The sequence below is a fragment of the Blastopirellula marina genome (assembly GCF_002967715.1).
Lineage (GTDB): Bacteria > Planctomycetota > Planctomycetia > Pirellulales > Pirellulaceae > Bremerella > Bremerella marina_B.
On sequence record NZ_PUIA01000074.1, the window covers coordinates 1 to 230,686 of the forward strand.

Sequence of the window (230,686 nt, forward strand, 5' to 3'; positions counted from 1 at the left end):
CCCGCAGACTTCGCGTCGCAGTGGCCTGCTTCCGTTCGGGCTACGCCCTCACTCCAGCAGCCCACTGCGATTCCTTTTACCCAATCCGAACTCTCATAACGGTGGGCCAGGTTTTTGGGGCATTTCAGAATGATTCATAGTTAAAAATCATCTTAACGAGGATATGGACACATGCTAGGCCACGGAATAACGAATATCTCTGGATCGGGGGCGGTTGCCAATGACCTAGAGAAAATCTATCAGGCGTATCATCTTAAATATCAGCCAATCAACTTTAGCGATATCAAATACGAATATTGGCGCGACAATTGGCAAAGAATTATCGTGCTTGATAATCGAGAAGCATCGCCACGGATGATCGATGTATTGCCAGAACTCAAGGTGATCAGCAGGGGGGTGCCTGTTGTTGTTGTGGCTAGCCAAGCAGAACAGTCTTTCGAATTGTTAACGACATCTCGTCTTGATGGAGCAGAAGGAGTATGGTTTTCAGAAACAGGGACCGAATCGCAACTGATGCAACTTCTGGGGGTCGCAGATCGAAAACTTATCCGATGGAGTTCCCATCTGGCATGGGCCCGGCATGAAGAAGTTCGATCGTTGTCCACAACTCCAAGCCATGCTTTTGCACATTAGAACAACACCGCTGTGAAACCGGGACTCAAGCTACTGTCCTGCCGTTGGAACAGGAATCTCTGACACCATGACAGACGTGTCGGGAGCTTTGCCCGAGTAGAAGGAGACATAGTGCTTGTTGTTTGCGACGGTGGCGTTCGCGTTACCGGAATCGAACGTAACTTTACTGCCGGTTGCTACAACCTCGGATGCTGGCCAGGCGAGAGGGTTTTCGAAGACCGTCCTCGGGTCGACGACTCGGCACCTAAGAAGACCATGTCCACGCTCGTAGTAGTAGTTGCTCAGCAGGCCGGTTTCGGCATCGAAGACAAGGCTTGGTGTCGAAGCCATGACATCGCCGATGTTTGTTCGCGCACGCGTCCAGGTTGAGCCGTTGTCAGTGGAGATCATCTGGTATTGTGTAGGCCCGGTCTCTGTTCTACCGATGGCAAGAATCCTGCCATTTCCCAAGTAGGCCGCAGCTGGCTCGGTTGGCCATTCTTTTTTCGTTAGCCCAGATTCGATGGTCTTCTGTGTCCACGTGGCACCATCGTCGCTACTGGTCATTGTGCCCCACGCGTGAACGGGATCGTCGTTGTATTTTCCAGCAAACCATAGGGCCATCAGCCCAACATCAGGAACAGCGAACACATCGGTAATCTGCATGGGCTGCACAGCGAGGTTCGGCGTCGCGAGATGTGTAAACGTCACGCCGTCGGTAGTGCGATACAGATCGTGGTTCCAGTCCTTGCCGATTCGGCGTACCCATAGAAGCATCGCCCCAGTTGAGTCGAGCCCTTTCCCGACAGTCACTTCACCATACCCTGGCGTGTTGGCAACTACGGTTTCTTTCGACCAAGTTTTACCACCGTCTGTGGAAGTACGTGCGTAAACGCCACGCGCATCTTCACCAATTGTGTGACCAGAGCCACGGCTGTAGGTGCATACCAGTTTGTTTTCAATGGCCTGGATCATCGGCCAGGAATTATAGCCACTCACATCCTGTACGATATGTGTCTGTTGAGGGATGGCATTCAACGGAGTCACCTTCACAACGGCCAGTCCGGTGGGGCGGGTAAAGGTGTCGCCTGATTCGCCTGGTTCGCGCTGAATACGAACCCACAAGGGGGCCTCAGAATCCACTTCGTAGTAAGGTTCCAGAACGATGGTCCGAGTGTGCAAAGGTCCGGCGGGAAGGGGAGTTTGCACTGTCTTGCCGAGAGAGTACCGGTCTGTGAAAGGGGCGTTGCTCACTAACTGGGACAAGTGAACGCGATAAACATCCGAGTACTCGGGACTGGTAGACGGGTCCGTCGTCGTAACAACGATCTCAACCCGCACTGCGCCGCACCCTCTGGGCAGGCCATTCACGATACCGACTACCGACTGTCCTGTGGTGCCGCCAGACAAGGACCAAACAGGTATGTGTGTAGACCCGTGTGACATGTTCACCAACGAGGGTTGCCCGGTCGCGATTGACATGTCGTTTGCGGTAAGAAAGATTGGTTTCGCTGCACTCGGACGGGAAGGTGTCTGCTCCAACGCGTGAATATTCTCTTCCGGCGATGTAGCAGGTTGTTCTTCTCCGAAGCAGGTGATGCTGGCAGAAAGCAGCGTGATGAACACAGTGATGGTTCGCATGATGGTTCAGCTCGATAGGGTGTCTGTCTATTTAGGTAAGGCGTTTATTCGAGGCAAGGTCGAAGATTCAGTTATCGCTTGGGGCGTTCGCCGAAGGAAGAATTCGAGCTTCCTTGAGCAATAAGGCGATACGCTCAATATCGGGTTGCGTGAGTTTTACCAATGGTGGACGTACGTGGGCTGCGTCGAGTCGGTCGAGCAGCACGAGCGCCTCCTTCATACGATTATGCATATCGAGCAGCGGATCGCAGTAAAATGCTTTAACTGTAGGATAGATGCGATCGTTGATTTGCCGCGCGGTTTGCAGATCGTTGTTCTGGACCGCCTGAAACAGGGCGACCTGAAGGTTGGCTATTACACTACCTGCACCGGAAAGGAGGCCGTCGCAGCCCATGACCAGCGAGGCAAGCAACCACATGCTATGGGTCGATAGAACGCGAACCGGGCGGTCGAGAGCATGAAGTTCGCGGATGTGTTGTTCGTGGAGGTGGGGGTCATTACACCAGTCTTTGATAGCCTTGATCGAAGGGAATGTCATGTATAGCTCAAGCAAGGTGTCCAAGGAATAACCGAGTCCACCGGACATAGGGTACTGAAACAGTATTAATGGTAATTCTGTTGATGCAGCGATGCCTTCAATATGGGCGCGGGCACACTCAGGCCGCAAACGTCCTCCCATGGCTAGCACATCCGACGGAAACACCAGCAGTGCGTCAGCACCAGCATTCGCAGCCATTGTCGCCAATTGGGCCGCTTCGCGCGTGTCGCCAGTGTGAATACCTGCGACCAACGGGACTTTTCCGGCGATTTCGTCCCGAGCAATCTCAATGCTTCGACGCTGTTCTTCAAAACTGAGCGCATGAACTTCGGCCGCGTGACCATTGACAGTGATCGCTGTGATTCCTTCGACACAGGAAAGTTCACGCAAATGACGACGATAAGATCGTTCGTCGACCTCAAGTAGGGCGTCAAAGGGCATCAGGCAGGCTGGAATCACGCCTTGTGGAATGAACGGGGTGCTACTCATTCGTCATTTTCCAACTCGTAACATCGACAACATGTCCTTGGCGGCGTAAGCCATCATCAGAACGTCCACTCCAGACACGATCAACGAGTAGCCTCGATCTATGTATGGCTTAACCGCATCGGCGGAAACGCCGAAGATTCCTAGCGGCATGTTTGCCGCATTGCAGACGTTGGTAACGTGATTGATCGCGTCAACAACGTCAGGGGCGGTGACTTCTCCCATCTTTCCCATGCTGGCGGATAGGTCATACGGGCCAATAAAGATCGCATCGACCCCTTCAACTTTCACGATCTCTTCAATGTTCTCGACGCCTTCGATATGCTCAGCCTGCACAATTACAGCTACTGAGTCATTCGCTGAGCCAACGTATTCTGTGAGCCCCATTCCATATGTCGATGCACGCGATATGCCGACTCCGCGGCACCCTTGGGGAGAGTAGCGGCAGTAGCGTACCACCGCTTCAACCTGCTCGACTGTATTGGTTTGCGGCGCGATGATGCCCGATGCACCAATATCGAGTGCCTTCTTGATCGGGATCTCCTCGGAGGCTGGTACACGAACAACGCACGGAATTCGATGATCTACAGCACGGAGTACGGGAAGCAGATCGGTCGTTTCGAAAGGGCCGTGCTCGGCGTCGACGAATAACCAATCGAATCCGCACTCGGAAAGGACTTCTACAATCGCAGGGTCAGTTGAACTTACGATCGTTCCGAGTAAAGTCTGCCGCTCGCGAAGTCTTTTGCGAAAGTCATGATTCATGTCAGGTTCCATGATCTAAGGTCACTAGATTCGGCGGCAAGGGTTGATAATTGTTCCTAAACCCTCGATCGACGATTCCAGCACCCAGCCATCCTCAATATACATCGGTGGCTTGCGTCCCATGCCGACGCCATCGGGCGTACCGGTGAATAGGATGTCGCCGATTCTAAGTTCACAGATACTTGAGATGTAGGAAATCAGCGTGGGGACATCGAAGATCATGTCCTTCGTATTTCCATCTTGCAGTGTTTCGTCGCCGACCTTGCATGTTAGCCGAAGTGATGAGACATCAAGCGAGTCTGCAGTCGTGAGCCAGGGGCCCATCGGTGCGAAGGCCGCATAGCTTTTGGCGATACTGAACTGCGGAGGTTTGCAGGCAAGCTGCAGCGTACGCTCTGAGATATCCTGTCCGACACAATAACCAGCCACGTGTCTCAGTGCATCGTCCTGACTGATGTTGCGACCACCTTGGCCGATGACTACGACCATTTCTACTTCCCAGTCGACGGTATTGCTGGGCAATGTGACGGTTGCCCCGGGGCCTGAGATCGACGACTGGAACTTGGTGAAGATCATTGGTTCCTGTGGCGTAGCCATGGCGACCTCTGCGCCGTGGGCTTTGTAGTTAAGCCCAATTGCAAAGACCTGACTGGGATATGGAACGGGCGATTGTAATCGTTCGAGCGTCCTTACAAGGTGATCTGTACTCAGAGATGGGTCTTCGATCGGATCGTTTTCGGCGTACCAAAGCTGGAGCTCGTCAAGTTGAGCAATCAGGCGTTGATTGTCCGAAGTGAAACGGCCGTCCGATGCTTGCTCGATGTCTACACCACCAGTTGCCGTTACGATGTGCGCGCGACCGCCTATATTTGCAATCTTCATTTCAATCCTTCCAAGGATGCTAACTTCATGTTGCTGCGGATACGAGACAAGAGTTTGAGTGCCGCAAGAAACAGGATTGCCTCAGGACGGCCCAGGCTGCTCTCTAAGGGGTCTCGAAAGAACTCACATGTTCCCTGCATTCTTAAACGAATAGGGACTCAATCGGTTTGCCTTGATCGGTAATGGGAACGGGGCGAGAGCCATCGAATAACTCGTCAGCAGGATTGAGGCCGAGGGCCGCATGAATGGTGGCGTGAAAATCGGGTACAGAAACAGGATTCTCAATGATGTTCTTACTCAGGTCGTCCGTCACTCCGTAAGCTCCCTGATGATTCAAGCCCCCACCGGCCAGTAGTAAACTGAAGCAACTGCCCTGGTGCCCACGTCCACCACGACCATCGTACGAGGCTGGTCGTCCAAACTCGGTGCCGATCGCCACCAATGTTTTATCAAGCAGCTTTTGGTTTTCGAGATCGGTAATCAACGCGGAGAGCGCGATATCGAGCTCTTGAATGAGTACATGCTGGTTCTGCTGCCCTTCGTTGTGCGTATCCCAGCCGGTCCCATTGATGAAGTTAAGATTGTGTGACACTTCAATGAAACGCACGCCGGACTGTACGAGTCGCCGGGCAAGTAGGCATCGTTGGCCAAACTCACCCCCATAGGCGTTTCGTAATTCGGCTGATTCGTCACTCAAACGGAAGTGACGCATGAAGTCTGGCCCAGCTAGACGCATGGCCTCCGCTTGGGCAACTCGATACTGTTCGACGACCGAACCCTTGGGGATACGGTCAGCCAATGGTTGGAGAAGTTGTTGGCGGCGTTGAGCACGTTCAAGAGGCACATCTTCCGGGTGGGTAAAGCCGGCCGGACCACTCTCGGTATCGACCAGGTAAACATACCCACCCTTCGCTCCAAGGAACCCGGGGCCGCGACTGACATTGGGGTAACCGATTACCATGTAAGCGGGAACCTCTGGATTGGCGGCACCTCGCAAATGCCCGATGATCGAACCGATCGATGGATAGGTGATACTGCCGCTGATAAGCCGTCCGGTATGGACGAAGTTTGTGCCGAATGCGTGTTCGTCGACCAAGTGATGATTGATCGTGCGAACTGCGGTCAGGCGATCGGCCAGCTTGGCTGTACGATGCAAATGCTCACAGAATGCTACGCCTGGCACGATGGTGTCGACCGTGCCATATTCCGATCCAGCGAGCTTGGGTGACGCCTTCGAGTTTCCGCGGCGTTTGGGATCAAAAGTGTCGATCTGTGCCATGCCACCCCCAAGCCAAAGAAAAATTACGTGCTCGGCTTTGCCCTTCGGGATGTTAACAGCAGCTGGTGAGGCGAACAGTTTAGTACCGGCGAGTGCGGTGCCAGTCAGTGCACCGGTTTGCTGAAGAAATGTTCGTCGGTTCATGAGTGTGGTCCAGTGTAAGATGAGTGTGTGCCTTGGTGGCAGTTTGGCGTTCGACTTTTGATATTTACGGAGTGTAAATCCATTCAGGCGCATTCAGCATGGCCCAAAGGACATCTTCCATGCGAAGTCGCCAGTCGTTGTTCAAGGCATTGGTCGCAGGATCACCCCGACGGGCTGCGATTTCATTTTGCTGCGCAAGTGTATTGGCTGGCCCGTCGACATGGTTAGACCAACTTACGTAGCGAACTCGTTCTCGTTTGCCAGGGGTAGGTTCAAAGCGGTCGCTTATGGGGATCACCCGCGTGTCATAGCCTGCGGACAAATAGCGTACATAGAGTTCTCTTTCAGCCGGCGAGGGTTCGCGCGTCAAAAGACGAAGGAACATGCGGTCGACGAGTTGCTCGACAGGCTGGTCTTCCAGGGCAAGTTGAGTCATCCCGTGGCGGTCACTCAATCGCGTCAACCAGATACTCATGACACCATTGCCGAGAATAGCTGGTTGCAGAATATTGGGTTCCGTATCCCGCTCGCTACGCGGATCTTGACGCGCTCCACGCCAGCCATAGGCCCTTAGGACACTTGCGACGGCGGTGACACGGGGTAGCCCGAGACTTGGACGATCCCGTTCATTGGAAGTGGATGCCAGCATCCAGGAACGCCGTGGTTTACCGAGCGTGATGGAATTCTTAATCTCCCGAACGCTGTCAATGTCGAGACTCACTTCCTCTAAGTCGAACGGAGTCCCTGTCGCGTGGAATGCGGAGTCGACGATCTGCTCGGCTGTCAAACGACGTGGGGCAGGGGAGACATACAGTGGGCTCGTTTCGGTCAACTGGGGATCGGTGGCCCGTTGATAAGCATGAGAGCTGAGGATGAGGCGGCTGACGGCCTTAACGTCATATCCAGATGCGATGAACTGCTGCGAAAGCCATCGCAGCAGTTCAGGATGCGATGGTCCTCCTTTTTCCCAATCGGAGAGGTTCTCGACGAGTCCGCGACCCATTAGGCGCTGCCACACCCGATTGACCATTACCTGGGCGAAACGTTCGTTCTGTGGTGCTGTGATCAAGGCTGCAAGGCGATCTCGTGAGTTGTTAGGATGCTCGGCGAGAACGTCGGCTACTGTCTCGTCACAGTATCGTTGGAACGGCCAGGCAGGCTCGACCTCTGCACCCGGATTAAGTGTCACTTCAATCAGTGGCTTGCGGCCCGTCTGATGCAGTCGCCCTGGAGGGACGCTGCTGGTTGATGGGAGTTGGATCGTCTCCTGCTTCAGCAATGCTGCTAGTTGCAGTAAGTCTTCCTGTTTCGAGATATGCGCCGGCGCGTCGTGGCATCGGGCACATTTCATCTCCACACCAAGAAACGCGGAGCTGATAATAATCCCTTTGGCCGCCATCGGAAGGTCGTTTTGCGAAGCGGTACCGAAGCCTGCTGGTCCACCAAACCGTTCGCTTCCCTCCATTCGGATCAACTCGGTGACAAAAAGATCCGCGGGCTTGTTATCTAGAAGGGACTCATACAACCACCAGCGGAAGGGGCCAGTGTTATTAAGCGTGGGGTTGATGATATTCGGATTCTCGGCCAATACGTCGAGCCAGTAGCCCATCCAATGATCGGCCCACCGTGAATCAGACAATAATCGATCGATTGCGTTAGCGCGACGATTTTCCGGAGAGTCACTGAGGAATGCGTTGATCTCAGCTTCAGTTGGTGTCACCCCAACCGTGTCAAGCGTTACCCGACGCAGGAATACCAGGTCATCCGCTAGAGGTGTTGGCTCAAAGGTCTTAACGTTGAATTGAGGCCACACGGCACCGTCGTTGATCCATCGCTTAAGTAGGGCAACTTCGTTATGGGAGAGTGGATCACCCTTCGGAGGCATCTTGACATCTTTGTCTTGCGAGGTGATACGACTAATTAATGGGCTATCGTCGGCTTGACCCTGGACGAGGGCTGCCCCTTCCGTGTCTCCTCCGAGAAGCATCGAAGCGTGGTCATCCATGCGTAGTCCGCCGGCTGCTTTTACACCCTGATGGCAATCGTAGCAGCGGTTTTCAAGTAGTGGTTGAATGTCTTTGAAGTAGTCGACGTCGGACTGCTGATTCTGGCTGGCATCGCGGGCCACGGTGGCAATCCGAGCGGCAATGAAGTGATCGATTTCATTGTTAGCCGGAAAACCATCCGCTAACGGTGGGATGCTTACGGGCTCTACGCTGGCAAGCCAATCAGCCGCCGCTTTGCGGCGTTTATTCCAGTAGTCGCTGTTCGCTTCCCGGCAAGCAGACCTGGCCGCTGTGTTTACATCATTTAGCCATGCTTGACGTTCGGCGGCATACAAAGCCCATCCGGTATCGTTGTAAGCAACCTGTCTCTCGCCTGGGGAAAGAAGAGACCAAGAATCACTCCCTTCCAAAGAGATCGCAGCGACCGTTTCACCAAGTTCTGGACGTTGCTTGAGCTTTCCCTTGATGTTCCCAAGCATCGTTTCAAGTATGACGAAATGCTCGCCACCAGACGATTCAAACTCGCACCACGCATCACGATTTCCAGGTGGCACGAAGCGAAAATCTGGGCCTAGATCGAGATAATCATCCTGCACGGCAAGCGGCGTATGTCCACCAGAGTCGAAGCTTCGTGGTCCGTTGTCGAGAACCTTCTTCCCGTCAATTAGAAGTCGTGACGTTCCACGCCCTCGCAGCAGCAAACGATGCTTTCCTTTGGGAAGGGTCACGATCGCTGAAGCCCGGAAGTGCGATGGATTCTTGCGGTCAGCCCGCACGCCTGTGGAAACGTACTTGTGTGGGACGGCAAAGAATCCGAACACGTCTTCAAGGTATGACTCAGTGACCTGAGGCTCATCTGGCCAGCCTTGTGCTTCGGGAACTCCCTTTTCACTGATCTGAACGAGCACCCTTCCAGGTGGAATCATCTCGCGAGTCACGGCTGGTGGTGGAGGAATATACTGGTAGCGTGCGGCGATTTCTGCGGGGTCAAATCCGGTGCGATAGATCGCAAGACTGTCGAGCCAACCGGAGAAGGAAGAGCTTTCGCTATGCGTGAATCCAGTACCGATGATTAGATCGTCTGGATTTTGTACAGGCGGTAGATCGGTCTTGCCTTCAAGATCCCACTTGCCGTTAACTTGCTTTCCGTCTATCCAGGCTATCAGGCTGTCGGCCTTGCCGTAGGTGTACTGCAGTGCCACATGATGCCAGCCTGAGGGAGGGACGGTTGTATCGCTCCACCACCGATGCCAGGCGAACTTGCCAGTTTTGGGATCTTGGCTGGTGAAGAGGAAGCCGAACTGTGCGCCAGTGTCGGTACCTTGAAAGCGAACCGCGTAGTTCTGGTTGGTCTCGGGAAAGTCTTCGCCATGCTTGGGATGTCGCCCCTTACCGACAACATATGCGACCTGACCGCGTCCGGTTGATCGGAGCTTTACCCAGGTTTCAAATCCGAATGTGTCACCTAGACCGAACCGTACATTGGTGAACCCGCCTCGCTCGTGATCCTTGATCTCAATGGAGCCTTCGTGTCCGGTGAAGGACATGGCGCTGTTAGTGGCGTTGAACCCCGGATACTTGGGTGGCCTGGGGCCATCATCTGGAGTGCCAAACTTGCCTAGCCAAGCCCCTGGCGATGAATCGCCGTCAAACCGCCACTCCAAAATCGGCTCCGCAGCAACGGCCAAAGTGCTGGTCATTAGAAGCAACGCAATTGCGATTCCGGTTATTGATGTCATGGCAGGAGTGTTTGGGTTAGTAGATGAGGACTTGAGAGTAGGCTGAAAGGTGGGACCAGTACCGCGTGGATCTTGAGATGGGAGGTTATCTTTGATTAATCTCTACCGGCGGCAGCGGCTATTCAGCTCCTTGATGAGCGTAGGGAGCTGGACCAAGTGGTGAGTTACGCGCCGAAAACCAGTTCCTTATGCACATGCCCCTCGTTGAGATCAACCCGTTCAGGACGCCCCTTATGCATGTAAACGACCTTCGTGTGATCAAGCCCCATCATGCCTAACACCGTGGCGTGGATGTCATGAACATGCAGTTTGTCTTCGACAGCATAGAGCCCAAGGTCATCCGTAGCGCCAATCGTTTGGCCACCTTTCGCTCCACCGCCGGCCATCCACATTGTGAAGCCGGTTGGGTTATGGTCGCGTCCGGTTCCCTTTTCACTCATTGGCGTACGGCCGAATTCTCCGCCCCACATCACTAGCGTGTCTTCCAGCAGTCCGCGTTGCTTCAGGTCTGCGATCAGGCCAGCAATCGGTTTGTCTACTCCTTTGCAAAGACGGGAATGATTCCCTTCGATGTTGCTGTGGCTATCCCACTTACTACCGGCACCCGAGTAGAGTTGAATGAACCTTACGCCGCGTTCGACCAACCGTCGGGCGAGCAGGCACTGACGGCCGTAGACCTCGGTCTCTTTCTCGTCGAGACCGTACATCTTCTTGATATGCTCCGGCTCGTTCTCGATATCGATCGCTTCCGGGGCATCAGCTTGCATCCGAGCCGCCAGTTCATAGCTGCGAATGCGGGCATCGAGGTCGGTGTTGGATTCCCGTCCCACGTAATGTCGATGGTTGAGTTGGTTGATGAATTCCAGCTTCCGCTGCTGCTGCATCGATGAAACGTCTTTGGGGTTGTTGAGATTCCGTAACGGTTCATCGCCCCCTTCGAACAGGACACCTTGATGACTCGATGGCATGAACCCGGATCCCCATGCGCGGACGCCGTTGACGACCATCGAGTTGCTATCTTTCATCACAACAAAATCGGGCAAACTGTTGCTGCTTGCACCAAGCCCGTAAGAGATCCACGCGCCGAGGGAGGGACGGCCGCCGAATACGGCTCCCGTATTCATTTGGCAGACGCCGCCGGCGTGATTGATCCCATCCGAAACGCAAGAATGAATAACACACAGTTCATCCGCGATCGCATGGTGATGAGGGAGCCAGTCGGATATCCATAATCCGCTCTCTCCGCATTGCGACCATTTGCGTTTGCATTCGAGAATCGGCGAGTTAATCTCGCCCATGGCCGTGACAGGCCGCGGGAAACTCTCAGGCAGAGTTTGTCCGGCCAGACGGTTTAATTCCGGCTTGTAGTCGAACAAGTCCAAATGACTGGGACCACCTTCCATGAACAGCCAGATAATGTTCTTGGCGCGGCCGTATCGATGTGGAATCTTTTCGGCAGCAGGGTTGCTGTTATCTGCGGCCAAGAGGGACTCGCCAGTGAGTGCCGCATAGGCCAGCGCACCGAAACCGCCACCTGCACGGCAGAGAAAGTCACGGCGTGAATTCGGAAGTTCGATGTTATTGCACTTGGAGTATTTCATGACGGAAGTCCAGCTTTTAAAGTTGTCTTGGATGATCGCGAGCACTGATTACTGCAGGTACAGGAACTCGTTGGAATTGAACAAAGCGTGACAGAAATCAGTCACGGCGCGGAGAGTCTTTGTGTCGGCCGTCGCCTTGGCATTTTCCAGGTTGGATCGCAACCACGCTGTGTTCGGAGCAGGTTGTTCGCCGTCTTCATCGTTGAATCGCCAGTCAAGAATTCTCACGGCTTTCTCGGATTGCTCACCAATCAACAGTTGCTCCTGGGGGAGTAACCCATGGCTGATCGTAAGCCGTGCGAACTGACCATCCCAGAGATGCCCGGTAGCTTCTCTTCCGCCGGCGATGATTTTGAGTGCCGGATTCTGAATTCCCGACACAACGGATGTCGTTACTTTCGATGTCTGCACTTCGGAGTCTGGATCCGACAGATCCTTCATGTAGAAGGTCACCGATCCGGATGTTGGATCGTCCTCGGACGTGGTCGCGGAAACTACGGCTGCAAGATAGACAGGTTTGTTTAGTGGAACTTTAAAACCAGAGGCGACGACCTCAAAGGTTGCTTGGTCCTGAAAATCGCGGCCCGTCAAAGCAACGATGAAATTATTCGGCTGGTAGGCGGACTTGGTACTGGTGACAGCGACCGTCCAGCCATTTGTCTTGGTATTGCCATTCCAACGGGAAATGAGCGAGTTGACGCTGGCATCTGGATACAGACGGTCGAGAATCACAACCCCTTCGACTGTGAATTGATCATCGAATCCTTCCGCCTGCTTAACGTGAAGTCGCTCAAACCGGCTGTCTGGTTGAAGCCATAGCGTCTTCTTGCCGAGTCCAAGATCCTTTACCGAAGCGAAATGCTGCGTCACAGGGCGCAGTCCTGTTTCATTGGGATATTTGGGGACGACCGCAGGTACCGTGACCGAATTGGTCTGTTCTTGGATAAACGTTAGGGAGTCGGTGATCTCCTGATCTTCCGCCTCACGTCCGAAGACAAGACGCCATGCTTGGCGAATATCTTCCTCCTCTAATTGTTCTTTTCCTGCCAGTAGCCGCTTGGCAAAGGCCTTCGAACGATCTAACGTCCAGGTTCCGTTCGCTAGTAGCAACGACTGAATGGGAGTGGTCGTCGAGTCACGGGTAGGTGCAGACTCGAAGCAAAGTGGAGCATCGAACCCACTCAGCATTTCATCTGGCCTATTACGCTTTCTGATAACGTAAACGCTACGATCGGGCGTCGACCCGCTGACGGATGATCCACCAGTGCGTTGTTTCAACTCGCCAGATACCGCCAGCATTGCATCACGTATCTGCTCGGCATCGAGTCGCTGAGCTGGAAATCGCCATAGCAAACGATTGGTGGGATCGATATCGAGGGGATTCTTGGGTTGCGCCGTATCGATCTCGCGTCGGGCGGTCTGCCGATACGCAGCACTGTTCATGATGAGCCTGTGCATTGGCTTGGTCTGCCAGCCGTTATCCAGGAATCGCCGCGTTAACCAGTCCAGCAGTTCCGGATGACTGGGAGCCTCACCCAACGTTCCAAAATCGTTTGGCGTGGGTACGATACCGTTGCCAAAATGGCGTTGCCAGATGCGGTTGACAATAACTCGCGTCGATAGTGGATTGTCTTCTCGAACAATCCAGTTTGCCAAAGCGGTACGTCGACCAGTCGTTGTTGCGGTTGGGCTGATTTCTGGCGTCGGATCGCCAAGGAGAGTCAAAAAGGAAGGTTCAACTTCTTCTTGCGTCGTACGCGTTAATAAATATGTTGGTGCTGGTGCGGTACCGATATCGGTCGCAACGAATGCCGTCGGTAGCGACTTGGGTTTGAGGGAATCGAATTTCTTTAACTCCGCCTGCAGCTCTTCGTAACGCTTCAGCTTTTCAGGCGACTTCTTAAGCCCTTTCGTGGGATCGTAGGACTTTTCAGCGCGATCCACCTGTCGCCAAACGAGATAGGACAACTGCTTATCAAACGTCGTTTTGTCCGACTCTGGCTTATAATAGATTTCCTGAATATCAGGTGGGAATTGTTTAACGATATTGCGTCGGTTGGCATCAGGCCCAGCTCCAACCAACTCGTCCATTTCGTTCCGGATTTCCTGGGTCGCTTCTTCCCACTTCTCTTGTTGCTGTTGGTGTTCGGCAATCTGTTCAGGAGTCGCCAGTGGGCGATCCATCGGCCAAGACACGGACGACAGAAATGCCTGCAGACCGTAATAGTCCTTCTGCAGAATGGGATCGAATTTGTGGTCATGACACTGAGCACAGCCGATGCCGATTCCCAGGAAAGCCTCGCCGGTCACACGCGTCATTTCATTGATGATCAAATCCCAATGCATCCGCGCATTCCGCTGATTCCATTCGTAGATGCCGTGACGCAGGTAGGCTGTTCCGATAAAGACATTCGGGTCATCTGGCGCGATCTCGTCGCCTGCCAGTTGCTCTCGAACGAATTGGTTATAGGGTTTGTCTTCATTCAGTGAGCGGATTACATAGTCACGATAGACGCTGGCATCGGGGCGGAAGGCGTCTTCGTTATACCCGTCGCTTTCCGCATATCGCACGACATCAAGCCAGTGCTGTGCCCAGCGTTCCCCATACCGTGGGCTTTCCAGTAGCTGATCAATGAGCCGCTCCCAAGCATCGGGGCGATTATCTGCGACATAAGCCTGGATCTGTTCGGGCGTAGGGGGCAGGCCAAGTAAGTCAAAATAAGCTCGTCGTACGAGTTCGTATCGATCCGCTTCTCGCGCGGGTTCAAGTCCGGCCTGATTGAGTTTTCTCGCAATGAATCGATCAACCTCGTTTCTGGCCCAACCATCGCCATCGTGTGGCACGGCAGGATCGGTGACTGGTTGAACGGCCCACCACTTGCGGTCCTCGTCAGTTATACGGTCTCCGTCCTGGCGGATAATCAGTGAGTCGTCTCCGCCTGGCCAAGGGGCACCGAGCTCAATCCATTTGGTAAGAACGGCGATATCTTTCTCAGGCAGTTGGCCTTTGGGTGGCATTTCGTACGACTCATACCGCACCGCAGAGATAAGCAGGCTTTCGTCCGGATTGCCGGGCACAATCGTTGCCTCTTCCGATTCGCCCCCTTTAAGCATGGCCGATCGCGAGTCGAGCCGTAGCATGCCCTTCTGACTTTCCGCGCTGTGACACTCAAGACAGTGTTGAGCCAAAAGCGGACGCACCTTCATCTCGAAGAACTTGAGGTGTTCCTTGCTAGCCGAGTCATCTTGAGCGGCCAGGGACGAGCAGGCGAGTAGCGTTAAAAGGAGAGAGGGTATTCGAAAGGTACGGTGCAACATGAATTGACTCAACTGGGGTAGGAAGGCGGGAGATGAGTAGTTATGTGCATTGGCTGCCATTACCAAAGAATGGATTCATGAGGTCCATCTTCTGGCGTCGGTAGCTATCGGCTGGCCGGTTATCCAGTAGTTCAAACGGGGACAACGAAAATGATGTCACCCTGGAAATCCGGAAAACAAGCCCTCGAATATGACAGCGGTCTGTCTATCTCAGATCTGAAAATCTGATTCCGAAGGCAAGCTCTCAATCACCAATCGTACAGCCACGTCTGAAACCTACCGAGGTTTTTCTTGGAAAATCAATAATCATTGAAACAGGTGCTTGTAGTGGCGTACTATGTTCCCTTAGACCTGTTGGGAACGAGATTCGTGGTGCGAGGATCTGTCCGGAAAGCAGAATGAGTGCTAGTCCAACGAGTGCACGACTCCGTAAGGCGAGGAAGGATAGATAAAACAGCTAGATCTTTGGCTTGAGCTGTTAAGCCATCCAGCTGTTTTCATGTTCAAGAGCCCTGAAGGCGTCCCGTTCTCGGGGAAAGTTAAAATCGCCAAGAGCCCAATCAGCCAGGGAGAGAAGGATTCGTCTGGCGATCTGCCGGTATCTCATCGCGATACCGGCAGATTGGAGATGTTTGGCAGTTTGCCGCGTCAAATCTTAGATAGGTGGTAGCGTGCGTTGCATCTCGCTTACTGGCGAAGCGACATCCTGCACTGGCATGAACTGGTTTTGATCCGGATCAAAGGCGAACACGTCGCCCGTCTCGAACTTATAGACCCAAGCATGAAGTTTTAAATCTCCACGACCAATTGCCGCCGCCACCGCAGGATGGGTTCGCAAACTTTCCAACTGAACCAGGACGTTTTCTTCGACCGTCAGGGTAAGTCTTTGTGCGGGATCGGTCAGATGAGCGTAGTTTTCTTCGACGATTCGTCGCGTCGCTTCCGCATGCTGAAGGTAGGCACGAACTGCCGGCATGCTCTCGACCGCTTCCGGCGTAAGAAGACCTGCCATCGCACCACAGTGTGAGTGTCCGCAAATAACGATGTCACGAACCTTCAATGCGGCGACCGCATACTCGATCGTTGCCGCTTCGCCACCAAGAATCGAGCCATAGGGAGGGACGATGTTTCCAGCAGTTCGTTGAATGAACAACTCGCCCGGCTTCGTCTGCGTGAGACGGTTTGGGTCGATACGTGAATCGGAACAGGTAATGAATAACGCCAATGGATTTTGCCCATCGACAAGTGTTTCGAACAGCTTTTGATCCTGGCTAAACTGCTCTCGTTGAAATCGATGGATACCTTGAACTAGCTGCTGCATTTGTTGATCCCTTGGTTCCATAAGACTGTCAGTGCAAGAATCTGCACTCGTCTTGCATTGATTTTCGTGATTCATATGCCCAGATTTTATCCATTGAGAGCCGGGTAGACTTCCTCCCTCGCGGTCATTTTGCAACAAATAGTTGTGTTTCGTTCCTCATTTTCGTGGTAAGTACCGGTAATCGAAAGAATTGGTGCCATGAATATATCCTTTGTGCGGTATTACGTTTGCGTCAGGGGGCGGAAATCCTTTCCAGTAAACCAATTCCCCCCTCGTGGCATAGTTCGACTCACTGCCTAAACCAAGTCCCAAGGGGCCCCAGTCTGACTGTCGAAGCTACGATTCGTGGCAGTTGATTCGGCTGTTAAACTGGTTTTCGAATAGATCGTAAACAAGCCCTCCAGGCACCTGCCATAATCCTCGGTAATCGTTCGAAATAGATTGCTGTACGTGGATGGTTTGAACTGTCCAAGCTGAGATGTTTTCGCACCAGGGAGTCACCAAATGTTCGATCGATTGATGTCGGCTAAATTGACGCAACTTGCTACACCATGCCTTGTCGTCGACTCGCAATTGGTACTTCGTAACCTGGAGGCCCTTCAGCAGTACGCCCAGCAGCATGATTTACACGTTCGCCCCCACGCGAAAACGCATAAGTCACTCCGGATCGCGCGAGAGCAATTGCGATTGGGGAGTCAAGGGCTATCAGTCGCCAAAGTGGGAGAGGCTGAAGTCTTAAGTCAAAGCTGTGATGACATACTTGTCGCGTACCCTGCTGTGGATTCGCAACGGTGCGAGCGGATTTCGAATCTAGCTAAACGGATCAATATTCGAGTCGCGGTCGATTCACGAGAAAGTGTCGACATGTTGGCAGGCGTTACCAAGGCACATGGCACGACCGTAGGGATATTGATCGATCAAGATGTTGGCTTTCACCGGACGGGGATGTCCTCGCCAGAGGCAGTAGTTGAACTCGCCACGTATGTCGTCGAGCAGCGCGAAGGAGTTCGATTTGACGGAATCTTCTTCTACCCAGGACACGTTACGGTACCGGCAGGTGAGCAGCCAGATCTCTTACGGCAAATAGATGCCCAACTGCAAGAGACGATAGAGCGATGTCGAGAGAAAGATATCGACGTTTCGATCGTGTCAGGGGGATCGACACCGTCGATGTTTCAATCACACCACATTACAAGCCAATCCGAAATTCGTCCTGGGACGTACGTATTCAATGACATGAACACCGTACGAGGCGGATTCTGTAGTATCGACCAATGCGCGGCGGTCGTAATCGCGACTGTCGTAAGTACCGCGGTTGCTGGAAAAGCGGTAGTTGATGCTGGAACAAAAGCATTGGCAAGCGATCGAAATTGGATCGTTCCCGATTCAGGTTTCGGGCATGTCATCGAGTATCCTGAAGCGAAAATCGTACGATTGAGTGAGGAGCATGGTGAGATCGACTTTTCTAAATGCTCATCTCGACCAGGTATTGGAGAAAGGGTCGCGATTATCCCAAACCACATTTGCCCATGCTTGAACCTTCACGATAGTTTTCTTTGGCTTGACGATACTGGGCAAGTCGAGCGGACACCGGTCGATTGCCGAGGCATGCTTCAGTAATAGTGTTCCGGAAGAATGGAAAGAGTTTCGCATCGTTTGGCATGGAGACATCCATTGCGTATGAAGTCGAGAATCCAAGCCGACGAGACTCGGTACTAAAGAACGCTTCATGGTGGAAATCAGCAGATTCGACACGTGATTCTCCTCAGGAAAGCATTCCAGCCGTGGAGTACTCCCGATTGGTCTCCCACAAGGTAGTGGTTCACATACGTAATAATTCTGTTGCAATTTATTAGCGTATGGTCGATATTGTCTTAACTCACCTTATTCCGCATTGGATGCGGACCTACCCGCTTGTCTAAGCAAACCACCACTTGCCATGCAAACTACACCGTTATTCGGTTTGGATCGCCGGAACATGTTGCGCATTGCCGCTGCAGGCGTCATGGGAGCAACATTACCCAGTTTGCCGATTTTCGCTGCCGAGTCCGCACAGAACCGGCCCGTTGGATTTGGTAAAGCCAAGTCGGTTTTGATCGTGTTATTGAGCGGAGGCCCTAGCCAACTCGATACGCTCGATCTCAAGCCGGAGGCTCCGCAGGAGGTACGAGGGGAGTTTCAGCCCATCTCGACAAAAGTGCCAGGTATTAGTGTCTGCGAACACTTACCTAAGCTAGCCAGTCAAATGGAGCGATGGGCAATTGTGCGAACCATGGCTCATCAAGAGCATAATCATCTTCTGGCAACGCATGTGGCCCTTACTGGCCGACCGACACCACTGCCACGTGGTGGTTCCGACTTAGACCGAGTTGAGTCCCGTAACGACTTTCCCAACTTCGCGGCAGCGCTCGACTTCGTACGACCTCGGAACGATGGTATCCCGAGTGGTGTTACCTTGCCGAATTACTTGATCGAGGGACCACTTACGTGGCCGGGGCAGCACGGCGGTTTTTTGGGGGCCAAGCATGACCCGTGGCAAATCAACGGTGATCCTAGCGACAAGAATTTTCGCATCGAGGCCCTCTCGATGCGGGATGGCGTTTCGCTGGATCGATTGCAATCACGACATCAACTGCTCGACGATCTCAATCACGGCCGTCATTCATTATCGGGAATCAATACTGATTCGCTCCGCGACCAAAGAGATATTGCGTACAAACTTTTAAATTCAGCAAAACTGGCCCAGGCATTTGAGATCGGTCGCGAGTCGGACGAAACACGGGAGCGGTATGGCCAAAACAAGTTCGGCCAGTCTCTATTGTTATCTCGCCGGATGATCGAAGCCGGGGTGCCTATCGTACAAGCCACCATGGGGATCGTGCAGACATGGGACACGCACGTCGATAATTGGGGAAAGCTCAAGAACCGACTTTTGCCGGAACTCGATCAAGGGCTGGCGGCTTTGACCGATGACCTGGCAAGCTCAGGCAAGCTCGATGAAACGTTATTGATCGTGATGGGAGAATTTGGTCGTACGCCAAAGGTTTCTACGCTTCCAGGTCAAACGATTCCAGGACGTGACCATTGGGCGCATGCGTACAGCGGTTTGTTCGCCGGCGCTGGAATCCAAGGCGGACAGGTACTCGGGCAAACCGATGCGAAAGCGGCTTATCCGATCACGAATTCCTGGTCACCGGCCGATGTTTGCAGCACCATCTTCAATGCGATTGGAGTGGACTCAGGTGCCACCATCTATGATCCTTTGAATCGTCCGCATCATTTGCTAAATGGGTCGGTGATCTCCAATCTGTACACGGGGGCCAGCACATGAGTCATCCAGCGGGGCACAATCCGTCGCATGATTGGCAGCATGGGGGCTTTACGCGCCGCCAGGCGCTGCAGGCCGGTGCGGTGGGAATTCTTGGGCTGGGAATGAATCACTTACTTGGATTGCGCGAAGCGAATGCCGAAGCCCAGCCCTTGGGTAAAGCGAAGTCACTCATTTTTATTTTCCTTTCCGGTGGGTTGTCTCAGCACGATAGCTTCGACATGAAGCCGAATGCGCCGGAAAATGTTCGTGGCGAGTTCAAGCCGATTGCGACGAAGACGCCTGGGCTGCAAATCTGCGAGCACTTACCACTGTTAGCTCAGCGAAGCGAGATGTGGGCGCTGTGCCGTTCGGTGACGCATGGGTCGAACGAGCATTCAGCCGGCCATCATATGATGCTGACTGGACATTCCTATCTGCCGACAGGATTCGATCCGAATAGTCCTAAGCGAACCGACCGAGCCTCGATTGCTGCCATTGCGGGATATGCCACACGCGGCCAGCAGAAGAATAACCTTCCGTCCGCAGTTGTTTTGCCAGAACGATTGGTTCACAACAGCGGTCGAGTCATACCGGGACAGCATGCCGGTGAAATGGGACCAAAGCACGATCCTTGGATCATCGAAGCCGCACCGTTTCACAACATGTCGTATGGTGCTTTTCCGGAATATTCGTTTGACCATCAAATTCGGGGCAAAGCGGATGATCGCGTCTTTCAGGCCCCTCAGTTATCGCTTCCCCAAGGTCTTGGCATGCAATCGGTCCGAGGGCGTCTGGAACTACTAAGTTCCCTCAAACGCCAACGCCGCGATCTGGCCCAGCATGCCCAGGTCGAGAACTTCGACCGCCTACGTCAGGGGGCCGTATCGCTGCTCACCGATTCCAGCGTTCACGAAGCCTTGGATGTCACCCATGCCGATGCCAAAGACCTGGAGCGTTACGGACGAAATTCATTTGGTTGGTCACTACTGATGGCGCGTAAACTGGTTTCGGCAGGCGTTAAGCTGGTGCAAGTCAATCTAGGCAATGACGAAACATGGGACACGCATGGCAATGCCTTTCCCCATTTGAAGGACAAGTTGTTTCCTCCGACTGACCAAGCCGTGTCTGCCTTATTGGATGACTTGCAATCGACCGGTGAACTGGATGAAACCATGATTGTCATGGCGGGCGAATTTGGTCGCACGCCCAAGATTACGCTGCTTGAAAAGAGTTACAAGTTGCCCGGTCGCGATCATTGGGGCGCTTTGCAGTCTGTATTATTCGCAGGCGGAGGAGTTCGAGGTGGCAATGTTATTGGCAAGTCCGATGCGTTGGGAGCCTATCCAACCGAACGTCCTGTAACACCAGAAAACTTCGCCGCGACGATATATCATGCCCTAGGCATCCCAGCCACCGCAGCCTGGTACGACGTCGAAGACCGACCACACCACATATACCATGGCGAACCGATTGCCGAGTTGTTTTAGCATTCGGCTTATACGACTTGGTCCTGCCCTTTCGTCAAATAGACTCACCAGAAAATCAAATAATCAATGTTCCGGCGTAAATCAATTCGAACCAGTGGTTGTCGTGAATTCCAAAACGCTTCGATGATCAATCGTCGTCAACTACTCCAAGCGGGAGCGCTAGGTGCCTTGGGCCTGGGCTGGGGAGACTTGCAGGCGCACCTTGCGGCAGCTGAACAGAATCAAATCCTACCCCGAAAACGTGCCAAGGCATGTATCTTTCTGTTTATGTGGGGTGGTCCGAGTCAACTTGAAACATTCGATCTGAAGCCTAATGCCCCGTCTGAAGTGCGAGGGGATTTCAAACCGATATCGACCAAAGTGCCTGGCACGCAGATTTGCGAGCATTTTGGCCGCGTGGCACAGTGGACCGACAAATTAGCGATCGTTCGTTCGCTTACGCACGACGACCCTGCTCATTTATCCAGCGGCCACGCCACCCTGACCGGTCAATTGGCTCCGATTGTGAAAAGTGACGCCGATCCGCCGAGTTCTAAGGATTCACCTCACCTCGGTTCGTTGATATCGAAACTGCGACCCAATCACAACGGCTTGCCATCGTTTGTAGCCATGCCATGGAAAGCACTTCATCCAGCAGCGCCAGGTGGCGAGGCCCCAGGGCAACATGGCGGATGGCTGGGGTCCGCCTACGACGGCATGCTGCTTGGCGGCGATCTGAATGACCCAAACTGGCGTCCCCAGGGGCTCGGTCTGCCTGCCGATGTAGAGCTCGGACGGCTGCAATCACGGGTCGAGTTATTGAAGATGATGGATGCGCAGCGTGTCGGTATTCACAATTCGCTGGCGGCTTCTTCCTTTGAAAGTCATCAAACCCGAGCGCTCGAGATGATAGGCTCGGCTGAGGTACGAAATGCGTTTGATCTCACGCAGGAATCGTCTGAAACCCGTGAGCGATATGGCCGCAATATTCACGGACAATGTGTGCTGATGGCTCGCCGCCTGGTGGAACATGGCGTCCCTCTGGTTTCTGTCAATTGGCATAACGATGGCAGGAATTTCTGGGATACGCACGGCAATAACTTTAATCGTTTGAAGAACGACTTGATTCCTCCTGCGGATATGGCCCTGTCGGCGTTGCTGCAAGACTTGGAAGAACGCGGCATGCTAGACGAGACACTCGTAGCTTGGGTTGGAGAGTTTGGTCGCAAGCCCCAGATCAGTCAGAACAATGCCGGGCGAGAGCATTGGCCATTCTGCTACAACGGCCTACTGGCAGGGGGCGGAATCAAGCCTGGGATTGTTTATGGGGCGAGCGATAAACACGCGGCCTACCCGGTTTCCAACCCAGTTACCCCGCAAGATTTTGCGACTACCATCCTACATGCCATGGGCGTTCCCACTTCGACGGCACTGTTGGATCGAGAGAGTCGCCCGCATCATATCTGCTCTGGCAGAGTCTTACACGACTTGCTCGTTTGATAACCCTTCCTGTCCCCTTTTACCGCTACTCATAAAAGAGCCTTCCCACTATTCTCTCCTCAACCGTCGATATTAGTACCATGCGAATGAGAACGATTTCAACTTACGTGCTCGGCATTGTGATTGCCGCGTGGCATTTATCTGCCTATGCCGAAACGTTCGACGCGATCCAGCCTCGCACCTGTAAGCCAGGTCAAATCACCAGCTTGGCCATTCACGGAAAAGATCTTTCCGATACGATTCGACTGGCATTCAGTACGCCTGGCATCACGTGGAAAGTGGAGAAGATCGAGCCCACCCAAGCGACCGTAGCGGTAAACGTGCCAGCCGATCATCCACTAGGCACTGTACATCTTTGGATAGCTGGCAAGACCGGGACGGCTCAAGTTCGCACCCTATTGATTGATGGATTGGAAGCGGTAGTCGACAACGGGAAGAATCATTCCCTCGATTCCGCTCAGGATATCTCTTTGTTATCTTCGGTCGAAGGAACCTGCGATCCATCGCTGAGTGATTTCTTTCGCTTGCATGTCGCCGCAGGGCAGCGAGTTGCCATTGAAGTTCATACGCAGGTGTTACACTCGGCAATGGATCCGGTGTGCCGCTTGTTGGATGAAACGGGACAGCCCCTTGTTCAAGCGGATGATTCTGAAGTGGGCCCTGATGTTCGCTTCAGTTATTTGTTTCCGAAAGAGGGCAATTATTGGATCGAAGTCCACGACAATCGTAATGCGGCCGGGGGCGCGCCCTACCAATTGCGTGTCGGCGATTTTCCCATCGTTAGTCAAAGCTTTCCGCTGGCGGTCCAAGCAGGTCAGAAGGCCGAAGTCTCCTTCTTGGGGCCAGACGCGAGTGGGCTACCGGCACGTGCAGTCGAGATTCCGTCTGGTGCGCCTGAGATGGTAGCGATTCAGGCTCAGGCCGCCGACGGCAAATCCGCGACATGGGTTCCGCTGCTTTGCAGCAAGTATCCCCAGGTCACCGAATCCGCGTCTATGCCAATATCTGCGCCTCCCATTGGTATTAGCGGTCGCTTGAATGAGCCGAAAGAAATTGATACGTATCCGATCCAGGGAGTCAAAGGACAAACGGTTCGATTCACTGCAAGAACCCGGAGTCTGAAAAGTCCTACCTTGCTTCAGATGCACTTGCTTAATGCGGCTGGTGGTAAAATTGCCGAAACGAAGGTTACCGACAGCGACGAATGGAGCATGGACGTAACTTTCCCGGAAGATGGCGAGTATCGTTTGGAGGTGTCCGACCTGCTGAAACGTGGGGGCGAAGCGTTTGGCTATTGGGTCGAAGTCGTACCAGCGGGAACTTTTACAGTATCGCTCAAAGGCGATGCCAAAACGCGCGAACAGTTTGCTATTGAGCTAAACAGCGGTGCCTGTGCGATTGACCTCGATGTCGCTCGCTTTGGTTTCGATGGTGAGATTGACCTCTCCTTGGCGCATCCCGATCGTGGCATTCGATTGGTCAATTCACGGATCCCAGCGCAAGCGAAGGCTGGGCGTGTGTACCTAGTGGCCAGTGAGAACTGGAAGCTGGAGCAGTTAGAGTCCATGAAGCTTATCGCCACGGCCGTCGGGGATCCGAGTAAGTCGTGCCTGGTGAGCAGCCACTCGATACATCGCGCAAAAGAACCCTTTATTTTGACGCCAAGTCCTCAGTTGGACGGTGTTTTGGTACTTTCGGCTAGTTCTAAAAGTGACGCTCCGTTTGCGATGGAAACAGCCGGACCGATTTCGTTTGCTCGTCCGGTTCGTTCTCATACGGCCCAGGTGAACCTCAAGCGAGTGCAAGCCGAGTTTAAAGCAGGCGTCGAAGTTCTTGCTGAGACGCTTCCGACTGGCTGGGGGACAAAAGCGAAAGCGGACAAAGATTCCTACACTCTGACGCTCAGTCGAAATGATCAGGCAACCGGCGAGCCCGATCAACTCACCCTGCAAGCGTATGGCGAACATAAGGGGGTAGGGCGTCTAGAGTCGTTTAACGTGCCGATTCGTTGGTTCGATCCGCTTGGTATCAAGCTGGCTTTCGAGGAACCAATTGTTCGTGGTGGTTCTGTACTTGTTCATGCCACTTTGATTCGCGAAGGAGGTGACCCTCAGCCAGCGACCTTGACTTTGACGGATTTACCCCCGGGAATAACCGGTCCTGAATCGATCACCGTTTCAGGTGATCAATCTGCGTTTGATTTTGAGCTCAAGATTGGTGGCGACGTTTCACTTGACATATCACATGGCCTGACAATTCAAGCCGTCAGTAAGTTTCAAGGGCAGGATTTCAAGGTGATTTCGACGCACGAGATGCCTAAACTAATCGAAAGCCCAAAACAGCTGGCAGTCTATCCCGTAGCGATCGAGCTCAACGATTCCACCGGACGCCAGCAAATAGTGGTCACCGGTAAAGATGAAAATGATCAGGCGCGCGATTGGACGCGGCATGCGCGGATTGTCTCGTCGCGACCTGAAGTCGCCGAGGTACGTGAAGGGGTGATTTATCCGCTCACGGACGGAGAAGCGGAGATCAGCATCGATGTAGGAGGTTCGCACCAGGTGATCCCCGTAAAGGTATCGCAGATGTCGACGCGTCGTCCGGTTCAGTTCGAGTCGGAAGTGCTGGTGGCCTTGTCGAAGCAGGGATGCAATTCAGGGGCCTGTCATGGATCACCAAGCGGTAAAGGAGGCTTTCGGCTGTCCTTAAGGGCGTTTGATTTGAAGCTCGACGAACTTACGCTGATTCATGAGGATTTCGGTCGTCGCGTCAATTTGATCGAACCTGAGAAGAGCCTGCTGCTGCTTAAGCCGCTAATGAAGGTAGCACATGGCGGCGGCAAGCAAATTCGAAAAGAGGACGAGGCTTATGTGATCTTACGAGACTGGATTGCTGGTGGTGCGGCACCGGATCCAGCGGGTACCCCCCGAGTAACCAAGATCGAGGTGTCACCAAGTGAGAAGCAAATTCGTTTGCTTGCCGATGGAAGCCAGCAACTGGCAGTTACAGCGCACTTCGCCGATGGCAAGACGCGTGACGTAACTCACCTGGCGGCGTATGAATCATCGAATACCGCAGTTGCCACTGTCGATGCATACGGACTGGTAACCCCACATGCCCGCGGTGAAGTCGTTGTGCTCGTGCGTCTATTGGAATACATCGAATCGGTTCCTTTGATGTTTGTCGAAAACCAGTCAAAGTTTCAATGGGCAGCGCCGTCACCTTCCAATTACATCGATCAACTGGTAAACGAAAAGCTGCAACAGCTTCAGTACCTACCGGCGGACACCTGTACCGATGCTGAATTCATTCGCCGAATTCACCTCGATTTGCTTGGTGTGTTGCCCACTGTGGAGCAGACGTCGACATTTTTGGCCGACAATTCTTCCGATAAGCGATCAAAGTTGATCGATACCCTTCTCGAACGCGACGAGTATGCCAAATTCTGGGCGCTCAAGTGGGGGGATCTATTAAAAATGACCAGCAAAGAGGTCGGCGATGAAGGGGTATATAAATATCATCGGTGGGTCGAAGAAACCCTTCGCAGCAACATGCCATACGACGAATTCGCCGCTGAACTGCTGACCGGATCAGGCAGCACCTTGGCGAATCCACCGGCGAATTTCTATCGTACCGCTGCCGATATGAACGAGTGCGTGGAAACGATATCCCAGGTATTCCTTGGTGCTCGTCTACAATGTGCAAAATGCCACAATCATCCCTTCGAGAGGTGGACGCAAGACAACTACTACGGGCTGGGAGCTTTCTTCAATCGCATTCAACACCGCAAGACCGACCGACCAGGTGAGATGTTTATCTACACATCCTATTCCGGAGAAGTCACGCAGCCACGAACTGGACAAGTGATGGCTCCCTGGCTACCGCAAGTGGGAAGTATTGACCGAGCGGCGGACGCCGACCAACGAATTGCGTTTGCCGAGTGGCTAATCAAGCCAGAGAATCCCTACTTCGCCCGAATCGAAGCAAACAGGATTTGGAGCCAGTTATTTGCCCGGGGAATTGTCGATCCTATCGATGACTTTCGCGATTCCAATCCGCCGGCGAATGGCCCACTGTTGGACGCGTTGACGAAGGACTTCGTCGAAAGCGGTTTCGACCGAAAACATCTGCTACGTTCGATTCTGAACAGCCGCACTTATCAAGCGAGTCACGTAACCAATGAGATGAACCGGGATGATACAACTTACTTCTCTCATCAGGAACCTCGCATGTTAGGTGCCGAGCAACTGCTGGACGCCATCAATCATACGCTGAACTTGAATCAGAAGCTGGGAAGCCTGCCAGCCGGTACACTGGCGACTCAGATGCCAGCACCGGATGTTGCCAAAGTCGACTTCTTGAAGGTATTTGGGCAGCCTGAGCGCAGCACGGTATGTGCTTGTGAACGATCAAGCGATTCTAATCTTGGTATGGCGATCGAATTGTTCAACGGACCGTTGATTCACGAAAAGCTGCGTGCTGAGAACAATCGATTCCGAAAGAGTGTGTCCGAAGGGAAAAGCACCGAGGAGGCAATCAAAGAACTGTACCTCGCCGCCGTCTGCCGCCCTCCATCCGATATTGAATTGAAGGCGGCCCTGGATCACTGCTCAAAGGCGGCCGATCCCGTTGCTGGTATCGAGGATGTGTGTTGGGCACTCTTCAACACGGACGAGTTCTTATTTCAGCACTAAACGAATTTCTCCTAACTGGTGATCTCTTTGACGGTAAACGAGAGATTCGGAAAGAAACCCATGAGTTGTTACACATACTTTTCAATTGTCGCTTTGACCGTCATGAGTGCGACGGCGCACGGTGCCGATTCGCCGGTTAGTTTCCGTAGCGACATTGCTCCTATATTGCAGGATAGTTGCCTAGCATGTCATGGAGCCAAGAAGGCGGAAGGTGGGTACCGCGTCGATAGCTATGAAGAGTTGCTTAAGGCCGGCGATTCGGGCGAGGTCCCTGTTGCTGCGAATCCGAACGACCCAGGCGAGTTGGTTCGGCGGATTATATGTGAAGACGAATCCGAGCGGATGCCTGCCGAAAGCGAACCGCTCTCCGCTGAAGATGTAGCACTCTTCCAAAAGTGGGTAGCTGAGGGAGCCAAGTTCGATGGGGAAAACCCCGGCCAGGAACTTGCCCTTGTGATTCCACCACCCACTTATCCTGCTCCTCCAGAGCATTACGCTCATCCCGTGCCGCTTACCGCGGTGGCGTTCTCGCCCGACGGAAAAGCGGTGATCTCTGGCGGCTATCATGAACTGATTATTTGGAATGTCGAGAACGGCACTCTCGTCAAAAGAATTCCAAACGTTGGACAACGTGTGTTCGCTTTGAGCTTTTCCCCTGATGCGAAGACCTTAGCGGTTGGTTGTGGCGAGCCTGGGAGAAGCGGCGAGGTGCGACTGATCGACTTTGTGACAGGTGAAGTCAAAGCGGTTGTCGCAAGAACTGGCGACGTAGTATTGGATATCGCTTTTCGCCCAGGCACATCGGAACTTGCTGTCGCTTCGGCGGATAGTTCGATACGCATCGTTGATATTCAAACGCTGAAGGAAATCCGCACGATCGCCAGTCACGCCGATTGGGTGACATCGGTCACCTGGAGTGACGATGGCAAGTTGCTCGCGTCAAGTAGTCTCGATAAGTCGGCCAAGGTCTACGATGGCAGTTCCGGTGACCTAATTTCCAGCTATCTAGGGCATAAAGAAAGCGTTCGCGGTTTGAGCATTTTACCGGGCAACACTCAAATTGTTTCGGTTGGGGCCGACAAGAAGTTGCACCGATGGAATATATCCGACAATAAGAAGGTCGCCGAGGTGGGGCTTGGAAGCGATGGCAGCAAGATCATACGCCAAGGGGATATTGTTCTTGTACCGTGTGCTGATATGCGTCTCGTGTCGATCGATCTAAAGAGCAATAAAGTTGCCCAGGAGTTCAAAGGAAACGCCGACTGGGTCTTATCGACGGCGTGGTTGTCTGGTGTCAGTGAGCCGGCAAATCAGATGGTGGCCAGTGGCTCATTTGATGGTGAACTGAAACTATGGAAAGCCTCTGACGCGTCACTTGTGCGCGGTTGGACCGCCAAGCCATAGATTCAGTTAACAAGCTAAAACAACTGCTCGATTGCGTGTCCCTCTTCGAGCAAGTTGTAAGGTCGTCCCTGTTGATCGTTCGCTTGTAGAGTGTCGATGCCAGTTGCGAAATAGACAGTCTTGGCGATATCTGCGGGTGTCAAAGGATGTTCAGCTGGAAATTCGCCCAGTTTATCACTTGATCCAAACGCGTGCCCTCCTTGAATCCCTCCCCCAGCCATCAATACGCTTTGGCAATGTGTCCAGTGATCTCGCCCGGCTCCTTTGACGCCACCGGAACGCGGGTCGCCAATTTTCGGTGTGCGTCCCATTTCGCTATTGACGATTAGTAGGGTCTGGTCCAACAGGTTTCGTTGTTCCAGGTCTTCGATCAAAGCAGAGAACGCCTGATCGAACTCAGGTAGTAGGTTTTGCTTTAAACAGTCGAAATTGTTTCCGTGTGTATCCCATCCGCCCCCACTGCGGCACTTGTTTTTAATCGCTTCGTTTTCTTTCCAGAACACAGTGATGAACGGGATGCCCGCCTCAACCATCCGTCGAGCTAATAGTAGGCTTGTCGAATTAACAGTCGGGCCATAGCGTGCGCGAATCGACTCCGGTTCGCTCTCGACGTCGAACATCTTACTGGTCTGAGAAGAGAGTAGCAGGTCGAGGGTACGCTTCTGATGGCGTTTCCAGATTCGTTCAACCGGGGAATGCTCGAACTCGCTTCTAGCGACGTCCAAAGTTTGCAGCAACTCTTGCCGCGACTGTAATTGTGCTGGCGTCACGTCACCCGCCAACATTAATGAAGGGACTTGGAATTTTAGTGGTTCCTGGACGCTACCGTTGACATAAAGCGGATCGAATTCAACACCGAGTCGCGCAGCAAATTGGCCTGGGCGTGTGTACGGCAATCTGCTCGGTTTGTGAGGTAAGGTGATGGCACTCGGCAACCCATTCGGGCTCGTTCGCCGTGAGGCAACAACGGATCCCATGAATGGCCAGTCATCGGCATACGGGCGGCGATCGTTGCCAAGCGTCTTGAACGTTACGTCCGGTACGTGCCCGGTTAAATTGTAATAGTAGCCGGCGTGATGATCGTTTGTATTGACCGTTCCACACACCGAACGAATCACGGCCAAGTGATGTGCCTGTTTGGCCAGTTGCGGAAGATGTTCAGAAATCTGCATTCCGGGGGCCGACGTTGAAATGGGCTTGAATGGTCCTCGATATTCGGCGGGAGCCTGCGGTTTCAAATCCCATGTGTCGATATGCGAGGCACCCCCACATAGGAAAAAGAGAATCACCGACTTGGCTTTCCCGCCGCCGCGATTCTGTGTCGCGCGCGAAAGTTGATCACTTGCCGTAACCCTACCAGGCATGCCAAAGTGTAAGCCAGCCAGACCGGTTGCTGAGGCCACGAGAAATGCCCGGCGGTCTGTGTGGTAAGTGGTTCGAGTCATTTTGTATTTGCCTTAGAGAATCGCCGAAATCGGTTTCCCGGTCGAAATAGCCAAGGGGCGTCCGAAGGGATCTTTGATGGTGGCTTCTGGAGAGATGCCGAGGCAATGGTATACGGTGGCAGTTAGGTCCTGAGGTTCAACCCGTCCGTCCAGAGGATATCCCGCTTGTCGGTCCGACTGGCCATGAATGACTCCTCCGCGAATCCCTCCCCCTGAGAGTGCTACCGAGAAGCAATGCCCCCAATGGTCGCGCCCGCCACGTGCGTTGATTTTGGGTGATCGGCCGAATTCCCCCATCCAGACGACCAACGTATCTTCCAACATTCCGCGCTGATCTAAATCTTCCAGGAGTGCGGAATAGGCCTGATCCATCGGAGGCATGAGCGCCTTCTTCAATCGCTCAGCGTTGTTGGCATGAGTATCCCAGGCCGGGGTGATATTCTCGTCGTCCTCCCAACGAGTCCAATTCACCTGAACCAATGACACGCCTTTTTCGACTAATCGTCGTGCTAGTAACACGCTCTGGCCAAAGCGATTGCGTCCGTAGCGATCGCGCACGTTAGATGGTTCTTGTTCGATGGCGAACGCAGCCTGAGTTTCCTTGGTCCGAAGCAGGTCCATCGCTTTTGCTTGCCAATTTGACCAACGCTTTACCGGGGCGCTTTCAACTGCTCGAAAGTGGTCGTTCATCAAATCGCGCAGGGCGTTCCTACGAGAGAAGCGTTCTGGTGAAATCTCGACAGGAAGCCCGATATCAGGCACGCGAAAATCCGCTTTGTTGGGATCGCAGGTAATCAACCAAGGGTCGGCATGATCTCCGAGCCACCCCGCATCTTGACCAGGCCACACGATGTGCCCAGTGTTCCATATCTCTTCGGGCAGGCGAACGGCACCGGGCAGGCTGGTTCGATCCCCTTTTAAATGCCTCACGATTGCCGGCAACGATGGCCAGTTGTTCGGAGCACCAGGCAGGGCATTCTCTTGGCCTTTGGGAGAATGGGGACGACCGGTCAGCATCCAGTAACCGCTGGAAGAGTGGGCGTTATCGTTTGTCGACATGGCCCGTAAAACAGCGATTTTGTCAGTCAACTTGGCCGTCTGTGGCATGAGCTCGCCGACATGGTACCCCGGCGTTGCCGTGGCAATGGATCCGAACTCCCCGCGAATTTCCTTGGGAGCCTCAGGCTTAGGATCCCAAGTTTCAAGCTGAGGTGGTCCCCCCAGCATGAACAGCACGATACATCGTTTTGCTTTGCCGAACGAGTGTAAGCTGGGAATTGTTGAGGATTCGGCTGCCTGTAACTTCGAAAGTTGGTCGACCGAAAGAGCAAATGCCCCTAGGCCACCCAGACGGAGCCATTCACGTCGCGAGACTCCGTTGCAGAGCCTGGTTTGTTTTCCCAGAAAGGAAAGCATGGGGAGCATTTCCTGGTAAACATGATTTGGAAAAGGAAGGAGCCAATATCTTAGCGATATTGTGAAGCTAAGTACACCGAAATCGTGCAGGGAAAGTGAAGTGGCGTTCTGTTCCGCATCAATTGGACGTTTGGCCTAACGCCCAAGTCTCAGAGCGAAGAGCAGGCGAACCGTCAGAATATGTTGGCTGACCATCTAGCCCAACACGACGTCAGGCCTTGCGATAGTCCGCTGGCGTTGTGCCCGTGTACTCTCGAAAAGCACGAATAAAACCTTAAAACCGCGTCGGCACCAATCTGCTATACATGAGCGGCCAGGAACCTTGCTTCCGCAATGCTGCTATGCCCGAATTGAATGAAGACCGGAATTCTCCCTACAGCCGCCTGCACATAAGCTTCGGCTACTTCACAACGCTCACGAGCATCAATTTGATCACTATTGTCCGTATGAAGCTAAAGCCGCTCTGAACAATTCATTTCGTAATGAAGCAGCAGAGTATCATGAGAAAGCTTGCTGTATTCGTTCTATGTCGTGGTAAAAAGCCCTTTGCGATGCGAACCGGCGACGATATCGAGCAGTTCCTGTGTGATTCTTTCACGATGGTTGCTGGCTAGTTGACGGCGAACCGTCTCTGTCGTGTCTTTGAGCCATTTGTTGGCAGATTCGGCGGCAAACAGACGCATACCATGTTCGGAAGCAAGGGCATCTAAGAGAAGTTCGTAGAGGATCGTGTAAAGGTATTCGCGTGTAGCCACATGCCGCAGATGTTGCTGTGTTTGGTAATGGGTAGGCCCAGGCAGTGGACTGGATGAGGAAAGCTTGGGAGGAAGTATTTGGTTGAGTTCCGGAGAGAACCTTCCCGCTCCATGAAATTGAGCGGATATGACAAAGATTTGTCCGATCTGCCGAGAATGGAAATCATCTAACGCGTTCTGGGCAACTTCCAGAAGAACATTTGGGGCACCGTCGACGCTGGTCGGGGCATGATACCAGTGCTTGGGGCTCAGGCTATATCTCTTGAGTAAACCCATCGGCCTTCGACCGATACAGTACAGCATGTATTTCTGTTGCCCAGAGAGGATTTCGGCGGCGTACTCGATGAGACGCAAGTTATAGTCACCGCATAGTCCTAGATCGGAGACGATAAGTACGATGCCCGGTGGAAGGTCGATATCCGTCCGCCTCCCGCCACCTGCCGCAGCAAGCGCAGCTTCCACCTCGGCACGATAGGACTGTATCGCAGGTAAGGCTTGTCGACTCTCGCGAAAGTGATGAGCCGAGAAAGATCGCATCGCGGAGATCGCATCGTCTAGTGCGCCTAGCGTGTGGAGCCTTTGCTGCAGATAGCGTTCTCGGTTCACTGACCATTATCCTTTCGATACGACGGACGAATTCGGTCGGCTACAGCGGATGCCATAGGCATCCAATCGTGCTCGGATGATTTTTCCGAAGAAATCGTATCGGCCAGTCCTTCCCGCTCAGAGCGAACCATCGCGCTTAGCTGCTCGATAAAACGTTTGGTATCTTTGAGGGGTACGTCTGTTAGCCAGTCTTTCATAATGGCCGTTAGGGCAATAATCTGCTCTAGTTGATCACGAGGCTGTAGACGCCCCTGGCGAAGCAGTTCGCGTAGCTGGCGACCGCGTTCCAACGTGTGTTGCATGCCCAAGTCCATCTCAAGACCCATGCGGCTCAGCGACTCCAGGGATTCGCAGCGGGATAACAATATCTTCAGATTCTTGGCCGCTTTTCGCATGCCAGGACTTTGTGCGACGCTACCGATACGAGATACACTGCGACCCACGTCGATAGCAGGCCGTTGGTTACGCTCAAAGCGTACTGAATCGAGATAGATTTGACCGTCGGTAATGGAAATCAGATTGGTTGGAATATAGGAAGAAATGTCACCATCGGTAGTTTCGATAAGAGGAAGTGCGGTAACGGATCCGCCCCCTTTTTGCTCACAGACCGCACAGGCGCGCTCTAAGAGTTCGGCGTGGATGTAAAAGATGTCTCCAGGGAACGCTTCCCGGCCAGGAGGTCGTCCTAAGAGTAGTGCGATCTCGCGGTAGGCATCTGCGTGTTTTGTCAGGTCATCATAGACGACGAGGGCATGCTGTCCTGACTCTCGAAACGACTCCGCGAGACTCGCCCCTGCGTAGGGTGCCAAATATTGCATGCCAGGCGTAGATGAAGCATCTGCTGTAATGATGGCCGTATTGCCCAGGCAGCCAGCCTTTTCCAGAGTTGTCCTGAGGGAAATTACCCGCGACATTGGTTGGCCAACAATGACATAGACGCACGCGACATCTCCTGGTTTTTGCGCTGCGACAATATCTATTGCGAGAGAGGTTTTCCCGACGTTTCGATCCCCGATAATCAACTCCCGTTGCCCTCGCCCGATGGAGATGGCCGCATCGATGGCCATCACACCAGTCCACAATGATTGGTCGACAGATCGGCGATCGACGATCTCGGGGGCTGGCTGAAAAAGTGGACGACTTGAATGAGAGGATAGCCGGGGACCTTCGTCGAGAGCATTGCCAAGCGGGTCGATAATTCGCCCAAGAGCGGACTTTCCGACAGGTATATCCGGCAGGCGATGCTCGCCGCGGACCCCTTCTCCCTGCCGTACCAATTCCGTGCCGGATAGAAGAATTACACCGGTACTAGTCTCCGCTAAGTCATAGGCCATACCCAATGCGCCTGAATCGAATCGCAATAATTCTTCGTAGCCAACATCTCCCAAGCCAACAACCTGAGCTACCCCGTCTCCTACCTGTTGGACGTATCCTCGTAGACGAATTCCAGCAGCTAGATCCAATTTATCGGCCGCAGTTTCAAGCTGCCTCTGCAGAGGTTGTGCGTCATTCATGCTATCGAGTGTCCCGGCGATTGGCTCACCTCATCTAATAGTTCCTGCTTGGCGTAGCGCGATAATCCCGCAATGGAAGCGTCGACCAGGCCTTGGGCCGTTGAGATACGCAAGCCACCGATCAACTCAGGCAGTACACGAAACGATACAGATTTAGCAGGTTGCTTGAGGGCCACACAAATGCGTTCCTTCGCAGCCGAATCTAGTTCAACCGCTGATTCGACCGAAACAGGGGAGAGTGTTTCGGCCGAAAGGGCTTCCAGCTGACGCACCGTAGCCCCCATGAGCGCCGATTCTAGTTCTGGTCCATCGATGTCTTGCAGAAGACGGCTGATAATGGCGGTCGTCTTTTCAACAATAAATTGGGACAATCGACTGGCATTTGCCTGCTCAATATGAATTGCTTTGAGCTTAAGAAGATCCAGTTCTTTGTTGGCTTCGGCGCGCGCTTTAGCAAGGATCTGCTCACGCTCTTGAGTGGCAGAGGCTGTGGCCGCGAGTCGCATTTTCTCGATCTCTTCGATAACCGTTTGTTTCTGCTGGTTAAGATCGCGTTCTATGCTCTCCGCTTGCGAGAGTTTTGCTTTCGACTGTTCTTCAAGTCGTCGTGTCTCGTCTCGCTCCTTTTCAATTGCATTACGAACTGGTTTAAAGAAAAACCAGCCGAGCAGTCCCGCCAACATCAGAAAGTTGACAATTTCGAACGCGAAAGTCCAAAGGCTATCACCCATGGTGCTTGCTAACCTGCTGTAAATGGGTTGGCGAATATCAAGATCAGTGCGATGACGAGGCAAAAAATGGCTGTCGATTCAACCATAGCTAGGCTCACGAACAGGGTACGTGTGATCGAGGCCGATTCGTCTGGCTGACGGGCCAACGCGTCCATCGCTGCGGCCGCGATTTTGCTTTCGCCAATTGCCGCGCCAACAGCCCCGAATGCCATGGTGATGCCGGCAGCAATAATAGAGGCCATTTGAATCACTGTTTGGTCGGTCATGCGTTCTCCTCAGGGCCGATTGCGGCTCCAATGAATAGAGTAGAAAGGATTGCAAAAATGTATGCCTGTAGCATTCCGATAAGCAGGTCCAAAGCCATAAATGGCATGGGAACCAAGACCCCTGCGAGGGCTACCAACAGGCCAACGACAAGATGTCCAGACATCACGTTACCGAATAGACGCATCGCCAGGGCCACGGTTCGAGAAATCTCGGAGACCATGTGCAGCGGGAAGAGAAGGGGGTTAGGGGAGAAGTAGTGCTTGAGATAACCACCCACTCCTCGCGCCCGAACTCCAGCGAGAGGTACGGTGAGGAATACTACAATAGCCAACGCGGAAGTTGTCGCGAGGCTCGCCGTTGCCGGATGAACCCCCGGAAGCTGGCCTGAAATGTTGCAAGCGGCAATAAACAAGAACAAGCTGCCTGCCATGCCTGCGACGGCTGGATTCGATTTGCCCAGGATATCTTGAACCGACTGATCGATTCGTTGCACGATGATCCGCGCTAGTGTCGCCATCAATGAATCAGGACGGTTGGCAACTGCCCATCGCATCCATAAGGCAAAGAACACTAATAAAGCCGATACCGCCAATGAACTGAGCATGGTCTCGGTGATCGGAACGGGACCGATTTCAAACAGTCGCGGATCTCCGAAGACACGAACATTCATGGGGCCACCTCTTGCTGGAGATGATCCCTATCTTGAATTCGGGTTACGATACCCACGACAACGAAGAAACCAAGTCCCCAGCCGAATGCCAATGGGAAGATTCCTCCGAGGATCGCGGAGAAGAAAAAGCTGATTCCCACGGCGAATAGCCGAAGGATGCCAAGAAGCGGTGCATAGGGGCTAGTGTGAGAGGTCGCATTGCGAAGTCCCATGGCATGCACTGCCCCAAGGATAATTCCACTCAAAAACCATCCGCCGAAGATCCATGTCACTAGATTCTTCCTTTCAATGCTTGCCAGGCCGCAAAGCTGCCCAATATCGTACCAAGCGTAAGTAGCATCAACGTAAAGTGCACACCGGTGTTAAAACGCATGTCCAGATAATGCCCTGCCATTGCTCCGCCGACCGATGCCAACGCAATGGGCCAACCGACCATTCCCAGCACAGCCAGAGAATGCCAGAATGATCGGGCTCCGTGTTCTCGGCGACCATGGCGTGAAATATCCCGCTGGACCGCTGTACGCAGCTTACGACGGCGTCGGTCATGAAATGAATCATTCATACGCCTTTTCCATTCGGTTGTCCCCTCTTTTCGTCACTATCTTGTAATTCGCGTAGAATACTACGCTCAAGTCGACCAAGGGTTTCTCTCGCTTCTAGTTCGACACTGGGGCTATCAAGTGCTGCTTCTAACTGGCTAGCTACCGTCTCTAATTCTGAACCGTATACAGCAAGCGGTGTGAGGAAGTGTGCTTGCTTGCCATCGCAGCGAAGCAAACCACCGGCCGTTCCCGCATAGGTTGTTTGTCCGGATGACTTAACCAACACGAGGCCCGGTTCGACAGCCAAAACCAGCGGCTCCATCCGCGGACGAATCCCGACCTGGCCCGTTTCCGAGGCAACACGTAATGAATCGACGCGACCTTCGAAAATAATGGCACGAGGCGTTCGGATAATCAGATCTAGACGGGGATCATTCATGCCTTTGCTTCCTCCAAGGCACCAATCATGAATAAAGCGTCTTCTGGAAGTTGGTCACATTTTCCGTCGAGAATGGATGCGACACCCTCGACCGTGTCTTGTGGAGAAACGCGACGCCCCGGAGTGCCAGTGAACGATTCGGCCACAAAGAAAGGCTGCGTGAGAAAGTTTCTCAGGCGTCGAGCTCGGTTGACTAGCTGCCTGTCTTCAGGAGAGAGTTCTTCCATGCCAAGCATGGCGATCAAGTCGCGAAGTTCTTCAAATCGACCTAAGACGCGAAGCGCCTCTTGAGCCGTCTCGTAGTGTCGGGCACCGACGAGGGCTGGATCGAGTGCCTTTGAGGTAGATCGAAGTGGGTCGACTGCCGGAAACAGGCCTTCTGTGGCAACATCTCGTGAAAGTACTAATGCACTGTCAATGTGCCAAAATGTGTGGGTCACGGCAGGATCAGAATAGTCATCTGCCGGAACGTAAACGGCCTGTACCGACACCATCCCTGCGCTGCGTGTGGCCGTAATTCGCTCTTCCAAAGAGGCAATGTCAGCAGCGAGTGTCGGCTGATATCCAACGCGAGAAGGGAGCCGCCCCAGTAGTCCCGAGACTTCCATCCCGGCTTGAACGTGGCGATACACATTGTCGACAACGAACATCACATCCTTCTGACGCACATCGCGAAAAAACTCGGCAATGGAAAGGGCTGCTTGGCCGACCAGAAACCTTGCTCCGGGAGGCTCGTTCATCTGGCCGAAGACCATCACGGTGCGATCCATGAATCCGCGGCTGGCCAATTCTTGCCAAAGTTCGAACCCTTCTCGTGATCGTTCTCCGATGCCTGCGAAGACAGCGACACCGCGATAGCCTTCCACTGCATTGTGAATAAACTCAGTCAATACGATGGTCTTGCCAACACCCGCACCACCAAAGACGGCCACTCGCGACCCAGAAGTAAAGGGACAGAATAGGTCGATCACTTTAATGCCGGTCGCGTAAATGTCGCTGCCTGTCCTCCGCTCGGAGGAAGCCGGCGGTGGTCGGTGAAGCGGCCAGCGAGTCTCCGTTTCAATCGTGGCACCTCCATCCAGTGGAGATCCCTTCAAGTCAACCACTCGTCCCAGAAGGGCATCGCCAACAAGCACTTCGATGGGGCGACCGTCGCTTGTCACCTCCGATCCGCGGCACAAGCCGCGCGTCGAGTCAATGGAAATGACTCTTACCGCACCTTCCCCCAGATGGGAATGTACATAGGCCGTGATCACGGTATTCTGCGAGGCTTGGCAATGCAGGCCTGAGCCGATCGGCGGACACTGTCCGTCGAACTGTACATCCAAAACCGTTCCTCGAACGGCTGTGACGACACCACGAGCTATAACATCACCTGAATGTGGACTCATGTACGTATTATATGGGGAGAACCTGCTTGTGAAATCAAAGAATTATCGTTTTGTGTCTTGTCGAAATCATGACCTCAAGGAAGCTCATTCTCAGTACAAACTGCGGAGAAGCGCTGTTTAGCGTGTAGCCTCTGGACGCAGCGACTGCAGATAGGAAAGCAGGTCGGATAGTTGCTCCGCGGAAAGGGTTTTTTGGATGTCATTCGGCATGATAGATGTGTTGCTGGGACGGATCGCTTCAATGGATGCATTGGGCAGGGTGACGGATTTCTCCTGATCGATTCCTAAGCGTAGGTGGTCGGTGCCTTCGCCTAGGATGATACCGCTGTGAGTCTTGCCATCGGAAGTAGCAACCACATAAGGAGCAAACCCTCGAGCGAACGTTGCGTTTGGAAATAGAATCGATTCCAACAAGTCGCGACGAGAGCGACTTTGGCCGATGGTGCTCAGGTTGGGGCCTACCTGTCCTCCCTGATCAGCGATTTGATGGCATTTGCTGCATGTCGCCTGGGTTGAAAAAAAGACTTCGCGACCCCGTTGGGAATCACCGTTTGCGAGTTCGGATTCGATCTTGAGCAACGTCTCCTGCTGCGACTGGGAAAGTGGCTCTCCCATGGACGCGGCAGGAATCTCCAGCCACGGACTATCTGGCAGTTTCTCCGATAGCCGTAGTAATTCCGCCAAGGCCAGAGAGGCACCTTCACTTACGGTCTGGTCTTGGTCGAGGACTGCTTGACGAAGGAGATCACGTCGATCTCCCCGAATCAAGAAGAGAATTACCGCGTGTTGTAGGAGCGGATCACTCTTCGTTTGCGGAAGTGAGGCAAGAAGACTTTTTGTGAAGTCATCGCTGCGAATTCCCCAGTGACTGAGCGTTGCCAGGGCATTTCGCCGCTCGGCAGGCGATCCATCCAGTGCCATTATTAGCAGACGTGGTGCCAACTGCGCACGATCCTGGCCAGGCGGAAGGTCCAACAGTGCGCGAGCTACGGTTTGACGAATCCTTGGGCTCTCGGATTCCAACAGGTCCCCCAGTTGTCCTAATGACTCATTGGACTCCTGGCGACGAAGTTGCCATAGACGCTCGATTTCTTTCACTTCGTCCGTCTTGGTGGCGTCGTTGGTGTCCTGATGAGTTTGCGACCGGCGAATACGGTAGATTCCTCCTTGGATATGTGCTTTGGCAACACCAGATTGAGGACAACCGATGCGAAACCAGCCTCCTGTATCGATGACCAGCAGCGATCCGTCTGTTGCTTGAAGGACATCTGTCGGATGAAAATCTTTGTCCGAAGAAACGAGAAAGTCGTCGAGTTTCTCGACTTGGTAGGTGGTTTGATTAGGCTTCAAGCGTACTTGGACGATTCGGTTCGTATTGAATTGGGTGATAAAAAGCGATCCGTTTGTATCGGGGCCCCAGATGTTCCCTTGGAACCGACACAGTCCCGATACCGCCACATGACCGAAATTGTGGAGTTCTGGGAGTAGAGGCCCAGTCCGAACAAATTCGCGCCCTAGACTCTCCGCAAAGTCCTCGCGCGGATACACCCCGCCGTATTGCCAGTGAACCAGACAGTCACCTCGCGGCTGAGAGTACATCAAGTTAACAGTCCCCAGCATATCCCCTTCCGGGGTAAAGACGACTTCGACGGGGTTATCCATGCCTCCCGTTGCGAATGTCTGGACATCGCTTCCATCAGGAAGGCTTGAGAAAATTCGGGCGGCTTTACCTTGGCTGATGAGCTCTCCATCTGCATCGCGGATCTCGTGCCCATGGCGACCTTCACACCAGTAAATACGCCCCTCAGGGCCTAAAAAGGGGCCATGGACGTCCGCCGCATTGCCGGTATAACCAAAGTCTCCGACGATTTTCTTTCTAACGTCGGCTACACCATCGTCATCGGTATCTGTCAGCTTCCATATCGCGCCGCTAGATGCGACGTAAAGGGAACCGTCCAACCAAAGGCATCCCTGAGGAAAAGTCATTCGATCCGCGAAGGTCGTCGCTTTGTCAAAGATTCCGTCGCCATTCGTGTCTTCCAAGCGCCGAATGAAATTGGGTAGCCTCTTCTCCAATTCGGCTCGAGGAAGATTTTCGCCGGCACTGGCCGCAACATATAGCCTGCCTTGATCGTCGAAGTCTGCCATCATCGGGTGGCTTACCAGTGCAGATGATGCGGCCAATTCCACCGTGTAACCTTCTGGAAGCTGAAAGTCGCCAGGCTGAAACTCCTCTCCATAGGCAAACGCCATCGGCAGAGTGAAAACAACGGCAATTAAGAGATGCAAATACATGCGGAAGACTCCATAAGAATTGAGACTAGACTTCCCTGACAGCAACGGCCCGGCGAAGCAGATTATGCGTAATCTGCTGTACGCGTGCATCAGGTCCGTGCGGTCTGCTCCAGTGAGACCAGGGCAGCACATGCCCAGGCGGGCTACTCAACCCTTGGGCCCAAAATATAGTGGCCGCATTAAAGACGTAGTTCCCTTTGGGGCCAGGATAGATGGTCGCAGTCCACTGCTGTGGATTAACGCCCCCTTGCCAGGCAGTTCCGCCGGCAACTACCTCTAGTCCATCGATCTCGGGAGGATCGCCGTGGTACTCCCAACCGACCAGGCCAGGAATTGCTTCTCCTTGCTTGACTCCGGTACCGGCAAAGATCCAATGTTCAGGCTTGACAACGGTCCAATCACCTCCGCCATTCACGGGGCGGACGTTTCGAGCACCCATCAGCAGGCCTTCGTCTGGACCGCGATGAGGAAAAGGCCCATGGTCTTTATCGCGTGTCACCGCATGCGACTCGCCTCCACCGTAGGGACCTCCGCGGAAGATAATTCGGTTCGCTACGCCGTCGGTGCTCTCACGGAACGGGGTTACCCAGCACACACTATTGCCGGAAAGAAACAGTAAATTCACTCCTTCGTCTCGCAGTTTCTCTACGGAGTGAAACTGGCGGATATCCCAGTATTCGTCGTGCCCTACGCTGATGAACGCTTTGCATTTCAGACCGCGTTCTGGGGTTAGCATATCACTATTGGAACAGTAGGTGACATCGTAGCCGTTCTGTTCCAGCCAATATGCAAGCGGAAACTCGAAGGGGAGAAACTCACCAGAGCCGACGGTTCTCGGGTCGTCGACCACTCCATTGTGTTGAGCTTCGCGGGCATAGGGACGATCAAAGCTGACATCGGCCCATGGTCCCTGTACGCCGCGAGGGTGGGTGTAAATTGAATAGTTATTGGGCCATCGATTGTAGGCTTGCCAAGTGTTGTCGCTTACTTGAAAAAGAATATCGGCTGGTCGATTGTCTCGCACGACGAAGACGATGTGACTCTGCCAATAGGACTCGCCCGGCTGTGGAATGGTAGTAAGCCTGCCGACATAAACTCCACTTAACCAGTCTGCAGGAATGTCAATCGTCAGCGACGGCTTCCAGAGGCACTCGTGCAGGTTCTTTTCGCCTGGACTTGGTGTTGGCTGCTCGGTCGCTTCCAAGGGGCCGTACTTCTTAATTAGCCGGGCACCTTTGCCACCATAGTATCCCATCCTAAAGAGTTCGAGGGTAAACGTCCGTGACGGCTTGCAGGACACCATCACATCAATGGATTCGCCTGCCTCGACACTTTGCTTGGAGCAATACCCTTCTATCCAAGGAGAGCGGAATCCATCTCCGTCAACTCGTACCCGAGTAAGCTGCCAATCGTCGGCACCAGCCAAAGCATTCTCCTGCAGAATCAGCTTCGATGTGGTAGGGGCATCGGCGGCGTGAGCTTTCGAGGTAAGTATTGGCGCAGAACTCAGCATCGATGCGGATAGGGTGCTCTTCAAGAACACGCGACGCGGCACCTTGGAGGGACCTTCACTCATTGGAGCTTCCGATTCATAGGTGATTGAGGGGAAACCGTATCTTCATTCACGTAAACCAGCGCAGTGATCCACTGGTAGAGGCTGTTTGTGAATTGGAGATTCGATTGATGGATGGCAATCGCAAGATACATCCATTTGCGGGTGGGATATCCGACGAGTGGGGGTCTCGGCGAAATTGGGAGGGAATCTGATAACTGGTGATATCTGCTTAGTATACCGAATGCTACGCCCGTTCAAAATTCAAATTGTCCAAACAAAATAAAATGTGATTCGTCGATCAGAATGTCTCGTACGCTTGAAAATAATGAGAAAAACGAGAAGCGGGTGCCAGAATTCGCGGGCGTTTTGAAAGCATTAGGTTAGGTAATATGGTACGGGATTCTGATTTCGGTTTGAGACTTATTGTCTTAGCTGTTGTAGCTTGAAGTGTACGATGTCAGTGCTTTGACATAGTTGGCACGCTCGTATGCTGAGGGGTTCTCGCAGTGGCTACGGCTCATGCATCCACGCAGTTGGAAAATCGATTCATAATCATGTTCTACCATCCAACTCTCAAGCTCTTGTAAACATTTGAGAATTACGTGGGGGCCATTAGTGAGAAGCGTTGAGACCATCATGGCGACATCCGCACCCGCCAGAAGTGACTTGAGGACGTCCGAGGCGGAATGAATTCCACTTGTAGCAGCCAGGGAAGCGGAAAGATGTTCTCGCAGGATAGCAATCCACCGTAGCGGCAAACGCAACTCACCTGGATGGCTTAACTCGAGATGTGGTTGAACTTGGAAGTTATTGATATTAATTTCCGGTTCCAGATATCGATTGAATAGGACAAAGCCATTGGCCCCGGCTTTCTCTAGTCGCAGCACGAAGTTGGGGAGAGCCGTGATGAAAGGTCCCATCTTCACGGCAATGGGTATCGAAACGACGCTCCGGACCTCTTCGACCAAATTTAAATATCGCTGTTCGACTTCTGCGGATGTAGTGCTTGGGTCGGTCGGAACGAAGTAGATGTTCAGCTCCAAGGCATCCGCACCGGCGTCGGCGAGCATTCGCGAGTAGCGTCCCCAACCATGCGGAGAACACCCATTGAGACTGGCAATCACCGGTATGTCGACCAGCGATTTCGCGGACTGAATCAACTTTATATACTGGCGTGTTCCGACGTTGTAATGACTAACGGCGGGCAGGAATCCGCTTGCCTCAGCCGAGACTTCAGCCTGGAAGTCGCTCAGACGGAATAGTTCCATCTCTTCATGTTCCATCTGCTCTTCAAACAGAGATGGCAGCACAACGGCTGCCGCACCAGCATCGGCGAGTGCTTTAATTTGATCGAGGTTACCTGTCAGCGGTCCTGCTCCGGCAATGATTGGACTTGATAGATCGAGTCCAAGGTACCTGGTTTTCAGCTCAACACTCATGTCTTCTCCTCCGAGTCGGCTATTTCTCGTTCGATATGACCCATCTGTTCGTAGTAGTGCCACTGATCGTCGATATCTTGTTGGGCCAGTTCAAGCAAGTGTTTTGCATGTTCCTGAGATGTCTGGTTGAGCATCGCGAACCGACCTTCTTTGGCGGCGAACTCCTTCAAGGGTATCGAAGGCTTATGGCTATCGAGTTTGAACGGATGTTCTTCGCCGTGAGCTCGACGAGGATCATAGTGATATAGTGGCCAAAATCCGGAATTCACGGCATCTTTCTGGTGCGTCATGCCTGTACGCATATCGATGCCATGGGCAATACATTGTGAATAGGCCAGGATGAGTGAGGGCCCTTGATAGGAGTCGGCATCCATCAAAGTGCGAATTGCTTGGGCAGGGTTGGCACCGATCGCAATTTGAGCGACGAACACGCCGCCGTAGGAAACCGCCAACATCCCAAGGTCCTTCTTGCGGTTGGGCTTACCTTGAGCCGCAAACTTGGCCATAGCAGCTCGTGGAGTTGCCTTGGAAGCCTGTCCACCGGTGTTTGAGTAGACTCCGGTGTCTAAGACCAGGACGTTAATGTTCGCTCCGGAAGCGAGGACATGATCAAGGCCCCCGAATCCAATGTCGTAAGCCCAGCCATCTCCCCCGACGATCCAAACGCTTTTCCGAATCAACGCGTCCAGTAAATCCAAAAGGTGAGCAGAGGTCGGAGACTCTATTTGCTGGAGGCTTGCTCGGAGCTGAGTGACTCGCTCTCGTTGCGCGTAAATCGCTTCGTCGTCATTCTGCATCGCATGAATGACATCTTGGACGAGAGTACTCCCCACTTGCTTCTCAATCTGTTGAAGCAGAGCCGCTGCCGTACTTCTCTTCTGATCCAAAGCAAGGCGCATTCCAAGCCCGAACTCGGCGTTATCTTCAAATAGCGAGTTCGACCACGCAGGACCACGCCCAGAGCAATCGTGGGCCCAGGGGGTCGTAGGTAGATTGCCTCCATAAATCGAAGAGCAGCCGGTCGCATTTGCAGCCAGCAAACGATCGCCAAATAGCTGAGTTAATAGCTTAAGATAAGGCGTTTCTCCACAACCTGCACAGGCACCTGAAAACTCGAACAGTGGTTGGATTGTCTGCGAACCTTTGACGGTAGCAAGTTTGACGTCCCGTCGATCTGTCTCTGGTAAACGTCTGTAGAATTCAAAGTTTTTGCGCTCGACCTCTAGGTGCTCTTCCTTCGGACACATGTTGATTGCTTTGTGACGTATTACTTCCTTACTTCTCGCCGGACAGACGTCGACGCAAACACCACAACCAGTGCAACCGTCGGGGGCAACTTGGATAACCATTGCCTCTGCATGCGTGTCCTTGCTGGGCCACAACTTGCTGCGGAATGTAAGCGGGGCTTCTTCTTCAATGTAATCAGCATCGAACACCTTCATGCGGATAGCTGCGTGAGGGCACACCAACGCACATAGACCACACTCGATGCAGATATCAGGGTCCCAAATCGGAATCTCCCGGGCGATACTACGCGTTTCAAAGCGAGATGTACCGGTTGGGAAAGTTCCATCTGCGGGCATCGCGCTCACCGGAAGGAGATCCCCTTTGCCGGAGATCATCAACGAAGTGACACGCTTCACGAAGTCGGTTGCGTCGGTCGTCACAGGCGGACGACGGTTCAATTCGCCTGATTTCTCCGTTGGAATTGGAATTTCATGCAAGCTATTCAGCGCCATATCGACGGCTGCAAAATTTCTTTCAACAACGGATTCTCCTAACTTGGCGTAGGTACCAGAGATCGCATGCTTGATGTGATCGATAGCTTCGGAAATAGGCATTAAGTCGGTCAAAGCGAAGAAGCAAGTTTGCATCACCGTATTGATGCGCCCGCCAAGTCCTGCTTCTTTTGCTACGCGGTAGCCATCGATCGCGTATAACTTGAGCCCTTTATCGATAATTTGAGACTGAACTTCCAATGGCAGACGCTGCCATACTTGCTGTGGAGGTTGAGACGTACAAAGAAGGAACGTTCCCCTGTCTGCGACGCGTTCCAGCACGTCCATTCGGTGGAGTAACTCTTCCTGGTGACAAGCTACGAACTGCGCTTTTTGGATCAGGTAGCTCGACGCGATCGGCCTAGGGCTGAAGCGTATATGCGAAACGGTCGCCGACCCCGACTTTTTTGAGTCGTAAACGAAGTAGCCTTGGGCGTAAAGCGGGGTCGATTCGCCGACAATCTTGACCGTGTTCTTATTAGCGCCAACCGTTCCGTCGCTTCCCAGACCATAAAACACTGCGCGGAAGATGTCGTCGGGTTCAGAATCCAATTCGGAGTCCCACTTCAAGCTAAGGTGCGTAACGTCGTCGTGGATGCCGATGGTGAACTTTCGCTTGGGTTCGGGGTGATCTAGCTCCTCAAATATGGCTCTTGCCATGGCGGGCGTGAACTCTTTGGATGACAAACCATACCGGCCTCCAATCACCAACGGCATCGAGGAGCCGTGCCATGCTTCACTTAGAGTGGTTACTACGTCTTGATATAAGGGTTCTCCAGCCGATCCAGGCTCTTTCGTACGGTCGAGAACAGCGATTCTGCGCGTTGTCGTTGGAAGAGATTTTACGAACGACTCTGCATCCCAAGGGCGGAACAGCCGGATTTTGAGTACCCCGATTTTGTTGCCAGCGGCTATTTCCTCATTGACAACTTCTTCCACCGCACCACATCCCGATCCCATCAGGATAATCACTGAGTGAGCATCCTTAGCACCGACGTAGTCAAACAATTGGTACCGGCGTCCCGTAAACGTCGCCAAACGATCCATAGTGCGCTGCACGATGGATGGAGCGGTTGCATAGAACGGATTGATGGCTTCTCGCGCCTGGAAGAAGACATCAGGATTCTGAGCCGTCCCGCGTAGCATGGGCCTCTCGGGGTCCAAGGACCTGCGTCGGTGCTCGGCGACCATATTGTCGTCAATCATCTCCCGCATAGTTTCCACTGAGATCGCTTCAATTTTGTTGATTTCGTGGGATGTGCGGAAGCCATCAAAGAAATGCACAAAGGGAATGCGACTTTGGAGCGTTGCTGCTTGAGAGATAAGTGCGAAGTCGTGTGCTTCTTGAATGTTACTAGCACAAAGCATGCCCCACCCGGTTGCTCTGACTGCCATAACATCGCTGTGATCGCCAAAGATCGACAAGGCATGGGTGGCGATGGAACGGGAGGCGACATGAAAGACCGCAGGCGTCAATTCACCCGCGATCTTGTACATATTCGGGATCATCAATAATAATCCCTGCGACGCTGTAAATGTCGTTGCCAGTGCACCAGCTTGCAGTGCTCCGTGTACGCTTCCCGCGGCACCTCCTTCGCTTTGCATTTCAATCACGCGTGGCACGGCGTCAAAAATATTTTTCCGTTGGGTTCCAGCCCAGGCGTCGGCGAACTCTCCCATCGGCGATGCAGGGGTGATCGGGTAGATGGCGATTACCTCGTTTGTTAGATAGGCAATCTCAGCTGCTGCTCGATTACCGTCCCACGTAACATACTTGGTAGAAGGTTTGTTTTCGGTAATCATGGCAGGTCCTCGCTAGGGTGTGGGGTGGGTGGATCAAGTCAGGACGGAAAGCCTTCGGCGTGTGATTGGGATGCGGGAGTGTTTGTGTTAGCTAGTTCCTTTTCAAGCTGCAGAATATCCAACGTTGTTTTCAGAACGGCATCGGGGTTCAGGGATATGCTGTCGATGCCTTGTTCTACGAGAAATCGAGCGAACTCGGGATAGTCACTGGGGGCCTGGCCGCAGATTCCGATCTTCCTTCCAGCGCGTTTAGCTGCTTGGATGGCACTTGCGATCGCACGGGTTACCGCCGCATTACGTTCGTCAAATATGTGAGCGATGATCTCGGAATCTCGGTCGACACCAAGGGTCAACTGAGTCAGGTCGTTAGAACCGATGGAGAATCCATCGAATATCTCAGCGAACTCGGCAGCACACCAGACGTTGCTGGGTAGTTCGCACATGACATAAACTTCGAGGCCATTTTCACCTCGTTTAAGACCGTGTTGCTCCATGACCTCGAACACATTGCGTCCCTCTTCTACAGTACGGCAGAAGGGAATCATCAGCTTGACATTGGTCAATCCCATTTCCTCGCGTACCTTCCGCATCGCTTGGCATTCAAGGCCAAACGCGTCCCGGTAGCGCGGGTCGTAGTATCGTGATGCCCCACGGAAGCCAATCATTGGGTTCTCCTCGTGCGGCTCAAAGGGCGATCCACCCAGTAGATTGGCGTATTCGTTGGTTTTGAAGTCACTCATCCGAACAATCACATCGTTCGGGTAAAAAGCAGCAGCAATCTGGCCAACTCCGGCGGCCAGCATGTCGATAAAGAACTGCGGTTTATCTTCGTAGCCTGCCGTGATTTTGGAAATCCGCTGCTTAGTCTCTGGGTCGTCGAGCTTATCGAAGCCCAGCAATGCTTGCGGATGGATTTGAATCGAGTTGTTGATAATGAACTCCATTCGCGCTAGGCCGACCCCATCGCTTGGGATTTGCGCCAGCCGAAACGCCTCGTCGGGATTGGCGACGTTCATCATGATGTGCACGTTGGGACGTGCCAGTTCGCCGAGATCAACCTGCTGAACTTCAAAATCGAGTTGTCCATCGTAGACATAGCCCGCATCACCTTCAGCACAGCTTACAGTGACTGACTTGCCATTAGTGAGGATCTCGGTGGCTTCGGCCGCACCGACGATCGCAGGCAAACCAAGTTCGCGACTAACGATTGCCGCGTGGCAAGTTCGTCCGCCGCGGTTGGTGACGATCGCCGCAGCCTTCTTCATGATCGGTTCCCAGTCAGGGTCTGTCTTGTCGGTCACTAGCACTTCACCGTCCTGGAACAGTTCGAGTTGCTGGGCGTCTTTAATGACGCGGACAGGACCGACCGCGATGCGTTCGCCGACACTTCGGCCGGTGACAAGCCGTTTCCCCTTTTCTTTCAAACGAAACGTTTCCAGAATCTTCCCTGTTCGTTGCGACTGGACCGTTTCAGGACGTGCCTGGACGATGAATAATTTGCCCGTGATTCCATCTTTGGCCCACTCCATATCCATAGGGGTAGGGCGGCCACGCTTCTTGCTATAGTGTTGTTCGATGATTATTGCCCAGCGAGCGAGTTGCAGAATCTCATCTTCGCTAAGAGCAAACCGAGCTCGATCGTCTGGAGGAACTGGGATGTTTCGGGTCATGCGGCTTCCGCCGATGTCGTAGACAAGCTTGAACTCTTTGCTGCCCAAGTGTTTCTTCAGAATTGGGCGATAACCTTGCTTAAGCGTAGGCTTGAAAACATAAAACTCGTCGGGACTTATCGATCCTTGCACAACATTTTCGCCCAGCCCGTACGCGGCATTGATCAGTACGGCATCTTTGAATCCCGTCTCAGTGTCTATGGAGAACATCACCCCTGAGGTTGCCAGGTCGGAGCGGACCATCTGCTGTACGCCGATGGAAAGGGCGATCTTCGTATGACCGAACCCCTTATCCGCTCGATACGAAATCGCGCGATCCGTGAACAGCGAGGCGAAGCAGCGACGACATGAATCGAGAAGTTGACCGTGCCCTCGAACATTTAGGTAAGTTTCCTGTTGACCGGCAAAACTAGCGTCAGGCAGGTCCTCAGCCGTAGCGCTAGAACGTACCGCGACATCAGGTGCCTGCGACTGGCAAAGTTTGTCATAGGCGTCGCAAATTTCCTTCTCCAGATTATGCGGAAAGGGGGCGGAGAGTATTGCGTGGCGAATCTGACTTCCGCGATCACGAAGATTCTCAATATCGCTTGTATCAAGGTCGCTGAGAATCTGTTCGATTCTTCGATCCAAACGAGACGCATGCAGAAACAATCGATAAGCGTCAGCCGTGATGGCGAATCCGTTTGGGACGGCAATTCCTTCCGCTTGGAGTTCGCCGAACATTTCACCGAGCGATGCATTCTTGCCACCCACGATTGGGATGTCGTCAATTCCGATCTCGTTGAACCATAGGGTAAACTCAGTTGTGGTCGAAATGGACATGACAGAACCTCGGCTATTTCAAAAGGATTACCAGTATTTTTCAGTGTGGATATTGCCTGGAAGCCGTGGCTGATCGAGTCGAAACCCTTGTCTCTCTAGGATCTCTACCACGCCTATGGGCGTTGGATAGATACGGGGGACTTGTTGAAGGGATTGAGGAGCTCCGATCATCGCAGGGTTTCCGCAAAGGTAGACCTGGCTTGTTTTGGGATTGGGTTTTGGCTGGCGTGGAACGATCTCTTCCCAATTACGAAAGACATCCTGAACGTAACGTTTGCCAATATAGTCGTCACGTGTTGGTGAGATGTTCTCTGGTTCGCGTGTCGTTAGGGGGACGTATTGATAGTTGGGGAACTGCCGCTCAAGCTCCATGTGCTGTCGTAGGTAACCCAGATCCTGTCGTTGGCGGACGCATACGATGCTGGTGATCGGGCCGTTGTATCCTTTCGAGAGGAGTTCGACGATCATCCCGTTATGAGGAGCTTCGCCTGTTCCGGTTGCGACAAACACCAGATGCTCTTCCGTATGACCGGAGCGCAGCGTGTAATTGCCGTGCGCGTGTTTCCCTACCCAAAGGCGGTCTCCTACATTTAAGTGAAACAATCGCGGAGTCAGCGAGGGGGGGTGAGGCAGGCTGTGGGATACTAGCGTTATGTAAAACTCAAGGTAGTCCAGATCATTGGCTCGCACGATCTTCCCTGTATCGTCCAAGATCGGGCAGCTGATCGAATAGGCTCGTTGGATTAGGTGTCCATGTTCTTCGGATTCGGCCACCTCCAGACTGTCGCCGTGTTCCCATTTGCCCAGCCCCAGGCTGAGATACTGCCCCGGCATAAAACGTATCGATTCCACGTCCGGCTCGATACGCAAGATGCGCAGGCTTTCGTGAATGGGAACAATCTCAACAACATGCGCGTTGTAGATACTTTCCCGTACTACATCAGCCTTTTCGTTGGGATTCAAAGGCGTTGTCATGGAACCGTCCTACCGTCAATTCTGGTGAGGCAATGACTCGTAGGAGAGATAAAGCAAAGCAAGGGCCATTTCGGCGCGATTTCTGCATTGATATCAATGGCCCCGAAAAGACCTGGGGAGAATTGTTTGGTTGTCCGTACCTTGCGGCAATGATACCGCTTTGAATAGTGTCAAAACCGCACAGCTGTGCTAAATCGCTCACCTGAGGAGTTCCTCCTGATTGTAGCTAGCGATTTTGCTTGACGCGTGGAATGGCGTTGCTTTAAGGTCGATGACACATGGTTATCTGCATTTCGAGGAATCATGAGTACTCACATGCCAATTCTCTGTGTCGGTAGTCCCCACGGCAATGATCAGGTTGGCTGGTTGGTTGGGCACCTGCTTCGCGATCGGGGGATGGAGTTGGTTCATGTGATTCGGAGCGTCGACCAGTTGATGACACTTCTATCATCCGACTGTCGTTCGATCATTGTCGATGCCTGCCAAAGTGGCGCTCCGGTTGGAACAATCTTCCGCTTCGAATGGCCTGATCCTCGCATAGCGGCTGCCCGCGGTCTCTCGTCGCATGCAATAGATGTTCCCTACGCGTTGAGAATGGCCGAGGTATTGGGCAAGCTGCCTAGAAAGGTGATCTTGTTTGCCATCGAAGTGGAATCGTCACATCCCGCGCAGGAGGTGGAGCGGACTGTCATTGCTGCCGCGCACAAATTGGCGGACCAAATCGAAGAGGAAATTGCCTCCAATGGGGAGAGCCTGCAATGCATGAACGATCTTTAGCCCAAGCGTTGTTAAATCAAATTGCAGAGATTGCGAACGCACATCCTGCGTCGAAAGTCGTTGTGATCCGGATAAGTATTGGTCTGTTTTCTGGGGTCGAGCCTGAGTTATTCCGAATGGCATTGGAAACGATGGTACCCGATTCTCCCTATCACGATGCCAAGATTGAGATGGGCGTCGTTGAAATTGAAGCTCATTGTCCACAATGCGACCATCGATTTCCTGTAAAAGCGTTTTCGTTTACTTGTCCTCGCTGCGGGGGGCAAGACACCAGCGTTGTCCAAGGAGAAGACCTTGTGCTGGAAAGTCTCGTGCTTGAGGAGGAAGCATCATGTCCAACGACGACCTAGTGGAAGCGATTCGAGAGGTCGACTGTTTTCAAGGAATTCACGAGGAAGATCTAGGCCAAATTGCTAAGATGGGTCGCGTGATAGAGTTCGCGGCGAACGAAATAGTGTTTCGAGAAGGGGATACGGCACTCAGTTCCTATGTTGTTGTTTCGGGAACCCTGTCCTTGGAAGTGTGCGCACCTGGTATCGGTTGCCGTCGCCTCTCGACGATCCGCGACGGAGAGTTCCTGGGCTGGTCGCCGGTGCTCGATAATTTTCACATGACAGTTACCGCTCGTACGGTCACCATTTGCCATTTGATCGAACTTCCGAAAGACCAGTTGCTTGCGCTTTGCGAGCGTAGCCCGCATTTTGGTTATGTGTTTATGCGAGGCGTTGCTCAGACGCTGGCAAGGCGTCTTAGCGCCGCTCGAATGCAACTGCTGAACCTGTTCGGGGACGAAGCGGAAACGAACGCAGCGGACGGATAATTCAGCTCATGGCTCCCACTCACTCAGATGACCAGTCGACTCCCCAGGCGGATACGCTCTTGCGCATCGCGAAGGACCAACTCGAGGTGATCGTCAGCGAGTTTCGAACGCGAGGGTATCGAGCAATCCTTCCGAAAGTGGCTGACGGAGCGGTAATCTACGACGAAGCAGAGAATATTAGCCAATTGCCAATCGGTGTTTTGGATGAGCAAGAAGGGGGGACATATCGGCTAAAGCCTGGCTCACGAGATGGCTTCTTTGACTACGTGGTTGGTCCACACTCGGTAAAACGATATCTGTTTCCTCCTACGGAAACGGTGCTGCACGCGGACCGCATCGAAGGAAGCTGGCAGTTTATGTCTCCGTCGCCCGCTAGTGAGCCCACGGTGATCGTGGGTGTTCGATCGTGTGACCTGCATGCGATCGCGATTCAGGATCGTGTGTTTCTGGAAGGTCCTTACGTTGATCAGGCGTATAAGGCCCGGCGCGAGAAACTGGCTTTGGTGGCCGTTAACTGTCGTCGTGCAGCTTCGACTTGCTTTTGTCACTCGATGGGAACCGGCCCTGTCGTAACGAAGGGGTGTGATCTGGCTCTGACCGAATTGGATGACGCGTTCGCTGTTGAAATTGGGACTTCCTTGGGGGGTGAAGTAATAAACGCTTGTCGATCGTCATCGTTTACTGCTGAAGAGGTGAGGAATGTCCGGCAGATTCCTCTTCTGCTGCGTCAGAAGATGGAGCAAGGAGGCCGAGGTTTTGCCGATGAGCAGGATATGCCAAATTGCCCTGATGGCCGGGACCTCGATACGGATGATATTCGAAACCTGCTGGTACACAACCTAGAACATCCCCGGTGGGAGAATGTCGCCCAGCGATGCCTATCTTGCGCGAACTGTACACTCGTGTGTCCCACTTGCTTCTGTTCGTCGATAGAAGACGTAACCGATTTGGCTGGTGAGCATATCGAGCGAGAACGGAGTTGGGGGTCCTGCTTTACGGCTGAGCACTCCTACATGAACTCTGGTATCGTGAGGAACTCGACACGTTCACGGTATCGGCAGTGGTTAGTTCACAAGTTGGCCACATGGATCGATCAATTTGATACCTCGGGTTGTGTCGGTTGTGGACGCTGCATTACCTGGTGCCCTGTCGGCATTGATCTGACCCAGGAAGTTGCTGCGATTCGAGGAGACCAACCATGAGTGCTACCCCGCAGTCGATGCGTGGCACCAATCCTTGGACGCCCCGGCCCTTTCGTATTGAAGGGATCATTGCTGAATTAACCAGCGTCTGGACCTTCTGTTTAAGTCCCGAGGAGGGAGACTCGCCTTCGTTCCAGCCAGGACAGTTCAACATGCTTTATGTTCCCGGGTTTGGCGAAGCGGCGATCTCGATCAGTTCTAGCACTTACGATATCCCTCAATTACAGCACACGTTTCGTGCCGTCGGTAACGTCACAGGTGCCCTCTCGCGACTCCGTGAAGGAGATCAGATTGGGGTCCGCGGCCCTTTTGGTAATTCTTGGCCGGTGATGCAATTGCCGGGTAAGAACGTCATCTTCGTAGCTGGGGGAATTGGACTGGCACCCCTGAGGCCAGTGATCGAGTATACCCTTCAGAATCGTACTGAATATGAAAAGCTTAAGTTGATTTATGGCGCGAAGTCACCTGATGTCCTGCTATACCGAAGGGAGTTCTCGCGATGGACGGACGCAGGCCTGGAAATAGAAGTAACCGTCGACCGTGGAACACCACACTGGCAGGGGCATATCGGCGTGGTCACCGAAATCATGCGGCCGTTTCCCGGAGATCCCGAGCAGACCCAGGTTCTGGTCTGTGGGCCAGAGGTGATGATGCGATTCGTCGCACGCGAGGCAATCTCTCTGGGGGTTCCTCCTGCCCAGGTGTTTTTGTCGCTTGAGCGGAATATGAAATGCGCAATGGGGATGTGCGGCGTATGTCAGTTTGGCCCCGAATTCATCTGCAAAGATGGTCCTGTGTTCCCCTTTAACCGAATTCAACAATACCTACGGTTGGAGGATCTCTAATGGTCAATAAGACGAAACTGGCGGTATTCAAGTTTGCTTCCTGCGATGGGTGCCAGTTATCGCTATTGGACTGTGAGGACGAGTTGCTTTCCGTCGCAGACGCAGTCGATATTGCCTACTTTTTAGAAGCTCGCTCGCGACGTGTGGAAGGGCCCTATGATGTCGGTCTCGTGGAAGGATCCATCACAACTCCAGGTGATGTGGGGCGAATCCAGGAAGTACGGCGCGCCTGCAAATACCTAGTCACTATCGGTGCATGCGCGACAGCCGGAGGGATTCAAGCACTTCGAAATTGGGCCAACGTGGATGATTTCTTCCGGCATGTCTATGCCCATCCCGAGTTCATTTCCACGTTGAATACAAGTACGCCGATATCGGATCACGTAGCAGTGGACTTTGAACTGCGAGGCTGTCCTATTAGTAAGCATCAATTGATCGAGCTTCTTACTGCTCTCGTCCATCACAAGAAGCCCACGACACCGACCCACAGTGTATGCGTCGAATGTAAGAAGCGTGGGACCGTTTGTGTGGCTGTCGCTCAAGGTATTGCCTGCCTGGGTCCTCTTACACAAGCCGGTTGCGGAGATCTGCACACAGGACGAGGAGCGATCTGCCCCGCGTGCAACCGTGAGTGCTTTGGATGCTTTGGACCCCAGGACCAAGTCAATGGAGCTAGCCTGACGAAATTTTATCAGCAGAAAGGCATTCCCCGTCAGACGCTGGTCCAGCTGACACGGAACTTTAGTGGCTACGCTCCAGAGTTTCGGCAGACAAGCGACTCCCTGGAAGAGCAAGAGGAGTCACCATGACTTCCGAGGAAGAACCACAGCCGACCGAACGCCGAACGATCGAGGTGAAGGCAATCTCTCGTGTTGAGGGAGAAGGCCGACTTCACCTGCGTGTTCGTGGCAATGTCATAGAGCACGTTGAATTAAACATATACGAGCCTCCAAGGTTCTTTGAAAGCTTTCTTCGCGGACGTCAGATTCACGAAGTTCCCGATATTACCGCACGTATCTGCGGTATATGCCCAGTCGCCTACCAGATGAGCTCTTGTCATGCGCTAGAAAAGGCGTTGGGGATTAACGTTTCGCCAGAGATTCGTCTCTTGAGGCGGTTGTTGTACTGCGGTGAATGGATCGAAAGCCACGTGCTGCACATTTACCTTCTGCATGCCCCAGATTTTTTGGGATACGAGAGCGGTATCTCGATGGCTGTCGATCATCGAGAAAAGGTGGAACGTGGTCTGGAGTTAAAGAAGATCGGCAACGATCTACTTGAGGTTCTCGGCGGCCGAGCCATTCATCCTGTCAACATAACAGTAGGGGGATTCTACCGCGCGCCGAGCGTGCGAGACCTGAAGGCGTTACTCCCTCGGCTCGAATGGGGACTGCAAGCAGCACTGGAGACGGTGCATTGGGTCAGCAAGTTTGAATTTCCTGATTTCACGTGGGACTATGATTTAGTTTCATTACATCATGAAGACGAGTATCCTCTGAATGAGGGCCAGGTTGCTTCATCGTCGGGAGCGATGATTCCAATCGAAGACTACGAGAATCATTTTCAGGAACGGCATGTGGAGCATAGTACGGCGCTATACAGTGTAAAGGCTCCTGATAATCACTTCTATTTGACAGGCCCGTTGGCGCGATTGAATAACTGCCATGACAAGCTTTCACCGATCTGTTTGAAAGTGTTTGATCAAACCGGCTTGACCCTGCCATTGAGAAATAACTTTCAAAGTATCGTGGCCAGGGCGTTGGAAGTGGTCTATGCCTTTGACGAGGCAATTCGAATTGTGAAAGCTTATCAGGTCGAGGTTGTTCCTTCGCGTACCCCTTTTGAACTTCGTCCAGGCGAAGGTTGCCATGCTACCGAGGCACCGCGTGGACTGTTATATCATCGATACCGCATTGGAGAGGATCACCTCATAGCTGAGGCCAAAATTGTTCCACCCACGTCACAGAACCAAGGGCAAATCGAGTCAGACTTACGAAGCTATCTTCCACAACTTTTGTCGCTTGAGAGTGAAGAGATTGCCGAAAAATCAGAGCATCTCATCCGAAATTATGACCCCTGTATTAGTTGCGCGACCCATTTTCTGAAGATGACTATTGACTGGAATTCAGATTCCGCCAAATGACGGATAAGGAAGAAACATCATATGTCGACTGAGACTATTTCCGTTAATCAAGATATCCGCACACTGCGGCGCGAGGCTGCCGAGGCTTTTCAAATGCGAATGCAAGATCAGGGAACCTATGTGGTCCGCCTACTTTCATCGCCCGGTTCTGGTAAGACGACACTTTTGGAAGAAACCACGAAACGTTTAGGAAAGGAGTACCGCGTAGGCATCTTGGTGGGGGACATTGCCACGAATCGTGACGCTGAACGACTGTCTCCATTGGCCACAACGGCGCAAATAACAACCGGTGGGGCCTGTCATTTGGAACTACCACTGGTTGAAAAGATCTTACCGCAGTTAGGCCAAAGCTCTTTCGAGTTTCTCTTTATCGAAGACGTGGGAAACCTGGTGTGTCCTGCTTCTCACGACCTGGGAGAGCATCTCCGAACGCTTGTTTTAAGCACAACCGAAGGAGACGATAAGCCGGGTAAGTACCCCAAAGCATTCCGAACCAGCCAGGCTGTGGTGATTAACAAAATCGATCTGTTGCCCTATGTTCCATTTTCGGTCGAAAGAGCAATGGCCGACGCTCGCGACGTCCATGGTGATATAGACTTCTTTCCCATGTCAGCATTGTCAGGAGAAGGAGTCGAATTGTGGTGTGACTACCTGCGTTTGCTTCGGAATAAGATGATGTCAAAGTGTGCCAATAGCATTCCCGAGTAGGACTGGCTTGCAATGCTTAGGGCCATCGGCCAAACAATGTGCAAGACTTCAGCGGTTGTTGCCGAGGATATTGTTCTTCGGGGACGCCTGCAAGGAATAGGGGTACGTCCTGCGATCTTTCGTTTGGCTACCGAGCTTGGTTTGGTTGGGATGGTACGTAACACCCCTCAAGGCATCTCGATTCACGTAGAAGGTACTCCGCAGCAGACGGCTCTTTTTAGGAGCTTGCTTCCGACATCCCTGCCTGACCAAGCAGAGGTCAGTGGCCAGCAGTATTGTGAGTCTTCGCCGGTCGGGAATCATCAATTTGAAATAGTCAAGGAAGACTCACGCGAGGCTATCGTGACTGATGTGCCGCTTGATGCTGCAGTTTGCCACGAATGCCTTGAAGAGGTTCGTCAGCCGGGAAATCGGCGATATCAGTACGCTTTCAATAGCTGTGCAAGATGTGGCCCCCGCTATACCGTTATTCGGCAGATGCCGTTCGAACGGGCAGATACCGCGATGGTCGATTTCCCCAGGTGTAACGAATGTGACGCAGAGTATCACTCCCCGGCTGATCGGCGGTTTCACGCCCAAACTATTTCGTGTTCGCAATGCGGGCCACGATTGTGGAGCATGACAGCCGATAGTCAGCGTTGTGACGATCAACAGGAAGCGCTCAATGAAGCGGCTCAGGCAGTGCTATGTGGGATGATCGTTGCAGTCAAAGGGGTTGGGGGGTACCAACTGATAGTTGATGCAACGAACCCTGACGCGGTAGAACGACTGCGACAGAGGAAAGGTCGGATCAGTAAACCGTTTGCCGTGATGATGCGAACTGCGATCGAGGTGAAGCAGGCTGCCTTTATCGATGACGCAGAAGAACGGGCTTTGTTGTCGGCAGCGAATCCGATTGTTCTGCTACAAGTTAAGGACGATACCGTTATCGCGAAGGGTGTATATCCAGATCTAAACACGGTTGGCATCATGCTACCGACCTCGCCTCTGCATGACCTGCTGTTAGAGCGAGTCGGGCGGCCTTTGATCTGCACAAGTGGCAACCGCGAAGGAACGCCGATAGCTTTTGAAGAGGAACAAGCAGAGGCAAGTTTAAAAGGAGTGTGCGACCTCTGGTTGCATCACAATCGTCCGATCGTTCGGCCTATCGATGATAGCGTTGTCAGGGTCATGGATGGGAGTTGTGTTACGCTGCGTTTGGCTCGTGGTATGGCTCCCCTTCGTTTTGATTTGGAAACAACGCAGACTCAAATTGCCTTGGGTGGACAACTCAAATCGTCGGTTGCATGGAGCCAAGGCGGCAGTGCATGTCTTAGTCCGCATATAAGCGACCTTGGCACATTATCAGGGCAAGAACGCTACTTGTGGCATATCGCGGATTGGCAATCACTTTATCGCTTTTCCGCCACTCGCGCTGCACATGATTGTCATCCAGATTATTTTACAAGCCATGCGGCATATCGTCTTTTTCCGGAAACGCAACCATTGCAGCATCATTACGCCCACGTGCTGGCGATGATGATTGAACACCAATTACTCGATCAAAAGGTGCTAGGCGTCGTTTGGGATGGTACCGGTTATGGAACAGATCGAACGATCTGGGGTGGCGAATTTTTCGTCGTCGATAGGACTGAGTGCACCCGGACAGCTCACCTGCGTTCCTTTGGTCTTCCTGGTGGCGAAGCGGCGATTTTTCAGCCGTGGCGAACTGCTTTGTCGCTGTTGAATCAGTTGGGATGGTCTGAATCCTTCGAAGCATTGTCCGTATTCGAGTCATTGCGTATGGATATGCGCCTCGTGAATCAAATTCTGGAAAGTAACCAGTTTTCGCCCGCCACAAGCAGTGGTGGCCGTCTCTTCGACGGTGTGGCGGCACTGATACTCGGTCGTCAGCACAGTGAGTACGAAGGCCAGTTCCCGATGATGCTCGAAGCGATTGCGGATCCGGAAGAAAAGGGGGTATATGAATTCGCAGTCTCGGATAGTGCCCCGTGTGAATTGGATTGGAGGCCAATGATTCGGCAAGTATTCGAGGACGTTGTCTCGAATGTTTCCCCAGGACGAATCTCGATGAAATTTCATCGAGGCGTTGCTGAGGCGATCATGGCCGTATGTCGCTGTCATTCGGAACTCCCTGTCGTTCTCGCAGGCGGGGTATTTCAGAATCGTCTCCTGAGCGAGTTGATTGCCGAGATGTCACGAGACGAATTATTACCGGTATACCTACCAGGAATGATACCGCCAGGAGACGGTGGCTTGGCCGCTGGGCAATTGATTGGGGCATTGTCAAAGTTGAGGGAAAGCGATGTGTCTGGCAGTACCCGGTAAGGTTGTCCGATGGATTGAGCGAACGCCTCCCTTCGCGAGTGCTTCGGTTGAGTTTGGCGGTATACGCAGAGAAGTCAACATGGCCTGTGTACCGTCAGCTGCGATCGGAGACTACGTGTTGGTTCACGCAGGTATCGCAATCAGTGTTGTTGGTATGTTGGAAGCGAAACGTCTTCTGCGAACTCTTGAAGAATTAGAATCGATCGAAAACGATCAAGATTCGACTGAGGACTTGCTGCCATGAAATATGTCGATGAGTTTCGTGATGCGGAGGCGTGTCAGAAAGCAATTCGTTCGATCCAAAAGGACGCGACGCAATGTTGGTCGATCATGGAGGTATGCGGAGGCCAAACGCACGGGCTCTTGCGATGGGGAATCGATCAGCAACTTGAGGGAACCGTTCGGCTGTTGCATGGGCCAGGCTGCCCGGTTTGCGTGACTCCCAGTGCGATGATTGATACCGCTGTATCACTTTCGCGGCGTTCGAATTGTACCGTAACAAGCTTTGGTGACATGTTGCGCGTCCCTGGCACGCAGGAGAGCTTGTTGCAGGCCAGAGCGAGAGGGGCGGATGTGCGACTGGTTTACTCCCCGTTGGACGCCGTTCGATTGGCAAAGGAGAATCCGCATCGTGAGGTCATTTTCTTTGCTGTAGGATTCGAGACAACAGCACCGGCTACGGCGCTAGCGGTGAAACAGGCCGCTCATCTCGGATTGACGAACTTTTCGCTCCTGGTGGCCCACGTAAGAGTTCTGCCAGCAATGGAAATGATCGCATCCGAGACGCCGATGCTCGTTAATGGCTTCTTGGCAGCAGGGCACGTTTGTACGGTGACGGGGTTTAATAGCTACGAAGACCTTGCGGCCAGCCATCGGGTGCCAGTTGTTGTTACCGGTTTCGAGCCCTTGGACTTGCTGAGAGGAATTCAGCAATGCGTCACGCTTTTAGAGTGTGATAATCCTTCGGTGGTTAACTGTTATGAGCGATGTGTGAACAAGGCCGGTAATCCACAGGCAATCGGTCACATGGAAGACGTATTTGAGGTTTCCGATCGCGAATGGCGTGGATTTGGACTCATTGCCAACGGGGGCCTGGCCCTCAAGAAGGAATGGGCACAATACGATGCCGCACTAAAGTATTCCATCGGAGATTCCCTTTCGATTATTACCGAAGATTGCCCAGCTGGGCAGATCATGACCGGACGCATGAAACCGGTGGAATGTCCTTTCTTTGGTCGAAATTGCACTCCGGAAAAGCCAATGGGGGCCCCAATGGTGAGCAGTGAGGGAGCCTGTGCCGCCTATTTTCGTTATTTGCCCGCAAATCACATTGTGCGCACTTCCAAATAGTAGAAACTGATGTCTCAATTCCCTATCAATTGTCCGGTCTCCAACTTGGTGGACGACGTTGTCACTCTGGCACACGGTGAAGGGGGACGTTGGACGCGACGATTGATTCGCCAGCGGATTTTGACCCGGCTTGGCAATATCCATCTGGAAGAACTATCGGATGCCGCTACCTTGCCGAAAATGAACGGCGCGCCCGTCATGACGACCGATAGTTACGTCGTTTCCCCTCTTTTCTTTCCCGGCGGCGATATTGGGACGCTTGCCGTGTATGGAACGGTCAACGACCTCGTCGTATCAGGGGCTTTGCCAAAGTGGATTGCGCTTTCGATGATCATCGAGGAAGGCTTTCCACTCTTATCTCTTGACCGTGTGTTGACTTCGATTGCTGCTGCGGCCCGCATCGCCCAGGTACAAATAGTGACCGGCGATACGAAAGTGGTTCCGCGTGGTGCGACCGACGGGATTTACTTGACGACAACCGGCGTGGGAGAACTTATCGAGCCAGCTCCCTCCGGGCCGCGGACGCTAGAGGAAGGAGACGTCATTTTGGTAACCGGTCCGATCGGTCAACATGGGATTTCGATTCTCGCGGCTCGTGAGAACCTCGGGTTCGATCCGATGCCGCAGAGCGATTGTGGTTCGTTATGGAACGCAGCGGAAGCTCTTCGGAACGCTGGATGTGAAGTCCGTTCGATGCGAGATGCCACGCGTGGCGGGATTTCAGCCGTGCTACACGAATGGGCTGACTCCAGTAATACAACGATTGCAATCGACGAACATGCCGTCCCTGTTAGCAGTGAGGTGCGAGGCGCTTGTGAACTGTTGGGATTAGATCCACTTCATCTGGCCAACGAAGGGACGATGGTTGTTGCGGTGCCTGGTAAAATCGCTAGGTGCGCACTACCAGCACTTCAAGAGGGCGGAAGATGCCCGATGGCAGCCATCATCGGTGAAGTTACCGCACGACGATTGGCTCCGGTGGTTGTTCGTCGGGGGCAATTTGCCGAGATTCCCTTAGAAGAACCACAAGGCGCTCCATTTCCTCGAATCTGCTAGATTTGAAATAGGACATCTTTTGGCGCATAAAAAAGCCCGGCTTCCGCCGGGCCGGAGATCTCAGTTGTTTCGGTGGACCCGAACATTTATGAGCATTAGTCGCCACGCAGGCGAGCGTCGAGTCCTAACAGGACTGCGAAGGATCAGGTCCACCCGCGATCTCCTCATCGGTTGGCTTGCTGCCTCCCGAGAAAGTGCCACAATAGCTGTTCAACTTTTGGTATCCTGCGAGCATTTAAGCTACCTTACCAGCGCCCGACCATCCATCGCGATTATCACTCGCTACAACGGTCAAGTGGCTTTGCATCCATTGCTCACCTTCTAATATTACTACGCAACGCAGGCAGATTTGGTTCTCTAGTTTGTCGCGGTATTCAGGTTGAAGTTGCGATTACTTTGATCGGCGGTTCCATAGCCATTTATGTAGCTCAATGGCTGGTACGATCGTTATCGACAGGGCCGCAACAATCCCCCAGGTAGTCCACGATACCGGCGATGTATCGAGAATCGCTTGCATAAATGGAAGGTACATGGCCCCCAGATGAATCACAAATGCGCCGATTGCTCCAGCCAATAGGAACGGACTGCGCAGCGGGCTAACGTAGAAGGCCGACTGGGTCTCCGAGCGGCAGTTGCCGATGTGGAAATTCTCGAAAAGCACCATCATTAACAGAAGCACATTTCGCGAATCGCTTTCTGAAAAGCCGTTATGGATCATCCAGTAGAATGTTCCAAACCCGATGATGCCCATGACTCCCGCTGCGACGAGTGTTCTTTCGATCATCAATCGATCGAAAATGCGTTCTTTTGGCGAGCGTGGCTTGCGATCCAGAATGTCTCCTTCGCCCGGCTCAAACGCCAGGGCGACGTCCTGGATTCCATTGGTAACCAGGTTCATCCACAGAACCTGGACCGGTAACAGTGGTAACGGCATTCCTGTAACCACTGCCAATCCCATCACGAGCAACTCACCCGCGCCGGTGGATATTAGAAGATAGATCACCTTGCGAATATTGTCATATGCCACGCGTCCTTCTTCAATTCCGACAATAATCGTCGCAAAATTGTCATCACTGATGACTAATTCCGATGCTTCCCGTGCCACGTCCGTGCCCGACTGACCCATCGCCACGCCAATGTTGGCCGCTTGGAGCGCCGGAGCATCGTTAACCCCATCTCCAGTTACTGCGACGAAATGACCAGACTTTTGTGCGGCATCGACGATCTGAAGCTTTTGCCGCGGCGCGACGCGGGCAAACACTCGGATATGCTGTATGATTTGAGCAAGCTCATCTGGGGTCTTGCTCGCCAATTCGGTGCCAGTCATGACTTGGTCTTCGTGCTCGGCCATTCCTAAGTCGCGAGCTATCGCTAAGGCGGTTACGCAGTGGTCTCCCGTAACCATCGCCACTTCGACCCCGCATCGTCGGCATTTGTCGATTGCCTCGCGGACACCTGGTCGCAGTGGATCAATCATTCCCACGAACCCCAATAGGTTTAGGTCGGTTGGCTCTGAGGGAACGCGGGTTTGATCTAGTCCATCTGCGCCTGCCCCTTCGGCAACCGCTAACACACGCATGCCTCTTTGAGCCATTGTCAGTGCGATTCGTTCCATCCGTTCGCGATTGACTTGCTGGCCGCACATTTGAAGGATGCGTTCAGGTGCCCCTTTGACGACGACGCGAACCTCACCATCCGATTCGTTAAAAGATGCCGCGTATTGCCGCTCCGACTCGTAAGGAATGTCGTTGACTTGCGGATAACTGGTAAGCATTGCTTCCCGTGTATGTCCGGCCTTGTGGCCAAGGACCAGCAGCGCCACGTCCACAGCGTCACCTCGCCAATGCCAGCTTCCGTTGCGTTGATGCAAGTCGGCCTCGTTACAAAGGACGACCGAACGGACCAATGACTGAAGAATAGGCGAGTCTAGCCCTGCCGCATTGCTTTCCTGGGAAAGGATCTCACCCTGTGGAAGGAAGCCTTCGCCGGTGACGGTGAATGCGTCGTCCGTTGGCAGTCGCACCTCACGTACGGTAAGTTCATTGACGGTAAGGGTGCCTGTCTTGTCTGTTGCGATGAGCGTACAACTTCCCAGCCCTTCGACAGCGGTCAGCCTTCGGACGATGACTCCACGTCGTGCCATACGTGTTGTCGCAACGGCTAACGCCACTGTCATGGCGACTGGAAGACCTTCGGGAATCGCTGCAACCGCCAGGACGACAACAAAGATAAACATTTCCGTCGGAGCGTATCTTCCAAGAAGTCCACCAATCGTGCCAATAACAGCAGCGATAGCGAGCGTTGTGATGGCGATCACATTGGTGAACTGCTCCATTCGGCCCAATAGAGGTAGCTTGCCTCCTGTCGACCGAGTAACATCCAGGGCAAGTTGTCCTACCGCAGTCGAAGATCCTGTGGCCACAACCATTCCTTTGGCGCGGCCGTGGGTCACAATCGAGCCCGCAAAAGTCATATTGGCCTGGTCTGCTTGGGACGAACCGACTTCACCAATCCATGCCGGGTCTTTGGAAACTGAGAGGGACTCTCCTGTTAACAGTGACTCATCGATTTCCAATCCTCGGGCCATGATCAGTCGCAGGTCTGCTGGAATGCGGTTGCCGGATTCCAGCCACACGATATCTCCAGGGACAACTTCTTCGGCGGGTATTTCCTGTACTTCCTCGCCTCGCTGGACGGATGCTCGAATACGCAGTAGCTTTCGCAGAGCCTGGCTGCTTTTCTCAGCTTTCCATTCCTGGTATCCACCGACGGTTGCGTTCAGTAGCAGCACGAAGAAGATAAAGCCTGCGTCTCGGAGGTCCCCGGTCAGAATGGAGATGAATGCCGCAACCAATAGAATATAAATTAGCGGGCTATAGAACTGCCGCAAAAGAACTTGCCACCAGGCAGGTGGCGGTTGCTCTGGCAGCGTGTTGGCACCGAATCGATCAAGGCGTGCGTTTGCCTCGAGTTGAGACAGGCCGTTCGCATTGGCATCCAATGCTCGGTAGACTTCCTCTAGAGGAACGGCTTGCCATTCGCATTTTTCGCTCACGTGAGCTACCTAACGCTTTCTAGGGAAACGATGATGTCAGTGGGGGACTGTCTGACGTGTTCAATATTATCCGCGGAAGATCGCAGAAGGATACCTATTGTGTCGTGGAGAGATTGGATTCGGGTAAGGCAATCCATCATAGGTCACGTTGCCAACAAGATGAAGATCATCATGACGTGTGAATTCGGTTACAAAAAGTGTTCGGAAGTGCTCTCACCACGGAGGAGGTGATAATGAAGGCTCAATTACTCTATCAGGTGGTGTCACTTCACGACGTTTCGACACCTTTGCAGCTTGTCGATGTACCCGATCCGCATGCCGGGCCCGGTGAAATTCGGATCCGAGTTGCTGCGTGTGGGGTTTGCCATACGGAACTCGATGAGATCGAAGGAAGAACGCCACCTCCCAAGTTGCCAGTAATTCCGGGGCATGAAGTGGTTGGATATGTCGATGAAATTGGTGATGGCGTTACGACGCATCAAGTTGGCAACCGGGTCGGTGTGGGCTGGATACATTCTTCCAGTGGAGATGAGCATGAGAACATCAGTTCGCAGTTTCGTGCGACCGGAAGAGATGTAAATGGCGGATATGCAGAATATTTGACGGCCCGGGCGGAGTATGCATATCCGATTCCCGATTGCTTTTCTGATGCCGAAGCCGCACCGCTCCTGTGCGCAGGGGCCATCGGCTATCGCGCGATTCGGCTGACTAGCATCGAAGATGGACAGACGCTAGGGCTTACGGGTTTTGGCGGGTCAGCGCACCTGGTGCTTCAGATGGTCCGGCATCGATTTCCCCAAACAAAAGTGTTTGTGTTTGCTCGTGATCCCGATCAACAAGCTTTCGCCATGCAGCTTGGTGCCGAGTGGGCTGGGCATACGACCGATCGTGCTCCGGTCGCGCTGGATGCCATCATCGATACAACACCGGCATGGCAGCCGGTAGTAGAGGCGTTGGCCAATCTTGCACCTGGCGGACGGCTGGTCATCAATGCCATTCGCAAGGAGGATAGCGATAAGGAATACCTGCTTCAATTAAGCTATCACGAACACTTGTGGCTGGAACGAGAAATCAAGACGGTGGCCAACATAACGCACGATGATATCCGCACGTTCTTGCCCCTCGCTGCAGAGATTCCTCTTCGTTCGACGATCACGACCTACCGACTGGAAGAGGCCAATCGAGCACTATTAGAGTTGAAACACGGAAAGGTAAAAGGGGCGAAAGTCCTCGTAATGGAATCTTAGGTAGTCGAAAGATTAGCCGTTCTCTAGAACCCACTGTACAGCCAACTTCATCAATTCAGCACTATTTTTCGCGTTCAATTTGTGGCGTAGTTTCTCACGATGCGTATCAATCGTGTGCACACTAAGTTGCAATTGACTCGCGATGGCACCAGTTGTGTGGCCGTGGCCAATCAGCTGAAATACCTCCAGTTCACGGTCGCTCAGACTCTGGACCGGATCTTCGTCGACGCGGGTAGTATTGGAAACGACCTGGCTGAGAAGTTGTTGCATAATTTTTGGGCTTACGTACCGCTCACCCTTCAGAGTGGTACGAATCGCATCCAGTACCTTGTCCTGTAGTTCGCGCTTGTTTACGTATCCTAACGCCCCGGCACGCAGGGCACGTTGGGCGTATAGCGACTCGTCAAATGCGGAAATAACAAGCATTTTCGCTGCTGAATTGCGGGCATAAATCTCTTTGATCAACTCGATGCCGTTGCCATCTTCTAACTGGATATCAATGAGCGTTAGATCTGGCGAGAGGGACCGGTACTGGGACAATGCATCATTAATACTGCTCGCTTCGCCGCATACCTCCAGGTCCGGTTGACCGTCGATGCGGGCAGCCAGTCCTTCGCGGACGATAGGATGATCGTCGACAATAAGAATTCGGCTAATGTCAGTTGTTGAACCCATCTCACTTTCCTGCATCAAAATTGCCTTCTCGCGGAACAAGACAACTGACGAGCGTGCCACATTCCGGTCCGGGAACGATTTGTACGACACCTCCGATGAGGTTGGATCGGTATTGCATGATCTTCAACCCTGTTCCCAGGTTCGTTAGGGGTTGTGCGGGGATTCCCCGACCGTTGTCCAGTATACGTAGCGAGATTGCCCGCAGGGTACCAATGAGTCGTATTTCAATCTGGGTGGCGTCTCCATGCTTCATCGCGTTTGTGACGGCTTCCTGAACGATCCTAAATAGATGTGTTGCCACGAAATTGTTATTCAGTCCAATGTCGCCCTGAAACTCACACGAGCAAACAACCCCATATTGCTCGCTTACGCGCTCGGCCAGTTCTTCCAGAGCCGCGCGAAGCCCCTCCGCGTCGATTTCCACGGGGACCAGCCCCCGGGAAAGGTTGTGAACCTCGCGTGCGGCCTCGCTAATGCCGCGTGCCACGCGTTCTGCAAGCCGTGCTACCTTGGCCACTGTCGGCTGACAGCGGGCTTCCCACTGATCGGAGTTCAATAACATCTCGGCAACGGTTTGCGAGAGCAGGCCCAGACCTGTCAATTGCTGCTGAACGCTGTCATGGAGTTCATGGCCGATTCGGCGGTCTTCTTCAGCTGCAATCTCCAGTACTTGCTTCTCTAATTCCTTGAGTTCGGAAATGTCACGAATGATGCCAGTAAACAGGGGAGGGTCGTCGATTTGGCTGACTGCCAGGTGAACTGGGAACGATGTGCCGTCTTTCCTACGGGCAACAATCTCTCGTCCGATGCCGATTACACGCGCTTCGCCTGATTGCAAGTAGCGGGAGAGATAGTCATTGTGCTCTTCACGGAATGGCTCTGGCATAAGGATTGTGACATTCGCGCCAAGTAGCTCATCCTCCGTATAGCCAAACATGCGCGACGTGGCAGGGTTGACTCCAGTAATGATTCCTCCTTGATCGATCGTCACAATGGCGTCGGTCGCGGTTTGAAGAATGGCTCGCAGGAATAGCTCTCTTTCATTCAGTTGCCGAGCCGATCTCTTTTTGTCCGTAATGTCGCGATGTACGGAAACGTAGTTGGTGCAACGACCTTCTGTGTCAAACATGGGTGTGCAGACGATTTCCGCATCGTAGGTCGTGCCGTCCTTTCGGTAAAAAACCAGTTCTCCCTGAAACGGTCGATGCGCGTGAATTGCGTTATACACCTCCTCAAGCGATTGCGAATCGGTGTTTTCACCATGAAAGATCTCAGGCGTCTGGCCCAAGAGTTCGGCCTCTTGGTACCCGGAAATCTGGCAGATCGCTCTGTTGACGAATACGATCCGTGGACAAGGCTCATCGTGCTCGATCTTAGTGATCACAACGCCTTCACCCAAGTGGGAAAGTGCTTCAGCGAGCATCCGGTGTTGGATGTCGGCGTGTCGAGAATCGATTGTTGGTTGAATGTCGGACACAATAAATCCTAATCACCAGGTGGCCAATTCAGCGGTATTCCAGCGGTTTTTTTGCCCGGGCTTCCTTCAATCATAAGTGGTAACACACCTGGATGTCATGGTGATGTTCGACTACTTTGCTCGACGGGCCTTCTATGAAGAGGTGTCCAGTCTGGCTACTACCAGCATCGGCCTAAACAATCGAGATTCGTCTCTGGTGGTCACAATGACATCGTCTTTACTTTTGTGCCTTCAGAGCGTGAGAGCTTCTGGGATGGCGGAAACCGCCATACCAGAATAGAGTTTAGCTCGATTTGGAAAAATTCGGATAACCGTCATATTCCTCTAGTCACAAGCGAGCCCCTCAAAGAGAGAGGCCCAACAACCAGACGCAAAATGACCTGCGTCGAAAAAGACACAAGGAGGAGAATCATGTTGGTACTGAGTCGAAAAGCTAGTCAGACCATTCAAATTGGAACGGATGTCACTCTGACAGTTTTGGGGGTTTCTGGTAATACCGTTCGCTTGGGTATTGAAGCACCAATCGAAGTGCCTATTCGCCGTGGTGAGCTTCGGGATGAATCCAAACAACCATCTTGGGGAGCCCCAGTTACTTTCCCCAATCCAATTGACCCCACACCGAAGCCGGACTTGCAGTCTGCCCTTCTCAATGTTCCGGCTTCGGTTATTCATGTCCCCTAGTCGCGAGAAGACATTCCCATGTTTATTCAAAGGCCACGGAAGCAAAAGAGTGAGCGCTATCAACACGACGACGTACTGCGGACGGTCAGACGTCGGATTGACCAGTGTCGATATGGTTTCATCTTTCGCAAAGTCAGCCTGAGATATGATAGCGGGACACTGACGTTGACTGGTCGCGTACCGAGTTTCTACCTGAAGCAGAATCTACAGGAGCTTCTACGTGATATTCCTCAGGTGCATCAGTTAGAAAACAACGTAGATGTTGTCAGCAGTTGCGGCCTCAGCAGCGTCCCGCAGGAAGACTTGCGTCGATCCTGACTTGGTTCAATCCACCATGACGAAATCACATTCTTCCCGATTTGGGTCCTGTAGGGAGAATGAGAGAATCGAAGTAAGAGATAGGTAGTCAGCCAAGGCAAGTGAATTGCCAAGGCAGTTTTCTCCAACTCATGGATAAGGAGAAGATCATGAACGCTCCTCTTACAACCCGGCAAAGCCGCAGCCTATTTCCCTGGGCTCAAGGCGGCAACCTTCCCTCTTTGCGGGAGGAAATGGAACATCTGCTACATCGATTCTGGGATGAAAATGGTGATGTGTGGGGAAATCAAATGCTATGTCCTGCACTTGACCTGAAGGAATCGGACACCGAGATTACCGTTCGCCTTGACCTGCCTGGCGTGCAAGCCAAGGAAGTTGACATTCAACTGAACGGAAACCAGTTGGTGGTTAGTGGCGAACGCAAGGAAGAGAGTGAAGAGAAAGGCGAGACGTTTCACCGAGTAGAGCGCCGAAGCGGACGCTTCTCGCGATCGACGATGCTGCCGTGTGCCGTCCAAGAAAGCAAGATTGAAGCCACAATGAAGGATGGCATTCTGACCGTCGTGCTTCCAAAATCGCCAGAAGCCCAGTCGCGCCATATCGAGGTGAAGAACAGCTAAGCCTCGAAGTTTGCGCCGCCGATACGGCAGTGATTGGCGGCGCGAGCTTTATTCTGCTTCCCCCGTGACGACAGTCATGCTTAGTGCATATTGTCTGGTCGTATGATTGCGTTGCGAATCGCTGTCTTTGGGTGTAGTGAAAAAAAGGGCAGATCCTCGCCTACCGGCAATGATCTGCCCAATGGATGGTCATGGCAGTTGTCCGGACGTCTTTGCTATTCCCATTCTTGCAATATCCGGGCGTATTGATGCTGCTTACCTTCGGCCATCTGCACCAGGTCGGAAAAGAGTTCGCGGACTTGCGATGATGATGTGGAATCGGCCAGATCGCGATAAAGGGTCATCAGTTTAGCATCAAACGCAAGAACTTGTTCGACGATCTCTTCCGCTGTCATGCCGGGATGTAGATCGAGGTCGTGAAACGCTTCGTTAATCGATTCATCTGCAGAAAACTGCAACCATGTTTCGATTGCTGTCTTAACATTGGCTTCCTTTTCATAGCGCCGCACCGCGCTATTGAACACCTCTTCGTGTCGTCCGATGTACTCCAGCAGCAACTGAAGGCGGGCATCGGGCTCACCAGCTGACAACTCCCTGCAAACCTTGTTCAATTGGTGATGAACGGATCGTATATGATCCAGTATGTCTTTCACTTGTTTGGATGGCATCGCAATGTCTCCGGGTCCCAGATCGTCGTCGTTGCTAAAGTATCAGGAGCTACTGGATGCGCTGGGACGAACGTACATGATGGGTGAGGACAAAACTGCTTACTCTAGATTCTGAAGTGCAAACGGAGTGCCGAGAAGCTGCGGGCAATCTTGGTAAGGCGTTTGCTTCGATTTGGGTGTTGTAAACAAAAGCAAGTGAGCGGAATCGCACGCTTTGTGTAGGATTGTGTACCAGTTCGCGCGCCACCATGAGTTTAATTACGACGTGCAAGCCGCTCGAGTTCATCATACAAGAGGTTTGCTTTGAGTGGTTTCGAGATATAGCTATCCATGCCTGCCAACAAGCAACGTTCCCGATCTCCTTTCATGGCATGTGCCGTCATGGCAAGGATGGGAATATGCTTCCCTTGGGGCTCTTCCCGGGCACGGATGGCCGCAGTGGCCTCGAACCCGTCCATCTCGGGCATTTGCACGTCCATGAGAACGACGTCAAAAGAATCATCCTTTTCAAGCAGGTCCAACGCGATTCGTCCATTACCTGCAATGACTACCACGTAGCCTCGTTTTTCGAGGAGTCTTTCTGCCAGCTTTTGGTTGATGGGGTTATCTTCGACAAGCAGTAGCCGAATAGCATCTTTTGAGGTGGGTTGGCGGTCCAACAATTTTGCCTCCGGCGCTCTCTTCTTCGAGGCCACTTGCTTGCATTGCATGATCGCGTGCAGAAGTTCGGTCCGGCGAATAGGCTTGGTTAGATAGGCATCGACCCCTACGTCACGGCAGCGAGCTGCATCCTCTCTGCGATCCGCTGAAGAAAGCATCATGAGCGTCGAACCGACAAGTTCGGTACGAGACCGAATCTTCTCGGCCAGCGTAAATCCATCCATCTCAGGCATCATGTTGTCGGTCAGCACAATTGAAAATGGTTCACCATCTTCGAAGGCCTGTTCCAAGGTCGCTAAGGCGTCCCGACCGTTGGTTACCGTGGTAGGCCTCATATTCCAGTTGGCCAGCATCTCGTGCAATACTCGACAATTGGTCAAATTGTCATCCACCACCAAAATGGGTAGTCCTCTCAGTTTTTCGATTTCAATTGGAGTCTGCCGCGGTGTTCGTGTCTTGGGTAGCAGGAACTTGGCCGTAAAGTGAAACGTGCTCCCTTTGCCAAGTTGACTCTCTACCCACACTTCGCCCTGCATCAATTTGATCAACTGCGCCGAGATCGCTAGTCCCAGTCCCGTTCCTCCATACTTGCGGGTCATTGAACTATCGACTTGTGAAAACGCCTTGAATAGTAAATCGAGCTTATCTTCCGAGATCCCAATTCCCGTGTCTCGGACAGAAAAATGGAGAACAATGTGATTCTCCGTACGCGAATCGACCTCGACACGCATGATCACTTCCCCTTCCGAGGTGAACTTAATGGCGTTCCCTAGCAAATTCACCACGACTTGTCGCAGACGACCGGCGTCACCGATTAATAAATCCGGTACCGAGTTAAGCACGTGACAAGCCAGCTCGATCCCTTTGCTATTCGCTTTCAGGGCCAGTAGGCCAACCGTATCGTCGAGATGGTCTCGTAATTCAAACTCGTATGGTGACAACTCGAGCTTGCCTGCTTCGATCTTGGAAAAGTCAAGGATGTCGTTGATCACATCCAGTAAGTGATCGGCGGAATCCTTCACCATCTCGAGGTACTCGCGTTGGTCACTGGTAAGCTTAGTATCGAGCGTCAGTTCTGTCATGCCGATGATGCCATTCATGGGTGTGCGAATTTCGTGGCTCATGTTGGCAAGAAACTCACTCTTGGTCCGGTTGGAGGTCTCGGCAGCTTCCTTCGCCAGGCGGAGTTCGTGGACGGTCTGGCCTAATTCTGCAGTTCGCTGGTGAACTCGGTGTTCCAGTTCCACGTTGAGCTTCCGTACCTCGGCCTCGGACTTCTGTTGCTGGGCATCGTACGCGGCGATCGCGGCGGCCATGGTTTCCATGTCGCGGGCCAACTCCCCTAGTTCGTCCTTCGTTTGCACGCCGATGGATGTTACTGGCTGGCGATTGGCGATCTGCGTGGCCGCGGCTTTGAGGGCGTAGATGGGACGAATGATGCTCTTGCTCGCGAAGTACCCCGCCGTCGCGACAATGAACGTCAGCAAACCGATGACGATGCTGGAAACCCAAATGGTACGATTGAATTGGGAATTGGCCTCTTGGTAGATCTGTTCGGCATTGTCAATTCTCGTTTGCATCCAACCATTCAAGTCGTCATTGACCTTCTCAAATTGCAACTGCTCGGCCCCGGTCGCATTGATGAATGCCTCTTCGCGATATCGCTGTTTGGCCTTCTCGATCGTGAAGTCCTTCAGCTTTTTGTATTCCCGCCAGCTTCGGCCGAGTTGAGCGAATGCCTCGGCTTCTTTCGCGTTGCCCCCTTCAATCTTCCAATGGGCAAACGCTTCGTCGATCTGCCCCGTTAATTTCTCCTGTCGAATATCCAGGTCTTCCTGTAAGGTCGGATTGGGAGCCATCACGATTGATAAGGACATTTGCCGCAACTCGTTCAGGGGAACAGCAATGTTGCGTGAACTATCTCGAAAGTCTTCGGCGGTCTGATAGACCTGGTCGACCCAGGTAAAAGTCGAAGCAGAGTTTGAGATCCCGTAGATCCCGAGACAGGCAAATGCTGCTCCGGACAGGGCAACGAGGAAAAGCAGTTTAGATTTAACGCCACCCGTGAACATGGGGCACCTGGCTACTTTATTTGAACCCGGGATATTTCAACGGGTCGCCTTAGTGTTTGTGGATATGGCTGCTGCGATCGCCGCACCGACCAGTGTTGGTTGGTTATCTCGATTCTCCAAAGCGGCATGCATGCCATTCGGTAGGGATGAAAAACAACTTCCTTGTTGACCGCAAAGACTTTATTTGGAGTCGGCACGAACAACATATAGCCTTGGTCATAGGCATGCCGCATGATCTTCTCACAGATCGAGGCGAATTCCGGTTCGTCCACGGTCGCTTGAAACATCTCTTCCAGGTACCCATTCATCACGGGATCAGGCAACAAGGTGCTCCAGGCGTTGTTTGCTCGAAATACAAGAAAGACTGAAAACGGATGGTTGAAGTACCAATCGTCGTTACCCCATATCAGCAGATCCCAGTGTTCACTGTTTTTGCCTTGGTAGGTTGTCAGTAGTTGCTGAAAGATCTCTTTTTCGCTGTTGGTAACGTGGATATCGAGTGTGACTCCTACTTGAGCAAAGTGGGTTTCTATTCCACGCCACAGCGGCAAGAAGCGATCTTGGGTTAGTACTCGCAATTGCAGCCCATCTAGAAGCTGCCGAAGCCGCTGGTGGACCTCTTTATCGTGCGGATCGAAATTCTCCGGGGTGGGCAGCAGATGCTGCGAAACGGCACCAACACCAGGAAAATAGGGTGAAATCGGGGAGAGCGTCCCTTCGTTCTCATACACGAAGTGCAGCAAGTTATGGCGATTGATCGCTTCGTTGAGCGCATTTCTAACCTCTTTATCCTTAAGCTTAGGATGGCCGTTGATCATGTTGATATGGATGGCGATGTTATCGGTCGACGGTGAAATGACAAGCTTGCTGTAGTCCGACAAGATCGTTTCGACTTTGTCCTCCGGCGGAATGATCGTGATGTCGAGCTGACCCTCTTGGTACAAAGCCATCTGTTTTGCTTCTTGGCTATCGAGATCGGTGAAAACAGTAATCGTTTCTACCTTGGGATAGTTCGGATCCCAGTAATACGGGTTGGCCTTGAGAACCGCTTTGCTCGTTTGCCGGTCCCCCTCGATGTAGCCTTCGGACAACATGTAGGGCCCTAAGCCGTAGGGTCCTGGCATGGAAAGATTCGGGCAGTTGGCCTTGCCGTTCCAGCCGCCTGGGTTGCGCTTGAGATACTCTTCGGTATAGAACTGCATCCAAATGACATCGTTCATGAACGAGCCGTATTTTTGCGTTAAATGAAATCGTACGGTGTAGTCGTCGACTTTCTCGACATAGTCGAAGACTTCATCGATCTTGCTGTACTGGACGGGCTTCTTCTTGAAGGACTCCATGTTCATGACGACCGCGTCGGCATTAAATGGCGTACCATCCTGAAATCGGACCCCTCGTCGCAGTTGGAATTCGTAAGTGGTGTCGTCAATCTGCTGATGATCGACAGCCATATCGTACTCCCAGCCGCGTTGGTTCGCGGCCGGTCGAATCAACGCCCCGTTGATCGCATGCGACGTGTAGAGGTACGGCAAGCTGGGAATGAAGACTTTGACATGCGATCCCTTAACCAGCTTCGTAGAAGCTCGACTCCACGCATCATCCGCGCGGAGTTTGATTGGCTGGATAGGATCGCTTTGTCCAGCGACCTGGCGCGTTCCCCAACTGGCAACGAGCAGGAAAGAGAGCAGGGGAACTAAAAGGCAACCTGGCGAGGTTCGCGGCATGGCCGAACTCCTCATGCTGCAAGTCGAAAAGTTACCCTGAGTTTATCTCGCTGCTCCAATAGAAACCACCAAAACTCGATCGATTAAACTGCCATGAACTCTATCTTCAAAAGAGATGATGTGTCTCAGTTTCCGGCTGTTATTTGCCTGCGGTGCTCCAGTCCGCATGTGGAACGTGTGCCTCTTGGATATAGCCTAGCAGCTTCTTGACGATGGCGGGATGCGCGTCGGAAATATCGTTTGCTTCACCAGGGTCGACTGAAAGGTCATAGAGTTCCAGCTTTCCACCTGGCCACGAATTATTAATCGCTTTCCACTTTCCGGCGCGAACGGCACGCTTGCCTCCACGCTCGTAGAATTCCCAATACAGGTATTCGTGAGGTTGTTGCTTAGATAGTTGTCCCATAAGAGTGGGAACGAAGCTGATCGAGTCAACATTCGCAGGAGTTTTCGCTCCGGATAATTCGCAGCACGTGGCCATCAAGTCACCGAAGTAGCTGACATGATCGGAGACCGTTCCGGCGGGAACGGTGCCTGGCCAACGAACGATCATCGGGACACGGATGCCTCCTTCGTACAGGTCACGTTTCATGCCACGAAGGGGGCCGCTTGGGTCGAAGCGATCCACCGTATGGCCTCCTTCGTTGTGAGGCCCGTTGTCGCTGGAGAACATCACAACAGTATCTTTGGCGATTTGCAATTGATCCAGCAGGTCGAGGATACGTCCGACATCTGCATCCATGCGCGTGATCATCGCAGCTTGTCCCTTGTCTTGATCTTTCCAATCCTTGTCGGCATAGATTCCATAGCCAGGGACCTCTTGCCCGTTGCTTGTACCGCGAGTTCCTTCGTTGTTCGCATGTGGAATCGTGAGTGCCAGGTAAAGAAAGAATGGCTTACTCTGTTCTTTGGCCTGATCTTGAATAAACGTCATGGCATCGTCAACGAACATGTCGTGACTATAGTCGACCTTCTTGGTAGCCCAACCTCCGCTGAAACCTCCATACGAGCGATCCGCGGTCTGAACGACATTGCGTAGCGGGACCTTTTCTTCATTCCGCCAAAGGAATTCGGGATAGTAGTTGTGGGCATGGACCTGGTTGAGATATCCAAAGAAGTAATCGAAGCCTTGTCGGCGTGGCAGGCCTGCTCGTCCGCCTGGTGCGTCGTCACCCAGGCCCCACTTGCCGCATAGTGCGGTGGAATAGCCGCTCGACTTCAACGCCTCTGCCACGGTAACATCCTCGTCACGTAGCGATTGTATGGACATGTCTGGCCCGCCTGCATTCCCGCGAACGTGTACATGTCCCATATGCAAGCCCGTCATAAGAACACAACGCGAAGGGGCACATACGGTGCTGCCTGCATAGAAGTCCGTGAAACGCATTCCTTCGCTGGCCATGCGATCAAGCCGAGGTGTCTGAATCAGCTTCTGACCGTAACAGCCAAGTTCGCCGTAACCTAAATCATCCGCTAGGATAAAGATGATGTTCGGATGAGTTCTTGACTCGGCGCTGAGTGACGTTGCCAATGAGAGCTGTGCGAAAAGCACCAAAGACATTGCGAACGCGAGCGTAATTATTCGGTGTTGCACATGACGTGGGCTTGTTCGGCGACAACCGGGCATGCCTGAACTACGCGTCGAAGTGGCAAGGAATTGAATCATTAGGAATCCCATTCTTTGGATGGCGAGCGTGCTGCGTTCATTTCAGGCTCGTGACAGGCGACATCGACGACTTATCACGCGCATAAAAAGACCAAGTGATCGCGGTCGGCAAACCGTTAAATGATCCCTTGGCGGCAAGGAACCGAAACCAGTTCCAAATCTCAGTGTCCTCTCTCGTATTTCAGAAGTCAATTCCCGGCAGCAACCGGGGCAATCCACCACGATCGAGGTTTTGTCAGGCTTAATGGGCCCCCCGCCATAAATCGGCTGGGATTTCTATGTGCCGTGGAGAGAAGACTACAACGCCCCGCTCTTCTTGTTCGAGACCGTTCAGGTAGAAATGATCGGTCGGGCACGGTTTTTGACAAGCAGACTCAAATTGATAGGTTCGATGACGTATCCAAGAGTTCCCCGAAACTGTCCCCGTGGCTGATGATCCGAGTCCGCCTGGCCCTTTCGGCTGCCACTACTATATACGCGTATAAAACGAGGTAGCCGCAAATTCACGGATACCTCGTTTGCGCATTGTCCGAATTATCGAATCTTGGTAATCAGGATGCGTCTGATGTCCCCAGGGCCCGTTAGCGTTTGTATTGAACCGACGCGACCGCCCCCGGCTTGGGCTTGGAGTCGAGCTTGAACTCATACGCTTCGATTCCTTCGCTCACTTCCACTACCAGGGGAGTTGTGTTTTCCAAGCGGTAAATCGCCGGGATGCCTCCTTTGGTGGCTCGACGACGCGGGCGCAAATCGAGCGCAATCGCCGGAGCCGGCCCCTCTTCTTCGCTCATCGACGCTTCGACCACCGGTTCATCCGAGATAGGAATCAGTGGTTCGCCAATGACGACGCGATAGCGGCCGGGCGGGCAACCGCGGTAATCGCGAATCGCTCCCGGAACGATCGCCTGCAGGTTGAACGTGCCGTCTCCAGTGCTGAAACCCGCGGCACCATGTCCGCCAGTCCCTTCGATCGGCATCAAGGCCAGACTTTTAAACGGCAGCGGCTTTCCGTCTAGCATCAGCGTTCCCTTGACGGCTAAACGATGCGGACCAGGATCACCACAGCCTACGATGGCGACTATCAGCAACGGTACGCTAATTTTCAAAAGTTGATACATCTCACACCTACCAGGATAAATTGAAAACGATGGTCAGGTTATGACGTGAATTTCAGGCTACCGTCTACGGCAGCGAGACGAACTCGCCATCGGCCATGAAGGTCAATCGAGCGAGGCTCGTCTTGTCGATTGTTTCAGGAATGAAATGTACCGAACCGTCCCCCATTAAGAAGTGCGTCCCTCCGGGATGTAAACTGGCGGCCGGTACCCACCAACTGCGAGCGCGTCCGCGGATCGGCGTGAAGGGAGGACTTTGCCAGGTCGGATGAACGGCCGGCTGATGCCAGATGTTGATACCGCCGTAGATCCCGTTGTTGTAATAGGTATCGATCCCGGTCATCACCCAGGCGCGATAAGACCAGGCGAAAGCGCCTCCGTTGACGTGGTACTTGGTGGTTTCGCCCATCATGAACGTGTTGGAGAGTCCGTCCGTTACGTCAGCGAAGCTCGTGTTCACATCAGCACCAAACATCCGTTTCTTGCTGCTGGTCGCGGTTGCGTAACCGTTACAGGTTCCAAACTCCAACCCGCAATCGACGATGAAGTCGTAATTGGTTGCGGCACCCTTAAAAGAGCCGCCGGGGCCATATGCAGCCCCTGACAAACGCCCAATGGCGTCATTGTTATCCGAGGGACAAATGAATGCCTCGACCACCGTTTCGGCCAACGCTGCATTTCCGTTGGTTAGCGGATCGCCGACGACCGTCCCGCTCGCCCGCTGATAGGACGTGCTATTGCTAACCGAGTAGGCTTCGGAGTGATTGAATTGATCGTAAAGGTTTTTGAGCTCTAAGAAGGGAAGCACCGACACCAGGCCATGGGCATTCTTGATCTCTCCATTGACCGGCGTCCCAATGCAGCCGCCGTACCCGCGGCTCGACGCAGGCAGCTTGCCGTGCGTGTCGACATAGTTGTGCAGCGCCAGTCCTAGCTGCTTCAGATTGTTGCTGCAGTGCATCCGCCGGGCCGCTTCGCGGGCCTGTTGAACGGCGGGAAGTAAAAGTGCGATGAGTACGCCGATGATGGCGATTACCACCAGCAATTCTACCAACGTGAAGCCACGTCGGTTCGAGGAGATATGCGACATGTTTCGATCAGCCCTGAATACGTATCAATGAATTGCTGACCAGCTGCGTGTCCTACCGATCAGCTTCGAAAATGGACGCATCTAGGATGGGGTGTCCCTTCGGGTACCAGCATTTTGTGTGCCAAGTGTTGTCGCCAAAATTGAGGATCGCTTCAGAAGACACCCGGGGTTTTGGGTTTACGATGTTTCGAGATATCTTCGGTTGTCCTCCATATTTCGTCCTGCCCCCGAAAAGCTGCCTCCTAGTTAGAAGCAGGTGATGCGCATTTCAGCATCGCACTCTACGCCCGCAGGCAACGTCGCCACCTACCAGAGCTATCCGTGAGCATCACATGAGCAGTTTGCCATGGAAAGCCGATATCTTCTCCTCAATCCCGATCATACCTTCCGCCAGGATCAAGGCAATTTCAGATCGCACAGGATCTTGGGCAACTGCGTAACTGAGAGACACCAACAGAAATGGGATCGAGAAGGGAGCACGGAACTTCATCGTGAACTGCCTGTGGGGGACAGGACATGGCCGTTCGAAGACCGGCCAGCGACATTCGTCCAAGCAAGGATCCCAATCACTTCGGTCCAGGCCGGCCTGAAATCTCTTGGAAACAAGAAAGGACCACTACGGGGCATGCCAGCAGTGGTCCTTGGATATCATCGACTCTCGCCTACCGCCAAGGGGATCCTGCGGTAGGCTATTACTTGCTGCTCTTATGGTTCGATCGAATCGAGCGTCGTTGCCGACAGGGCTGCTTCGCTTGGAAGCGGAGGCAGACTGTCCTCCATCGGAGATAGCTCTTCCGGTTCACCTTCAGGAACCGGAACGTCGATCATTTCGCCAGGCAGGTAAGGCGTTGTCAGGCAGCGAATGTCCTTATAGGTCGTGCCTTCGCTGGTGAGCAAGTAACCACCACCCAGTGCCTGGTAAGCGTTGACGATCGCCGACAGTTGTTGCTGCTTGGTTTCGATCAAATCAACGCGTGCTTCCAGCAAGTCGCGTTGCGAGAACAGCACGTCCACATATTCCGAACGAGCGTTCTGGAACAGGTTGGTGGCCACTTGAACCGATTCCTCGAGAGCGGCAACCTGTTCTTGCTTGATCGCGACACTCTTGCGGTAGTTTTCGACTTTGGACATGCGATTGACGACTTCGGTATAAGCATTCAAGACTGTTCGCTGGTAGTCGTAAACCGCTTGCAATTGTCGAGCGTTCGCACTTTGGTATTCGGCTCGGATCGCAGCCTTATTGATCAGCGGAGCAACAAGCTCACCGGCAGTGCTCGCAATGAACGCACCTGGATCAAAGAGGTAACGAGGATTAAAGGCCTCGTAACCGACGCTGGCAGAAATGTCGAAGCGTGGGAAGAACTGCGCCCTAGCAACTAAGACGTCCAGGCCAGCAGCTGACAATTCACGTTCAGCGGCACGAATGTCGCGACGGTTCTGCAGCAGTTGAACTGGGACACCAACGCCGAGCATCGTAGAATCGAGCGTGATGAAGTCCCACGAGGATCGCTGAACCGGTTGAGGATATCGACCACACAGGAAGTTGATTTTGTTCTCAGACTCGATGATGCTCTGCTGCACGATTAGCAACTGGCTCTCGTTCTTGCGAACTTCGGCGATAAAACGTTGAACAGCCAGTTCGGTGCCGCGAGCTGCAGCCTTTTGAGCCTTAGCGACTTCAAGGCTTTGCTTTTGAATCTCAATGGTTTGATTCAGGTAGGCCACACGTTGGTCGAGTGCTGTCAACTCGTAGTAGTTTTCGGCGATCTCGGCAACCAATCGAGTTACGAAGTAATCTCGCACTTCGACGGCCTCAGCGTATCTTTGCATGGCCGCATCGCGGGCATTTCGCAGTTCACGCCAAATATCGATCCGCCAGAAAAGGTTCGCCGTCAGGCCAACATTTGGCAGAGGATCGGGAAACTCGCCACCTTTAGGCGTGAAGAGTTGATCTTCCGCGGCCCCCAGCGGAGTCCACTTGCTGGTGCGATCGAAGCCACCCTTTGCTCCAACGCTGACGAACGGAAGGTAAGCACCGCGACGAGCCAGGATCTCGTTGCGAGCGACCTGGATCTCTTGGTTACGGATCTTCAGTTCCTGGTTAGTCGCCAGACCTTCGGCAATGAGTTGGGCGAGTGCCTGATCGTTGAAGAACTCGTAGACGCCAATATTCGCCACATTATCCGTGGTTGTCTTCCCGTTGAATTCATTGGGAATGTAGGGATTAGGGTCCACGCAGCAAAGCTTGGGAATTCCACACCCTGAGATGACTGGCAGAATGCAGCAAGTCAGTAGTGTTGCAATTGCACACGGATTGACCCGCTTCATCATGGTGTGCGCTCGGAGGTTATTCCATCTCATCATTGAGCCTTTTGGTGGCGTCCTGCCAGTTCGCAACATCAGATTGGAAAGTGTGGGGTTTGAAGCTCTTTTGAACGTAAGATCTGCCGACCTCTGGCGCAGAAAAAGCCTCATAATTCCTATCGGCTGAAAATCACGTTCGTTAGATATATTGCTTTCCTGCCGACGCGAACGGCCGTATCTTGCCTAGATTGACACGGTCATTTTTGCGACGGTTTTGACGAGAAGTAAGTTCATGCCTTGAAACATGTTTGAAGCGTTTCTGATGGCCACAAAAAAGCCTCGCTGCACGTAAGTCGTGTAGCGAGGCTTCGCTTAGTTAAACTGTTACGGAGAGCTGGGGTGGCTACTAAAAGCCTTCATGCTCACCGTGTGGGTTTTCGCGCTCGAAGATTTCACTCAACGGCTCATCGTGCTCGTCACGAATGAGTTTCTTTCCGTCCGAGATCTTAGCGAACAGGTAATATAGACCGGGAATCACGAGAACACCGACCAGGGTACCTAGGAGCATACCACCGACTGCCGTTGTACCGATCGTTCGGTTACCGATAGCACCAGGGCCCGTCGCACGGACGAGTGGAATCAGACCAGCGATAAACGCAAACGACGTCATCATAATTGGGCGGAATCGCAGCTTGCTACCATCGATAGCGGCATCTTTAATGCTCAATCCTTCATGACGACGCTGAACCGCGAATTCGATAATCAGAATCGCGTTCTTACCTAACAGACCCACGAGCATAACTAGCCCGATTTGGGCGTAAACGTCGTTAGCCAGCCCCATCGATTTCAGGAAAAAGAAAGATCCAAACACACCGATTGGCAATGAGACAATCACCGCCAACGGCAAGAGGAAGCTTTCGTACTGACCGACGAGCACCATGTACACGAACACGACCACGATCAGGAAGATGTAGATGGCCTTGTTGCCAGCTTTCGCTTCGTCGTAGGCCAGACCACGCCAGTCAATCGCGAAACCGTGCGGCAAGGTTTCCGCTGCGACTTCTTGAATCGCCGCGATCGCTTCACCAGAGCTATAGCCAGCAGCCGGTGCACCCTGAATAGGTGCGGTCGGGTACAGGTTATAGCGGCTGATTTCGTTCAAACCTTGCTTCTTCTCGATTCGCATGAACGACGAGTAAGGAACCATTTCCCCTTCTTCGTTCTTGACGAACATGTTTTCCAGGTCTTCCGGATAACGTCGAAATTGAGGTGCGGCTTGCACGTACACCTTGTAGAACTGGCCAAAGCGAACGAAACCTTGTTCCCAGGTACTACCGACGACGATCGAAAGGTTATCCAGAGCGTCGCGGATCGAAACCCCTTTCTGCATGGCCACGTCGTTATCAATGATGATCTCGTACTGTGGATAGTTTGCAGCAAAGAAGGTAAACAAACCTTTTAGCTCTTTACGCTTCTCCAGGGCAGCCATGAACTTGTCGGTTTCTTCCCCCAGGGCCTGGTAGTCGCCGCTGTTCGTCTTGTCGAGCAAGTTCACTGAGAAACCACCCGCCGCACCAAAGCCCGGAACCGCCGGAGGTTCGAAGAACTCCAGCTTGACGTTGGCGATCGAGGTGCCCCGTTTTTCCAGCTCTTCAATGATCTGCTTCGAAGTCAGTTCGCGGTCAGCCCATGGTTTCAAGTTGATGATACATGTACCAGCATTTGAACCACGACCCTCGGTGAGAACTTCGTAACCGGCAATCGAAGAGACCGAGACGATTTCGTCCATCTCTTTACAGATGGCCTGCAGTTCGTGGCACTTGGCATTGGTGTATTCAAGTGTTGAACCGGGCGGCGTCTGAACGATACCGTAGATCATGCCCTGGTCTTCCAGCGGAATAAAACCGGTGGGAAGAACTTTGTTGACGACCAGAATCCCATAGCTGAACAGGCCGATGACCAGGATGGTCAAGATACGCCGTGTGACGACCAGGCCGACCACACCGACATAAGCTTTGGTAACCTGTTCGACGCCTCGGTCGAAAATATGAACGAAGATACCGATCGGTCCGCGTACTTTCTTTTCGTCAGGTTCGCTCCCAGAAAGAGCTGCCCGGAACGAGAAGATCGCCAGAACCGCAGAAATACCTCCGATGATCATCATCCGTATTGGCGTAAGTTCCAGCTGTTCCGAGATCACTTCGTGGACAATCTCGATATGCAGGAGCTCGTAGATACCATAACCGGTCGCCAGACCCAAAACGATGGACAATAACGCTCGCAGGATGAACGCATTGCGTCCGGCAATCGCCTTCAGTACGCGATTGACCATACCTGTCAAACCCCGTTGGGGACCTTTGCGATGGATCGGCTTTAAGATCATCGCACAGAGCACTGGCGTCAGCGTCAAAGCCACCACACCGGACAAGATAATGGACATCGCCATCGTCAAGGCGAACTGACGATAGAAAACACCCACCGGACCAGGAATGAAGGTAACAGGAATGAACACAGCGGTCATCACAAGGGTAATTGCGATAATAGCACCGCTGATTTCGTGAACGACTTCCATGGTGGCCTGGTAGGGACCCAGGTGTTTCGCATGCATTTTCTCGTGCACCGCTTCCACCACCACGATAGCATCGTCCACCACCACGCCAATCGCAAGCACAAGTGCGAAGAGCGTAATCAGGTTGATCGACATGCCAAACATGAACATGAAGAAGAACGTCCCGATCAACGACACCGGCACGGCAAGCGTAGGAATAAGCGTGCTGCGGAAGTCCCCCAGGAAGAGAAACACCACCAGCGACACGAGGATGAACGCTTCAAACAGGGTATGCAGCACCTTTTCGATAGACGCGTCCAAGAAGTGCGAAACGTCGTAGGTCACAGCATAGTCCATACCAGGCGGGAACGAGTCTTTTTTGATCTCTTCGATCTTTTCCTTGACCTGATCGATAACGTCCGCCGCATTCGAGCCAGGCGTCTGCTTGAGCACGATAGCCGCTGACGGCAATCCATCGATATCAGAATAAAGGTCGTAGAAAGACGAGCCCAGCCACACGTGAGCGACGTCACCCAAGCGAAGAATTTCACCTTCCTCGGTCGAGCGAAGAATAATCTTCTCGTACTCTTCCGGGGTCTTGTAGCGACCGATCCAGGTGAGCACATATTCCAGCGTTTGCGATGTCTGGCCGGTTGCCTGACCGAGTCGCCCAGGCGAGCCGATCATGCTCTGTTCGTCCAGAGCCTTCATCACGTCTTCGGCATCGACCTTGTAGGCCCGCATGCGATCGAGATCTAACTCGACTCGCATGGCGTAAGAGCGGTTGCCAAGGATGGATGCCTGACCCACGCCAGGAATACGCTTAATTTCGTTAAGCACGTTGACCGTGGCGTAGTTGTAGAGAAAGTTCTGGTCCAGATTCGGGTCTTCGCTATAGACGTTCACGTACATGAGCATGCTCGGCATGTTCTGCATCACGATCACGCCTTCACGCTGAACAATCGGCGGAAGCTGGTTCATCACCATATTGACGCGGTTGTTCACGTTCATCACGGCGACGTTCGGGTCGGTGCCTGGCTCGAACACGATCTGAATCGTACCTTCACCAGCACTGGTGGCGTCACCCATCATATAGCGCATGTTGGGCACACCGTTGATGGACTGCTCCAGAATCACCATCGTTGAGTCGATCAAGATGTTGGCGCTGGCACCTGGATAGGAAACAGATACCCGCACGCTCGGCGGAGCCACCGAAGGAAACTGCGAAATTGGGAGCGAAAAAATCGCTAGACCGCCCATAAACAGGATGAGCAGTGAGATGACGATGGCCAATGCTGGCCTATGGAGAAACTTGGTAAACATTCGTGACGGCTCCTTATTCGGCGTGGTATTTCAGGTTGCCAAGTACTTCTTCCGCGGGCCGGAATTCGTACTCGATATGGTCCCCATCACGCACTTGGCGGATGCCCTCGAGAATGATCTTATCTCCTTCTTCAAGTCCCTTTTTAATCACAAAAATATCATCTTGTTCGCTTTGGATTTCGATGTCGCGCTGACGAACGACATTGTCTTTGTCGATGACGAAAGCGTACTGTTTGGCTAAGATCTCGTAAGTTGCCCGTTGTGGAATTACGAGCGCATTATGAATCGTGCGGTGGATGAGCACGGTACCTGTCTGGCCGTTGCGAAGCAGACCATTTGGATTGGCGAAGTCGGCACGGAAGGCGATGTTACCTGTGGTGTTGTTGAAGTCGGCTTCGATCGCACCAATCTTGCCCGGTTGAGGAAAGATCTCGCTGTTGGCCAGCTTCAATTCAACCTGTAGATGCTCTTCCCCGTTGCCGGCCGCTTTGTCCTGATCGAGCTGACGCTTGTATTCCAGGTAGCGAGCTTCCGGCACGTTGAAGTAAACCCACATGACACTGTTGTCGGAGAACGTGGTGAGAACTTCCCCTTCTTCGACCAGGCTTCCTAACTGAACCAACTGACGGTCGACGATCCCTTCGAAGGGAGCTTTGACGTTGGTGAAGTTCAGCTCAGCTTCGGCCAGGGCCACCTTGGCTTTTACTTTGGCCAATTCGGCCTTCTTAATAGCCAGTTCCTGTGGCGAAACGATGTTCTTGTCTAGCAGGTTCTGGGCATTTTTCAGTTCGATTTCAATGCGATTCGCTTCGGCAATTTCGGAATCGAGTTTGGCCTGATACAGGGTGGGGAGGATCTTGAACATCAGATCTCCCTTCTGCACGAGCTGACCTTCGTTGATTCGCACCTCTTCCAGGTAACCACCTTCCAAGGCTCGAATTTCGATGTGCTTGCACGAGTGAATCTGGCAGACATATTGCTGGGTGCTGATGACATCCTTGCGGATCGGGCTCGTCACGACGATTTTGTGAATCGCGTGATGGCCGCCTTCTCCGTGCGACTCGGAATGAGATTCGTCATGCGGCTTGGCATGGTCATCTCCGTGCGCTTCCGAGTGCTCGCCTTCATGATGATCATCATGCGACTGAGCCATCGACTCGCAGCCGGAGATCATCACCAGCGAAAGCAAAGCCAGCGCTAGGGCCGCTGTGGTTGTAGTTTTCATAGGGTTATCTGATACCTCTAAACTAAGAGACCTTGTTGGCGGGTTGTGGGGAATTAACGGTTGGTCGCTTGGGGGTAATATCTCGATCGTTCCCTAACGAGCCCCACTCGATACGAAACACCAGTTGCCGGTCACGCAATCTTATGCGGGATCAGACAACACACGTTTCGACACGAGTGTCTTAAAATGGGGGCAATGATGGGGCACAGAAAGACAGGTCTCTCGGCTGACTTGGCAGGGTGAGAGACTGGTTTAGATCGCTAATGCACTAGGCGGCAGGCGGCCCACGAAGGAGGCAGGTAGTTGTGACCCGATCCGAAATAATGGGTGTTGGCAATATATCGAGGCGGGCAGATGGCACCTCGATGTAAGGCGTAACCAGATCAGGAGTCGTCGCAAAGAAAGCGATCTCGGCCTTCACTTCACTTTGGCACTCAGACAACTCGGCACATTCCGAGTCGGTTGAGTGAGGGTGGCTTGGCTTACCGTTGGGCAATTGGTGAACGTGTGAGAGACCACCAATGATCACAAATGCGTAGAGCACAACCAGGAAGGCCTGCCAGGGACGGCAGCGGTTGGACAGAACCGGTCGCTTGGGTTTGACCGATGACAATAGTCCCCTAGAAGCAGCTTTCACTGACTCTTGGAAGTTGTCAACTTGGGGGCCAAAACCAATCACAATAGACTCGATTCTACGGCAAACTATTATGTTTCAGTCGTTCTATCGACCTGAGAACATCCCAGAAATAGTAGTTTGCATCACTATTTTACGCAAGTCATGCTAATTTTGCTCGTATTGTTAGGGATTTTCCCCTTAAAGGCCATGTGTCTCCCCGCAATCGTACGGGAAAGTCTTTCAGAAGGTCGTAGCCGAGCACAATGCTGCCGCACCGAAAAAAATCAAATTTGAAGATTTCGCCCTGAATTCTTGGCTCATCCTGACATTCATCTACCGTTCGAGCGGCTTTCCTTGACCGGGCTGTTTGCCTATTTTTCCAGAGCATTTTGTCTGCGGACCGCGATGTGGACAGTCTTGGTGATCAGATCCAGCCCTTTGTTCCGTTGCACCGAGGAGGCACTATTGGGTGGTACGCTGCTCGGCAGTGAACTCCACGATACGAATGGCACCCGGCGGTAATTTGATCGTACAACGCTCTCCGGCGGTTGCTTGTTTCGGCATCAGGGCTTGGTCTTCTTCAATCGCAGACGACACGTTATATGTGCGCCGTTGGCTGACAGCCAGTTTGGGCAGCCCAAGGTTGCGATCCAGGGTGATTTCAAACTCCTGGGTTTCGTCTGAGGGGTTATGAAGAGAGACATAACCCAGGTCGTCGGTCCAGCCGGTATAGCCGTAGACTTCCCCTTGCATGGGGTTTCCGCCGATCATCCGTGCCCGTTGGAATGTCGGGAACATGCGATGCACCCAGTGCATCCCTTCGCCCAGAACGTCCCAGTCGCTCTCGCTTAGGCTGAATGTATGGAGGTATAGTTCGACAAACCCAGTGCCGCGCGACAGGCTCATCAAAAGGTACCGCCGGAAGTCTTCCGGTTCTTCGTCGCTAGAGACCTTCTTCGGTTCATGGTTGAAGATCGAGTTGAGTGGGAACTGCGTATTGTCGGCGTTCTCCGAGGCCATCTGGTAGTAAGCCCCATCGCGATACGCCAGTTGTGCGTTGCGGCCATCCCCTCGGGCATGGTCCCCCACATTGATCAACCAGACTGCATCCACATGCTGTAGCCACCATGGGCTCAAATAGGCCCCATTCGAGATCACAATGTAGACATCCGGGTTTACCTCTCCCATGTGGTCGAAGATCTTGATCAGACGCTCCGACCCCAACGAAAGATATCGCTCTTTCGCTTCGTCGTACTTCGCATCGTTGAGCATCTTTTCGGAACCCTGGAAGCCTTCGATGTCGAAGTTGCGCGTCCGCAGGTGCCCGAAGACCCCGTCCAGCTTAAAGTAAGAAACCCCATGCGACGCCAGTTCTACTAGGCGATCTTCGAGCGCGTTCATGTAGTGCTCCCCGGTCATCGACATCCAAGGATCAAGCGCGCGCCAGCCTGCTTCCCTCATTTTGGGGATCGCCTGTTGGCTGCCGAAAAGACACCCAGGACTTACCCACAACCCAAGAGAGGATTTCGCGCGGTGTACTTCCTCAAGCGAAAGTTGGAAGCCTGGGGCAAATTTGTCGTTAACAGGCCACACCCCAACTTTCGTCCAATCGGTGGTTATGTCTTGCCACCCAGCGTCGATCGCATAAACGCGAAGCGGAGGGACATTGCGATCGACGACGAGTTCCTTGTTCACCTTACGAACGCTGGCAGCAAACTTATCAGCATCTACGTCGCGGCTGTAATCGAACCAAGAGTTGTACTGTGTTTGCAGCCGCAATGGGCGTGCTCGCGTTTGGTCAATATAGTCAAGAAACGCATCTTTCACGAAGGACGGATCGTCCGCCACGCCCATCGCCGCCATGTGGCTGGCGTACATCTCTCCTGCTGAAAGATCAACCTGCGTGAGGTAGCCGCACACCAGGTTGCCGTCATCGACATGGTTACGCGCTGCCGGAAACTCGACGCCCCACCACATGCCGCTAGTCTCGGTATACAGCGGTTGCCCCAGGGGTGGCCGCCACGCAGCCGGCCCTTGCGATGTCATCTGGTCACTGCGATAGGGTGCGTAAACATCCGCTGAGGCGAGATGCTCGATTTCGATCTTTCGGAGTTGCAAGGATTTTCGCGCAGTGATATGAAGTTGCTTGCGCAACCAAGGCTGGTTTCGCTTCGTCACGTACCGCACAACAACGTCGACCGGGGCCGTCTGCCCAGTAAGCTGTACTTCTAGTGTCAAATGGTCTTCAGAAAGCGTCGTGCTTTGCACCTGGAAATCGGATGAAGACAGCCGAAGGTCCTGGCTGGAATCTGGCAGGCGAATTGTCAAAGCAAACTCGTCGCCATCGGAAACAGCAGCCTGACGGGAAGTGAGGCGATTAACGACTCCTTTCGTGACAAGATGCCCGCTTTCCCACGAAAGCTCGCGCGTGACGAGGCTATTGTCTATCTGGGCCGTGTCGTTGGCCGATAGAATCGCCGCATCGAAAAGTAGCATAGCCAACAAACAGGTGATGATGAGTGAAGGGCGGGAGGAAAACATATTACGTGTCGAGATCCTGTGTGGAACTATTGGCTGGAAGGTTTAGTCGATTTTGCACGGGCATTACGTTTCTTGAGCCAAGGGCTCCAGTCAGTTTCTGGGCTGGTGGTCACCTTGGAAGCGGCGTCAACCCAAACGACCCCAAAAAAGTGATACGCCCCTTCGTACGCCCAGTTTCCTTGAATGCGCAGAGGGCCGTCATACAGAGCGCGGCCGCGGCGTGTGATGTTCTGCTGGACAAGCGGAGCATAGGCATGGTTTTCCGACAGGTGAAGTTCCAGAAAGAGCTCAGGGTACGGAAAACGCTTGCCTTCGGGAATGAACGACTGATCGGCCGTCTTGAAGTAGACCGTTTTGCCAATCGTCACCAGGCGACCCACGGCATCGATTTCTCCTTCTGAAGCGAAATCCTTGATGCGTTCGCCGCGCGGCAATTCATCCTTACCGGCAATGATCAGCGCCAGCTTTTCCTCGTCTGTAAGTTTTGCCGCAGGCTCGTCGGCAGCGACATGATCGCTGAACGCGACCAGAAACAGGCAGCAAGCAAACACGAGGGCTGGGCCATGGTTCCGGAGATTGATCAAATCAACAACTCCTCGAGTGGACCCTTCTGAACGTCGTCAGACACGCCAGCCATGACATGTCCGAACGATTCCGCGGGAAGCCCTGCCGCGTGTAGTAACGAGTTGTGAATCGTATTCACCGTTCGCCAGCCAGCATTGCCGCGTGCTGGATAGACGATATAACGCCCATCGAGCTTGAGCCCTGGCGAACCACCCATCAGCAAGTAAGGCCATTCCAGACACTGCGTATGATGCTTGTCTGCCGCATCACTGAGATAGACGATCACCGTGTTATCGAGCATGGTGCCATTGCCTTCTGGGATTGCAGCAAGGCGGTCCATGGTGCGAGCAATGAGATGGAAGTGATACGCTCGAATGGCTTCCGCCTCAGCGATGGCATGCTTGTCGCCACCGATCACGGCGTGCCCCAGCGGGTGCTTCGACTGCGTTGCGAGTGTGGAGAATTGAATGTTGAAATGACGAAAGCCCACTCCAGAGGCGATCGTTGCCACGTCAGTCAGCCCAGAAATAAGCGTCGATGTCGCCAACTCGAAATGGGCGTCCAGTCGTTCCTCGGGCAGCGTGGACCGAATGGGATCTTTCAGCTCAAAAGTCTTGGCATCAGCCTTGCCGGCCAGCTGTTTCACGCGTTGATTGCGCACTTGAATCTTTTCATACGCGTCGAGGTACTGGTCGAGCTTACCCTTCTCTGCCGAAGGCAGCCCATTACGGGCAGTGCGAATATCATCCTTCAAATAGTCGAGCAAATAGGCTTGCTCACGCGTCGTATCGTTTGCGGCAATCGGACCGAAGATCCGCTTGTAGGCGGCATCAGGATTACAGAAGGTTGCGGCGCTTTGCCCTGGACCGGTCGCCGAGCAGTTGAAGACCACGTCACGATCTTGCGCCGAGATGCCAAGCACGATATGATCGAAAATCGTCTGGGCATTACGCCCCAACACATAGTCGATGGTGGCATCGTGAATGATCTTTCCATCACGCGTGTTGTAAGCGCCCAGAGCACCGTGGCTGGTCGAGTGCCCGCCGCCGCACACTTCGCCATTGATTCCTTGAAGCACTACCATCCGGTCGACATACTTCTTCATCGGCTGGAGCGATGTCGGTAGCTGATCTGCCTGAAGCGGGTGAGACGTCAGTTGTTGGCGATCTTCGCGGGCCACGTACGGCAAGTTCTTCGGGTGCAACTGTGTTGGAGGCAGCCCATTCCCTTCCAGCACGAATAGGAAACGTGGCGTGCGTCGCTCGACCCCTTCGGCGGCAAGTGCCAGGCTGCTCAACATCGGTGCCAGGTAGGTCGCTCCACCCAACCCCAATGACAGCCCTTTCAGGAATCTTCGGCGAGCGTGTATGGTGTCATTCATGATGCGTTATCCATGGCAGGTTCGCTGACCCGATAAAGGAACGAATCGGAAGTCAGCAGCGAAAGCACCGTCGCTTTCAAGCTTCCGTGGGACTGGTCGTAGGCAGTTTCCATATCGATGAGTGTCGGAGCGTCGTCGATCGTTTCATTGCGTCCCATGAAGAAGCGGAAGACGTGACGCAGGAAGACTTGTTTCGTCTGACGCGACTGAGCCAACTGGGTCACGTAAGGAATCGGACCCGGCACCTCATTACCCCAGAGGGTACCGGTGGTCACGACTGGCTTCTCCTTTTCTTCAGTACGGAACTGACCGAACAGATCGTATTGTTCAAACGGCAAGCCGAGTGGGTCCATATGGCGATGGCAATGAATACACTGCGAGGCTTTGGTCACGTGCATCTTCTCGCGAAGAGTCAGCGACTCGTCTTCTGGCAGGCGGGCATCCACTTCGACGGGAGCATCGGGAACCATTCCCCCAAGAAGCTTCGTGGTAACCCAGCGGCCACGCTGGATGGCCTGGTTTTTTTCGTTGTCCGAGAACGCCAACAGCCAGGCCGGGTGAGTCAAGATGCCGGCTCGTTCTGCTGGGGGCAGCTCGAACCATTCGGGATTCTTGCCAATCAGTTCAGGGGCCAGGTTGTAGTTGCGGTGATAATCCTTGTAGCCGTTTTCTCGACGAATCGGCGAGAGTTTGGTTCCCGTATAGTTGAACATCCCGCGAACGTAGTAGTCACGTGAAGTCAGCCAATTCCGCAGAACGTCCTGGTCTTCGTCAATGATCTTCAAGATGAATTGGTCGGCATCATCCACAAGCCGTTCAGGCTGGTAGTCGTACTTATCGGCATCTTTGAATACCTCTTCGGCACGCGGATATTCAAAGTACTCGTGGGCGAAACGCAACAGGCGAGCCTGCATCGCGTCGGTTTTGAGGTAAGGCCGCATAATCGACCGCAGCGTTTGCCGATCGTCGAGGTCGAGAGGCTCGATTGCGCTGGTCAGCTTCGCATCAGGGCCAGCGACATCGACCGCGTAGCCTAGTGCGACGGCAGTTTCCGTAGGGCTCAGGTAACGCCGTCCGTATGGATCCGGTTCGCCTGCTCCAAGCTCGAACCGAAACAATACGTGGGGCCTGAGAAGAATGGCCTTAACCGTCAGGCGGTTTGCTACCGCTTCTCCCAGATTATCCTTGCTCTTCGAGTGAAGTTCGACAAGCGATTCCAGTTGGCCTGGTTCAGGCAGCTGGCCGGTCATTGCTGAGAAGATCGAACTCCATAATTGATGTTGGTCCCCTCGCGCTTGCTTCTCGTAACGACTCCACTGGCGGCTCATGAATTGATTGACGATCAAATCGCTTTCCAACAGCAGCATTTCGGTCGTCGAACCGTCAAACGAGTGAACCGCTGCGAAATCGAGAAATGTATGGTCAGGCGTCTGGTATGGCAACGAAACTGGTTTAGCGTTGTTGCGGTTGTCGTAAAACAGGCTCTGATTGTTCGTGACCTTCCGGGCCCGCTCGATAAAAGAATCGACGTCGAGTCGCCAAATACGCGAAGGGGTCGCTGCTTTGCGGACCGTTGGCTCGGTGAAGAGCAGGGCGTGATCGATCAGGTTGCCGTTGCCAGGCTGACTCGTGCGATCGTGCCCCTTCGCTTTTAAATACGCATCGAGCGAACGCAGGAACTCGGCACGCTCGGCGGAGGAGGGTTGTTCGGCATCTTCGGGCGGCATGTTATGTAGTGCCGATTGATCGAACGTGCCGAACAGCAGACCGACATTGGTTGTCGTATGGAGTTCCGCAAGAACCACATCCCCTTCGGGCGAATCGCTGCCGTGACAATCCAGGCAGTATTTCGTGACGTACCGCTGAATGCTCGTCTCGTTGGCATAGGTCGTCGCGGCCGCGATGGTAGCAATCGACAGCACAGCCCCTTGGGCGGCGAGTCGAACCATACGTGATACGGCGTGTTTCATGTTATGGTGCAAATTCACGAGGAAGTCCGCGCTTTCACGGCCAGGCCGTACATCATGGAATGACCGCCGGGAAGACGCTTCTGGAGAGGAGCCCCCAGTTTAAACTCGCCAGCCTGGGCCTCGCATTTCCAGATCTCAAAGTTGAGATAAGGTCCGTCACTTTCAACCGAGGCAGCCGGATGGTCCCCCATTGTAGGATGCCAAGTACCGGCACGAATTGATGCGCCGGTTGGCTGAAAACGCTCGGCCACCCAAGGTGGGATTTCCCCAGGCGAAACGACCAGAAGATAAACATCTGCCGGCTCGTTCAAATCGAGGGTGAGCTCGTAGTCTTTAATGAAGCGGAAGTGGTAGTAGGTGCGAATGAGATCGGCTCCGTTTAGCCACGCAGGAAACTCCTGTCCAGGCACGGCTCCCCACACGGGATTCGGCTTGTCGTTGAAGGCCAACGCCCCTGGCTTCATTCCCTCGGGAATCACCGCGTAGAATGGACGAAGTTCGCCTTCTCCGAGGTTGTCGTGCACCTCACGAACAACGCCGGCGTTAGCGATGCGAGGGAGGCCCACTCGATCGGCAGCCAGAGCAACCTGTTGCCATCGCCGCAAGCCTGCCCGGGCCGAGAATCGCAGGGCTTCCCCTTCGGTTAGCGTAACGACCTCTAGCGAAGACATCGACTCGGCTGGATGAAACTCGACGGTACCTGAGAACACGGCGACGCGCGACTCTCCATCCCGTTCCACTTCCAGGCCAAAGCTGGTTCCCAAATCGACGACATTGCCTGCCGCCGTCACCACGGTAAAACCTTTTCCTCCGTCCCCTACATCGGCGCTCATGCATCCTTCTATCAAGCGGAGACGCGTCTCGCCCTCGAAAACAGCCTCGACCGGTGCGATAAACTCCACGCGGACGTTGCGCGGCAGCATCAGTTCCATCGTGCCGCTGTCGAGACGAAATGACCCGAGCGACAAGCTTTTCCCGACCGACAACTTCCCATTGACACCCGTCAGTTGCGCGTCGGCTAAGGCGATCACGTTGACCTGCACGCTGGTAGCAGGCTTGGGCAGCACCAACCAGACCACGACCAGCACACTCAGGGCGAGCGCCAAACCGAGTGTTGTTTTCAGGGGAAATGATGACCGGCGTCGCGGAGGCATCACCTCGACACGCTGGCTGGCCTGTTGGGCCTGCGTTACCGAACGCACTGCATCTTTGAGTTGCTGTTCGCGGATATTCGCTTCGACGAAGGTCCGCATGTTCTGTGGGTCTTGCTTGAGCCAATCGCTCAGCTGTTGCTCTTCCTGGTTGGAAAGGGTGTCTTCCAGCCAGCGATCGAGAAGCGGATGTTCTGGCTCAGGCATCAGACTGCTCCTCGTTCTGGCAGATGACCTTCGATGCAGCGACGTAGGGCCTGGCGAATCCGGTGGAGCGTCGTACGAATGCTGGTTGCCGTTCGTCCGAACTGCGTGGCGATATCGTCGGAGTTCATATTCTCGACGTAGCGCAGCCGCAGCAGCTCCTGCTGCGACTTCTGCAGCTTGCTGACGCATTGCCGTAAGGCCAGTGCTTCGTCCCCTATCTGCGGTGAGATCTCGACCCAGGCCGCCGTGTACTGCTCGAGAAGGTCTGGATCGCAAACGATTCGGCTACGGGCCAGGTCACGTCGATTGCTGAGGATCTCGAACTTGGCGATTCCCAAAGCCCATGCAGGAAAGGGGCGTGCCGGGTCGTACTGCTCGAATTTCTGCAGGAGAGTCATCGACGTATTCTGCACAATATCGCGTGCCGCCCAGACATCGCTCACCAGCGACTCGACGTAGTGGCTAACAACCGGTTGGGCATCGGTCCATAGCCGCGTGAATTGCATCTGTTGTTCATTTGTCAGCATCTTGATCGCTCTCCGTGCTTTTACTCTCCATGCCGGGGCCAATGTGTTGCAAATATTCTGACAATATCATGAAATTCATGGTCCGTTGGTCACTTGATGAGGGGGAATTGAGAGTCGCAACTCATTATCGGACAAAAGCTTAGCGATTGTACCGCTGTGGATCGAAAGCCGATGTGAAATGTGGTAAGAAGCGAGTGGCAATGACCGCGTCTTCACGATAGTGAATCGCCTGGGATGCGAAATCGGTAACACCTCCAGAAGGAAAGCACTCATGCATGGGTTTCTTCGGTTGATTGGTAGCGTCGGGATCTTCATTGGCATCCTGATCATAGTGGCGTGCCTGGTGGTTGCCATTCGTGTTGACGGGGCAATCTGCCATTTGACCGATCAGGCTAGTCAAGCCATCCAGGCAGTGCGAGAACGCGTTACCGACGCTGATCTCCAAATGGCGAAGCTCAATCAAACACTCGCCAAGGCGCTTGAAAACGAGACCGAAGAACTCGAGCCCCAGGGACTCGAAGCCACCCGCAAGGTTCAGCAGGGGATCCAGGAGATCCACGAGCGCATTGAACAGGTCGATTTGGCCTTGGAGAAGACATTAGCCATCGTCGACATCCTGGCTTCGATGGGCATGGAAATGGATGGGCACCGAATCACCAGCGTCATTGAACGCACCGAAGAGATCGACGGCCGCCTGGCAAAGCTCTCAGACAATTTCAATGAAATTACCAACCGCTTTCGCCCTGAAGGATCCCTGCGCGAGGCCGTTGCCGACGAGATCAAAGAGCGGACGGTTGTCGCGGTGGAAAAGGCCTTGCTGCCGGCTGGTATACTCGTCGACGAACTCAATCAAGTAGCCGACAATGCCACCAGCTTGGTCGATAACGTTCGTAGTCGCCTGCGCTGGACTATTTTCTGGGTGACGACCATCGTGGTGCTGATTACCGCATGGATGGCCCTGGGTCAGTTGGCACTGTTCCGCAATGGTTTACGTCGCGCGGACATGACCAATGCATGAGCACGACATCGTTGTGCTCCGCGTTACCGAATGAATTATCCTTATGGTTCGCTCATCGGATGGTCGGTCGCGAATCCTATTGTCGGGCAAGTCTACAAGTGCCGCTGGACCGATTAAAGAAGTTCGCCAGGTGGTCGAGCGGTTGGCTGGGTTCCTGACAAGCGAGCCAGTTTTCGCTCATCAGGAACCTTAGCCCAACCTTCGCGACTTATTGTGTGTCGTTACCTGTCGAGTTGAAATCTGCAGAACGTCGGATCGTTTCGCAGATACCGCGAACCGTTTCCTTGTAGTGATCGTCGAGTTTGGCGTCGACGGCGAAACCGGCGGCTACCAACTGGTTGTTGCCGGCATCGAACACGCCAACGGCGAAGTTCAAATCCGCTCCGGCCTTCTTGCCCTTGCCGGTACCTGTCATCACGACGCTACCATTTTTGCCTTCAGTCTGTTTATCGAACCGAATCGCGGTCATGTAGCTTTGCAGACCGTCTTCCACCTTCTTCATGGCGGCATTCACGTCGGTCGTCGATTTGATCGTCACGAACATCCCCCAGCACTGGCCATCGGGGCTGACCGCTGAAATGTAGTTTTCTCCGGTACGCTGTTTCCAGTCGGCCGGGAACGTCACTCCCACAATCGGTTTACCATCCAGGCGAATAACCGACTCGGTGGCGGGCTTCGCGGCCGGTTCCACCACAGGCTGCGTCGTCTCCGTGGTGGTGACTTCACTTTCCAGAATCACGTTCGGCGAAGACTCGTTGAAATTCACTCCCTGGTAGTTCTGATACTCAGGCGTAGATTGATACTGGGTGCGGGCTTGCGATTCGCGATTGATCGCCCCACGCGTTGCCCCAGTTACCACACCAACCTTTGCCCCGGTTGAGGCCCCCGATTTACCACCAACCAACCCTCCGACCGCTGCGCCCCGCATTCCGCCACGAAGTGCGCCCTGAGCCATTACCTGGTGTGCAAGAAGAGTAACCCCCAGCACCACCATCCCTAGAACCAGCAACTTTCTCATGGCTTTTCTCCTACTGAAAGATTAGGAAGATATTTGCCCCTGGATCATGACTTGCTTCCATCTTTGGCCATTTTCGTAGTCGGTCGCGATATCGCGAGTTATGGCTACGAGTCTCGCTTAAGCGCGAGTCAGAGTGCGGATAAGCGATGTTATTTCTGGTTAATAGCGTAACTCCTACAATTTCTTTTACATGTGTTATTGGTATCGATCACGTTACGATTGTCATCACTCGGTATCATGTATCGATTTTCTATTCTGGAAACCGTACGGCAATCCACTTTCGGCAAAAACTCGGTATTCGATTCCTTAATGAAACTTCGCTGAACAGCGAGAATTCGCTAGAAGTCTCGCTTCTGATCGGTTCCAATTAAGAAGGCCCTGGAAATATCGCGAACCGAGGCACCCAGACGTGATTACACACACGTTTTTAGAGTTCGAGGCCTATGCTTCTGCAGTCGGCGATGCCGACTTGAAAATGGTGCTGCCTCGCATCGATAAACCACGTTGGGAGATTTCTGAATTCCACGTGGATGAGTTTCATCTTCAATTTGGCAGCGAGTGGAGTGGGAACATTGCAGAAGGGGTGACTCGCCCTGATGGAAGAATCTTGTTTATTCCGCTGCATGGCCGTCATCACGCCAACGGCATGCCACTGGCCGAGAACTCGGTATTTGTGATGAACGCGTCGAGCGAGTTCACGATCAGCGTTCAAGAGCCCCATGATTGGTGTTCCGTGTTTCTCCCGATAGAGTCGGCCCTGATCCCGTCGAATCGTCCCGATTCCCGGACCTCATCGACATACTCGGTCGAATTAGAAGATCAGACAGTCGCCAAGATTCGCTGGCTATTAACTCAACTGCATGACTCGATTCAGTGTAATCCTGAAATCCTCAAGAAGAGTGCCGCACGCAGTGCTATCAAAGACGATCTGCTCAACGTCTGCCGCAACGTTACGTCGGCGAACCAACTGCCAGCTTCCACGACGGGGCGACCTCCCCTCAGTCGAGACAAAGTGATCCGGGCACTACGGGATCTCATGGCAACGCATTCCCATGAATGTTTAACGATCGAAGACTTCACGCAATCGCTAGATATATCAGAGCGCTCACTACGAAATGTGTTTCTCGAGTATTATGGCATGCCTCCCCGCAAGTACCTGATGATTCAACGATTGAACCAGGTCCGCAATGTTCTGAAAGCTGCCGATCCCGAAGAAACAACCGTGACTGCCGTTGCCGCGCATTTTGGTTTCTGGCATTTCGGCCGCTTTGCCGGGGCTTATCATAAAGTCTTTCAGGAGTCCCCCTCGACCACTCTGTATCGCGGCTGTCAGCCCTGCTGATTTCTTTCCGTTTGGAGACGCTCAAGGGGGCCTGAAAAAACTTTGGAAAAAATTCTCCTGGCGTACTTTGTTGCTGAAGCGCTTCCCTTCTAAATTGAGCACATGCCCCCTCGGGTCGCTCTCGATTCAGGGTGCCAAACGATCGTTTCCGTTGTCACGCATCGCAGGCAGAACAGCAAATTGGAAAGTCGCCTGCCCGGTATTTTTACCCATTAAGTTCGACCAGCAAGAGACAGAAATCAAACGGCTTAAGAATCTGCTCACGCAGCCCCAGCCGCAACCTCATTTTGTGATGCTGGCCGACAAGCATCATGTGCCAGCCGATACGGCCCCCGGTCTGAACCCATTGCAGCAGCGTGGACCACTTTCTTAATACTGACGAGTCATTCTGTCGCCTGAGATGGCGAGGGTCTCTCTCCATTTTACCATGAATTAAATTTTTCCCAGGTGCTACGTCCCAAGTCCCCTTGGACGCGTGTTCGCCGCTTAGCTTTTGCTTTCTTTCACGAAAGTGTTGGATCAAAAATATATCGCCGTCAGAGAAGGGGATTGCCCAGACCCGACGAAGCGGCAAGAATCCGATGCCCAGGTTTAAAGTCGTTCTCGTACTCGGTAGACGTTGGCCAGTTATTCATTTATGTCTGATTTTCTGCTTGAACCCGATGTTATTTTCTTGAACCACGGCTCGTTCGGGGCCTGTCCGGCGTTGGTGTTCGACAAGTACCAGCACTGGCACCGCCAACTCGAACGCCAGCCGGTGCGGTTCCTGCAGCGTGAACTGCCCGGCTTACTAGCCGATGCTCGCCGCCAGCTGGCAGATTACCTGGGAGCACGCTCAACCGAGGTCACGTTTGTTGCTAACCCTACGTTCGCTGCTAATACGATCGCGCGTTGTCTTCCTTTGGCCAGTGGGGATGAAGTGCTGATTTCGGATCAGGAATACGGTGCCTGTCGCTTCGCGTTTCAGTTTGCCGCCCAGCAAAAAGGCTTCCGCATCGTCGAGCAATCGATTCCTCTGCCGGTCGAAACAGACGAGGCGATCGTCGAGGCCTTCTGGCAAGGCGTCACCAAGAACACCAAGCTGATCTTTATCAGTCACATTACTTCGACCACCGCGCTCACTCTGCCGGTGGCTAAGATCTGCCAGCGTGCCCGCGAGGCGGGCATTCTGACGATGATCGACGGGGCCCATGCCCCCGGTCAGATCGACATGAACCTGGAGGAGATTGGAGCCGACTTTTATACGGCGACATGTCACAAGTGGATGTGTGCCCCCAAGGGTTCCGGCATGTTCTACGTCCGGGAAGACCGTCAGCATCTGATCGATCCGCTGGTCGTCGGCTGGGGATGGGGCCCTGAAAAGACCTTCCATCGCGAGAACGACTTCATATCGAACCACGAATGGTTAGGGACTTACGATCCCGCCGCCTACTTGACCGTGCCCACCGCGATCGATTGGCACAAGACCTACTTCACCCAGGAAGTCCGCCAGCGATCGTGCGACCTGGCGCGGATGGCCGTTGACCTGTCGGCTCAAATCGACGGCATCGAGCGAGTTCATCCCGATGCGTTCTTTCGCCAGATGGGCCTGATCGATATCACTGCTCATCAGGTCGAAGATCACGTCCAGCTCAAGACGCATCTATACGATGCGTACAAAATCGAAGTGCCGGTGATCCGTTGGAAAGATCGCACGCTGATCCGAGTTTCATCGCATGCTTACACGACCGAGCAGCACATCCACACGTTCGTCCAGGCATTGAAGGAAACCTTCAGCACCTAGCAGACATCGACAACCTTCGGTCCGAGAACATCCTCGCGGACTTGAATACCGAGCCCTGGCTGCGTGGAAGCTTTCATCCGACCGTCAACCCGCTGCGGTGCTCCATCCGCCGTGCTGACGGTGACGTAGCTGTTGAAGTCGGTCGAGGTGAAACGGAACGCTTCCGGCGTGCTATGGGCCAGGTGAGCGATCGCAGCGGTGGTGATGTCGCCACCCCAGCTATCTTCCAGTGTCATGGCAATGCCGGTCGATACGCATAGGTCGCGAAGCTGCCGCGTGCGAGTCAGCCCGCCCAGCTTGCTAATTTTCAAGTTCACCACGTCCATGGCGTTGTCGGACTTGGCTCGCAGGAAAGCATGTAGGCTGTCGATGTTTTCATCCAGCACAAACGGATGATCGGTTTTCTGGCGAACGGTCAAACATTCCTCATACGTTACGCACGGCTGTTCGATGTAGACATCCAGATGCTTTACGGCTCGCACGACGCGAATCGCTTCGTGCAGAACCCAGCCGGTGTTGGCATCGGCCACCAGGCGATCGGAAGGGGCCAATACGTTGCGGGTCGCTTCGATCCGCTCGATGTCGGTGTTAGCGTCGCCCCCCACTTTCAATTGAAACCGGCGGTAGCCTTCTTCGCGGTATTTCGCGACGTTGGCGGCCATCTCGTCAGGCGGAAGTTGCGAGATAGCCCGGTACAGCTCGACCGACTCGCCGAAGCGCCCGCCAAGCAGTTCGCAGATGGGCAACTGTGTGAACTTCCCCAGGATGTCCCAGCAAGCGATGTCGATGCCTGACTTCACGTACGGATGTCCCTTGAGGGCGAAGTCCATCACCTCGTTTAGCTTGGCCGGTTCTCGCGGATCGAGGCCGATCAAGTGAGGTGCCAGCTCCTTCAGGCCCGCTCGCACGCCGGCCGCGTAGGCAGGCAAATAGACTGGGCCGAGCGGGCAGACCTCGCCGTAGCCGATCAGTCCGCATTTGGTCTCGACACCCACAATGGTGGAGTCGAACGTCGAGACTGACTTTCCTTGGGCCCATTTGTAATTCGTTTCGACCAGCGGAAGGTCGACCTGGTGGGCAAAGATACGTGCGATTTCCATGAGGAGGCTTTCTAGGCGATGAGGCGGCACACCTGTGTGGGTGGCTATTTTGTACGCTCTGGTTCCAAGGTAAGCTTGAGTCGGCAATTCATGTAGTAGTTTTCACCCCTATCATAGCGTTGTGGCGAGTTTGAATCTTGGTAATGGATGGTAGTTCCGCGTGAATCCGCGCACAAAAATGCTCGAAGCGATCACCTCGCAAAGCATCCGTAGCGTTGACGTCGGATTGCTGGCCGAGCTGTTTGATAGCACACACGACATGGCGTTCTTCGTGAAGGACGCCCAGGGGCGCTACGTGGCCGTGAACGACTCGCTGGTGCAGCGTCATGGCTGGCGCGAGAAACGCGACGTGCTCGGCAAGCGATCGTCCGATATCTGCGAAGGAGAGCTGGGGACGATTCCCTCGCAACAAGATCAGCGAGTACTGAAGACCGGCAAGGCTTTGCTCAACCAGTTGGAAATGCAGTGGTATCGTCCGCCGGTGATGACCTGGTGCCTGACCACCAAGCTGCCGATGCGCGATGTCAAGGGAAAGATCGTCGGCCTGATCGGCTTTTCCAAAGACGTCAAAGCACAGGTCGAACCCGACGAAATCCCAGCTGCGTTCGCCAGCGCGCTGGCGGAGTTCGAACAAGAATTGTCCCCTGAGGTCACGCCGTTATGGTTTGCCGAAAGGTGCCAACTATCGGCCCGGCGACTGGCCAGCCTGACTAGGAAGGTGTTCGACTTAACGCCAGGACAATTCATTGCAAAAATAAGAATAGATACAGCTACCAGGCTGCTCCGCGAGACCGACCTGTCCGTTTCGGAGGTAGCTCATCGGTGTGGCTATTACGACCACAGTGCGTTTACCCGGGCGTTCCGCAAAGCGACCGGCACCACCCCCAGGTCGTTTCGACAACTGGCAACCTGAACGGCGGTTTTAACGTTGCCACGACAGAATTTTCCAAGTTATGCGCAATTCTCAGGCTCCGCGCAATTCGGTGCCAAGTATTGTGACTGCAAACAAAATAGAATGAAGCGAAAATTGGCTTCACCAAGGAATAGGAATCTATGCGACACCAAGCTCTCGACTCGAAGCTCTTCATTGATAACCGGGCCAAACTGACCAGCCTGCTTCCCAAAAACTCGCTGGCGGTTGTCAACGCCAATGACGTGTTGCCGACCAATGCGGATGGCAGCCTGAAGTTGGTTCCCAATGCCGACCTCTTCTATCTTTCGGGCATCGAACAGGAAGAATCGATCCTGATGCTGTATCCGGATGCCTTCGAGCCAAAGAACCGGGAAGTGCTGTTCCTTCGTGAACCGACCGAACTGCTGCAGATCTGGGAAGGAACCAAGCTGACCCAGGAGCGTGCTACCGAGATTTCTGGGATTCCAACAGTGAAATGGTTGAAGGACTTCCCGCTAGCACTCCGCGATGCGATGCTCAGCGCGGACGAAGTGTTCCTTAATTCCAACGAACATCGCCGGGCTGCTGTCACCGTTGAAACCCGCGACGAACGCTTCGTTGAGCAATGCAAACGCGATTACCCGCTGCATACCTATCGCCGTCTGGCTCCGCTGCTGCATAAGCTGCGGGCCGTGAAGTCGGATCTCGAAGTCGACCTGATCAAGAAGGCGATCGAGATCACAGATAAGGGCTTTCATCGCCTGCTGCATTTCCTGAAGCCCGGGGTAACCGAGTTTGAAATCGAGGCAGAGCTGATCCACGAATACACCCGCAACCGTGGTGCGTTTGCTTACACGCCGATCGTGGCTTCCGGTAAGAACGCGTGCGGTTTGCACTACATCGATAACGATCAGGTCTGCCAGGATGGTGACCTGGTGCTGGTCGACACGGGATCGAACTACGGCAATTACAACTCTGACCTAACGCGCACCGTGCCGGTCAATGGAAAGTTCACCAAGCGGCAGCGCGACGTGTACGATGCCGTCTTACGCGTAATGCGGGCGTCAATCGCCGGGGCGGTTGTCGGCAAGGCGCATCGCGACTGGCAGCACGAAGCACAGCTGATGATGAATGACGAACTGCTCGGCCTGGGCCTGATTACCAAGGAGCAAATCGCCGAGCATACCCGCGAGAAGCCGGCGTGCAAGAAGTACTTCATGCACGGTCTGGGACACCCGATGGGCCTGGATGTGCACGATGTCGCACCGCTCGATGCTCCGTTCGCCCCAGGCTGGGTGCTGACGGTGGAACCAGGCATTTATCTGCCTGACGAAGGGTTCGCCGTGCGTCTGGAGAATGATATCTTGATCACCGAGGATGGTCCGGTCGACTTGATGAAAGACATTCCGGTCGAAGCCGATCACATCGAATCGATCATGCAGGAAGCGACAGCCGCCCGGTAATTCTCTTACAGCTGAAAACCGAAGGAAGCGTTGAAGCCGAAGAAGCCAACGCTTCCGTCTTCGCTGGTTGCATTGCCGGCGTCTCCCCAGGTCTGACCTTCCAGGGCCACGCTGCCAAAGGGTTGCCAGCACTGTCGCTTGCAGCCTGTCCAGCGGAGGCCTAGCTCGATCTCACCGATCGTCATCACTTCATCACGGCTGGTGGAAGTCGTGGTGGTGAAGGGGGTGGTCAGGTCAAGGTCTTCGCCAGCGGTCAAGGTGCTTGTCGCTTCGCCGAATAAAAGCGAGCCGCGAGCTTCCGAGAAAAGTTCGATGCGGGTAGCAACCGGAACCGAAGCATACATGCCCATTGTAGGACCGATGCCAGACATGCCGTGCTGGTAATCGATTTGGCCGGTGAGGGTCCCCGAAGCGTTGCTCGTTTGGGCGAGGTACTTCTGATCGATCTCAGCATAACGTAAGCCGCCAAACGCACCGATTCTCCAGCGCGAAAGACAGAACTGACGCGTAACGTCGAGATCAATCGAGTAGGCCGTCAGACCGGTGCCTGCTTGAAATGTGCTTCCTGGAACGGTGGTCGAGATATCGACCGAGCCAAACGAAGGAGGCGTGATCGAGCCAAAGCCGTTTGCAGGCGGCTGGGCGGTCAGCACCGAAGGATCGTTATCGAAATGCCACCAGGTGGCCCGCAGTCCAATCTCTTCCCCTTGCAAACCAAGGAATACCCGCGGGGCAAACTGCATGTCGTAGGTGAAATCGACATCGGTGTAATTCTCGAAGCTAGTCCCGTCGGACTCCATCAACGTATACGCCGGATTGGAGGTGAAGTGAGGCTTGAGGAAGGTCGCCTCGAAGCCGGCAAACCAGTGGGCTTCACAGCAATTAGAATCGCACGACTGGTAGCCCATTGGCATAGGTGCCGAGTCCATGAATACTTCCGATTCGAGAACCGACTCGGAGGCCATGCTGGTGGTCATCTCGACATGCGAGACAGGACGAACCGTCTGAGGGACGTCCTGCGGCGGCATGGGCCGGGCAACCATTTGATTGGCTGACGCAGGCCTGCCCGCAGTAACTGGCCGACTGGCGGCCGACGTCGGACGGACCTCGGCATGGGCGCTGAGTACCAGTGGCGAAGCGATAGCCGCGAGTTGAAACAGAGCGGCAACTGCTAGCGTTTGAATTGACATCATCCAATGACCTTGCGAAATCCATTTAGCGAGGGGGATTGCTTGCAGTAGTTAGTTGTCGGCAATCTAGGAGGAATGCTTCAACTTTTCTGATTGGAATGAGTTTTCCGCCTGGCGGCATTGCTAGCTGGTGCCGCCGACGGTCACCGTGAACTCTTCCGAGTCGGCTAGCGGTGGTTCCCCATCATCGATCACCAGCACCCCGAACGTAACGCTCTGCCCGGCGAAATCGGCGGTAGGCGTCCAGCGGATGATGGCCATGTTGTTGTTCACCTTTTCAATGGTGGCACCAGACGGCGAATTCTCTGGATCGAGAATGTAAGTCAGAATGTCCCCGTCGTTCTCGTCGAACGCAGTTACCTCGACGATCATCTCTTCCCCTACGGTCGCCGTTTGCTCGGGAATCGGGGTGATGTCGGGGGCGATGTTCACTTCATCGAATAGGAAGCACGCCAGGTAGGTCCCGTCGTGGTCGACCGGTCCGTCACCTCCCCAGGTAATTGCGATCGCGTTGTCGACGGCCACGGCCGAAGGAGTCCGTTGATGCCCGAACTGGTCGTTGGCTGTATTCGCGTTGACGAAGAATTCGTCGGATGGATTTACGTTGCTGTCGCTGAAGTCGACAACGGTCGCTTTCACGTTCCAACCGGTTCCGTCGGCGATACCGTTGGTCCAGGTGGCGACCAGCTGGCCACCGTCGATCTGAGCCAAGGCAACTTCCAGCTGGTTGCCTGTGCTGATGCTGTTGACCTGCAGCTCCTGCCCAACCAGGCCGTCGGAAGGATCGATCTGTTGAGCGAAAATGCCCCAGCCGTCGCCATCTTGATTGCGGCTCTGCCAGGCAACCGTAAATGCCTGGCCCGAGTCGATCACCGTTGCCCCAGACTGTGAAGCGACGGTACTGCTGTTGACCAGGAATTCGATACCAATCTTGCTGCCGTTGGCCGATAGTCGCTGGGCATATACACCCCAGTCGCTGCCATCCTGATGCCGGCTACTCCAGGTTACCAACGCGACGTCGCTGCTGTTGATAGCGATGTCAGGCAGGGCTTGCTCTTGGGAAGTGGTCGTGTTGACCAGGATCTCGCCGGTCAGGGACTGGCCATTGGAATCGAATCGACGATAGAAGATCCCGTCGAAGTCGCCGACTCCCACCCCTTGCCACACGAAGGAGGCTGATCCATCCGAAGCAACGGCCACGGCTGGGTTCTCTTGCCCGCCGCCGGTGGTTTGATTGATAAGCACTTCGCCGGTGACTGGGTTGCCGCTGCTGTCGTACCACCGGGCGAAAATGCCTTCGCGATCGCCCGCTCCGCGACCTTGCCACACAATCACAAACCCGCTTTCGGGAAGCATCGCCACGGAAGCATTTGCCTGGATACCGGCGACCGTTTCATTCACCAGCTGAGAGGTACCAGTGGGAACACCTTCGGAGTCGAGCAGTCGAAAGAAGACGCCATCTTGATCCCCGCTTCCGCGGCCAGCGTAGACCGTTACATGTTGGCCACTACCGGATGCCGCAATAGCTCCTTCGGTCTGCACAAATTGATCGCCGATGATGACGTCGTTGACCAGTTGTTCCGTGCCAACCGCATTGGCCGTCAGGGTGATGCGACCCTCGAGCACTTCGCAAAAATGTTTTCTTAAACGGACAGCCATAACGAGATTCGCGGAATAAAAGGGGGATAAACGTGATATCCATCATAGTTAGAGAAACTTCCCCAGGGGCATCGGATATCAATTGAAGGAAAGTTTTTGCGCGATTCCTAGCTCACGCTTCGGGTTCCCTTGAAGGGAGTGCTTGGCCAGGAAAAAAAGGACAGCCGAGAAACGAAACCTTTCTCGGCTGTCTGATTGAATGCGTTGGATACCAGGCAAACGATTAGATCTCGTCCAGCAAGCCTAGCAGGGCCATGTCGTTCATGTCGGAATCGACCGGTTCTCCTTCAATCGCGGCTGCTGCGGGATCGACAACGGTCAAAGTGAACGTTTCCTGATCAGGCAGGCCTTCGCCATCGACTACGATAATTGTGATGGTGTATGTTCCGGTTTGTGTTGGAGTCCAACTGAACGTTCCGCCAGCGGAGAAGGGGGAGGTGATCGTTGGTTGGGCGATCTCTACCGGAATGCCGCTGCCGTCCAGGTCGAGGAAGATGATCAAGTCTTCCGGGGGATCATCGGGGTCAACTACCGTCACGTTGAACGTTACTTCGGTGTCGACATCCACTTCGACAGGCGAACCACTGTCGAACGGAGTTGGCAAGGTTAGTTGCGGCGAATCGTTGACGGCTTCAACCGAGACCGTAATTGTTGCCGTACCGCTGTCGTTCAAACCATCGTTCACGATCACCTCGATCGCACGGTCGGTCGTATCGGGATCTTCCGAAACGTTGTCGTAGGTCAGCGTGCGGATTACCTGCTGGTAATTCGCAAGCGTATCGCTTCCACTGAGCGTAAGGATACCGGTCGCGGAATCGTATAACGCGGTGATCGAAGTACCGGTGACGTCGACGGCCAAAAACTCGTCGTCGGTGTTGATCAGGTTGGTAAGTGTGATCGTCGCCGAATCAAGATTCGTGCTGTCCGCATCGGTCACAGTAGCGGTGACATCCACCACGCTGATAGGGCCGTCCCCTTCGACAAACGACGTGGCGAAATCAATGCCGGTGCCGTCACCGTTGAGATCAACCTCAGGCGGGTCGGTCAGAAGGGTCACGGTGAACGTTTCCGAATCGGCCAGCGGGGAGGTTGGGTCGTCGTCGGTCACGATCACGATGAACGTGAAGGGCCCGGCACCATCGCTGACCGACGGCGTCCAGCTAATCACCGCGGTCGTGTCGCTGGTCTTGGTGATGGTAGCAAATTCAGGAATGTTCGCACCGGCCCCATTGCGATCAAGCTGGAAGGTGAGGACGTCCCCTTCCGGATCGGTGGCGGTAACGGTGATCTCAAACAGCGTGTCGAGCTGGGCCGTTTGGTCTGCGATCGGTTCCAGGTTTGGTGGATCGTTGACCCCTTCAACCGAGACCGTGATCGTTGCCGTAACGCTATCGTTCAGGCCGTCGTTGACGATCACTTCAATCGCCCGGTCGGTCGTATCGGGGTTCTCCGAAACGTTGTCGTACGTCAGCGTACGGATGACTAGCTCGTAGTTGGCAACGGTGTCGGTACCGCTGAGGGTGAGGATACCCGTTGCCGAGTCGTATACAGCGGTAATCGAAGTGCCGGTGGTGTCTACCGCCAGGAATTCGTCGTCGGTGTCGATCAGGTTGGTCAACGTGATCGTCGCTGATTCCAGATTGGTGCTGTCCGCATCGGTCACGGTAGCGGTGGCGTCGACCACGCTGGTCGGGCCATCCCCTTCGGTGAAGGAAGCCGTGAAGTCGATGCCGCTGCCATCCCCATTCAGGTCGACCGCAGGGTCTTCTGTCAGCAGTGTGACGGTAAACGTTTCCGAGTCAGCCAGCGGAGTGGTTGGGTCGTCGTCGGTCACGATCACGATGAACGTGAAGGGCCCGGCACCATCGCTGACCGATGGCGTCCAGCTAATCACCGCGGTCGTGTCGCTGGTCTTGGTGATGGTAGCAAATTCAGGAATGTTCGCACCGGCCCCATTGCGATCAAGCTGGAAGGTGAGGACGTCTCCTTCCGGATCGGTGGCGGTAACAGTGATCTCAAACAGCGTGTCGAGCTGGGCCGTTTGGTCTGCGACCGGTTCCAGGTTCGGTGGATCGTTGACCCCTTCAATGGAAATGGTAATCGTCGCCGTTGCACTATCGTCGGCTCCGTTGTTGACGATTACTTCGACGATGCGGTCGGTTTCATCGGGGTTTTCGGAGGTGTTGTCGTAGGTCAGCGTGGAAATCACCAGCTGATAATTGGCCAACGTATCGCTACCGGTCAGGGTCAGAACGCCGCTGGCCTGATCATAGCTGGCGACGATGGAGGTTCCCGTAGTGTCGACGGCTAGAGACTCCGCGGAGGTGTCTACTACGTTGGTTAATGTAATCGTTGCCGACTCGAGGTTGGTGTCGTCGACGTCATCGACCAGAACGCCAGCGTCCACAATCGCGATGGGGCCGTCTCCTTCGGTGAATGATGCCGAGAAGTCGATGCCGCTTCCTTCCCCATTCAAGTCGACGGTGGGGGCATCGTTGACGGAGACGACGGAAATCGTAGAAACGACAAGCGGGCTGCTCAGGCCGCCATCGTTGACCGAGATTTGAATCGTGCGATCGAGAACTGTTGGATCATCCGAAGTGTTGTTATAGGTGAGCGATTTTAGTACTAACTCGTAGTTGGCCAGCGTATCGGATCCGGTCAGAGTCAGTTCACCGGTCGCCGAGTTATAGCTGGAAGCAGTGATCGACGTGCCGGTGGTATCGACAGCCAGGATTTCGTCCACCCCATCTTGAATGTTCGTCAGCACGATCGTGGCCGATTCGAGGTTCGTGCTGTCGAGATCGGTGATCGTGAGCGATGACGATGTTGCCGCAACGGGACCCCCATCTTCGGTGAATACGCCTGAGAAACCAACGCCAGCGGCCGGACCGTTCAGGTCGACGGATGGTGCTTGATCGCCGGTTGCCGAGACAATGACGGTCAGGAATTCAACGTCTGCTAAAGCGGGAGGCCCCTGGTCGATGGCAATGACTGGGATCCGGAAGGTTCCAACCTGGTCGGCGGTTGGGGTCCAGCTGAATACGCCGCCGGTGGTGATCTTCGCCCCGACCGGAGTGTCGGTACCCACGTCTGGATCGAGCACCAGGCGAATCGTATCGCCGGTTGGATTGTCGTTGATGTCTAAGTCGATGGCCGTGGCACCATTGGCATACAGGTCGATGGTGAAGGGCTGGCCGACCACGATCTGCAAATCACCAATCGCCGAAAGATCGAGATCAGGCGGGCAGTCGTTCCCAGGAATGCCGGAAGCGGTGAGAACAAGACGTGACTCAAGATGCTCTGACATCGGCAGCCGAGCACGGCTTGACCGTCGATTCGTCTTTCGTTTGGCTTTCTGGGACTTCCTGTCGGTAACGCGAGGCAAACGAGGTGTGAGCATGTCTTCTTCTCTTAATGGTTTAACAACAATTAAGGCCGGGGGGGCCATAGTTAAAATGGTGATCTCTTATGTGGGCATAGGTGGGGCGTGGCAATTGTATCAAATAGGCGGCTTGGGTCGACTTTATAATCGGGATTTAAGAAAACTTTTATCTCAATGTCACGGACAATTGTTGACAGACTTTCTGGCACTTAAGGCCAGGTAGGAACAGAGACGAAGTTGCGAAAGCAGAAACAACTTGTGTGCCGTCGCTCCGTCGGGTATGGCCAGCCCTGCAGGTCGTCTCGGAATCGAATCCATCCTTTCCCGTCAACACGGAGCTATTCCGATCTCACATTGGGCTGATAGATCTTGGCCAAGGGAACTAGAATGGCCTGAAGGCTATCAAGATACTCCTCTTCGTTGAGCTGCGACTTCTTCTGACGCAACTCGGCCAATTGGCGTTCCAGCTGATCTCGCTTTTCGATCAACTCTTCGGAAAGCTGGGCCTCGTCCTGGCTGGGGACGAGAATGAATTGATTCGCCAAGGTGCCATCCGGAATCGAGCCATCCTTAGACGACTTGGTCACGTAAATACCCCGGAACCAATCCGCTGGCGTCCCTTTCCCGTCGCCGTTGTCGTCGAGCAGGGCATGCTCGGTTGCTAGCTGAGATTGAGAGTCGTAGTAGGTTTGGGTTTGCTTGGCCGCCGCCAGCCAGGCTTCCAGCAGCGAAGTCTGGCCATCCTTATCGAGGTCGCCTGAGGTGTCGCTAATCGTTTGCGACATAAAGTCGCCGAAACGAGCGAAGTTGTATTCGAAGCCACTTTGGGTTGCCGCAACGACAACACGGTCGGGGCCGGATAATTGATTCACGAACGGACCACTGGCCGAAGCACAATTGATGATCGCCATGCGACATGAAATAGGGGAGAGCGCCTGAGTAAGTTCAGCGGCGCTGATATCAGTACCGCGCAAATTGAACTTCGCCTTCTTCCCATCGAACGTGCCGTGCCCGATCATCACCAGCCACAGCGATTGAGGCGGTGCCTTCGCCAGACTTGCCAGGGTCTCTTCCAGGCTTGGTCGATCTTGCTGGGAGTCGTCCAGGCCAATGGTCACGAGCCGGGCAGAAGACCGCTTGGCGGCGTCTTGCCAGCGCTTGGCCCATTGGGTGAACTGCTTCTGGTACTGGTCTTCCCCTGGTTCGCCAACGACGAGAACGACGGCAACGTCCGGGGATACGTGAGCCGTTTCGTTGTCAGAAGGTGCTAACAGCAACGTGCATGTTAAAAGCCAGATCATCTTAGGCAAGTCCCTTCCAGCGGCGCACGCCCCATTCGATACTCAACAGGCCGATGGCCAGCAGGAATACGCCCCACGTATGCCAGACCGAACGAACCATCGGCTGCGAAATCGGAATCTCGCGATCCGAAAGAGTGCTGACGAACGAATCGAGCCGATTCAATCTCACGACTTCACCCCCAGAGCCTTCGGCGATCTGTCGCATGAGCTCGACGTTCGGTGCCAGGTTAGCGAACTCTTCCGCCGCCGGATCGGCCACCCAGCCTGTTTCGACGCGATCGATCTCGCTTCCGTCGGGGTTGTTCGCGATGATCGTGGCTCGGTACATGCCATCGGTGCGGGAAACATAGCTGGAGCCATACTGACCGGAAACGGCATCCTGCGGTTCCGCTTTTAGCTTCAATACATCCTCCGCCGGTGTCGAGATTTCAATCGCGACATCGGCGTTATCCAGTGGTTGGTAGCTTTCGTCGTTGACTTGTACCGAAAGGTGAAGTGGGTGGTTCGGGTCATCCTTCTTGGCGATCGCCTCGACCCGCACACGCTGCGGCACATCGGCAATCAGCCAGCGAACGGTTTGCCGCCAGGTGCGTTCGAAGTCGTCGTTGTCGTGCGACGATGGATGCAGTTTCCATCGCCACAGGTCCCCCACGAGGAAGGCCGCCGTGCGTCCCTTGCCGAATCGCTGCGTAACCAGCCCGGGGCGCGTTTCGCCGGTGGCGGAAACCACGGACAAGAGTTCGCTGGCTCCGGGCTTAAGTGCTCCGACTTCGTTCAGCACACGCAGCCCTGGCATGGCGGCCAGACGCTGTTGCTCTTGCTCCTGGGTGGTGCGGACACGCACCCACGGTTCAAGCATACCTTCACGAGTAAGTGCGAGCGAGAACTCACTGGCCCCAGTGCGCGGCGACACACTGTTCAAGTAAACAGGCAACACCTCGCCGACCGGAGATCGCAGATACTGACCTTGCACAAACGACTCGCCGCCGCCCAGCATCAACAAGCCACCCCCACGCAGACTGACGAACTCTTGGATGAGCGATTTCTGCTGCTGCGTGAAGAAGTCGGCCTCCAGGTCGTCCAGGATGATTGCGTGGTACGGGAACAACTCGTCGGCAGACTTGGGAAAGCCGCCGGAAAGTTCGCCAGGCTCAAGCTTACCAACCCGCAAGAGGACCGGCTCGTCGTATTGTTCGACTTGTTCCTTCCCTTCGTCATCGGTGTTGGTGAAGATGCGGTTGGCGTTAGAGTCCTTCTCGCGGAACTGAAACCGCGGTTCCTTCTTCGCGATGCGAATCAAACCGTGCAGTTCCACTTCGTCGTCTTCGGCCAGTGATCGATTGAGAAACTTGAACTCCCAGTTCGGTCGGCCTGACACGTACAGGACCTTGTACGGTCCGTGTCCGCGATTGACCATCACGGTACGGCTGTTGTTCAGCAGCGTGGCCTCGTTGCTTTTGCTGGCATCCTCGAAGAGACCGGCTTGCGACTGGGCATAGGCGCGAACCTGGTAGAACAACACACCACGCTCGCCGGGCTTGATTTGAAACCGGGCCGTGAACGATTGTCCCTCGGCTGGCTGCGAGACCGTTTGCGTTTCGAGAACTTCCCCTTGCTCGTCAAGAAGCTCGATGGCGATCGATTCGCCCACCATGCCGGTCGCGGCAATATCGGCGGTCACCGTAACGGGTGACGCTTCGAAATTCGTTTGACTGGCCGAGACTCGCCGTACCTGGACATCGGCAGCTGGCTCGTCGGCACCGATCTGCACGGGGAAGATTGGCGGGTACTTGCTCCAGTCGATCGCGAGTTCGGTGATGTCGGTCGCGTTACCATCGGTCAGCAGCAGCACCCCGGCAATAGGGCGGCCCTCGAAGCGATCGGCAATGGAATCCAGTGCCGAGATCATGCCGGTGGCTCGTCCGTCGGCCAGGTACTCTTCGTAGTCGGATACCGGCGAAAGCTGATCGGCGAACTGGTAACGGCGGACGTCGAATTCCTGGCCTAAACGAACTTGCCATGGGGCCGCGCGGTCGAGTTGTTGCTTCAATAAATCGGCTCGCGTCTCGCTTTGGCCAGGATCGACTACCTGGAGGCTCTGCGAATGGTCGGCCAGCACGACGAAAAGATTCGCCCCTGGTACGGGCTTGGTTTCACTACGCATCGGCTCGACCAACAACGTCGCCAGTAGGAGCACCGCCAAGGTCTTCGCCGCAGCGCACGCCAGTTTGACGATCAGTGGTGCCTGGATCGATTGGTAGGCCCACAGGATGAGCGTGAACAGCACGGTGCCGATCACGCCTGCGGGAACGATCCACTCTTGGGCGGCCCAGACGTTGGGCCATTCGAGAAGCCATTGATCCTGAACCCAGTCGTTCATTCACTGCTCCCCAGACGTTCGTAGTAGCGTCGCACGGCGTCTTCGTATTGGACCGGTACAGGGTCCTTGTCGATCGGGACGCGGGCCTCTTCAGCAGTTCGGCGGAGAAGCTCTTCGGCGACACGATTCTGGAGCTGAGCCAGCGGTCGAGCGACTTTTTGTTGGATGATATCCCACTGCGGAGGCGCGGACGTATCGATCTGTTCACGGCGAAGTTCGCGAGCCTCGTCCCGAATACGTGCCGCCTCCGCGCGAAGTTCGGGGTCGTTTACGATCTCTTCCACATCCCGTAGCCGGTCCGACCAATCGACGAAGTCATCTCCTGAGAATGGGGAAGTGTCTCGGCTATTGTTTCCGCCACCCAGGAAGCGATCGAAAGCACCCGTCCCAGGGCCACTGCTGGGGGCGTTCTGCTGACCCGGCTGTTGCTGCTGACCCGGCTGTTGTTGCTGGCCTGGTTGTTGTTGCTGACCTGGTTGTTGTTGCTGACCTGGTTGTTGTTGCTGACCTGGTTGTTGTTGCTGACCTGGTTGTTGTTGCTGACCTGGTTGTTGTTGCTGACCGTTGCGGGCTAGTTCTCCCTCAAGGTCTTCGTTGAGTCGTTCCAGTTCGTCGAGTGCGCGGCGGAGCATTTCGGTTTCGTCGCCGAGAACCTGGTCGGCCGCTTGTTGGATCCCTTCGGCGAGTTGCTCGATTCCTTCGCGTGCTTGTTGTTCGCGCTGAGCGGCCTGATCGACGAAGCCGCGGTTGAGCAGCATCTCGGTTTCTTTCAGGGCATCGCTTGGTTTTGTGGTACGTGTATCGCGAATCGATTCGTACAGCTTCTCGGCCAGTAGCGGCTGGGACTGCTCGGCTTGTTCGACCGTTTCCCGCATGCGCTGCAGCAGTTGTTCGAGACGCTCCTGTTGCTGGGACAATTGGCCGCCAAGTTCTTCCTGGTTGTCGGTCTCGCGGAGGGAGTTGGACTGGTCTGGCTTTTCCGTTTTAAGGTCTTCCAATTGACGGGCAAGCTCCTCTTCGGCCTCGACCAGTTCTTGCGCCTGGTTCTTCATGTCGCGGAGATCTTGCTCGAACTCTTGCGAGGTCTGCCGCTGAAATTCTTCTCGCAGATCATTCAGTTCACGCTGGGCCCTGGCCCCTTCGTTGGCGGCCTGGGTGACCATTTGCTGTTGGATCGCTTCGCTGGATCGCTGGATGTTTTCACGAGCCTGTTCCAACTGCTGACGCTGCTCGGCCATACGTTCCTGGTTCTCGGGTTGCTCCATTCGCTGCTGAAGCTCTTCGGTATCGCGGAGAATCTGCTCCTGCTCTTCTCGGAGCCATTTAAGTTGCCGCTGCGCCTCGGCTCGCTCTTGTTCGTCTGCGGCAGCTTCGAGCACGCCTTGCAGTTCCTGGATTCGCTCGTTGAGGTCTTCCTGCCGCTGGGCAAGTTCTCGCAGGCGATTGAGGATCTGGCGGTCTTCACGGGCTTCCTGCTGCTGCTCGGTCTGGGCTTGTTGTTCCTGGGCGTAGCGGTTTTCATCTTCCCGCAGTTGTAGTTGTTGCAATTGCTGCTGAGCGCGGCTGTTTTGCGATTGCTGCGACTGGCTCGACTGTTGTTGAGATTGGCTGGATTGGACGACTTCGTGCTCGCGGGCTCGCAGGCGAAGCAGCCCTTGATAGGCGGCCTGTTCGGCCTGAAGAGCTTGTTGAAGCCTGGCTGGTGACGATCCTTCTTCGGCCGAGCGTAACGTTTCGATCACTTGCTCCATCGAATTTCGAACCTGAGCGGCGTGCTCGATCGAAGTCACATCCTGCAAGTTGCCCTGCAGTTCTTCGAGCTGAACCATTGCTGCTTCTTGCGACTCGATGAGCAACTTGGTATCGCTGGCAAACTGTGCCGTGGGCTGGCTGTGCGTTTCGCGGCGGATTATCTTCCAAGTCGCGGCGATGATCTGTTTTTGTAGCTCCGCCAGCTCTTCAGCCTGTTGGGCGTTCTGCCCCCCTTGCTGCTGTTGTTGCTGCTGTTGTGAGTTCTGCGGCGGTTGCTGCCCTTGGCGGAAGATTTCTTCGAAGGGGCGAACCTCGGCAAAAAACATGTCGCTCATCGTGCGGCGCATTTGGCCGTCGGGACCGATGTCTTCAGCCCAGAAGTACCACGACAGCAGTTGATCCGGCTCGGCATCGAGCGATTCGAATGCTAACAGGTGGGCGAGTTCGACGCGTTTTTTGCTGGGGAACGAATCACCCAGCGAAACGTCTTGATCGACTTTGCCGGGGATCGAGTAGTTGATGCCAACTCGCTTGAGCCCGAAGTCGTCCCAGGCAGAAGCGGCCAGGTCAACTTCTTCGATCGGAGAGACCTCGATGTCTTCGGTGGGTGCGGCCAGCTTAATATCGGGGGGCAGATTGGCGATCATGGTAATCTGCAGTCTCGGCGGATGCTGGTTGGTGCGTCCTTTGCCATCGGTCATACGGAGTGTCAGTTCGCGCGAACGATCGACGACTAGCGTGGTGGCGTAGGTGAGCGCATCGTTGGCTTCAGGTTGGAGGGTAATGGTCTTTTCGCCATCGTCGGTTTGCTCAGTGAACTGGGCGGTGGCCAGCGGTTTGTTGACGCGGCACAAGAGAGTCAGCTTCGTTCCCTCAACCGCTGACACGCGACGAACGTCGGGGACAAACTTATCTTCCTGCCCTGTATAGCTGGGGAAGACGAGTTGGGCATCGGCTTGGAGCATCAGCGGATACTCGAACACTTCCACGTTAAAAGTCTGCGACGTTTGATTGCCGAACTCGACGCGGTAAGTGAGCGGCTGCGATATGGCAGGGATTCGGCCGCCGAAAAGGGGATCATCAAGCGAACGGGACATCGGCAGGGTGTGCTCGTTGCCATCTTCGGTTGCGTAGATCAGTGTGGCCTCGGTGGGCATTGCACCGGTGAATCTGGCGAGAACGAGGAGGCCCGCCCCTCGTTCGACCTCGGTATCGCCTGGCTCGATCTCTGCCTCGAAGAGGGTATCTGCGGTGACGACGCCTTCCCCTGCAAGTTCATCAGAAGTGGGCGTCAGCATTAGATTGCGATCAAGCTGCGCGAGTGCAACGGCCGCCAGAAGCGTAGCGATGAGCCCCGCACATGCGATCAGGCGAGCCCCAAACAGCTGGCCGCGCGAGACGATGTATTGCCAGTTGTGGCTGCGGGCATGAAGGACGGCCTGGCCGACGACTTCCCGCTGAAGATACCCCAGGCGACCGGTGGTACTATCAGGCTGCTGTTCAACAGCCGTCAACAAGGCGGAGTCTAGTTGAGGGTAACGCGATTCAACGAGGTTTGCCACTTGATGCACACTGCGAGCCGTGCGGCTGCTGGCGAAGGTTACCAGAAGCGATCCCACAACGCCGATGGTAGCGGCAACGGCCAGACTACCCTCGGGGACGCGACCGGTGGCTTGACTGATTAGGTAAATGATGCCGATGAAGATCGCGGCCGAGACCCACACGATGCCCATGCCGCTCCAAAAGTGAAACGTTCGCAGGCGATTTCCGAGGCGGTCGAGATGGCCGAACAGTTCGCGATCCATTATTGTGCTTCTCCCAATTCCTGGGTGGGAACGTGCGACTTGCGGGCAGCGAGAAACGTTTCAACCGCCAACAGCAACAGCACGGAAACAATCAACCATTTCCAGACCTTCTGGTGATTCTCTAGCTCGCGATCTTGCAGTTGCCGCAACTCGGCCAGTTCCTGGGACTGCGTGGTGGCCATGCCCAGTGGAATACCGAACTGCTCGAGACGGTCAAGCTCCAACGGAGCCGTGTCGCTCTCGGCATCGACAATGTTCACCGCGAAGGGAAGGTCTTCATTGCCTTGCCGCAGCACATAAATGCCGGGCTCGGTCGTTTCGTCAAACGTGGTGGCATCTTCGGGTAATTGTAAGGAAGTTCCGCTGGGTGTTTGAATGGTTTTTTTCCCGGAGGCCGCTGGCAGGGGAACCTTGTCGTTCACAAAATAGGCGTGCGAAGCCAGCTTTTGGCGATCGGCCAACTCCAGCCAACGCGAAAGAAGGGGAAGGAACTTGGTCGAGAGGGCCAGCTGACTATCTTTGCGGTTCCAGCCGGCACACATCACATACAACTGCCCCTGACCGCGCGGCTGCGACCAAACGGCGGGCGTGTCGTCCTCGAAGCGGGCAATCACCTGGGCATTGGACATCTCGCCAAGAGTAACATGTCGATGCTGCCAGAAGCGGATGGTGGTGAAGTCGTTGTACTTCGCCGCAGCAAACGGGGCGAATAGTGGGTGTTGAAAGTCGATCTGGCCGAGCATCGCATACGAACCGGTTGCCGGTGCGTCGTTATCATTTTCCGATGACAAGCCTACGTCACCTAGCCAATTGCCCAGTTCCCGTACCATACCGTCGGTTTGCAGCACGACGATGGCTTGCCCGCCGCGATTTAGGTAGGTGTCGAGCAGTTTTAGTTGGTCTTCGCTGGGTGTTTCGGCGATGATCACCAGGCGGGGGATGGTTCCGGCCACGTCGCTCCAGTCGATGGTCGCTTCGTCGCTGATCGTTTCTATTTCCACCTTACGGCTGGCGGTCTCGTCAAACGCGCGACTGAGATAAAACAACATGCCTGCGGGATCACTCGCCACATCGGAACCGAAGTACGCAATCTTTACTTCCTCTTGTATTGGCGGCACGACATAGAAGGCGTTGTCGAAGTCCATGCCGCTGCCATCGCCGCTGAGCTGCAGATGATCGGGACCGAGTGGACCTGGTTCGTAGGGGACATCCAACACCAGGCTTTCGCCAGGGGGAACATAAAATGAGACCGGTCGCGAGGCATTTTTGTCGTCGCTTCGCCAAACGACCTGGAACTGATCGACCCCGGAGTTTGCCGTGTTGCGAACACGTACGCGCGGTACCTGGGCACCCTCGGCGTAATCTTCCTTCGTGTCGACCAGGCGAACGCGTGCGTTGGAGGTGTCTTCCGGAGTGATCGCACGGACGTGGACACGCACGGATTCAGGCCATTGGCTGGTTTGTAGCTGGTCGATCAGCGAGCCAGCTTGCATGTCACTGATTAACACGATCTGCAGCTTGGCACTGGTTTGACGAAGATCTTCGTCGGCCGAGAGTCGCTCGGCAACGCCGATCAGGGCTGCACCAAGATTACTGGCCGCCCAGGTTGGTGTGACATCCTTCAAACGTGTGCGAACCATTTCGCGGCGCTGGCTGCGATCGAGCTGACTGGATTCTTCGGCGGTAACAAGCGGCGTTAGTTGTTGGTCGAAAGCATAAAGCGAGACTTCGTCGGAAGCTTCCAAGTGGTCGAGAACCTGGTTGGCTTGGTCGAATGCTTGTTGCCAAACGTTACCGCGCCGCATGCTGGCGCTTTGGTCGATTACGATGGCCACGTGGCGGCGAGGTAGGTCGTCGGGAGAAAGATTGGTCGTCGTGCGGAAGAAAGGACGCATGAACGCGACCGCCAGGAGCAGGATTACCGCCGACCGCAACAGCAGCAGTAACCATTGATCAAGCCGACTTCGCCGTGTGAGCCGCGGCGGCGATGGCTGTAGGAACATCAGCGAACTGAATTCGTAACGAGCCTTCGGCGTGCGGCGAATCAAGTGAAACAAGACAGGTGCGGCAATCGCGGCAGCACCCAGCAGGAAGATACCGGAAAGAACGCTCATGCGGGGCTCCCGGAACGAGAACCACGTTGCCGCACGGCCGAGCGTCCACGCTTCAAGCGATCGGCCAGGAAATCGAACAAGATCAATTCCAGAGAACGATCGATCGAGACCTGGTGGAGTTCCACACCCAAGTTCTGGCAAATCGTCTGCAGCGACTGGGAGTGCTCGCGGAACTGTTCGAGATACTTCTGCCGGGCCTGGTCGGGATCGATGAAGAGATTCTTTCCCGTCTCCACATCGTGAAACATGGCAGGCTGATCAAACTGGAAGTCAAGCTCGCGCGGGTCGAGCACACGGAGAATGACGACTTCGTGTCCGCGTGCGCGGAGGAAACCAAGTTGCTTATTGAGCGAACCGATCGGCGTGAGAAGGTCGGATATGAGAATGACGAGCCCTCGCTTCACGACGGTGGCAGCGATTTGTTCAAGTGGCTTTTCGATATCGGTCGCGGAGCCAGGTTCGGCGCGTTCCAAGCTCATCATGATCTGATGGACATGCCCGGGGCGAAACCGCGCGGGAATGCGATCGGTGATCGCTTCGTCAAATGTCATCAGGCCGACGGCGTCGCGCTGTAGTGATAGGAAATGGGCAACGGTAGCTGCCGCTGTCTTGGCATAGTCGGCTTTACTGTAGCCGAGCGTCCCGAAGCCCATCGAACGGCTCAGATCAACCAGCAGATAGCAGCGCAGGTTGGTCTCGTCTTCGAAGCACTTAATAAAGTAGCGATCGGAGCGGCCGTATAGCTTCCAGTCGAGGAAGCGGGTATCGTCGCCGGGGGAATACTGGCGGTATTCGGTGAACTCGACCGAGAAGCCGTGATACGGCGAGCGGTGCAGGCCGGTCAGAAATCCTTCGACGACGGCGCGAGCCCGCAATTCCAGGTTCTTGATGCGCATGAGCGAACCGGGATCGATCAGCGATGCCGGTCCCTTTGTGCGGGTGGCACTGGTGGCGGTTGTCGATGACTGGCTCGCAGGGATGCTCATCGCGCCCCCGGCACTGGTACGGCGGCAAGTAACTGATCGATCACCTTTTCAACCGTGATCCCTTCTGCTTCGGCGCGATAACCGACCAAAATACGGTGACGCAGTGTCACGTGGGCGAGGGCCTTGATGTCGTCGGCGGTGACGTGGGTTCTTCCCAGGAGTAAGGCCCGGGCCTTGGCACCAAGGACGAGATATTGCGCCCCACGAATCCCGGCACCCCACATGACCCACTGGTTGATGAAGTCAGGCGTCGAGGGGCGTCTAGGGCGAGAAGCATCGGCCAGACGGACCGCGTAGCGGACCAGGTTTTCCGCGATGGGGACCTTTCGAACGACATCGTGGAAGCGGAGGACGTCTTCGCCGGAGAACAACGGACTGATAGGTTCCGGCTTGCGGGAAGTCGTTTGATTGACGACGGCTACCTCGTCATCTTCGGGGAGGTAGTCCATCCAGATGTTGAACATGAACCGGTCGAGTTGGGCCTCCGGCAAGGGATAGGTCCCTTCCATTTCGATCGGGTTTTGCGTGGCGAGCACGAAGAAAGGTTCTTCCAATGCGTAGCGCACGCCAGCCGCGGTGACCTGGTGCTCTTGCATGGCTTCCAGCAGAGCGGCTTGGGTTTTGGGGGGCGTACGGTTGATTTCGTCGGCCAAGATCACATTGGCAAAAATCGGGCCTTTGGCGAACTGCAACTTGCGGCGGCCTTCCTCGGTCTCTTCCAGGATCTCGGTACCGGTGATGTCGGCAGGCATCAGGTCGGGGGTGAACTGAATCCGGCGGAACTCGAGGTCAAAGATCTTCGAGATCGAATTGACGAGCAAAGTTTTCGCCAGGCCGGGCGCGCCGGTGATCAAGCAGTGCCCGCCAGCGAAGAGGCACAACAGCAACTGCTCGACGACTTCCTGCTGGCCAATGACTGTCTTGGATAGCTCGGCTAGGATTTTTTCGCGACCAATGCGGATTTGCTCGACAGCTTGTTGTTCGAAGTCCTGGTCTTCAATCTCAATGCTCACGATCGTATGACTTTCTGGTGGGATGAACGGACGAGGGCTCGTGGCGAAGCACGTTGCAGGAAGGTTAATGGGTCATGGCGTAGGTGATGATGTTGATCCCCAGGGGATAAGCGAAGCGTTCGGAATATTGCTTGAAGTAGGTTGGATCGACCCCTTCTTCTTCCCAGCCGTCTCCCAGGTCGGTGTTATGACAAATGACGACCATCATCCGTCCTTTGTCGTCGAAGATGCCTTTGTAGTGCGGCTCGTCGGCGTCCCAGCGTTCGGTTTCGCTGCCACGCATCCAGGTACCGATACTGACGATCATCGGCTTCTCAGCCAGGTCGTATACCAGGTGGAAGATATCGTGCTCCAGCGGAAGCTCTTCCGGTTCGCGATCAGGAAAGACGCGTTTGATGTTGTGATAGAAGGTTTGCCACTCTTCCTCGCCCCAAAAATCGTCGACCATCAAAAAGCCGCCGTTATGCAGGTAGTTACGCAGTCCGACAACTTCCCCTTCGGTGAGATTCATCTGCCCCGGTTCGACGATGTAGAGGAATGGGTAGTCAGAGAGGTTATCGTCGGTCAATTCGACGATGACACTCTCGGGGTGAACCTCCATCGAGGTCAACTCACGCAGGCGATGTGGCAGGTTCAAGTCACTTTCAGGGAAGTCGGTCGCCCATTTGTCGCGCCAGCCGTACGAGGTGTATTTCACGCGAGCAAAGCGGAACGCATCGTGCTCGAACTTCTCGTCGATCTCCCAATCGTTCTTAGCGCCACTTGTTGGGGAAGAGTTGCCCCGAAAACGTCCCCGCGATCGAAAGCCGTCCTGAAACTGTGCCCAGACCACGCCGCCCAAGAGCGTGATCGTGAGGAAAAGGCAAAGCATGCGGACCGGTTTCGATTTCATCATCTCTCGGTGTCATCCTTGGCGGGCGAGGGCTGGTCTGGCTCGGGGGCACGCTTCTCGGTGAGGGTCAGAAGCAGTTGCAGTGCGTCTCGATAACGGGGGGCTTCTTCTAATGCCAACAGGACGTGACGCAGTGCTTTCTCGTCTTGCTCGGTTTCGTGCAGTCGCAGGGCGAGGCGAAAATGGATGTCGGCGGGATCGTAGGGATCTAAGCTGGAAAGCGTCGATAGTCCCTCGATCGCGACCGGTCCATCATCCAGTTGCTCTCCGGCTTTGGCCAACAAGAGATAGGGCTCCTGAATAAGTGGATTGACGGCCCGAATTCGCCGAGCATTCACGACAACCGCATCCCAGCGGCCTGCGTCGGCGTGCACTTCGGCCAATCTCTGATACACTTCGATCGCGTCGGCGCGCAGCTCCGCCAGTTGTTCTAACACCGCCAGTTCTTGTTGGGTTTCGCCCAATTCTTTCAAAATCTGAGCCTTCATCGCCAACGGACTCCCGTCCCCGGCATAGTCGGGGGCTAATTCCAGGAGCTTGTCGATGGGCTTGAGGGCTTCGGTGTACTTCTTCTCGCGGATCAGTGCTGCCGCATACTGCTGTAGCCCGGGGAAGCTATTGGGGTGATCTTCCAGCCAAGCCTGAAGTTCGTCGACACGGGGCGCAGGCAGGTCTTCACTGCTGAAATCGGCATCCGGTGCGAAGGCCATGGCGCGATCATGAATAAACTTCTGGAAGCCAGCATCAACGACATCCAAGGGAGCCGCATGCCGGGCAATCGCGTCGTTGATCTGTAGCCCTTTGCCGAGTTCGTCGAGGATCGACCTAAGGGCTTCGATGCCAAACTGGTCGACGAGAAACTCGACCACGAGGGCCGACTCGTAATAGGCAAACATCAGATGCTGTGAACTGGGGGGACTAAGGAACGCGCCACTGAGCTTGCTGACCGGCGTGAGATCGTCTCCCAGAATCATTTCCCGGTAAGCAGGCGAGATCGATTGGCCCCAGGATGGGTCACGCAGGGTCTCTTCATAGACCGAGATTCCCTCGCTGAGCCACCGGGGCATCTTGTTGTGGGTTTTGTTCAGCGTGACAACGTGACAGAACTCGTGCCACAGCACGGCTTCCCAGTTCGATGGGTTTTCGCCTTGCGACGCTGGCGAATTCATGGTGATCACATTGCCGAAGCAAACCCCCAGGAAGCCTGCTCCGCCGGGAAGGCCGAACGTGCGGATGGCGAAGTCTTGCTGCTTGGGGAAGATTTCGATCGCGATTGGTTCGTTCAACTCGATATCGTACTTCTCGCACAAAACATTCTTGGCTTCGCGTAATAGTTCCAGAACCCGGTCACCATAGATGGCGGCTTCCTGGGCATCCATGCGAACGATGAAGCCGTCGCTTTCAAGCGTGCGAAACTTGGCCATGTGCTCTTGCAGCGTCGACAGGTTGTGAGCGACGACATTGTAGTTGTCGGCCTCGAACACCTCTTCGGCCAGCTTCCAGCCTTGCTCTTCTTTGCCCAGCCGCAGCAGATCGTTGGAGAGTTCCATCTTGGCGGGTAAGTAGTCGCTATCGAACTGGAGGGCCTGACGCTGGGCGGCGGCGGCTTCGGCGAAGCGATACTTGCGGGCCAGGTGCTTGCCGATTAGGTAGTCGACTTCGGGGTTGTCTTTCCAGTGAGCCAATGCCTTCTCGCGACACTCTTTTTCGCGATCGTTGTCGCTGGCCAGGTGGGCCAGGACGGCGCGGATAGCCCAGGCATTGGGTTCATGCGGATTGATCTCCAGCACCTTCCCCAGCAGCTTTTCGGTTTCGTCGTAGCGCTCGGCCGATAGATGACTTTCGGCAACCATCAGCAGACCAGGGATAAGGTTGGGATTGATCTTGAGAGCCTCTTGGAGGTACGCCTCGGCCTTTTCGGAATCGCTCGGTTCAAATGAGCGAGCCAGGCCGTACAAGACCCGTGGGTTTGTTTCGTCGACTTTCAAGGCAACCTGAAAATCTTCGGCGGCGAGCGCGTAGTCGTTCTTAGATAGGGCCAGTTCGGCGGCGGCGATATAACCGTTGGGAAGGCCAGGGGCACGCTGCTGAATTGGCTTGTAAAGATCGATGCGGATACGCTTGGGATCGGCACCGATCTCGAGGAAGAACTTACCGATCACGATCGAAGTTTCCAAGTCGCGATAGATACCGCTGGTACGTTCCAATTGTCCACCAAGCTGGGCGAGCACTTCTTTGGCCTCTTTCGATTGCCCATTGAATCGGAGGACGTCACGCTCTAGCCACAGCAGCCGCAAGTTTGTTGGGGCGATCTTCTTGGCGTCGTCGATCGTCTTGGCGGCATCGGCATATCGGCCAAGTGTTAGTTCACTTTCGGTCTTCAGAACATACCAGTCGATGAACGTGCGACCCCCTGCGATCTCGGTGGCGGCGACTTCAATGCACTTGGCATATTCGCCGGTGCGAAACATGTCCTTCGCTTCCGACAGGGTCTCGGCCTGGGCACTGGATAGTGCGAATAGAAATCCCAGCGTAGCGAGGAGACTCGCCAGCGAGTACGTACGCATCGAAAGACGCATCAGCCAACTGCATGGGACATTACGCAAAGCCGGATACTCCGAACCAAGATGACGAACCGCTGACGCTATTTTAGGGTTCTGGCTTCTTAGTCAACAAGAATTCGTCCTTATTGCGGACGAGCCCTTCCACTAAGGGGGGATGTACCGTCAGGGCAGAACGGCGTTATGCAACAAGTTGTAAAGACAGGCAAAGGGGCGAGACTAGTCACCCCAGTTGCCAATGTCGCATGGTTTCTGAAAGAAAATAGTAAGCGGCGCGATCGCGTGCTTAGCGGGTCGGGTCGATGATGACCTTCATCGCGCCTGGCTCGCCCGAGTAGAGCCGAGCAAACCAATCGACTCCTTCTTCCAGGGAAGCGGTGGCCGTGATCATGTCGTCGACACGAATGAGCCCGCGAGACATCAGGTCGATGCACGCAGGGTATTCGCCACTTGATGCACACGATCCGTAAACAGACAGCTCGCGCGTTACCACGGCTTGCAGCGGAAACTCGACGTTCGGGGCCAGGTTGCCTACCAACACAATCGAGCCACCCTTCTTAGCGCAACCGATGGCTGTTTTGATGGTAGGCGTTGCCCCGACGACTTCCAGGACGACATCCGCACCGCGGCCGCCGGTCAGTTCGCGAACCTTCTGTTCGACGTTCCCTTCGCTGGCGACGATACCGACGTCGGCACCTAGCTTCTTGGCGACTTCCAGACGATTGGCGTCCAAGTCGACGGCGATTACCTGCGAGCATCCGGCCAGGCGAATGGCCTGGATGACGAGCAGGCCGATCATGCCGCTACCGACAACCACTGCCGTATCGCCCAGCGTAACTGGGGCCCGGCCGGCGGCGTGAACCGCAACGGATACGGCCTCGATCATGGCCGCGTGATTGAACGGAATGGAAGCCGGCAAATGGTAGCAAATGTGCTGAGGGACGGCGACGTATTCGGCAAACGCACCGTGGCGGCGGTATTCGTCGCACGAAACGCCCAGCACCATGCGGTTGTCGCACAGGTTGATCTCGCCGCGGCGGCAGTAGAAACAATGACCGCAAGAGACGGTCGAATCGAACGTGACGCGGTCTCCTTCTTTGAATCCGGTCACCGACTTGCCGACCTTGGCTACAACGCCTGCCGCTTCGTGTCCCATCACTAGCGGAGGCTGACGACGCCCGGTGCTGCCATCGTAGCCGTGGATATCGCTGCCGCAGATACCGCAGGCTTTGACAGTGACCAACAGGTCATTGTCGCCGATCTCAGGCTCGTCGAACTCGACAACGTCCAGCTTTTTGTATTCCGAGAGTAGGAGAGCCTTCATCGCTAAACCTTCGTCGTTAGGGAGTGATCCCCAGTCATGACCCTGGCGAAATTCCGTTCGGGGGACGATCGCGGAGGGAGGGGGTGTGATTTGGGTGCCAGGTACACCTGCGGCAGTGCGATGTACCTACTTCATCAATTATTCTATTCGCAACGTTGTAGTTGGCGACATGGGGGAGGGCAATGAGAAGTAACGTCGACGATCTGAGGTATATTGTGCAACCAACAGACCTGGGCCGGGCTTAGGAATCGGCCCGGCGAGCAGCTACAATTGGGCTGTCGGTTCTATTGGACTCATCGAATGCCGCACGCGGGGAGTTGCTTCTCATGAATTACGCATGGTTGCCTAAAATCGCATTGGTTTTTGCCGTCACTTGTATGGGCGGGGCACAAAGAGATTGCCAGGCCGAGAAGCTTCGCGTGATGGAGTCGGACAACACGATCGTGATTCATGACGGCGACCAGGCGATTCTCACTTATAACAAGGTCTCTCCGCCGGTTCCCAAGGGGATGAAAGGGGTTTACGAGCGGAGCGGCTGTCTGCATCCGGTTTGCTCGCCCAGTGGCCTATCGGTCACCGCGATGTTTGCCAAAGACCATCCGCATCAGCAAGGGATTTTTGCAGCCTGGGTCAAAACAACGTACGAAGGGGAGACGATCGACTTCTGGAACCTGGGTGGCGGCACCGGTCGTGTGCTACACGAGAAGGTCGTTTCGACGTTTCAGGAAGACGGCCGGGCAGGGTTCGAGGTCGACCTTATCCATCGTAAAGAAACCGAGCCGAAGGTCGACGTCCTGCGCGAGCGCTGGAAATTGACTACCTACCCAACCGATGGCAGTTTCCGCTGCTTCGATCTGGAATCGACCCAGTCGGCAATCACGCCGCACCCGCTGCTGATCAACGAGTATCATTACGGAGGCTTCGCTGTTCGGGGGCCTGCTCGCTGGGTGATCAATGGAAAGCCTGAAGATACGTCAGAACACGAGCCAAGTGGATTCCTCAACAGCGAAGGGTCGAATCGAGTCGAAGGGAACCACCAACACGCGACGTGGGTTAGTTTGTGGGGAGAGATCGAGGGCAAGCCGGTCAGCATTACCGTGCTGAGCGATCCGCACAACTTCCGAGCCCCTCAGGCCGCGCGCATCCATCCCACGAAGCCTTACTTCTGTTTCGCGCCATGCGTCGACGGCGAGTTCGTGATCGACGGCGACCATCCGTATCAGGCACGGTACCGCTACTTGGTTACCGACACGATGCCGGATCCGAAATGGATCGGCGAGCAGTGGGAAAAGTGGTCGGCCGAATCGACGAAAGAGGGACGTTAAACCCGATAAGCTCCCCTTCGGATAGCGATCTGGCAGGTTTTCAGCTCGTTAAAAGCGAGCCGTTGCGGGGAGCATGTCAGGCAGAGGCAAGCTGTAAGGCTATATAGTAAAACATGTTACAGTGTTTGCTGAGCCGGCGGAAACCATGTTCATCGAGAGCAATTGCCCGAAACAACGAACTGGTTTATCTTTGTTGTGCAACGATTTCTAAACCTCTCTTTGACTCAACAAGTAGACTACGCGAATGGGAAGAAGCTTCGAAAACCGGAAGCATTCGATTGCTAAGACGGCCGCCCAAAAGTCCAAGCTTTACTCCAAGTACGGCAAGATGCTGTACGTTGCGGCGAAGAATGGGGTCCCTGATCCTGAGTCAAACCCTTCGCTCAAGAGCTTAATGGAAAAGGCAAAGCGAGAGCAGGTGCCTGCCCACGTGATCGATAAGGCCTTGGAAAAGGCCAAAGGGGCAGGGGGCGAGGATTACTCGGAAGCTCGGTACGAAGGTTTCGGCCCTGGTGGCTGCAGCGTGATTGTTGACTGCCTGACCGACAACCCCAATCGCACGATCACCGACGTTCGTAACTGCTTCAACAAGTGTAATGCCAAGTTAGGGAATTCTGGATCGGTCTCACACTTGTTCGATCATCTGGCCGTTTTCTCGTTCAAAGGTGGCGAGCAAGACCAGGTTCTCGAAGCGATGCTCGAGGCAGACGTCGATGTCGATGATGTCGAGGAAGAAGATGGCCAATTGACGGTCTTCACCGCGGCCACCGATTTCTTCAAAGCCAAGCAGGCCCTGCTGGATGCCATTCCCGATATCGAACTGGAAGTTCAGGAAATCACGTTTATTGCCCAGGCCAGTACCGAACTAACCGGCGACGATGCCAAGGCATTCGAGAAGTTCCTGGACATGCTCGATGACTGTGAAGACGTCCAGAATGTCTACCACAGCGCTCAGATTCCTGATTAGACCTTCAGGCGTATCTCAATCAACGGACCTGAGAATCGCTTTTCGAGTGCGATTCTCAGCAGTGTGCTCCCTATCTTTGCGCGTACAACCGACATATCTAGCGCAACCGCTAAAGACGGCAAGGTCGACATTGCCGGTTTAAGGGGAAGGTTGCTAACTAGCAACCCATCAAACTTATCTTGTTGCGCCTTTCTGGTATCGCGGCGTTTGCTGCCAGCTGCTGAGCGAACTACTGTTTCATCGGCAGCCGAAGATCGGACTCCGATTGTCGATCTTTGCTGACCCCCTCCTCGCATGGCCGACCAGCGCTAAGTGCTGGCGAAGCCTGTTCTTTGTCGCATTCCTACGAAGTCGAACGTTGCTTACACCAAGTTCCAACATCGGTCTGCTTGAATCGTGTGTCGATCAGCGAAAGCGGTTGCATGACGGATTACAGGATAGCACTCGGCATATTTACTGCCTGAAGAGTATCGAAGACCTGAAGCAATCCAAAATGGTTTTCGATGCGCTGGTGATTGATTTGGATTTCGACAGTGGCCGCGGCGAAGCGTTAATTTCGGAACTATGCCAGGGGACGGAACTTACATCGATCCTGATCTCGGCACGAGAATCGCAACTGCATCAGGCGTTACACTGCCTGGAACTGGGGGCGATGTCGGTTTTAGAGAAGCCATTTGATCTGCAACGGTCGAAAGTGGTCGTCGATCAGGCGATACTGGGGACGCGGTTGCGTCGTAAGACTCGTCGCGAACGGCAGGTACTTGGCGAGCGCATTGCCTTGTTGACGGACCGCCAACGCGAGGTTTTCCGCCTAATGGTATCAGGCAAGCACGTAAAAGAAATTGCCCTGGAAATGGGAATCGGCATCAAGACCGTACATACGTTTCGGACACAACTTTTCGACAAGCTCGATATCGACTCGCCCCTGCAACTCATTCGCGATGTCGCCATGGTATTCGGACGACGAGGTCTCGCGATGTTAAGTACCTCTGTAGACGATCAGACTATCGCACTGCTAGTTCAGCAAGTTAGACAGCCGAAGTTCGTTGACATTCCGGCTTAGCTAAAAGAGTGTGGTTGTCCCGCCTAATCGAGTCGTAGGATGGAAAGAGACTCGTCTTAATCGTGGCGCCAGTTACGCCGAAACTGATTGCATTAGGGGATACTACGAAGACGCCGAAAGCTCACGGAAGAGGAAACGGCCCAATGCTAGCAATTCTGCGCTTCAGCACGAAGGCAATCTATGGCCTGCTTGTGGTAAGCGCGCTAGTCATCTGCTCAGGCTGCTACGCTCCGCTGGTTAGCGCCGGCGTGCCTGCTAGCACGCTGCCTGAGGAGTTTCGTCTTCCGCTACGCACCGGTGGTACCCCGCTGAATTACACGATGCTGACGGCACCGCCCCCGAAAGATTACCTGTTGGGACCGGAAGACGTGCTAGAAGTGACGGTTCCCGAATTGTTTCCCAATGGCGAGTACCGCCCACTGTTGGTGCAGGTCATGGGATCGGGGCACATTCAGCTTCCGCTCGTGGGATCGGTGCCCGTCGGCGGTATGAATCTCGCCGAGGCTCAATCAGAAATTACACGAGCCTACGCCGCAGGCTTCTTTAATTCTCCGACAGTAAGTATTTCTCTTGCCCAGAAGGCAACGTTCAGCGTGGTTGTTTTGGGCAAGGTCGCGAATCCCGGGGTCACCGAGCTTCCACGCTACGAAAATGATGTCGCTCACGCGGTTGCACTGGCTGGTGGTCTCACCGAAGACGCAGCTGAAGCGATCGAGATTCATCGGCGAGCACACGGCGTAACACCGGAGGTGGTAAAGATCGATCTGCGGGGAATGGACAACCTCAACTTCGGTCCGCACGACGTCATCTTGCATGAAGGGGATGTCGTGGTGATTCCCAACCGCCGAAACGAAGTGTTCTACGTCGTCGGTAAATTGAATCCTACGAATGTCGTGCGATTTTCAGCCGGGGAACGTGAACGGGAACTCGGTGGCGGTTTCATCCTGCCGCGAGATCGCGAGGTCGACGTTGTCACGGCCGTGGCCATGGCAGGCTATATCGATCCGATCGAGTCTCCCACGACGGTCACCGTGCATCGACAGATTCCAGGCCAATCGCCCATGCTAATTCGGGTCGACCTGATCAAGGCCCGCAAGTGCCGGGAAGAGAATATCAATGTTTGCCCAGGCGATATCATCTATCTGAACCCGGATGCAAACTGGTACTTCCGCCGCACGTTCGATCGCCTGATCGACGACGTGCTCCTGTTCCCCTATCGAAGTGTGTGGGGATTTTAGACTCCCTGACAGTCGCGTGATCCACTGCTGAGCCATTCGTGGTGGATTACGCTACGCAGCTAAGCTGGCTGCCTGGCGGGTTTCAGGTCTCGGGCATACGACAGAAACTGCATTCGCAGGACGTTAGTCGACGTGCGTCCGCCAACGTTGATACGGTCGAGACGCATCGGATCGCAGTTGTCTAGATTGTTCACGCCTCGTTTGGTGGTGAAGGCAGCCGTATAGCCGACGTCTTTCAACATTGCAGCGACTTCGTCACTGACGCCGCCAGCTGGGTAGCAGAAGGAGCGAATCTCTGTACCAAGGCGGCTTTGCAGTTCGTCTCGCGAACGAACGGCCTCTTCGCGGGCCTCTTCTAGATCGACTTGATTCATGAGAGGGTGCGTGTGCGTATGGGCACCCATGGTGACGCCTTCGGCAGATAACTCACGCAACCGCTGCCAGGTGAGGACCTCGTTTGGCCGGGCATCCTCTTGCAGGTTTTCGCACAGGGTATCGATCCATGGCATGGCATCGCGGTGCGGCAACTCTTTCACCTTGGCGGCAATCAGGCGGGCTGCGTCCGCTTTGTGTTTTCGATCACTCAGCAGCAGCGGTTGCCCATCGAGGGTGATCTGCGTTTGGGGAGTCGACTGAATCGCCCAATGAACGCGATCCCACCAGAACTTACGTTCTGGGTGATCGGGAAAGGAGGTTGGAACGAACAGAACGACCGGCAGATCACGTGACTTGAGGTGTTTCCATGCCGCTTCGAAGTTTTGATACGCATCGTCGAAGGTGATCAACACTGATTTCGCCGGAAGTCGGCGGCGTCCTTCGAGGGCGTCCAGCACGTCATCCAGAGAGACGATCTGGGCACATGCCTGAAGTTGATCGAGCTGCGTGGCGAATTGGTCAGGGGTTACGCTGTGCACGCCTGGGTACAGGTGCGGGTTGTCGCTGGGAAGATCGACGCGGTGATAGGTGATCACGCGCAGAATATTGTCGCAGCTATCTCGTGACTCAAGCGTTTTGAGAAGGCTGCTGCCAGCCCAGGAGTTCACCAAGGAAAGCGCGCATTGTGAGAACACGGTCTTGATCATCACTAGTGCCGGATAGTGTTCTTTTCAGGGTGCGGGACTTCGCGAAACCACATCCACTTGCCCCAATAGGCCTCGGGGGGATGTGACAGAACAGGGTCGGTTTTGGAGTCAGCCACCTCGTAAACGTTATCACCTCGGCGGTAGGTCACAGCAATACTATCGGCCTCGCTGGCCTGACGCTGAAACTCAAACCAGGTCAAACGAATGTCTTCTTTAGCCGCATGCTGAAACGGAGGATACGTCGAATCGATAATGCTGACCAGATCATCTTGCCAATGGAAGACCTTCATTGCTTCAGGCATCAACAGGTGGTTCCACTGGTTCCCTTCCGTCTGAAGGTTGCTGTACATCGTGAACGAACTCTCGGTCTTCAGGCCGATGTACGGGCACAACGCATTGAGGATCACTACCAGCGGCACAATCGCCAGGCTGATACTGGCCAGCTTAAGGGATGCAGGCCGGGGCTGATCGACAGGATCGAACAACGTGCGGCCATACATCTTCCAGACGAAGAATGCCACGCCGCCGTAATACAACGCGAAGAGCAACTGGCTCACACGAATCACGGCCATACGAACCTGATCAGGCGGAAGCCAGGCATATGATCGGGCACAAGCGACTAAAAACCATGCCAGACAGAGCGTGATTGGCATCGCTGGGTTGCGAAAAACTCGTTCGATCGCGATACAGGACTTGTCTAGCCAGCGCGTGTCGTCACGCAGCTTAGCAAACCGTGCAGGTACGTCTTCAGGCAGGAACAGGAACAGAAACGCGACTGCGAAGCCAGAGAACGGAATAAAGCCAGATACGCCCATGGCAAAGTGGAACGAGAATGCCAGAGCAATACCGATCCAGCGGGTCTTTCTGATCGACAGGAGGAACGGCAACGAACACTCCAAGGCAGCCGTTCCCCAGATAACAAGATAAAACGCCCAGGTCTCTTGCGGCAGAAGCCCACCCAGCTTGTGCGATAGTTCGCCATAGAGCGAAACGGCAGCACTTAGCTCTGGCTTAAAGAAGTCGGAATTCAGCTTTGCCAGCGCGGCAAATGTATACATACATAATACAGACCAACGGATGACGGGCGCGAGAACCTGTAGCAGATCGCCCCCTGTCAATCGAGAGGTCCGATGCTGAAGGTAAAGGATAGCCGCCGTCAGCAGGATGGCGACGTCCATGACACCGACGAAAATCCAGTGATTAACCACATAGGGAAGGTCGATCATCACGCTGGCCAAGTGGGCAGCGATCATCACCAGAAACGCCACCAACGACTTAGGTCGCGAGACCACAACGAGCGCCGCGAGAGAGGGCAGTATCTGGTGAGATAGTGGATTCCAGTCAGACAGGATCGACTGATGAAACAGAATGCCGCATGCCATCAGGAAGGCAAAGATCGCAAACTGTCCGGCATAGTCAACCGGTTGTTCCGCCTGGTGTTCTTCACTCATGAAACCGCTCTCCACCCAAAAGTTATTTGCGTTTCAAAACCCGACAAAGACGATGCCAGGTATCCATCCACGTAGGCAGCGGGTCACTCCATTGGAAGATCTGAAGGGTTACATTTATTTTGCTGATACTTTGAATCCAATCCCAGAAACTCAATTCGCCACGGCTTCGCAGTTGCATAAATGCACGCAGGTCGTCAACGGGATTCCATAGATAGACTTTGTCTGGATAGTCGCCGAACTGGGGAGTATCTCCCTCGACGACACGCTGATAGAGAAACAACGCCAGGTTATACCCACAGCGATCCAGCAGCGTATTTGCCGCTGTGATGCGTGCGTTGCATTCAATCAGTTTGAGGACACCATCTCGCGGGTCGAGCTTGAACTCGACGTTTGCAAGCCCACGAAGTCCGGCTTCTGCAAAGAGCTTGGTGGCTGGTTCGACCAGTTCAGGAATGTGATCGGTGACATGTCGGCAAGCGACCCCCATCTCCGGCGGAAACCGCCGGATGATGCGTTTAGTGAACTGGAAGAGGTGTTTGCCGTCTTCATCGATGTAGGTGTAGTAACTGCAGAGTTGACTGTCAGGTCCGGGGATCTTTTCGACGAGCATGACCTCATGATCTTCGCCAAGCTTGTCCCAGGCTTCGTTCAATTGTTCAAACGATTCGGCAACCAGGAATTTCACGCCGAAAGTAGCCACAAACCGATGAGAGTAAAGTGGTTTTACCAACAGTGGAAATACGAGTTGATCTTGCAGGCTAAGCACAGATGCTTTCGAGTCGACCAGCCAGAACTTTGGAGTCGGAACACCGACGCGAGCCGCTGCCTGGTAAGTTTGAAGCTTGTTGAGCATCAAGGCCTGGGCATCGGGGACGAAGAGATCAAGCCGAAACTTTCGTTTGAGCTGGGCGTAGTGCTCTATCAGCAGTTCCAACGCATCGTCACTCGCCGGAATCAGGACCGCACCTTGCAGGTCATTCGATACTGAACCCAGCAGGAAGTCGCGCCATGTTGATTTCCCCTGCGGCTTACCATCGAAGCTTAGCCATTGAGCGAATCGAGAATATCGAACCGGCGAATTCTCGTAATTGAGGGCCATTACCTGAATGCCAGAGCGGCCCAGGCAGCGGGCAATGGATAACGCATTCGCTCCCCCGCCAATGACAATCGCCGGTGGCTTCGCGGAAATTGAATATGTGGCTTCCGATGGCATCAAAGTCTTACTTACGGTGGGAGGGATCGCGGACATCAGGATGCGACCTCCCACTTTTCATGGACCACTTTTCTCGGCAGGGAAACCGCCGGACGCAGAGCCGCCTCAAGAATCGCTGGGGCCACACGACACTTCATCTCGTCGGGATCGAAGTGATGGTACAGCCCCGGAGTCGTATTCACTTCCAGGACAACGCCGCCTGACTCTGATAGGGGGACACTCGCGTCGGGTGTGATGATATCGACCCCTGCCAACTGGATGCCCAGCGAAACAACGCATTCGCGACACGTGGCAATGATCTCGGAGCACATCTGTTCGACGAGCACGTTCTCACATGCGCGGTTCTCGTTGATGACGGTCTTGAGCACTACGTCTTGGTCTCGCTGTGGAACGGAGCTTAATGTCATGCCAACTGCCGACAAAGTAAGCCGCATGTCGTTATCGATCGAAAGCATGGTTTGGGCACGACGCCACCCTTGCTTTCGACGGAACTCGTTTTCGGCCGCGACCAACTGCCGAACTGAACTTTTGCCATCACCCACCACGGCAGGAGGATCACGACGCACGATCTCGATCAGTTCGCCATTCAGGAATAGCAGGCGATAGTTGGCACCAGGGATTTGCTTTTCGATGAGTAGTACCGCGTCGAATGCAGCCGCGTTCGCGACGGAATGACGGAGATCTGCGCGGGTACGAACACCAGTTGTTATGCCTGATCCGGCTCCCGTGTTTCGGGCTGGCTTTACCACATGCGGGCTGCCGTCGAGCATCGCATGGGCAGACTCGATCGTCTCAAGCTTAAAAGTTTTCCACGGAGAGACCGGTGCGATACCCTCTAATTTGCTCAATACGAGTGGCTTATTGCCTGCCAGACGCAGCGTTACTGGGTCGTCGAGGGTTGTATAGTTCTTCCAGGCTCTAGTCGTCCGTCCTTTACGAGCAAACTCGATGAGTCCGCCATCGAGATGCTCGCTGGAGGCTCCGATTTGCGCAGCAGCTTGCTGCCAGGCATGCGTATAGAACTCGTCGCGCTGCCGCTGCATCGCCTTAGCTGCTGTGCTTCTAGCTTTCAGCTTCGTGGCCGCGAAGTTCCAAAGACTTCGCGCACGAAGATCTAAATGATTCCACATCACGAAACCTATGCGTGCTCTTCGGTTTCGATCGGATTGACGAGGGACGCTCCATTTTTCAAGTCAGAAGAGAGAGGGGCGAGATCGGGAGTCTCGATTTCGCAGTTCTGCTCGGCAAGTAGATCGTCGACCCAGGCATTCGAAAACTCACCGCGTTGAACGGCTTCGATGTACTCGCGCGAACCGGCCTCGTGTACTTTCAAACGGCGAATCAACTCTGCGACAATATCTTGTGGAGCGGCAACGATACCAGCGGCATCGGCTACGATGACGTCCCCAGGGTTCACGACGATACCCCCGAGTGCGATCGGGTAGTTGATCTCACCAGGACCTCGATGCAGTGGGCCAATCGCCGTCTCGCCTCGAGCAAACACCGGGAAGTCGAGCTCGCGAATCTGGGGGAGATCGCGAATGAGACCATCGACGATAAAGCCTTGGATACCGCGATGACGGGCCTTGGTACAGATAATATCCCCCAAAACCGCGTTCATGTGGGAACCGCCAGCGTCAATCGCAACGACATCACCTGGCTTGGCGATATCAAGCACTTTGTGAACCATCAGGTTATCGCCGGGAAAGACTTTCACGGTACAAACCGGGCCACAAAGAAAATGGTCAGGACTCGTCAGCGAGCGAATCTCGGAGTCTACCGCGTAAAGACGGTTGAGCATGTCCGAAATGTCTGGCGTTTCGAAACGCCCTAGTTGCCGATAGACAATTTCTTCAAGTCGGACGAAGTCGGTGCGAATTCGAAAACCCGGGCCGGGGTTAAGAGCGGCGGATCTTAGACGCTTGTTCATGGTTGCTGGTCTTCTGCGGTTGCTGACGTCTCTAGGACGCTGGCTAAGCGAATCTACAAAGTGTTACCCTGTAGATGACGATAGGAATGATGACTGGTGAGCCAAAGCTCTGAGATTCTCATGCACAGTAGCTGCGTTGAGTTGAACACTCGACTTCTCTAGTTCCGTATGCGAGTAGCTTTCAAGCAGACGACTCCCTCCGGCCACGACCTGGCTTTCAACACCCCAGTCGGCCAGGCAGGCTATCACTTCTTGTAACTCGTGAGCACGTCGTCCAGCGTGTAACGGGTAGGTTGGCAGAACCGAATCCATCGCGGACAAAACATCGGGGTAATATCGTCCGAGCCCCTGAAGGAAGCGATCGAGAATGCCAGCTCGATCAGCACCCACTCCCAGTTCCATGACGAGCGTCGCGATTCCTTTGGATAGCCCCCCCATCAACATCTTCAGTAGCGATGCCGAGCCGACTTCGTCTCCCAGGTATTCTGTCTCGATAGGGCTAAGCAGCGGTTCAACTCGCGATACCTGCTGGCCACTCAAATAAATTGCTCCTCGCTGACGAAGTTGGCCGGCCAGTCCTCGAATGGCCATGTCGGCCATCGGCATGCCAGCGGAGTTCACCAGATGCTGAATGGTTTGTGTTGTCTTGGGAGCGATGGAGTTTGCATCAATGTAGAGGGTGCCTGCTTGGGGAGTCATGCCCACGACTTCCATTGCCAGGTCGGCAGCGTATTGCGGTGGTGTTGTCGAGATAAGTATCGACGACTGGCCAACGACATCTTGCAAGGTCGGCAGCGTCTCGATCTTTGCTTCTGCGACAAGTTGCTTTGTACGATCACTACGGCTGTGTACTGAAGTAACGACCCGGCAGCCATTCTGGCGAAATATGCCCGCCAAAGCGGAACCCATTTCTCCGGGAGCCAGAATTCCGATCGTTTCTATAGGTGAGTTTGCCACGATGATCGCTGAAGCGGTTGTTGGTTAGGGAGAAGCGGATTTCCGTGAGTTATCCATTCTGATTCGTTAATATGTGAATGGGATCAGAATAATTCTGACACCCCTCGACTCGCCGGAACCGATGGCGACTTTTGTGCGTAAAGGGTAGCGGTGGCACTTGCCATTGCGAACAGCAGCCAGAAGTACCGGATGTACGAGTAATGCAAGAACATGCCTGACATGAGATAGATCAAAAGGGTGAAGACAAAGGCCGTGGCGATTAACGCCGCCGTTGGATTGGATTCCAGAAGCCTTCGTCGAATGCGATGTAGGCGAACCATGACGACGCCAATGGCTGCCAGAAAGCAGCTGAGACCAAGAAGGCCGCTGTCGGCCCCGATGCCCAGGTAGAGATTGTGGGCCTCCCAGTTTCCTTGCAGTACGCTGTAGCCACTCTTCTTGCCGTACTCGCGGGCATAGTAGGGGAACATTCCCTGGCCGACCCCCAGAATGGGATTCTCGGCAATGACGTTTGCGGCAGCCATCATGATCGTGGCCCGACTACGTAGCGAACCGTCTGCTTCCTCGGCAGATTGTGTCGACGACAAAAGTGAACTGGCGGCCAACAGAGAAGTTATACGCTCGCGGTAGGCTGGCATCACCGCTACGAACAAGACGGCGGCAATTCCCATGGCGACGAGAACCCTGGGGCGTAAATATCCCAGGAATACGGCAACCACGATCGTCCCCGCGAGCCCAACCACCGAACCACGCGAAAACGTCACGGCCCAGCCAATGACAGTCAAGCCGGTCGCGGCCCAGGCTGCATATTTAAGCCAATGCTTTCGCTCGGTTAGTGCCAGGCACACGCCAATTGGAAGAAGCATCAACATGTTCTGGGCATAGCGATTTTTTTCGCCGACAGGGCCTGCGGAACGTGCGCGCACGATCGAGACACCACGTTCATTGACTTCGCTAAAACCGAGTTGATCTGCTTGCGCCAGGCCACCGTAGTTGCTTTGGTAGTTATTGGTGAAGTACTGATGCCCAGTCACGGCCCCCATAAAGGCACCCGTTGCCAAGAGAGCCCAAAGCGATCCTCGCAGGATTACTGGCGTGCGAATCGCGTTGATCACGAGAAAGAAGAGTCCTAGTCCTTCAAAGATCGATCGAACAAGATCCGTGAACGATTCATCTGGGGCCCGCGAGAACATCACCCCAAACGACTGAACCACGACCATGCCAACCACGAGCATCCCTTCCCAGGGGAAGATGACCCCTTCTTCCTTGATCCATAAAAAGTAACCCAGGGGAAGCAGTAGCATCGCAGGGGTCATGGCTACGACAGCATACGGAAGACCATGAAATTGCGCCGCGACAACCGGTAGGTTCGAATAGATTAGAAAGACACAGGCAAATGTCGCTAAATGCGGTTTCAGATAACCAGCGACCAAAACGACCGGCAAAACAACAATACCCAGCCAAACCGGACTGGCACCAGAAAGCACGTGGAACGCCGCCAAGATCCACAGGCAAGTAATGGCGAACCAACTGCCCCAGAGATAGGCGATGTGCTGAGCTTCAGACTTGTTCGAGCTTGCTTCCATGGGTGGATGGCTAGGCCGTTCTTCTCTCGAATTCCAGCGGCAACTGTCGTGGAGCACTGGATGGATCGAACGTTTGGTTGTAGTGCTTCAGCTTTTCCGATGCGAACACCAGGCAGAATCCACTCGCCAAGCCGGCAAGTACACAAATGCCAAATAACGGCTTTGGTTGAGGCCACAGCAATTCATCGGTAAGGATCGGACCATCCAAGACACTCACCAGCACACTCGAACGGCCTTCGGTAACGGCTTGATCCGCAACACGAAGTTCGTTGAGCTGCAAGACGATGGTATCGTGCGCCGACTTGACCAACTCGATCTCGTCCAGCTTTTGCTGCTGCTTGACCAGGAACTCGTCGATCTTCTTCGCCTCCGCGAACTCAGTTTGATACAGCGAAGACAACTGGGTCTCGCGGCGTTTGAGGGCCGAAGTCTCTTGGCGGACGAGTTCCGGGGCGGAGTCTGCAATGTCATTCAGGCGGTGTTCAATCGTGTTGATGCGTTCCGCTACACCCAGTACGTTAGGGTGCTTGTCACCATAGTTCTTGCGGAGTTCCGAGTACTCGACCTCGGCGGCCAGCAAGGTATCCAAGTCGGTTTGCAGATGCGCCCCGGCCAACAGGCCATCGGCGTTCAAACGAGACAGTAGCTCGACGATCTTTCGTTGATTGTCGAACTGATTTGGGATGGCAGGCTTGGCAACCAGGTGAATGTTCTTCTTGGCTGGGTCCGGCTTGAGGGCCAGAAGCGTCTCAAGCTGGTTTTCCAAAGCAATGCGTTGAGTCTGCGTGCGGACAAGTTCTTCGCCCACTCGCATCAGCTTGTTTCGTTGCACCGAAGCAGCGTCGGCGTCGTTCCCCAGGAGTGGACTTTGACTACGAACCTCTTGGTATTCCACCTGAAGATCAGCGATCTCATGCCGGAGCTTTTCGGCGCGCTTATCCAATAAGACAATCGTTTCCTGATGGCCCGATTGTTCTCGCTCGGAAAGATAGTCACGGTACGAGTCGATGATCTTGGAAAGGCCATCGATAGCCCATTCGGGGTTTTCATCGGTGTACGTGACGCTGAGTACGTTCGTACCTGCAAGAGGACGAACTTCCAGGCGTTCCAACACCTTGTCGATCGGAGACTTATCGGGCGAATTTACCTTGGCACTAGGGATCTCAGGAACGGCACGACCAATGACCGAAGGGCTACTCAGGATCTCGGCGTGAGTCGGCAGAAAGCTTTGATCGAGCGCACTCCCTTCATGGGGCGTAAGTGGTCGCCCTCGTTCTTGAATCAAAATACGTGCCGTAACCACGTACGTAGGTGTCACCAAGAAGTAGTGCACCGCACCAAGGCCCAGGCACACCGGTATCGTGATGGCGAAGTAATACCATTTACGTAGGAACGTAGAGATACGGATTTGGTCGGAACCGGTCTTGGTGTCTTCTGATTGGGATCGAATCATCGGACCTGATTTCAAGAAAAATGACGATCAAGCAGCTGCGCGGAGTAAGAAAGAACACGCACGGCATAAACAAATAATTATGATTTGTTCTTGTTCTAGAATGCTTGCCATCGAGCCATTTGTGAATAGTCTGGATTACATAATAAGCACAAATATTCGAACAAAGCGCACACTCACATGACACTTATTGGCATTGCGTTATGGATCACATTGGCTGTCGTAGTCTACGCATATTTGGGGTTCCCGCTCCTGCTCATGATGAGGGGAATGCTGGCCCGTCCAATCCGTAAGTCAGCAGCCACGCCAAGCATGACCCTGGTGATCATTGCGCACAACGAACAGGACGTAATTGCGGACAAACTGCAAAACGCGATTACGCAGCAATATCCGCGTGAGAAGCTAGAACTCCTTGTAGGATCAGACGGTTCCGACGATCGCACGAACGAAATCGTCGCCGAGTTTCAAGACCGCGGAGTGCGTCTTGTCGCATGCCAGCGACAAGGCAAGATCGGCACGCTGAATGAAACCGTTGCGCAAGCACAAGGCGATATTCTTGTGTTTTCAGACGCCAACAGCATGTACGATCCCCATTCGCTACAAGCGATCGCCGCTTGCTTCTCTGACCCTACTGTTGGTGGTGTTGCCGGCGACCAGGTCTATACCAAAGATAAGGGCAATGCTGGTAGCCTCGGAGAGCGGCTGTTTTGGAATTTCGACCGATTCCTCAAGCGAATGCAGTCACGCTCCGGTAGTGTGACTTCTTCCACCGGGGCCATCCATGCCGTTCGTCGCGAATTGTTCGAGCCCGTTCCTTCTGGCGTCTGCGATGACTTCCTGATTTCAACACGCGTCGTCGCGAAAGGGTATCGCCTGGTGTTCGAGCCAGAGGCGATTGCCTATGAAGAAGTTGCCGCTTCGGATAAGGCCGAATTCCGCCGTAAATCGCGGATCATTGCCCGTGGTATTCGGGGGCTCTGGGTAATGAAAGCCCTGTTAAATCCCTTTGTCTATGGGTTTTACTCCTTCCAATTGGCTTCGCATAAGTTGCTTCGCTGGAGTGTTATCTTTCTGCTGCCGGTAATCCTTGTGTTGAACGTCGCTTGCGTCGGTCAGGGGCTCATTTATCAAGTACTTCTCGGCCTGCAGTTAGTATTTTACTCGCTGGCCCTGGTCGGAATTCTGCTTCGCAATACGCCCATCTTCCGCAATAAAATCGCGAAGATTATGGCTGTGCCCTACTTCTTCTGTATGGCGAATTTCTCGGCATTGAGTGGCTGGTATCAGTTCTTCGTTGGACGTCGCGTCGACATCTGGAACTCGAACCGAATCACTTAACCAGCTAGCGGTACATCCAGGTGTCGAACCAACGCTTGGAGCTTCTGAGAAGGCCCCGGAATGGCAACTGCTTGACGCCATCGCGGGCCATGCCGTAAAAGCTATTGCAGTAATTCGCGAAGGTACTTGAGGTGATGGCTCCCTGGCAAACGTTCGTAGCTCCATTCGAAAGGCGTTGCTTGAAACGTTCGTCCCCTTTGCCGAGGTCGAAACGTGTGATTCCACGTGCGTCTGCCTCTTCCAGCATATTCAACATCAGGCATACCCCCGGTGAATAGCTGGAAAAGTCAACGTTATAGGCTGGGAACCAAAGGTGCATTACGGTGTTGGATATCAGTCCGAAGTGTGCCGCAATCAGTTTGTCTCCAGCGTACATGGCCGAGAGACAGCCGCGGAATTGATCGGTCTGGACGGTACGCAGGTTCTCGAGAACTTTGCGAGCCCAGTCCATCTGTAGGACATCGAATGTATTTGTATTGCGACGCTGGGCAGACTTCCACTCAAGCAATTGTTCAAAGACCTGGTCGTCTTCTGACTGAAAAGCAAATCGGACGCTGCCCACGTCTCGCGCTAGCTTGCGTTCCTTCCGCTTGGTTTCGCGAATGATCGATGAGTGGGCTTGGGCGCGGTTGTCTTGGTATGCCTTCCAGCCGTCGGAGAAGTCGATATACGGCGAGGCTGACACACGAGAACAGGAGTGCATCAAGTCGGTTTGCGTGTCGGGCAGATGATCGTATGCCCAGCTATAGAGTCCGCACTCCTTTAAGATCGATTGGATCGACAGGGTGTCTGGGATGGTACCGATGATTCCTTGGAAGTCGTTAAGCTTGCCACCCACCGGCAGCCCGAGGCCTGCAGAACCACGTTGGTACGGAAAGAACGCAACGGGAGTATCGTCTTCTTCAATGACAGCGACGTACACGTCGTCTCGTACACTGCCGACCGCCTGCGTGTATTCAGGGAAATAGAAAGGTGATTGGAGCGAGCTGTCCGTGGCAAGAATATCCTTCCAAGCAGCTATTTGCTCGAAAGTCAGTTGACCAGGTGTCAGTACGATGGGCTGCACGTGGGAGGTCATTCTCGGCTGGACAATGAGGGATGCTGCACCCATCTAATAGAAACCTTGTAAATGTGTGCATACAATAGATCTCTATGCAAAGGAGGCTAATAAGCGCCTTCGCGTAGAAGTACAGTCTTTATTGTCCTCGCTAGTATATATAAGTCTAGCCACGGAGACCAATTTCGCACATAGAACGCGTCGAGTGTTATGCGTTCTTGGTAGGTTGTATTGTTTCTGCCGGATACCTGCCAAAGACCTGTTATTCCGGGTGTCACTTTGAGATAGAGCGGAAATACGTCGCAGTACTTCTCAATTTCGGAGTCGACGATAGGGCGTGGCCCCACCAGGCTCATGTCTCCGCGGAGCACATTCCACAGTTGGGGAAGCTCATCCAGACTGAATTTGCGGATAATATTCCCTATCCCTGGGATGATTCGGGGGTCATCCTTCAGCTTATGGTCACGCTCCCACTCTACGCGGAGCTCGGGATGATCGTTTAGGTACTTCTCTAACGCCTCGTTCGCATTGGGTACCATGCTGCGAAATTTCCAGGCGGTAAATGTACGGCCTGACCGACCAATCCGCTTATGGCCAAAGAAGATCGGTCCCGCCGAGTTCAGTCGAACGAGCGCGGCAATCAACAGGAAAATGGGAAGCAATACGGGCGAAAACAACAGGATGAGGCCGATATCGAGGATTCGCTTTGAAAGAAGTCTCCAGTGCGAGAGAAGCTTGGCTCGGGCATGCAGTCCCATGATGCCGCCAATGTCGCGTGCCTCGGTCCAAAGTGTAGGCCATTGGAAGTTCGCCGGGACGATTATGACGTCTTTGGACTGTGTCGACCAAAAGTCGATATCGCTGCAGTAAGAGGTTGGATCGGCATTCTCGACGGCCATCACCACGATGCTGGCGTGGCTTTGGGCGACGGTATCACGTGCGAGCTGCTCTTTTTCCGGAGTTGTCGAAGCAGTACTGAATTCCTCGGAAGTGAGAAGCTTGACCGGGCGCATGGCCAGTTCAGCATTCTTTTGGATGTGTTTTAAGACTCGCTGGGCATGTTCGCGATGCCCCACCACAACAACCGACCATCCCCACCAAGGCTGAGTGCTGAGCAGGGTTCGACTTACCAGACGAACACCGGGATGAATCAAATTGAGCAGGACCAGGGTCAGGCAGACCAAGGAAAGTTCGTAGGGTGTACTCGATTCGCTGAACAGAAGATTCGCCAAGAGTAGTAGCAGCAGCGCCGTATTGTCGAGCAAAGTGATCCGCCGCAATTCTTGGCTCGGGTGCAGTCCGCAAATGCGATACGCGCCACCGATGGTATAGGTGACCGCCGCAATCGCCAGAAGGGGCAGGAGTTGCCGGGTTAACGCGTAGTGGACGTCGGTAAATACAAGTGCTAAAAGAACTTGCGCAAACGCCATGGTGATGACGATGCTCACCCCATCGGCGAGCATCATGGGCACGACGGTCAGCAATGTCTGCAGGAATTCTGACCTGCTTCGACGGGATGCGCGAAGCTCGAAATCCTGGTCTTGGGGGGTGACAACGATCGACACGATCTATCTGCAGACTACATACAAGGTGATGGGTGAAAAAACACTCACATCTCATCGTTTTTCAGGCACGATGCCTTGTAAATCAGAATTTTTCCGACCTTCGGCGAGGCAGGGGGGAAGCATAATGGGAAGCGGTTATCCATTTTCGACAGCACGGAAATCCAACTCTTCAAGTTCATGAACAAGAGCACTACACCACCCTCTACCCCCAATAGCGGGGAGATCGCCCGAGGCATTCGAGGGTCCTCGCTCCTGTTTGCTGGGCGGTGTCTGTCGTTGGGAATGAACTTCGCCATCCAGCTCGCTGCGGTCCGATACTTCTCCAAAGACGAGTTCGGTGTCTATTCGGTGGCGTTGTCTGCTGTCGCGGTTGCTGCTGTCTTTGCCGCGTTTGGGATGGACAAGACCGCTTTGCGTGTACTTCCCCGTTATCAAAGTACGGGAGATCTGAGGAAGTTCTCGGCGGCGGCGCAGCTCATGGCGCTGTCGACCTTTCTGTGCTCGTTGTTGGCGATCGTGGTCGTCTACATGACTTGGGGTTTCGAGCACATCTACTCGAGCCCGTCTCGTTCGATGGATGTGATGTTGGTCATGATCTGGATGACCCCCTGCATTGTCCTGGATTGTTTCGTCACTTCGCTGTTCTCAGTCTTTGGCAAGCCACGAGCAATATTTGTCCGGCAGCACATCCTTGGGCCGCTATTGCGGTTGCTGGCCGTCATTGTCGTCGTATTGGCAGGCGGAGGGATCTTTGCCTTCGCTGCTGGTCAAGTGATTGCGTCGCTGATCGGTGTTCTGATATACGTGACTTTAGTTCGCTCGTTGATTCGCGAACGGGATGACTTTGTTTGCGTCACCTGGCACGATATGAAGTCGACGGCCCGTGAAGTGTTTAGCTACAGCCTGACGTTGATCTTCGGTGACGTCGGGTTTCTGATGCGTGGTGCGATGGTCGTGCTGATCATCGGTATATTCCACTCGCCAAGTGAAGTCGCCGGTTTTCAGGCCGTCTTTCCTGCCGCAAGATTGAACGACATTGTCATCGCGACATTTTCGATGCTTTTCATGCCCAGTGCCGGCCGCTTATTTTCGGAAGGGGCAATTGATTCACTGAATCACCTGTTCCGCAAAACGACCATCTGGACCACGGTATTGTCCTTCCCGCTCTTTCTGGCGTGCTTTCTCATGCCTGAGCAGTTGTGCGTATTGCTGTTTGGTGCCCAGTATGCCGACTCCGCCTCCACGCTGGCGATTCTATCGTTGGGCTTTTTTATCAACACGATCGTCGGGATGAACCTGCGATTGATCCGTGTTGTGAGTGGCCTGCGAATGTTGATTCTGGTCGACGTCATCAGCCTGGCCGGAGCCATCGGTACGAACTTTTTGCTAGTCCCCACATTCGGAGCCGTTGGTGGAGCGTGGGCGATTTTGATTGGGTTTGGTATTCAAGGCATCGCTTGTATGGCCGCGGTCGCCATGACTGTGGACGTGAACCCTGTGGCTTGGCGACTGATTCGGGCCTACTCACTGGCCGGGATCCTGACGTGGGGACTTTGGGGCGCAGCAGGCAGCGCTCTGGTGGCTCCCGTTTGGATGCCGGTGCTGCTTGCGGCGACATCCTTACTGCTTGCCTGGTTATGCCGTGAAGACTTGGAAGTCGCGAACGTTTTTCCCGAGGTAGCTCGGGTTCCTTATTTGGGCCGTCTGCTTACCACAGAACAATCCGGTTAAGAGAAGTTTCGTATGGCGATTGCAGAAGAATCACCGCAAACCGATACCGCCTGTGAAAACGCACAAGTCACCCATGCGCCGGTTGCCTACATTATGTCGCGGTTCCCGAAGCTGACGGAAACCTTCGTGCTGTACGAGATCTTAGCGGCCCAGCGGGTAGGCGTTCCAGTCGAGGTCTATCCTCTGCGACGCGAGAAGTGCACCACAATGCACAAAGAGGCCGAGCCGATCGTGGCCAAAGCCCACTTTTCGCCGTGGCTATCGGTTGCCATCGTTCTGGCCAACTTGCAATTCCTGCTGCAGATGCCAGGCACCTACTTGGCAACCTGGTTTACGCTGGTGCGAGCAAACCTGGGTAGCGTCCGCTATCTTGCCGGTGCCGTGCTCTACTTTCCCAAGTCGGTGTGGATGTCCAAAGACATGCAGCGGCGCGGCGTCACGCATATCCACGCCCATTTTTGCAGCCACCCGGCAGCGACGGCTTATATCATTCACCGACTAACAGGCATTCCGTACAGCTTCACCGCGCATGGTACGGACCTTCACTGCGATCGTCACATGCTGCTAGAGAAAGTCGCTGACGCGTCGTCCGTGATTGGCATCTCTGACTACAACCGAAATCTGATCTTGGAAGAGTGTGGCCAGCAGTTCGCATCGAAGGTGCATGTGATTCATTGCGGTGTAGATACAGCCAAGTTCACCCCTCGAACTTCGTCAACGAGCTTTGATGAGGGAACAGGCCCAATGGTTCTGCTTTGTATCGGAACACTTCACGAGGTCAAAGGACAAACTTACCTGATTCAGGCCTGTGCCAAACTTCGTGAGCAAGCGTTCGATGTGCAGTGCCAGTTCATCGGAGGTGGTGCCGACATGGAGATGCTGCAGACGCAATGCAAAGATCTTGGCATTGAAGAGCACGTCATCTTCTGGGGTCCGCGGACGCGAGACCAGATTGTCGATCACCTGGCCGCAGCGGATGCCCTCGTCACACCGAGCGTGCTTACCAAGAATGGCCAGCGCGAAGGCATTCCGGTCGTTCTTATGGAAGGCATGGCCAGTGGCGTGCCGTGCATTGGCAGCAATCTTTCAGGGATTCCTGAACTGCTCGGTGGTCAGTGCGGCCTGCTGCCGAACCCCCGTGACGTCGATTCGATCGTCGACAGCATCAAGACCCTTTATCAAGATGCAGGCCTACGCCGCCAGTTCGCCGAAAACGGTCGGGCCCGTGTCGAGCAGGAATTTAACCTAATTACGAACGCCGAGAAGCTGATCTCGGAGTTTCATTTGAGTTCGATCGCTACGTCGTAAGCTTCTACCGTATTTGCTCTCGCAGCGAGGTGCCGTATCCCTTAAGCTGCGAGAAGGAGCTGGCATTACGACGTTTAGGGCCAGCCTGGATGACTTGGCTCTGCGAACGAGATCGGCACCATGTATACGGAAACCCAAGGTAGCCGCAAGGCGATCGGTGATGTCGATATTGTCTATCACGACGGACTGTATCACCTGTTTCATCTGGTGCTGCCAAACCATGATTTTATCGCACACGCGGTCAGCACCAACGGCATCGACTGGCGGCGCGTGAACAATGCGCTGTTCATTGGCGATCCCGGCTCGTGGGATGACCTTATGCTGTGGACGATGGCCGTTTCCCCCGACCCCCATCAGCCGGGACGGTGGCGGATGTTCTACACGGGTCTGTCACGTCGCGAGCAAGGCAACATCCAACGCCTCGGGCTGGCAGTCAGCGATGACCTGTTCCACTGGCAAAAACGACCGGTGAATTGGGAGGATCATCGAGGGCAGAACGATCCCCCCAAGGTTCTTCAGGCTCGCGAAATTGCTCGGCAGCAGTCCAATAGTTGCCGTCACGCGATGATCGATCCTGATAGCCATCTTCCGCTGGAGGCTTCTTCCGAGTTCTACGAGTCACGTCTGGACGAGGGACGCAGCTGGATTAGCTTTCGCGACCCGTATTACTACCACGAAGGGGATCGTGGTTGGTTGATCATGGCGGCCCGCATGAAAGAAGGCCCCATCGTCCGCCGCGGATGCGTCGGAGTGATGGAAGAAGTTGCCCCAGAAAAGTTCGAGGCCAGGCCGTCGCTCCATCACCCAGGCCTCTACGACGATATCGAAGTTCCTAACTTGCTGAAGCTCGACGACGAGTATTACCTGATTGGCAGCATTCGCGAAGACGCCAAGATTCGCTACTGGCATACCGACAAGATTGGTAACCCCTGGCGAAGTTATTACGACAATGTCCTTCTCGCCCAAGGAAACTACGCAGGTCGCGTTTGTCGCGACGATAAAGGCTGGCTCCTGTGGAATTTCTTTTCCCTGGGTGGTGCGGATCGAACAGCTCGCAACCTGATGCCTCCGCCAAAGCGTCTGAAGCTGACTGAGAACGGAATGTTGCGGACAACAACCTTCGAGGGGCTGAACGAGTTCATCGGCGAACGCGTCGATACCCGCTGTATTCACCAGCTTCAGCAAGGTATCGGCAAACAGTTTTGCTCGATCGATGGCAATAACCTCGACCTGGGGTGCGAAGCAGGCTTCCAGGCATATGTGTTCGATGGTTCGATCGAATCGGCGAAGTTCACGGCCAAGATCGACCTGTATGGCCTTGGCAAGTGTGGAGTTATTTTCCGAGTCGATCCCGAAACGCAGGATGGGTATTACTTGTCGCTGGACCTACTCAAGGGAATGGCCCAACTACGAGCCTGGCACACCGGTGCCCCCGGAAGTGGCGAGCATATGATGCAGTTCCAGGCCCTGCAAAGTGGCAATTGGAGGAGCGAAACACCAGGCGAGGCGGAAATCTGCTTGATCGCGTTTGGCCACTACATCGAGTTCTCGGTGAATGGCCGAATCATCCTAACTCTTGCTGATCCAACGTTTTCGGCGGGGTTGTTCGGCGTCTACTTAGAGTCCGCCAGGATGCGGCTCAACGATGTCGACCTGCGAATCATGCACAGTCCTGAACAGGCAGCCAATCATTTGGTCACCGGTTAGCCAGCAGCGCACCTCTTCAGGCGGGGCAGGTTGGGCGTGAATCGCTTGCTGTCACATGGCTGCTAGCCCGCACGTAAGTCTTAATTTGGTCTTGCCTTGGATCAAGTTAGCGGGCTAACATCTCAACCGATGAAATCCCACCTTCCAACCTGCGGGCTCTCGGTAGGGTTGCTGCTATCGATGCTGCAGCTTTGTATTGTCGGCTGCGCGGGGAAAGAATCGGCCGTGACGTTGCCGACCCAAGCTCCTCCCCCATTTTCCGAAAGTGGTAAAGCTCCGCTACGAGATTTCTGGTGGACCACCTTCGACGACCAGGAACTCAACCAACAAGTCGATCTCGCAATACGCGGGAATTTTGACTTGGAAGGGTCAATGCAGCGAATCCTTCAGGCTCAAGCGGTTGCTCGGCGGGAAGCTTCCGATCTACTACCCGATGTGAACGGGGTTGCCTCCACCGACAGCACCGTACGCACCGACGCGCCGAACACGGCCCGCTGGATCCTGGGGCTCGATGCTTCGTACCAGGTCGACTTGTGGGGCGAAATCGGCTCGCGAGTCGATGCCCAATGGCTGCGTGCCTCGGCAACCGAAGCGGACCTGAATGTCGTGGCGCTGACTCTTTCTGCCGATGTTGCCCGCACTTGGTTCGCGTTGATCGAAGCGAATGCTCAGATCAAGCTGCTGGATGAACAGATTCAAACGAACCTGACCGGACTCAAACTGCAAGAGGCTCGCTTCGGACTTGGGCAAATCCGCAGTGCCGACGTCTTGCGACAACGCCAGCTCGTGGAATCGACGCGCGAACAGCGTGTGGTTGTTCTATCTCGGATAGAAGTGCTGGAGCATCTCTTGGCGGTACTGCAAGGCCAGCCGCCGCAAGAGGCAAGCTATTCGCCCGGATCGAAACTGCCAGAGCTACCCCCTTTGCCAGAAGCAGGCCTGCCGACCGAACTGTTAAATCGCCGCCCCGATATTCGTCGCGACTTCCTCGCGTTGTGGGCCGCCGATCGTGATTTGGCATCGGCTGTCAGTGCCCAGTATCCTCGCCTAAACCTGGCCGCGTCCTTCACCACGGTCGCCGAAAGCCCAGAGAATCTCTTTCGCGAGTGGGTCTTCTCCGTAGCGGGGCAATTGATCGGTCCGCTGATCGATGGGGGGCAGCGCCGGGCCGAAGTCGATCGCAATGTGGCGACAGTTCGTTTGCGATTCACCGAGTTCTCTCAGACGGTCCTGATTGCTTATCAGGAGGTCGAGAATGCGCTGACCCGCGAACGGTATCAGTTGCAGAGGATCGAGAAACTGGAAACACAGGCCAAGCTCGCGCATCAGGCTTCGCTTCAGCTGCGCGAACAATACTTGATTGGCGAAACGGAGTACCTGGACGTGTTGAGCTCGATGCAGCAGGAACAAAGCTTGCAGCGAACCGTTCTGTCCGCAAGACTAGAATTGATACTTAACCGCATCGCCCTATACCTGGCCCTGGCAGGTGATTTCGACCCACGAGAAACTTACCCCTTGGCAAGTATCCCTTTGGAATACATTGACGGCGTTCCCATCGAACTCATTGAAGGGGCTCCACCGGTAATTGTAGAGGAGCTACCCATGGAGAACGGCATCGATGAATGACGCTCCGCCGAAAACCCCTTCCACCATCGTGAAAGTCCTGCAGTTCCTGGGCACAGCCATGGTCTGCCTGACAATCCTTGGGGTATCCGTAGCGGCGATCATTGTGATCAATCAGACCGAGCCCAAGGCGCAGCAGATCGAAGCGACACGCAAGTCGGCGGCGATCGTGGAAACGGTAACGGTCGAGAAGGGAACCTATTCACCGACGCTTGTCGTCCTGGGGACGGTTCAGGCAGCCCAAGAGATCACTTTAAGCCCGCGGGTAAGCGGTCAGGTAACTTCGATTTCCCCGAAATTCGTTCCCGGCGGCATGGTCAAGAAGGATGACTTTCTACTACAGATTGACCCTGCCGATTTCGAGAACACCATCTCCGTTCGCGAGAGCGAACTGCAACAGGCCATGGCTTCGCTAGAGATCGAACGGGGACGACAATCGCTGGCCAAGAAGGAACTAGCCCTGTTAGAGGGAACCATCGACGAGGCGAATCGGGCGCTCGTTTTGCGAGAACCACAGGTCGAATCGATTCAAGCCGAAGTCAACGCCGCCCAAGCGGCCATCGAACGTGCCCGGCTCGACCTGACACGCACCAGCATCGCGGCTCCCTTCGATTCTCAGATCCTCAATCGCAGGGTCAACGTCGGTTCCCAGGTTTCACCAGGTGCCGACCTGGCTCGGCTGGTTGGGATTGATGAATACTGGATCATGGCATCGGTGCCGGTCCGCAGTTTGAAATGGATTCAATTTCCGGAACAGGACGGGCGTAGCTCACTGGTAACGCTACGTGATCCTGATACGTGGCCCAGCGGTGTCGAACGGTATGCTTCTGTTTCACGAATGATTGGTAGCCTGGATCAGCAGACACGGCTCGCACGGGTGCTGATTGTGGTTGCCGATCCGTTGGCGCTCAAGTCGGACGTTCCGCCACTCATTCTGGATACCTTGATTGAAACGCACATAGAAGGCCGCCCGATTGAAGATGTTGTGCGTCTGAAACGCGAGTACGTTCATAATCGAGATACGGTCTGGGTGATGAAGGATAACAAGCTTGAGATTCGCGAGGCTTCGGTCGTCTTTCGAGATGCTACCTATGCGTATATCGATGAGGGACTTGAATCGGGGGACGAGGTGGTAATAACCACGCTGGCCACCGTCGCGACCGGCATCGGCCTTAAGAAGATCGACTCGTCGACGGCACCTCAGAGTGAGGAGGCCCGCGATTGAGCGAACCTAAAGACCAAGAAACCCCCAAAGACGGTGCCATCGGTTGGATGGCACGTAATTCGATCGCTGCGAACTTGCTGATGATCATCCTGTTGGTCGGTGGCATCTGGACCGCCATGGTGATGCAGAAGGAGGTCTTCCCGCAGTTTCAACTTGATGTCGTCGAGATCTATGTCGGTTATCCAGGTGCGGCACCAGAAGAAGTCGAGCAAGGCATCTTGCGCCCCATCGAAGAAGCCGTGCGCGGCGTCGAGGGGATTCAAGAGATCACCAGCCAGGCCCGTGAAGGGCGCGGCGAAGTGTTGATCGAGCTGGTGTCCGGCGAGAACCGGATGAAGGCCTTCCAGGATATCGACCAAGCCGTCAGTCGTATTCAGACTTTTCCCGATCAAATCGATCAGCCAGAAGTCCGCCTGCAATCGCGGCAACGAGAAGTCATGCAAGTAGGGCTCTATGGTCCGGTCGACATATGGACCCTGCGACAACTGGCCGAGCAGCTGCGCGACCAGCTTCAGTCCCATCCCGACATCACCCAGGTCGAACTGCGGCGTGTGCCTGAGTACGTCACGCATATCGAGATCCCTCGCGAGCGTCTGCGTGAATACGGCCTGACGCTGTCGGACGTGGCCAATACGATTCGCGTTTCCAGTTCCGACATAGCCGCTGGCTCGGTCGCGACCAGCGCTGGCGAGATCTTGCTGCGGGTAAAGGCACGCAAGCAGTGGGCCGACGAATTCGCCAACATCGAGATCGTCTCCAACCGGGGCGGATCCGTCGTGCGTCTGGAAGACATCGCGACCATTCGCGACGGGTTTGATGAAGTCGGTTTTCATTCGCAGTTCAGCCAGACTCCTTCGGTCGAGCTCGATATCTTCCGCGTCGGGGCGCAGTCGCCGATTGATATCGCGAATGCGGTGCAAGATTCGATGAAAGAGTTTGAAAGTGTCTTGCCTCCTGGCGTTCAGTGGCGAATCGACCGCAACAACGCCGAGGAATTCCGCCGACGCTTGCACCTGGTGATGGAGAACGCCGTCATCGCCGTGGTTATCGTGCTGGTGATTCTCGCTCTGTTCCTGGAAGTGCGACTCGCCTTTTGGGTGATGATGGGAATGGTGGTGTCGTTTATCGGCGGGATCCTGTTCCTACCGGTGGTCGACGTCAGCATCAACATGATTTCCCTGTTCGGCTTTTTGGTGGTGCTGGGAATCGTGGTTGATGATGCCGTGGTGGTGGGCGAAAACGTCTACGAGAAGCGGCAGGAAGGTTGCGGCTATTTAACTGCTGCAATCGAAGGAACGCGCGAAGTGTCAGGGCCAGTAGTCTTCAGCATTTTGACCAACATCGTGGCGTTCGTTCCGCTGATGTTCATCCCCGGGGAAACCGGTAAGTTCTGGGCTCCGCTTCCCGTTGTGGTGATCATTGTCCTATCTCTTTCGCTGTTGGAATCGCTGTTTATTCTGCCGGCTCACCTGGCTCATACGCGAGCCGCAGGCCGAAAGAAGGGGGGACTGGGTGCTTGGCTGCACGGATGCCAACAGGCATTCTTGCGTGGCTTTCAGCGATTCGTCGAGATGATCTATGGTCCGATCCTGAGCCTGTGTCTTCACCACCGCTACGTCACAGCGACTGCCGCATTGGGGCTGTTCCTGGTGATTGGCGGCTATGCGACCAGTGCCCACATGGGCATGATCCTGATGCCGGAGGTCTCAGCGGACGAGATCGAAGCAGGCATTCGCATGCCAGTTGGTACTACCCAGGACCAGGCAGCTGAAATCGCGGAGATTGTCACGGCGGCCAGTATCCGCATGTTTGAAGAACATAACCTGCACGAGGTCGCGGAAGGGATCAAGACGAACGTGCGAGGGCAGAACTTCATCGACGTGGAAATCGTTTTGAAGCCACCGGACGAGCGTGACATGACCGCCAACGAAGTGATCGCGTTGTGGCGAGATGCCATCGGCGACTTGCCAGGGGTATCGCAGGTTACCTTTGAAGCAGAAAGCGGCCCCGGTGGTCACCGCCAAGATGTAAGCGTCGACCTGAGCCATAGCGACGTGGAAGTCTTGGGCAAAGCGGCCGAAGACTTCGTAGAGCGGGTTAAGAAGTTCGCCAATACGCGCGACGTCAGTGACAACTACAACAAGGGGAAGTCGCAGTTCGACTTCAAGCTTCGGCCGGAAGGGCGAGCTCTGGGGCTTACCGATGAAGAACTCGGCGATCAACTGCGAGGAGCCTTTTACGGTTCGCTGGCGCTACGGCTGCTTCGTGGCACGAACGAGATCGAAGTCCGCGTGAAACTTCCTGAAGATCAGCGCGAGGATGTCCATCACCTGGAAGACCTCGTCATTCGGACCCCTGGCGGTACCGAAGTACCACTGTTGGATGTGGCCGATGTCGAGCGTAACCAGGCGTTCACGTCGATCAATCGACGTGACGGTCGGCGGGTGATCAACGTTTCGATGGATGTTGAGCCAAAACGGGCTATTACCCAGGTAATCACTGCGCTGAGGACCGAGGAGCTTCCCCAACTGCGCGAAGATTACCCTGGTATTACCTGGTCGTTCGAAGGAAGCGATGCCGAAATGCGGCGGGCGACGGCCTCGCTGTGGGGATCGTTTTTACTGGCACTCGGGGTGATCTACGCCTTGCTGGCGATCGCATTCCGCGGCTATGTTCAGCCGCTGATCGTCTTGGTAGCGATTCCCTTTGGGATAGTCGGAGCAATTATCGGGCACATCATTCTGGGCTACGACATCTCGCTGGTGAGCCTGATGGGGGTGATTGCATTGTCTGGGGTGGTGATCAATGACTCGCTAATTATGATCGACTACGCAAATCGATACCGGGGGGATAGCTCGGCTTTTAATGCCATCTCGCAAGCAGGACTGCGTCGCTTTCGGCCGATCATGCTGACAACGGCGACGACGTTTGGCGGCCTCATTCCGCTGATCTTCGAGACCTCCCTGCAAGCCCAGTACATCATTCCAATGGCTATTTCACTGGGCTTCGGGATCCTCTTCTCGACGGGTATTATTCTGGTACTGGTGCCGTGTCTGTACATGATTCTGGAAGACATTACCAATTGCTTTGCGGCCAAGAAGACCTCAGCATGAATTCGGCTAAATTGCCGCGAACCAGGTTGCCAGTGAAGTTCTCTGGGCAAGTATGATCACCATCCGCGATTCCCAGCCCTCTGATTCGACCGAACTTCAAGCACTGTACGAACGGTTCGTCTGTGGTGCGGACTGGCTTCCGGTGTCTTCAGGGCAAGATGCAGATTTTGCAATTACAACCGAGGGAGAACGCGTCTTCGTGGCGGTTTCTGAGACGGGGCAGTTGATCGGAGCGGTGACCGTCTGGGAGCCTGAATCTTTTATTCACTGCTTGTTCGTCGACTGTAGGTACCAAGGGCAGGGGGTAGGCACTCTACTGCTCGATTCACTAGTCCAGTGGCTTCCATTTCCCTGGAAACTGAAGTGTCTGACGGTCAACCGACGTGCTCTCGATTTCTATCGCCGGCGTGGCTGGCACAAGCTGGAAACGGGGCTCGACCAACAGGGAACGTACCTTCTTCTTGGGCGCGAAGCGAACGTTATTGGACATGGTTAACCAAGTGTCCAACGAAGCGGGAACTTGGTGTCAGGAAGTATGCCGAATTCTGAGCTTGGTCGGAACGAGGATCTCGGACGGCTTTTTCTCTTCTTCCGATTGAATCACACTCACGGCGGCTTTGAGTAGGGCTGACAAATCGTGGGCAACGGTTGTCAGTGGTGGGTCTAAAAGCGACGAGAACTGAAGGTCGTGCCAGCCAATAACGGCGACCTTGCCAGGAACGGCCATCTCTAGCCGACGTAGCGATCGGCAGACAGCGACCGCGTTAAAGTCGGTATCGCACATAATCGCGTCGGCACCGACCACTTCGACCAGGTGACGGCAAATCTCGTCGAATCGCGGGTAAGTTGTTGGGTCATTCACCAACCACCCCTTGGTATCGACGACGATCTGCTCTTCGGAAAGCTCCATGCCGTGTTCGGCCAAAGCCTCGCGATAAGCGTCAATTCGGTCGAGGATCGACAGCGATTCCCGCTGCTCGGTCAACAGGGCAATCTTCTTTCGGCCTGTGCCTACCAGGTGATCAATCGTTTCCTTAGCCCCGGTGCGGACATCGCTAATGACGCGGCAAGTCCCCTCGCTCCCGAGGTTTTCCAACACGGTGACCACGTTTTGCCGAGATTCAAATAGCTTCCCGACTTCGTCCCATTGCTCCTCGTTTTCGTAGGCCAGATACATCACACCGTCGACCCAGCCGGCGTCGAGATCTTGCACAACCCGCTTCAGGCCATCGAGATCGGGGAACGATCCTACCGAAAGAAGACGCAGCCCATGCTCTTCAGCTTCGCGCTGCAGTTCGGCGGTGACCTTCTGTGTAAGAAAGTTACGCGTTTCACGAACGACTAGCGCCACGACATTGCTCTTTTTTCCCGCTAACTGCTGGGCAGCGATGTTCGGACGATAACCTAGATCGGCGGCTGCTTTACGGATGGTTTCCGCCGTCTCCTCCGAGACACGAATTCGCCCGTTGCCGGTACCCATCAGCACAGCGGAAGCGGCCATGCGTGAAACGCCTGCTACCTCGGCAACATCCTTCATGCGAACCGCAGTTCGTCCGGTCTTCTTTGCCATCGTCTTTACGCTTGTTATATTACTTCAAATGGGTGGAAAGCGTGCCTGAGATACTATCCCGCGATATGCTCTAGTTTTTATCGTATTTCCACCCTTCCAGCAAGGAAAAAGTACAAAATCCAAAAGTTCGCACTTTCCGCACAGTAGGAGTAGATGTCGGCTTTGGATTGATCGCCTTAACTCGCCGCTGGTTTCGGGTTCCCAACGAACAAGTAATCTGGCGAGTCACCCGACGTTGACTCCTGATGCTTCTTGGTAGAATTGCGTTACAGTTTACGACGTTATGCCAAAGTGAGTGGTGTTTGCGGCAGTGTTTCGAGCGATTTCGTTAGAAAGCTTTCCGACGATCGAGAGACGTCGCACAAAATATAACCACACTACATTTCATTTTGAGCAAAATTGGCCCAACCGGCAGAATTGAAATAGACGATTAGGTTGGCACGTTGTACGCTAATGCGTTTTTATTGCGGCAGAAATCCTAATAGATGGATTTCGCTTTCTCGAATACTTATTAGGTCCCACCTTTCATCACATAGCGGTTAGGCTCCCCGGCAAAGGATGCGGGGTACCCCAAGATGAACCCCTTCATGGCAACTTCTGGCAGGACCTCTTCAACTCCCACCGAGCGAGCTTTTGTGTGGCCCGAACCCGGCAGGAACAGGCAAGGTTCGATTTCACCAATTCCAGCGGTTCGGAAGAAATAAAAATCTTGGCAATGTCAGGGTATGCAGTCCCTAAGCTACCTGTGCTCCATGGAAGAATCGCGTAAAACTAGAAGTTCAAGAGGCATCGCGAAAAAATGATTTCCGAAAGTTCACCCAGGCAGGCCACTGCTGAGTCGGCAGAAGACATCGACTTAGCATGTTACAACGCCAGCTATGTCGAGCAATTGCTGCTAAAGTACTTGGACGACCCCAGTGGTGTGCCCGAGAACTGGCGAGATTTCTTTGACAAGCAAGCCACAGAAAACGGCATTTCTGCCTCGGAGTTGGGATCGCGTGCTCCTTCGTTCCAACCTCGGAGCATCTTCCGTGAATCTGGCGGCGATTCGGGCGTGTCGGTCACCAGCGTGGCTGGGAACGTGAAGCTGCAGAAAGTGCAGTACAGCGCCGACCAGCTGGTCCAAGGCTATCGGTCGCGTGGGCACTACAACGCCCAGCTCGACCCGCTGAAGCTTAACAAGCAAATTCGGACGCCTCTGTCTCTCGAATCGTTTGGCCTCTCGAAGTCGGATCTCGATGAACGGGTTTACTATACCTGCGGCGAGCAGATCGAACAGATTCCGCTAAGAGAACTCGTACAGCGACTCGATGGCCTCTACTGCAAACATATCGGCTATCAGTTCACGCACATCGACGAACAAAACGTCCAACAGTGGCTGATTGATCGCATCGAGCGTCAATCGCACATCAAAGAGCTTCCCAACACCGTCCAGAAGCAGATCCTGCAACGTCTGACCGAAGCCACTGTTTTTGAAGAATTCGTGCGTAAAAAGTATGTCGGGGCCAAGACGTTCTCGCTGTTTGGCTCGGAAATGCTGATTCCGATGCTCGACCTACTGGTCGAACGTGCGGCATCCAATAACGTTCGCGAAGTCGTTTTGGGGATGCCCCATCGTGGCCGTCTGAACGTACTCACGAATATTATCGGCCAGGCACCACGAGAGCTATTCGCCCAGTTCAACGATGTTGACTTCCACCAGTTCATCGGTGGTGGTGACGTGAAGTATCACTTGGGCAATAGTGTCGACAAGGTGACCTCGTCCGGTCACGAAGTCCACTTGTCCCTATCGTTCAATCCGAGCCACCTGGAATTCATCAACACGGTGGTGCTTGGGCGTCTGCGAGCAAAGCAGGATCGTACCGGCGACATCCAACGTCGCAAGGGAATGGCTGTCCTGATTCACGGCGACGCGGCCTTCATCGGCGAAGGAATCGTCCAGGAAACGTTGAACCTGAGCCAGTTGGAAGGCTATAAGGTTGGTGGAACGGTCCACGTGATCGTCAACAACCAGATTGGCTTCACAACCTCTGTCGATCAATCGCGTAGCACACGGTACTGTACCGATATCGCCCGCATGCTGCAGATTCCGATTTTCCACGTCAACGGCGACGATCCGGAAGCCGTGGCTGATGTAGTTTCGATGGCGATGGACTTCCGCGAAAAGTTCCAGCGAGACGTAATCATCGACCTGGTGTGCTATCGTCGACTGGGGCACAACGAAGCGGACGAACCGAGCTTCACCCAGCCCATGATGTACAAAGCGATCGACAAACAAATGCCGATTCGCGACAGCTACCTGGAGCGTCTGATTGAGCAGAAGCGGATTTCGACCGATGAAGCCAATAAGATGTCGGACGAATACCAGGAATTCCTCAAAGGCGAGTACGACATCGCCCAGGAGATGAAGGAACGCGCTCTGCGTCGTCCGGAAGGTGTTTGGGAAGAATTCGATGGTGGCTTAGAGCCAACGGCCGAAGATCCGGAGCACGATCCAGCGGACGAATGCCCCGAAACACGCATCCCGGTCGATCGCTCGGCCGAGATTCTGCGGATGTTGGCAACCGTGCCTGAAGATTTCCACCGCAACCGCAAGCTGAGCCGAATTGCCGACCAGCGCAAAGAGATGGCCGACGGCGAGCGAATGCTCGACTGGGCAGCCGCGGAAGCGTTGGCGTTTGCCACTCTTTCGATGGAAGGGCATCGCATTCGTCTTTCCGGCCAAGACTGCCAGCGTGGTACGTTCAACCAACGTCACTCGGTGCTGCACGATATTATCGACGGCCACGAGCACAGCATTTTCTCGAATCTCTCGCCTAAGCAAGCGCCGGTCGAGATCGTCAACAGTCCGCTTAGCGAAGCAGGCGTGTTGGGTTTCGACTACGGTTACAGCCTGGACTATCCCAACGCCCTGGTGGCGTGGGAAGCACAGTTCGGCGACTTCAGTAATGCTGCCCAGGTGATTATCGACCAGTTCATGGCCAGTGCCGAAGACAAGTGGCGTCGCTTGAGCGGTCTGGTATTGCTGTTGCCGCATGGCTACGAAGGGCAGGGGCCTGAGCACTCCAGTGCTCGCCTGGAGCGTTTCCTCTGGTTGGCTGCGGAAGACAATATCCAAGTCGCCATTCCTACGACGCCAGCCCAATACTTCCACGTACTTCGCCGTCAGATGAAGCGTTCGTGGAAGAAACCGTTAATTTTGTTTACCCCCAAGAGCCTGTTGCGCCATCCGGCCGCCGTTTCTTCGCTGGAAGAATTGGCCAGCAACAAGTTTGAGCGAATCATCAAAGACAACCGCGAGAACCCTGAAAAGACGACTCGGGTAATCATGTGCAGCGGCAAGGTTTACTACGACCTGGCTCACTATCGTGAAGAGCATCAGCGTCATGATGTAGCGATTATTCGCGTTGAGCAGCCTTACCCGCTCAAGAATCACACCGTTCAGGCTGTCCTCGACCAATACGAAGACGGCGTCCCCTTGTATTGGGTCCAGGAAGAACCCGACAATATGGGCGTGTGGCCTTACTGGAAATTACGATACGGGCATCGTATGTTCGAGCGATTCCCACTCTCCGTAATCGCCCGGGAGACATCTTCCAGCCCGGCAACCGGATCCAAAGCGGCTCATGAATTCGAGCAGCAACAACTTCTCGAACGAGCCTTCAACGATACCTAGAAAGGACAGCTGCGGAAGATGACCATCGAATTGAAAGTGCCTGAATCGGGTGAGTCGATTCAGGAAGTGCAGATCCTCAAGTGGCTGAAAAGCGAAGGGGACAACGTCCAGGAAGACGAAGACGTTGTTGAGTTGGAAACCGACAAGGCTTCCATGGACCTCGCTGCACCGGCCAATTGCACCCTTCAGAAGATTTTGAAGAAGGAAGGCGAGATCGTTTCGGTTGGCGAAGTGATCGCGCTCTTCGAGGAAGGTACCGGCAAACCGGCCGCCAAGTCGGATAAGAAAGCCAAGAAGGCCGAGCAGCCAAAAGAAGAGCCTGCTGCCGCCAAGAAAGATGGCAACGCAAAGTCGGCTTCAGGGAGTGACGACACCCAAGCGACCCCATCAGGTCGTCGTGAACTGCTGAAGCATGGTCTTTCCGCTTCGGACGTCTCGCCGGCTGGCAAGACCGTTCGCCGCGAAGACGTTGAGAAGTACGTTCAGTCGATCTCCAGCCGCCCCAGCGCCGACTCGGGCAATCGCAACGAGAAGGAGATGGAAGAGGTCATTCCGATGAGCCTCATCCGTCGCCGCATTGCTTCGAAGCTGGTGGAAGCCCAGCAGAAGGCTGCTCTGCTCACGACATTCAACCAGGTTGACATGTCGTATGTGATGGACCTGCGAAAGCGACATGGCGAATCGTTCCAGAAGCGCTACGGTGTCAAACTGGGCTTCATGTCGTTCTTCACCAAGGCCTTGATCGATGCGTTGAAGGCCCATCCAGAGCTGAACGCCGAAATTCGCGACGAGACGAATATTGTCTATCGCAACTACTTCCACATTGGTATCGCCGTCGGCTCGGGTAAGGGCCTGGTGGTTCCAGTTCTGAAGTTTGCCGAGCGGATGAGCTTTGCCGAGATCGAACAGGCAATCCAAGAGTTCGCCGGTCGTGCCAAGGCCAACCAGCTGAAGCCGGAAGAGCTTTCCGGTGGTACATTCACCATCAGCAATGGCGGCGTGTACGGCTCGATGCTCTCGACGCCAATCGTTAACCCGCCGCAAAGTGGCGTTCTCGGTATGCATGCGATTGAAGATCGCCCTGTGGCTGTGAACGGCCAGGTCGTGATTCGCCCGATGATGTACCTGGCGCTGACCTACGATCACCGGATTGTCGACGGTCGCGAAGCGGTCACCTTCCTGAAACGCATCAAGGAAGCAATCGAAGAACCATCGCGAATGCTGATCGAAGCCTAATTAGGCGTCGCGTGAGAATAGAAATAGCCGGTGATATTCGCCGGCTATTTTTTTATGCACGTCAAAGGTTACGGCTCGACACTATCCGCACTCTCGCGTGCATGCATCGAAACAGACCGAGCGTTTGTCTGATCGAGTATTTGCTTCGCGTAATCGACTTCGAAAGGATCGCCGCTGGCAACCACCAGGAAAGCACCTTGGCGGACTTCATCCTCGTACCGGGCAACATGGTCTTCGTGTACGCCCCAGCCCAACATCGAACCGAGAAAGCCTCCCACGATCGCTCCGGTAAACCCTGCGGTAATCGGTCCAGCAATCAGCATGAGCCCAAAACCAGGAATGGTGAGCAGAGGAGCGGCCATGAAGAACCCCAAGAGACCACCCACGCCCGCCCCAAACATGGCATCTCGATCGGCCTCATCTCCATATTGGAGAATATTGGTCGATTGAAGATCTTGATGAACGCTGTTTGCCACCAGCGAGACCTGATCGGAAGGAAACTTGCTGTCGTCAAGCTTCTGAACCGCCTCTTGAGCAGCGGTAAACTCATCGAAAATCGCGACAGTGCAGTGTCTGGACATGTTTCATCCTCCTACCGAATTCTAGGCAAATAACGCGAGAGAATCACGTGTTTTTCTTGATTGAAACCATCGCAAAGGTCATTCCTATTACGTGGTTTTCGAGTCATTTCAGCAAGATTGGTACGGCAATTGCGATTTCCACGGACGACTACAACGCATTCTTCAAAATGGAGTTTAGACATATGAGCCCGCTAGTTTGCCTTGAATCGCCGTCCACTGAAGAACAACAACAGACGAAATGTTCGCTTACACAGGCCTGTCGCGACGTACGACGTTCGTGGAGCAGAGAAGAGAGAGCACGGCGAAAACAGGTCGCGGAAATGAAGCAGATCGGTCTGCTGCTGAATACGATCGATATGACGACCTTTCTGAAGGCAGTCGCCGCAAGCTAAGCGGCAAATACCTAGATCGAAAAGCCATCCATTTTGGATGGCTTTTTTTTTGCTCCCACGAAACCCAGGATGGTCGTCTCTGCACCAGCATCGAGCCGTAGGTTCAGGCGAAATTCATCGATGCTTGTTAATGGGAATCGCTCTCGATTGCAGCGAACCTAAGTTTGATAGGCCCCATTGATTCTAAGTGCCTTGCTTCCTGTTCGTGCCGATAGAACACAGTAGTTGTTCCCGCAATATGAGCTGGAAATGTTAAGGCGTATGTTAAGATTCTGCGCGCACCACCTTCAGCGGGTTGTGATGCTTGAGTACACCCCTTAGATTTTGTGTCTGCAGGGCGAATTTGCGGCTGGATTGAGTATCTCTCGCTGAAGATCGAGGGGCTCACGAGAGCCTTCGCCTGAGGTTAGGCCGAGTTTATACGCCGCTCGTGTGAGGGGTTTGTGCAAGGGCTCGGTGAATCTCCTATTACGATCTCGAATAACATCCTGGGTAATCCTTTATTGGGGAAACGACCAAGCATGCAAATCACTCCATCCAACTTGGGTTCGTATGTCGCTTTGGCTGCCATGTTGGTCGCCACGGTCGGCTGCAACGGTGGAAGCAAGCCAACCGCATCTGGTGAAGGTGGCGGTTCCAGCTCTGGTGAACTCGTCAAGTTGCAAGGTTCCGGGGCAAGCTTCCCCGCTCTCTTGTACGCATCCTGGTTTAAGACCTACTCTGATGAACACAAAAACGTTCAGGTCGACTATCAATCGGTCGGTAGCGGAGCTGGCGTAAGTGCCGTGATCGACGGTACGGTTGACTTTGGTGCCAGCGATGCGGCGATGACCGAAGAAGAAATGGCCAAGGTCGAACGCGGCGTACAGTTGCTTCCGATGACTGCGGGTGCGATCGTGATTGCCTACAACCTGGAAGGCGTCAGCGAATTGAAGCTTTCCCGCGAAGCTTACGCCGGTATCTTCCTGAAGGAAATCACCAAGTGGAACGATCCTAAGATCGCCTCCACCAACGAAGGAGTAGAACTGCCTGATGCCGACATCAACGTGATCGTTCGTTCCGATTCCAGCGGTACGACCTTCAACTTCACGCAGCACATGGCAGCTATCAGCGAGAAGTTCAAGAGCGACGTTGGCGTCAATAAGGCTCCGAACTGGCCAGTTGGTACCAAGAGCAAGGGGAACGAAGGGGTTACCACTTCGCTGAAGCAAACCCCAGGCTCGATCGGCTACGTCGAGTTCGGTTTTGCGGATAAGGCGAAACTGTCGATGGCTTCCCTCGAAAACAAGTCGGGCAAGTTCATTAAGCCTTCGATTGAGTCGGCTCAAGCCGCTCTGGCCGCCGTGGAATTCCCGCCTTCGTTGATCGCGTTTTTGCCAGATCCCGAGGGGGACGAGTCGTGGCCAATTGTTACTTACACTTGGATCATCGCCTACAAGACTTACGACGACTCCGCCAAAGTGGAAGCGTTCAAGGATTTGATCAAGTACTGTCTGACAACCGGACAGGAGTCGAGCGAGCCGCTCGGATACATTCCGTTGCCGGAAGCCGTTACCAGCAAGGTTACCGCCGCGCTGGATAACATTTCCGCCAAGTAGTAGAAGACTTGCACCTGGCTTGGTGAGTAGCTCACCAAGCCAGTTTCTTTTCCTAAAAACACTTTGCGGCATCTATGGATCATCCAACAAGGTCGCCGATTTCTCGGCCTCCGACCCCGCTTGAGCGAGGTACGGATCGAGTTTTCCGACTTGCCTGTTCGGCCTTCGCATGGCTGACGATTATCGTCATGGCCTATATCGTCTTACAAATTACCTGGAAGGCGAGCCCAGCGATCCAAGAGTATGGCGCTGGTTTTTTAACGGGTCGTACGTGGGACCCTAACACGTCAGAATTCGGCATTCTTCCCGAAATCTGGGGAACGCTTTACAGCTCGCTGCTCGCCTTGTTCATTGGCTCGTTCTTCGGAATAGCCGTGGCCGTGTTTCTCAGCGAAGGCTACTTAGGTAATTTCGTATTCAATGTTCTGAAGCTTTTCGGCCTCCAATTTCACAAGTTCTGGGGCAAACTACCTAGCTGGTCGGAAAGTACTTTGAAGAATCTCGTGGAGCTTCTCGCCGCGATCCCTAGCGTTGTTTATGGGCTGTGGGGAATCTTCGTGGTGATGCCCTTGCTGCGTGAGCCCTGCAATTGGCTGCACGAAAACATGGGGTGGTTCCCGATCTTTGGTACCCGCTACCAAGGACCCGGCATGCTGACTGCTTCATTCGTCCTAGCGATCATGATTCTGCCGACTATTTCTGCGATCAGCCGCGATGCCCTCGTGGCGGTCCCGCCGAAGCTGCGCGAGGCCTCGTATGGCCTGGGGGCGACCCGCTGGGAAACAATTCTATCGGTCGTGTTACCTACGGCATCCGGCGGCATCTTTGGTGGTATCGTATTGGCGTTTGGACGTGCTCTAGGCGAAACGATGGCCCTGGCGATGCTGGTTGGGAATATGAATACGATTGAAATCTCGATCTTTTCCCCCGCGAATACACTGGCTGCCTTGCTGGCCAATAACTTCTCGGAGGCCGGCAGCGATGAAATGAAGGTCGGCGTCCTGATGTATGCCGGGGTGGTCCTGATGGCCATTACCTTGGTCGTGAATATATTTGGGGCCCTGATCCTGCAGCGGGCAACCGCCGGTCTGAAAGGAATGCGTTAATGGCATCTCCTGGAAAAGACCCTTTACAGGCCAGTGAAATCGACCTTCGCCAGCTGGAACGCTCGCTGAGGAAACCACGAACTATGCTGAGCATGTTTCTCAGCCTGGTCACGACGGTGCTTACCTTTGCGGCCTTAGTGCCGTTATTCTCTGTCGTATTTATGCTCTTCTACCGAGGGGCATCGAAAATAAAGCTATCGAATTTCTATGAATTGCCCCCAACGGCATTTGAAGATGGGGGTGGGTTTGGAAATGCCCTAGTCGGCACATTGATCATGGTCGCCATCGCGGCACTGATTAGCGTACCGTTTGGCATCATGGCTTCGATATTTCTGGCAGAACTCGGATCGGAAAGCAAAACGGCCAGTGTCGTTCGCTTTTGTGCCAAAGTCCTTAGCGGTTTTCCCTCGATTTTGGCCGGTGTGTTCGCCTACGGGGCGGTGGTATTGGTCACCGGGGGATTTTCTGCCTATGCTGGGGGGGTCGCATTATCCATTTTGATGCTTCCCGTCGTCATGCTGACGGCAGAAGAGGCCATTCGGATGGTTCCATCTCGGATGAAGGAAGCTTCTATTGGGATGGGAGCGACACAAACTCAGACAATGTGGTATGTCACATTGCCTACTGCATTGCCGGGAATCATAACGGGGGTTATGCTGGCGGTTGCTAGAGCGGCGGGTGAGACTGCACCTCTTTTGTTTACCGCCCTTTTTAGCAACTATTGGTCCATGTCGACTTGGTCGCCAACGTCGCTTGAACTGAATGAGCCCACTGCTTCGATGGCAGTGCTCATTTACAATTTTTCATCTTCGTTCGTTGACAATCAGAGAGAGATGGCCTGGTCCGCATCATTAGTTTTAGTGCTAGTGGTACTCGTGACGAACCTGATAGGTAAGAGCCTGTCTTCCAGCGGACCGAAACGTTAAACTACCGAAATAGGATCGGTAACCCAATGATCGATAGCCAAGCTGCAAACGACACGGTGATCGACTGCGATGTGAAGGAACTGTACTACGGTAACTTCAAAGCAGTTCGTGATACACGTATCCCGATCAAGCAAGGACAGATAACCGCGTTTATCGGTCCCTCTGGCTGCGGGAAGAGCACCGTCCTGCGATGCTTGAATCGCATGAATGACCTTATCCGAGGCTTCCGCTTCGAAGGTCATGTGCACTTCCGCGGGCAGAATATTTACGGCACGACCATTGATCCGGTCGCCGTCCGTCGCCACATCGGGATGGTGTTTCAACAACCCAACCCGTTCGCGATGAGCATCTACAAGAACATCACCTACGGTCTTCGCATTAATGGATACCGCGGTAACTACGATGAAGTTGTCGAACGGGCACTTCGTGGTGCCGCATTGTGGGACGAAGTCAAAGACAAGCTGAAGCAAAGCGGTTTGTCTCTCTCTGGCGGCCAGCAGCAGCGTCTGTGTATCGCTCGAGCCATTGCTGTCGAACCGGAAGTCCTGCTGATGGACGAACCCTGCTCGGCACTCGATCCGATCGCCACGCGTAAGATCGAAGAGCTCATGAAAGAGCTCAAGCAGAAGTACACGATCGCGATCGTGACCCACAACATGCAACAGGCACAACGCGTTGCCGACCAGACCGCGTTTCTCTATGTCGACACGACGCAAGGGGGCCGTACCGGCTACTTGGTCGAACACGAAGAAACAAAGCAGCTCTTTGAAGATCCTCAGCAGGAATACACGCGGCAATACATCCGCGGTGAGTTCAGCTAACGGAGAACAATTGGCCTGGTAGCGTTTCACTTATGGTAAAACGCTACCTCTGTGTCAGGGGCACACTACGTAATCGTCTCGATCACAAATGCGTTGGCATTGTCGGTCGAACGAATCGGCAGTTCCGAAACTACGATCATACGATCTCCCGGCACAACTAACTCTAATTGCTTGGCAATCGAAGTCGTCGTGGCCAACATCTCAGCCGTGGTGCCTGGTGCTTTCATCTGCCGCGGGACAACACCGTGGTAGACACCCATCTGACGCACGGTCGTCGGCGAATCTGAAAGGCCAAGGACAGGACAATCAATCCAGTTCTTGGTGATCAGGCGAGTCGTCATGCTCGAATGCGAGTAAACAGCAACCGCCGCGATTTCCTGCATCTTGAGAATGTGCCGAATCGAATAGGCTAGTGCGGCCGTATTCGGAGGCTGACCAAAGCCGACCTTGATCGGACGGTCGGTAATCTCCATCAGACTCTCGGTAGCGATGACCGTTTTCGAGAGCACCTCGACTGCCTGCGTTGGAAAGTTGCCGGTTGCCGTCTCTTCACCTAAAAGAATAGCGTCGGCGTGATCGAAGACGACGTTCGCAATATCGAAGACTTCGCTGTTATTGGGTTCTTTGGTTTGCAGCATGTTCGTCAGGATGCCGCGACCAACCAGGCAAGGCTTGGCACCAATTTGGCATTGCCGAGCAACCATTTTCTGCATCACCGGGATCGACCAGGTTTCCAACTCTGAAAGGCCTGTCCCTGTAACGACAACCCCATCGGCCGACTGAATGATGCTGTCGATATCGCGATAGTTGCCCGCATGGTCAAGTCTCGCCATCACGGCGGCTCCGCTACCAGTTTTGGCGAGAATTTTGCGAACTTCTGCGATGCTGTGCGAGCCACGGGGAACAGAAATCAGAACGTAGTCGACCTCGTGACTGGCAATCCAGCTGATAATTTGAGCATCGATGTGAGTCTCGCCCCCGTTCGTTCCTTCCTCCGTCGGAACTTCCACCAGCAGCGCAATCGGCTGCTGGGTCATTCCTTCGACTTCACGAATGGCCTCGTGCCGATCATGCCACACCGATGCATTGTCGTGCCCTAAGTCTAATAGGAACGCATCGGCTCCCGCACGGACAAGCTGCATCAGCTCGCCAGGTCGTGAAGCACTTGGCCCAAGAGTTGCCGCGACCTTTGTACGCTTAAGCATGGCCGAGGTCGTCGGTTGAAGAATGGGATTTGGCTCAACCAAAGCTTAAAAACCTTCCGTGTTCATAGGACAATCTCGACACCAGCGGTGTCCGTTTACAAACAGACGCGAAACTCGATCGTTTCGCGTCCGCGGTTCTCATGTTATTCGGCCAAGGTTTCCCTTAGCGGATCTTTTCGTCTGGCAGTTCCGAGCCAATCCCTTCGTCGATGGGCATCTTGTCGGTGGCTGATGTCAGCCCGACCGATCCCATCTGATCAGATAACTCTTGCCGCAACTGCATGACCAATTGAGCATGTTCCGGCTTTTCTGCCAGGTTGGTCCCTTCGCCTGGATCTGCCTTTAGGTCATACAGCTCGGCCATATGACGGTCAAGGGAACCATCGCCATGCGGGTAACGAATGAACTTATAGCGATCGGTTCGCAGGGCCCGGACGTTTGGCGTGTAGGGGAACTGCTTTTCGTAATTGTAGTAGTATAACCACGACTTTCGCCAATCGTCGTCACCACCAGTGGCCAGCTTTGCCCACGACTTACCGTGAATTTCGTTTATCGGCTTCGCTCCTGCAAGTTCGATCAGCGTCGGAGCCATATCAACGGTTAGAACCTGCTGATCGAGAGCCTTTTCCTTGCCGAGTTTAGGATAACGGACGATCAGCGGAACGCGAATACTCATTTCGTGGGCCGTTCGCTTGTCGACCATTCCGTGCTCACCCTCGAGGAGCCCGTTGTCCCCCATGAAGACAATAACCGTGTTATCCAACTGGCCTGATTTATCCAGCCAGTCATAGAGACGCCCCATGCTGTCGTCGATGCTCAGAACGGTTCCCCAGTAGGCATGCACCATGTTCTCGAAGGCTTTTACCCCTTCTGGGCTGTCATCTGGAAAGTCTTTCCGCCAGTCGAACAGTGGGCCATAGATGCCGTGCCAGGTATACAGCCGCTTCTTCATCCACTTCGGGTTGTCGTCCAGATCAAAGGCCGTTGCCGGGTACTTCACTTCGACATCGTCGAACGCGTGCTCGTACTTGGGCTCCGGAAAATAGAAGCTGTGCGGTGCTTTTTGGCCGATCATCAGGCACCATGGCTTATCGCCATGATCCTTTTCCAGCCAGTCGATCGCCATGTCGGTAACGACATGAGTGTAGTACCCTTCGACGACCTTTTCGCCCTGGCCGTTGATGTTGAAGGCAGTGTCGAAGTACTTTCCCTGACCTTTGTGGGTGACGAACCAGTCAAACCCGGGGCGCGGCTGGTCGTTGTCTTCTCCCATGTGGTATTTGCCGATGTAGGCCGTTTCGTACCCAGCGTCCTGCAGACGCTTAGGAAACGTCGCCATCTCGGCCGGGAATTCGGTGAAATTGTTCGTGACACCGTGCGCGTGAGCATACAGCCCGGTCAAGATCGACGCTCGGCTAGGAGAGCACAGCGAAGTCGTGCAGAACGAGTTATTGAAGAGAATCCCTTCCTTGGCAATTTGATCGATTCGAGGAGTCTTTACGTGCTCGCTACCCAGGCAACCGACCGCATCGGGGCGAAGGTCGTCGCACAAGACGAACAAAATATTCGGTTTATCGGCCGCATCCGCCGCCGAAACAAGCGAAAGCGGAATGCCTAGGAAACACGCTAGAACAAGCATGGAACGGACAAAGTTCATCATGAAGAGTCCTCGTAAACTGGGGCAGAGCAGGGGGAGCCGCATCGGGAACGGCCAGAGGTTCACTCCCTAATTTGCGTCAATAGCTGCCAACTTTCCAGTCGGGGAGGACGAATCACAAGGAAATCGGTACGAATACACCGTAAAAAGCGTAAAAGAAGCGGAAGGCATGGGATTCGAACCCACATGGCCATGAGGACCGCACGGTTTAGCAAACCGGCCCGACAAGCCGTATTCGGCTACCTTCCAAGTTAAAACCAACAGTGACCAAGGTGGGAGTCGAACCCACAAACTCACCACGTTCTCACCGTGACCGCTTTTCCAGTTTGCGTACCTGGTCTTGTACATCCGCGATGTTGTAGTGGCCCAGACGGGATTCGAACCCGCAGCGTCCCCGAATTTTAAGTTCGAGCGGTCAACCAGTTGCCACCGGGCCAACGGAAAAGTAGCTCGAGTGGGATTCGAACCCACAGCATCCCTCGTTCTGAGCGAAGGTGGTCTGCCAATTGCCTACCGAGCTAATCTTCAAAAGCGGAAGCCGTGGGACTCGAACCCACAAACGGAGCAAGCCGTCAGCTGTTTTCAAAACAGTGTCCTCATCCAGCCGGATGACTTCCGAATTAGTGACCCGTGCGGGAGTCGAACCCTGCCTGACCGGCTTGAAAGACCGGTGACCTCACCCGAAGTCGAACGGGCCAATTCAATTGGCAGCACGATGCCTATTCCAGCAAAGCGCAGAAGCGGACCGGGAGGCGCTCGAATCCTCGTCTGCGGTTCTTCAAACCGCCGCTATACCGTCTCAGCTACCAGTCCAGAGGGTGTCATCGCGACACGAAAAAAGCCCGAAGTCGCGTTGACTCCGGGCTGAAGGTCTTTGCGATCTTCCAGCACAGAATCAAAGCAGACTGCGTTCACGCGATAGGGATAGAAATCGCGATTCGCGGCGCAGTTGTTCGCTTAACGAATTTAAAAGCAGACTAAAATTGCGGCGCGACATGGGAATCAATTCCTTCCAAAACCGTTGGCGTGTTACCAAAGGGTGAATCTTTTGTTCAAAGGGTTAGACGAACGTGTCGCGAATAGGTTCGCACTAAGCAGGAAAAAATCCCCCGATTGACACTGAGACCTAAGTTCTAATCACCATCCGGGAATTGCGGTTGGAGCCTTGGTTGAGTTAGCTCTCCACGTTGAACCAGACGCAACGATTCTCAAAAGCGAAACGTGGCAACTCATTCGTTCAGGGGCCTTGGTATGGCAAAATAGGGATACCTGCCACATCACGCTCTTCGCCCCAAATCTTGATAATGGAGACAAGAATCATGAACCTTCGCGCTGCGTTTCACCCTAGAACACTCAGTTGGCTGCTCGCCTTAGCAGTTACAATGATGCCGCTGGCGGCAACTGCCGCCGATGAAGACCCTTACGCGATTGATGGCCCCTGGAAGTACACATTCGTCCCGCCGACCGACGGCTGGAAACTAGCCGACTATGACGACAGCAAGTGGCAGGAAGGTTACGGCGGCTTCGGAACGCGTGGTACGCCAAACTCTCGGATCGGTACCGTTTGGAACACCGATCATATCTGGTTGCGCCGCACTTACGACTTGGAGACCATTCCCAAAAAGCCAGCTCTGTTGGTGCATCACGACGAAGACACCGAGGTCTTCCTCAACGGCGTGCAAGTTGCCAAGTTTGCCCGCTGGTCGACCGAATACAGTGTCTATCCGCTGACCGACGAAGGACGTCAAGCGCTGAAAATCGGCAAGAACATTCTCGCCGCCCATACACGGCAAGACACCGGAGGGCAGTACATCGATATTCATTTGATCGATGAAAACAACGTCCCCAAGCTGCCTCCGGCACGTCTCCCCGATCGTCCGTACCAGTCCGAATTGATCACCAAGTGGGGTTCTGAGGTCACACCTGAGAATGCCTGGCGAGAATATCCCCGTCCGCAAATGACGCGCGACAAGTGGGAAAATCTGAACGGCCAGTGGAACTACGCGGTCACTTCCGAAAACCAGGACAACATTCCCGAAGCATGGACTGGACAGATCCTGGTTCCCTACGCTCTCGAATCGAAGCTGTCTGGCGTTCAGCGAAATCTTCGTCCTACCGAAGCACTCTGGTATCACCGCAGCGTCGAACTGGCACCGCAAGATGGGCAGCGCACACTTTTAAACTTCGAAGCCGTCGATTACGCCTGCCGCGTTTTTGTGAACGGTGTGGAGGTCGGCAGCCACGTTGGTGGAAACACGCCATTCAGCATCGACGTTACCAAAGCTGCCAAGTCAGGGCTGAATGATGTCGTCGTTCGAGTCGAAGACAAGACCGGCGGCGCGCAGTTGCGTGGCAAGCAGACGCTTGATCCGCACGGCATCTGGTACACGCCTGTTTCCGGGATTTGGCAGACCGTATGGGTCGAACAGGTTCCCAGCACGTACATCTCGGATGTGAAGATCTTGACCGATCCCGAAACCGGACGCATTCAGATTGCACCGACGATCGAAGGAAACGGAGCCGCGAAGGTTTCGCTGAAAGCAACCGTCTACGACAACGGCAACGCCGTCGCCGACGTCACTACGGCGAAAGAGGATCTCGTGGTGGAGATCGCCGATGCCAAGCTCTGGTCACCAAGTAGTCCTCACCTCTACGATATCACCGTGGCCGTGCTCGACGAAAAGGGGGCAGTCATCGACATGGTGAGCACCTATACCGGCATTCGTTCGGTGGGAACGGTTCGTGACGAGGATGGCGATCTGCGGTTCACCCTGAACGGCAAGCCAATCTTCCACTGGGGCCCGCTCGATCAAGGGTGGTGGCCTGATGGGTTGCTGACTCCTCCTTCCGACGAAGCGATGTTGTTCGACATCGAGTACCTCCAGGCAGCCGGATTCAACATGATCCGCAAGCATATCAAGGTCGAACCGCGACGTTATTACTATCACTGCGATCGACTTGGGATGATGGTCTGGCAAGACCAGGTTAGCGGCGGCAAGAGCCCACCTTGGACACGGATGAAGCCGGATCCGGTCGACGCCGAGTGGTCCGACGAAGATCATGCCCAGTATCTTCGAGAATTCGACGAGATGGTCACCACGCTGGAAAGCCACCCAAGCATTGTCGTCTGGGTGCCGTACAACGAAGCCTGGGGACAGCATCGCACAGTGGCAACCGGCGATTGGATCCTGCAGCGCGATCCAACGCGGCTAGTCAACATTGCCAGCGGTGGCAACTACTGGCCAGTCGGTCATGTCGCCGATCATCACAGCTACCCACATCCGTCGTTCCCACTCCAGCAGGAACGACTCAACAAGATGGTGAAGGTCGTCGGTGAGTTCGGCGGGCACGGCTGGCCGGTTGAAGGGCACCTATGGAAGAAAACCCAGGCAAACTGGGGTTACGGTGGACTGCCGCGTTCGGCTAAAGAGTACCAGGCCCGCTACGAAGAATCGATTGATAAGCTTCTTCAGCTAAAAGGCGAAGGGATCGCCGGTGCGGTCTACACCCAGACAACCGACGTCGAAAGCGAGATCAACGGCCTGATGACTTTTGATCGAAAGGTCATCAAGATGCCTGCCGAGGAACTCAAAGCGATCCACGTACCGGTTACCAAATAACCTCGATCACAACAACTTGAACCGACAAACTCCGGCCTCGCTGCCAGCGACGCCGGAGTTTTTTTATCCGTCAGACGATTGCTTCGGCGCGACGCGTGAATTCCGCTCGAGCCGCTCGCTAACCCACAGTGCCGCTGCCGCGATCAAGATGGAAACAATGATCACGCCAGTTGCGTTCTGCACACCGCCCGGCGTTTCCATCTGATCGTAAACATACAGCGGTACCGTTTGCGTTTTGCCAGGGATGTTGCCCGAAATCATGATCGTGGCACCGAACTCGCCGAAACCTCGTGCAAAGGCCAGGATGCACCCGGCAATAATTCCCGAGCGAGCCAGCGGTACGGTCACCGTCCAGAACGCATCCCACCGCGTGGCCCCTAGCGTTTCGGCTGCCATTTCTAAGGTGGGATCGACTGAAGAGATTCCTAGACGGATGGAACGTACCATCAATGGAAAGGCCACCACGGCCGAAGCGACCGCCGCCCCTTTCCAGTCGAAGACAATAGAGATGCCCAGCCAGTTTTGCAGCAGCGATCCGAGCACACCGTTGCGCCCAAACGCCACCAGCAGCAAATATCCGGTAATCACAGGCGGCAGTACCAGCGGCAGGTTGATGGCCGTCTCGAGGACTGTCTTCCCCCAGAACGACTTGCGGGCCAGTAGCCAGCCGCAAGCCAACCCCGGCGGAAGACCAAGAAGGACGCCAATCAACGACACACGCAGGCTTAGCAGTACGGCAGCAATTTCGTGGGAGTCCACCGCTACTCCTTTCCCTGGTCGGTGACTAGCGTTTGAAAGCCGTAGCTTTCGGCGATCTGCCGGGCTTCACTTCCCAGAAAGAACTGGTAAACCTGCTCTGACTCGCGTGAGCTTGTCCGCATTCTCACCAGGGGATAAATAATCGGCGTATGCGAAGCTGGGTCTAGCTTCGCCACGACACGAACGTCGTCCGTCAATCGAGCATCGGTGGCGTAAACAATCGCCGCGTCGACTTCGCCTCGCTGGACGTAGGCAAGAGCACTACGGACATCATGGCCGCGGATGATCTTGCCCGCCACATTTAAAGGGTCCCACAGCTTGTAGTGCGTGAGCGCCTGTTCGGCGTAGATCCCAGCTGGAACGTTTTCGCCAGCGAGGGCGATTCGCTTGACGTCAGCAGAAGTGAGATCTTCCAGGCTGTTAATTGAAAGCTTCGAGTTCGCCGGGGCGACAACCACCATCGAATTGGCCAGCCAATCGATCGAGTCGCTCGCCAGGTCGGCATCGACAATCGCTTCCGCCCACTGACGATTGGCGGACACGTAAAGATCCGCTGGAGCACCAGAAAGGATCTGCTGGGCCAGAGCGTGAGATGGGCCGGTGCTGATTTCTATCTCGATAGGATCACCCAGCGAAGCCTTCGCCGCCGCGGCAATGTCCTCTAGCAGATCCTTGGTGCTAGCCGCTCCGAGAATAACGACCGTCGGTGCTTTGCTGCCAGAAGCGTTCGAACAGCCCAGCATAAAGCTGGACAGGGCAAATAGCCAAACCAGGCAGCAGATAACGTGTTTGAACTCAACGGCGAACATGTTCGGACTCACGATGAAGGAATCCGAACATTTTACGCAGATCGGTAGCCAGACTTAAAGGTGCCCGACTACTTGGGTCGTACGTGCAGCAGCACTGGCTGCGTCGCGTGCCCTCCGTCGGAGCCAGTTTGCAGGTGAAACAGGCGGGATGTCGGCTCGGCGACTTCATCAGCGGTGATGAAGAATTCGCGTTCGTCGTGGTCAGACATAATCATCAACCCATTCAGCCCTAAGTTGGCCACGTTGACCGCGAAGGGGAGATTTCGGCCGGAACCTTCCTTGCCAAAGCTGATGTTGCTGTTATCGCCGTTGCGGTTGGCGATCACTTTGAGCATGATCGTCTCGCCTGCTTGAACTTCGAACTCGAGCAAGCCATCTTCGTGTTGCTGGATCGGTGCGACTCCCTTCTCAGCAGGTTCGATACGCAGGGCCAACTTGGTCTTGTCGCGGACTTCAATTTTCTTGAAGCCAGCCACATCATGCTTCACCGGTTTGCCGTCGATCTTGGCCGAGGCCGAAATCTTGATCTGCTTCAGTTGCTCTTCGGTGAGCGTCTTGGCCGACTGGCCTGCGTGCAAGACCCCCATTGCTTCGATCTGACCTTCTTCGATCGTAATCGGGGAAGTAATCGTGAACCCTTCCGGCAGGCCTTCGATTTGAACATCGATTGGCCCGTCGAAGTTATCCATCCGCGAGCAGCGGAACCGAACTTCGCGGTAGCTTTGGGCCCCAATCGAAATGTCACGGAACGCGTTATCGACACGGAAGTCTTCCTTCCGCGGACGAGCGGTGAGCTCGTAAGAGAACTTCTCTCCTTCAAACCCGCGCACGTCGCGAACCTTCACCAGGTAGTCGCCGTCGGACGGTACGGTGAAGAAGAGACGCGAGTCATCTCCCATGGTGCGGCGAGATTCATCGTCGTTTTCGTAGTAAAGTGTGAAGACAGGCAGGCCATTAGGAACGATTGCCTGGCCACTGGGTACTGGCTGAACGACATAGCATGGTTCACCCAATGCGTGGGCCAACGGCGTGGTATCGAAATAGCCCCAGCGTTGTCCTTCACCTGGGTAGACCTTGAAACCGCTATCGGGGCCGCGTGGATGGAGCCACAGCCGAACGATTTCTCCGCTGCAGTACAGATACTGGTTCAGCTTCATCTCTTCCCAGTTGAAGATTCGGAAGTCGTCTGAAGTCGCGTCGTCCTTGCCGCGGAAAGTGAAGTACGAATCTCGCACGGCCTGTAGTTTCACACGTTCCACGGGCGAACCATCGGAGTGGTAAATGGAAATGTGCGAATCGAGAGGGCTCTTTGCGCGGGCCGCGTTGACTTCCAGCACCCACGATTGGCCAGCCAAAACCGAGAAACGGTAGTAGTCGACGTCGGGTCCTTCGGCCTCGTTATGGATGGTCCCTTTGATTTTAGTCGGTAAGGCAACCTTCTGCGCCGACTCAGGCGTGTCGTTTCCTTCCGCCTCGTTGGTGGCGTTCATGTCGGTAGTGGTGATTGGCATCGGTTCGATCGCGGCGACCTGCTGGGTTTGCTGTGTGTTCAGCTCGTCGCTGGTCCACGTAATCCGCTGGACGTCACCATTCATCTGCCCCAGGAAAAGAGACTTTGATGGGGAAGCATATCCGACAGCCATCGAGACTTCGGGACGGTCGCTCCAAAGCTTCAACTCCGAGTAGTTCGACGTGTCCCATAGCTTTACCGCCAGATCGTTGCCAACGGTGAACAGTTTCTGGCCATCGTCGGCAAACGCCAGACGCTGGACAGGGCCTTCGTGTGCAAAACGAGCTTGAATCATCGGATTGATCTTCGGTCCGCTCTGCGAGACGAACTTCCAGACCCGCAGGTTATTGTCGGCACCACCGGCAACGATCGTATTTCCATCAGGCGAGAACGCACAGCAGTAGACCTCTTTCAGCGGTTGCGGCAGCGTATCTAGCCGCATCGCATCACTTACACGCCATACCTTGCAGGTATCGTCCGCGCTACCGGAGACCAGGAATTGGCTGTCAGGGCTGAAGCCTACGTCGTATACGGCTCCATTGTGCCCGGTCAGTTCGTGCAGCGACTTGCCACTTTCGATATCCCACAGCACGATCTTACGGTCGTAACCGCACGTGGCGAGGGTCTTCCCGTCTGGCGAAATCTCGGCGTCGAACAGAATGTCGGCATGGCCCTCAAATGCTTTTTTCTGCTTTCCGGTATCGGTAGCGTAAATCGCCGCATAACCAGCCAGACCGGTGACTCCCGACGCGATGGCGATCTGGTTCCCTTCGCGATTGAAATTCAACGACGTCACCTTGCCAGGAAGCCCTGCGATCTCGGTTAACGGGTTGGCGGCGTCGTAAGAGCCCTGTTCGTCGAGTTGGAAAAGTGCAACGTGCCCGTACCGGCCAATAGCAATCAGCTTCCCATCTGGGGAAACGGCTAGCGCCGAGACAGGTCGAACGCTTGCACTAGACGCGATCGGATCGACTGCCAGCTTCCATGGCGAATCTGCCGAGGAATCCCCCTTAGGTGCTCCCGCTTTGATCCACTCGACGATCCGGTTAATTTCGTCTTGGCTTGGCTGTGGTTCATCTTCCGGCGGCATCTTCGGCTCAGTCGAACCAAGCATGACAGCAGTCAACTGGCTGGCAGTCGGGTCGCCTGGTTTCAGCAGCGGCCCTTCCGACGAATTCCCTTGCAGCGACTTGAATGTGTGCAGGGAAAGCTCCGCTTCTGGTTCGACATCGCTATGACAGCCGACGCAGTACTTACGCAGCAGGGGCTCTACGTCTTTGGTGTAGGTTGGCGAATCAGCAGCGGCGAATTGCCAGAAGCACGACACGACCACCAACGGAAGGGTAAGTAAGCTTGCAGTTTTCATGGCGTATTAGTGATTGAAAAGGAACTCGCGGGTGCTCAGCAGGCCCCAGAACAGGTCTTCGATCGTGGCACGTTCTTCAGCGGAATTGACTGGCGGCAGGAACTGAACCAACTGTTGCCGCTTCTCAGGCGTGGGATACCGTGAGAAGCACGTCAGGTAGATCTCGTCCACCAGGGCCTCGTCTGAAAGCCCATTACGCCGCAATTGAAACAGCTTCTCAACGCGACTATCTTTCGACTGCAGCTTGTTGTTGATCGTATTGCCATTGGAAATGTGCAGCACCTGAACCATGGTGGGCTCTGAGGAACGCTCACATTCGCAAACGATGTTGCGGGGGTTTCTGCCAAACGTGCTCAGGAAGTAGTTCTCGACAGCTGAGTCATACAACTGAATCGCCTTGGTTCCTTCAGGGTAGAAATCGGTCTTCTGTTTGTCGTTGCCTGGGAAGGCGACCGTATCGAACTTCGACGGCACCCCGGTGACTTGCACCACGGCGTCATGCAGTACTTCGGCCATGATTTGCCGTGGGTAGTAGCGACTGTAGAACCGCGACTCGGCCTCGTTCCCGCCGATCGGCTTGCTCGAACGTTGGTAGGCGTTGGACTGCAAGATCGTTCGCATCAGCGATTTCAGGTCGAACTTGCTGTCGACGACATGTTTGGTCGCCGCATCGAACAGCGCGCCATTACTCGGTGGATTCGAGATCCGAAGGTCGTCGACTTCCTCGACCAGGCCGACTCCATAGAAGTTAGCCCACACTCGGTTGGTGATTGCCTTGGCGAAGTAAGGGTTTTCAGGCGAAGTCAACCAGTGGGCGAACTTGACCCGGCGGTCTTCGGGGCTGTCCAGTGCCATTGGCTCGCCATCGAGTGGAGTCGGCGGCTGTGGCTTGCCGGTTCGTGGCTGGACCAGTTCCCCCGAGGTCGCGACGTACAACGTACGAGCGCCGTCCCCGTTGCGACCTTCGCCACCCCAACCTTTGGCTTTCACCCGCGAGAAAATATTGGCCATTGCGTAGTACTGGTCGTTGGTCCACTTCTCGAGCGGGTGGTTATGGCACTTGGCACAACCGATGGAAAGACTCATGAAGGCCTGCGAGGCGTTTTCGGTCATCTCTTCCGGCGATTGATTCAACGCGAAAAAGTTCGTCGCTCCATTCTCGGTACTCTCGCCGGTCGAGGTGACGATTTCGCGAACCAATTGATCCCACGGCGTATTCTTCTCGACGTGGCTATGGATCCACTGGTAATAGGTCTTCAGGGCCGCTGGGCGAAGAAGGGTCCCGTTGAGCATCAGAATGTCCGACCATTTGTACGCCCAGTAGTCGACGAACTCGGGGCTTTCCAGCAGCTTCTCAATCAGCTTGTCTCGCTTGTCCTCGCTCGTATCGGCCAGATAGTCGCGTGTTTCGTCGAGATTCGGAATACGGCCGATCGTATCGAGATAGGCCCGCCGCAGAAATTCGGCATCGGTGCAGTTAGGAGAAGCGACCAGGTTCAAGCGATTCAACTGTGCGTCGATATGCTCGTCGATGAAATTGCGAGGTTTGCGGTCGTCGGCACCATCGGTGTTCTGGCCGCTGGCAGGATAGGGGACGGTCGTCCGCGCGATGGCCAGCTTGCTATCGTACCAGGCCACGATCGCACCTTCGCCGGGACCCATGATGCTGGCCAGGCCATCGGCGTTGACCTGCGAAACGGTATCGTTAGTACTCGACCAGCGAACCCAACGCGTCACATCACGTGAGGTGCCGTCGCTGTAATGGGCTCGCACCGAGAACTGCTGTGAGGTGCCGATCTCTTGTAGCGATGCATCGGGAAAGACTTCCAGACGCTCGACGACGGCGTCGCCAGACTGGGGCGGTGCGGCACCGTGGGCGATCCACTGGGCCAGCACCTCGAAGTCTTCGCTGTCGCGCGGAAGTACCAGGCCACCTTTGTGCGGCACGGCGGTCGATGGCTTGTTCAGCAGCAAACTATACTCTGGCGCGGCGAACTCGATACGGCGTCCTTTGTCCTGCTTCACGATGTTGAAATAGTCCGACTCGGGGTCGTAACCGTTGAGCGATAGGCGAAAGCCCCCTTTGCCAGCAAGGGCCCCGTGGCAACCGCCTGCGTTACAGTTACGTTTCGACAAGATGGGCAGCACATCGCGATGAAAGCCGTACTGCGTCGGCTGGTCTTGGCCAGATACAACGACTTCGACCGATGCCGATTGATCGCCAACTTTGGCGGTGATCGTGGTGGTTCCTCTGGCCACCGGGCGAACGGTTCCGTTTTCAATCGTGGCGATGGCCGGATCGGCCGAGGTCCACTCGATTGCTTCGCTCATCTGGCCGAGAAGCTTGTCGCCTGATTGCCGCTGCACGACAACCAGTTGCTGGTCCTGTGGCGTGCGCAACTCGATCTGCTGCGGTAAGAGTACCAGCGAAGAATCTTCCGCCATCGCAAGCGTATTCGTGCCAGCCAACAGGCCGACAAGAACCATCGCCGCATGGCAAAGGGATAACCGCGTATTCATAAATGGCTCTGGCAGGAAAATGATTTAGAAGAGTTCGTGAATCGGTGCATGCCCGGAATCGACGATTGGGAAGGGTCGTCCGCCGGGTCCTGGCAGTGCCTTGTGAACATCGAAGCCAAGGCTGTGGAATATGGTCGCCGCCACGTCCGCTGGCTGGACGGGTCGATCCGCCGGAACGGCCCCGATCGGATCGCTGGCCCCGACAATGCGACCTCCTTGCACGCCCCCCCCGGCAAAGCCGCACGTAAAACATTGCGGCCAGTGATCGCGTCCCCCTGCAGGGTTCACGCGTGGCGTTCGCCCAAACTCGGCCAGGTTGCAAACCAGCGTCGAATCGAGCAGGCCCCGCTGGTCCAGGTCTTCGATTAGCGCTGAATAACCTTGGTCGTACAGCGGAGCGACGATATTCTTCATCCCTTCGATGGATGTGAACGGCTTCGAGCCGTGGATGTCCCAAGTGATCTCGTCAAACACCGTCAGGAACGTGTTGATCGTCACAAAGCGGACACCGTTTTCAATCAGTCGCCTCGAAAGCAAGCAGCATTGGCCGAAGCGGTTCATGCCGTAACGCTCACGCACTTTCTGCGGCTCTTTAGTCAGATCGAACGCTTCTCGCGCTTTAGGACTGGTCATCAGGCGGAAGGCAGACTCGAAGTTGCTTCCCAACAGGTCGGCACTCTCACTGGCCTCGAACGTGGCCACGGTTTGATCGACCAGGTCGCGAATTCGACGACGACGTTCCAACCGACTCGAATCAATCTCGATCGGCGGCAGCAAGTCGGGGACTTTGAAGTTCTCTTGCGACGGGTCTGCATTGAGGGCAAACGGATCGTGGGCCTTGCCCAAGAATCCGCCTGCCTGGCCGTTGGGCATGTTTCCACCCCCGCGTCCCATCAGCTGCGGCAAGACGGCAAACGCCGGAAGATCGGTCTTTCGGCCACGCTCGAAGCTGACCACCGATCCGATATGCGGCGTGTTGACCCCGCCGGAAAATAGCCGTCCGGTCTGCATCATCTGCCAGCCTGCATCGTGCACGGCAGCCCCCGTGTGATGTACCGAGCGAACCAGCGAGAACTTGTCAGCGATCTTCGCGTGCTGCGGAAGAATCTCGGAGATCTGCAGGTCGGGATTCGTCGTCCCGATGGGCTTGAAAGGCCCGCGGACTTCAGCCGGGGCATCCGGCTTCATATCCCACAGATCAAGCTGACTAGGAGCACCCAGGTTAAAGATCATGATGCAGCTTCGATCATCATGATCTGGCTTTACGGCCCCGTGGGCCTTGGCCGCGAACAGGTGGGGTAGGCTTAGCCCGAGGGCTCCGAGCGTACCTACTTGTAGGAAGTCGCGGCGCGTTTGACCGTTACAGGTGACCGATTTGCCACGCCCTTGAAAGGTGAACATAGCGTTCTCTTGATTGGGTTCAGCCAGGAAGAAAAGTATTGGCTTGGGTGGTGGAGTACTGGGGAGGAAGTCCGTACCGATTACCGCACGATACGAACCGTATGATCACAATCTATCCCGCCCGATGCGTTATAAGCTAGGGATTTTTCCGCAATGTGTGGTATTATATGCGCATCATCCTATATGCCAGAGTGATCCAGATGAACACGCGCATCGGTGCCGAACTGGCCCTTGCTGGGCTATTTGACTATCTTCCGGACGTTTATCTTTACGTTAAGGACCGAGAAGGGCGATTCATCGCCGCCAACCAGTCCCTGTGGAAGATGCGCGGGTACGAGTCCGAGGCTGAAATGCTTGGCAAGACCGACCTCGACCTCCATCCGCGTTACTTGGCCGAACGCTACATGGCCGAAGATCGTCAGGTGATAGAGTCTGGTACGCCGCTTCCCAACCAGATTTGGCTTGTTCCGAGCCAGCCAGGGGAGCTGAAATGGTTTATTTCCAGCAAGACACCTTTGAAAACAGCCAGCGGCGAGGTCATCGGTATCGCCGGGGTGATGCGCGACCTGGAGAAAGCCAAGTCAGTGGCCAACTCGTTTGATGCATTTGAAAAAGTGGTCAATTTCGTGCTGCGAAACTACGAACAGCCCCTCCGTGTGAATGATCTGGCCGCGATGGTCCATCTGTCGGTAAGCCAGTTCGATCGACGCTTCAAATCGCTGTATCACATTACCCCACAGCAGTACATTTTGCGCGTACGACTACACGCAGCATGCCACGAACTATTGGCCTCAGGAGGGACAATCGCCCAAATTGCCACCAGCTGTGGATTCTACGACCAAAGTTACTTCACCAAACAGTTTCGCAAGCATCTGGGAATCTCTCCGACCGACTATCGCGCACGGTACCAAGACTCGCCAGGCCAGCTCTCCGACTCACTAGGACTCGCCCCGTTGTTTGCTACATGAGCCAGCTTCAAATGACTCTCAGCGACTACTCCCAGGGGGCCAAGTCATCTGGTGGGAGCAATGTCCAAAGGACATTCTCGTCGCTCTCGTCGTCAAACGTTTCGCAGTACCAGGACCAAGCGTCGTCGTCCTGACTTACGGCATCGACCAATCTTCCATCCAGTTCCGAAGAAACCGTGCCTTCGGCGCTCACCTCCATTGGGATGCGTTCAGCCCGTCGGTAGATACGTTCGTTGCCGTTTAAGTCATCGACGATTGTCAGGAAGTTGGGCGTAATCATGATCATTTCAGATCCCTGATCTTCGCGCTCGACGATCATTGAATGCTCTGCCAGCGATTCTCCCTCCAGCGGCAAGTTGGAAGTTTCCGCTGGACTTTCACTAGCGGAGAAGCCTGGCATGTCGACTCGGACACCGTTGGGCTTCTTCAATCCGTAGTGTCGGATGAACAGCGCGAAGTCAGCAATTGAGACCCGGCCGTTGCGGTCGTAATCGAACAAAAAGGTATCACTATCTTCGGGATCGACTTGCCGACCGTATTTCGAGATAAACCCGGCAAAGTCTGCCAGGCCGACGCGGCCATCCTCGTTAAAGTCGTAAACCACCGGTGCGATCTGGGCCACCACCTGGGTATGCGTTCTCAGGGAGTTATCCCCTCCCCAAATCTCAGCAATAAGCAGCTTCAAACCATGGCTGGTGGTTGCCTGGGGGTAATGCCCATCGGTATCGATCAATAACCCCGCCGCATCGTCCTGGTTGGTTTTGAGCAGGAGTGACGAAATCAATACCTTTTGCCCAGGCATGTAGCTACTGAGGTCGATACCGGCCAATGTAATCGACGCGTGCAGCATGCCCAATTCTTCCGTGATCTGGATGTCGGTCTGCGCGGCAAGATTTGCCAGGGATTCCAGTTCGGTAAACCACTGCGAATTCCATTCGATATCAAACGTCAGGGTGATCGGTTGGCTTTGCAGTTCGGCCGTCACCTCGAGCCACAACTGCGCCACCCCATTTTCCCATTCGTTGAGCGTCGTGTTCCCAGGCGGCATGTTCGCCTGCTGGGTTCCGACCGGGGAAGTTTCGTCCTCACGTACGACGGAAAGCACCAGGGCTTCTGTTCCGGTAGGAATAGAATTGTCGACAATCTGCGTAGTAAAGTCAGAGTTGCCGGTTGGCGACTGGATGTTTCCGGCGTTATCGCGGGCCAAGCTAAAGAACTGGTACTCATTGCCACGCACACCGGTAAACGTGTACTGCGTGAGCGTTGTACCCACGAGCAGCGGTTGATACGCGCCGCCGTTTTCCGATACGAAAATATCGAACGTCGCGAGCCCCGAACCACCTGGCACGTCGAGGCCTGACCATGACAGCAAGAAGGTTGCCGAATCGACCGTCGACGGAACCTGCGTCATGCTGCTGGTCGGACCATCGGCATCCAGCGTGTTGAAGATGGCTGGCGTCAAAATGGGCTCGTTGATGTCGAACACGATCTCTGCGACTGCGTCGATCACCGTACCAGTGACGACGTCTGACTTCGCACCGATGGTGTAATCGAAGAAGCCTTCCCCTTCTGGGCTCGTCAAATTGGGCGGTAATAGTCCGACAAGCGGATCTTGTGGAGGTTCGCCGGTGGCGGGATCGATGGCTTGCAATTCCCAGAATGCCTCGCCGTTGACGATATCAATCCCAGCGAACACATCGACATAGACTCCCAACTCTTGGGTAAGATCCAATCGATCCGAGTGGAACGAGCGATTGTCCGGCACCTCGAACAATAGGTTCCCAATAGCGAAATCGCCCAGGCGAAACGATCGGAAGTCCAGATCGGTGTCCAACTGCTGCACGATGCGGACCGATTGCGCCGGAGCGGTCGCCAACAATGGATCGTTCTCGAATCGAATGCGATAATTCAGCGGATCGGAAGCGGCGATCCAATGCTCAGGTCCGAACCCGCTAGGCCCGATGATGTCGTTAGGATCGCGAGAGGCCGGGAAGTCGGTCTCCTTTTCGGTGTCACAAGGGCCATTGCAAAGCTCATCTTGTACGTCCTCATCATCGTTATCTTCTTCATCTTGCAGGTTTTTCACGCAGTCGTTGTAACTATCGACCGATGAGATCGCCTTGTCGACGGCTCGCAGGTAATCTTGTTCTGCTTTTTCGAACTCACGAAACTCTTGTTGCATCTTGGAGAACGCATCGATTGTCGGCGAGAAATCTAATGCATCCCTGATCCCAAGCAATTGATCGATCGCGGCGACGACGGTACCGTACTTCTGGAAAAAGCCGAGCGCGTCGTCATACTTGCCGCCACCAACGCAAGAGAGAATGACGATTTTAATTTGATTGACAACGCCAAAGATCTCCGTCATGAATTGGCCAGCGTTGTGCAGACCGGCTAGTGCATCTCCTTCCGATCGAGCAGACCGAGCATCGGTAGCGGCCTCGCGTAGACCTTTGATCTGCGAGTTGAACCGAATGACAGAAAGTCCAATTCCCTTCAAACAACCGGGATCGACCTTCTGAAGGCCTTTAACAAGCTTGAATGCCTTCAAAGCTGTTACGGCAAAGCTGCCAATCTCAATGAGATCCTTCCCCAGTGCGACTCCAAATGAGGCCGCGGAATCCCAGGCTTCCGACTGTTCTTGATCGGCAAGCTGATAGGCACGCTGCTGATCGGCAATCGCATCCATGGCTAGGTCGCGTAGCGGCTCGCAGTCATCGCAATCGGGTTTGGCAACCAGGTCATTGTCGCTTGCTTCGTCATCACGGCGGAAGTTATCTACTTTGTGCCGAACCCAGTTAAACGCACTATCGAGATAACCTCCGATGAAGTTCGCTGTCAGCTCACCTTCTATGACAGGGGGAGGCAACGAGTTGTTAGCTTCCTCGACTGTATCGCTCAAATTCGCCCCGATGGCCACCGTTTGAACTTCCACGTCACCCAATTCTACCAACACTTCATCAGGCGTGGCCGAGGTAACCGGCTCGATGCCTGCCCCTTGAAGCGTGATCGTCAGCGGGCCTGTGTTCGAGTCGATCAGGAAGGTGCCATCTTCGGCGGTAAGTATGGCTGCCACCACGTTGCCGTCGCTATCCAACGCGACAACCGAAACGCCAGAAAGCGGGTTCCCCTGGTCATCAACCACGCGGCCCGTTACTGAAGCCTGTGTCTCATTGAGCGTTGTATCGATCACAACCTCGCCTGCCACGACCAGGTCTCTGATCACAACGGCCGCATGCCCAGGCGCGATAAAGCTCAACGAGTATGTACCGCTGGGGATTGAGCTGATCGAGTATGTGCCGTCCGTGTTGAGCTTGCCATGGAAATGCACGTTTGTGGTCGTATCGCGTAGAATGATCTGAACGTTCTCAAGAGTCGTTGCGACCGAGCTGTCGATCGTGCCGTGAATCTCGTTGTACTCAAGCGCATTCAAGGTTGTGATCACGTCGGTATCTGCCGTCAGAATCACTTCCTTCGCCGTAAAGCCTCCATCCGGCGACTGGGCCGCTAACTGGTACGTCCCGGATGCAAGGTTATCGAAGGTCACATTGCCGTCGACATCCGGCATCGCCGGAGCGATCGGAACGAAACGCCCTTCTACCTGCAGGCTGAGGATCACAATCGTGTCGGTGATTCCTACATCTTGGACGTCGAAGCTTGCCTGAATCAATCGCGTGCCCAACGCCAAGTCAACTTGAGCAGCGGTACCGCTGGTCACGTTCACCGGAACTGGCTGGGAAGCTCCATCCCCGGCTACCTGCAGCACGTAGCTGCCAGGCGTGACGACAGGGAACTGGTAGTTGCCCTGTTCGTCGGCGATCGCTGTCGCGACGACTTGATCCGCCAGCAACAGCAATACGGAAGATCCACCTGCAGCGGAACCAGCGCTGGTTTGTACTGCGCCTGAAATCCGTGTCGACGTATCGATCGTGAAGTCTTGGGCGGCCGTGAACGCATCGCCAGGGGCCAATTGGATGTTCGTCTGGGTGGCAACGCCAGGAATCACGATCGAGTAACTCCCTTCGGGGATCGCTTCGAATTGATATTTACCCTGGGCGTCGGTAAAAGACGTATCTTCATACCCGGCGTCGCCTTGTAGCTGAACGCGAATACCTGCGACCGGCAAACTTCCCTGGGTATTGCGTACGAACCCCATCGCCGTGGCCCCGGCCACGATAACAAGCTGGTCAGCAATGACAGTCGTGCTGTCGACAACCTCAACGGTAACCGGGCTCGCGAATGCGTTGTCTGTCAGTGCTAGGCGAATGTCATAAGTACCTGGACCGGCACCAACAAAGCGGTAATTGCCATTCTCGTCCGGGGTCGTCGTGGCAACGACTTCGTCACTGAGAATAAGTTCCAACTGCAAGTGGCCGTTCGGATGCGACGAACTATTGCTGATGACGCCAGAGACTTCGGCCCCTTTCACGAGTTGGAGGTTGCCCAGGTCGAGCTCTTCCCCCTCGGACACGATCACGTTCTGGAGCGTGACCGGCACATAGCCTGTCTGATCGACAACGATCGTGTATTCTCCGTAAGGTAGGCTATCGAATCGAACCTGAGAGCCGTCCACGGTGCCAGCAAACGTGGTATCAGGCGACGTGTCGCCGTTAAGCCTGGCGATCGCCGTAAACTCGTCACCAGCGACTACACCGTCGCTCAACGAAACGGTAAACGAAATCTTCGCTTCTGGTGCCAACCGCAAGGTAGGTAGTTCGACAAACTCAGACGTTTCGTCAATGGTCAGCGTAGCGGAAGTCCGGGTATACCCTTCGGCCTCGGCAACAACGCGGTAGTCGCCAGGAACGAGACCGCCGATGCGAACGTCTCCCCTCTTTCCTGTCAGGGAAGAGACAATCACCGAACCATCGGAATGAATCAGCGTGACCCGAACGTCGTTCAACGGCAGACCATTGGTTCCTTTGATACTTCCACGGGCAATGACCCCGGGGAAAACCTCTAGCGTGACCGGGGTGCTCGAATCGCTGAACACCTCGACTTGCACTGGCGATTGAACCAGCTGCGCGCCACGAACTGTCAGTTCATACTGTCCCAGCGCAAGCCCCGTGAAAGCAAAGCTGCCGTCACGACGCGTTGTAACGATCTTTTGCTGACCTGTCTCGATATGGGTAGCGACAACATCTACTTCGCCGTAAATGACATCCAGGCTATCCGCATAGATGGTTCCTCGAATGCTATTTCCCAAACTAGCTCTGGCATCTTCAAATGCCAGCTGCAGCAACGCCCTTGGATCGGTTGGATCCCCATCGGCTGCAGTGATTCTCGTCGCATTCTGGGCCAGCATCCGGCGGTAATCGCCCCAGCTGTTGCCGACCAGGGAAATGAGTTGCGTGAAAATAGCTTCGAAGGTGATGTCGTCGATACCTCGGCGCACGATCGAATCCTTCACCAGTTCCCAGTTGAATGTCTCTTCCAGGTCTTCCCCCAGACGATCGGCATATGCGGTTGATTGACCGCCAGCGGCGGGCGCGGTGGCTTTCGTTAAGAAGCTTCCGTTACTGCCAGGCGAGAGTACGTTCAGCGGACCACCATCTTCGGATACGCCCAGAATGACATGGTTTAGGCCGAGCCCCAGTCCGGTTGTATCAAAAATGGGGACTCCGTTGCCCAGGGCGACCAGTGGAGGCAGAACGTCGTTCAAGCCCGAATTTCGCCAGAGGTAACTGATCGAGTATTGGTTGTTTCGAATGACCGCATTCGGCGCGAGGATATCGAGTGTTGTTACCAATCCCACGCCAGGCACAACTTCCAGACCCTCTGTAACGGTTACCGGGGAACTGCCCGGCTTGGTCAGTGTCAGGTCATACTGTCCCGGAGCAAGCCCCGCGAGATCGAATGTTGCGTACAGCAGCGTCGAACCTTCAAAGTAGATCTGCGAAGCCGTGATTTCCACTCCCACCGCATTGGACAGGGTAGCGCCGACCGTGCGATCGAACTTCGCCCCGTTCACCGGCAACGTAATCGAGCCCGAATTACCCGCGGTCCCGAATGTAGAGTCATAGACATCGAATTCCACCAGGTCGGCGGTCAACGTGAAATTGGCCGGGCTGTCGCTGGTCGTATTTCGATAAAGGCGAACGTAGTAGTTTCCTTCGCGACTCGACGGAATAATCAGCCGCTGAGTGAGCTCGAACGGAGAATTCAAAGCGTAGTCGTAATTACTGCGGCTGGGGATTCGATCGTAGGCAACATACAGTTCGAAGCCATCGTCGATGGTCGTTCCTTCCAGCAAGAAGGACAGGGCCTCGCCCGCTGGCACGGCAACCTGGTAGTAGAGGCTTTGGTCTGCATCCGCTATTCCCGCTTCTGGTACTCCTAACTCGAGTGCAGGGAAGTCAATCGAGGCGGAATCGAGCGAGAACCCAATGTTGTTCTGCTCGTTTCCTTCAGGAATTTGATTGAGAATATCGCTGCGGATGATGATGTGATAGTCGCCTGGCACAACGCCGGGCAGCAGGGCCGTGAGGGTCTCGGAATAGGAACCGGCAGACGGAACCGGACCGGAAACATTCACGCGGCCAACTAGCGGATCGTTCACATCCCAGGTCTCGTCCGCAGAGAGGTAGACCGAATCGGTCCAGCGACCCTGTGCAGAGTTTTCACCCAGGTTTGCAACGGTATACGATACGGTAGCCTGTTGACCGGGGATACCGGTGGCCGGAACCGTGATCGTGCCGACAACAAAGTCGACCGGTTGGGTAATCAGGACCTCGACCGAGTAAGGATCGAAATTCCTGTTGTTCAGCTCGGCATCCTTCTCATAGATGCGATTGGAACTGTCTGTCACAACAAACAAGTAGTAAGGCCCAGCCAAACCGACCGGCAGTTGGACGGTGCGTGTCTGCTGGTAGCTTTCCCCCATGCCCAATGCATTCGGGCGGTTGGCGTAGACCAGGTAGATGTCATCCAAGGGATCGAACACCTGATCCAACGACAGATAGACACCATCGGTCCAACTCAAATTGCCGGTCGAATCGCCGTGGTTTTCTACCGTCCAACTGATCTCGATATCGCGGCCGGTGTAAGCCGTGTCAGGCGCATCGACCTCAGTGACGACCAGGTCGGGAATTAGTGGAGTCGGGATGACCAGATCCCCTTCACCATCATCGTCTCCTCCTCCGCCATCGCCACCTCCGCCGCCCCCGTCACTATTGCCTCCGGAGGTCGCTTTGGCGTTGTTGTTTTCATTGAGACCTTCCAGAACCAGATCGGTCGCATCAGTACGAATAATAACGAAGTAGTTTCCGCTCATATCAGAAGGAAGACTGACCTGCCGGAAAGCATTGTACGTTTCGCCTGGTCCCAGCGGATTGGAGTGCTGCACGGTGGCCAGCAGCAAGTCCCCCTCGTCGATGCGGCTATCGTAAGAGAGATAGACCTCGTCATACCAGATATTCGAGTTCGTAATGACCGGAGCATTGTTCTGGACGGTCCACTCGACGAACAACTTGTGGTCGACGTTCGGAAGCGCATTTACCGCGGCCACTTCCAAGTCAGATTCGATCCGCGAGACTTCCAGGGGAATCGCCATCGAAGCGTTGTTGGTTTCATCGTCTTCAATGACGACCGATCGTGCGTCGGTCAACAGTATGAGATGGTAGCTCCCCGGAAGCTGCGAGTAAGGAATCTGAGCGAAGGCGTCCTTCACGCGATACGAAGCATCCACGTCCAGGGTGCCATAATGCGTGTTGGTGAGCAAAACCAGGTCGTCGCTGCTGGGAGTGCTATCAATGGAAAGCAGGACGCGATCAACCCAGTTTGAGGACAACGTTTCACCGATGCCGCTATTGCGTACGATCCAGTCAAGAGAAAGAGCCTGACCCGCTTCGACGGTGCCTGGTCCAGTGAACTGAACGATCTCCAAATCAGCCGGAGTGAATGTCGAGGTCAGCGGCGTGGGGTCGAATCCCAGATTGTTGTCGTTGTCGAGTTCAAACACGTAGTCGCCACGATCGGTGATCACGTAAACGTAGAACTCACCCGTCAATTCGTGGCTCAAGGTGGCCGTCAACGAGACATCGTATCCCTCGCCTGCATCCAGACCTCCGTAGTGGGCGACCGTCTTCAGCCGCGTGTCGCCCGCCGGATCGAACTGGCTGTCAGTCGAAAGGTAGACTTCGTCGTACCATACCGAGTTCACCGCGCGGCTGGCACCCGCGTTGGTGACACGAAATTCAATGAGCATCGGATGCCCGGCATCAACTACATCAGGTGCCGTCACCGACTCCACCTCCAAGTCAGGCGGAGGAGCCAGCACAACGTTGATTTGCGAGTTGTCGACACCGATGTTGTTTTGCTCGAAAGTATATTCGTAGACATCATTCGAGGTGTCGGTCTGCACAATAACAAAGAACGGTCCCTGAGTACTTAGCGGAACCGAACCGGCAGCGGTCACCGTATACGTAGCCCCCGCAGCCAGCGCACCCTCGTGCGTGGCAGATCCCAGCAGGTGGTCGCTTCCATCGAGCACGTTATCGAGCGAAAGGTATACCCGGTCGTTCCAGCTCGACTCACGCGTAGGTCCCGTTCCGTTATTGGCGACCGTCCACGTTACCGAAAAAGGCTGCCCTGAGAATACCTGCGTCGGTGAGAGGATGTTGGTCACTTCAAGGTCGGCTGGGGGGGACAGTTGAACCGTCATCACCTCGCTGACCCCCAGGTTGTCCCCTTCACTATCTCGCTCATTCACCCTCAGCGTTGCATCGGTTTTGATCAGGATGTAGTAGTCGTCGTCAATCCCGCGCGGCAGAGTCACCGTCAACGAGTTGCGGTAGCTGTCACCAACTGCCAAGTAAGCAGGGTTGGCGGCCCGGCCCAGGTAGATATCGCCAACGTCAAGCGTGCTATCGAGCGAAAGATAAACTTCGTCGTACCACCGCGGCGCACTGGTGGGACCAGTCCCTTGGTTGGTTACGAGCCAGTCGACTTCGATTGTCTGTTCGGAAAAGGCATCCAACGGCGCATTGACTTCGCCAACCAGCAGGTTGGGATAAGGAGGAATGATGATATCGATTGCCTGACCGCTGATCAGGAAGTTGTTATTCTCGCCCAATCCTTCAAACACTTCATCGAGCCCGTCGGTCTCGATGATTGCATAAAGGTCGTTCTCCCAATGTTCGGGAAAGAGAATCTCGTGCGTGCGCACGATCGATTGCCCTGCGGCAAGGGTGCCGGTGAAATCGTATCCGTCATAGATCGAGTCCGATCCGATCTGGTCGTCTTGGGAAAACGACAGCCAATCGAGAAATAATCCTGTGAAGTCTGTCGTCCCTTGATTGGTGATCGTCCACGAGACGAGCGCCTTTTGGCCGGCGATCACTTCCGGTGGAATGATCAGGTTCGATACCACCAGGTCAGGCAGCGGCGGGTAAGTGATCTGCAGCGGAAGAGTGGCCGTTACGTTGTTGGTATAGTCGAGTTCGACTTCGCTGACACTGGAATTCGTTTCGACCAGCACGTAATACGTACCAGGGGTGAAAGTTTCGTTCAGCGGAAGAGTAAACGTCTCACTTAGCGAATAGGTTTGATCGGGGCCGAGTGGAGCAAAGCCCGACGTATCACTACTTCCCAGCAGATAGTCACCGCCTCCTATCGTGGTATCGGTCGACAACCAGATTCGATCGAGACGGAAATTTGATGCCTCGACCATGCCAATGTTGCGGACAATCCACGAAAGTGAAATCTCATCGCCAAACACCAGCGGATCGGTGCTGACAACCGGAGTCTCGTCGACGATCAGATCGGGACGCGTGATATCGATTACGGTTGCCGCGATATTGTTCAGTTCGTCCGACTCGACTAGCGCCAATTGATTATCGGCAACGACGTACAGGTAATACTCACCCAACTGCGTGCTCAGCCAGGACAACTCGACTGACTCGGTGCGGGTATACGAGCCGGTCCCCGCCAGCGGAACCTGATCATCCGCAGGAAATTCTGCGAGAAGCCGCGCGGACCCATCGAATACGTCGTGCCGCGAGAAGTAGATGCCGTCAGTCCACGACGACCAGGCAGGTCCAGCACCATCGTTGGTAACGGTCCAGGAGACTTCAATCGTTTGGCCATGCGATGCGTAAGCGGGTGCCACGACCTGGGATGGAATCAGGTCGGCAGGCTCGGTCCACTCAATCGTGGCCGCATTGCTGGTCACCGCACCGGCTCGGGCTGTGATCGTGTCGGTGCCGGCGACGCTGCCGGTATAAGAGATCGAAGCCTGGCCGTTGAGTTTTGTGAAAGCGACCGCTGTAAACGGATTCGCCCCGGTAACTTTGAATTCCACCAACACACCAGGGAACGGCACGCCGTTTTCATCCAGGACCGTGGCGACCAACTCCTGTTCGAGCCCTGTCGTCGACCCCACCACAGTTTCCAACATCACCGTTTCAATGTTGCCGATGGGCAGCAGCGAGGCTCCGCCGGTGTAGCCATACGAATCGTCGCTGGTAAAACCATAAATCATCACGCCGATCGGCGAATCGGCGACGACGTTGTGTGTACCAGCAGAAATCGGAACCTGGGCCCCGACAAATCCGCTATCTCCGATGGGTTGAAAAAGCAATGGATCGACCGGCTGCCCATCGACCAGGATCGAATCGACAGCCTGGCTGGCCGCCCAAATATTGATGTAGTGATAGCTAAAACCGGAAGAAGGCGTAGTCAATGTGTACTCGGCCAGCAACTGTTCGGCAGGCGGGATCAGCGCCATCAACGGATCGCCGGTGGTGTAGTCGTACGTTCGCCCCGTAGCGAACTGCGCGACCAACGCAGGGTGGCTCGTCTCGACGAACGAGCGCGTCGTCAAACGGGTTTCGTAAAATTCACCTCGATCGAGCGTCGCAACGAGCGTACCGTTAACGCGTACTTCCGTGTCTTCTTCGCTGGCCAATACACGAAAGAAGTCGCCTGCCGTACGCTGTGCTAATGGAATCGTGACGAAGTTCACCCCCCACGTAACCACCGGTGGCAACTGTTCCACGATGTGGTCGTAATACGAAGTTCCGACCGGGATCTGGGTAGCTGAATTGCCGCTCATGACCGCCACCGGCTTCGTCGATTCGATCGACGTGCCGGTTAAGTCTGCATTCAGGGTGGGGTTGGCCAGTTGATAAACCTCCCCTTCCTGTAAAGTCACCTGATAGGGTACGCCAGCAGTCCGTGTACCAACGGTAATCGTCGGTGTAACAGTGATGACGGTATCGTCTTCCACAGCAACGACAGCAAACTGCGTTTTCGACTCGGCAAAGCTGTTGGATGGGTAGGACATCACCAGGTACTCGTTACCGAGAATGTCAGTTGGCAATGCCACAAACGCGTCTGTCGTGTAGGCTTTGCGATTGAGACCATAGACGGCAATTTCTTCGGCTGAAGTGATCTCGACACCCAAGTTTGCCGTGCCGTCATCTTGGCTCACTAATGCACTCGATGGTAACACGAGCGTCGTGATCTGCCCCGGTGTAACAGTGAATGATTGTTCGTAAGTCAAACCGGGAATGCGCACCGTACCGGACGTTGCCGTGGGACCGGTAAGGTATAACGTGGGCTGAACGCCTGAATTGGTTCCATTCTGCTGAAACGCAAACCAGAACTCGGTCCCCAGCGTATCGGCCGCCAGCATCTGCCGGGCCTCCAGGACTTCCATCCCCATCGTACGCGAAGCCGGCTTTCGGCGAGCCGACTTCTGGAAGGAGTGGGCGCTGTCGTTGCGACGGTTCGGAGAGTGAGAATGAAGCATCGAGCGTCTTTCAATCTACGCAAACTGGCTGACGGGTATTGTGGGAAGAGAGCCATTCACGGACAGGCAATAGGTTGCAGCGTACCTCAACTACTGTTGCAGGCAACGCAAGCTATCCGATCTCCATTCCCGAAGTCATCGAAAAGGTTAGATAAGAGAAAGATTAGCGCCGAAGTCCATCTCTTTAAGGATGTTAGCGACTTTTCCTGTCGTAAAAAGAATGCCCCTGACCCCCTATGTTTGCCCCTTCAGATGACTCCAGCATGGGATATCCGGTGACCACAATTTAACCAGACTTAGGGGGTTCAGCCAACCTAAAAATCGGCAATGCCATCCTAATCCCGATATTTAGCACTCGGCTTCGCGGCAGCCAAAGACGACCGATCCGATCCAAAATCTCTCTGCCTGAAGGGGCTCTGGATTATTTTGGAAAATCTTTTCCAGGCGTACTTTGTTACAGAAGCGCATCACTCATAAAGTGCACACATACGGCCTCAGATCGGTGTCTTTCCGGGGCGTTACGTCACAATTCTTGATGAGTAAACGCGATGAACTCTGCCCACGACCAACACGAATCCAACAGAGCGTTCTCGCTCGAGAACGCACCGGCGGTGATCGTGCGCGCACGCAAAACTTTCGTTTGTTCGTCGTGCGGCACACTGGTTAAGATACCGGCCGAAGCGGTCGGTCATTTGGCTTACGCCTTCGATTCATCTCCGCAAGAACAACTCGCTATTATACCAGCTAACCCGCCGACGACCGTCAGCGGTCCTCCGTGAGCCTTTTGCATCCCCTCTTCCCGTAGAGGCGAGGGGACCGGATTTCGCTTGCCTGAAGTTCTATCATCACTCGAAATGTACCGTTCTTCTCGGGCGTGTTTGATGCTGCGCAATTGCGAAATCACCCAAAGTTGACCTGCACCCGGAAGCGTACGATACTAGATTGGCCCTCTCATCTTCCCACCCATGCCCATAATACGTTGGAGAACCACCTGATCATGCCCTCGTTGAGTTCCAACCGCAAACTTGCGGCCTTGCTGCTGATACTTTCAGTGGCGACGCTGTATCTGTCGTTTGAAAAGCAGGCCATGGCGATCGAGCCTGGCAGCAAGCCAAATGTTGTCTTCATCCTGATCGATGACATGCGCTACGACGCGATGGGCTTCACGGGACATCCCTTCCTGAAGACCCCTGAAATCGACGCAATGGCGGCTCGCGGAGCGAACTTTACCAACGCGTTCGTCACCACGTCGCTCTGCTCGCCGAGTCGTGCGTCGATTCTCACTGGGCAGTACATGCACAATCACGGTGTTGTCGATAACAACGATACCGACATGTCGCAGACCATCTTCTTTCCGCAGTACCTGCAGAAGGCCGGTTACAAGACAGGCTTCTTTGGCAAGTGGCACATGGGAGGTGGCACCGACGCCCCTCGACCTGGCTTCGATCAATGGGTCAGCTTCCGCGGCCAAGGGCATTACATGCCGCCAGGGCCGAAGTGGACGTTGAACGTCAATGGCAAGTCGGTTCCACAGAAAGGGTACATCACCGACGAACTGACCGACTACGCGATCGACTGGCTAGAGTCTCTCGACAAAGACCAGCCGTTCTTCCTGTATCTGTCGCACAAAGCGGTGCACGCTCAGTTTGTCCCAGCCGAGCGACATAAAGATCTATACGCCGACGTCGAAATTAAGCTTCCAGCTTCCGAGGCCAATACCGACGAGAACTACGAAGGCAAGCCGATGTGGGTCAAGAATCAACGAAACAGCTGGCACGGCGTTGATTTTCCCTATCACTCGTCGCTCGATATTAAGGAATATTACCGCGACTACTGCCGCTGCATGAATGCCGTCGACGACAGCGTCGGGCGCGTTCATAAGTACTTGAAGGACAACGACCTGGCCGACAACACGGTCGTCATGCTGATGGGAGACAACGGCTTCCTATTCGGCGAACATGGCCTGATCGACAAGCGCAACGCCTACGAGGAATCGATGCGTGTTCCCCTGGTGGTCGAAGCCCCTGGCATTCTGGCACCTGGCTCGACGGTGGACGCTGTCGTGGCGAACATTGACATCGGGCCTACCATTCTCGAACTGGCCGGGATCGAAACGCCCAAGCAGATGGACGGCATGAGCTTCCTGCGTATCGCCTCGGGCAAGATGGACGCCAAAGATTGGCGGAAGCATCTCTTGTACGAATACAACTGGGAATGGAACTTCCCGCACACACCCACCATGTTCGCGCTACGCGGCGAACGGTACAAGTTCATTCAATACCATGGCATTTGGGACACCGACGAACTGTACGATCTGGAAAATGATCCGCACGAAATGAAGAACTTGATCCACGAACCAGGCCTGCAAAGCACGGTTCGCGACATGCGTAACGCGTTGAATCAAGAGCTTAAGAATCGCGGTGCCATGCAAGTTCCCTTCGGGGCAAAGCGTGGGCCAGGTGCCAACCTGCGTCTTGAAGCAGGCCCGCAAGCCGCTGAATTCCCCCAGAACGTTCTGCGTGAAAAGGACGGCAAGCAGTAACGACTCTGCTCTTCTGACAATCAATCTTCCACCTTGGGAAAACTCCTTATGCGTCTTGTGATTACTGCTTTATTTGCTTTGACAATGGTAGCTGGGTTCAGCGTTCGCGTGGCGTGCGCTGCCGACCAGCCCAACGTCGTGATTCTGCTTTCCGACGATCAGCGCTGGGACGACTATTCATTCCTTGGCCACGAAGCGATCAAAACGCCGAACATCGATCGGCTGGCGAGCCAGTCGTTGGTATACGAACGCGGCTACGTCCCTTCTTCGCTGTGCCGTCCTTCGCTGGCCAGTCTGTTCACGGGGCTCTACCCGCACCAGAACGGCATTACCGGCAATGACCCGCGCGAGAACAAACGTACCAACGAAGGCCGCGCCGTTCTGGTTGATCGGTTCCAACAAAATCCTCGCCTGGCCGCGATCCTCGGTCAGCATGGTTACGTCAGTTTCCAGTCCGGCAAATGGTGGGAAGGAAACCCTTCCAGCGGCGGCTTTACTGCGGGGATGACCCACGGCGATGTCACCAAAGGAGGACGCCACGGAGACGTTGGGCTGACGATCGGTCGTAAGACGATGCAGCCAGTGATGGACTTCATCGACAAGGCCGTCGCCGAGGACAAGCCGTTCTTCCTGTGGTACGCACCAATGATGCCTCACCTGCCGCACGATCCTCCGAAACGTCTCCTCGATAAGTACACCCAGGACGATCGCCCGCTGGAAATCGCCAAGTACTTCGCCATGTGCGATTGGTGGGATGAAACGTGTGGCCAGGTGCTTGACCATCTCGACAAGAAGAACATCGCCGAGAACACCGTGGTGATCTACCTGTGCGACAACGGCTGGATTCAGGAAGCCGACAAAGGGGGCGGAGCCGTCGGTGGGCCCAAGGGAAAGCGTTCTGTCTACGACGGGGGAACTCGTACCCCAATCATGATTCGCTACCCAGGCCACGTGAAACCGGCCCGCAACAAGAGCGACCTGGCCAGCAGCATCGACGTGGTGCCTACTATTCTCGATGCTGTCGGCGTGAAGACCGACTACAACTTCCCCGGCATCAGCCTGTTGGATGAGGCCAAAGTCGACCAGCGAAAGGCGATCTTTGGCGAGATCTACTCGCACGATATCCCCGATTTCCGCCACCCCGAACAGGGGCTTCATTACCGCTGGATCATCGACGGCGATTACAAGCTGATCGTCCCCAGCGGTCTGGATGAAGGGGAATATGGCCCCGAGAAAGTGGCACTATTTAATGTCACCAAGGATCCTGAAGAAGAGCAAAACGTGATTGCCGATCATCCAGAGATCGCAGCCGATCTACACAAGAAGCTCGATGCGTGGTGGAATCCCACGCTACAGAACTAGAACCAGCGCGAAGCGTAAGATGCAGCGCAAATCGCTGCATCTTACGCATTCTTTCTCGTCTGGGGCCAATGCATGAAGGCCGCGTAAAGTTCTGAAGGAGTTTGCACGATCTGTCCCCCGTTCTCTTTGTTCCGGCGGATCTTCGGGCATCATAGTTTGTGGCAAGGTTAATCAGGCGGTACCCATTCGGGCAGCTATCCCAGCATAGTTTTGTGTCTCTCTGCGCAAATCCCTCGGGATCGAGATACCATGCAATATCGCTGTCCGCTGTGTCAGACCAATGGGGTCGTTCCCGATAAAGCTCGCGGGCACGAAGTGTTGTGCCTGAAGTGCCGTGAGCATTTCTTCATCCCCGACCAGTCGCTGGAAGAACGAATCAAGCTCGGCATCTTTTATGCCGCTCGAAGAAACGACGGCGAGGTGATCATCGCCCTGGCAGAGAGCGGGGCAAACCTTGATGTTCAAGAACCCGATACCGGGCACACGCCCCTTCATATCGCCTCGTACTATGGAAAGCTATACGCCGGACGCGAGCTAATTCAAAAGGGGGCTTCGCTTGAAATCCGCGCATCGAAGACCGTGCAGACGCCGCTATTCTATGCGGCACGCGAGAACAACCCCAAGATCGTCTGCTGGTTACTAGAAAGAGGTGCTCAGCCGAACTGCCAAGACCCCGACGGCACGACGCCGCTGCACTGGGCAGCTCGAAAAGGGTACCTGGAAGTCGCGCGAGCCTTGGTCGACGGCGGGGCCGATCATCGTGTCGAGAACCATACTGGGCTTCGGCCCCTTCAGTTTGCCGTATCGTATCATCAACCGGATCTAAGGGACTATCTTATTTCGGTCGAGCGAGCGACCCAGTTCATGCAGAACCAGCGGACCAAGGCCAACACGAAAAAGGGAACGCTCAACAAGTTCCTGTTTGGCTTCGGCGAGTAAGCGAATCTTAACCCAGCCCCAGCAATTTAGTTGTGGGCCTCTGGGGTATCCACCAAACGCACCGTAATGGAATCGGCCTGGTGGTGATTGAGATGGAGATACATAGTGCTATCGTTTACCTGGAAGGTCCACGTTTGTTCGTTGTCGGTTCGCGGACCTGTCGTCAGCCGATCGCCGATCTCCAGGTCGAAGCTTCCTTCCGGCACCACTAGCGTGACCTCGGCCACGTGCCCCTCGCGCAGCAGGCTCGCATGCACTTCCTTGCCAGGAACCAGGTGCACAAAGTCTTCCGGGATCTCTTGGCCATGGGGATCGGTGATCGGATGCCCCAGGCGATCGTCGAGATAGTCGACCGCGGCTTCGTCGTTCACGTGTTCCAACAGATGGGCACGATCGTGAATCTCTTCCTCAGGCATGCCCAGGCGAGCCAGGTAGGCTTCCCAAATTCGATGAGCACGCATCAGCCGCCGCGCTTCCAGTTCGCCTGACTCGGTCAGTTGGTATGCGTCGTTGTCCTTCGGCTCGATCAGTCCGCGGGTCACCATTCGGTCGAGCGTGCGTCGAAGACTCTGCCCATCGGTAGGTACATTGGCTATGATCGTTGCCAGCGAAGTCTCCAGGCCTTCGCTCCGCCGCATGCAGCCGAGGATGTCTTCGGCAAGCGTTTGAGGGATCGCGGCTCGTTTGCGAATCCAGGTCGAAAGCAGCCCGAAATTCGGCGAAAATACCAGCACCACCATGAACTGAAATGTACTGAACAGCACGATCGGCGGGCTCGTGGCGACATTCAACCATACCGACAAATAAACGCCGCAAATAACGCTTGAAACTCCAAATAGAGCTGACAGCGCCATCATGTGGCTCAGGCGGTTGGTCAGCAAATACGCCGTCGCGGCCGGGGTAATCAGAAGTCCCACGACCAGGATCACGCCGACAATCTGCACCGCGCTGACCACCACTAGCGACGTGCAAGTGGTCATCAACATGTGAATCAGCAGCACCGGCAATCCGATGGAAGCGGCCATGATCGGGTCGAATGACGTGAGCAGCAACTGCCGGAACCAAAGGATCGTGACAAACAAAACGACTGCCGTTACACCGGCCATCATCCATAAACGTTCGGCATCGACTGCCAGGACGTCCCCCATCACAAAATGGAAGAGATCCAAATGAATGTAGTGCGAAAACATACTGGCCAGCGCGCCACCCAGCGCAAAGATGCCGGTATACATGATGCCGATTGCCGTGTCTTCTTTGACGCGCGACACACGCGAAACAAAGCTCACCATCAGCACAGTCGTAAACCCTGCCAACAGAGCGCCGAGAATCATCCCGGCAAAGTGAGCTTCGTGCCCATATACCACCTTCATCAGCAGGTAGCCGCCGGTCACGCCAGCGAGCATTGAGTGCGAAATCGCGTCACCCAGAAAGGCCATCCTTCGCAAGATGATCAAGCAACCCACCACGCCTGAGGAAATCGCCACCAGGCAGCCTGCCACTACCGCACGTAACAGGTAGCTGTTGCCTTGAAAAGGCTCGATGAAGAGAGAATACAAAGCGTCCATTACTTCGCTTTCTCCTCGATGACGCGTCGCAGGTGCTCGAACGCACGCACGTTGCCGTCGTACACCTCACTCAACAGTTCCGGCTGCAAGATTTGCAGCGGGGTGCCGAAGGCGAACAGCCGTTGTTTCAATAGTATCAGTGCGTCGAAGAATTCCGCCGCGGTAGCCAGATCGTGATGTACGACAACCAGCGTGCGGCCTGACTTCTTGGCGTTCTCCAGCACGTTCAAGATCGCGCGTTCGGTCGCTGCATCGACACCTGCGAAGGGTTCGTCCAGCAACACTACCTGGGCACCTTGCGCGAGAGCGCGGGCCATGAACAAGCGCTGCTGCTGTCCGCCGGAAAGCGCCCCAATCTGGCGTTTACGAAGATCGGCCATTCGCACGATCGACAGGGCTTCTTCCACGATTTCCCAGTCGGCCTTGGAAGGTCCCCATTGCCACCACGGAATATTGCCGTAGCGGCCCATCATGGCAACCTCTTCCACAGTCACCGGGAAGTCCCAATCAACGCTGCCGCGCTGCGGGACGTAGGCAACCAGCTTGCGTGTTCGCTCGACCGGCGTGCCAAAGATTCGCACGTCACCGACATCAGGACGTAAGAACCCAAGAATCGCTTTAATCAATGTCGACTTGCCGGAACCGTTGGGACCGATGATGCCGACGAGTTGCCCTTGCGGGATTGCAAACGACACGTCCAGCAGCGCAGGAACGGCCCCGTAACTGACGGTCAGATGTTCGACTTCAATCGCCGGTACGCTGGTATCGGCCGCTGGTGAGATAGGGGCGTCGGTGATCACGGCTGCTCCTTAGGCAAGGAAGCATCGCTGTCGACGTCGAACGAAACGCGGCCGACCAGTTTGGTATCGGTACCAGCAGCCCAGATCGTTTGCGACTCGATCGGTTGCAGGCCGCTGCCCTGATACAACTCGATGTGGATTGCCTTGGGGGTGATATCGGACGAATTGGCAGGGGTCATATCAATCAGAAATTCATTCGTGCCGCTGCGAAGATCGAGATCGAGCGTGGTATCGATCGGCTGGCCGGCGGGAATGGGCTCGTCGATAGACAGAACTGGCCTGCCCAGCAGCGAAACGCTAAGCGACGAGGCTTTCGAGACGTCTTCGGCAAACGGATCGACGCCAGCATCGAAGGTCGCTACGATCCGCAGGCGATAGGTGCCGTGGACTTCGCGGGCCTCGGTCTCGGCCGCAGGCATTTGGTTCTCTGCGAGAGTCTGCTGATAGAGCCAGGTGAGTCCCAGCACCAGCGAGGCAGTCAGAATGGCGACAACAATACGCATAACTATTTCAATGCCTGAACGATGGTGATGACATTCTCACGCATCATTCCGATGTAGGTTTCTCCGGCAGTGTCGGGGCCGCCCATCGAGTCGGAATAGAGTTCGCCACCGATCTTCACGCCAGCCTCGCGGGCAATCTCGCGAACCATCGTCGGATTGACGGAGGTCTCGACGAAGATGGCTTTGACCTTGTGATCGCGGATGGAGTCAATTGTTTCCTGACGCCGCTGCGGTGTGATGCCTGCACCCACTTCATCTCCCGTCGACCAGCCGACTGGTGTTGCCGATTGCATTCCGTAGGCATGGCAAAAGTAGTTGAACGCATCGTGACTGGTAACCAGCACGCGCTGCTCGACCGGAATATTGTTGATTTCGCGGACAATCCAACTGTGAAGCGTGCGGAGTTGATCGAGGTACAGCCCCGCGCGGCTGCGGTACTCGTCGGCATGTTCGGGATCGAGTTTGATGACGGCATCGCGAATGTTGCGAACGTAGATCGCCGCGTTGGTGCACGAGAACCACACGTGCGGATCGTGCATGGCCTGCTCGATACCGGGGACCTGCAGCGGCTGGCAACCTTCGACACAGGTCACTATCGGGCGGCCAGTCTGGGTGGCCAGTTTGTTCATCCAGTCGTTCCCTTCCAGATGCCAGCCGTTTTCCAGACACAAATCAGCGGTTGAGACCAATTGGGCATCGCCAGGCTTCTTCTCGTAGAGGTGTGGGTCCTGGCCAGCGGCAAGGATGCATTTGACCTCCATCCGGTCGCCAACTACCTGTCGCGCGAAGTCGGCGACCTGGGTTGTAGAGCACACAATCACCTGCCGCTTTTCCTGGGCAAACAGGGTCGTGGGAAGCAGGATTGCTAGAAACAAGCTGATGGCATATCGGCGCGTGAACATAATTGGTATAGCCAAAGCAGTATTTTTGATCACTCAAAACATCATAGATAGCGGTGTAGATAAAAACAAGGGCTAATGAAGTCACCGTAGCGAAGACAGAAACTTGCTATTTAAAGGAGCGATGGTCGAAACTTCGCCGAAGTTGATCGGTTTCATTGGGTACAGGCCATTCGAATAGCTAAACCTCCTCCCGGAAGAGATCTGTCATGAAATCTTCGTCTGCTGCGATTTTCTTGCTCGCATTTGTTCTCTATGGTGTTGCTATTGCGGAAGTTACGGCCGCCGAAAACTCTAGCGGGGATTGGGCCAATTGGCGCGGTCCGTCGTTCAATGGCAGTTCTCCCAGCGCTAAGCCTCCTGAGAAATGGAGTGAGGAAGAGAACGTTCGCTGGAAAGTTGCCATCGACGGGAAGGGGAGTTCCTCGCCGATTATCTGGGGAGACAAGCTGTTCCTTTTGACAGCGGTCCCCGTCGAGACCGAGAAACCCGCGGAAGTAGCGAAGGAACCAGAGGCCGCGCAGCCAGAAGCCCCGCAGCCGCGCGAAGAGTCGGCCGCCCCTCCTCGCCGTGGTCCTCGTGGTCGAGGTGGCTTCGGCGGTGGTGCGGCCCCAACCACGCCGATGGATTTCACGGTCGTTTGTTTAGATAAGTCGACCGGCGAAAAGATCTGGTCGACCGTTGCCGTTCAAGCGACTCCGCACGAATCAGGTCACAACACCAACACGTTCGCTTCCTCATCCGCCGTCACCAACGGAGAGATCCTGGTGGCATTCTTCGGTTCGCGTGGCATTTTCTGCTACGACATGAACGGAAAGCTGATCTGGAAACGCGACCTGGGAAAACAACAGACGCGCAACGCGTTCGGCGAGGGGAGCACGCCAGCACTTTACAAGAACACGGTGATCATTCCGTGGGACCACGAAGGGGACTCGTTTGTCGTGGCCCTTGATGCAACCACTGGCGAAGACTTATGGAAAGTCGACCGGGACGAAGCAACTAGCTGGGCGACGCCTATCGTGGCCGAGCACAACGGTACGGCTCAGGTGATTCTCAACGGAACAACCCGCGTTCGCAGCTACGATGTGGCCACCGGCAAGCTGATCTGGGAATGTGGCGGCCAGGCCACTAATCCGATCGCGACGCCCATCATCTACGACGGCAAAGCGATCTGCATGACAGGCTACCGTGGGTACGCCGTCTACGCGATCAGCCTTGACGCGAAAGGGGACGTGACCGACAACGACGACTTCATTGCCTGGAGCCGCTCGGACGTGGGGCCTTATATCGCTTCGGCCACGCTGATGAATGACCGGCTGTACGTCACTAAATCGCGCGATGGGGTGCTGTATTGTCTCGATGCCAAGAACGGCGAGACCTTGTTCGGACCGGAACGCTTGCCAGAAGCTTCGACGCTGTATTCGTCGCTGGTCGGGGCCGATGGGAAGGTTTACGTGTCTGACCGCGACGGCACGACGGTCGTTTTGGAAGATGGTCCAGAGTTTAAAGTCTTGGCCGTCAATCAGTTAGCAGAAGGAATCGATGCCTCGATCGCTTTGAGCGGCAATCAATTGTTCCTGCGTACCGACGGGCATTTGTACTGTATCCAGCAGGCCGATTCTAAGTAATCGCGTTCCCTGTTTGCTAACAATCGCGAAGAGCGTATTCACGAAGTCTTCACACTGCCTTCATCGGCCAGCGACGGACCTTCGGTGAAAATGTGCTGAATTGTTTCGAGCGTCTCGGTGGATCTACGTGAGGTCCAATCCCAGACACTGGCAAGAGAAGCATATTTCACGAAACGAAAGTCTTGCTGATATGCCGTCAGAGGCAACCTCAAGCCCTCACATTTGGATTGTCGTGCCTGCCTACAACGAGGCTGCACGTATCGGGCGTACGATCCAAGGCTTAGTCCATCATTTCCGCAACGTGGTCGTCGTTGACGATGGCTCGAAAGATGCTACGTTCGACGCGCTGAAAGGCCAACCTGTATGGGCGCTGCGACATCCAATCAATCTGGGGCAGGGGGCAGCGCTGCAAACGGGGATCGACTTTGCCGTGGCCCATGGTGCTGAAGTCGTCGTCACCTTCGATGCTGACGGTCAGCATGATGTGCATGATATTCAGCGTCTGGTCGAACCGGTGGTGTCGAAGCGCGCCGAAGTTGCACTCGGTTCGCGATTTCTGGGTACGCAGGCCATTAACATGCCAACCAGCCGCTGGTTGATCCTCAAGATGGGCGTGCTGTTTACCCGCATTTGTTCGCGTATCAACGTTACCGATACCCACAACGGGCTGCGAGCCTTGTCGCGGGCGGCGGCTACCAAGCTGCGAATTCGCCAGAACCGGATGGCCCATGCATCCGAGATCCTCGATCAGATTCAGTATCTGGGCCTGAAGTTTGAAGAAGTGCCGGTCACCGTCCATTACAGCGACGCGGTCTTGGAAAAAGGCCAGCAGAACTCGGCAGCCGTGAAGGTGGCCGCGCAATTCCTGCTGGGAAGGATGGTGCGATGAACCTATTTCAATGGGCCGCTTTGACGTTTATTGGCTGCTCGCTGCTGGTCGAAGTCGTTCGCGCGATAAGCAGCAGGCGTTTGAGCTGGACGAAGTCGTTTCGCATTACCATCTGGCTGGGCGCGGCGATCTGCGTCGTGACCCCAGGCATCGTCACGCGGGTAGCGCAAACAATTGGCATCGGTCGCGGTGCGGATGTTTTGATTTACGTTGTGACGTTGATCTTTATTGCCACAACGTTTTACTTCTATTCGCGGTATACGCGGCTGCAGCGGCAAATCACCGACCTGACACGGTATCTGGCGATTCACGAAGCGAAGCATCCCGAAACGTCGCCTGCCGATTGTGATCACTGAGAGCTGACGTGTCGCAACGGTCAAACGCAATTCCAAAGCAGGTCGCAGCTTCGACGCAGCGCGAAAGCTGGGCAACTCAACTGGTGCAGCATACGCTGTCGATGCGCGTCATTCTGGTAGTGGCCGTGGTCGCTGCTTATCTAACGTCGCTGGGCGGATCGTTCGTCTTTGATGACATTCCGGGAATTGTCGACCAGGAACACCTCGATGACGTAGGGGGTGCCCTGAGTGGGATGCTGCGGATGCATTCACGGACAACGACGCGGCTGTCGTTTGCATTAAATACCGCACTGTTCGGCAAGTCGGCGTTCTACTTTCACATAGTGAACCTGCTGATCCATGTCGTCAGTGTGTTGACGCTGTTCGAGTTGGTCCGTGGTTCGATCGAGTGGTGGAACCAACAGCACACTCCGTTTTTGAACGCGAGCCTGACCGGTTTTTTGGCGGCGCTATTCTGGGGCTTACATCCCCTGGGGACCATGGCCGTTACCTATATCGTGCAGCGTCACGAGTCGTTGATGGCGATGTTCTATTTGCTCACCCTCTACTGTCTACTGCGCGGCCAACGCGCGACCGTGGCCTGGCCGTGGTACGTTGGCAGTATCCTCTGCTGCTGGCTGGGGATGGGGGCGAAGGAGGTCATGGTGACCGCCCCGCTAGTAGCGCTGCTGTACGATCGCTGCATTTTGTCGAGCACATGGCGCGAACTGGTAATCAAACGCGGATGGGTTTTCGCCCTGTTTCTGATGCCAGCGTCAATCCTAGTTGTGCGGAATCTGGCGATCTTTCAGACTGGTACCAAAGTCCACGGTTTCGTCCTGGGAGAGCACGAAACGGCCTCATCGTGGTTGTATCTGTGGACCCAGGCAGGCGTTATCGTTCATTACCTGCGGCTGTCGATCTGGCCCGATTACCTCACGTTCGACTACGACTGGCCGGTCGCAAATCGTGAAGTGGAGTACCTGCTGCCAGCTCTCTTTATCGTGGGGCTGCTTGCTGTTTCGTTCTGGCTCGTGATCAAGCGACCGGCGATTGGCTTCGTGATGCTCGCGTTCTTCTTCATTCTAGCCCCGACGTCCAGTATCGTACCGATTGTCGACGTCGCGTTCGAGCATCGCATGTATTTGCCGCTGGCTTGCGTGTGCGTGCTGGCCGCGATCGGGCTGAGCACGGCGGTTCAAACGTGGCGGGCGAGTCAGCCAGACGAATCGAAATACCAAATGGTGCTGCTGATCGGATTGACGCTGGCCATGCTGCTGGGGATTCGCACCGCGTACCGCAACCTCGACTATCATTCACAGATCGCGCTGTGGAGCACGACCGTCGAGTCCCGTCCGATGAATTTGCGAGCCAATCATAATCTGGCCCAGAGACTTCGCCACGCAAACCGCCTGCCAGAGGCCGAGCAGATGCTGCTACGATCGATCGCCTACTGCGAACAGCATGGCTACGAATCCTTTCCGCTGCATGGCGACCTGGCCGAAATTTACGTTTATACGGGGCAATTTGATCAAGCCTATCAGCGCTTTCAAGTCGCGCTCGATGCCGCTAGGGCACCACAGGAAGAAATCAGCGCGTATCACCAACTACTGCGTAACCGCAAGCTGGCGGAAATGCGGACCAGCTACGGGGCGCTGTTAGATCTGATGCAACAGCCTGGCGAAGCGGCGAAGCAGTTCGATCTGGCGATTGAACTTCGCCCTGATGTGGCCCAGTGGTATGTCATGGCAGGGCACGTATACCGCAAGGCAGGCAACGTGGATATGGCCCTGGCTAGGTGGAAACGAGCCCTCGAACTGGCTCCGGATCGAGTCGACGTGGCTCGCGATTACAGTGTCCTGCTGGTCGAAGCAGGAGATTACAGCGAGGCGGACAAACGCCTGCGACAAAACCTGAAGCAGCACCCCGAAGACCTGGCCATGCAGTTTCAACTAGCGCGACTTGAGGCCGCCGCTCCGGTAGCGGAAGTTCGCCAGCCCGAGGCCGCGCTGGCTCGCTGCGAGCAGCTATTAAAAACTTACCCACAGCACGCGTTCGAAATTCAAAATGTTCAGGCAATGGCCCTGGGCAATGCAGGACGTACCGACCAGGCAATTGCCCTGTTGAAATCGCTACGCAAGCAAACTTCCGCCTCCGATGCCGAGGTCCGTAACGACCTCGACATGATGTTGGCACGCTTTGGGCAAAGCCAGCAGGTGCTGCTCGCGGAGAAGGAGACGCCGCGCTAGGTCAGTCGCTTTAGTTTCGACACGCGGCCGGTCGATACCCATTCGGCGACAAAGATATCGCCGTCAGGGCCGAAACAGGCATCGTGCGGATGGACGAACTTTCCTTCGATCCAATTCTTGGGCTGCGTGCGGAGTCCCTTTTCGGAAGTAACGCGTTTCACGTCATCCCCCAACTGAGCCAGGACATTATAGTCTTTGTCGACAATCGACAGCCGGGCATGTAGTTCCGGCACGATCATCCACTCGTTCCACGTATCCAAATTGGCAGGCAAGCCGAAGCCACTAACCGTGCTCAGGTAGTTCTGGTCTTTATCGAATACCTGGAGCGTGTGATGCGCCCGGTCGCAGACGACTGTCTTCGGATTGGCGGCATCGCGGCGATCGATCCAGATACCATGCGGTGTGGCGAACGTTCCCTTGCCATCGCCCGGCCCGCCGAACTTGCCTTGCCAGTTGCCGTCTTTGTCGTACTTGTGAACGTAGAACGAACCGTACCCATCGGCCAGGTAAAAGCCGCCGTCGTCGAGGAAGGCGAAGTTAGTCGGCATGAAGCGGTCACGCCCCCAAACCTTTTCAGGCTTGGTCGCTTCCCCTTCGGCATAGACGCCTGCTTCCATGGGGGCGTACTTCTGCCAGACGGTCTCGCCTGTCTTGGTAAGCTTGGCGAACGATTTGACCTGCTGGTAGGCGCATACGTAGAGAAACTCTTCGCCACCTTCGTTGCGAACCTCGATCCCATGGCCACCACCCTGGAACTGGTTACCGAACGCTCGGATGAACTTGCCGTCCTTGTCGAAGACGAAGATCGACGGATGATCCTTCAACTCGGGATTGCCTTCGTGGATGACGTACAGGTTTTGCTCGCTGTCGACGGCCACATTGTGGGTGGTTTGCCAGTGGTACTGATCGGGTAGGTTTGGCCAGTCGTGGGAGATCTCGAACTGATATCCCTCCGGCCCGATGACCATTCTCGAGCCTGATTTGTCGCTCGCATGGACAGCAGGAGAAGGGAAAAGGCCAGTTGCAGCCAGAGTTAGGGCCGAACCGGCCAAAATTGCTTCGCGGCGTGTAGGCATGGGGTAGACTTGAAAAGATGGGGCAGAGAACCGTCGGCTGGTTAAGCCAAGACGCGGCCCAGACAGGGCAGGAAGTGACGATATTGCCTGTTCTACGCCCAATTTGCATCAATGGCAAACACTTTCTTGCGGCTTGTTTGGCCGCGAGTGATTGAAACCAACTAACCTCCCAATTATCCTAAACTCCTTAATCGGGAATTCAGGAAACCCTCGTCATGCAAGATTTGCTCCTACTTCTACTTTCGATGGTCGCCTTTGCGGGCGGATTTCCAGGGGCTTGGTGGGTCGCTGACAAGCAGCGCCCCGACAATGCGATTGGCATTTTCTTTGGTACCCTTGGCATGCTGATTGTTGGCGGGGCCGGACTTTTCGGGGTCGTGATTCTGGCTGCCAAGCAGTTCCAATAGAACCTCTGGGCCAGTCGCCGGCCTGATCTGCAATCCCAAAGAGCTTGAACTTCGCTGCTGCAAGTGGTAGGATCCATTGTCCTGCCCGAATTGCCAATTAGGGATTGGCATCTTCCCATCATCCAAGCAGCTTTGGTTATGTCCTGCGTAAACTCGAAAACGCGGTTGCTCTTCTCCCTGTGTATCATCTGCCTGAGCGTATCGGTCGCTCGCGCGGCGGACGAGAAGATCGACTTCGCTACCCAGATTCGCCCGATTCTCTCGGACCGGTGTTTCCACTGCCATGGTCCCGACGCCCAAAGCCGAGCGGCCGATTTAAGGCTCGATGAACAGGATGCGGCCCATGACTATGCCATCGTTCCCGGAGACCCGGAAAGCAGCGAGGTCTTCCTGCGGCTGACCGATCACGACCCGGAAGTACGCATGCCGCCGCCGGAATCGAATCGCACGGTCTCCCAGGAAGAGATCGAACTAATTCGCCGCTGGATCAAGCAAGGTGCCGAATACCAACAACATTGGGCTTTTCAGCGAATTGAAAAGCCGAGTGTGCCTGAGATCGCCAACGATGACTGGTCGCGTAATGAAATCGACAAGTTTATCCTGGCGAAACTGCGAACTGAGAACGTAAAACCCAATCCGGAGGCCGAGACTTGGCGGCTGCTGCGTCGGGTATCGTTCGACTTGAATGGCTTGCCGCCAACGCTTGAGCAGTTGGATGCCTTTCAGGCCGATCCCAGCGAAGCCAACTACCTAAAGCATGTCGAAGAGCTGCTCGCTTCGCACCACTATGGCGAACGCCTGGCGGCCGAGTGGCTCGACGCAGCGCGGTACAGCGACACGTATGGCTACCAGGTCGATCGTGACCGCTACGTTTGGCCGTGGCGAGATTGGGTCATTCGTTCTTTGAACGCCAACATGCCGTACGACGAGTTTGTCACGCAGCAAATCGCTGGCGACCTGCTGCCGGATGCCACGAAAGATACGATTCTAGCGACCACCTTCTGTCGGCTTCATCCGCAAAAGGTAGAAGGGGGAAGCATCCCCGAAGAGTTCCGTGTGGAGTACGTCGCCGACCGCTCACAGACCGTCGCGACGGCCTTCCTAGGGCTGACGATGGAGTGCTGCCGTTGTCACGACCACAAGTACGACCCACTCAGCCAGCGCGAGTATTACCAGATGTTCGCGTTCTTCAATAGCATCGACGAAGCGGGGCTGTACTCGTTCTTCACGCCATCGGTTCCCACGCCGACACTGCTGCTGACCGACGACAAACAGGCCGCCACTTTGAAGACACATGATCAGCAGGTAAGCGACCTGGAAACAGCGCTGGCGATAGTCGTCCCGCCAATGGTCGCCGACCAAGAGACGAGCGTGACGTTGAGCGAACCGATCGAGAGCGTCGATTTCGAGGACGCCAAGGTCGGTGGCAACAAGTCGGTCGAAGGGCCCAAGGGAAAAGCGGTTCAGTTAACTGGTGACGATGCGATCAACCTGAAGCAGGGGAACTTCCAGCGGCATCAGTCCTTCTCGGTTTCGCTGTGGATGAACACACCCGACGTGAAAGAGCGGGCCGTGATCTTCCACCGCTCAAGGGCCTGGACCGATGCGGCCAGTCGCGGGTACGAGCTTCTACTGGAAGATGGCAAGTTGAAATGGTCACTCATCCACTTCTGGCCTGGCAACGCGATCAGTATCAAAGCGAAAGAAACGCTGCCCGTGGGTGAATGGAAGCAAGTCGTCGTGACGTACGATGGCTCGAGCCGGGCCAACGGCTTGAAGATCTACGTCGACGGTAAGCCGATCGAAACGGAGGTCATCCGCGACAAGCTTACCAAGCAGATCACCGGTGGCGGGAACGATCATATCACCATCGGCGAACGGTTCCGTGATCGCGGCTTCACCGATGGGCTAGTCGATCAGTTTGCCGTTTACGACTACCCCCTGACTCCTGCCGAGGTGGCCGTTCAAAGTGGTGTGATCCCAACGCCCGAGCAAGTGGCCAAGTACCAATTAGAGCGTCGACATGATACGTGGAAGGAAGCCTACGCAAAGCTTTCCGAGGCCCGTAAGGGGCGTAACGATGCGTACGACAGAACCAGTGAAATCATGGTGATGCGTGAGCTAGAGTCGCCTCGTCCCACCTTTCTTCTGGCACGTGGAAACTACGATGCCCCGACCGACCTGGTCGAGCCGAAGACGCCGGAAGTACTGCCGCCGTTCGAGGAAGACTGGTCACACAACCGGCTAGGTCTGGCCAAATGGATCGTCGATCGCGATAACCCTTTGACCGCCCGCGTGGCCGTGAATCGCTATTGGCAGTTGCTGATGGGGGAAGGACTGGTTCGTACGCCGGAAGACTTCGGCAACCAGGCCAGTCCGCCGACGCATCCTCAGCTGTTAGACTGGCTGGCAGCTGATTTCATCGAGCATGGCTGGGACGTCAAGCGTCTCTTGCGGCAGATTGTGACCTCGTCGACTTACCGTCAATCGTCGGAGGCTTCCCAGGAGATGATTCAGCGCGATCCAGAGAACAAACTATTGGCCCGCAGCGGGAAGTTCCGCCTATCGGCCGAGATGGTGCGCGACAACGCTTTGATGACCAGCGGGCTGCTGGTCGATGAAGTGGGTGGACCGCCCGCCAAGCCGTACGAAGTCTCCAGTTCCTTCAAGCCCGTGAAGCACGATAGCGGCAAGGGGCTTTATCGCCGTTCGCTCTATACGTTCTGGCAGCGAACGAGCCCCGCGCCAGCGATGATGACCTTCGACGCTTCTAAGCGAGACGTCTGCCAACTGAAGCGTGAGCGAACGTCGTCGCCGCTGCAAGCATTAGTGCTGCTAAACGGTCCGCAGTATGTCGAAGCGGCCAAGATGCTGGCCGTGCGGGTACTGAAGGATGAGAAGCCCACGACCGATGAGGACCAGGTTCAAACGGTCTTCCGGTTGCTGACCAGCCGAGCGGCGAATCCTCAGGAACTGGAACTGCTGGTGAAGCTGTACGCTCAACAGAAGAATCATTTCCGGGAACAACCTGAGGCCGCCAAGAAGCTTTTGGCCGCCGGTGAGGCGAAGGTCCCTGATCAACTTGATTCTGCGGATGTAGCGGCCCTGACCGTCGTGGCCAATACGGTAATGAACTTCGACGGCAGCGTTACGCGTCGCTAACACAAGCGAGAGAACCCAATGATTACACGACGACAAGTCCTGCAAACTTCTGCCTGGGGTTTTGGTGGATTGGCACTGAGCCAAATGATGGCGTCGCAGTCGGCTGCCTCAGATGGGGTGTTGACCCAGCTGCATCACACACCCAAAGCAAAGCGGGTCATCTTTCTGTTTCAAGCCGGTGGTCCGTCGCAGCTCGATTTGTTCGATCACAAGCCGCTACTAGTCGAGAAGCACGGCGAACAGTTGCCGGCTTCCGTGCGAGGCGAGCAGCGATTGACTGGCATGAGTGGCAACCAGTCGAGCATTCCGCTGGTAGGATCGCCGTTCAAGTTTCAGCAGTACGGCCAAAGCGGCACATGGATGAGCGAACTGCTACCGCACACCGCGAAGATGGCCGACGAGATCAGTGTCATTCGTTCGGCCCATACCGAAGCGATCAATCATGGGCCGGGGGTAACCTACTTTCAAACAGGCTCGCAGATCCCGGGGCGTCCGTGCATTGGTTCGTGGATGAGCTACGGTCTGGGAAGCGAGAACGAGAACCTGCCTGGCTTCGTCGTGTTGGTGACGAAAGAGAAGGGGGGCCAGCCGCTGGCTGCCCGGCTGTGGGGAAATGGTTTCCTGCCGTCGCATCATCAAGGGGTACAGTTCCGCAGTGGGGGCGATCCGGTTTTATACTTAAACAGCCCTGAGGGGATCGATCGTACGAGCCGCGAGAACGCGCTGGCCAGTCTCGACCAGCTACACCGAATGCAGTCTTCCGACGCGTTGATCGATACGCGGATACGACAGTATGAGCTGGCGTTTCGCATGCAGGCCTCGATCCCTGTGGTAACCAACATTGCCTCGGAGCCAGACCATGTTCTGGATATGTACGGGCCGGATGCTCGCAACCCAGGGACCTTCGCCGCAAACTGCCTCCTGGCTCGGCGACTGGCCGAGCAGAACGTACGCTTCATTCAGCTGTATCACCAAGGGTGGGACCACCATGGCGGCTTGCCTGGGGGCATCAAGAAGCAGTGCCAGGAAACGGATCAACCGACGGCGGCCCTGCTGCAAGATTTGAAGCAGCGCGGGATGCTCGAGGATACGCTGGTGATTTGGGGTGGCGAGTTCGGCCGCACGAATTACTGCCAGGGGAAGCTCGGCCCTGGCAATTTCGGCCGCGACCACCACGGCCGCTGCTTCACCGTGTGGATGGCTGGGGGTGGAATCAAAGGTGGCGTTACCGTGGGGACGACCGACGAATATGGTTTCAACATCGTCGACCAACCGGTCCACATTCACGACCTGCAAGCGACCATCCTGCACGTGATGGGGATCGATCACGAGCGGCTCACGTTCCGCCACCAAGGCCGGGCGTTTCGCTTGACCGATGTGCATGGGCACGTGGTGCAGCCGATCTTGGCTTAAAGAGGATTAGCCACAGAGGTCACCGAGACAAGAACGCAAAAGAGTCCACATCGTTGTGGACTCTGTGGCTAAGGCAGTCCTTCTTAATAAGGGACAGCCGGTTGTGCTTCGGCCAGATTACTCGTCGTCGGCACGCATCCATGGCGTGAGGACTGGGGTGTGGCTGACGATCTCTGCGGCGTCGAAGTAGAGATCGATTTCGCGCTTCGAGGCTTCTTCGCCATCCGAGGCGTGCACCAGGTTCATCTGGCGACTGCTGCTGAAGTCGCCACGAATGGTGCCGGGGTTGGCCTTCAGACCGCTGGTGGCACCCAACATGTCGCGAACGACTTGAATAGCTTCCAGGCCTTCCAGAACCATGGCCACGACGGGAGCGGCGGTGATGAACGATTCCAGGCCGGGGTAGAACGGCTTGCTGACGTGCTCGGCGTAGTGCTGCTTGGCCAGATCAGGGGTGATCTGGATCAGCTTCATCGCAATGATGTTCAGCCCTTTGTCTTCGAATCGGGTAAGGATGCGGCCAATCAGGCGGCGTTCGACACAGTCAGGCTTCAAAAGAACGAGCGTACGTTGCATTGCATTAAACTCCAGGATCACTTGTGAGAAGGCGGATTCTAGCGAATTCGCTGATTTTGCTCAACCAGGAGGGGCCGCAACGCATGGGAACTTAACGCGATTTTGGGAGGATTATGATCGGTGCCTCATTGCTGACCGCCGTCACGTTTTGCTTTGCAGGCGTAGGAACCTGCTCTTCCATGGCCGGCATGGCATGCACGGGGGCATCGTACACCGGATAATAGGGCTGATACGAAGACAGCTCGCGGGCGTGCTTGGTCGGCTTATTCCAGGGATCTCCCTTGGAATGGTACCCGTCGCTCCAAAACTCGCCGCAGTACCGCAGCAAGGCGTTCCAGCCAGCTTCGGCCGGCATGGGAGCAACAACCAAACCGAGAAGTACGAGTGCCGCCGTCAGGTAGATTCTCTTTGTCACGATACTCGCTCCCGTTGGAAAAATAGTACCTTCTTCGACTGGTTCCAGTATCCGTTATCGGTGCCCTGCTGGCAGTGCAAGCAGGGCTTTTGGGGGCATCTGGCCGAAAGCCAGTTCACGTGGTAACGGCTGATCGAGCTACGGAAGATGTAACGCCGTCAGCGGTCCGACCGCCGTGGTCGAGGTCTTGCGCAAATCGTACTTCTCTAAAAGTCGTCCGATGTCCTCGAGCTTGACCTTCTGATACGACTCGACTGTTTCCTTGACCGTTCGCAGGCTTTTGCGCTGCGTCCAGCTTGATCCGACCGAAAACAACCGGCTTGAGGGGCGTTCACTCCGCAGCACGACGTGCGAACAGACCTTGTTCTTGGCCAGGTCGAGCTCGCGCTGGGTGATGCCGTCGGTCATCAGTTTTTCGACTTCATGGTTGACCACTTCCAGCACACGCTGGGCGTCTTGCGGGGCACAGCAGACGTAGTTCATCATCACGCCGCACCCTTGGAACTCGTACGATTCCATCGCGGCGAACTCTGCCAGGCCTGGGTCGACCAGTTCCCAGAAGAAGCGGCTACCGACGTCGTCCCCCATGATTGTGGCCAGAAGTCGCGCCGCGTACCGGGCTTCGTCTTCCGAGCCAGGGGACTCGGCCAGCTGAATGACGTACTGCTGGATCGAGGTCTCTTTGGTGACGAGCTGGAAGTTCGACTGGCCAACCGGACGGTCCGTGATGCGAGAGACGTTGTACTTCTTCCAACTGCCGCACAACTGGTTGGCCTGATCGACAAGCTTGTCAAAATCGACATTGCCGGTGGCGACCAGCGTCATGTTGGTCGGGCTGTAGCGCTGCTGGAAATAGGCCATCATCTGCTGTTGGCTTAAGTCGCCGACTGACTGCTGCGTGCCGAGGACACTGTTGCCCAGTGGGTGCTTGCCGAACCAGGCTGCCATGCTCTTTTCGTGACCGCCGTAAGGAGGCTGGTCGTCGTACTTCATGATCTCTTCGAGGATCACCTTCTTTTCGGTATCGAAATCCTCTTGCCGCAATGTGGGGCGCATGATGTCGGCCAGCAGGTCGACGATCTGCGATTGCAGTTCCGGCAGGACGACGGCGTAATAGACGGTCTGCTCTTCGCTGGTGAACGCGTTCGACTGCGCACCGAGTTCGTCGAGTTCTCGGTTGACGTCTTCGGCCGTACGGCGCGCGGTCCCTTTGAAGACCATGTGCTCCAGGAAGTGACTAACGCCGGCGACTTCCGCCGATTCGTCACGAGAGCCGGTCTTTACAAAGAATGCCGTGGCAAGCGAATAAGCATTCGGGTTGACTTCGGCAACGATATCCAAGCCGTTATCAAGCGTCGCCTGGCGAAATTTCACTCGAAACCTCCAATCTCTTTGCACCGATGGTTGTCACCCGATAGTCTTTGGGCGGATTCTTTTCCAGGTAGGCGTTGATGGTTTCGACACTGATTCCATCCAGTATCGTCTCTAACTCTTCCATCGTCCGAATCCGGCCGAGGTGATACCAATCTGCCGCCAGCGAAGAGGCGCGAGACGAACTCGATTCCTGCTGCATGATGATCCCGCTCTTGAAGCGAGCTTTGAGCCGCGTCAATTCATCCTGGCGGACGCCCTTAGGCAGTTCGTTGAACTGTTCGATCATGACATCGAGCGTCTCTTGAGCCCTTTCGGTGCTAGTCCCGGCATAGGCCAGAACGGCCCCCTGGGTTTTAAGCGAGTTGCACGAAGCATAAACCGTATAGCACAGTCCGCGCTTCTCGCGGACTTCGCTAAACAGACGCGAGCTCATGCCGTCGCTCATGATGCCGATAGCGGCACGGACCTGGTAGAAGTTGGGATCGGAAATCGGCACCCCTTTAAACCCGAGACCGACGTGCGTCTGGCTCGATTCAAAGGGAATATGAACATACTCAGGAAGGGTCGAACCGAGGTAGCTCGTTTGCCCGGGGCGCGACTTCCAATCGCCGAACAGCTTTTGAATCGTTTGCTTGAGCCGATCCCAATCGAAGTTGCCAGCGACGGAAATGATTGCTTCGTCGGGGCGAACCCACGTATCGAAATACTCCTTGGCGACATCTTCGGTCAGTGCCTCGACGCTGGCCAGAGTCCCTGTCGGGTGCCAACCCCAAGGATCGGGATACATCTGCCGCCGCAGACTAAGCATCGTTTGCTGATGCAGGTCGTCTTCCAGGGCACGGAGTTCCTGAAAGCATACCTGCTTGGCGTCTTCGAACTCATCGGCCAGGAAGTGAGGCCGCTGCACGAGATCGGCAAAGATACCGAGCGTGGCATCCAGGTTCTCGGCCAGCAGTGCGCCGCCGAAAGAAAGATGGCTGGACGAAACGCCGCCGCCGCGGGCCACACCCAGGTTATCGAGCGCCTCGACATATTCTCGGCTATCGAGATCGCCACAGCCGCGTTGGACCCAATCGCAAAGGAGGTTCGCGACACCGCGATTCGATTCATCTTCGCGCTGCACGCCAGCCGGGATCACGATCGAAAACGCTGCCGATTGCAGCCATGGCATCGACTCGGCGAGGAGGGTCAGTCCGTTGTCGAAACTCTCGGAGTAATAAGTGGAACGCACGTTTTTGCCGTCGCTTCCCGCTGTTGCAAATAAGTCCGAAGATAATAGAGATGGGTTAATCCCTGATTTAAACGGGCAGAAGATGAGACCACAAGGCCCAGTCCCAGGGATCTAAGCATGCGTGCTCGTTTGCACGGCCCCCATTTCGACCGCTTTATAGACAGTTGAAGCGATTCGGAAGCCCAGCCGTTCGTACAGGCGAATCGCTCCGATATTCTGCGAGGTCACTTCCAGCGAGGCCTGCGGCAAGTCGTGCTCGCGAAAGCCATGAAGTGCCCGCAGAAGCAGAATGGCCCCGATCCCTTGCCCTCGAAAGCCAGGCACGACCCCTAGATTTTGAATCGAACCATTTCCTTCGCGATCTCGGACGCCTTGCACGGTAGCCACCGCTCGCCAGTCGCCTGACTCGGGATCCTCGTGTTCGATCAGCCAGGTAGCCGACGGCAGGAAACCATCGCGCATCGAAATCTCACGCATCAAGCGAAAGCACCCTTCAGAGTCCCCCAAACAAGGGAAGACATTGGCATCGACTTCGAAACGAAAGCTTTGAAACTTCACCTCCGCATGCCGCTTGAGAATTTCTGCCGTCCAAGGCTGAAAGCGGAATCCCGGTGGAAGAGGGGGCTCGTCGGGGAGGTTTGCTAGCGAAATCTCCATCCGGAATCGTTTGAAATAAGTTAGCGCCACCGGCTCTCTTTCCACGAGTGTGCACGCGCAAGAATTCTTTGTATCACTAACTATCGTATCTGTTTGCGCCAAAAAAAGCGACGAACGTTTCCAGAAAACCCATTATTGCGCAGTGTCGACCGTGTGCGCCGCGGAAAACACCTGGGCCTCGTTATCGCGGGCCCAGTCTTCGCGATCGTAACTGATGACCGACGTATCGGTCTCTTGGACTTCCAACAGGCTCAGGTCGAACCCCATCCGGGTGATTTCGGTGAAGAGCTTGTAGGCCAGGTTCTCGACCGACGTGGGCCCCTGAAATTCGCAGAGCTTGAAGTCCTCGCCATGGGTTACCATGTGCGTTTTAAGCGTCGTGTAGAGGGGATCGTTCACATTGATCAGCATGCCGTGATCGTACTTTTCCTTTAGAAAAGGGCCGATTTTATCGTCGAAATCCGAGAACAACGTCGAGTACGACCCAGTCCGCTGCACCTCAAAGTGGCAGACGATCCCGTACCGGTGACCGTGCAAGTTCCGACACTTGTCCTGTAGTTCTTCGTTACGATGCGCGGCATAAAACTTGTATTTCTTGCGGATAATCATCGCGAACTCCACCAGCGACCTAAGTATTCCATATAGACGATTGTTTCCCTTTTCGAGCGAAAGGACAAGCAATCCCCCATACGAAAGAATCAACTTCGCATTTTGACCGTACTTGTTGCCAGAATTTAACTTCCGACCGACAGGAACGTTGACAACAAAAGATCCAAGCTTCTATTATGACAAGAAAGCAAGCTGCATGTCCCCGTAGATCAACTGGATAGATCGTCGGCCTCCGAAGCCGAAGGTTACTGGTTCAAATCCAGTCGGGGATACTTATTGAAAGCCGTTACTCAGTAAAGACTTACAGTTTTTCTTGTGCAGTTGGGACGTCTCTTGGACCGCTCCGAGTGGCATTTCAGGCCGGTCTTCATGACTATCACCTCCTAGGTGATTGCCTGCTCTACTTAAACTTTGTGGATGACGCTAGAGGGTTTGGGAAAATGCTCTAGTGATATCAATTCTGGAAGACGCTTTACCAAAGCCGATACCTCTGGATAGAACCAACACCCAAACGCGCGGGACAATCCCTAAAGGCCAAGTTCGATGCCCCAACCTGGTATTTGCAGGCAAGTTGGCATCTCATGCTTGAACGGGTCTTAGAGCGAATCTGTCTGTTTCGATACCAACTCGTGCATGGAGCATCCAAACACAATATCGCTCTTTATCGCGATGCGATGAGCCATTGTTCGCATATGATGAAACCGCTTCTCACCGGAATGCTTGAGATCTGATCTGGATTCACCATGATGCCGACGAGGCCTGGGGAATAATGTGCTATCCGCCTCTTGCTGTAGCGACAAATGGTAGGCGCTGACCCTCTTTCGCATTTTTGGGAGTTTAGTAAACGAATTCCTCTTCTCTAAGAATTTCCAGCGACTGATCTAATGCATCGTGGTACGTTCGTTCTTCGCCGGAATCTGTTTCTATGAGGTCGCATTCTGAATTGGCTACTTGTTCGTAGAGTTGGAAGAATTGGTCGGCGTGGCTTGGTGCTTGGGGGTGTTCTGCATCGATGCGTAATGCCAGCAGAGGAAGCTTTCTGTCTGCTGCTGTGAACTCCGTGGAGCGATTTTCAAGCGTCGAATCTGCTGGTAAAACGATGATTGCATTCCAGGCTGACACGCTAGTGGCAGGCGGGTCGGCAAGAGACTCCGTCGTGGATTCCATCTCGAATGCCGGCTCCGCTTCTATCAGTTCGAAGCTTGATGCTGCGTTAAGTGGGGTCGTCAAGCCAGGCATGTTCACAAATCGGTCGCTCGGCTTTCTTCGACCATAGTGTTGAATCAAAAGAGCAAAGTCGGTGATTCCGACACGGCCGGAACGATCGTAGTCGAATGTATAACTCTCTGGGTTCAACTCACCAGGGACACGACCGTAATTCCGTAGGAATTCAGCAAAGTCGCCCAGCCCTACGTGGCCACTATCATCCGCGTCATAGATCACAGGCGATAAATCAACTTGGGGAATAGGTGCGGTCAGTAGCTCAACATCTCCCACCACCAATGTGGCCGCATTCAAGGTGAATCCGATGTTTTCGACAAGGGTTGGGTAGGCACCAGGCCCCTCCATCGGGACGCCGATAGGGTCATTCATGTAAACGTTCAATGCCACTTTGCCAATCAGGACGTTCTCGCCAATCGAGTATCCGGAGAGGTCGATTCCGACGAACGTGACATCAGTCGTTGCAACGCCCTGGTCGACTGCGGTATCAGTCATTCCACTGTTTCCGAGGAAGTCAATCACTTCGGCCGCTTCATACCACTGAGTTGACCACTCAATTTGCAGTGTCATATCAAATGGCTCAGTCGGCGTCTCATCACCAACGGTCACCCAGACACCGGCGATGGCATTCTGCCACTCGTTCAACACCATAGGCGTTAGGTTTACAGGACGAGAATCACCAACGTTTCCGCTGTCTCCCAGGGAGGAAATGTTAATCGAAACGGAACTGTTCAGCGTCACCGTGACAAAAAAGCTCGTTTCAACGAATTCATTTTCGGTGTCGGTTGCCCGAAGCGTGATCTGCGAAGTTCCAACATTCATTTTTGAAATGTCAAGCTTTAGGTCGCCACCAATTATGCTTGCCGTGACGACGGATGGATTGGAATTCTGTCCGACGCTGATCGTCAAGCTATCTCCCATAGAAGCAATATCTTGATCGCTAAAGACGTTGCTGATGTCGATTAGTTGTGCCGGGTCGCCCAGATCAACTGTGATGTTCGGCAAAGTTTGATTGACCTCCGGCACGTCGTTCTTGTTGACGACTTGAAGCTGGAAGGTGTCTTCTACAAACAAATTGCCAGTATCCGTCGCGCGAATGGTAACGGAAATCTCGGACTCAGCCTCGAAGTCAACCAAGACTCCAGAGTTGAGTTTCAATACCCCATTGATCACCTCGAAGCGGTTGTCGGAGATGTCGTAGGTAAAAGTATCGCCTGAGTCCGCATCTTGGATCGTAATGGCCCCCACCTCGAAAGCGTCACTGTTTTCGTCCAGCGACGTGCCAGACAATTGGATACTACTTGGCTGGTCGTTGATTGGGGTGACGTTCACGGTAAACGTTTCTTCCGTCGATTTTTCGCCATCCGACACAACCAGCGTGATGATTGCCGCCCCGTTCTGGTCGGCCAGCGGAGTAACCTTTACCGTCCGGTTGGCTCCGGTACCACTGATGAGAATGTTCTCGTTGGGAATCAAGCTGAGATTATCGGAGTTCGCTGATACAATCAGAGTATCAGCGTTGGTTTCCAAGTCGTCGATCGTAAACGCAAGGTCCCCCGTCATCGTGTCTTCATCGATCGTCACGTCATCAATGGCCGACACCGTAGGGGGATCGTTTACAGGGACCACGGTCACTGTAAACGTTTCCTCGATCGACTTGTCGCCATCGGAGATCACCAGGGTAATCAGAGCGGATCCGCTTTGGTTGGGCAACGGCGTCACTTTCACGGTTCGACTGGCACCGATACCACCAAGAACAATGTTTCCATCGGGAACGAGTGCCTGATTGTCCGACGTTACGGAAACAATGAGAACGCCAGGACTCGACTCCAAATCATCGATTGTGAACGGGATGTCACCTGTCATGGTATCTTCGTCAATTGTGACATCATCGACAGGAGTCACTGTCGGTGCGTCGTTGATCGGCGTAACGTTCACCGTAAATGTTTCTACGGTCGACATATCTCCATCCGAAACGGTCAGAGTGATGACGGCGCTTCCATTCTGGTCCGCCAGAGGCGTCACCTTAACCGTACGATTGCCCCCCGTACCACTGATGACGATGCTTCCATTGGGAATCAACACAAGGTTGTCCGAAGTTGCCGAGACCAAAAGCGAAGCTGGATCCGTTTCCAGATCATCCAGGGTAAATGCAAGATCGCCGGTCATGGTGTCTTCGTCGATAGTCACATCATCGATGGCAGAGATGCTCGGGGCATCGTTGATCGGCGTGACGTTCACCGTAAACGTCTCTTCAGCAGTCTTATTTCCATCCGAGATGATTAGGGTTATGACGGCGGATCCATTTTGATCTAGCAGCGGTGTTACCTTTACAGTGCGGTTAACGCCAGTGCCACTGATGACTATATTACCGTCAGGAACAAGTGCCTGATTGTCTGAACTAACCGAAACAACAAGGGAGCCAGCGTCGGTCTCCACATCGTCCACGGTGAAGGGGAGGTCACCCGTCATCGTATCTTCGTCGATCGTGACGTCATCGATCGGCGAAATCGTAGGCGCATCGTTGACTGGTGTGATATTTAAGGTGAATGTCTCTTCGGTAGTCTTGTCGCCATCCGACACGACAAGCGTGATCAACGCCATGCCATTTTGATCTGGCAGAGGGGTAACCTTCACGGTGCGGTTGGTACCTGTGCCGCTGATAACAATGCTGCCATTTGGAACCAAGGCTGTATTGTCGGATGTTGCGGTAACCACCAATGAATTGACATCGGTTTCCAGATCGCCGACCGTGAAAGCCAAATCGCCGGTCATCGTATCTTCATCGATCGTGACGTCGTTGAGAGCACTTATCGTGGGAGCGTCGTTCACTGATGACACATTGACGGTAAACGTCTCTTCGGAGGACTTATCTCCATCCGAGACAACCAGCGTGATCAGCGCCGAACCGCTTTGATTAGGTAAAGGTGTCACCTTGACCGTCCGGTTGGCACCGGTGCCGCTTATGACGATGTTTCCATCCGGTATCAGGGTCTGATTTCCGGATGTTGCCGAGACGATCAACGAGTCGACACTGGTTTCCAGATCACTCAATGTGAAGGACAGGTCGCCGGTCATGTTATCTTCGTCGATCGTGACATCATCGATCGACGAAATCGTGGGGGCGTCGTTGATTGGAGTAACGTTCACGGTAAACGTTTCTTCTGTCGTCTTCACCCCATCAGATACCGTAAGGGTGATCAGGGCTGATCCGTTCTGATCTCCGAGCGGGGTAACTTTGACGGTTCGGTTAGCCCCCGTGCCGCTGATCACGATATTGCCGTCCGGGATCAGAGCTTGATTATCTGAACTTGCCGTGACCACAAGAGAAGCCGCGTCCGTTTCCGTGTCGCCTACAGTGAACGCGAGATCGCCAGTCATCGTGTCTTCGTCAATGGTGACATCATCGATCGAGCTGATGGTAGGAGGATCGTTGGGAATCTGGACACGGATGATTAAATCACCGAAGTCAGTGACCGGTATCGCACTACCACCCGCATCGGATAGAACGGTGTCTACGGTTTCGCCTCCGGTGGTAAAGTCGATGGTGAGTCGATAGTCTCCTTCGGCGGCAGGGGCTGTTGCTTGAAATGTTCCGATTTCTTTGACTGGCGGGGTCGCGACACCTACGAAACCAATAGCAGCAATGAAACGGTCATTCGTTGCATGATTTAGCGTGCTGTCGATCGCCAATGGAAAATTGGCTCCGCTGTTGACCCAATTAGACAGGACGAGAAGCGCATGTGAATTTCCGAAATTTATCTGATAGCCAGTCACGTCAGACTCAGAAGTCTCCAGTTCCGCGGTAACGCTAATCACGGTACTTGGACTGACGGTAATAACCGTAGTTCCATTCTCCTCCGTTACCGTTCCAGCCGCTGCACTCGGCATCAAATCCAGAACGGCCAACATAGCTCTTTCTTCACAGAACTCGACGCAGAGTGTCCGTCGATGATGCCTTTTCTGCCGCAGGAGAGGTTTCCGTGTAAGTCCGTTAAACATAGGAATGCGTAATCTCGTAGAAGGGAACAGGCACAACGCAGAACAGAATCGCGTGATATTAGTGCGAACTGTTCTAAAGTATGTTCTCTCGATTTATATGGTTGGCCAAATGTCAGGCCATTCATACGATATCAACGCCGGGGATCGAATCGTGGCATCGATAACTTTCGGAAGAAGAGGCCAGTCAAGCGACAGGGAGAATCAAGTTCTTCACCTGTGCCTTAACGGCAACTTCATGATCCGCTGTATTCTGCTTGGTCGTTGTTGGACCTTATTAAACTCGGAACGCCAGATGTAATCCACTCAATTTCAATGCTTTCTAAAACGATATTGGCACTTTCGTCTGTGGCTAGAGATTGATAGAAATAATCTCGCGAAACTAAGCTTTCCTTTTCGAATAAAGTCTCGGTATCAGAGGTCTGCAAGCGAACTTCTTTGCTGGCGTCGGTCGGGATTGACTGCTGCTCGTTGAACTGATCTTCAACACTATCTAATTGCCGCAATACAGTACCAGTATCAGGCTCACACGTCGCAGAGAAATCAGGGCGTAGCAGTTGGCCAGGTGCATTCTCCACCAGGATGGCCTCGTCGCCTGAACTTGTGATTTGGCCCGATGCTGGCAGGCTCGTGAGCGCTAGAACGTTGTCCCGCACTTCAGACACCGAGAGCACACTTCCCCCCAGAAAGCGAGCTAGATCGGCATTGGGAAGGTCGAACAACACGACAAGAATCAGGTTCCCGTCGGTCGACGCATCGACACTACCGTCCTCATTGACGTCCAGCACATTCCCAAGATTCGCTACATTCTGAACGACCTCGGTGCCAGTCAACTGACTGCTCCCCATAAAGGGCGTAAGAGATGTTTCCGGAAGGCCAAACAACACGCTCAACAGCAAATTCCCATCGGTCGAAGCATCGACAAGTCCATCTTTATTGATGTCCAGCGGTGCGAACTGCGTCGTTGGCTGATCGTTGTTGAGGATGGTACCAGAGACGGTCTGAACGCCCAGCTGAGCTCCGTTAGTAGCTCCCGTGAGGACAACAACAAATTGCTCGTCAGGCTCATAGTCTTGATCATCAGCGGAACTGAATGTCACCAGTTTGGAGGTTTGCCCTGGTGCAAATACAGCCGTATTTGCTGGAAAAGCACCGCCGATAAAATCGGCTGGTTCCGCTGGATCGGTTTGCCCAGCGGCAACTTCCCAACTCAAGGTATGCGTGGCTGCTAAATATCCTGACCGGCGGATTGAATACGCATGCAAACTACCTTCGCTCGCATTGGCGATAGTTGCAACGATTTCGATAATTGAATCGTCGTTCTGAATCTTCCCAACTGCTATATCTTCAACCAGGAAGAGGTTATCACTGGGATTGGTGAGGGAGAGTGTGAATGTCTCCTCCGATTCAATTTGAAGATCACCATATACGGGAATGTTGATTACCTTGCTGTTTTCTCCAGCAGCAAAGGTAAGCGTTCCCGAGGGAAACGCGATGCCCGGTTGGCTATCACCGAAATCGTCGGCCTGGGCAGGATTCGTACCGCTTCCGACGACGGAATAGTCGACCGAAACCGATTCCGAGAGCCATCCCTCACGGACTACGGTGAAAGCAAACACCCCTGGTGTCGAGTTGCCTTCCAACTGAGATAACGTGACAGTTGCCAACGAAAGAGTTGCATCGTCATTTATGATCGTACCGACTGCTGAGCCCTGTTCGATTAGAATCGGGCCTGTTGCGTTGGTTAATCGAACCTCAAACGATTCGTCTTGTTCAAGAAGAGTGTCGCCGGTTGCCTGGATTGTTAGAGTTTTCGACACTTCACCTTGCGCGAAAGCAATTGTTCCGGCAGGTAAGGTTCCGCCGAAGTCTGCCCCATCGGCTGGATTTGCGCCGCTTCCCAAAACGTTGTAATCCACGCTAAACGCTGCATCTGTATCTCCATTACGAACAACAGTGAATGTATAAGTCGCTTGTCCAGCGTCCCCCTCGGCAACGTTGGCTGCGAGAGGACTAATGGCTACTTCGGAATCGTCATTTAGGAGTGTCGCTGTTGCGGTGAATATTCCCAGTTGAGCACCCCCTGTGGGTGAGTTAATCGAAACGGAAAACTGTTCGTCTTCCTCGACCATGGTGTCCCCACTTACCTGGACCACAAACGTGACCGTATCTTGGTTGGCTGCTAGCTGAATGGAACCTGTCGGCAGTCCTCCGACAAAATCGGTTGCATCAGCGGGAAACGGGCCCGCTCCGGCGACGATGTAGTTGACCGAAACGGCATCTGTCAAATCGCCCGTGCGCGAAACCTGAAAGAGAAATTCTGTCGTTCCTGTCAGACCTTCCGCTAGTTCACTACTCAAGGCACTCAAGCTGATAATCGAGTCATCATTCGAAATTGTTCCGATGGCCGTACCTTGCTGGATCTGGTAGCCATTGGAAGCATTGCTGATTGTCAGCAAGAACTCTTCGTCGAGTTCCAATTCCGTATCCCCGTTGACAGGAATCGAGATTGTGACCTGATTGCCAACGAGAGTCGCTGTTCCACTGGGTAGCGTTCCTCCGAAGTCGGCAGCATCCGCCGGATTGCTACCGAATCCTGTGATCGCATAATCGAAGGTGACGTCTTCTACGCCATTACCGATACGGGCCACTACAAATTCATAGATAGTCGATCCGCTCTGACCTTCGCGAAGCGATTGAGAAATGGTTTCGAGCGTGATCGATGCGTCGTCAGTAAGAATCGTACCGATTGCCAATGGCGTCGCGAGTTGTGTTCCGCCAGTCGGATTCGCCAATGTGACCGCGAACTGTTCGTTCGCCTCGACAAACATGTCGCCGGTCGCGGAAATCACTAGCGATTTGGTCGTTTCTCCTACAGCAAACGTAACACTTCCGCTGGGAAATTGACCGCCGAAATCATTAATGTCCGCAGGTGCAGCTCCGGTTCCGGCCACCGTGAAATCGACCGTGGTCGCACTTCCTGTAAAACCAGATCGCGTGATCGTAAAGAAGTAGTCTTGCGTTCCCGAATCCAATTCAAATCGACTTGCGTCACTCGCCACTATGCTGAGCGTGGCGTCGTCGTTCGAGATCATCCCCGAAGCCGTTGGAGAAGTAATCAATGCGCCGCCGGTCGCATTGGTCAAAGTGACGATGAATTCTTCGTCAGCCTCCAACAGGTAATCACCGACCACGTCAATCGTGATCGTCTGTGTTACTTCACCGACATCGAAGTGGATCGTGCCCGAGGGGAACAAGCCTCCAAAGTCGGCCAGGTCGGCCGGATTCACACCAATACCGACGACCGAAAAGTCAACGTCATGGATGCCAGATAAGTCGCCACTTCGTGTGACGGTATAGGTAAACGGGGTGACAGCTCCCGTCCCGCCTTCTGCCCGAACAGCATTTGCGGCAGAGATTTCGAGAGAGACGTCGGTTGATGAAAATAGATCGTCGACGACAGCACTGACTTCATCGAGAATCCAAGCACCGCGGCCCAGTGTACCTGCTACAAGAACATCTCGTGCGACATCCCATTCCATGTCGTAGACCAATACGTTGGGAAGTCCGATAGCCAACGGACGCCAGAGACCAAGGGCGTCGAGTGATGAGGCAAACACTCCCTGATTCGTTCCCACGATGAGGGCATCTGTCGTAGAACCTTCGACAAACAATAAGGAAGTCAACGATGAAGCGAACTCTCCTAGATTGCCGGTAATATCGGCCCAACTGGTTCCAGCGTTTGACCCCAACGTGACGCTATTGTCATCAATCACGAACACCGATGTCCAATCGTCTGGGTCAACCGTCAAATCATGAATGATCCCCACCGGGGCGCTGACAGGTGTCTCCAGCAAATCGGTTCCAGTTTCCCCACGGTAAAACACGGAGTTATCTGCTCCGACCCACAGAACATTCTCATACGGAATACCGTTACGGTAACCTCCTGCAACGAGTGCGTTTTGGTTGATCCAATAATTCCCGGCACTCGCTCCACCAACAACCGAAACGTAACTGATGGTATCCCCTTGATCTGTCGATTCGTATACGCCGTTACTTCCTTGAAATACGATTCTCGTGGGATCGACAACATTGAGTTCAATTGGATTTCGAAACGCAGGTTCATATTGCGGACCGCCCCCGACGAGCGTCCGACTAGGGAAATCGGAAGTCAACAAATTGCCGAACGAATCGTATACACGACGTTGGAACTGGCCCAGGTTCTGATAGCTTGAATACCGAATCGATTGTCCGAATGAGGCAAGGGTGATGTCGTCGACCGCAACGTCCCCCCCATCTCCCGTAGAAATGCTCTGCCACAGTTCAGCTCCCTGGGTCGATTGCTGAGTCGTTCCGGTATCTTGATTCCCGGAAATGGCTACCTGCGAAATTGCGTCGTAGGCAACATCATGAATCTCGGTGACCTGGAGATCGCCAATGACACTGAACCAATCTCCCAAATTTGAACGCGGACTACTACGGCGATAGATTCCACCGTCGTCAACTTCGATGATATTGCCCAACGCGTCGAATACCATATCACGCGAATCAGCGTGAGGGCTGCTACCATTGGCCGTTCCGCCGCCGATCGCACCGAGTGTATTGCTATGCGTGAGATGGACCCATTGCGAACCAGTCGGCAAAGACGCATCCCCGCGAAATAATCTTCCGGAGTAATCTATGGCACCGATCGATGTCGGATATTGAAACTCAAGCGGTTGTCGATCACCACCTACGTAGACGATATTGGGGTCGACGGGATCTGCCACAATTGAGAAATGAATCGTTCCTTGCCCACCAGCAATGTCTTCGGGAGTATCACTAGCCGTGGGGCCCTTGCCGCCGCCAGGATTCAATCCAACGTCCGTTCCGTTTTCATTCGTGGACGGCGTATCCATCTGTGTCCAACTTGTACCACCATCCCCAGATCGAAAGAGTCCATCAACGCGTCCCTCATTAATGATCGAGACATAGACGTTATTGGATGTCCCGACAGCAAATTCCAGATTACTTGTTCCGGTCCTATTCGTCGTTCCATTATCAATCAACTGATCCATGGCGGACGAGCTAACCTTGACCCAGGTTGCACCACGATCAGTCGTTCGATAAACGCCAGAGGCACCACCTCCGTAGAGATCGGAGAACACCATCGACGTATACAGAACGTCGGGGTTGATGGGGTCCGCAACCAGGTCATAAGACACGCCTGCTGGGAGCCCATTGGAAAACCCATTTCCCTGCGAGACTAGTTGGAAAGTCGCTCCTCCATCGACGCTGCGGAAGATGCCCACATTTGATGCCGATACAATGTCAGCTGTATTTACCGATACGATGATCGTATTGCCGTTGGCGTACACTCCTGAGATATTCTTCCCGGTGAGAGTCCCGTTTCCGTCAATAATGCTCCAGCTATCACCCCCATCGGTTGTACGTACAAGCCCAATCCGTTCATTCCCAATGCGGCCAAAGCTGCTATATCGTCCAATGCCAGCGTAGATGGTCTGCGACGTATTATCTGCTCGGTCGAATACCATCGCTCCGATGGATGAAGAGGGAAGTTGATCGCTCAAGGGTTCCCAGTTCGGCTGAATTGCGGTGGCGTTGGTTGTCCGCCAAATGCCGCCATTCGTTCCGCCAATGTATAGAATGTTGGGATCTAATGGATGCGCCAGAACCGTATGAATCGCGCCGACGACGGTATCGTCGGGAAGTACATTTTCCACCTGGCCGTCGGAAGCCCCAAATGGGCCAAGTGGGTTCCACGTGGCAGTCGGCGTTGAGACAGCCAGGTCTACGATGGCCTCTGCCAAGGCAAACACATCGACCAGTGGGAACGTGAGACCGGTGTTGATCACGTTGTCATTTTCGTCATCGCCATCGGTGATAATTGTAGCGGTACTCTTCAGTAATGACGCAAACTCGGAGACGGTTAGACGCCGCCCGAGCTGTTCGCTGGCCAACTGCTGGGCCAATGCTGCGATC

The 230,686-nt window shown here is 54.6% G+C and carries 150 protein-coding genes, 7 tRNA genes and 1 pseudogene (1 of these 158 cut by a window edge); 61 read left to right on the top strand and 97 right to left on the bottom strand.

The window, feature by feature from the left end:
- Positions 1–171: 171 nt before the first annotated feature.
- A complete protein-coding gene (locus C5Y96_RS22515; protein WP_105358143.1) occupies positions 172–633 on the top strand; it encodes a hypothetical protein in 462 nt (153 codons plus the stop codon).
- A 30-nt stretch (positions 634–663) separates the two neighbouring features.
- Here the strand turns inward: C5Y96_RS22515 and C5Y96_RS22520 are convergent, their stop codons facing one another.
- The 9 genes from C5Y96_RS22520 to C5Y96_RS22560 form a co-directional block, all read right to left on the bottom strand.
- Positions 664–2,253 (bottom strand): sialidase family protein, encoded by a 1,590-nt coding sequence (locus C5Y96_RS22520; protein WP_233199056.1) that lies wholly within the window; start codon positions 2,251–2,253, stop codon positions 664–666.
- A gap of 67 nt (positions 2,254–2,320) precedes the next feature.
- Positions 2,321–3,280 carry a dihydrodipicolinate synthase family protein gene (locus tag C5Y96_RS22525; RefSeq protein WP_105358146.1) on the bottom strand — a complete coding sequence of 320 codons (960 nt, stop codon included), beginning with the start codon at positions 3,278–3,280 and terminating at the stop codon, positions 2,321–2,323.
- A 3-nt stretch (positions 3,281–3,283) separates the two neighbouring features.
- Positions 3,284–4,042 (bottom strand): HpcH/HpaI aldolase family protein, encoded by a 759-nt coding sequence (locus tag C5Y96_RS22530; RefSeq protein WP_105358148.1) that lies wholly within the window; start codon positions 4,040–4,042, stop codon positions 3,284–3,286.
- Positions 4,043–4,066: 24 nt separating this feature from the next.
- A complete protein-coding gene (locus tag C5Y96_RS22535) occupies positions 4,067–4,924 on the bottom strand; it encodes a fumarylacetoacetate hydrolase family protein (RefSeq protein ID WP_105358151.1) in 858 nt (285 codons plus the stop codon).
- 142 nt (positions 4,925–5,066) lie between these two features.
- Positions 5,067–6,347 carry a DUF1501 domain-containing protein gene (locus C5Y96_RS22540; RefSeq protein WP_105358153.1) on the bottom strand — a complete coding sequence of 427 codons (1,281 nt, stop codon included), beginning with the start codon at positions 6,345–6,347 and terminating at the stop codon, positions 5,067–5,069.
- 64 nt (positions 6,348–6,411) lie between these two features.
- Positions 6,412–10,053 carry a DUF1553 domain-containing protein gene (locus C5Y96_RS22545; protein ID WP_158261370.1) on the bottom strand — a complete coding sequence of 1,214 codons (3,642 nt, stop codon included), beginning with the start codon at positions 10,051–10,053 and terminating at the stop codon, positions 6,412–6,414.
- A gap of 203 nt (positions 10,054–10,256) precedes the next feature.
- Positions 10,257–11,693, bottom strand: a complete 1,437-nt coding sequence (locus tag C5Y96_RS22550) for a DUF1501 domain-containing protein (RefSeq protein WP_105358595.1) — start codon at positions 11,691–11,693, stop codon at positions 10,257–10,259.
- A gap of 48 nt (positions 11,694–11,741) precedes the next feature.
- Positions 11,742–15,011: a PSD1 and planctomycete cytochrome C domain-containing protein gene (locus tag C5Y96_RS22555; protein WP_158261371.1), complete on the bottom strand. Its 3,270-nt coding sequence runs from the start codon at positions 15,009–15,011 to the stop codon at positions 11,742–11,744.
- 655 nt (positions 15,012–15,666) lie between these two features.
- Positions 15,667–16,332, bottom strand: coding sequence for a carbonic anhydrase (locus C5Y96_RS22560; protein ID WP_105358161.1), 666 nt, complete (start codon positions 16,330–16,332; stop codon positions 15,667–15,669).
- A 504-nt stretch (positions 16,333–16,836) separates the two neighbouring features.
- Between C5Y96_RS22560 and C5Y96_RS22565 the strand changes: the two genes are divergently transcribed.
- From C5Y96_RS22565 to C5Y96_RS22590, 6 genes are all read left to right on the top strand, one after another.
- Positions 16,837–17,952: an alanine racemase gene (locus tag C5Y96_RS22565; RefSeq protein WP_105358163.1), complete on the top strand. Its 1,116-nt coding sequence runs from the start codon at positions 16,837–16,839 to the stop codon at positions 17,950–17,952.
- 358 nt (positions 17,953–18,310) lie between these two features.
- Positions 18,311–19,663 carry a DUF1501 domain-containing protein gene (locus tag C5Y96_RS22570; protein ID WP_199188769.1) on the top strand — a complete coding sequence of 451 codons (1,353 nt, stop codon included), beginning with the start codon at positions 18,311–18,313 and terminating at the stop codon, positions 19,661–19,663.
- Positions 19,660–21,129 (top strand): DUF1501 domain-containing protein, encoded by a 1,470-nt coding sequence (locus C5Y96_RS22575; RefSeq protein ID WP_105358167.1) that lies wholly within the window; start codon positions 19,660–19,662, stop codon positions 21,127–21,129. The genes C5Y96_RS22570 and C5Y96_RS22575 overlap by 4 nt, the downstream gene beginning before the upstream one ends.
- A 123-nt stretch (positions 21,130–21,252) precedes the next feature.
- Complete coding sequence (locus C5Y96_RS22580) at positions 21,253–22,608, top strand: DUF1501 domain-containing protein (RefSeq protein ID WP_199188770.1); 1,356 nt, start codon at positions 21,253–21,255, stop codon at positions 22,606–22,608.
- An 86-nt stretch (positions 22,609–22,694) separates the two neighbouring features.
- Positions 22,695–27,302, top strand: a complete 4,608-nt coding sequence (locus C5Y96_RS22585; protein ID WP_158261372.1) for a DUF1549 domain-containing protein — start codon at positions 22,695–22,697, stop codon at positions 27,300–27,302.
- A 60-nt stretch (positions 27,303–27,362) separates the two neighbouring features.
- Positions 27,363–28,706, top strand: a complete 1,344-nt coding sequence (locus tag C5Y96_RS22590) for a c-type cytochrome domain-containing protein (RefSeq protein WP_105358170.1) — start codon at positions 27,363–27,365, stop codon at positions 28,704–28,706.
- Positions 28,707–28,720: 14 nt separating this feature from the next.
- Here C5Y96_RS22590 and C5Y96_RS22595 read toward each other — a convergent pair whose 3' ends face one another.
- The 16 genes from C5Y96_RS22595 to C5Y96_RS22675 all read right to left on the bottom strand — a co-directional run bounded on the left by C5Y96_RS22595 (position 28,721) and on the right by C5Y96_RS22675 (position 50,819).
- A complete protein-coding gene (locus C5Y96_RS22595; protein WP_105358171.1) occupies positions 28,721–30,151 on the bottom strand; it encodes a DUF1501 domain-containing protein in 1,431 nt (476 codons plus the stop codon).
- 12 nt (positions 30,152–30,163) lie between these two features.
- The gene (locus C5Y96_RS22600; RefSeq protein WP_105358172.1) at positions 30,164–31,567 is read right to left on the bottom strand and encodes a DUF1501 domain-containing protein; all 1,404 of its coding nucleotides are present in this window, start codon (positions 31,565–31,567) and stop codon (positions 30,164–30,166) included.
- Between the two features lie 524 nt (positions 31,568–32,091).
- On the bottom strand, positions 32,092–32,928 hold the full coding sequence (locus C5Y96_RS22605) for a FoF1 ATP synthase subunit gamma (protein ID WP_105358173.1): 837 nt from the start codon (positions 32,926–32,928) through the stop codon (positions 32,092–32,094).
- Positions 32,925–34,442 (bottom strand): F0F1 ATP synthase subunit alpha, encoded by a 1,518-nt coding sequence (locus C5Y96_RS22610; RefSeq protein WP_105358175.1) that lies wholly within the window; start codon positions 34,440–34,442, stop codon positions 32,925–32,927. Before C5Y96_RS22610 ends, C5Y96_RS22605 begins: the two co-directional genes overlap by 4 nt.
- Positions 34,439–35,173, bottom strand: a complete 735-nt coding sequence (locus C5Y96_RS22615) for a F0F1 ATP synthase subunit delta (RefSeq protein ID WP_105358177.1) — start codon at positions 35,171–35,173, stop codon at positions 34,439–34,441. Before C5Y96_RS22615 ends, C5Y96_RS22610 begins: the two co-directional genes overlap by 4 nt.
- An 8-nt stretch (positions 35,174–35,181) precedes the next feature.
- A complete protein-coding gene (locus tag C5Y96_RS22620; protein WP_105358179.1) occupies positions 35,182–35,439 on the bottom strand; it encodes a F0F1 ATP synthase subunit C in 258 nt (85 codons plus the stop codon).
- Positions 35,436–36,110 carry a F0F1 ATP synthase subunit A gene (atpB, locus tag C5Y96_RS22625; RefSeq protein ID WP_105358181.1) on the bottom strand — a complete coding sequence of 225 codons (675 nt, stop codon included), beginning with the start codon at positions 36,108–36,110 and terminating at the stop codon, positions 35,436–35,438. Before atpB ends, C5Y96_RS22620 begins: the two co-directional genes overlap by 4 nt.
- Before the next feature lie 271 nt (positions 36,111–36,381).
- Positions 36,382–36,672 carry an AtpZ/AtpI family protein gene (locus C5Y96_RS22635; protein WP_105358186.1) on the bottom strand — a complete coding sequence of 97 codons (291 nt, stop codon included), beginning with the start codon at positions 36,670–36,672 and terminating at the stop codon, positions 36,382–36,384.
- Positions 36,669–37,091, bottom strand: coding sequence for a F0F1 ATP synthase subunit epsilon (locus C5Y96_RS22640; protein WP_105358188.1), 423 nt, complete (start codon positions 37,089–37,091; stop codon positions 36,669–36,671). Before C5Y96_RS22640 ends, C5Y96_RS22635 begins: the two co-directional genes overlap by 4 nt.
- Complete coding sequence (gene atpD / locus C5Y96_RS22645; protein WP_199188779.1) at positions 37,088–38,458, bottom strand: F0F1 ATP synthase subunit beta; 1,371 nt, start codon at positions 38,456–38,458, stop codon at positions 37,088–37,090. The genes C5Y96_RS22640 and atpD overlap by 4 nt, the downstream gene beginning before the upstream one ends.
- A gap of 141 nt (positions 38,459–38,599) precedes the next feature.
- Positions 38,600–40,777 (bottom strand): PVC-type heme-binding CxxCH protein, encoded by a 2,178-nt coding sequence (locus tag C5Y96_RS22650; RefSeq protein ID WP_158261373.1) that lies wholly within the window; start codon positions 40,775–40,777, stop codon positions 38,600–38,602.
- A gap of 25 nt (positions 40,778–40,802) precedes the next feature.
- Entirely contained in the window at positions 40,803–42,353 is a 1,551-nt protein-coding gene (locus C5Y96_RS22655; protein WP_105358195.1) for a N,N-dimethylformamidase beta subunit family domain-containing protein, read from the bottom strand.
- Between the two features lie 407 nt (positions 42,354–42,760).
- Positions 42,761–43,771: a dihydroorotate dehydrogenase-like protein gene (locus tag C5Y96_RS22660; protein WP_105358198.1), complete on the bottom strand. Its 1,011-nt coding sequence runs from the start codon at positions 43,769–43,771 to the stop codon at positions 42,761–42,763.
- A complete protein-coding gene (gene nifJ / locus C5Y96_RS22665) occupies positions 43,768–47,352 on the bottom strand; it encodes a pyruvate:ferredoxin (flavodoxin) oxidoreductase (RefSeq protein ID WP_105358201.1) in 3,585 nt (1,194 codons plus the stop codon). Before nifJ ends, C5Y96_RS22660 begins: the two co-directional genes overlap by 4 nt.
- 38 nt (positions 47,353–47,390) lie before the next feature.
- The gene (ppsA, locus tag C5Y96_RS22670; protein ID WP_105358203.1) at positions 47,391–49,844 is read right to left on the bottom strand and encodes a phosphoenolpyruvate synthase; all 2,454 of its coding nucleotides are present in this window, start codon (positions 49,842–49,844) and stop codon (positions 47,391–47,393) included.
- 27 nt (positions 49,845–49,871) lie between these two features.
- Complete coding sequence (locus tag C5Y96_RS22675; RefSeq protein WP_105358206.1) at positions 49,872–50,819, bottom strand: ferredoxin--NADP reductase; 948 nt, start codon at positions 50,817–50,819, stop codon at positions 49,872–49,874.
- Positions 50,820–51,122: 303 nt separating this feature from the next.
- Between C5Y96_RS22675 and C5Y96_RS22680 the strand changes: the two genes are divergently transcribed.
- Genes C5Y96_RS22680 through hypE form a run of 12 tightly spaced genes read left to right on the top strand, consistent with a single transcriptional unit; the run spans position 51,123 to position 62,048 of the window.
- Entirely contained in the window at positions 51,123–51,596 is a 474-nt protein-coding gene (locus C5Y96_RS22680; protein WP_105358209.1) for a hydrogenase maturation protease, read from the top strand.
- Complete coding sequence (locus C5Y96_RS22685) at positions 51,578–51,946, top strand: hydrogenase maturation nickel metallochaperone HypA (protein ID WP_105358597.1); 369 nt, start codon at positions 51,578–51,580, stop codon at positions 51,944–51,946. Before C5Y96_RS22680 ends, C5Y96_RS22685 begins: the two co-directional genes overlap by 19 nt.
- Positions 51,928–52,416 carry a Crp/Fnr family transcriptional regulator gene (locus C5Y96_RS22690; RefSeq protein ID WP_105358211.1) on the top strand — a complete coding sequence of 163 codons (489 nt, stop codon included), beginning with the start codon at positions 51,928–51,930 and terminating at the stop codon, positions 52,414–52,416. The genes C5Y96_RS22685 and C5Y96_RS22690 overlap by 19 nt, the downstream gene beginning before the upstream one ends.
- Positions 52,417–52,424: 8 nt before the next feature.
- Entirely contained in the window at positions 52,425–53,618 is a 1,194-nt protein-coding gene (locus C5Y96_RS22695; protein WP_105358213.1) for a 4Fe-4S dicluster domain-containing protein, read from the top strand.
- Complete coding sequence (locus tag C5Y96_RS22700) at positions 53,615–54,463, top strand: FAD/NAD(P)-binding protein (RefSeq protein ID WP_105358215.1); 849 nt, start codon at positions 53,615–53,617, stop codon at positions 54,461–54,463. Before C5Y96_RS22695 ends, C5Y96_RS22700 begins: the two co-directional genes overlap by 4 nt.
- Entirely contained in the window at positions 54,463–55,272 is an 810-nt protein-coding gene (locus C5Y96_RS22705) for an oxidoreductase (protein WP_105358222.1), read from the top strand. Before C5Y96_RS22700 ends, C5Y96_RS22705 begins: the two co-directional genes overlap by 1 nt.
- Positions 55,269–56,606 (top strand): Ni/Fe hydrogenase subunit alpha, encoded by a 1,338-nt coding sequence (locus C5Y96_RS22710; RefSeq protein WP_105358225.1) that lies wholly within the window; start codon positions 55,269–55,271, stop codon positions 56,604–56,606. The genes C5Y96_RS22705 and C5Y96_RS22710 overlap by 4 nt, the downstream gene beginning before the upstream one ends.
- A 21-nt stretch (positions 56,607–56,627) precedes the next feature.
- Entirely contained in the window at positions 56,628–57,314 is a 687-nt protein-coding gene (gene hypB, locus C5Y96_RS22715; RefSeq protein ID WP_105358227.1) for a hydrogenase nickel incorporation protein HypB, read from the top strand.
- A gap of 36 nt (positions 57,315–57,350) precedes the next feature.
- Positions 57,351–59,642 carry a carbamoyltransferase HypF gene (gene hypF / locus C5Y96_RS22720; protein WP_158261374.1) on the top strand — a complete coding sequence of 764 codons (2,292 nt, stop codon included), beginning with the start codon at positions 57,351–57,353 and terminating at the stop codon, positions 59,640–59,642.
- Positions 59,620–59,886 carry a HypC/HybG/HupF family hydrogenase formation chaperone gene (locus C5Y96_RS22725; RefSeq protein ID WP_105358232.1) on the top strand — a complete coding sequence of 89 codons (267 nt, stop codon included), beginning with the start codon at positions 59,620–59,622 and terminating at the stop codon, positions 59,884–59,886. The genes hypF and C5Y96_RS22725 overlap by 23 nt, the downstream gene beginning before the upstream one ends.
- Entirely contained in the window at positions 59,883–60,992 is a 1,110-nt protein-coding gene (gene hypD, locus C5Y96_RS22730) for a hydrogenase formation protein HypD (protein WP_105358234.1), read from the top strand. Before C5Y96_RS22725 ends, hypD begins: the two co-directional genes overlap by 4 nt.
- Before the next feature lie 9 nt (positions 60,993–61,001).
- A complete protein-coding gene (gene hypE, locus C5Y96_RS22735; protein WP_105358236.1) occupies positions 61,002–62,048 on the top strand; it encodes a hydrogenase expression/formation protein HypE in 1,047 nt (348 codons plus the stop codon).
- A 391-nt stretch (positions 62,049–62,439) separates the two neighbouring features.
- On the opposite strand, the gene C5Y96_RS22740 is transcribed toward hypE, so the two are convergent.
- Positions 62,440–65,103 carry a cation-translocating P-type ATPase gene (locus C5Y96_RS22740; RefSeq protein WP_105358238.1) on the bottom strand — a complete coding sequence of 888 codons (2,664 nt, stop codon included), beginning with the start codon at positions 65,101–65,103 and terminating at the stop codon, positions 62,440–62,442.
- A gap of 233 nt (positions 65,104–65,336) precedes the next feature.
- Between C5Y96_RS22740 and C5Y96_RS22745 the strand changes: the two genes are divergently transcribed.
- Positions 65,337–66,350 carry a zinc-dependent alcohol dehydrogenase family protein gene (locus C5Y96_RS22745; protein ID WP_105358240.1) on the top strand — a complete coding sequence of 338 codons (1,014 nt, stop codon included), beginning with the start codon at positions 65,337–65,339 and terminating at the stop codon, positions 66,348–66,350.
- 12 nt (positions 66,351–66,362) lie between these two features.
- Here the strand turns inward: C5Y96_RS22745 and C5Y96_RS22750 are convergent, their stop codons facing one another.
- Positions 66,363–67,025: a response regulator gene (locus C5Y96_RS22750; RefSeq protein ID WP_199188771.1), complete on the bottom strand. Its 663-nt coding sequence runs from the start codon at positions 67,023–67,025 to the stop codon at positions 66,363–66,365.
- 1 nt (position 67,026) lies between these two features.
- A complete protein-coding gene (locus C5Y96_RS22755) occupies positions 67,027–68,502 on the bottom strand; it encodes a PAS domain S-box protein (protein WP_105358242.1) in 1,476 nt (491 codons plus the stop codon).
- Positions 68,503–68,913: 411 nt separating this feature from the next.
- Between C5Y96_RS22755 and C5Y96_RS28055 the strand changes: the two genes are divergently transcribed.
- Together C5Y96_RS28055 and C5Y96_RS22770 are read left to right on the top strand one after the other, a co-directional pair.
- A complete protein-coding gene (locus C5Y96_RS28055) occupies positions 68,914–69,183 on the top strand; it encodes a carbon storage regulator (RefSeq protein ID WP_105358244.1) in 270 nt (89 codons plus the stop codon).
- Between the two features lie 467 nt (positions 69,184–69,650).
- Positions 69,651–70,121, top strand: a complete 471-nt coding sequence (locus tag C5Y96_RS22770) for an Hsp20/alpha crystallin family protein (protein WP_158261375.1) — start codon at positions 69,651–69,653, stop codon at positions 70,119–70,121.
- Positions 70,122–70,336: 215 nt separating this feature from the next.
- Here the strand turns inward: C5Y96_RS22770 and C5Y96_RS22775 are convergent, their stop codons facing one another.
- From C5Y96_RS22775 to C5Y96_RS22845, 16 genes are all read right to left on the bottom strand, one after another.
- Positions 70,337–70,789 (bottom strand): hypothetical protein, encoded by a 453-nt coding sequence (locus C5Y96_RS22775; RefSeq protein WP_105358250.1) that lies wholly within the window; start codon positions 70,787–70,789, stop codon positions 70,337–70,339.
- Positions 70,790–71,043: 254 nt separating this feature from the next.
- Complete coding sequence (locus tag C5Y96_RS22780; protein WP_105358252.1) at positions 71,044–73,521, bottom strand: response regulator; 2,478 nt, start codon at positions 73,519–73,521, stop codon at positions 71,044–71,046.
- Positions 73,522–73,532: 11 nt separating this feature from the next.
- A complete protein-coding gene (locus C5Y96_RS22785; protein WP_105358254.1) occupies positions 73,533–75,245 on the bottom strand; it encodes an ABC transporter substrate-binding protein in 1,713 nt (570 codons plus the stop codon).
- A gap of 139 nt (positions 75,246–75,384) precedes the next feature.
- Positions 75,385–76,806, bottom strand: coding sequence for an arylsulfatase (locus C5Y96_RS22790; protein WP_105358257.1), 1,422 nt, complete (start codon positions 76,804–76,806; stop codon positions 75,385–75,387).
- 686 nt (positions 76,807–77,492) lie between these two features.
- Positions 77,493–78,029, bottom strand: a complete 537-nt coding sequence (locus C5Y96_RS22795; protein WP_105358260.1) for a hypothetical protein — start codon at positions 78,027–78,029, stop codon at positions 77,493–77,495.
- 64 nt (positions 78,030–78,093) lie between these two features.
- Positions 78,094–79,116 (bottom strand): DUF1559 domain-containing protein, encoded by a 1,023-nt coding sequence (locus C5Y96_RS22800; protein WP_105358262.1) that lies wholly within the window; start codon positions 79,114–79,116, stop codon positions 78,094–78,096.
- Between the two features lie 705 nt (positions 79,117–79,821).
- Positions 79,822–81,351, bottom strand: coding sequence for a TolC family protein (locus C5Y96_RS22805; RefSeq protein ID WP_233199058.1), 1,530 nt, complete (start codon positions 81,349–81,351; stop codon positions 79,822–79,824).
- A 475-nt stretch (positions 81,352–81,826) separates the two neighbouring features.
- Positions 81,827–85,291, bottom strand: coding sequence for an efflux RND transporter permease subunit (locus tag C5Y96_RS22810; RefSeq protein ID WP_105358267.1), 3,465 nt, complete (start codon positions 85,289–85,291; stop codon positions 81,827–81,829).
- 13 nt (positions 85,292–85,304) lie between these two features.
- A complete protein-coding gene (locus tag C5Y96_RS22815) occupies positions 85,305–86,516 on the bottom strand; it encodes an efflux RND transporter periplasmic adaptor subunit (protein WP_105358270.1) in 1,212 nt (403 codons plus the stop codon).
- Positions 86,517–86,784: 268 nt separating this feature from the next.
- On the bottom strand, positions 86,785–87,129 hold the full coding sequence (locus C5Y96_RS27165; protein WP_146115772.1) for a hypothetical protein: 345 nt from the start codon (positions 87,127–87,129) through the stop codon (positions 86,785–86,787).
- A gap of 465 nt (positions 87,130–87,594) precedes the next feature.
- Positions 87,595–89,673, bottom strand: a complete 2,079-nt coding sequence (locus C5Y96_RS22820; RefSeq protein WP_105358272.1) for a hypothetical protein — start codon at positions 89,671–89,673, stop codon at positions 87,595–87,597.
- A gap of 26 nt (positions 89,674–89,699) precedes the next feature.
- Positions 89,700–90,257, bottom strand: coding sequence for a hypothetical protein (locus tag C5Y96_RS22825; protein ID WP_105358274.1), 558 nt, complete (start codon positions 90,255–90,257; stop codon positions 89,700–89,702).
- Positions 90,254–91,618, bottom strand: a complete 1,365-nt coding sequence (locus tag C5Y96_RS22830; RefSeq protein WP_105358276.1) for a DUF1552 domain-containing protein — start codon at positions 91,616–91,618, stop codon at positions 90,254–90,256. Before C5Y96_RS22830 ends, C5Y96_RS22825 begins: the two co-directional genes overlap by 4 nt.
- The gene (locus C5Y96_RS22835; protein WP_105358278.1) at positions 91,615–93,588 is read right to left on the bottom strand and encodes a DUF1588 domain-containing protein; all 1,974 of its coding nucleotides are present in this window, start codon (positions 93,586–93,588) and stop codon (positions 91,615–91,617) included. The genes C5Y96_RS22830 and C5Y96_RS22835 overlap by 4 nt, the downstream gene beginning before the upstream one ends.
- Before the next feature lie 14 nt (positions 93,589–93,602).
- Positions 93,603–94,946 carry a FecR domain-containing protein gene (locus C5Y96_RS22840; protein WP_105358280.1) on the bottom strand — a complete coding sequence of 448 codons (1,344 nt, stop codon included), beginning with the start codon at positions 94,944–94,946 and terminating at the stop codon, positions 93,603–93,605.
- Positions 94,946–95,473, bottom strand: a complete 528-nt coding sequence (locus tag C5Y96_RS22845) for a sigma-70 family RNA polymerase sigma factor (protein ID WP_105358282.1) — start codon at positions 95,471–95,473, stop codon at positions 94,946–94,948. Before C5Y96_RS22845 ends, C5Y96_RS22840 begins: the two co-directional genes overlap by 1 nt.
- Before the next feature lie 271 nt (positions 95,474–95,744).
- On the opposite strand from C5Y96_RS22845, the gene C5Y96_RS22850 reads away from it, so the two are divergent.
- The gene (locus C5Y96_RS22850; protein WP_105358284.1) at positions 95,745–96,491 is read left to right on the top strand and encodes a hypothetical protein; all 747 of its coding nucleotides are present in this window, start codon (positions 95,745–95,747) and stop codon (positions 96,489–96,491) included.
- A 208-nt stretch (positions 96,492–96,699) separates the two neighbouring features.
- Here C5Y96_RS22850 and C5Y96_RS22855 read toward each other — a convergent pair whose 3' ends face one another.
- Positions 96,700–97,509, bottom strand: coding sequence for a hypothetical protein (locus tag C5Y96_RS22855; RefSeq protein ID WP_105358286.1), 810 nt, complete (start codon positions 97,507–97,509; stop codon positions 96,700–96,702).
- A gap of 409 nt (positions 97,510–97,918) precedes the next feature.
- Between C5Y96_RS22855 and C5Y96_RS22860 the strand changes: the two genes are divergently transcribed.
- The 3 genes from C5Y96_RS22860 to C5Y96_RS22870 all read left to right on the top strand — a co-directional run bounded on the left by C5Y96_RS22860 (position 97,919) and on the right by C5Y96_RS22870 (position 100,634).
- Positions 97,919–98,851 carry a helix-turn-helix domain-containing protein gene (locus tag C5Y96_RS22860; RefSeq protein WP_105358288.1) on the top strand — a complete coding sequence of 311 codons (933 nt, stop codon included), beginning with the start codon at positions 97,919–97,921 and terminating at the stop codon, positions 98,849–98,851.
- A gap of 151 nt (positions 98,852–99,002) precedes the next feature.
- Positions 99,003–99,224: a hypothetical protein gene (locus tag C5Y96_RS27170; protein ID WP_146115773.1), complete on the top strand. Its 222-nt coding sequence runs from the start codon at positions 99,003–99,005 to the stop codon at positions 99,222–99,224.
- A 264-nt stretch (positions 99,225–99,488) separates the two neighbouring features.
- Positions 99,489–100,634: an aminotransferase class V-fold PLP-dependent enzyme gene (locus C5Y96_RS22870; RefSeq protein ID WP_105358293.1), complete on the top strand. Its 1,146-nt coding sequence runs from the start codon at positions 99,489–99,491 to the stop codon at positions 100,632–100,634.
- On the opposite strand, the gene C5Y96_RS22875 is transcribed toward C5Y96_RS22870, so the two are convergent.
- The gene (locus C5Y96_RS22875; protein WP_105358295.1) at positions 100,631–101,734 is read right to left on the bottom strand and encodes a cis-3-hydroxy-L-proline dehydratase; all 1,104 of its coding nucleotides are present in this window, start codon (positions 101,732–101,734) and stop codon (positions 100,631–100,633) included. The two genes, C5Y96_RS22870 and C5Y96_RS22875, sit on opposite strands and share 4 nt — an antisense overlap.
- Positions 101,735–101,894: 160 nt before the next feature.
- Here C5Y96_RS22875 and C5Y96_RS22880 point away from each other — a divergent pair, with 160 nt between their 5' ends.
- Entirely contained in the window at positions 101,895–102,647 is a 753-nt protein-coding gene (locus C5Y96_RS22880) for an AraC family transcriptional regulator (RefSeq protein ID WP_233199059.1), read from the top strand.
- Positions 102,648–102,787: 140 nt separating this feature from the next.
- Complete coding sequence (locus C5Y96_RS22885) at positions 102,788–104,089, top strand: aminopeptidase P family protein (protein WP_105358297.1); 1,302 nt, start codon at positions 102,788–102,790, stop codon at positions 104,087–104,089.
- Positions 104,090–104,094: 5 nt separating this feature from the next.
- Here the strand turns inward: C5Y96_RS22885 and C5Y96_RS22890 are convergent, their stop codons facing one another.
- The 12 genes from C5Y96_RS22890 to C5Y96_RS22945 all read right to left on the bottom strand — a co-directional run bounded on the left by C5Y96_RS22890 (position 104,095) and on the right by C5Y96_RS22945 (position 126,451).
- Positions 104,095–105,282: an Lpg1974 family pore-forming outer membrane protein gene (locus C5Y96_RS22890; RefSeq protein WP_105358299.1), complete on the bottom strand. Its 1,188-nt coding sequence runs from the start codon at positions 105,280–105,282 to the stop codon at positions 104,095–104,097.
- Between the two features lie 120 nt (positions 105,283–105,402).
- A complete protein-coding gene (locus C5Y96_RS22895) occupies positions 105,403–106,905 on the bottom strand; it encodes a hypothetical protein (protein WP_146115774.1) in 1,503 nt (500 codons plus the stop codon).
- 256 nt (positions 106,906–107,161) lie between these two features.
- Positions 107,162–110,341, bottom strand: coding sequence for a putative Ig domain-containing protein (locus tag C5Y96_RS22900; protein WP_146115775.1), 3,180 nt, complete (start codon positions 110,339–110,341; stop codon positions 107,162–107,164).
- A gap of 320 nt (positions 110,342–110,661) precedes the next feature.
- A complete protein-coding gene (locus C5Y96_RS22905) occupies positions 110,662–111,624 on the bottom strand; it encodes a hypothetical protein (protein WP_233199060.1) in 963 nt (320 codons plus the stop codon).
- A gap of 1 nt (position 111,625) precedes the next feature.
- Positions 111,626–114,004: a glutamine amidotransferase gene (locus C5Y96_RS22910; protein ID WP_105358305.1), complete on the bottom strand. Its 2,379-nt coding sequence runs from the start codon at positions 114,002–114,004 to the stop codon at positions 111,626–111,628.
- Positions 114,001–117,561 (bottom strand): hypothetical protein, encoded by a 3,561-nt coding sequence (locus tag C5Y96_RS22915; RefSeq protein ID WP_105358307.1) that lies wholly within the window; start codon positions 117,559–117,561, stop codon positions 114,001–114,003. Before C5Y96_RS22915 ends, C5Y96_RS22910 begins: the two co-directional genes overlap by 4 nt.
- On the bottom strand, positions 117,561–119,675 hold the full coding sequence (locus C5Y96_RS22920) for a BatA domain-containing protein (protein ID WP_105358309.1): 2,115 nt from the start codon (positions 119,673–119,675) through the stop codon (positions 117,561–117,563). Before C5Y96_RS22920 ends, C5Y96_RS22915 begins: the two co-directional genes overlap by 1 nt.
- Entirely contained in the window at positions 119,672–120,661 is a 990-nt protein-coding gene (locus tag C5Y96_RS22925) for a DUF58 domain-containing protein (protein ID WP_199188772.1), read from the bottom strand. Before C5Y96_RS22925 ends, C5Y96_RS22920 begins: the two co-directional genes overlap by 4 nt.
- Entirely contained in the window at positions 120,658–121,677 is a 1,020-nt protein-coding gene (locus C5Y96_RS22930; RefSeq protein ID WP_199188781.1) for an AAA family ATPase, read from the bottom strand. The genes C5Y96_RS22925 and C5Y96_RS22930 overlap by 4 nt, the downstream gene beginning before the upstream one ends.
- A gap of 61 nt (positions 121,678–121,738) precedes the next feature.
- The gene (locus C5Y96_RS22935) at positions 121,739–122,569 is read right to left on the bottom strand and encodes a DUF4159 domain-containing protein (RefSeq protein WP_105358313.1); all 831 of its coding nucleotides are present in this window, start codon (positions 122,567–122,569) and stop codon (positions 121,739–121,741) included.
- Complete coding sequence (locus C5Y96_RS22940; RefSeq protein WP_233199061.1) at positions 122,566–125,145, bottom strand: tetratricopeptide repeat protein; 2,580 nt, start codon at positions 125,143–125,145, stop codon at positions 122,566–122,568. Before C5Y96_RS22940 ends, C5Y96_RS22935 begins: the two co-directional genes overlap by 4 nt.
- 268 nt (positions 125,146–125,413) lie before the next feature.
- Entirely contained in the window at positions 125,414–126,451 is a 1,038-nt protein-coding gene (locus C5Y96_RS22945; protein WP_105358315.1) for a zinc-dependent alcohol dehydrogenase, read from the bottom strand.
- Positions 126,452–126,777: 326 nt separating this feature from the next.
- On the opposite strand from C5Y96_RS22945, the gene C5Y96_RS22950 reads away from it, so the two are divergent.
- The 4 genes from C5Y96_RS22950 to C5Y96_RS22970 all read left to right on the top strand — a co-directional run bounded on the left by C5Y96_RS22950 (position 126,778) and on the right by C5Y96_RS22970 (position 131,044).
- A complete protein-coding gene (locus C5Y96_RS22950) occupies positions 126,778–127,776 on the top strand; it encodes a DUF6807 family protein (RefSeq protein ID WP_105358317.1) in 999 nt (332 codons plus the stop codon).
- Between the two features lie 244 nt (positions 127,777–128,020).
- Positions 128,021–128,743: a YebC/PmpR family DNA-binding transcriptional regulator gene (locus C5Y96_RS22955; RefSeq protein ID WP_105358319.1), complete on the top strand. Its 723-nt coding sequence runs from the start codon at positions 128,021–128,023 to the stop codon at positions 128,741–128,743.
- A gap of 358 nt (positions 128,744–129,101) precedes the next feature.
- Positions 129,102–129,806, top strand: coding sequence for a LuxR C-terminal-related transcriptional regulator (locus C5Y96_RS22965; RefSeq protein WP_105358323.1), 705 nt, complete (start codon positions 129,102–129,104; stop codon positions 129,804–129,806).
- A 143-nt stretch (positions 129,807–129,949) separates the two neighbouring features.
- Positions 129,950–131,044: a polysaccharide biosynthesis/export family protein gene (locus tag C5Y96_RS22970; protein WP_105358326.1), complete on the top strand. Its 1,095-nt coding sequence runs from the start codon at positions 129,950–129,952 to the stop codon at positions 131,042–131,044.
- Between the two features lie 59 nt (positions 131,045–131,103).
- On the opposite strand, the gene C5Y96_RS22975 is transcribed toward C5Y96_RS22970, so the two are convergent.
- The 8 genes from C5Y96_RS22975 to C5Y96_RS23010 form a co-directional block, all read right to left on the bottom strand.
- Positions 131,104–132,087, bottom strand: coding sequence for a polysaccharide deacetylase family protein (locus C5Y96_RS22975; RefSeq protein ID WP_158261376.1), 984 nt, complete (start codon positions 132,085–132,087; stop codon positions 131,104–131,106).
- Between the two features lie 41 nt (positions 132,088–132,128).
- Entirely contained in the window at positions 132,129–133,577 is a 1,449-nt protein-coding gene (locus C5Y96_RS22980) for an HTTM domain-containing protein (protein WP_105358331.1), read from the bottom strand.
- Between the two features lie 22 nt (positions 133,578–133,599).
- Positions 133,600–134,826, bottom strand: a complete 1,227-nt coding sequence (locus C5Y96_RS22985; RefSeq protein WP_105358333.1) for a hypothetical protein — start codon at positions 134,824–134,826, stop codon at positions 133,600–133,602.
- A complete protein-coding gene (locus tag C5Y96_RS22990; protein WP_146115776.1) occupies positions 134,826–135,920 on the bottom strand; it encodes a hypothetical protein in 1,095 nt (364 codons plus the stop codon). Before C5Y96_RS22990 ends, C5Y96_RS22985 begins: the two co-directional genes overlap by 1 nt.
- Positions 135,921–135,928: 8 nt before the next feature.
- Positions 135,929–136,720, bottom strand: a complete 792-nt coding sequence (locus C5Y96_RS22995) for a methyltransferase (protein WP_105358337.1) — start codon at positions 136,718–136,720, stop codon at positions 135,929–135,931.
- A 63-nt stretch (positions 136,721–136,783) separates the two neighbouring features.
- Positions 136,784–137,677, bottom strand: coding sequence for an NAD(P)-dependent oxidoreductase (locus C5Y96_RS23000; protein ID WP_146115777.1), 894 nt, complete (start codon positions 137,675–137,677; stop codon positions 136,784–136,786).
- An 83-nt stretch (positions 137,678–137,760) separates the two neighbouring features.
- A complete protein-coding gene (locus tag C5Y96_RS23005; protein ID WP_105358341.1) occupies positions 137,761–139,263 on the bottom strand; it encodes an O-antigen ligase family protein in 1,503 nt (500 codons plus the stop codon).
- Positions 139,264–139,273: 10 nt separating this feature from the next.
- Positions 139,274–140,716, bottom strand: a complete 1,443-nt coding sequence (locus tag C5Y96_RS23010) for a GumC family protein (RefSeq protein WP_105358342.1) — start codon at positions 140,714–140,716, stop codon at positions 139,274–139,276.
- Positions 140,717–140,983: 267 nt separating this feature from the next.
- Between C5Y96_RS23010 and C5Y96_RS23015 the strand changes: the two genes are divergently transcribed.
- Positions 140,984–142,051, top strand: coding sequence for a glycosyltransferase family 2 protein (locus tag C5Y96_RS23015; RefSeq protein ID WP_158261377.1), 1,068 nt, complete (start codon positions 140,984–140,986; stop codon positions 142,049–142,051).
- 4 nt (positions 142,052–142,055) lie between these two features.
- Here C5Y96_RS23015 and C5Y96_RS23020 read toward each other — a convergent pair whose 3' ends face one another.
- The gene (locus C5Y96_RS23020; RefSeq protein ID WP_105358344.1) at positions 142,056–143,162 is read right to left on the bottom strand and encodes a GNAT family N-acetyltransferase; all 1,107 of its coding nucleotides are present in this window, start codon (positions 143,160–143,162) and stop codon (positions 142,056–142,058) included.
- 53 nt (positions 143,163–143,215) lie between these two features.
- A complete protein-coding gene (gene wbaP / locus C5Y96_RS23025; RefSeq protein ID WP_105358345.1) occupies positions 143,216–144,673 on the bottom strand; it encodes an undecaprenyl-phosphate galactose phosphotransferase WbaP in 1,458 nt (485 codons plus the stop codon).
- 177 nt (positions 144,674–144,850) lie between these two features.
- Here wbaP and C5Y96_RS23030 point away from each other — a divergent pair, with 177 nt between their 5' ends.
- The 7 genes from C5Y96_RS23030 (at position 144,851) to C5Y96_RS23060 (ending at position 155,876) form a co-directional block, all read left to right on the top strand.
- Positions 144,851–146,404, top strand: a complete 1,554-nt coding sequence (locus tag C5Y96_RS23030; RefSeq protein ID WP_105358346.1) for an oligosaccharide flippase family protein — start codon at positions 144,851–144,853, stop codon at positions 146,402–146,404.
- Between the two features lie 12 nt (positions 146,405–146,416).
- On the top strand, positions 146,417–147,712 hold the full coding sequence (locus C5Y96_RS23035; RefSeq protein ID WP_105358347.1) for a glycosyltransferase family 4 protein: 1,296 nt from the start codon (positions 146,417–146,419) through the stop codon (positions 147,710–147,712).
- 120 nt (positions 147,713–147,832) lie between these two features.
- Positions 147,833–149,419, top strand: coding sequence for a glycosyl hydrolase (locus tag C5Y96_RS23040; protein ID WP_105358348.1), 1,587 nt, complete (start codon positions 147,833–147,835; stop codon positions 149,417–149,419).
- Between the two features lie 129 nt (positions 149,420–149,548).
- A complete protein-coding gene (locus tag C5Y96_RS23045) occupies positions 149,549–151,045 on the top strand; it encodes a TolC family protein (RefSeq protein WP_233199062.1) in 1,497 nt (498 codons plus the stop codon).
- Positions 151,038–152,267, top strand: coding sequence for an efflux RND transporter periplasmic adaptor subunit (locus tag C5Y96_RS23050; RefSeq protein WP_105358350.1), 1,230 nt, complete (start codon positions 151,038–151,040; stop codon positions 152,265–152,267). The genes C5Y96_RS23045 and C5Y96_RS23050 overlap by 8 nt, the downstream gene beginning before the upstream one ends.
- A 47-nt stretch (positions 152,268–152,314) precedes the next feature.
- Positions 152,315–155,380, top strand: coding sequence for an efflux RND transporter permease subunit (locus tag C5Y96_RS23055; protein ID WP_105358615.1), 3,066 nt, complete (start codon positions 152,315–152,317; stop codon positions 155,378–155,380).
- A 52-nt stretch (positions 155,381–155,432) separates the two neighbouring features.
- Positions 155,433–155,876, top strand: coding sequence for a GNAT family N-acetyltransferase (locus C5Y96_RS23060; RefSeq protein ID WP_105358353.1), 444 nt, complete (start codon positions 155,433–155,435; stop codon positions 155,874–155,876).
- Positions 155,877–155,906: 30 nt separating this feature from the next.
- On the opposite strand, the gene C5Y96_RS23065 is transcribed toward C5Y96_RS23060, so the two are convergent.
- The gene (locus tag C5Y96_RS23065) at positions 155,907–156,950 is read right to left on the bottom strand and encodes a LacI family DNA-binding transcriptional regulator (RefSeq protein WP_105358355.1); all 1,044 of its coding nucleotides are present in this window, start codon (positions 156,948–156,950) and stop codon (positions 155,907–155,909) included.
- A gap of 799 nt (positions 156,951–157,749) precedes the next feature.
- Here C5Y96_RS23065 and C5Y96_RS23070 point away from each other — a divergent pair.
- Complete coding sequence (locus tag C5Y96_RS23070; RefSeq protein ID WP_105358357.1) at positions 157,750–160,626, top strand: 2-oxoglutarate dehydrogenase E1 component; 2,877 nt, start codon at positions 157,750–157,752, stop codon at positions 160,624–160,626.
- An 18-nt stretch (positions 160,627–160,644) separates the two neighbouring features.
- Positions 160,645–161,862, top strand: a complete 1,218-nt coding sequence (odhB, locus tag C5Y96_RS23075) for a 2-oxoglutarate dehydrogenase complex dihydrolipoyllysine-residue succinyltransferase (protein WP_105358359.1) — start codon at positions 160,645–160,647, stop codon at positions 161,860–161,862.
- Between the two features lie 68 nt (positions 161,863–161,930).
- Here odhB and C5Y96_RS23080 read toward each other — a convergent pair whose 3' ends face one another.
- Positions 161,931–162,443: a general stress protein gene (locus tag C5Y96_RS23080; RefSeq protein WP_105358361.1), complete on the bottom strand. Its 513-nt coding sequence runs from the start codon at positions 162,441–162,443 to the stop codon at positions 161,931–161,933.
- Positions 162,444–162,490: 47 nt separating this feature from the next.
- Between C5Y96_RS23080 and C5Y96_RS23085 the strand changes: the two genes are divergently transcribed.
- The 5 genes from C5Y96_RS23085 (at position 162,491) to pstB (ending at position 167,286) form a co-directional block, all read left to right on the top strand.
- Complete coding sequence (locus C5Y96_RS23085) at positions 162,491–162,835, top strand: hypothetical protein (RefSeq protein ID WP_105358363.1); 345 nt, start codon at positions 162,491–162,493, stop codon at positions 162,833–162,835.
- A 521-nt stretch (positions 162,836–163,356) separates the two neighbouring features.
- Positions 163,357–164,433, top strand: a complete 1,077-nt coding sequence (gene pstS / locus C5Y96_RS23090; RefSeq protein WP_199188773.1) for a phosphate ABC transporter substrate-binding protein PstS — start codon at positions 163,357–163,359, stop codon at positions 164,431–164,433.
- Positions 164,434–164,621: 188 nt separating this feature from the next.
- Positions 164,622–165,539, top strand: coding sequence for a phosphate ABC transporter permease subunit PstC (pstC, locus tag C5Y96_RS23095; RefSeq protein ID WP_233199064.1), 918 nt, complete (start codon positions 164,622–164,624; stop codon positions 165,537–165,539).
- Positions 165,539–166,465 carry a phosphate ABC transporter permease PstA gene (gene pstA, locus C5Y96_RS23100; protein WP_105358367.1) on the top strand — a complete coding sequence of 309 codons (927 nt, stop codon included), beginning with the start codon at positions 165,539–165,541 and terminating at the stop codon, positions 166,463–166,465. The genes pstC and pstA overlap by 1 nt, the downstream gene beginning before the upstream one ends.
- A gap of 26 nt (positions 166,466–166,491) precedes the next feature.
- Entirely contained in the window at positions 166,492–167,286 is a 795-nt protein-coding gene (pstB, locus tag C5Y96_RS23105; RefSeq protein ID WP_105358369.1) for a phosphate ABC transporter ATP-binding protein PstB, read from the top strand.
- Between the two features lie 65 nt (positions 167,287–167,351).
- Here pstB and C5Y96_RS23110 read toward each other — a convergent pair whose 3' ends face one another.
- From C5Y96_RS23110 to C5Y96_RS23130, 8 genes are all read right to left on the bottom strand, one after another.
- The gene (locus C5Y96_RS23110; RefSeq protein WP_146115778.1) at positions 167,352–168,491 is read right to left on the bottom strand and encodes a pyruvate kinase; all 1,140 of its coding nucleotides are present in this window, start codon (positions 168,489–168,491) and stop codon (positions 167,352–167,354) included.
- 163 nt (positions 168,492–168,654) lie between these two features.
- Positions 168,655–170,151 (bottom strand): sulfatase, encoded by a 1,497-nt coding sequence (locus C5Y96_RS23115; RefSeq protein WP_233199065.1) that lies wholly within the window; start codon positions 170,149–170,151, stop codon positions 168,655–168,657.
- Between the two features lie 158 nt (positions 170,152–170,309).
- Positions 170,310–170,396: transfer RNA gene (locus C5Y96_RS27495), tRNA-Ser, on the bottom strand.
- Between the two features lie 16 nt (positions 170,397–170,412).
- Positions 170,413–170,488 (bottom strand) — tRNA-Leu (locus C5Y96_RS27500).
- Between the two features lie 106 nt (positions 170,489–170,594).
- Positions 170,595–170,668, bottom strand: a tRNA-Leu gene (locus tag C5Y96_RS23125).
- Positions 170,669–170,680: 12 nt separating this feature from the next.
- Positions 170,681–170,765 (bottom strand) — tRNA-Ser (locus C5Y96_RS27505).
- Positions 170,766–170,772: 7 nt separating this feature from the next.
- A tRNA-Glu gene (locus tag C5Y96_RS27510) sits at positions 170,773–170,845 on the bottom strand.
- Positions 170,846–170,889: 44 nt separating this feature from the next.
- A tRNA-Phe gene (locus C5Y96_RS23130) sits at positions 170,890–170,961 on the bottom strand.
- Positions 170,962–171,467: 506 nt separating this feature from the next.
- Between C5Y96_RS23130 and C5Y96_RS23135 the strand changes: the two genes are divergently transcribed.
- Positions 171,468–173,768 (top strand): glycoside hydrolase family 2 protein, encoded by a 2,301-nt coding sequence (locus C5Y96_RS23135; RefSeq protein ID WP_233199066.1) that lies wholly within the window; start codon positions 171,468–171,470, stop codon positions 173,766–173,768.
- A gap of 63 nt (positions 173,769–173,831) precedes the next feature.
- Here the strand turns inward: C5Y96_RS23135 and modB are convergent, their stop codons facing one another.
- The 5 genes from modB to C5Y96_RS23160 are packed head-to-tail and all read right to left on the bottom strand — an operon-like array spanning position 173,832 to position 182,133.
- Entirely contained in the window at positions 173,832–174,527 is a 696-nt protein-coding gene (modB, locus tag C5Y96_RS23140; RefSeq protein ID WP_105358375.1) for a molybdate ABC transporter permease subunit, read from the bottom strand.
- A gap of 2 nt (positions 174,528–174,529) precedes the next feature.
- Positions 174,530–175,348 carry a molybdate ABC transporter substrate-binding protein gene (modA, locus tag C5Y96_RS23145; RefSeq protein ID WP_146115779.1) on the bottom strand — a complete coding sequence of 273 codons (819 nt, stop codon included), beginning with the start codon at positions 175,346–175,348 and terminating at the stop codon, positions 174,530–174,532.
- Between the two features lie 56 nt (positions 175,349–175,404).
- A complete protein-coding gene (locus C5Y96_RS23150; protein ID WP_105358379.1) occupies positions 175,405–178,212 on the bottom strand; it encodes a c-type cytochrome domain-containing protein in 2,808 nt (935 codons plus the stop codon).
- A 6-nt stretch (positions 178,213–178,218) separates the two neighbouring features.
- Complete coding sequence (locus C5Y96_RS23155) at positions 178,219–180,732, bottom strand: DUF1549 domain-containing protein (RefSeq protein WP_233199067.1); 2,514 nt, start codon at positions 180,730–180,732, stop codon at positions 178,219–178,221.
- A gap of 24 nt (positions 180,733–180,756) precedes the next feature.
- Positions 180,757–182,133, bottom strand: coding sequence for a DUF1501 domain-containing protein (locus C5Y96_RS23160; protein WP_105358382.1), 1,377 nt, complete (start codon positions 182,131–182,133; stop codon positions 180,757–180,759).
- A gap of 200 nt (positions 182,134–182,333) precedes the next feature.
- Here C5Y96_RS23160 and C5Y96_RS23165 point away from each other — a divergent pair, with 200 nt between their 5' ends.
- Complete coding sequence (locus C5Y96_RS23165) at positions 182,334–183,101, top strand: AraC family transcriptional regulator (RefSeq protein ID WP_158261379.1); 768 nt, start codon at positions 182,334–182,336, stop codon at positions 183,099–183,101.
- A 25-nt stretch (positions 183,102–183,126) separates the two neighbouring features.
- On the opposite strand, the gene C5Y96_RS23170 is transcribed toward C5Y96_RS23165, so the two are convergent.
- Positions 183,127–194,853 carry a CARDB domain-containing protein gene (locus C5Y96_RS23170; protein ID WP_105358386.1) on the bottom strand — a complete coding sequence of 3,909 codons (11,727 nt, stop codon included), beginning with the start codon at positions 194,851–194,853 and terminating at the stop codon, positions 183,127–183,129.
- Between the two features lie 548 nt (positions 194,854–195,401).
- On the opposite strand from C5Y96_RS23170, the gene C5Y96_RS27175 reads away from it, so the two are divergent.
- The 4 genes from C5Y96_RS27175 (at position 195,402) to C5Y96_RS23185 (ending at position 199,696) form a co-directional block, all read left to right on the top strand.
- Positions 195,402–195,632 (top strand): hypothetical protein, encoded by a 231-nt coding sequence (locus tag C5Y96_RS27175; protein ID WP_146115780.1) that lies wholly within the window; start codon positions 195,402–195,404, stop codon positions 195,630–195,632.
- 218 nt (positions 195,633–195,850) lie between these two features.
- Positions 195,851–197,395, top strand: coding sequence for a sulfatase (locus tag C5Y96_RS23175; protein WP_105358388.1), 1,545 nt, complete (start codon positions 195,851–195,853; stop codon positions 197,393–197,395).
- Positions 197,396–197,443: 48 nt separating this feature from the next.
- Positions 197,444–198,757 (top strand): sulfatase, encoded by a 1,314-nt coding sequence (locus tag C5Y96_RS23180; RefSeq protein WP_105358390.1) that lies wholly within the window; start codon positions 197,444–197,446, stop codon positions 198,755–198,757.
- A gap of 249 nt (positions 198,758–199,006) precedes the next feature.
- Positions 199,007–199,696, top strand: a complete 690-nt coding sequence (locus C5Y96_RS23185; RefSeq protein ID WP_105358392.1) for an ankyrin repeat domain-containing protein — start codon at positions 199,007–199,009, stop codon at positions 199,694–199,696.
- 26 nt (positions 199,697–199,722) lie between these two features.
- Here the strand turns inward: C5Y96_RS23185 and C5Y96_RS23190 are convergent, their stop codons facing one another.
- From C5Y96_RS23190 to C5Y96_RS23205, 4 genes are read right to left on the bottom strand one after another with little or no spacing between them, the layout of a single operon-like run.
- Positions 199,723–201,261, bottom strand: coding sequence for an iron chelate uptake ABC transporter family permease subunit (locus tag C5Y96_RS23190; RefSeq protein ID WP_105358394.1), 1,539 nt, complete (start codon positions 201,259–201,261; stop codon positions 199,723–199,725).
- Positions 201,261–202,061, bottom strand: a complete 801-nt coding sequence (locus C5Y96_RS23195; protein WP_233199068.1) for a metal ABC transporter ATP-binding protein — start codon at positions 202,059–202,061, stop codon at positions 201,261–201,263. Before C5Y96_RS23195 ends, C5Y96_RS23190 begins: the two co-directional genes overlap by 1 nt.
- Entirely contained in the window at positions 202,058–202,564 is a 507-nt protein-coding gene (locus C5Y96_RS23200) for a hypothetical protein (protein WP_105358397.1), read from the bottom strand. The genes C5Y96_RS23195 and C5Y96_RS23200 overlap by 4 nt, the downstream gene beginning before the upstream one ends.
- Positions 202,565–202,566: 2 nt before the next feature.
- The gene (locus C5Y96_RS23205; RefSeq protein WP_105358399.1) at positions 202,567–203,466 is read right to left on the bottom strand and encodes a metal ABC transporter solute-binding protein, Zn/Mn family; all 900 of its coding nucleotides are present in this window, start codon (positions 203,464–203,466) and stop codon (positions 202,567–202,569) included.
- Between the two features lie 206 nt (positions 203,467–203,672).
- Here C5Y96_RS23205 and C5Y96_RS23210 point away from each other — a divergent pair, with 206 nt between their 5' ends.
- From C5Y96_RS23210 to C5Y96_RS23225, 4 genes are all read left to right on the top strand, one after another.
- Positions 203,673–205,091: a PQQ-binding-like beta-propeller repeat protein gene (locus tag C5Y96_RS23210; RefSeq protein WP_105358402.1), complete on the top strand. Its 1,419-nt coding sequence runs from the start codon at positions 203,673–203,675 to the stop codon at positions 205,089–205,091.
- Positions 205,092–205,281: 190 nt separating this feature from the next.
- Complete coding sequence (locus C5Y96_RS23215; protein WP_105358404.1) at positions 205,282–205,980, top strand: glycosyltransferase family 2 protein; 699 nt, start codon at positions 205,282–205,284, stop codon at positions 205,978–205,980.
- Complete coding sequence (locus C5Y96_RS23220; RefSeq protein ID WP_105358406.1) at positions 205,977–206,336, top strand: DUF2304 domain-containing protein; 360 nt, start codon at positions 205,977–205,979, stop codon at positions 206,334–206,336. Before C5Y96_RS23215 ends, C5Y96_RS23220 begins: the two co-directional genes overlap by 4 nt.
- 8 nt (positions 206,337–206,344) lie before the next feature.
- Positions 206,345–208,564: a tetratricopeptide repeat protein gene (locus tag C5Y96_RS23225; protein WP_105358408.1), complete on the top strand. Its 2,220-nt coding sequence runs from the start codon at positions 206,345–206,347 to the stop codon at positions 208,562–208,564.
- On the opposite strand, the gene C5Y96_RS23230 is transcribed toward C5Y96_RS23225, so the two are convergent.
- On the bottom strand, positions 208,561–209,640 hold the full coding sequence (locus C5Y96_RS23230; RefSeq protein WP_105358410.1) for a hypothetical protein: 1,080 nt from the start codon (positions 209,638–209,640) through the stop codon (positions 208,561–208,563). The two genes, C5Y96_RS23225 and C5Y96_RS23230, sit on opposite strands and share 4 nt — an antisense overlap.
- A 215-nt stretch (positions 209,641–209,855) precedes the next feature.
- On the opposite strand from C5Y96_RS23230, the gene C5Y96_RS23235 reads away from it, so the two are divergent.
- The 3 genes from C5Y96_RS23235 to C5Y96_RS23245 all read left to right on the top strand — a co-directional run bounded on the left by C5Y96_RS23235 (position 209,856) and on the right by C5Y96_RS23245 (position 214,622).
- Entirely contained in the window at positions 209,856–210,047 is a 192-nt protein-coding gene (locus C5Y96_RS23235) for a hypothetical protein (protein WP_105358412.1), read from the top strand.
- A gap of 138 nt (positions 210,048–210,185) precedes the next feature.
- Positions 210,186–213,209, top strand: coding sequence for a DUF1553 domain-containing protein (locus tag C5Y96_RS23240; RefSeq protein ID WP_105358414.1), 3,024 nt, complete (start codon positions 210,186–210,188; stop codon positions 213,207–213,209).
- A gap of 18 nt (positions 213,210–213,227) precedes the next feature.
- Positions 213,228–214,622 carry a DUF1501 domain-containing protein gene (locus C5Y96_RS23245; RefSeq protein WP_105358416.1) on the top strand — a complete coding sequence of 465 codons (1,395 nt, stop codon included), beginning with the start codon at positions 213,228–213,230 and terminating at the stop codon, positions 214,620–214,622.
- Between the two features lie 117 nt (positions 214,623–214,739).
- On the opposite strand, the gene ndk is transcribed toward C5Y96_RS23245, so the two are convergent.
- The 6 genes and pseudogenes from ndk to C5Y96_RS23275 all read right to left on the bottom strand — a co-directional run.
- Positions 214,740–215,198, bottom strand: a complete 459-nt coding sequence (gene ndk / locus C5Y96_RS23250; protein WP_105358417.1) for a nucleoside-diphosphate kinase — start codon at positions 215,196–215,198, stop codon at positions 214,740–214,742.
- A 91-nt stretch (positions 215,199–215,289) separates the two neighbouring features.
- Entirely contained in the window at positions 215,290–215,613 is a 324-nt protein-coding gene (locus C5Y96_RS23255; RefSeq protein WP_105358418.1) for a hypothetical protein, read from the bottom strand.
- A 138-nt stretch (positions 215,614–215,751) separates the two neighbouring features.
- On the bottom strand, positions 215,752–216,987 hold the full coding sequence (locus tag C5Y96_RS23260; protein ID WP_105358419.1) for a M16 family metallopeptidase: 1,236 nt from the start codon (positions 216,985–216,987) through the stop codon (positions 215,752–215,754).
- On the bottom strand, positions 216,962–218,218 hold the full coding sequence (locus tag C5Y96_RS23265; protein WP_233199069.1) for a M16 family metallopeptidase: 1,257 nt from the start codon (positions 218,216–218,218) through the stop codon (positions 216,962–216,964). The genes C5Y96_RS23260 and C5Y96_RS23265 overlap by 26 nt, the downstream gene beginning before the upstream one ends.
- A 111-nt stretch (positions 218,219–218,329) precedes the next feature.
- On the bottom strand, positions 218,330–218,875 hold the full coding sequence (locus tag C5Y96_RS23270; RefSeq protein WP_199188774.1) for a GNAT family N-acetyltransferase: 546 nt from the start codon (positions 218,873–218,875) through the stop codon (positions 218,330–218,332).
- A 132-nt stretch (positions 218,876–219,007) separates the two neighbouring features.
- Positions 219,008–219,526 (bottom strand): annotated as a pseudogene (locus tag C5Y96_RS23275) (6-pyruvoyl trahydropterin synthase family protein); the annotation flags it as partial.
- Positions 219,527–219,682: 156 nt separating this feature from the next.
- On the opposite strand from C5Y96_RS23275, the gene C5Y96_RS23280 reads away from it, so the two are divergent.
- A tRNA-Arg gene (locus C5Y96_RS23280) sits at positions 219,683–219,756 on the top strand.
- 565 nt (positions 219,757–220,321) lie between these two features.
- Here the strand turns inward: C5Y96_RS23280 and C5Y96_RS23285 are convergent.
- Positions 220,322–224,743, bottom strand: a complete 4,422-nt coding sequence (locus C5Y96_RS23285) for a beta strand repeat-containing protein (protein WP_146115782.1) — start codon at positions 224,741–224,743, stop codon at positions 220,322–220,324.
- A 197-nt stretch (positions 224,744–224,940) separates the two neighbouring features.
- Positions 224,941–230,686: the 3' portion of a Calx-beta domain-containing protein gene (locus tag C5Y96_RS23290; protein WP_158261380.1), read on the bottom strand. It continues 1,028 nt past the right edge of the window; only the last 5,746 of its 6,774 coding nucleotides appear in the window; its start codon lies off the right edge, out of view; it ends in the stop codon at positions 224,941–224,943.

Bases quoted from the DNA above. Each gene is read 5' to 3' on its own strand.
- ndk (WP_105358417.1), bottom strand. From the start codon at position 215,198: ATGCAACGTACGCTCGTTCTTTTGAAGCCTGACTGTGTCGAACGCCGC.
- C5Y96_RS22980 (WP_105358331.1), bottom strand. From the start codon at position 133,577: ATGAGTGAAGAACACCAGGCGGAACAACCGGTTGACTATGCCGGACAG.
- C5Y96_RS22945 (WP_105358315.1), bottom strand. From the start codon at position 126,451: ATGAAGGCTCTCCTACTCTCGGAATACAAAAAGCTGGACGTTGTCGAG.
- pstC (WP_233199064.1), top strand. From the start codon at position 164,622: ATGGCCTATATCGTCTTACAAATTACCTGGAAGGCGAGCCCAGCGATC.
- C5Y96_RS22900 (WP_146115775.1), bottom strand. From the start codon at position 110,341: ATGCTCACACCTCGTTTGCCTCGCGTTACCGACAGGAAGTCCCAGAAA.
- C5Y96_RS22705 (WP_105358222.1), top strand. From the start codon at position 54,463: ATGGTCAATAAGACGAAACTGGCGGTATTCAAGTTTGCTTCCTGCGAT.
- C5Y96_RS22970 (WP_105358326.1), top strand. From the start codon at position 129,950: ATGCTAGCAATTCTGCGCTTCAGCACGAAGGCAATCTATGGCCTGCTT.
- C5Y96_RS23210 (WP_105358402.1), top strand. From the start codon at position 203,673: ATGAAATCTTCGTCTGCTGCGATTTTCTTGCTCGCATTTGTTCTCTAT.
- C5Y96_RS23215 (WP_105358404.1), top strand. From the start codon at position 205,282: ATGCCGTCAGAGGCAACCTCAAGCCCTCACATTTGGATTGTCGTGCCT.
- hypB (WP_105358227.1), top strand. From the start codon at position 56,628: ATGTCGACTGAGACTATTTCCGTTAATCAAGATATCCGCACACTGCGG.
- C5Y96_RS23015 (WP_158261377.1), top strand. From the start codon at position 140,984: ATGCTGGCCCGTCCAATCCGTAAGTCAGCAGCCACGCCAAGCATGACC.
- C5Y96_RS22590 (WP_105358170.1), top strand. From the start codon at position 27,363: ATGAGTTGTTACACATACTTTTCAATTGTCGCTTTGACCGTCATGAGT.
- C5Y96_RS22780 (WP_105358252.1), bottom strand. From the start codon at position 73,521: ATGTTCACGGGTGGCGTTAAATCTAAACTGCTTTTCCTCGTTGCCCTG.
- pstS (WP_199188773.1), top strand. From the start codon at position 163,357: ATGCAAATCACTCCATCCAACTTGGGTTCGTATGTCGCTTTGGCTGCC.
- C5Y96_RS22820 (WP_105358272.1), bottom strand. From the start codon at position 89,673: ATGTTTTCCTCCCGCCCTTCACTCATCATCACCTGTTTGTTGGCTATG.
- C5Y96_RS23205 (WP_105358399.1), bottom strand. From the start codon at position 203,466: ATGTTCACGCGCCGATATGCCATCAGCTTGTTTCTAGCAATCCTGCTT.
- C5Y96_RS23220 (WP_105358406.1), top strand. From the start codon at position 205,977: ATGAACCTATTTCAATGGGCCGCTTTGACGTTTATTGGCTGCTCGCTG.
- C5Y96_RS22800 (WP_105358262.1), bottom strand. From the start codon at position 79,116: ATGTCGCATATCTCCTCGAACCGACGTGGCTTCACGTTGGTAGAATTG.
- C5Y96_RS22615 (WP_105358177.1), bottom strand. From the start codon at position 35,173: ATGGGTGATAGCCTTTGGACTTTCGCGTTCGAAATTGTCAACTTTCTG.
- C5Y96_RS23040 (WP_105358348.1), top strand. From the start codon at position 147,833: ATGTATACGGAAACCCAAGGTAGCCGCAAGGCGATCGGTGATGTCGAT.
- C5Y96_RS23055 (WP_105358615.1), top strand. From the start codon at position 152,315: ATGGCACGTAATTCGATCGCTGCGAACTTGCTGATGATCATCCTGTTG.
- pstB (WP_105358369.1), top strand. From the start codon at position 166,492: ATGATCGATAGCCAAGCTGCAAACGACACGGTGATCGACTGCGATGTG.
- C5Y96_RS23230 (WP_105358410.1), bottom strand. From the start codon at position 209,640: ATGCCTACACGCCGCGAAGCAATTTTGGCCGGTTCGGCCCTAACTCTG.
- C5Y96_RS23070 (WP_105358357.1), top strand. From the start codon at position 157,750: ATGATTTCCGAAAGTTCACCCAGGCAGGCCACTGCTGAGTCGGCAGAA.
- C5Y96_RS22875 (WP_105358295.1), bottom strand. From the start codon at position 101,734: ATGGAAATCGCACGTATCTTTGCCCACCAGGTCGACCTTCCGCTGGTC.
- C5Y96_RS22585 (WP_158261372.1), top strand. From the start codon at position 22,695: ATGAGAACGATTTCAACTTACGTGCTCGGCATTGTGATTGCCGCGTGG.
- C5Y96_RS22770 (WP_158261375.1), top strand. From the start codon at position 69,651: ATGAACGCTCCTCTTACAACCCGGCAAAGCCGCAGCCTATTTCCCTGG.
- C5Y96_RS23050 (WP_105358350.1), top strand. From the start codon at position 151,038: ATGAATGACGCTCCGCCGAAAACCCCTTCCACCATCGTGAAAGTCCTG.
- C5Y96_RS23155 (WP_233199067.1), bottom strand. From the start codon at position 180,732: ATGAATACGCGGTTATCCCTTTGCCATGCGGCGATGGTTCTTGTCGGC.
- C5Y96_RS23020 (WP_105358344.1), bottom strand. From the start codon at position 143,162: ATGGGTGCAGCATCCCTCATTGTCCAGCCGAGAATGACCTCCCACGTG.
- C5Y96_RS22815 (WP_105358270.1), bottom strand. From the start codon at position 86,516: ATGAAAACTACAACCACAGCGGCCCTAGCGCTGGCTTTGCTTTCGCTG.
- C5Y96_RS23065 (WP_105358355.1), bottom strand. From the start codon at position 156,950: ATGGCAAAGAAGACCGGACGAACTGCGGTTCGCATGAAGGATGTTGCC.
- C5Y96_RS22555 (WP_158261371.1), bottom strand. From the start codon at position 15,011: ATGTTGCACCGTACCTTTCGAATACCCTCTCTCCTTTTAACGCTACTC.
- C5Y96_RS22855 (WP_105358286.1), bottom strand. From the start codon at position 97,509: ATGAGAAAGTTGCTGGTTCTAGGGATGGTGGTGCTGGGGGTTACTCTT.
- C5Y96_RS22545 (WP_158261370.1), bottom strand. From the start codon at position 10,053: ATGACCAGCACTTTGGCCGTTGCTGCGGAGCCGATTTTGGAGTGGCGG.
- C5Y96_RS22920 (WP_105358309.1), bottom strand. From the start codon at position 119,675: ATGAGCGTTCTTTCCGGTATCTTCCTGCTGGGTGCTGCCGCGATTGCC.
- C5Y96_RS22795 (WP_105358260.1), bottom strand. From the start codon at position 78,029: ATGTATCAACTTTTGAAAATTAGCGTACCGTTGCTGATAGTCGCCATC.
- C5Y96_RS22885 (WP_105358297.1), top strand. From the start codon at position 102,788: ATGCGACACCAAGCTCTCGACTCGAAGCTCTTCATTGATAACCGGGCC.
- pstA (WP_105358367.1), top strand. From the start codon at position 165,539: ATGGCATCTCCTGGAAAAGACCCTTTACAGGCCAGTGAAATCGACCTT.
- C5Y96_RS22675 (WP_105358206.1), bottom strand. From the start codon at position 50,819: ATGACAACGCCTTTGAATCCCAACGAAAAGGCTGATGTAGTACGGGAA.
- C5Y96_RS23060 (WP_105358353.1), top strand. From the start codon at position 155,433: ATGATCACCATCCGCGATTCCCAGCCCTCTGATTCGACCGAACTTCAA.
- C5Y96_RS22925 (WP_199188772.1), bottom strand. From the start codon at position 120,661: ATGAGCATCCCTGCGAGCCAGTCATCGACAACCGCCACCAGTGCCACC.
- C5Y96_RS27175 (WP_146115780.1), top strand. From the start codon at position 195,402: ATGAACTCTGCCCACGACCAACACGAATCCAACAGAGCGTTCTCGCTC.
- C5Y96_RS22985 (WP_105358333.1), bottom strand. From the start codon at position 134,826: ATGTCCGCGATCCCTCCCACCGTAAGTAAGACTTTGATGCCATCGGAA.
- C5Y96_RS23035 (WP_105358347.1), top strand. From the start codon at position 146,417: ATGGCGATTGCAGAAGAATCACCGCAAACCGATACCGCCTGTGAAAAC.
- C5Y96_RS23185 (WP_105358392.1), top strand. From the start codon at position 199,007: ATGCAATATCGCTGTCCGCTGTGTCAGACCAATGGGGTCGTTCCCGAT.
- C5Y96_RS22835 (WP_105358278.1), bottom strand. From the start codon at position 93,588: ATGAAACACGCCGTATCACGTATGGTTCGACTCGCCGCCCAAGGGGCT.
- C5Y96_RS22710 (WP_105358225.1), top strand. From the start codon at position 55,269: ATGACTTCCGAGGAAGAACCACAGCCGACCGAACGCCGAACGATCGAG.
- C5Y96_RS23175 (WP_105358388.1), top strand. From the start codon at position 195,851: ATGCCCTCGTTGAGTTCCAACCGCAAACTTGCGGCCTTGCTGCTGATA.
- C5Y96_RS22640 (WP_105358188.1), bottom strand. From the start codon at position 37,091: ATGAATGATCCCCGTCTAGATCTGATTATCCGAACGCCTCGTGCCATT.
- C5Y96_RS22745 (WP_105358240.1), top strand. From the start codon at position 65,337: ATGAAGGCTCAATTACTCTATCAGGTGGTGTCACTTCACGACGTTTCG.
- C5Y96_RS23135 (WP_233199066.1), top strand. From the start codon at position 171,468: ATGAACCTTCGCGCTGCGTTTCACCCTAGAACACTCAGTTGGCTGCTC.
- C5Y96_RS23170 (WP_105358386.1), bottom strand. From the start codon at position 194,853: ATGCTTCATTCTCACTCTCCGAACCGTCGCAACGACAGCGCCCACTCC.
- C5Y96_RS22955 (WP_105358319.1), top strand. From the start codon at position 128,021: ATGGGAAGAAGCTTCGAAAACCGGAAGCATTCGATTGCTAAGACGGCC.
- C5Y96_RS22990 (WP_146115776.1), bottom strand. From the start codon at position 135,920: ATGTGGAATCATTTAGATCTTCGTGCGCGAAGTCTTTGGAACTTCGCG.
- C5Y96_RS22520 (WP_233199056.1), bottom strand. From the start codon at position 2,253: ATGCGAACCATCACTGTGTTCATCACGCTGCTTTCTGCCAGCATCACC.
- C5Y96_RS22550 (WP_105358595.1), bottom strand. From the start codon at position 11,693: ATGAAATACTCCAAGTGCAATAACATCGAACTTCCGAATTCACGCCGT.
- C5Y96_RS22870 (WP_105358293.1), top strand. From the start codon at position 99,489: ATGTCTGATTTTCTGCTTGAACCCGATGTTATTTTCTTGAACCACGGC.
- C5Y96_RS22995 (WP_105358337.1), bottom strand. From the start codon at position 136,720: ATGAACAAGCGTCTAAGATCCGCCGCTCTTAACCCCGGCCCGGGTTTT.
- C5Y96_RS22940 (WP_233199061.1), bottom strand. From the start codon at position 125,145: ATGCGTCTTTCGATGCGTACGTACTCGCTGGCGAGTCTCCTCGCTACG.
- C5Y96_RS22565 (WP_105358163.1), top strand. From the start codon at position 16,837: ATGTTCGATCGATTGATGTCGGCTAAATTGACGCAACTTGCTACACCA.
- C5Y96_RS22910 (WP_105358305.1), bottom strand. From the start codon at position 114,004: ATGAACGACTGGGTTCAGGATCAATGGCTTCTCGAATGGCCCAACGTC.
- ppsA (WP_105358203.1), bottom strand. From the start codon at position 49,844: ATGTCCATTTCGACCACAACTGAGTTTACCCTATGGTTCAACGAGATC.
- C5Y96_RS23180 (WP_105358390.1), top strand. From the start codon at position 197,444: ATGCGTCTTGTGATTACTGCTTTATTTGCTTTGACAATGGTAGCTGGG.
- C5Y96_RS22685 (WP_105358597.1), top strand. From the start codon at position 51,578: ATGCATGAACGATCTTTAGCCCAAGCGTTGTTAAATCAAATTGCAGAG.
- C5Y96_RS23030 (WP_105358346.1), top strand. From the start codon at position 144,851: ATGAACAAGAGCACTACACCACCCTCTACCCCCAATAGCGGGGAGATC.
- C5Y96_RS22905 (WP_233199060.1), bottom strand. From the start codon at position 111,624: ATGATCTGGCTTTTAACATGCACGTTGCTGTTAGCACCTTCTGACAAC.
- C5Y96_RS22525 (WP_105358146.1), bottom strand. From the start codon at position 3,280: ATGAGTAGCACCCCGTTCATTCCACAAGGCGTGATTCCAGCCTGCCTG.
- C5Y96_RS23110 (WP_146115778.1), bottom strand. From the start codon at position 168,491: ATGCTTAAGCGTACAAAGGTCGCGGCAACTCTTGGGCCAAGTGCTTCA.
- C5Y96_RS22915 (WP_105358307.1), bottom strand. From the start codon at position 117,561: ATGGATCGCGAACTGTTCGGCCATCTCGACCGCCTCGGAAATCGCCTG.
- C5Y96_RS22785 (WP_105358254.1), bottom strand. From the start codon at position 75,245: ATGCCGCGAACCTCGCCAGGTTGCCTTTTAGTTCCCCTGCTCTCTTTC.
- C5Y96_RS22610 (WP_105358175.1), bottom strand. From the start codon at position 34,442: ATGAATGACGCACAACCTCTGCAGAGGCAGCTTGAAACTGCGGCCGAT.
- C5Y96_RS23165 (WP_158261379.1), top strand. From the start codon at position 182,334: ATGAACACGCGCATCGGTGCCGAACTGGCCCTTGCTGGGCTATTTGAC.
- C5Y96_RS22575 (WP_105358167.1), top strand. From the start codon at position 19,660: ATGAGTCATCCAGCGGGGCACAATCCGTCGCATGATTGGCAGCATGGG.
- C5Y96_RS23190 (WP_105358394.1), bottom strand. From the start codon at position 201,261: ATGGACGCTTTGTATTCTCTCTTCATCGAGCCTTTTCAAGGCAACAGC.
- C5Y96_RS23245 (WP_105358416.1), top strand. From the start codon at position 213,228: ATGATTACACGACGACAAGTCCTGCAAACTTCTGCCTGGGGTTTTGGT.
- C5Y96_RS22650 (WP_158261373.1), bottom strand. From the start codon at position 40,777: ATGTATTTGCATCTCTTAATTGCCGTTGTTTTCACTCTGCCGATGGCG.
- C5Y96_RS23160 (WP_105358382.1), bottom strand. From the start codon at position 182,133: ATGTTCACCTTTCAAGGGCGTGGCAAATCGGTCACCTGTAACGGTCAA.
- C5Y96_RS23080 (WP_105358361.1), bottom strand. From the start codon at position 162,443: ATGTCCAGACACTGCACTGTCGCGATTTTCGATGAGTTTACCGCTGCT.
- C5Y96_RS23005 (WP_105358341.1), bottom strand. From the start codon at position 139,263: ATGGAAGCAAGCTCGAACAAGTCTGAAGCTCAGCACATCGCCTATCTC.
- C5Y96_RS22775 (WP_105358250.1), bottom strand. From the start codon at position 70,789: ATGCCATCCAAACAAGTGAAAGACATACTGGATCATATACGATCCGTT.
- C5Y96_RS22560 (WP_105358161.1), bottom strand. From the start codon at position 16,332: ATGCAGCAGCTAGTTCAAGGTATCCATCGATTTCAACGAGAGCAGTTT.
- C5Y96_RS22890 (WP_105358299.1), bottom strand. From the start codon at position 105,282: ATGATGTCAATTCAAACGCTAGCAGTTGCCGCTCTGTTTCAACTCGCG.
- C5Y96_RS23235 (WP_105358412.1), top strand. From the start codon at position 209,856: ATGCAAGATTTGCTCCTACTTCTACTTTCGATGGTCGCCTTTGCGGGC.
- C5Y96_RS22690 (WP_105358211.1), top strand. From the start codon at position 51,928: ATGTCCAACGACGACCTAGTGGAAGCGATTCGAGAGGTCGACTGTTTT.
- C5Y96_RS22850 (WP_105358284.1), top strand. From the start codon at position 95,745: ATGCATGGGTTTCTTCGGTTGATTGGTAGCGTCGGGATCTTCATTGGC.
- C5Y96_RS23115 (WP_233199065.1), bottom strand. From the start codon at position 170,151: ATGATGAACTTTGTCCGTTCCATGCTTGTTCTAGCGTGTTTCCTAGGC.
- C5Y96_RS23240 (WP_105358414.1), top strand. From the start codon at position 210,186: ATGTCCTGCGTAAACTCGAAAACGCGGTTGCTCTTCTCCCTGTGTATC.
- C5Y96_RS22515 (WP_105358143.1), top strand. From the start codon at position 172: ATGCTAGGCCACGGAATAACGAATATCTCTGGATCGGGGGCGGTTGCC.
- C5Y96_RS23200 (WP_105358397.1), bottom strand. From the start codon at position 202,564: ATGCGTATTGTTGTCGCCATTCTGACTGCCTCGCTGGTGCTGGGACTC.
- C5Y96_RS22660 (WP_105358198.1), bottom strand. From the start codon at position 43,771: ATGAGTGTTGAGCTGAAAACCAGGTACCTTGGACTCGATCTATCAAGT.
- nifJ (WP_105358201.1), bottom strand. From the start codon at position 47,352: ATGATTACCGAAAACAAACCTTCTACCAAGTATGTTACGTGGGACGGT.
- C5Y96_RS22635 (WP_105358186.1), bottom strand. From the start codon at position 36,672: ATGAATGATTCATTTCATGACCGACGCCGTCGTAAGCTGCGTACAGCG.
- C5Y96_RS22950 (WP_105358317.1), top strand. From the start codon at position 126,778: ATGAATTACGCATGGTTGCCTAAAATCGCATTGGTTTTTGCCGTCACT.
- C5Y96_RS22810 (WP_105358267.1), bottom strand. From the start codon at position 85,291: ATGTTTACCAAGTTTCTCCATAGGCCAGCATTGGCCATCGTCATCTCA.
- C5Y96_RS22620 (WP_105358179.1), bottom strand. From the start codon at position 35,439: ATGACCGACCAAACAGTGATTCAAATGGCCTCTATTATTGCTGCCGGC.
- C5Y96_RS22535 (WP_105358151.1), bottom strand. From the start codon at position 4,924: ATGAAGATTGCAAATATAGGCGGTCGCGCGCACATCGTAACGGCAACT.
- C5Y96_RS23010 (WP_105358342.1), bottom strand. From the start codon at position 140,716: ATGATTCGATCCCAATCAGAAGACACCAAGACCGGTTCCGACCAAATC.
- C5Y96_RS22595 (WP_105358171.1), bottom strand. From the start codon at position 30,151: ATGACTCGAACCACTTACCACACAGACCGCCGGGCATTTCTCGTGGCC.
- C5Y96_RS22845 (WP_105358282.1), bottom strand. From the start codon at position 95,473: ATGCTGACAAATGAACAACAGATGCAATTCACGCGGCTATGGACCGAT.
- C5Y96_RS22530 (WP_105358148.1), bottom strand. From the start codon at position 4,042: ATGAATCATGACTTTCGCAAAAGACTTCGCGAGCGGCAGACTTTACTC.
- C5Y96_RS22580 (WP_199188770.1), top strand. From the start codon at position 21,253: ATGATCAATCGTCGTCAACTACTCCAAGCGGGAGCGCTAGGTGCCTTG.
- odhB (WP_105358359.1), top strand. From the start codon at position 160,645: ATGACCATCGAATTGAAAGTGCCTGAATCGGGTGAGTCGATTCAGGAA.
- hypE (WP_105358236.1), top strand. From the start codon at position 61,002: ATGTCTCAATTCCCTATCAATTGTCCGGTCTCCAACTTGGTGGACGAC.
- C5Y96_RS22680 (WP_105358209.1), top strand. From the start codon at position 51,123: ATGAGTACTCACATGCCAATTCTCTGTGTCGGTAGTCCCCACGGCAAT.
- C5Y96_RS22540 (WP_105358153.1), bottom strand. From the start codon at position 6,347: ATGAACCGACGAACATTTCTTCAGCAAACCGGTGCACTGACTGGCACC.
- C5Y96_RS23270 (WP_199188774.1), bottom strand. From the start codon at position 218,875: ATGGAGATTTCGCTAGCAAACCTCCCCGACGAGCCCCCTCTTCCACCG.
- C5Y96_RS22830 (WP_105358276.1), bottom strand. From the start codon at position 91,618: ATGAATGACACCATACACGCTCGCCGAAGATTCCTGAAAGGGCTGTCA.
- hypF (WP_158261374.1), top strand. From the start codon at position 57,351: ATGTGCAAGACTTCAGCGGTTGTTGCCGAGGATATTGTTCTTCGGGGA.
- C5Y96_RS23045 (WP_233199062.1), top strand. From the start codon at position 149,549: ATGAAATCCCACCTTCCAACCTGCGGGCTCTCGGTAGGGTTGCTGCTA.
- atpB (WP_105358181.1), bottom strand. From the start codon at position 36,110: ATGAATGTTCGTGTCTTCGGAGATCCGCGACTGTTTGAAATCGGTCCC.
- C5Y96_RS22725 (WP_105358232.1), top strand. From the start codon at position 59,620: ATGTGTCTGGCAGTACCCGGTAAGGTTGTCCGATGGATTGAGCGAACG.
- C5Y96_RS22570 (WP_199188769.1), top strand. From the start codon at position 18,311: ATGTTGCGCATTGCCGCTGCAGGCGTCATGGGAGCAACATTACCCAGT.
- C5Y96_RS22700 (WP_105358215.1), top strand. From the start codon at position 53,615: ATGAGTGCTACCCCGCAGTCGATGCGTGGCACCAATCCTTGGACGCCC.
- C5Y96_RS28055 (WP_105358244.1), top strand. From the start codon at position 68,914: ATGTTGGTACTGAGTCGAAAAGCTAGTCAGACCATTCAAATTGGAACG.
- hypD (WP_105358234.1), top strand. From the start codon at position 59,883: ATGAAATATGTCGATGAGTTTCGTGATGCGGAGGCGTGTCAGAAAGCA.
- C5Y96_RS22600 (WP_105358172.1), bottom strand. From the start codon at position 31,567: ATGCTTTCCTTTCTGGGAAAACAAACCAGGCTCTGCAACGGAGTCTCG.
- C5Y96_RS22750 (WP_199188771.1), bottom strand. From the start codon at position 67,025: ATGGGTTCAACAACTGACATTAGCCGAATTCTTATTGTCGACGATCAT.
- C5Y96_RS23150 (WP_105358379.1), bottom strand. From the start codon at position 178,212: ATGAAAACTGCAAGCTTACTTACCCTTCCGTTGGTGGTCGTGTCGTGC.
- C5Y96_RS22790 (WP_105358257.1), bottom strand. From the start codon at position 76,806: ATGTCTTTGGTGCTTTTCGCACAGCTCTCATTGGCAACGTCACTCAGC.
- C5Y96_RS22695 (WP_105358213.1), top strand. From the start codon at position 52,425: ATGGCTCCCACTCACTCAGATGACCAGTCGACTCCCCAGGCGGATACG.
- C5Y96_RS22840 (WP_105358280.1), bottom strand. From the start codon at position 94,946: ATGCCTGAGCCAGAACATCCGCTTCTCGATCGCTGGCTGGAAGACACC.
- C5Y96_RS22655 (WP_105358195.1), bottom strand. From the start codon at position 42,353: ATGAGTGAAGGTCCCTCCAAGGTGCCGCGTCGCGTGTTCTTGAAGAGC.
- C5Y96_RS22935 (WP_105358313.1), bottom strand. From the start codon at position 122,569: ATGATGAAATCGAAACCGGTCCGCATGCTTTGCCTTTTCCTCACGATC.